The organism is Vibrio penaeicida, from assembly GCF_019977755.1.
GTDB lineage: Bacteria > Pseudomonadota > Gammaproteobacteria > Enterobacterales > Vibrionaceae > Vibrio > Vibrio penaeicida.
Map to the genome: position 1 here is coordinate 1 of NZ_AP025145.1, position 230,686 is coordinate 230,686.

General features: G+C 44.4%; 193 protein-coding genes (1 of these 193 cut by a window edge). 106 read left to right on the forward strand and 87 right to left on the reverse strand.

Translation table 11 applies throughout. The features are described from left to right. Positions 1-1,977, forward strand: coding sequence for a replication initiator protein RctB domain-containing protein (locus LDO37_RS18495; RefSeq protein ID WP_126609710.1), 1,977 nt, complete (start codon positions 1-3; stop codon positions 1,975-1,977). Between the two features lie 425 nt (positions 1,978-2,402). Here the strand turns inward: LDO37_RS18495 and LDO37_RS18500 are convergent, their stop codons facing one another. From LDO37_RS18500 to LDO37_RS18510, 3 genes are read right to left on the reverse strand one after another with little or no spacing between them, the layout of a single operon-like run. Then, entirely contained in the window at positions 2,403-2,858 is a 456-nt protein-coding gene (locus tag LDO37_RS18500; RefSeq protein ID WP_101111895.1) for a transcriptional regulator, read from the reverse strand. After that, the gene (locus LDO37_RS18505) at positions 2,855-3,790 is read right to left on the reverse strand and encodes an ATP-binding cassette domain-containing protein (protein WP_101111896.1); all 936 of its coding nucleotides are present in this window, start codon (positions 3,788-3,790) and stop codon (positions 2,855-2,857) included. The genes LDO37_RS18500 and LDO37_RS18505 overlap by 4 nt, the downstream gene beginning before the upstream one ends. Further along, positions 3,787-4,638, reverse strand: a complete 852-nt coding sequence (locus tag LDO37_RS18510) for an ABC transporter ATP-binding protein (RefSeq protein WP_126609709.1) — start codon at positions 4,636-4,638, stop codon at positions 3,787-3,789. The genes LDO37_RS18505 and LDO37_RS18510 overlap by 4 nt, the downstream gene beginning before the upstream one ends. A gap of 434 nt (positions 4,639-5,072) precedes the next feature. Between LDO37_RS18510 and LDO37_RS18515 the strand changes: the two genes are divergently transcribed. Next, positions 5,073-5,270 carry a hypothetical protein gene (locus tag LDO37_RS18515; protein WP_126609708.1) on the forward strand — a complete coding sequence of 66 codons (198 nt, stop codon included), beginning with the start codon at positions 5,073-5,075 and terminating at the stop codon, positions 5,268-5,270. A 162-nt stretch (positions 5,271-5,432) separates the two neighbouring features. Here LDO37_RS18515 and LDO37_RS18520 read toward each other — a convergent pair whose 3' ends face one another. After that, positions 5,433-5,684: a hypothetical protein gene (locus LDO37_RS18520; RefSeq protein ID WP_126609707.1), complete on the reverse strand. Its 252-nt coding sequence runs from the start codon at positions 5,682-5,684 to the stop codon at positions 5,433-5,435. Positions 5,685-5,794: 110 nt separating this feature from the next. Between LDO37_RS18520 and LDO37_RS18525 the strand changes: the two genes are divergently transcribed. From LDO37_RS18525 to LDO37_RS18570, 10 genes are all read left to right on the forward strand, one after another. Then, on the forward strand, positions 5,795-7,495 hold the full coding sequence (locus LDO37_RS18525; protein WP_126609706.1) for an ABC transporter substrate-binding protein: 1,701 nt from the start codon (positions 5,795-5,797) through the stop codon (positions 7,493-7,495). Positions 7,496-7,854: 359 nt separating this feature from the next. Continuing rightward, the gene (locus tag LDO37_RS18530) at positions 7,855-8,634 is read left to right on the forward strand and encodes a GNAT family N-acetyltransferase (RefSeq protein WP_126609705.1); all 780 of its coding nucleotides are present in this window, start codon (positions 7,855-7,857) and stop codon (positions 8,632-8,634) included. Then, positions 8,627-9,100 (forward strand): GNAT family N-acetyltransferase, encoded by a 474-nt coding sequence (locus tag LDO37_RS18535; RefSeq protein WP_126609704.1) that lies wholly within the window; start codon positions 8,627-8,629, stop codon positions 9,098-9,100. The genes LDO37_RS18530 and LDO37_RS18535 overlap by 8 nt, the downstream gene beginning before the upstream one ends. A gap of 4 nt (positions 9,101-9,104) precedes the next feature. Further along, the gene (locus LDO37_RS18540) at positions 9,105-9,458 is read left to right on the forward strand and encodes a MerR family transcriptional regulator (protein WP_126609703.1); all 354 of its coding nucleotides are present in this window, start codon (positions 9,105-9,107) and stop codon (positions 9,456-9,458) included. Between the two features lie 59 nt (positions 9,459-9,517). Then, positions 9,518-10,096, forward strand: a complete 579-nt coding sequence (locus LDO37_RS18545; RefSeq protein ID WP_126609702.1) for an NAD(P)H-dependent oxidoreductase — start codon at positions 9,518-9,520, stop codon at positions 10,094-10,096. Between the two features lie 87 nt (positions 10,097-10,183). Beyond that, a complete protein-coding gene (locus LDO37_RS18550) occupies positions 10,184-10,651 on the forward strand; it encodes an ASCH domain-containing protein (protein ID WP_126609701.1) in 468 nt (155 codons plus the stop codon). A gap of 9 nt (positions 10,652-10,660) precedes the next feature. Further along, positions 10,661-11,380 carry a class I SAM-dependent methyltransferase gene (locus tag LDO37_RS18555; protein WP_126609700.1) on the forward strand — a complete coding sequence of 240 codons (720 nt, stop codon included), beginning with the start codon at positions 10,661-10,663 and terminating at the stop codon, positions 11,378-11,380. A gap of 457 nt (positions 11,381-11,837) precedes the next feature. Further along, a complete protein-coding gene (locus tag LDO37_RS18560) occupies positions 11,838-12,566 on the forward strand; it encodes a hypothetical protein (RefSeq protein WP_126609699.1) in 729 nt (242 codons plus the stop codon). A 38-nt stretch (positions 12,567-12,604) separates the two neighbouring features. Then, positions 12,605-12,985, forward strand: coding sequence for a hypothetical protein (locus LDO37_RS18565; RefSeq protein ID WP_126609698.1), 381 nt, complete (start codon positions 12,605-12,607; stop codon positions 12,983-12,985). Between the two features lie 274 nt (positions 12,986-13,259). Continuing rightward, positions 13,260-14,039, forward strand: coding sequence for an SDR family NAD(P)-dependent oxidoreductase (locus tag LDO37_RS18570; RefSeq protein WP_126609697.1), 780 nt, complete (start codon positions 13,260-13,262; stop codon positions 14,037-14,039). Between the two features lie 110 nt (positions 14,040-14,149). Here LDO37_RS18570 and LDO37_RS18575 read toward each other — a convergent pair whose 3' ends face one another. Next, positions 14,150-15,523: a nicotinate phosphoribosyltransferase gene (locus tag LDO37_RS18575; RefSeq protein WP_126609696.1), complete on the reverse strand. Its 1,374-nt coding sequence runs from the start codon at positions 15,521-15,523 to the stop codon at positions 14,150-14,152. A gap of 64 nt (positions 15,524-15,587) precedes the next feature. Between LDO37_RS18575 and LDO37_RS30245 the strand changes: the two genes are divergently transcribed. Continuing rightward, complete coding sequence (locus tag LDO37_RS30245) at positions 15,588-15,713, forward strand: hypothetical protein (protein WP_263422462.1); 126 nt, start codon at positions 15,588-15,590, stop codon at positions 15,711-15,713. A gap of 60 nt (positions 15,714-15,773) precedes the next feature. On the opposite strand, the gene LDO37_RS18580 is transcribed toward LDO37_RS30245, so the two are convergent. Beyond that, positions 15,774-16,778 carry a LacI family DNA-binding transcriptional regulator gene (locus tag LDO37_RS18580; RefSeq protein WP_224055745.1) on the reverse strand — a complete coding sequence of 335 codons (1,005 nt, stop codon included), beginning with the start codon at positions 16,776-16,778 and terminating at the stop codon, positions 15,774-15,776. Positions 16,779-17,150: 372 nt separating this feature from the next. On the opposite strand from LDO37_RS18580, the gene LDO37_RS18585 reads away from it, so the two are divergent. The 12 genes from LDO37_RS18585 (at position 17,151) to LDO37_RS18640 (ending at position 29,266) form a co-directional block, all read left to right on the forward strand. Beyond that, positions 17,151-18,140: a substrate-binding domain-containing protein gene (locus LDO37_RS18585; protein ID WP_126606485.1), complete on the forward strand. Its 990-nt coding sequence runs from the start codon at positions 17,151-17,153 to the stop codon at positions 18,138-18,140. A 73-nt stretch (positions 18,141-18,213) separates the two neighbouring features. Further along, positions 18,214-19,728 carry a sugar ABC transporter ATP-binding protein gene (locus LDO37_RS18590; protein WP_126606486.1) on the forward strand — a complete coding sequence of 505 codons (1,515 nt, stop codon included), beginning with the start codon at positions 18,214-18,216 and terminating at the stop codon, positions 19,726-19,728. After that, complete coding sequence (locus tag LDO37_RS18595; protein WP_126606487.1) at positions 19,721-20,779, forward strand: ABC transporter permease; 1,059 nt, start codon at positions 19,721-19,723, stop codon at positions 20,777-20,779. The genes LDO37_RS18590 and LDO37_RS18595 overlap by 8 nt, the downstream gene beginning before the upstream one ends. Continuing rightward, positions 20,772-21,839 (forward strand): ABC transporter permease, encoded by a 1,068-nt coding sequence (locus LDO37_RS18600; RefSeq protein WP_224055746.1) that lies wholly within the window; start codon positions 20,772-20,774, stop codon positions 21,837-21,839. Before LDO37_RS18595 ends, LDO37_RS18600 begins: the two co-directional genes overlap by 8 nt. Positions 21,840-21,852: 13 nt before the next feature. Then, on the forward strand, positions 21,853-22,704 hold the full coding sequence (locus tag LDO37_RS18605; RefSeq protein WP_126606488.1) for a sugar phosphate isomerase/epimerase family protein: 852 nt from the start codon (positions 21,853-21,855) through the stop codon (positions 22,702-22,704). Between the two features lie 361 nt (positions 22,705-23,065). Further along, positions 23,066-23,629, forward strand: coding sequence for a cupin domain-containing protein (locus tag LDO37_RS18610; protein WP_185829721.1), 564 nt, complete (start codon positions 23,066-23,068; stop codon positions 23,627-23,629). Between the two features lies 1 nt (position 23,630). After that, positions 23,631-24,074, forward strand: a complete 444-nt coding sequence (locus tag LDO37_RS18615; protein WP_126606490.1) for a GAF domain-containing protein — start codon at positions 23,631-23,633, stop codon at positions 24,072-24,074. A gap of 13 nt (positions 24,075-24,087) precedes the next feature. Continuing rightward, complete coding sequence (locus tag LDO37_RS18620; RefSeq protein ID WP_221768501.1) at positions 24,088-25,677, forward strand: ABC transporter substrate-binding protein; 1,590 nt, start codon at positions 24,088-24,090, stop codon at positions 25,675-25,677. Between the two features lie 24 nt (positions 25,678-25,701). Further along, entirely contained in the window at positions 25,702-26,739 is a 1,038-nt protein-coding gene (locus tag LDO37_RS18625; RefSeq protein WP_126606491.1) for an ABC transporter permease, read from the forward strand. Continuing rightward, entirely contained in the window at positions 26,736-27,656 is a 921-nt protein-coding gene (gene nikC / locus LDO37_RS18630) for a nickel transporter permease (protein WP_126606492.1), read from the forward strand. Before LDO37_RS18625 ends, nikC begins: the two co-directional genes overlap by 4 nt. A gap of 9 nt (positions 27,657-27,665) precedes the next feature. Further along, entirely contained in the window at positions 27,666-28,523 is an 858-nt protein-coding gene (locus LDO37_RS18635) for an ABC transporter ATP-binding protein (protein ID WP_126606493.1), read from the forward strand. Then, a complete protein-coding gene (locus LDO37_RS18640; RefSeq protein WP_221768502.1) occupies positions 28,520-29,266 on the forward strand; it encodes an ABC transporter ATP-binding protein in 747 nt (248 codons plus the stop codon). The genes LDO37_RS18635 and LDO37_RS18640 overlap by 4 nt, the downstream gene beginning before the upstream one ends. Before the next feature lie 103 nt (positions 29,267-29,369). On the opposite strand, the gene LDO37_RS18645 is transcribed toward LDO37_RS18640, so the two are convergent. Genes LDO37_RS18645 through LDO37_RS18655 form a run of 3 tightly spaced genes read right to left on the reverse strand, consistent with a single transcriptional unit; the run spans position 29,370 to position 33,579 of the window. Further along, positions 29,370-30,158, reverse strand: coding sequence for an ADP-ribosyltransferase (locus LDO37_RS18645; protein ID WP_126606495.1), 789 nt, complete (start codon positions 30,156-30,158; stop codon positions 29,370-29,372). A gap of 1 nt (position 30,159) precedes the next feature. After that, the gene (locus LDO37_RS18650; RefSeq protein ID WP_126606496.1) at positions 30,160-30,921 is read right to left on the reverse strand and encodes an ADP-ribosyltransferase; all 762 of its coding nucleotides are present in this window, start codon (positions 30,919-30,921) and stop codon (positions 30,160-30,162) included. Positions 30,922-30,936: 15 nt separating this feature from the next. Continuing rightward, positions 30,937-33,579 carry a hypothetical protein gene (locus LDO37_RS18655; RefSeq protein ID WP_126606497.1) on the reverse strand — a complete coding sequence of 881 codons (2,643 nt, stop codon included), beginning with the start codon at positions 33,577-33,579 and terminating at the stop codon, positions 30,937-30,939. A gap of 926 nt (positions 33,580-34,505) precedes the next feature. Here LDO37_RS18655 and LDO37_RS18660 point away from each other — a divergent pair. Then, on the forward strand, positions 34,506-35,516 hold the full coding sequence (locus tag LDO37_RS18660; RefSeq protein ID WP_126606498.1) for an AraC family transcriptional regulator: 1,011 nt from the start codon (positions 34,506-34,508) through the stop codon (positions 35,514-35,516). Between the two features lie 437 nt (positions 35,517-35,953). On the opposite strand, the gene LDO37_RS18665 is transcribed toward LDO37_RS18660, so the two are convergent. Genes LDO37_RS18665 through LDO37_RS18675 form a run of 3 tightly spaced genes read right to left on the reverse strand, consistent with a single transcriptional unit; the run spans position 35,954 to position 38,585 of the window. After that, on the reverse strand, positions 35,954-36,502 hold the full coding sequence (locus LDO37_RS18665; protein ID WP_126606551.1) for a flavin reductase family protein: 549 nt from the start codon (positions 36,500-36,502) through the stop codon (positions 35,954-35,956). A 12-nt stretch (positions 36,503-36,514) separates the two neighbouring features. Next, the gene (locus LDO37_RS18670) at positions 36,515-37,753 is read right to left on the reverse strand and encodes a styrene monooxygenase/indole monooxygenase family protein (protein ID WP_126606552.1); all 1,239 of its coding nucleotides are present in this window, start codon (positions 37,751-37,753) and stop codon (positions 36,515-36,517) included. A gap of 58 nt (positions 37,754-37,811) precedes the next feature. Further along, on the reverse strand, positions 37,812-38,585 hold the full coding sequence (locus LDO37_RS18675) for an SDR family oxidoreductase (RefSeq protein ID WP_126606553.1): 774 nt from the start codon (positions 38,583-38,585) through the stop codon (positions 37,812-37,814). A 702-nt stretch (positions 38,586-39,287) separates the two neighbouring features. On the opposite strand from LDO37_RS18675, the gene LDO37_RS18680 reads away from it, so the two are divergent. Further along, positions 39,288-39,887, forward strand: coding sequence for a hypothetical protein (locus LDO37_RS18680; RefSeq protein ID WP_224055747.1), 600 nt, complete (start codon positions 39,288-39,290; stop codon positions 39,885-39,887). Positions 39,888-39,892: 5 nt separating this feature from the next. After that, on the forward strand, positions 39,893-41,224 hold the full coding sequence (locus LDO37_RS18685) for a S41 family peptidase (protein WP_126607344.1): 1,332 nt from the start codon (positions 39,893-39,895) through the stop codon (positions 41,222-41,224). Between the two features lie 268 nt (positions 41,225-41,492). Here LDO37_RS18685 and LDO37_RS18695 read toward each other — a convergent pair whose 3' ends face one another. The 5 genes from LDO37_RS18695 to LDO37_RS18715 all read right to left on the reverse strand — a co-directional run bounded on the left by LDO37_RS18695 (position 41,493) and on the right by LDO37_RS18715 (position 46,715). Continuing rightward, positions 41,493-43,361, reverse strand: coding sequence for a cellulose-binding domain-containing protein (locus tag LDO37_RS18695; protein WP_126607343.1), 1,869 nt, complete (start codon positions 43,359-43,361; stop codon positions 41,493-41,495). Positions 43,362-43,375: 14 nt separating this feature from the next. Further along, positions 43,376-44,053, reverse strand: coding sequence for an Lcl C-terminal domain-containing protein (locus tag LDO37_RS18700; protein WP_126607342.1), 678 nt, complete (start codon positions 44,051-44,053; stop codon positions 43,376-43,378). Next, positions 44,050-45,570 carry an ethylbenzene dehydrogenase-related protein gene (locus tag LDO37_RS18705; RefSeq protein ID WP_126607341.1) on the reverse strand — a complete coding sequence of 507 codons (1,521 nt, stop codon included), beginning with the start codon at positions 45,568-45,570 and terminating at the stop codon, positions 44,050-44,052. Before LDO37_RS18705 ends, LDO37_RS18700 begins: the two co-directional genes overlap by 4 nt. Positions 45,571-45,757: 187 nt before the next feature. Then, entirely contained in the window at positions 45,758-46,198 is a 441-nt protein-coding gene (locus LDO37_RS18710) for a hypothetical protein (protein WP_126607340.1), read from the reverse strand. A gap of 166 nt (positions 46,199-46,364) precedes the next feature. Further along, positions 46,365-46,715, reverse strand: coding sequence for a hypothetical protein (locus tag LDO37_RS18715; protein ID WP_101111943.1), 351 nt, complete (start codon positions 46,713-46,715; stop codon positions 46,365-46,367). 863 nt (positions 46,716-47,578) lie between these two features. On the opposite strand from LDO37_RS18715, the gene LDO37_RS18720 reads away from it, so the two are divergent. From LDO37_RS18720 to msrA, 10 genes are all read left to right on the forward strand, one after another. Beyond that, positions 47,579-48,382: an EAL domain-containing protein gene (locus LDO37_RS18720; protein ID WP_126607323.1), complete on the forward strand. Its 804-nt coding sequence runs from the start codon at positions 47,579-47,581 to the stop codon at positions 48,380-48,382. Positions 48,383-48,393: 11 nt separating this feature from the next. Further along, entirely contained in the window at positions 48,394-48,690 is a 297-nt protein-coding gene (locus LDO37_RS18725; RefSeq protein WP_101112010.1) for a DUF3088 family protein, read from the forward strand. A gap of 76 nt (positions 48,691-48,766) precedes the next feature. Then, entirely contained in the window at positions 48,767-49,153 is a 387-nt protein-coding gene (gene sufA / locus LDO37_RS18730) for a Fe-S cluster assembly scaffold SufA (RefSeq protein ID WP_101111945.1), read from the forward strand. Positions 49,154-49,156: 3 nt separating this feature from the next. After that, positions 49,157-50,623 (forward strand): Fe-S cluster assembly protein SufB, encoded by a 1,467-nt coding sequence (sufB, locus tag LDO37_RS18735; RefSeq protein ID WP_126607324.1) that lies wholly within the window; start codon positions 49,157-49,159, stop codon positions 50,621-50,623. Between the two features lie 6 nt (positions 50,624-50,629). After that, positions 50,630-51,376, forward strand: coding sequence for a Fe-S cluster assembly ATPase SufC (sufC, locus tag LDO37_RS18740; protein WP_101111947.1), 747 nt, complete (start codon positions 50,630-50,632; stop codon positions 51,374-51,376). Continuing rightward, positions 51,351-52,607 carry a Fe-S cluster assembly protein SufD gene (gene sufD, locus LDO37_RS18745; protein ID WP_126607325.1) on the forward strand — a complete coding sequence of 419 codons (1,257 nt, stop codon included), beginning with the start codon at positions 51,351-51,353 and terminating at the stop codon, positions 52,605-52,607. The genes sufC and sufD overlap by 26 nt, the downstream gene beginning before the upstream one ends. Then, entirely contained in the window at positions 52,607-53,872 is a 1,266-nt protein-coding gene (locus LDO37_RS18750) for a SufS family cysteine desulfurase (protein ID WP_126607326.1), read from the forward strand. The genes sufD and LDO37_RS18750 overlap by 1 nt, the downstream gene beginning before the upstream one ends. A 3-nt stretch (positions 53,873-53,875) precedes the next feature. Further along, the gene (gene sufE, locus LDO37_RS18755; protein ID WP_101111950.1) at positions 53,876-54,280 is read left to right on the forward strand and encodes a cysteine desulfuration protein SufE; all 405 of its coding nucleotides are present in this window, start codon (positions 53,876-53,878) and stop codon (positions 54,278-54,280) included. Positions 54,281-54,455: 175 nt separating this feature from the next. Then, positions 54,456-54,899 carry a peptide-methionine (R)-S-oxide reductase MsrB gene (gene msrB / locus LDO37_RS18760; protein WP_126607327.1) on the forward strand — a complete coding sequence of 148 codons (444 nt, stop codon included), beginning with the start codon at positions 54,456-54,458 and terminating at the stop codon, positions 54,897-54,899. Positions 54,900-54,910: 11 nt separating this feature from the next. After that, complete coding sequence (gene msrA, locus LDO37_RS18765) at positions 54,911-55,438, forward strand: peptide-methionine (S)-S-oxide reductase MsrA (protein ID WP_104400904.1); 528 nt, start codon at positions 54,911-54,913, stop codon at positions 55,436-55,438. Between the two features lie 107 nt (positions 55,439-55,545). Here msrA and LDO37_RS18770 read toward each other — a convergent pair whose 3' ends face one another. From LDO37_RS18770 to LDO37_RS18820, 11 genes are all read right to left on the reverse strand, one after another. Then, positions 55,546-56,082, reverse strand: a complete 537-nt coding sequence (locus LDO37_RS18770; protein WP_126607328.1) for a GNAT family N-acetyltransferase — start codon at positions 56,080-56,082, stop codon at positions 55,546-55,548. A gap of 99 nt (positions 56,083-56,181) precedes the next feature. Continuing rightward, positions 56,182-57,063, reverse strand: coding sequence for an SMP-30/gluconolactonase/LRE family protein (locus LDO37_RS18775; protein WP_126607329.1), 882 nt, complete (start codon positions 57,061-57,063; stop codon positions 56,182-56,184). Between the two features lie 60 nt (positions 57,064-57,123). After that, entirely contained in the window at positions 57,124-62,571 is a 5,448-nt protein-coding gene (locus LDO37_RS18780; protein ID WP_224055748.1) for an NPCBM/NEW2 domain-containing protein, read from the reverse strand. Positions 62,572-62,773: 202 nt separating this feature from the next. Further along, on the reverse strand, positions 62,774-64,273 hold the full coding sequence (locus LDO37_RS18785; RefSeq protein ID WP_126609514.1) for an FGGY-family carbohydrate kinase: 1,500 nt from the start codon (positions 64,271-64,273) through the stop codon (positions 62,774-62,776). A gap of 9 nt (positions 64,274-64,282) precedes the next feature. Beyond that, a complete protein-coding gene (locus tag LDO37_RS18790) occupies positions 64,283-65,092 on the reverse strand; it encodes a class I fructose-bisphosphate aldolase (RefSeq protein ID WP_224055749.1) in 810 nt (269 codons plus the stop codon). A gap of 22 nt (positions 65,093-65,114) precedes the next feature. Then, the gene (locus tag LDO37_RS18795; protein WP_126609516.1) at positions 65,115-66,869 is read right to left on the reverse strand and encodes a glycerol-3-phosphate dehydrogenase/oxidase; all 1,755 of its coding nucleotides are present in this window, start codon (positions 66,867-66,869) and stop codon (positions 65,115-65,117) included. An 8-nt stretch (positions 66,870-66,877) separates the two neighbouring features. Then, on the reverse strand, positions 66,878-67,867 hold the full coding sequence (locus tag LDO37_RS18800; RefSeq protein ID WP_126609517.1) for an aldo/keto reductase: 990 nt from the start codon (positions 67,865-67,867) through the stop codon (positions 66,878-66,880). Next, positions 67,864-68,877 (reverse strand): sugar-binding transcriptional regulator, encoded by a 1,014-nt coding sequence (locus tag LDO37_RS18805; protein ID WP_126609518.1) that lies wholly within the window; start codon positions 68,875-68,877, stop codon positions 67,864-67,866. Before LDO37_RS18805 ends, LDO37_RS18800 begins: the two co-directional genes overlap by 4 nt. Positions 68,878-68,896: 19 nt before the next feature. Then, a complete protein-coding gene (locus LDO37_RS18810) occupies positions 68,897-69,904 on the reverse strand; it encodes an ABC transporter permease (RefSeq protein ID WP_126609519.1) in 1,008 nt (335 codons plus the stop codon). Positions 69,905-69,944: 40 nt separating this feature from the next. Beyond that, entirely contained in the window at positions 69,945-71,555 is a 1,611-nt protein-coding gene (locus tag LDO37_RS18815; protein ID WP_126609520.1) for a sugar ABC transporter ATP-binding protein, read from the reverse strand. A 102-nt stretch (positions 71,556-71,657) separates the two neighbouring features. After that, positions 71,658-72,710, reverse strand: coding sequence for a substrate-binding domain-containing protein (locus LDO37_RS18820; protein WP_224055750.1), 1,053 nt, complete (start codon positions 72,708-72,710; stop codon positions 71,658-71,660). A 512-nt stretch (positions 72,711-73,222) separates the two neighbouring features. Between LDO37_RS18820 and LDO37_RS18825 the strand changes: the two genes are divergently transcribed. The 3 genes from LDO37_RS18825 to LDO37_RS18835 all read left to right on the forward strand — a co-directional run bounded on the left by LDO37_RS18825 (position 73,223) and on the right by LDO37_RS18835 (position 76,802). After that, positions 73,223-74,383, forward strand: coding sequence for an iron-containing alcohol dehydrogenase (locus LDO37_RS18825; protein WP_126607055.1), 1,161 nt, complete (start codon positions 73,223-73,225; stop codon positions 74,381-74,383). Between the two features lie 10 nt (positions 74,384-74,393). Then, the gene (locus LDO37_RS18830) at positions 74,394-75,893 is read left to right on the forward strand and encodes a CoA-acylating methylmalonate-semialdehyde dehydrogenase (RefSeq protein WP_126607056.1); all 1,500 of its coding nucleotides are present in this window, start codon (positions 74,394-74,396) and stop codon (positions 75,891-75,893) included. Positions 75,894-76,022: 129 nt separating this feature from the next. After that, on the forward strand, positions 76,023-76,802 hold the full coding sequence (locus LDO37_RS18835; protein WP_126607057.1) for an IclR family transcriptional regulator: 780 nt from the start codon (positions 76,023-76,025) through the stop codon (positions 76,800-76,802). 49 nt (positions 76,803-76,851) lie between these two features. Here LDO37_RS18835 and LDO37_RS18840 read toward each other — a convergent pair whose 3' ends face one another. Next, positions 76,852-77,943 (reverse strand): HD-GYP domain-containing protein, encoded by a 1,092-nt coding sequence (locus LDO37_RS18840; protein WP_126607058.1) that lies wholly within the window; start codon positions 77,941-77,943, stop codon positions 76,852-76,854. Positions 77,944-78,024: 81 nt separating this feature from the next. Here LDO37_RS18840 and LDO37_RS18845 point away from each other — a divergent pair, with 81 nt between their 5' ends. Then, complete coding sequence (locus tag LDO37_RS18845; protein WP_126607059.1) at positions 78,025-82,026, forward strand: hybrid sensor histidine kinase/response regulator; 4,002 nt, start codon at positions 78,025-78,027, stop codon at positions 82,024-82,026. 87 nt (positions 82,027-82,113) lie between these two features. On the opposite strand, the gene LDO37_RS18850 is transcribed toward LDO37_RS18845, so the two are convergent. From LDO37_RS18850 to LDO37_RS18860, 3 genes are all read right to left on the reverse strand, one after another. After that, positions 82,114-82,551 carry a YtoQ family protein gene (locus LDO37_RS18850; protein ID WP_126607060.1) on the reverse strand — a complete coding sequence of 146 codons (438 nt, stop codon included), beginning with the start codon at positions 82,549-82,551 and terminating at the stop codon, positions 82,114-82,116. Positions 82,552-82,560: 9 nt separating this feature from the next. Next, the gene (locus LDO37_RS18855) at positions 82,561-83,700 is read right to left on the reverse strand and encodes a DUF418 domain-containing protein (RefSeq protein ID WP_126607061.1); all 1,140 of its coding nucleotides are present in this window, start codon (positions 83,698-83,700) and stop codon (positions 82,561-82,563) included. A 213-nt stretch (positions 83,701-83,913) separates the two neighbouring features. Then, a complete protein-coding gene (locus LDO37_RS18860; RefSeq protein ID WP_126607062.1) occupies positions 83,914-84,396 on the reverse strand; it encodes a GNAT family N-acetyltransferase in 483 nt (160 codons plus the stop codon). A 235-nt stretch (positions 84,397-84,631) separates the two neighbouring features. Between LDO37_RS18860 and LDO37_RS18865 the strand changes: the two genes are divergently transcribed. From LDO37_RS18865 to LDO37_RS18885, 5 genes are all read left to right on the forward strand, one after another. After that, a complete protein-coding gene (locus tag LDO37_RS18865; protein WP_126608449.1) occupies positions 84,632-86,479 on the forward strand; it encodes a M3 family metallopeptidase in 1,848 nt (615 codons plus the stop codon). Positions 86,480-86,708: 229 nt separating this feature from the next. Continuing rightward, positions 86,709-87,518, forward strand: a complete 810-nt coding sequence (locus tag LDO37_RS18870) for a glycerophosphodiester phosphodiesterase family protein (RefSeq protein WP_126608450.1) — start codon at positions 86,709-86,711, stop codon at positions 87,516-87,518. Next, a complete protein-coding gene (locus LDO37_RS18875; protein ID WP_126608451.1) occupies positions 87,515-89,125 on the forward strand; it encodes a sulfatase-like hydrolase/transferase in 1,611 nt (536 codons plus the stop codon). The genes LDO37_RS18870 and LDO37_RS18875 overlap by 4 nt, the downstream gene beginning before the upstream one ends. A gap of 230 nt (positions 89,126-89,355) precedes the next feature. Continuing rightward, complete coding sequence (locus LDO37_RS18880; RefSeq protein WP_126608452.1) at positions 89,356-90,126, forward strand: class II glutamine amidotransferase; 771 nt, start codon at positions 89,356-89,358, stop codon at positions 90,124-90,126. A gap of 83 nt (positions 90,127-90,209) precedes the next feature. Next, positions 90,210-90,872 carry a hypothetical protein gene (locus LDO37_RS18885; protein WP_126608453.1) on the forward strand — a complete coding sequence of 221 codons (663 nt, stop codon included), beginning with the start codon at positions 90,210-90,212 and terminating at the stop codon, positions 90,870-90,872. 30 nt (positions 90,873-90,902) lie between these two features. On the opposite strand, the gene LDO37_RS18890 is transcribed toward LDO37_RS18885, so the two are convergent. The 4 genes from LDO37_RS18890 to LDO37_RS18905 form a co-directional block, all read right to left on the reverse strand. Then, positions 90,903-92,210, reverse strand: a complete 1,308-nt coding sequence (locus tag LDO37_RS18890) for an alpha/beta fold hydrolase (RefSeq protein ID WP_126608454.1) — start codon at positions 92,208-92,210, stop codon at positions 90,903-90,905. 56 nt (positions 92,211-92,266) lie between these two features. Then, complete coding sequence (locus LDO37_RS18895; protein ID WP_126608455.1) at positions 92,267-92,695, reverse strand: MAPEG family protein; 429 nt, start codon at positions 92,693-92,695, stop codon at positions 92,267-92,269. Positions 92,696-92,938: 243 nt separating this feature from the next. Continuing rightward, positions 92,939-93,250: a hypothetical protein gene (locus LDO37_RS18900; RefSeq protein WP_126608456.1), complete on the reverse strand. Its 312-nt coding sequence runs from the start codon at positions 93,248-93,250 to the stop codon at positions 92,939-92,941. Beyond that, a complete protein-coding gene (locus tag LDO37_RS18905; protein ID WP_126608457.1) occupies positions 93,247-93,546 on the reverse strand; it encodes a hypothetical protein in 300 nt (99 codons plus the stop codon). Before LDO37_RS18905 ends, LDO37_RS18900 begins: the two co-directional genes overlap by 4 nt. A gap of 180 nt (positions 93,547-93,726) precedes the next feature. Here LDO37_RS18905 and LDO37_RS18910 point away from each other — a divergent pair, with 180 nt between their 5' ends. The 5 genes from LDO37_RS18910 to aroG all read left to right on the forward strand — a co-directional run bounded on the left by LDO37_RS18910 (position 93,727) and on the right by aroG (position 97,688). Continuing rightward, positions 93,727-94,131, forward strand: coding sequence for a DUF1801 domain-containing protein (locus tag LDO37_RS18910; RefSeq protein ID WP_126608458.1), 405 nt, complete (start codon positions 93,727-93,729; stop codon positions 94,129-94,131). Positions 94,132-94,138: 7 nt separating this feature from the next. Further along, positions 94,139-94,582 carry a hypothetical protein gene (locus tag LDO37_RS18915; protein ID WP_126608459.1) on the forward strand — a complete coding sequence of 148 codons (444 nt, stop codon included), beginning with the start codon at positions 94,139-94,141 and terminating at the stop codon, positions 94,580-94,582. A 137-nt stretch (positions 94,583-94,719) separates the two neighbouring features. After that, positions 94,720-95,115 (forward strand): DUF3224 domain-containing protein, encoded by a 396-nt coding sequence (locus tag LDO37_RS18920; protein ID WP_101115707.1) that lies wholly within the window; start codon positions 94,720-94,722, stop codon positions 95,113-95,115. Positions 95,116-95,330: 215 nt separating this feature from the next. Further along, positions 95,331-96,353 (forward strand): GGDEF domain-containing protein, encoded by a 1,023-nt coding sequence (locus LDO37_RS18925; RefSeq protein WP_126608460.1) that lies wholly within the window; start codon positions 95,331-95,333, stop codon positions 96,351-96,353. 282 nt (positions 96,354-96,635) lie between these two features. Beyond that, entirely contained in the window at positions 96,636-97,688 is a 1,053-nt protein-coding gene (gene aroG / locus LDO37_RS18930) for a 3-deoxy-7-phosphoheptulonate synthase AroG (RefSeq protein WP_126608461.1), read from the forward strand. 119 nt (positions 97,689-97,807) lie between these two features. Here aroG and LDO37_RS18935 read toward each other — a convergent pair whose 3' ends face one another. Further along, a complete protein-coding gene (locus LDO37_RS18935) occupies positions 97,808-98,437 on the reverse strand; it encodes a thioredoxin domain-containing protein (protein WP_126608462.1) in 630 nt (209 codons plus the stop codon). Between the two features lie 277 nt (positions 98,438-98,714). On the opposite strand from LDO37_RS18935, the gene LDO37_RS18940 reads away from it, so the two are divergent. Both LDO37_RS18940 and LDO37_RS18945 read left to right on the forward strand, forming a co-directional pair. After that, the gene (locus LDO37_RS18940; protein WP_126609890.1) at positions 98,715-99,647 is read left to right on the forward strand and encodes a sugar kinase; all 933 of its coding nucleotides are present in this window, start codon (positions 98,715-98,717) and stop codon (positions 99,645-99,647) included. A gap of 132 nt (positions 99,648-99,779) precedes the next feature. Continuing rightward, the gene (locus LDO37_RS18945) at positions 99,780-100,406 is read left to right on the forward strand and encodes a bifunctional 4-hydroxy-2-oxoglutarate aldolase/2-dehydro-3-deoxy-phosphogluconate aldolase (protein WP_126609889.1); all 627 of its coding nucleotides are present in this window, start codon (positions 99,780-99,782) and stop codon (positions 100,404-100,406) included. A gap of 166 nt (positions 100,407-100,572) precedes the next feature. Here the strand turns inward: LDO37_RS18945 and LDO37_RS18950 are convergent, their stop codons facing one another. Then, the gene (locus LDO37_RS18950) at positions 100,573-101,058 is read right to left on the reverse strand and encodes a MarR family winged helix-turn-helix transcriptional regulator (RefSeq protein WP_104398543.1); all 486 of its coding nucleotides are present in this window, start codon (positions 101,056-101,058) and stop codon (positions 100,573-100,575) included. Between the two features lie 530 nt (positions 101,059-101,588). Here LDO37_RS18950 and LDO37_RS18955 point away from each other — a divergent pair. Beyond that, complete coding sequence (locus LDO37_RS18955) at positions 101,589-101,897, forward strand: isoamylase early set domain-containing protein (protein ID WP_101110611.1); 309 nt, start codon at positions 101,589-101,591, stop codon at positions 101,895-101,897. A 49-nt stretch (positions 101,898-101,946) separates the two neighbouring features. On the opposite strand, the gene LDO37_RS18960 is transcribed toward LDO37_RS18955, so the two are convergent. Next, positions 101,947-103,758 (reverse strand): putative bifunctional diguanylate cyclase/phosphodiesterase, encoded by a 1,812-nt coding sequence (locus LDO37_RS18960; protein ID WP_185829895.1) that lies wholly within the window; start codon positions 103,756-103,758, stop codon positions 101,947-101,949. A gap of 226 nt (positions 103,759-103,984) precedes the next feature. Then, positions 103,985-105,505 (reverse strand): acetaldehyde dehydrogenase ExaC, encoded by a 1,521-nt coding sequence (gene exaC, locus LDO37_RS18965; RefSeq protein WP_126609957.1) that lies wholly within the window; start codon positions 105,503-105,505, stop codon positions 103,985-103,987. A gap of 246 nt (positions 105,506-105,751) precedes the next feature. Here exaC and LDO37_RS18970 point away from each other — a divergent pair, with 246 nt between their 5' ends. Then, entirely contained in the window at positions 105,752-107,599 is a 1,848-nt protein-coding gene (locus tag LDO37_RS18970) for a sigma-54-dependent Fis family transcriptional regulator (RefSeq protein ID WP_126609958.1), read from the forward strand. A 76-nt stretch (positions 107,600-107,675) separates the two neighbouring features. On the opposite strand, the gene LDO37_RS18975 is transcribed toward LDO37_RS18970, so the two are convergent. Then, positions 107,676-108,563 (reverse strand): LysR family transcriptional regulator, encoded by an 888-nt coding sequence (locus tag LDO37_RS18975; RefSeq protein ID WP_126609959.1) that lies wholly within the window; start codon positions 108,561-108,563, stop codon positions 107,676-107,678. 310 nt (positions 108,564-108,873) lie between these two features. On the opposite strand from LDO37_RS18975, the gene LDO37_RS18980 reads away from it, so the two are divergent. Beyond that, positions 108,874-110,082: a multidrug effflux MFS transporter gene (locus LDO37_RS18980; RefSeq protein ID WP_126609960.1), complete on the forward strand. Its 1,209-nt coding sequence runs from the start codon at positions 108,874-108,876 to the stop codon at positions 110,080-110,082. A 313-nt stretch (positions 110,083-110,395) separates the two neighbouring features. Then, entirely contained in the window at positions 110,396-112,519 is a 2,124-nt protein-coding gene (locus LDO37_RS18985; protein WP_126609961.1) for a sensor domain-containing diguanylate cyclase, read from the forward strand. A 163-nt stretch (positions 112,520-112,682) separates the two neighbouring features. Here LDO37_RS18985 and LDO37_RS18990 read toward each other — a convergent pair whose 3' ends face one another. Then, complete coding sequence (locus tag LDO37_RS18990) at positions 112,683-115,727, reverse strand: M6 family metalloprotease domain-containing protein (RefSeq protein ID WP_224055752.1); 3,045 nt, start codon at positions 115,725-115,727, stop codon at positions 112,683-112,685. A 417-nt stretch (positions 115,728-116,144) separates the two neighbouring features. Between LDO37_RS18990 and LDO37_RS18995 the strand changes: the two genes are divergently transcribed. From LDO37_RS18995 to LDO37_RS19060, 14 genes are all read left to right on the forward strand, one after another. Continuing rightward, complete coding sequence (locus tag LDO37_RS18995; protein ID WP_126609051.1) at positions 116,145-116,519, forward strand: hypothetical protein; 375 nt, start codon at positions 116,145-116,147, stop codon at positions 116,517-116,519. 78 nt (positions 116,520-116,597) lie between these two features. Then, positions 116,598-123,557 (forward strand): RHS repeat-associated core domain-containing protein, encoded by a 6,960-nt coding sequence (locus LDO37_RS19000; protein ID WP_126609052.1) that lies wholly within the window; start codon positions 116,598-116,600, stop codon positions 123,555-123,557. Between the two features lie 11 nt (positions 123,558-123,568). Continuing rightward, positions 123,569-123,814, forward strand: a complete 246-nt coding sequence (locus LDO37_RS19005; RefSeq protein ID WP_126609053.1) for a hypothetical protein — start codon at positions 123,569-123,571, stop codon at positions 123,812-123,814. A gap of 838 nt (positions 123,815-124,652) precedes the next feature. Next, complete coding sequence (locus LDO37_RS19010) at positions 124,653-125,036, forward strand: hypothetical protein (RefSeq protein ID WP_126606942.1); 384 nt, start codon at positions 124,653-124,655, stop codon at positions 125,034-125,036. 17 nt (positions 125,037-125,053) lie between these two features. Then, positions 125,054-132,748 carry a polymorphic toxin-type HINT domain-containing protein gene (locus tag LDO37_RS19015; protein ID WP_224055753.1) on the forward strand — a complete coding sequence of 2,565 codons (7,695 nt, stop codon included), beginning with the start codon at positions 125,054-125,056 and terminating at the stop codon, positions 132,746-132,748. After that, complete coding sequence (locus LDO37_RS19020; protein ID WP_126606972.1) at positions 132,741-133,607, forward strand: hypothetical protein; 867 nt, start codon at positions 132,741-132,743, stop codon at positions 133,605-133,607. Before LDO37_RS19015 ends, LDO37_RS19020 begins: the two co-directional genes overlap by 8 nt. Before the next feature lie 684 nt (positions 133,608-134,291). Further along, the gene (locus LDO37_RS19025) at positions 134,292-134,888 is read left to right on the forward strand and encodes a hypothetical protein (RefSeq protein ID WP_224055754.1); all 597 of its coding nucleotides are present in this window, start codon (positions 134,292-134,294) and stop codon (positions 134,886-134,888) included. A 149-nt stretch (positions 134,889-135,037) separates the two neighbouring features. Then, positions 135,038-135,376 (forward strand): hypothetical protein, encoded by a 339-nt coding sequence (locus tag LDO37_RS19030; RefSeq protein ID WP_126609893.1) that lies wholly within the window; start codon positions 135,038-135,040, stop codon positions 135,374-135,376. A 15-nt stretch (positions 135,377-135,391) separates the two neighbouring features. Beyond that, on the forward strand, positions 135,392-135,700 hold the full coding sequence (locus LDO37_RS19035; RefSeq protein ID WP_126609894.1) for a hypothetical protein: 309 nt from the start codon (positions 135,392-135,394) through the stop codon (positions 135,698-135,700). A gap of 29 nt (positions 135,701-135,729) precedes the next feature. Next, positions 135,730-136,080 carry a hypothetical protein gene (locus tag LDO37_RS19040; RefSeq protein WP_126606560.1) on the forward strand — a complete coding sequence of 117 codons (351 nt, stop codon included), beginning with the start codon at positions 135,730-135,732 and terminating at the stop codon, positions 136,078-136,080. A 16-nt stretch (positions 136,081-136,096) separates the two neighbouring features. Then, positions 136,097-136,453 carry a hypothetical protein gene (locus tag LDO37_RS19045; protein WP_126606559.1) on the forward strand — a complete coding sequence of 119 codons (357 nt, stop codon included), beginning with the start codon at positions 136,097-136,099 and terminating at the stop codon, positions 136,451-136,453. A gap of 28 nt (positions 136,454-136,481) precedes the next feature. Then, on the forward strand, positions 136,482-136,826 hold the full coding sequence (locus tag LDO37_RS19050) for a hypothetical protein (RefSeq protein WP_126606558.1): 345 nt from the start codon (positions 136,482-136,484) through the stop codon (positions 136,824-136,826). Positions 136,827-136,828: 2 nt separating this feature from the next. Continuing rightward, on the forward strand, positions 136,829-137,158 hold the full coding sequence (locus LDO37_RS19055; protein WP_126606557.1) for a hypothetical protein: 330 nt from the start codon (positions 136,829-136,831) through the stop codon (positions 137,156-137,158). Positions 137,159-137,553: 395 nt separating this feature from the next. After that, positions 137,554-137,895 carry a hypothetical protein gene (locus LDO37_RS19060; RefSeq protein WP_126606555.1) on the forward strand — a complete coding sequence of 114 codons (342 nt, stop codon included), beginning with the start codon at positions 137,554-137,556 and terminating at the stop codon, positions 137,893-137,895. Positions 137,896-137,975: 80 nt separating this feature from the next. Here LDO37_RS19060 and LDO37_RS19065 read toward each other — a convergent pair whose 3' ends face one another. From LDO37_RS19065 to LDO37_RS19080, 4 genes are all read right to left on the reverse strand, one after another. Further along, a complete protein-coding gene (locus LDO37_RS19065) occupies positions 137,976-140,732 on the reverse strand; it encodes an immune inhibitor A domain-containing protein (protein ID WP_126606554.1) in 2,757 nt (918 codons plus the stop codon). A 404-nt stretch (positions 140,733-141,136) separates the two neighbouring features. Continuing rightward, positions 141,137-143,911 carry an immune inhibitor A domain-containing protein gene (locus tag LDO37_RS19070; protein WP_126610424.1) on the reverse strand — a complete coding sequence of 925 codons (2,775 nt, stop codon included), beginning with the start codon at positions 143,909-143,911 and terminating at the stop codon, positions 141,137-141,139. A 514-nt stretch (positions 143,912-144,425) separates the two neighbouring features. Continuing rightward, the gene (locus LDO37_RS19075) at positions 144,426-145,667 is read right to left on the reverse strand and encodes a cysteine desulfurase-like protein (RefSeq protein WP_126609871.1); all 1,242 of its coding nucleotides are present in this window, start codon (positions 145,665-145,667) and stop codon (positions 144,426-144,428) included. Continuing rightward, complete coding sequence (locus tag LDO37_RS19080) at positions 145,645-146,283, reverse strand: 2OG-Fe dioxygenase family protein (protein WP_101110528.1); 639 nt, start codon at positions 146,281-146,283, stop codon at positions 145,645-145,647. The genes LDO37_RS19075 and LDO37_RS19080 overlap by 23 nt, the downstream gene beginning before the upstream one ends. 560 nt (positions 146,284-146,843) lie before the next feature. Between LDO37_RS19080 and LDO37_RS19085 the strand changes: the two genes are divergently transcribed. The 3 genes from LDO37_RS19085 to LDO37_RS19095 all read left to right on the forward strand — a co-directional run bounded on the left by LDO37_RS19085 (position 146,844) and on the right by LDO37_RS19095 (position 149,633). Beyond that, entirely contained in the window at positions 146,844-147,206 is a 363-nt protein-coding gene (locus LDO37_RS19085) for a PilZ domain-containing protein (protein ID WP_101110526.1), read from the forward strand. A gap of 115 nt (positions 147,207-147,321) precedes the next feature. Continuing rightward, positions 147,322-148,470, forward strand: a complete 1,149-nt coding sequence (locus tag LDO37_RS19090) for an iron-containing alcohol dehydrogenase (RefSeq protein WP_126608198.1) — start codon at positions 147,322-147,324, stop codon at positions 148,468-148,470. Positions 148,471-148,733: 263 nt separating this feature from the next. After that, entirely contained in the window at positions 148,734-149,633 is a 900-nt protein-coding gene (locus tag LDO37_RS19095; RefSeq protein WP_101110523.1) for a LysR family transcriptional regulator, read from the forward strand. A gap of 21 nt (positions 149,634-149,654) precedes the next feature. On the opposite strand, the gene LDO37_RS19100 is transcribed toward LDO37_RS19095, so the two are convergent. From LDO37_RS19100 to LDO37_RS19115, 4 genes are all read right to left on the reverse strand, one after another. Then, positions 149,655-149,912, reverse strand: coding sequence for a DUF3081 family protein (locus LDO37_RS19100; protein WP_126608199.1), 258 nt, complete (start codon positions 149,910-149,912; stop codon positions 149,655-149,657). A gap of 518 nt (positions 149,913-150,430) precedes the next feature. Then, positions 150,431-151,600, reverse strand: coding sequence for a GGDEF domain-containing protein (locus LDO37_RS19105; RefSeq protein WP_126607950.1), 1,170 nt, complete (start codon positions 151,598-151,600; stop codon positions 150,431-150,433). 148 nt (positions 151,601-151,748) lie between these two features. Continuing rightward, a complete protein-coding gene (locus LDO37_RS19110) occupies positions 151,749-153,368 on the reverse strand; it encodes an ABC transporter ATP-binding protein (protein WP_126607949.1) in 1,620 nt (539 codons plus the stop codon). Positions 153,369-153,451: 83 nt separating this feature from the next. Further along, positions 153,452-153,946 carry a hypothetical protein gene (locus LDO37_RS19115; RefSeq protein ID WP_126607948.1) on the reverse strand — a complete coding sequence of 165 codons (495 nt, stop codon included), beginning with the start codon at positions 153,944-153,946 and terminating at the stop codon, positions 153,452-153,454. 603 nt (positions 153,947-154,549) lie between these two features. Between LDO37_RS19115 and LDO37_RS19120 the strand changes: the two genes are divergently transcribed. Further along, positions 154,550-155,269, forward strand: coding sequence for a helix-turn-helix transcriptional regulator (locus tag LDO37_RS19120; protein WP_185829810.1), 720 nt, complete (start codon positions 154,550-154,552; stop codon positions 155,267-155,269). Positions 155,270-155,375: 106 nt separating this feature from the next. Here LDO37_RS19120 and LDO37_RS19125 read toward each other — a convergent pair whose 3' ends face one another. From LDO37_RS19125 to hpaH, 16 genes are all read right to left on the reverse strand, one after another. Next, the gene (locus LDO37_RS19125) at positions 155,376-156,845 is read right to left on the reverse strand and encodes a tripartite tricarboxylate transporter permease (RefSeq protein WP_126607946.1); all 1,470 of its coding nucleotides are present in this window, start codon (positions 156,843-156,845) and stop codon (positions 155,376-155,378) included. A gap of 9 nt (positions 156,846-156,854) precedes the next feature. Beyond that, positions 156,855-157,448 (reverse strand): hypothetical protein, encoded by a 594-nt coding sequence (locus LDO37_RS19130; protein WP_126607945.1) that lies wholly within the window; start codon positions 157,446-157,448, stop codon positions 156,855-156,857. Positions 157,449-157,486: 38 nt separating this feature from the next. Beyond that, positions 157,487-158,434 carry a tripartite tricarboxylate transporter substrate binding protein gene (locus LDO37_RS19135; protein WP_104398466.1) on the reverse strand — a complete coding sequence of 316 codons (948 nt, stop codon included), beginning with the start codon at positions 158,432-158,434 and terminating at the stop codon, positions 157,487-157,489. Between the two features lie 162 nt (positions 158,435-158,596). Then, positions 158,597-159,088 (reverse strand): universal stress protein, encoded by a 492-nt coding sequence (locus tag LDO37_RS19140; RefSeq protein WP_126607944.1) that lies wholly within the window; start codon positions 159,086-159,088, stop codon positions 158,597-158,599. Positions 159,089-159,189: 101 nt separating this feature from the next. Further along, positions 159,190-160,602, reverse strand: a complete 1,413-nt coding sequence (locus LDO37_RS19145) for an aldehyde dehydrogenase family protein (RefSeq protein ID WP_126607943.1) — start codon at positions 160,600-160,602, stop codon at positions 159,190-159,192. 49 nt (positions 160,603-160,651) lie between these two features. Continuing rightward, a complete protein-coding gene (hpaA, locus tag LDO37_RS19150; RefSeq protein ID WP_126607942.1) occupies positions 160,652-161,680 on the reverse strand; it encodes a 4-hydroxyphenylacetate catabolism regulatory protein HpaA in 1,029 nt (342 codons plus the stop codon). An 80-nt stretch (positions 161,681-161,760) separates the two neighbouring features. Next, entirely contained in the window at positions 161,761-162,123 is a 363-nt protein-coding gene (locus LDO37_RS19155; protein ID WP_101110507.1) for a cupin domain-containing protein, read from the reverse strand. A gap of 101 nt (positions 162,124-162,224) precedes the next feature. After that, complete coding sequence (locus tag LDO37_RS19160) at positions 162,225-163,523, reverse strand: NAD(P)/FAD-dependent oxidoreductase (RefSeq protein WP_126607941.1); 1,299 nt, start codon at positions 163,521-163,523, stop codon at positions 162,225-162,227. A 155-nt stretch (positions 163,524-163,678) separates the two neighbouring features. Continuing rightward, positions 163,679-165,124 carry an NAD-dependent succinate-semialdehyde dehydrogenase gene (locus LDO37_RS19165; protein ID WP_126607940.1) on the reverse strand — a complete coding sequence of 482 codons (1,446 nt, stop codon included), beginning with the start codon at positions 165,122-165,124 and terminating at the stop codon, positions 163,679-163,681. 202 nt (positions 165,125-165,326) lie between these two features. Then, a complete protein-coding gene (gene hpaD, locus LDO37_RS19170) occupies positions 165,327-166,178 on the reverse strand; it encodes a 3,4-dihydroxyphenylacetate 2,3-dioxygenase (RefSeq protein WP_126607939.1) in 852 nt (283 codons plus the stop codon). Positions 166,179-166,235: 57 nt separating this feature from the next. Beyond that, the gene (locus LDO37_RS19175; RefSeq protein WP_126607938.1) at positions 166,236-166,619 is read right to left on the reverse strand and encodes a 5-carboxymethyl-2-hydroxymuconate Delta-isomerase; all 384 of its coding nucleotides are present in this window, start codon (positions 166,617-166,619) and stop codon (positions 166,236-166,238) included. Continuing rightward, on the reverse strand, positions 166,620-168,143 hold the full coding sequence (gene hpaE / locus LDO37_RS19180) for a 5-carboxymethyl-2-hydroxymuconate semialdehyde dehydrogenase (protein WP_126607937.1): 1,524 nt from the start codon (positions 168,141-168,143) through the stop codon (positions 166,620-166,622). It lies immediately after the preceding gene. A 2-nt stretch (positions 168,144-168,145) separates the two neighbouring features. Further along, positions 168,146-168,916 (reverse strand): fumarylacetoacetate hydrolase family protein, encoded by a 771-nt coding sequence (locus LDO37_RS19185; protein WP_126607936.1) that lies wholly within the window; start codon positions 168,914-168,916, stop codon positions 168,146-168,148. Next, complete coding sequence (locus tag LDO37_RS19190) at positions 168,913-169,602, reverse strand: fumarylacetoacetate hydrolase family protein (protein ID WP_126607935.1); 690 nt, start codon at positions 169,600-169,602, stop codon at positions 168,913-168,915. Before LDO37_RS19190 ends, LDO37_RS19185 begins: the two co-directional genes overlap by 4 nt. Positions 169,603-169,627: 25 nt before the next feature. Further along, entirely contained in the window at positions 169,628-170,419 is a 792-nt protein-coding gene (gene hpaI / locus LDO37_RS19195) for a 4-hydroxy-2-oxoheptanedioate aldolase (RefSeq protein WP_126607934.1), read from the reverse strand. 44 nt (positions 170,420-170,463) lie between these two features. Continuing rightward, positions 170,464-171,267: a 2-oxo-hept-4-ene-1,7-dioate hydratase gene (gene hpaH / locus LDO37_RS19200; protein ID WP_101110492.1), complete on the reverse strand. Its 804-nt coding sequence runs from the start codon at positions 171,265-171,267 to the stop codon at positions 170,464-170,466. A 255-nt stretch (positions 171,268-171,522) separates the two neighbouring features. Here hpaH and hpaC point away from each other — a divergent pair, with 255 nt between their 5' ends. From hpaC to LDO37_RS19230, 6 genes are all read left to right on the forward strand, one after another. Next, positions 171,523-172,032, forward strand: a complete 510-nt coding sequence (gene hpaC, locus LDO37_RS19205) for a 4-hydroxyphenylacetate 3-monooxygenase, reductase component (protein WP_224055759.1) — start codon at positions 171,523-171,525, stop codon at positions 172,030-172,032. Between the two features lie 50 nt (positions 172,033-172,082). Next, positions 172,083-173,252 carry a p-hydroxyphenylacetate 3-hydroxylase oxygenase component gene (locus tag LDO37_RS19210; protein ID WP_126606876.1) on the forward strand — a complete coding sequence of 390 codons (1,170 nt, stop codon included), beginning with the start codon at positions 172,083-172,085 and terminating at the stop codon, positions 173,250-173,252. Between the two features lie 266 nt (positions 173,253-173,518). Next, positions 173,519-173,752, forward strand: a complete 234-nt coding sequence (locus LDO37_RS19215) for a hypothetical protein (protein WP_126606875.1) — start codon at positions 173,519-173,521, stop codon at positions 173,750-173,752. A 495-nt stretch (positions 173,753-174,247) separates the two neighbouring features. After that, a complete protein-coding gene (locus LDO37_RS19220; RefSeq protein WP_126606874.1) occupies positions 174,248-174,490 on the forward strand; it encodes a type II toxin-antitoxin system Phd/YefM family antitoxin in 243 nt (80 codons plus the stop codon). Positions 174,491-174,498: 8 nt separating this feature from the next. After that, complete coding sequence (locus LDO37_RS19225) at positions 174,499-174,798, forward strand: type II toxin-antitoxin system RelE/ParE family toxin (RefSeq protein ID WP_126606873.1); 300 nt, start codon at positions 174,499-174,501, stop codon at positions 174,796-174,798. A gap of 263 nt (positions 174,799-175,061) precedes the next feature. Then, entirely contained in the window at positions 175,062-177,422 is a 2,361-nt protein-coding gene (locus LDO37_RS19230) for a Lon protease family protein (protein ID WP_126606872.1), read from the forward strand. Between the two features lie 50 nt (positions 177,423-177,472). Here the strand turns inward: LDO37_RS19230 and LDO37_RS19235 are convergent, their stop codons facing one another. Continuing rightward, positions 177,473-179,401 carry a leucine-rich repeat domain-containing protein gene (locus tag LDO37_RS19235; RefSeq protein WP_224055760.1) on the reverse strand — a complete coding sequence of 643 codons (1,929 nt, stop codon included), beginning with the start codon at positions 179,399-179,401 and terminating at the stop codon, positions 177,473-177,475. 244 nt (positions 179,402-179,645) lie between these two features. Between LDO37_RS19235 and LDO37_RS19240 the strand changes: the two genes are divergently transcribed. From LDO37_RS19240 to LDO37_RS19250, 3 genes are read left to right on the forward strand one after another with little or no spacing between them, the layout of a single operon-like run. Next, positions 179,646-179,972 carry a hypothetical protein gene (locus LDO37_RS19240; protein ID WP_101110464.1) on the forward strand — a complete coding sequence of 109 codons (327 nt, stop codon included), beginning with the start codon at positions 179,646-179,648 and terminating at the stop codon, positions 179,970-179,972. A gap of 11 nt (positions 179,973-179,983) precedes the next feature. Further along, positions 179,984-180,949 (forward strand): D-2-hydroxyacid dehydrogenase family protein, encoded by a 966-nt coding sequence (locus tag LDO37_RS19245; protein ID WP_126609819.1) that lies wholly within the window; start codon positions 179,984-179,986, stop codon positions 180,947-180,949. Between the two features lie 2 nt (positions 180,950-180,951). Then, positions 180,952-181,488: a nucleotidyltransferase domain-containing protein gene (locus LDO37_RS19250; RefSeq protein ID WP_126609820.1), complete on the forward strand. Its 537-nt coding sequence runs from the start codon at positions 180,952-180,954 to the stop codon at positions 181,486-181,488. 8 nt (positions 181,489-181,496) lie between these two features. On the opposite strand, the gene LDO37_RS19255 is transcribed toward LDO37_RS19250, so the two are convergent. Continuing rightward, positions 181,497-182,390, reverse strand: coding sequence for a helix-turn-helix domain-containing protein (locus LDO37_RS19255; RefSeq protein WP_126609821.1), 894 nt, complete (start codon positions 182,388-182,390; stop codon positions 181,497-181,499). Between the two features lie 549 nt (positions 182,391-182,939). Here LDO37_RS19255 and LDO37_RS19260 point away from each other — a divergent pair. Then, on the forward strand, positions 182,940-184,130 hold the full coding sequence (locus LDO37_RS19260) for a sugar efflux transporter (RefSeq protein ID WP_126609822.1): 1,191 nt from the start codon (positions 182,940-182,942) through the stop codon (positions 184,128-184,130). Here the strand turns inward: LDO37_RS19260 and LDO37_RS19265 are convergent. Next, the gene (locus LDO37_RS19265) at positions 184,124-185,869 is read right to left on the reverse strand and encodes a HEAT repeat domain-containing protein (RefSeq protein WP_126609823.1); all 1,746 of its coding nucleotides are present in this window, start codon (positions 185,867-185,869) and stop codon (positions 184,124-184,126) included. The genes LDO37_RS19260 and LDO37_RS19265 overlap by 7 nt on opposite strands. An 81-nt stretch (positions 185,870-185,950) precedes the next feature. Continuing rightward, on the reverse strand, positions 185,951-186,922 hold the full coding sequence (locus LDO37_RS19270) for a hypothetical protein (protein ID WP_126609824.1): 972 nt from the start codon (positions 186,920-186,922) through the stop codon (positions 185,951-185,953). Positions 186,923-187,627: 705 nt separating this feature from the next. Here LDO37_RS19270 and LDO37_RS19275 point away from each other — a divergent pair. The 3 genes from LDO37_RS19275 to LDO37_RS19285 all read left to right on the forward strand — a co-directional run bounded on the left by LDO37_RS19275 (position 187,628) and on the right by LDO37_RS19285 (position 189,612). Beyond that, positions 187,628-188,452 (forward strand): NAD-dependent epimerase/dehydratase family protein, encoded by an 825-nt coding sequence (locus tag LDO37_RS19275; protein ID WP_126608120.1) that lies wholly within the window; start codon positions 187,628-187,630, stop codon positions 188,450-188,452. A 107-nt stretch (positions 188,453-188,559) separates the two neighbouring features. Further along, positions 188,560-188,928, forward strand: a complete 369-nt coding sequence (locus LDO37_RS19280; protein WP_126608121.1) for a nuclear transport factor 2 family protein — start codon at positions 188,560-188,562, stop codon at positions 188,926-188,928. 117 nt (positions 188,929-189,045) lie between these two features. Then, positions 189,046-189,612, forward strand: coding sequence for a pyridoxamine 5'-phosphate oxidase family protein (locus LDO37_RS19285; RefSeq protein WP_126608122.1), 567 nt, complete (start codon positions 189,046-189,048; stop codon positions 189,610-189,612). Positions 189,613-189,678: 66 nt separating this feature from the next. On the opposite strand, the gene LDO37_RS19290 is transcribed toward LDO37_RS19285, so the two are convergent. Continuing rightward, on the reverse strand, positions 189,679-190,521 hold the full coding sequence (locus LDO37_RS19290; protein ID WP_126608123.1) for a DUF6279 family lipoprotein: 843 nt from the start codon (positions 190,519-190,521) through the stop codon (positions 189,679-189,681). Positions 190,522-191,034: 513 nt separating this feature from the next. Here LDO37_RS19290 and LDO37_RS19295 point away from each other — a divergent pair. The 12 genes from LDO37_RS19295 to LDO37_RS19350 all read left to right on the forward strand — a co-directional run bounded on the left by LDO37_RS19295 (position 191,035) and on the right by LDO37_RS19350 (position 207,012). After that, positions 191,035-191,376, forward strand: a complete 342-nt coding sequence (locus LDO37_RS19295; RefSeq protein ID WP_101110429.1) for an ArsR/SmtB family transcription factor — start codon at positions 191,035-191,037, stop codon at positions 191,374-191,376. A gap of 2 nt (positions 191,377-191,378) precedes the next feature. Further along, complete coding sequence (locus tag LDO37_RS19300) at positions 191,379-191,852, forward strand: SRPBCC family protein (protein WP_126608124.1); 474 nt, start codon at positions 191,379-191,381, stop codon at positions 191,850-191,852. Positions 191,853-191,938: 86 nt separating this feature from the next. Then, a complete protein-coding gene (locus tag LDO37_RS19305) occupies positions 191,939-192,373 on the forward strand; it encodes an SRPBCC family protein (RefSeq protein WP_126608125.1) in 435 nt (144 codons plus the stop codon). Between the two features lie 206 nt (positions 192,374-192,579). After that, positions 192,580-194,025: an NAD-dependent succinate-semialdehyde dehydrogenase gene (locus LDO37_RS19310; RefSeq protein WP_126608126.1), complete on the forward strand. Its 1,446-nt coding sequence runs from the start codon at positions 192,580-192,582 to the stop codon at positions 194,023-194,025. Between the two features lie 148 nt (positions 194,026-194,173). Next, the gene (locus tag LDO37_RS19315; protein WP_126608127.1) at positions 194,174-195,235 is read left to right on the forward strand and encodes a hypothetical protein; all 1,062 of its coding nucleotides are present in this window, start codon (positions 194,174-194,176) and stop codon (positions 195,233-195,235) included. A gap of 92 nt (positions 195,236-195,327) precedes the next feature. Beyond that, positions 195,328-196,485 carry a hypothetical protein gene (locus LDO37_RS19320; RefSeq protein ID WP_126608128.1) on the forward strand — a complete coding sequence of 386 codons (1,158 nt, stop codon included), beginning with the start codon at positions 195,328-195,330 and terminating at the stop codon, positions 196,483-196,485. Between the two features lie 129 nt (positions 196,486-196,614). Then, positions 196,615-199,818 carry a hypothetical protein gene (locus LDO37_RS19325; RefSeq protein ID WP_126608129.1) on the forward strand — a complete coding sequence of 1,068 codons (3,204 nt, stop codon included), beginning with the start codon at positions 196,615-196,617 and terminating at the stop codon, positions 199,816-199,818. Further along, positions 199,815-201,470, forward strand: a complete 1,656-nt coding sequence (locus LDO37_RS19330) for an SWIM zinc finger family protein (RefSeq protein ID WP_126608130.1) — start codon at positions 199,815-199,817, stop codon at positions 201,468-201,470. Before LDO37_RS19325 ends, LDO37_RS19330 begins: the two co-directional genes overlap by 4 nt. 447 nt (positions 201,471-201,917) lie before the next feature. Further along, positions 201,918-203,816 (forward strand): reverse transcriptase family protein, encoded by a 1,899-nt coding sequence (locus LDO37_RS19335; protein WP_126608131.1) that lies wholly within the window; start codon positions 201,918-201,920, stop codon positions 203,814-203,816. Positions 203,817-203,851: 35 nt separating this feature from the next. Next, positions 203,852-204,931: a site-2 protease family protein gene (locus LDO37_RS19340; protein WP_126608132.1), complete on the forward strand. Its 1,080-nt coding sequence runs from the start codon at positions 203,852-203,854 to the stop codon at positions 204,929-204,931. 357 nt (positions 204,932-205,288) lie between these two features. Continuing rightward, complete coding sequence (locus LDO37_RS19345) at positions 205,289-206,335, forward strand: methyl-accepting chemotaxis protein (protein ID WP_126608133.1); 1,047 nt, start codon at positions 205,289-205,291, stop codon at positions 206,333-206,335. A gap of 185 nt (positions 206,336-206,520) precedes the next feature. Next, a complete protein-coding gene (locus tag LDO37_RS19350) occupies positions 206,521-207,012 on the forward strand; it encodes a MarR family winged helix-turn-helix transcriptional regulator (protein ID WP_126608134.1) in 492 nt (163 codons plus the stop codon). 85 nt (positions 207,013-207,097) lie between these two features. Here the strand turns inward: LDO37_RS19350 and LDO37_RS19355 are convergent, their stop codons facing one another. From LDO37_RS19355 to xsc, 9 genes are all read right to left on the reverse strand, one after another. Next, entirely contained in the window at positions 207,098-207,631 is a 534-nt protein-coding gene (locus tag LDO37_RS19355; protein ID WP_126608135.1) for a hypothetical protein, read from the reverse strand. Between the two features lie 3 nt (positions 207,632-207,634). Continuing rightward, positions 207,635-210,487 (reverse strand): lamin tail domain-containing protein, encoded by a 2,853-nt coding sequence (locus LDO37_RS19360; RefSeq protein ID WP_185829823.1) that lies wholly within the window; start codon positions 210,485-210,487, stop codon positions 207,635-207,637. A gap of 233 nt (positions 210,488-210,720) precedes the next feature. Next, the gene (locus tag LDO37_RS19365) at positions 210,721-211,575 is read right to left on the reverse strand and encodes a hypothetical protein (protein ID WP_101110398.1); all 855 of its coding nucleotides are present in this window, start codon (positions 211,573-211,575) and stop codon (positions 210,721-210,723) included. 303 nt (positions 211,576-211,878) lie between these two features. Then, positions 211,879-213,222, reverse strand: a complete 1,344-nt coding sequence (locus tag LDO37_RS19370; RefSeq protein ID WP_126608137.1) for a TRAP transporter large permease — start codon at positions 213,220-213,222, stop codon at positions 211,879-211,881. A 14-nt stretch (positions 213,223-213,236) separates the two neighbouring features. Continuing rightward, positions 213,237-213,809, reverse strand: a complete 573-nt coding sequence (locus LDO37_RS19375) for a TRAP transporter small permease (protein ID WP_101110388.1) — start codon at positions 213,807-213,809, stop codon at positions 213,237-213,239. Between the two features lie 145 nt (positions 213,810-213,954). Next, positions 213,955-214,953: a TRAP transporter substrate-binding protein gene (locus LDO37_RS19380; protein ID WP_101110386.1), complete on the reverse strand. Its 999-nt coding sequence runs from the start codon at positions 214,951-214,953 to the stop codon at positions 213,955-213,957. A gap of 152 nt (positions 214,954-215,105) precedes the next feature. Continuing rightward, entirely contained in the window at positions 215,106-216,548 is a 1,443-nt protein-coding gene (locus tag LDO37_RS19385) for an NAD(P)/FAD-dependent oxidoreductase (RefSeq protein ID WP_126608144.1), read from the reverse strand. A gap of 30 nt (positions 216,549-216,578) precedes the next feature. Further along, positions 216,579-216,986: a nuclear transport factor 2 family protein gene (locus LDO37_RS19390; protein ID WP_104403191.1), complete on the reverse strand. Its 408-nt coding sequence runs from the start codon at positions 216,984-216,986 to the stop codon at positions 216,579-216,581. 238 nt (positions 216,987-217,224) lie between these two features. Then, complete coding sequence (gene xsc, locus LDO37_RS19395) at positions 217,225-219,033, reverse strand: sulfoacetaldehyde acetyltransferase (RefSeq protein WP_101110382.1); 1,809 nt, start codon at positions 219,031-219,033, stop codon at positions 217,225-217,227. A gap of 231 nt (positions 219,034-219,264) precedes the next feature. Between xsc and LDO37_RS19400 the strand changes: the two genes are divergently transcribed. Beyond that, on the forward strand, positions 219,265-220,263 hold the full coding sequence (locus tag LDO37_RS19400) for an AAA family ATPase (protein ID WP_126608138.1): 999 nt from the start codon (positions 219,265-219,267) through the stop codon (positions 220,261-220,263). After that, positions 220,256-222,022, forward strand: coding sequence for a cobaltochelatase CobT-related protein (locus LDO37_RS19405; protein WP_126608139.1), 1,767 nt, complete (start codon positions 220,256-220,258; stop codon positions 222,020-222,022). The genes LDO37_RS19400 and LDO37_RS19405 overlap by 8 nt, the downstream gene beginning before the upstream one ends. Before the next feature lie 8 nt (positions 222,023-222,030). On the opposite strand, the gene LDO37_RS19410 is transcribed toward LDO37_RS19405, so the two are convergent. After that, positions 222,031-222,915, reverse strand: a complete 885-nt coding sequence (locus tag LDO37_RS19410) for a PfkB family carbohydrate kinase (RefSeq protein WP_126608140.1) — start codon at positions 222,913-222,915, stop codon at positions 222,031-222,033. A gap of 164 nt (positions 222,916-223,079) precedes the next feature. Here LDO37_RS19410 and grxB point away from each other — a divergent pair, with 164 nt between their 5' ends. After that, the gene (grxB, locus tag LDO37_RS19415) at positions 223,080-223,730 is read left to right on the forward strand and encodes a glutaredoxin 2 (RefSeq protein WP_126608141.1); all 651 of its coding nucleotides are present in this window, start codon (positions 223,080-223,082) and stop codon (positions 223,728-223,730) included. 114 nt (positions 223,731-223,844) lie between these two features. On the opposite strand, the gene LDO37_RS19420 is transcribed toward grxB, so the two are convergent. The 4 genes from LDO37_RS19420 to LDO37_RS19435 form a co-directional block, all read right to left on the reverse strand. Then, on the reverse strand, positions 223,845-224,957 hold the full coding sequence (locus tag LDO37_RS19420) for a hypothetical protein (RefSeq protein WP_126608142.1): 1,113 nt from the start codon (positions 224,955-224,957) through the stop codon (positions 223,845-223,847). Between the two features lie 358 nt (positions 224,958-225,315). After that, entirely contained in the window at positions 225,316-225,525 is a 210-nt protein-coding gene (locus tag LDO37_RS19425) for a hypothetical protein (protein WP_224055761.1), read from the reverse strand. 404 nt (positions 225,526-225,929) lie between these two features. After that, complete coding sequence (cspE, locus tag LDO37_RS19430) at positions 225,930-226,142, reverse strand: transcription antiterminator/RNA stability regulator CspE (RefSeq protein ID WP_101110364.1); 213 nt, start codon at positions 226,140-226,142, stop codon at positions 225,930-225,932. 224 nt (positions 226,143-226,366) lie between these two features. After that, positions 226,367-227,137: a helix-turn-helix domain-containing protein gene (locus tag LDO37_RS19435; protein ID WP_126606500.1), complete on the reverse strand. Its 771-nt coding sequence runs from the start codon at positions 227,135-227,137 to the stop codon at positions 226,367-226,369. 137 nt (positions 227,138-227,274) lie between these two features. Here LDO37_RS19435 and LDO37_RS19440 point away from each other — a divergent pair, with 137 nt between their 5' ends. Together LDO37_RS19440 and LDO37_RS19445 are read left to right on the forward strand one after the other, a co-directional pair. Next, on the forward strand, positions 227,275-227,421 hold the full coding sequence (locus LDO37_RS19440) for a hypothetical protein (protein ID WP_224055762.1): 147 nt from the start codon (positions 227,275-227,277) through the stop codon (positions 227,419-227,421). Between the two features lie 18 nt (positions 227,422-227,439). Continuing rightward, on the forward strand, positions 227,440-228,510 hold the full coding sequence (locus LDO37_RS19445; RefSeq protein ID WP_224055918.1) for an MFS transporter: 1,071 nt from the start codon (positions 227,440-227,442) through the stop codon (positions 228,508-228,510). A gap of 76 nt (positions 228,511-228,586) precedes the next feature. Here LDO37_RS19445 and creD read toward each other — a convergent pair whose 3' ends face one another. Together creD and creC are read right to left on the reverse strand one after the other, a co-directional pair. Next, positions 228,587-229,924 carry a cell envelope integrity protein CreD gene (gene creD / locus LDO37_RS19450; RefSeq protein WP_126606501.1) on the reverse strand — a complete coding sequence of 446 codons (1,338 nt, stop codon included), beginning with the start codon at positions 229,922-229,924 and terminating at the stop codon, positions 228,587-228,589. Between the two features lie 123 nt (positions 229,925-230,047). Beyond that, positions 230,048-230,686: the final stretch of a two-component system sensor histidine kinase CreC gene (creC, locus tag LDO37_RS19455; RefSeq protein ID WP_126606502.1), read on the reverse strand. 834 nt of this gene lie beyond the right edge of the window; the window shows 639 of its 1,473 coding nt (coding positions 835-1,473); its start codon lies beyond the right edge, outside the window; the stop codon is at positions 230,048-230,050.

Consider the following 230,686-nt stretch of genomic DNA (forward strand, 5'->3'; position numbering starts at 1 on the left):
ATGACGTCTGAAGATAAGATCTTAATCAAGCATCCCAGGAATCATAAAGATGGGCATCTGTTTTTAGTTAGCGAGCAAGTCGTTGATTGGATTGAACAGTACCAACACTTCAAAGGCGTCACGAAAAGCATTGTCGAACTGTTGAACTTAATTTCGCTTCGCGGCTTTTCCAGTAAAGATGGGTATGTCTCTACGACGGAGTTAGTGGAAGCTACGGATGGAAAACTCACACGAGCAGCCATCCAACAGCGCCTAAGAGCCGCAGTAAGCATTGGGTTGTTTACCCAAACCCCAGTTCGTTTTGAAGAAGGACTGGCTGGAAAAACCATGCTCCATGCCTTTGTAAACCCAAGCCAGTTGATTTCCGTTTTAGGTGCGACCAGTTTAATGACTGAGTCAAGCAAGCAGAATGAGAAACAGAAGCGTTCGAAGGCATTGGCTCAAACACAAGTCAATCGCCGTTTACTCAATGAACACGGTTTGAATATTCCCCCTGCGATGAAAGACGAATCGGAGCAATTTGTCGTATCACCAACAAACTGGGCTGGAATCATCGATCAGGCACTTGCGCCACCACGCACTCGCAAGAGTTACCAAAAATCGATGGTGTCGATCTCAGGGAGTCGAGCAGTGATCGAGACACGATCATCAAAAAACATCATGACCGTAGACGATCTGATGACCTTGTTTGCCTTGTTTACGCTTACTGTTCAATATCACGAGCATCATCAGGAAGATTATCAGATGAATGCACGTCAGGTGCCAAACAAGACGCCTTTGTACATCACGGATATTTTGGCACTGCGAGGCAAGAAAGACAGTGGACCTGCACGTGATTCGATCCGCGAAAGTATCGATAGGATCGAATACACCGACTTTCAGCTTCATGAGCTGACAGGTCGCTGGATGAGCGAGAACATGCCAGAAGGCTTTAAGAGCGATCGTTTTCGTTTTTTGGCCAGAACTATCACTGCATCGGAAGAAGCACCTTCAGAGGACGCTGCGGGCGAAATACGCATTAAACCGAACCTATACATCCTGGTTTGGGAGCCATCGTTCTATGAAGAGCTCCTCACTCGCGATTATTTCTTCTTGTTCCCGCCGGAAATTCTTCGCCAACATACCCTTGTTTTCCAGTTGTATTCGTTCTTCCGTAGCCGCATGTCACGCCGGTTTACCGATACCATGCTCTTGAGTGAATTAAACCTGAAACTCGCCAGGAACATCGAGTGGCGACGGTTCTCTATGGATCTCATGCGTGAACTTAAACGCCTGTCAGAAGGGAAGGGCACCGAAGACATGTTTGTGGTAAACCTTTGGGGTTATCACATCACCGTAACCAACATCGAAGAGAAGTCCAAGGTGGTGGATTACCAGCTTGATATCAAATGCGATGTTGAAGAAGTACTTCGTTACTCTAGGGCGCGCACCACAAATGCTGGTAAGCGAAACATGGCGCCGACGTTACCTAACCCACTGCGCCACGAAATGGTGTCCAAACAAAAATTAGAAGAACTTGCCGAGATCATCGATGGTGAGTTTGAACCGATCCAGCGTAAACCTTCATCGCCAAAGGGAAGGTTAGGGCGCAGAGTGAAGCTGCGAAAACACCTTGTAGAGATCAATGCGGATGAATTGACGATCACTCTGTCTAAATATACCTCCCCAGAGGCTCTAGAACGCAGCATAACGGCTCTTTCCGCTATGACCGGACATTCTCCCGGATCTATCCGTGAAGAGTGTCAGGAGCTTATAGAGAAGCTTGATTGGCTGAGAGTGGGTGAAGATGTCATACCATACGAGGTTTTAAGCAAGACTATCGAACTGTTCAATGGTCAGCGTGAGGTTAATCATCTGTCGATTGAAAAGCTCATCAGAGGATTGGCTGTGCGCAAGAAAGTGTGCAAGCAAGTTTTCGAAGGGCACATCGATGAGTTGGTGATGCGCACCTTGGATGAAGTCGCTACGGGTGGCTAACTCGACCGCGTCATCTAAATCCATTAAGGTTTTGATAAGTTTGACAATACTCTGACAAGACGACGTACTGAGCGGTTTATTCTCCTTCCCGAAATGACAACACTTGTTGTTCTTTCCAATGGATTAATAAATGGCTCAATTGTTCATTCAAACAATGAATTACTTTAGCAGGTTTAAAAACCTGCTATTTTTTTGCCTAAAATTTGAGAATAACAAGGCGTAGAGTGACCTTAAAATTCGAGATATAAGTGAGTTTCTAGGGAAGGATACATTCTTAATGAATTGAAAATTATGAATTTATTTTTATTGGTTTTGGAGTTTTTGGAAGAATGATCAAGGAAATGCTTTGATCATGTTTCTATACTTGATCATCGTTCCGTAGAACCGATGATATTCTCTATTTATCCTTGATCATGCTTTCGAATTTATGATCCATTTCCGACGGTCAGGTTCATGTTCTGCTGTTGTTGAGACATAAACTCCACATGACACTGAATCTGCTTTTGAGATTCTTCAGTCCACCCTAATTGATTGCACTGTTCGAGCATAACGACAATTAAGTGGTCGAGCCTTTTCAAACACCAATGCTTTAAATCTATCTCCGCTTCAGGGTTGCAAGAGACTGCTTGAAGCTTGGCATAAGCAAAGTTTAAGTACTCGTAGCTTTTTGTTGGCGATTCTTCTCTTTTGTAATGCTGAAATATTCTTAAGCACCCATCCAGCCAGCAGGCTATTGCCTTACTTTGCTCGTCTGTGATCAAAGGGCCCCAAATGGCTTCCGGTGGCTGAAGGATCAGTGGAACCAGCGGCTCCACTTGATCATGTTTCCCAGATTGATACCAATCAGAGACTTCGGCTTGCCAAGCCTCTAGGGAGATCATGCAGCGCTAGTCCACTGTCTTACAAAGTGGTTATCGCCAACTTGATCGTATAAAGGTTGTAAGATACCGCTAGTTGCACGGATCTTGTCAGCATCTTGAGAGTAGTTCGGCTCAGATTCAACTAAGTTGCCAAACGGTAGATCAGGATCCGGTACCGCTGAGATAAGCAGCTTAGTGTACGGGTGCTGAGGATTAGTTAGGATTGAGTTAGTGTCGCCCCATTCAACAATCTGACCTTTGTACATTACCGCGGTCTCTTCCGCGATATAATGCGCTGTCGCTAAATCGTGCGTGATGTACAAGAAACCAATGCCAAGTTCTTCTTTCATTCGTTTCATCAAATTCAACACACCAAGGCGAATGGATACGTCGAGCATTGAAGTAGGCTCATCAGCCAAAATCATTTCTGCGCCAACAGCCAGTGCGCGTGCCAAGTTAACACGTTGTCTTTGACCACCGCTCAGTTCGTGAGGGAACTTTTTGAGTGTTTCAGCCGGCAACTCGACCAAATCTAGGAGTTCTTGTAGCCTTGCTGGAATCTTAGATTTGTCGGCAATTTGCTTGTGAATCTTAATTGGGCGAGTGAGGTGGTGCTCAATGGTATGCGTTGGGTTTAATGAACCAAACGGGTCTTGGAAAACCATTTGTACTTTACTGCGGTAATCGAGCACGTCTTTTCGGCTCTTAATATCGTTGATATTTTTACCGCGATAAAGGATTTCACCTTCGGTAGCTGGATACACTTTGGTCATCAGACGAGCACAAGTACTCTTACCACAGCCAGACTCGCCAACAAGCGCTAAGGTTTTGCCTTTGTACAGGTTAAAGCTGACACCTTGCAACGCTTTAAAGGATTCGACTTTTGCAAAGCCGCCGCCAATATTGAACTCTTTAGTCACGTTGTTCAATTGGATGATCGGTTCGCTGCTCATACTGGCTCTCCTTGCTCATTCTTATGGCGTGCTTCGTGAATGTTCGGGAACGACGCCCAAAGTTTTTGAGTGTATGGGTGCTGTGGATTGTTGCGGATTTCCTTCGAAGTATTCACTTCCACCAGCTCACCATGGCGCATTACGGCTATGCGGTCGCACAGCTGGCTCATTAATGCTAAGTCGTGAGTAATGAAAAGCACTGAGAACCCAAACTCTTCACGAAGCTGATAAATCTGCTGTAGGATTTCGCGCTGTACTACAACATCCAATGCTGTAGTTGGCTCGTCCATAACAATCATTTCTGGATTGAGAGAGAGTGCAATAGCAATAACTAAACGTTGACGCATACCGCCACTGAACTGGTGAGGGTATTCCGTTAGGCGCTCACGTGGAATGTTGACTAGATCAAGTAACTTTTCAGCGCGTTCTTTCGCTTCTGCATCGCTAAAACCTTTGTGATGACGCAAAACGTCTGCAAATTGCTCTTGAACCGTTAAAACCGGGTTGAGTGAGTTCATCGCACTTTGGAAAACCATCGCGATTTCGCTCCAGCGCAGCACTCTTAACTCTTCATCCGATAAACGAATGATATCTTTGCCTTTAAACCAAATTTGTCCACCTGAAATGTAGGCAGGCGCTTTGTGGAGGCGGTTTATAGCAAAAGCAATCGTACTCTTACCACAACCGGACTCACCAGCTAGACCAAAAATCTCGCCTTTACCGATATCAAAGCTGACAGACTTAACCGCATTAAAGTCGCCGTTGTCGGTAATGTAATCGACACACAAATCGCGTATCTGAAGAATGGGTTCAGGGTGAAACGCCTGAGGGTGTTTTGACTCACTCATAACAGCTTTTCCAGGGTAGAAATGATATTGATTATCATCGCCCATAATTTCGCATTAAAAAATAAGTCAGATAGAAAAGGGTGATAAAGGTCATGTATCTATGGGGGGTAAGTTTTACAAAATGCGAGCTACTTCAATTTATTGATTTTATAAAGATGTCAACGAGTTCGTTGTTATAAAGGTCAGTAAGGCGAGTTTCATTTTACGAGAATAAGAAAAAAACAGGTGGGTATCTCAGAACAAAAATTGCAGCAAATAGTTCTTTAAATCTAATACTGGAAAGGCAATTTATCAAAATATTAATTGTAAATGCAGAGACATATTTCAGGAAACTTTGTATCTGTCACATTCTGTATTTAATTGTCTTAACAAGCTCAATGGCCTTTGTTAAAGATTAGGTGTCCCTGATATAGAAGGTGTTTTGGAGGCAATATATGTCTATAAATTCTATTGACCACTCTGAGATTTCAACAATAGCTGAAAAGTGGGACTTTAAGGATGAAGTCACTGAAGCGAAATCAGACCACAAACGCAAATCGGCAGAAGCGCGCCGTCGGATTGAAATGCTTCGCGATATTAAGGAAAGCGGCTTAACGTTGGAAGAAGCAGAAGAACTTGGTTTGCTTCACTAGAAGCCTTCATTAGGTTTCAAACCAAATAAAGCCGGAGCGCTTTTATCAAAAAGTGTTTTCCTGTGTTTGTACCCAAGTAACCGCCTCTGCGTTACTTGGGTATAGTTCTATGGCTTGAGCGCTGTTCCAATTCCATTATTTACACTGTAAACCCTAATCACGTTAGTGTGAGAGTTTCAGGCTCACTAATCGTTTAAGAGTTAGTATTCTGCGCTTTGCGATGGTCTTTGGTGATGCACTTGGGATTGCCGCCACTCCTTCGTGGTTCATGCCTATATCTTTGAGCATATGCTGGCTTCGATGAGGTATTTCCGCATATTGCTGACGGACTTTCTTCTTCCAATCTCGTTCTTCTCTTTTCAATTCCGCTTTCACTAACCAAAACGCCAAATGGATATATATAGACTGACTCATATGTGGCTCCCTTACTGACTTTTCTGATCTTCTACTCTCTTGCAGATTCTTTTATTATCGAGATTAAAAGATGAAGAAAAATGGAAATAATTTAAAAGGATTTCACCTTTATGCGTTATTGGATAGCTCTAGCGTATTTTCGAGATACGTTGATTACGGATACATGGAAAACTGTATCACTAGACGACATTACTCAGGCATTAAACTGTACTCGTCGTAATGCCCAGTTGGTGATAAAACGGCTAGCTGAAGAAGGTAGTATTGGTTGGAAACCTGGAGTAGGGCGTGGAAATTTACCTCAAGCAATACTCCTAAAGTCGGTCAATGAACGAGTTGAACGCTACGCCAAACGTTTGATGAAAGAGGGAAAGTCAGAACAAGCCATCGCTCTTATTCCTGTTTGTGAACGCGATCAGTTTATTGTTGAATTTGTCGCGCAGTACCAAACTGGAGTAGGGGAAGAGCATATTCTCCAGGTGCCGTTCTATCGAGGAACTCACAGCCTAGATGTTATTGGTATATCTCGGCGTTCGGAAGCGCACATTGCCAATCATTTGTATGCACATCTTGTTTTCTGGGATCACAATGCTCAAGAGTATAAAGGTGATCTCGCTCATTATTGGGAAAAAACAGACCAAGGCACGTTGTTTTATTTGAGAAAAGGGCTGCGCTTTCATGATGGTAGCCCCATTCTAGCGAGCGACATTCGTCGGCACTTTGAGCGTTTGATGGGCTCACCCCATTCAACCAGGGCTATATACCAGTTTATCGACCAAGTCACAGTGCATGATGACTGGCGCATTGAATTTTCAAGTAAGGCATTACCGAATTTGATTCCAAAATTGCTTTCTTCGTGTGTGATGGGAATTGCCAAAAAGGACAAGGGACGCGTTATTGGATCGGGTCCTTTTATGTTGCAAGAACAAACCGAGTGGCGAACGCTGTTGAAAGTCTTTCCGTATTATCACGGGTATCGCCCTTGGATCGATGGTGTAGAGATTTGGAATGTGGGCGACAAAGCCAAAGACTTCGAACTCAACAGTGATGTTGTGCATGGTGTCCATCTTCAGAACCGTTCCAGAGATGGCTTTGAAGAGAAAAAGCAATGGGAGAAAGGGTGTATCTATGCTCAACTGAACCCGAATCGCTTGGCGTGGACGAAAAAGCAGTCACATCGAAAGTGGCTTCAACATGTGATTCGATCCATACCTTTACCTGACGTGACTTGGGGGGAAGAAGTGGCGTATGCAGAGGGTATGATGAAGACGCCTGTATTCGAAAATATGAACTCTGTTAGCCCTCCACCTACGCCAGAGGCATTACCTTCAGTCCCATTGCAAATATTGACCTATCAGCTCAGCATTCATATCGCTGCCGCCCAGCAGATTCATGATGCGTTGTCGTCTCTAGGTGTCGAGTGTGAATTGAAGATCCTTGAGTTTCCGGAATTTGATTTTGTTGAGACTCTTGTGAAAGCAGACATTATTGTGAGCGGAGATGTGTTTGAAGAAGATGCCGAACTCTCATGGATGTCTTGGTTTTTCAGTACCAACACCAATACAGCATGCTTGACGCCTAAATATATGGATTGGGTAAAAGATAAAGTGGTACGTGCAATGCAACTCCCGAGCAAATTGCAGAGGTTAAAACAATTAGAGCAAACCGAACAAGCGCTCGTGGCCAAAGGGTTGTACCAGCCAATTTTTCATATTCGGCAAGATATGAGTGTTTCCGACAAGCTGACCATGACCAAACTTTTACCTAATGGATGGATAGATTTCACGCAAGTTGTGATCAAAAACAGCGGATAGAGTTTACATTGTAAATTAGCGTTAATGTCCTGTATTTAAAATAATATACCCAAGTTACCTCAAGATGCAGGGTTCAGAGCCTCATATTCTGTTCCAGTTCAAGGAGAAGAACGCAGTGGAATGACGAGTCCTTTCCAAGTTCTTTGACGACGAAATGGGACGGAATATGGGCTCCCAAGGGCGAGTTTAACTGGCTTTCACACTGCGTTACTGATTCTTGATTTAGAATGACTAGATCTTCATATCAGTGCCTTGTCTGAAAGCCAGTTAATTCTCGCTGAACTAAGCATCTTGAGGTTACTTGGGTATAGTATGATGCGTTAGTGACTTATCCCAAGTTCAGGTAATAGGGAAATACAATGGACAAAAAAGCAGTACTAACTCAATACAATCAGTTTGAGCGAATCAACATTAATCTTACTGGGTATCAGAGGCACCAAACAATGGAGGTGGTTCGTTTGGTGTCAGATAACCCTGATGGCAGTCTTATTTCGTATTTTGATTTAAATGACGCCAACGCGAATGCAGCCATTGATAGTGAAGTGGATTACTTCACTTCGCTTCGACGTAGCTTTGAATGGAAAGTCTACGATTTTGATTCCCCGAGCGACATGGGAAAAAGATTAGAGAAGAAAGGATTTGTGGCAGATGAGCCTGAATCTTTTATGGTGTTGGATCTCTATACCATTGACGTCCAGCTCCCTGTCTCTGGCCGAGTTGTCGAAGTCAGTGATGAGGAAGGTATTCGAGATGCAATTGCTGTCCAGGAAGCCGTTTGGAAAACCGATCTTAGTGGACATTTCGATTACCTCAGCAACTTCAAACGTACGCAGCCAGACCAAATCACTATTTATGTGGTGTACGACAACAATGAACCTGTGAGCTCCGGTTGGATAACCTATAACGGTGAAAGTCCATTCGCGGGTGTATGGGGTGGCAGTACATTGGAAGCACACCGTGGAAAAGGCTGTTATACCGCACTTTTGCACCAACGAATCAACGACGCTAAACGCCGCGGAATTCACTATCTCACCATTGATGCGTCAGACATGAGTCAACCCATTGCCGAAAAGCACGGGTTTCAGCAGCTCGCTGTCACAACCCCTTTCAACTACGACATTAAAAACAAGAATGAATAACGTCGATATCGTTCCTGTTTCTTCGGAAGATACGGTGCATAAGGCATTGCAGCATTCATGTTTTCAAGCGTTAAGAAACGTATACACACCGCGCCAGACTGTACACCAGATCCAAAAAAACCGGACCGATAATCATCAAGCTTTTGGTGCGTTGATTCTGGGAACACTGGTAGGGAGCTTAGAAGCCCAATTCGATGGACACTCCGTCAGTATTCGATCTGTCGCCGTTGATCATAAGTACCGAAAGCAAGGTATTGCCGGAAAGATGATCAAGGCGGCAATGGGATCTTATGCTTCTGCCCAAAGTGTTTCGCTCTGGTGTGTTGAGCAAACAGGCAATGTATCTGTATTTGAGAAAATAGGCTTCAAGGTCACGCAACGTATTGAATCTGATATCTTAATTCTTACCGATGGTAGCCCGGCCATTGAAGTACAAATGACAATCGATGTAAAACGAAAGGAATAACTCAATGCTTATCGGACAAGTATCTCAATCCACTGGCTTAACCACCAAAGCGATTCGACTTTATGAAGAAAAGGGGCTTATTCAGCCTCCCGCTCGTCGAGGTCGTTATCGAGTCTACTCTGAAGAAGACCTTGATGTGCTTCAATTGATTGTCGAAGCAAAGTCACTTGGCGTGACATTAGCGCAACTGAAAGGCGTGATTACTTATCGAGATGGTGAAGTGGATTGGCAAAAAGTGCATCAATTTTTGTTAGAAGTAAAAAAGAATCTACAAATTGAACTTGATAGGGTGCTGAAAAATATAGAAAAAATAGATAATTGCATCGAATCCATGGATTCTTGCCCAAAAAGTCGTTGACTCTGACCCTAAGGGCAAAGATGTAATGCTTGTCTGCTTAGTTAAATGGAAATCAGACAATGAAAAAAATACTGTTACTTAATGCCAACCCGAAGTTATCCAGTTTTGCTAAACTGCTGGCCGATTCTTATGAAGTTGAAGCGAGAGAGAAAGCAGAAGTTCGTCGAATGAACCTGTCAGAGATGGAGTTTAATCTCAGCTTGGATACCGGCTACGATAGTGAGCAGCCACTAGAACCAAGTTTGGACGCCTTTCAGCAAGCGATCACTTGGGCGGATCATATTGTGGTTATTTCCCCCATATGGTGGGGAGGTATTCCGGCCAAGTTTAAAGGGCTGCTAGATAGATCCATCCTACCTGGCTTTGCGTTCAAGTATGAAAAGGGCAGTGCTGAGCCTGCTCAACTTCTAACAGGAAAGACGGTTCGACTTATACTCACAATGGATGCGCCAGAGGAGTATTTGGAATATCAAGCGAAACCCGTTTTGGATCAACTCGATCTATTCACATTCCAATTCAGCGGAATGTCACCGGCAAAAGTGAACTTGTTTGGATCGATAATTGGTTCTGATGAAGCTCAAAGACAGCAATGGCTAACAGAGGTCGCTGAATTAGGGGCTTCTGAATCAGTGAAATGATTAGGTCAACAGACCCTAATCAACAAGAAAAACGAGTGGCAGCGAGGCTGAGTCTGCTGCTCGTTTCTGCATTATTAAAGGTACCCAATGACACCGACCCAACATGCTTTCTTAAATCAATATCTTGATACATTGCCTAAAAGTGAAAGAGACACTATTCCCCAAATTACCGCTGAGTATTTTTGTGCCGACGAATACAACGCCAACGAATGCGCGCGCTTAATCAATGAAGGCACTAAAACTGCTTCATGTAGCTTGAAACAAGGCTACGATATCGAAGATGAACCCCTGCCCGTTGTTGGGCGCTTGACCCTAGTCTTGAACTGGAAAGAAGAACCCGTTTGTATTGTGAAGCTAACAGACGTTGCTTTTTGTCCGTTTGAAGAGGTAACCGAAAAGTTTGCAAAAGCCGAAGGCGAAGGAGACGGCACCTATGAATGGTGGCATACCGCGCATGTGAACTTTTTTACTCAATATGCCAAGGAAGTTGGTGCCGAGTTCAATGACTCGTCGGAGTTAGTACTGGAACGATTCGAGAAAGTGTTTCCTTTGTAAGGAGAGGTTATGAAGTTAGACATGTACACCAAACACGCAAAAGAGTACGCCAAAGCAGTTGAAGACAATATTTACAACGCGAATTTCGAACGTCCTTCTACGTTGGCGCTAGTTGGAGATGTGAGTGGGAAAGCGGTATTGGACTTAGGTTGTGGCTCAGGCGAGTATGCCAACTACTTTCTTACCGAGGGGGCTGCGAGTGTCACCTGCGTGGATGTGTCTCAAGATATGATTGATATTGTTCAATCAAGGTTTAAAAACAAAGTATGCGCTTACTCTCAAGATCTGTCTGTTGGCTTGCCTTACGAAGAAAACGATAGCGCAGACGTTGTTGTGTGCCCGCTGGTGGTTCATTACCTAAAAGATTTGGGTGCGTTTTTTAAAGAAGTTACGCGTGTTTTGAAGCCCGGTGGTGTTTTTGTTTTTTCCACTCATCACCCTATGGTGGATTTCAAATCATCGCCTTCTGGTGACTATTTCAGGTGTGAATTGATTGAAGAGGAATGGAATACACTCAGCCAGCCTGTGGAAGTCTCTTTCTATCGTCGCTCACTTACCGGCACGTTTAACGCCATTACTCAAAGTGGCTTAGTCGTCGCCCAATTTTCAGAAGGGGAGGTGACTGAACAAGTAAAAGCGCTATCAGAAGAGAGATACCAAAGGCTGAAAACTCGCCCTCAATTTATGTTTATAAAGTGCCAACACAGGCAACCTTTAGCTCAATCATAAAAGGGAAACTCTATGATTCAAATGTCTCTGCTTTCAATGTCACCTATTACCGAATCAGAAGCTTGGCTATGTTTGGTTCTTCGTGAAAAAGCGTCCGGAAGTCTATCGGCGTGACCGGTTTCTTTATGGATAAAGGCATTGCAGAAGGTGAGCACTAACATACTCAGTTCAGAGCTATGTTCTTTGAAGGAAACTTCACCTCAGAACGCGTCCTTGAAAAGAGTGGTTTGAACTGAAAGAGACTGTTGCCGATACCTACGAAATCGGCGGGAAAATGTATGCGGATCGAGTATTTATTCATGACTACTTTAGAACAGTTAAATCGTAATCTATTGACTTGTAATTTACATTATATGTTGAGATGGTTCTAAGGCTAATATATTGGAATATATAAGATAACTAGCAGTGATTTATGATATGCATATAAATTTGATGTTAAAGGAACATTCGGGAAAAGATGGCTAGCTTCTCTACATATGCAAAAAATAAAATGTTAGATCTGTACAATAATCATGATCATGAAGTAGGGTCTCAATTAAAGAAAAATAATCCCAAAAAATATGAGAGTTTAGAAGCAACGGACTGTATTACCTACGTGCTTAAGGTTCTTTCTCATTCATATATGAAAATGGGTAATAGACAACTTTCCAAAGATATATGGCTTATGGGAAGAGAAAGTGCGCAAAGCAATTTTAGAGGAACGATATTGGCCAAAAAGTTAGTGGGTAACTACGGTTGGTCAAGTATATTTGTTACACCAGACTCAATTCATCCTGAAGATGGAGACGAGGAACACACTTATGCCGCTGTGATGGCGAAACGTCGTTGTGTCTACAGTCCTGATCAGGTTCCGGTCAGATATCTTGTGGCTGATTATTCTCCCACTAAAGAATCGCACTCTGAGTTTCAGAAACTGTATCCCAACCTACCAGCTAGAAAGTTAAAAGTATTGGGTTATGAAGAGCTAAGAAAAATACCGTTTGCATTTGGTTTGTCTAGAGGTGGGACTCACTGCTGGCTATTTTCAGAAGGCTACGTTTATGAAGTTCATTGGGATAAAATAGGAAAAGGACTTTATAGCAAGGTATCTTTAAAGCAATTTGATTGGTTATCTAGTTTAATTGTCGTGCCAGCTGATACTGAAAGTAAATATAAATTAAAAACTCTCAATTGTTGGGGGAGATGATGAGGTTTAATATATATAGAGTTTTTTTTCTAGTATTTATGTTCGTTTTTTCTTCTAGCATAAATGCGAACTCTTCTATTACCGTCATGAACTATCACGACTTCGGTCCCCCTTCACTAAGTGGAAAATTGTTGGGTGTTGAATGGTTTCAATGGCAATCTCATGGAGACTCTAAGCCGAGGAATTATCCTGTTAAAGTTGTTGTATATGAGGGGTACGAATTAGAAAAGGTCGAAAGTCTATATCCCGTTAATTCTGCAAAAGAACAGGACTTTAGATATGTAACTTTTGACTCAGCGGTTGACTTTATTGATTCCTCTCTAATCGACTTGAAAGCGCTTCAAGATGAAGGCGCACCTGTGGCGAATATTGTTAGTAAACTTGAGAAAACCAAAGATACGCTTTCTCAGCGTAGATAGAATTGGAATATATTTTTCTGAAAATTCGCTTTCAATTTTGTATTCATACCGGCTTCACTTTTAGCGGTGACAGCCGGATTCACCTCTTCATACCATTTCTCATCTTTGATTCCATCAATGCCACACCTGTTGCATCTAACTCCTCCTTGCAACACTACATAGATTTCTAACTTCTCTAAAAACTCTATTTATTAAAGAGTTGTTCGATCTTTCTATCAGGAACACTTTTTGACTATTGAGGTATGAATAAACCAATAAACAGAAAGGAAACTTTATGTCTCTGAAAGGAAAAACAGTGCTTGTGACAGGTGCGGGGAGAGGAATTGGCAAAGGTATCGCAACGGAATTTGCCAAACTCGGTTGCAACTTAGTGATCGCCGATATCAATGTCGACAACGCCCAAACGACGGCAAAAGAGTTGACTGGCTATGACGTTGAGACACTGGCTCTGCAAAGTGATATTTCAAAATGGGAAGATGTGAAAAGCATGGTATCGAAAGCAGTCGAACGCTTTGGAACGCTGGATATAGCGGTAAACAATGCAGGGGTACTCAGTATCAAGTCTGTTGAAGAATTAACTGAAGAAGATTGGGACTTTGTGAACAACGTGAATGCCAAAGGGGTGTTCTTGTGTTGCAAAGCCGAAATTGCCGCCATGAAAAAAACGGGAAGCGGGCGAATCATTAATGTTGCTTCTATCGCGGGAAAAGAAGGCTTCCCCGATTTGGCGCACTATTGTGCATCGAAATTTGCAGTGGTCGGGTTTACCAATTCGCTGGCAAAAGAGATGCAACGTACAGGTATTACAGTGAATGCGATTTGTCCGGGTATTGTGCCTACCGCCATGTGGTACGGACCGGACGGGTTAGCTGAGCGTTGGAAACTGGAAGGTGAAACCATGGAAGAATCCTGGGCGCGCCACCAAGACATTCTGATCCCTCAAGGCGTAGGTCAAACCCCGGAAGATATGGGGAAACTTGCTGTGTATTTTGCTCAGGCAGAGCACGTGACGGGTCAGGCAGTGAATGTGGATGGCGGATTTACCTTTCACTGAATCTCCCGCTTTTGCTTATCAGGTTCGGTATAGTAGAGATAGTAGAGATAGGAGAGAAGAGAGTTGTTGCCACATTTAGGTGTGGCAACAACGAGTACATGCCCTGACAATCAGGCGCAGGCTTGGATACGCTCGCGAATGTCTTGCAGCGTATGACGTTTGAGTACCTGCCCGTCTTTGAACACCACTTGAAGCGCGTTTTCACGTCCGTTTAACTCGTCTTCACGGACTGTTTCCCAGTTGGATGCTTCGATAACGGCTAATCTACCTTTTCGAGACGCTTTATTAGGATCGGTCGCCGGATCTTTGAATACATCGTGCCATTTCCCATCAATGCAAATGGCAGACGCTTTCATGGCAAACTTCATGGTGTCTCGGTTTACCTTTTGCAGCAGTTCAGCACCCATGCCAAACGCCAAGTTATCGGCACTGATTTCTTTGGATTTAAGTTCGGAGAGAATATGTTCGATGGTGGTTTGAGAGATCCCATCGCCTTGAATGACTCGAACGCAATCTGGCAACATACGGAATCCTTTTTTGTTTCGGAATTCCCCAAATTTAGCCATTAAGCGCTCGATGGTTTGCGCCACAATCTCGACGGGGTTGCCCGAGTCGGGACGAACAACCAAGGTTCCACCACTGTTTTCGACTTTCGCTTTTAACTTGTCTCCCCAAATATTATCGATGGCGTGGAACAGGTCATAACTGTCGCTCACAACCGCCACTAAGCTTCCAGGTTTCGAGAATTGGTCTAGCATGTTTTGGTAGGCCAAAGATTCGTTTTTCTGCCCCCATGCCGTTATGGTGCTGTGTTCGGCTGCGGGGATGGAGTACCCAGCAATGTCTTCGTTGTAGTAGCGTTTGGCATAAACCAATGCAGAAACGGTGTCCGTCCCCATAAAGTTCAATAGGTGGGCTAAACCACCTATGGATGCCGCTTCATTACTTGCCGCGCCACGAGCACCAAAATCGTGAAGCTTGAAAGGTAACCCGTCTAGGTTGTCTGCCGTTTCTCTCAGATAACGTTGAATAATCGATTTAATCGCGAAAGATTTACTGGCGACAGTGGTTGGGTACCAAACCGCTCTCAATAACGATGTTTCAAGGTAGCTGGTTAACCACGCGCATTTTGGATCCGTATTTTGAATTTGCACCAAAGGCGTACGCGCTGGCACAACACTTCCTTCTGGGAGTGCTTGGATTTCAATCGGTAAGTAGCCTTTATGCGTTTCTAAAATATATTGCCAGCCCTCATCATTGAAGGGTTCACCGTGCGCCGTTAATACCGCTTTCGCTTCATCAATGTCTTCTTGAGAAATGGGGTGTGACAAATATTGGTCAAGAAACATTTGCAAGCCGAAATACACTCCTTGCGGGTATTCACCGCCACGGGACTCAATGTAGCTTGAGACGAATTCTGTCTTTGGCGGATATTGGAGGTAATGAGAGGCTTTGTACGAGTCGGTATTCAAAATGATATTCATGAAGCGATAACCTGTCCTGCCTAGGTCAACTGACCCAAAGGGCTTAGAAACAAAAATGAAATAAATGAATGAGTTCGATTATGTGTATGTCAGTGATGAATCGCAAGTCATGGTGAGGCGAGTTCTGATCAGTGCCCATTTTATTACATTTTCACAATGCTCTATGGCAGCAGACGCGTTTTTCCACTGAGTTATTTTCCAAAGCTCAAAGCTCAAAGCCCCATCGCTCCAGATCTATAAGGCTAAAGGGCTATGCTCCATTGATAACCAACTCGGGTTTGACCTTCACAATGTGATTGCCCGTATCGCCACGCTCCCACAGTTCGAATGCTAAATGGATCATTTCTTTTACGTTCTGCCTCACCATAAATGCGTTGTAGGGCACGTAGGCAAGAAAGGGGTGGTAATCGAAACAGCCAATTACGGAGCGGCGAAGAGGGTGGCGTTGGTTTTCTTGCATGAATTGAATGATCCCTTCAAAAGCAGTAATTGAATTGACGAACACGCCAGCAGGGGCGGGACGAGAAGGGGCAAATATGCGTTTCGCGGTTTCATGTACTTCTTTGGGTTGGTAGCCTTCAGCGTAGATACTGCAAAATTCATTAGGAAGATCAGATGTCGCTTGTTTAAACCCCCTGATTCGCTCTTTAGTGGCGTAATCGTCCAAATTACCGCCAATGAAAACAAGGCTTTGTGCTGAATTACTTTTGAATCGATCGCGAATGGCGACCACTAAATCAGTCGCACCCGAGAAGTTATCGGTCACAATCGAAGGTGCTTTTGTTCCCGGTAAATCGAGATTGATGTGCGGCACACCAGCTTGTGTACACAAATCGCTAATGGCATCTGGATCGGTTGCGCCCGCAATAAATAAGGCATCGACCGAAAAGGAAATCAACGTTTCTGCGGTTTGCAGTTCGTCGGATGACTCACGTTCCGTGGCGATAACAATGGGGCATAAACCTCGACTCTTGGCACTGTGATCGAACTCCTGTGCTAACGAGGCGAAAAATCGGCTATCGTGTTGCGGAATTAATAAACCAATCATACCTGACTTAGCGGCTCTTAGCCCACGTGCCTGCATGTTAATGTAATACCCTTTTTCTCTGGCGAATTGTTGGATATGCATGGCTTTCTTTTCAGAGATCCGCCTTGCTTTCCAAGTCCCATTGAGTGCAGAGCTAACGGTGGATGCTGATATCTCCAGTTCTTTGGCAATGTCATAAATGGTGGTTTTCTTTTCTGACTTGCTCATCGCGCTTCCTTTCTTTTTTGTTAACGTCGTATTTTAAAAAATATTAAAAAAATAACTATTTATTTTTCAGTAGATTACAAGAGTGATACTTTCTTTTTTATTGTCGTATCAATAGTGAGGCAACCATTTTTTCAAAGTATACCTTACTATTTGCACTATCGATTGTGCTAAATATGAGTCAGTAGGCAATAAATATGTGCAACAAGCTCACTCGTTTGCCTAACACTTTTGTTTTTCTTTTTGCACAATCGATGGTGCTTTTAAGGTTGAAAGCATCTTACTTTGCAGAGCCAATTGTCATTGTTCGATTTGCTCTACGTTATTCAGCCGCGCTCTGAATAGAGTGTGATGAAGAAGAAGGATTTTAACGCTATGAAACGTTTGCTGAAACTGATCTCAATAGGTTCTCTCGCATTATTGGCTTCGTTGCCTGTTTTTTCTGGCGACAAACCGACCATGGGAGTGGTAGTAAAAATTGGGGGGATCCCCTGGTTTAACGCAATGGAAGAAGGCATTAAACAGCAGGGGAAAGCACTGGGAATGGATGCCTTTATGATAGGGCCAACCAGCGCCGACCCTGCACTTCAGGTTCGTGCAATTGAAGATTTGATTGCCCAAGGGGTCGATGCGATTGGTGTGGTTCCTAATGATGCAGAAGTGCTAGAGCCTGTGTTGGCAAAAGCGCGTCAGCAAGGAATTAAAGTCATCACCCACGAATCGCCTGCGCAAAAAAATGTGGATTGGAATTTTGAATTGGCGTCTGTAAAGGGTTTTGGTGATGCCTATGGAAAGTTACTGGCTGAAAAACTGGGCGGCAAAGGGCAATACGCTGTTTTTGTCGGTTCTCTAACGGTGCCACTTCATAACGCTTGGGCAGATGCCGCGATTGAATACATCAAAGCAAACCACCCCGATATGACCTTAACAGGCGATCGCTATGGCGTGGCTGAAAGTGTGGATGATAGCCGCACGACGGCTTTGGATTTGATGTCGGCAAACCCCGGTTTGAAAGGTTTTCTCGCATTTGGAAGCCAAGGTCCAATTGGTGCAGCTCGCGCAGTGCAAGAGCGTAGAAAAACGGGTGAAGTACTGGTACTTGGTCCCTTTTCTCCGGGGCAAGGGCGCAAGCTCGTTCACAACGGTGTGCTAACTGGTGGCTTTATGTGGAACCCCATGGAAGCGGGCAAGGTGTTTGTGACTATGGCTGACAAACTCATCAAAGGAGAGACGATTCAGGCAGGCACCAACATTCCGGGCCTTGGTGTGGTTAACCCTGAGCCGGGCTCAACCAACTTAATTGTCGATCAACTGGTCGAACTCAACAAAAACACGGTAGACGATCTTGCCGCTATGGGGCTGTAACTCAGTGTCAGTAACACAATCGCGGGTCAGCTAACTTGACCCGCTTTAGTAAACCAGTGACAGGAGTTGTTGGGTGGATAGTTCTAGTGCAAATCAGAACCAAAAGTCGATTCTGAAGTTTCGGCACGTTTCGATTCGATTCGGTGGTGTGCAGGCTTTGGATGATGTCGAGTTTGAGGTAGGGGCTGGCGAGGTACATTGCCTTGCGGGAGAAAATGGGTGCGGAAAAAGCACCATCATTAAAGTGATTACCGGTGTTTATCAGCCTGCGCAAGGTGCGGAAATGGAACTGGCGGGTCAAAAGGTCAATAAGGTGACACCGCAGTTGGCACGTTCGTTAGGTGTGGCGGTTATTTGGCAAGATCTGGCACTGTTTCCAGAGCTGACCGTGGCAGAAAACATTGCGATGGAAAGCAGCCTAGGTATGAGACCGCGCTGGGTGAATCACGCCCACATGTCCGATATGGCAACGCGAGCTCTGAAAAAGCTTGGCGTGGATATGGATCTGAATCGAACGGTGAAATCCTTACCTATTGCGGAAAGGCAAATTGTCGCGATTGCTCGTGCTCTGGTCTCGGATGCGAAAGTGGTGTTCATGGACGAGCCTACTGCATCACTTACACAAGCAGAGACAGACTATTTATTAGATGTCGTTCGTAAGCTCTCAGATAGCGGTGTCGCTGTGGTGTTTGTGAGCCACCGGTTGGTCGAAGTGTTGGAAATCTCCAGCCGAGTTACTGTGCTGCGTGATGGTCGGCTTGTTGGAGTATACAACACAGAAGACATGACGCAGTCTCGCCTGACGGAGCTGATGACGGGGAAGCTCTTGAACTCTGAAGTCGCGGCAACCGATACTCGACATTTTCCCACCGTTCTGCAAACCCATGACTTGACACGCCATAATGAGTTTTACGATGTTTCCCTAGCCGTAAAACAAGGTGAGGTGGTTGGGCTTATTGGGTTAATAGGTGCCGGTAGAACTGAGCTTGGGAAAACCCTTTTTGGCATGTCTTCTCCTCACTCTGGCTCTATTCAAATGCACGGGAAACCGGTGCGCTTTCAATCGAACCGAGATGCGATTCATTCCGGCATTGCATATCTTTCTGAAGATCGTCTTTCACTTGGTTTGATTCAAGAGCAATCCATAGCCGATAACATCGTATTGCCTGTTTTAGACCGCTTACTCTCCGGTTCAAAACTCATTTCCTCCGACAAGAAAAACGCACTGGTCACACATTGGATTCAAGAGCTAGCGGTAAAAATTGGCTTGCAAGGTGATGCCATCGCCACATTGTCTGGCGGAAACCAGCAGCGTATCGCCATTGCAAAATGGTTAGCCACTCAGCCTAAATTACTGATTTTAGATTCCCCGACCGTTGGGGTGGATGTCGGTGCACGTGCGGGCATTTTTGAGATTGTGAGGAACCTAGCCAAACAAGGGCTCGGAATACTCCTCATCTCGGATGAGATTCAAGAAGTGTATTTCAATGCCGACCGAGTGCTTCACATGGCGGATGGGCACATCGCGGGCGAGTACGATCCGCGCCAGTTAGCGCTGAAATCGTTGGAAGAGGTCGTGTATGTCTGATTCAAATAAATCATTGTCACTGCCGTGGTGGAAAGCGTTATATCGACACCAAGCAACAGAAGTCTGGCTCGGCGCGGTGTTGCTGCTGGCGTGTGTTGGCTTATCGCTGTCTACCGAGCAATTTTTTACCTTAACAAACCTGTTTGATTTGCTGAATGCCAGCTCCATCAATTTGATATTTGCTGTCGGGTTGCTGGTGGTTTTGATTGCAGGAGGCATTGATATTTCATTTGCCGTGGGCGCTTCGGTTGTCCAATACATCGTCGCCACCACCATCATTGATTTAGGGGGAGGAAGTTGGGCGCTGGGCGTGGGTTTGTCGGCGGTTGTTGGTATTGCACTTGGCGCGATTAACGCCGCGCTTATCCACCATTTTAGGATCATTTCTATCGTGGTCACCATCGCCACATTCAATGCCTTTTTTGGCTTGTTGATGTTTTTTACTCGTGGGGTTTCTATTTACAACCTGCCAGATTGGTGGACGGATCGAGTGATCATTTTTGAACATGAAATGGCAAACGGCTCGTGGGCGGAATTGACGCTTCCCGTCGTTGTTATGGCGGTGTGTGTGGTCGCGACATGGGGGCTCATTCGCCACACCAATATCGGAAGGCAGCTCTACGCGTTTGGCAATAACCCCGAAGGCGCTCGGCGAATTGGCATCAACATTGGCGCCATGCAGTACATAGCGTTTGGTTGGATGGGGATGATGGCGGGTATCGCTGGGCTTATGCAGGTCAACTATGCACAAGAGGTTGTCCCTAACGCGATGTATGGGCGTGAGTTAGATGTACTGGCGGCAGTCGTACTTGGTGGGGCAAGACTTGGCGGTGGTCGGGGAACCGTTCTTGGTTGTATTTTGGGTGTAATGCTGGTGGCGGTCACGCAAAACGGTCTTAACCTGTTAGGAGTATCGCCCTATGCCTTCAAGATGGTTGTTGGTGTGGTGATATTGGTCGCCATTTCCGTTTCAAATATGGATTGGTCTACCGTTTCTTGGTCTTCAGGACGGTTTAAAAGAGCGATGGCAAAAGGAGGGGCGCATGAGTGAACAATCGGTGCATCATTCGGATGGTCAATCTTCTGCGAAGCAATCTGCGCCTAAGCCATCTTCGACGAAAAAAGGCGATTCCGTTTGGTCTCACTTTGTTAAAACAGTGGGTATCGAGAACATCGGCTTAAGTCTGTTACTGGCAGCGGTATTTATCGGTTTCAGTTTGGCCTCTCCGCGTTTTTTGTCGGTGGCTAATTTTGAATCCATGGCGTTTCAATTACCGGAACTCGGTATTTTAACTCTAGCCATGCTACTTCCGATTTTAACGGGTGGTTTGAATCTCGCCATTACCTTCAGCGCCAATTTTTGTGGACTGACGCTGGCGTGGATTTTGACTCAGTTTGGTGGAACGGATGCGTCTGTCGCGGCATTTATTGGCGGCTGCTTGGTGGCGCTATTGGTTGGGGCACTCTCTGGTTACATGATGGGCTCAGTGATCGCGTACACCAATGCACACCCAATTTTGGTTTCACTCGCCATGATGATTTTTTTGCGCGGGCTAGGCGAGTTTCTTACCCGTGGGAAAGACATTTCGGGGTTCCCCGATTTTATTCAACCTTTAGGGCATGGCAGCGTCTTGGGGATACCCATTCCTCTCTTGATCATGCTTTCGGTATTTTTGATTTGCTATGTCTTTCTCGCCAAAAGTCGGCTTGGTCTCATTACCTATCTAATGGGCTCAAACATCGAGGCGGTGCGTTATTCCGGTATTCACACCAAACGCGCTCTCACGTTGGTGTATACCTTGTCTGGCGTGCTTTGCGCCGTAGCTGGAATTGTCATGATGCTACGTTTCAACTCGGTGCGAGTTGGGCATGGCGAGTCTTATTTATTGATCACCGTGTTGGCGTGCTTTCTCGGCGGCGTCGACCCGTTTGGTGGGTTTGGCAGGGTGGTGTCTGTTCTTCTGGCGTTAGTGATTTTGCAAGCGCTCTCTTCGGGTTTGAATTTAATAGGTATTAATCAACATTTTGCTACCGCGGCGTGGGGGCTTTTTTTGATTGCCGTCATGGTAATCCGATGGGGCTGGATACGCTTCTACAGAAAGAAAGTTTAATAGGAGAAACAAAATGAAAGGATTTGGTGTACATACTAGTATGTGGGCATTGGAGTGGACCCGTGAAGGAGCAGAACGTGCGATTTCCGAAGCCAGCCAATATCAAGGTATCGATTTTTTAGAAATCACCATGTTGGATCCCCCTGGCGTGGACGCTCCTCATACCCGCGCTCTATTGGAAAAAGCAGAGCTCAATGCCGTGTGTTCTTTGGGCGTGCCTTTGCATTGTTTACCTTCTCAAGTGCCAGACAAAGCGTTCGACTTTCTCAAGCTAGCCATTGATAAAACGGTGGCTTTGGGGGGGCAATCGCTCACCGGGGTAACGTATGGTGGCATCGGTGAAAGAACGGGAAAGCCACCCACACAAAAAGAGTTGGATAATGTCGCCATAACCATGAGACAAACGGCGGACTATGCGAAAAAACAGGGCATTGAATTGGGCATTGAAGTGATCAACCGGTACGAAAATCACTTATTCAATACTGCGTGGCAAGCCGTAGAGCTACTAGAACGAATTGGCTCTGACAACATCTTTATTCATTTGGATACGTACCATATGAACATTGAAGAAAAAGGTGTTGTGAATGGAATACTTGATTGTAAGGAGCACCTAAAATACATCCACTTATCCGAAAGCGATCGCGGTGTTCCAGGTACAGGAACGTGCGATTGGGAAGAAGTGTTTGCTGGGTTAGCTGCGGTGGGTTTTAAGGGAGGAATGACTATGGAAAGTTTCATTAACCTTCCACCGCAAATCGCGTCTGCTTTATCGGTTTGGCGACCAGTCGCAGAGAGCCCAGAAGAAGTGATGACGGATGGGCTGAGTTTCTTAAGAAACAAAGCCAAACAATATCGCTTATTGTAATTACAGCGAATGATCTGCCAGATAAAGATTTGGTTCTCTGGCAGATTTACAATGTAAATTCACCACATCACCTTTCAATAAGTCGTCCTATCTTATCTTTCGCTTCGGTATAACGTTTGTATAGTTCGTGAGCGAGCGTATTACCTTTTTCCATAAAAAAACGTAAAACCACCTTCTTTTCGACAACTTACGCTATTTCAGTGCGTCACTATTCATATTTTTTCTGTTTTGGTGTTTTTACTAATAATGTGATCTGGTTGTTATTTGATCAGCTGGTCACATCTTGAACTAAACATATTTTTACGTATAGTAAAATTTTTACACATTTAACATAATGGAAACATGCTGGGGTGTAACAGGTATGGATGCTTATTCTCTTGGTGCAAGGATTCGTAGAAAGCGAAAAGAATTAGGAAAAACTTTGCAACAAGTCGCCGATGAATCTCGGTTCTCTATTGGTTTTTTGTCGCGTGTTGAGCGTAACGATGTTTCACCCTCCCTCTCGTCGCTCGCGATCATTGCGAACGTATTGCAGTCGGATATGGAAAGCTTTGTTTCGGTGCCGAGCAATGCAGGTTCAGTGATTTTGGCTGAAGATCGTGCCGGTTTTTCCTTACCCGATGGCAAAGCACACTATCAGCAGCTTTCGAGTGATTTTCCTGGCAAGCGAATCAATGGGGCCGAAGTCCTTTTGGAGCCGGGGTTTCAAACCGAAGCAATGGTCCATGAGGGGGAAGAGTTGTGCGTGGTGTTGGATGGGCAGTTGACATTAACCCTCAACAATAAAACTCAAGTGCTCACCAGTGGTGATAGTGCTCATTACAGCGCGGCCATTCCTCATCAATGGCGCAATACGCATACCACGCCATGCCGAGTGATGTGGTTTGGTGACCTCGATATCTTTGCCCATCATAAGGAAGAGTGACATGAGCGAGAATTTCGCGAGTTTTGAACGCACTCAGAAAGAACTGAAATGTGCGGTGGGTTTTAAGTTACTGACCATTATGTGCCTAACCAGCAACCAAGCCTGTCGATGCTACACCAGTGACGCTAATCATTACCCAGTAAGCGGTGTGAAACCTTTAGAGTTTGATGATTGGCACCAACAGGTAGTTGTTATGGCGACACCTTTTGTGTGTAACGAGCGCGCTTTATTGGATAAGCATTTAAAAGACAGCACTTTGTTTGAAAAACTCCAGCTCGGTTCAGCCATTAATCTTCCTGTGATGTTTCAGGATGAAGTGATTGGCACCATCAACCTCCTCGATGAAGAGGGGGCCTACCTTAGTATTGATTTACCCAATGCAATGGAAGTTGCGCAGCAAGTAGCACCCGACTTAATGGCTTTTCGGCGTGCACTTGAAAAGTAACAGGAGACATTACGTGAAGTACTTAAATCAACACCTTATCTGGCGCAAGCTAGCCGTTACCACCAGCATGCTGTTATGCACATCAACGTTTGCAGCCACGCCACCGTCCACTCTGGTTGTGGCAAAAAATATTGATGACCTCGCTACACTCGATCCGGCACAAATTTACGAGTTTACTGGCGGAGAATTGAGTAACAGTTTGTACGACCAACTGGTGGAATACCATGCAGGAGCAACGGACACGTTGGTCGGCGGGTTAGCGAGTTCTTGGCAAGCGGACAGCAGCAATCGCACTATCACTTTTGAACTGGATAAAAAGGCGAAGTTTGCCTCGGGCAATGACGTGACAGCCGACGATGTCGTGTACTCATTTGTGCGAGTCATGAAGCTCAACAAAACCCCGTCTGCTGTTGTGAAACAACTCGGTTGGAACGCAGACAACATCGAATCTCAAGTAGTGAAAGTGGACGATGACACCGTCAAAATCCGTTACAAAGAAGGCATTTCCCCTGATTTTGCCTTAAACACGTTAACGGCGACTGTCGCGTCTATCGTAGACAGTAAAACGGTGAAAAAACATCAGAAAGATGGCGATATGGGCAACGCATGGCTAAACAAAAATAGTGCGGGTTCTGGTCCCTTTTCTCTTCGGATCTGGAAGGCGAACGACACGGTTGTGCTCAGCGCCAATAAAGATTGGTGGGAAGGCGATTTAGCGATCAAACAAGTGATTTATCGCCACATTGTTGAGCCAACCACTCAGCGTATCATGTTAGAAAAAGGCGATATCGCGCGCGGTTTGGGACCGGATCAAATTCAAGCTATTGCCGACAATTCTGAACTGAAAGTCGAAGATTACCCTCAATCGGCGGTGTATTTTTTCTCGTTTAATGTGAAAAACGACAAGCTGAATAACCCAGAGTTTTGGCGCGCAGCGAAATACCTGATTGACTACCAAGGTATGGCAAATTCGTTCTTAAAAGGCCAATTTAAAGTGCACCAAGCATTTTGGCCACAAGGCATGCCAGGCGCTGTGAGCGATACCCCGTATTCATTAGATGTGGCAAAAGCCAAGAAGATTCTAGCGGACGCCAATATTGAGAATCTCAGTTTGAAAATGGATTACATCAATAGCGAGCCTTTCTCTAGCATGGCGCAATCGATTCAAGCCACATTTGCCGACGCTGGTATTGCGATCGATTTGGTACCGGGTACAGGGAATCAGGTCATCACCAAATACCGTGCGCGTGAACACGAAGGCATGTTGTTGTACTGGGGACCAGATTACGCCGATCCTCATTCAAACGCGGGGGCGTTTGCTTACAATGCCAACAACGATGACGACCACTACGTTTCCACTACAACGTGGCGTAATGGCTGGCAAGATCTCGCTTTGAACAAGAAAGTAGAAGCCGCACTGAAAGAAACTGACCGCGAAAAACGCTTGCAGCAATACCGTGATTTACAACATGACGTGATGGAAAAATCGCCCATTGTTGTGATGTTCCAAAATCAAGCGCAAACCGCACTTCGCGCGAACGTTAAGGGCTACGAGCAAGGCTCATCTGCTCATCAGGTGTATTACTCAAAAGTCACTAAATAGGTCGATAATAGAGGGATCGCAGTCATGATGGAGTCAAGCAGTAAACTCCTTTCATTCAGTTTGATGCTAGTAAAGCAAACGTCCATGGTTATCGTAACTTTGGTAGCACTGTTGGCTGTGACCTTTTTTATCGGTCGAGTCATGCCTATCGACCCCGTGGTTGCAGTGGTGGGCGACCGCGCAAGCCCAGAAGTGTATGCGCAAGTCGAGGTCGAACTGGGCCTCGACAAACCATTGCCAGTCCAGTTTTGGCGTTACTTACAAGATGTCACCAGTGGTAATTTAGGCATGTCTCAGAGTACTGGAAATACGGTACTGGAGGACATCAGCAACTTCTTTCCCGCCACGCTTGAGCTGGCGACATTAGGGATTATTGTGGGTGTTTTACTCGGTGTGCCTCTTGGTATTTGGGCGGCGCTGCATCGGGGCACATGGCAAGATAATCTGATTCGGGTTTTTTCTCTGGTGGGCTACTCTACTCCCGTATTTTGGCTGGGCTTGATTGGGCTGTTAGTGTTTTATGCCAAGCTCGATTGGGTAGCCGGACCGGGGCGATTGGATATTGGCTATGAGTATTTGGTCACGCCAGTGACAGGAATGATTTTGGTGGATTCCGCTCTAGAGCAGCAATGGGATGTATTTTGGAACGCCATCAGTCATCTAGTTCTGCCCGTTCTTATCTTAGGTTACTTCTCCATGGCGTACATTGGCCGCATGACCCGTTCATTGATGTTGGATGAGTTAGAAAAAGAATACGTGGTGACGGCACGAGTGAAGGGGGTCAGTGAATTTACTCTAATCACTCGGCATTGCTTAGTGAATATTCGAGTCCCGCTGATTACGATCTTGGCGCTTACTTACGCCAGTTTACTTGAAGGCGCGGTATTGACTGAGAGTGTGTTTGCTTGGCCTGGTTTGGGTGCATACATTACTAATGCGTTGTTTTCTGCCGACATGCCTGCGGTACTGGGGGGCACGTTGGTCGTGGGGATCTGCTTTGTGAGTTTGAATTTATTAGCGGAGCTGGCTTACCCATTACTCGATCCAAGGGTGAAACGATGAATTCTTCCATCAAATCTTCCATGAAACCATCCCTGAAACAGTGGCTGTTGGATGATAGCCCAACCAGTCAGTGGCAGGCGAGATGCGCAAACTGGTATCGAGTTTGGTTAGCGTTGTGTGCCAATCCACTTACCTTAATGGGGATTGCGCTGCTGGTGTTATTAGTGGCAGCAGCGATATTGGCGCCATGGTTATCCCCCCATTCCCCTATTGAGACGAACTTAGAATTGCGTTTGTTAGCGCCTTCTTCTGATTTTTGGCTTGGCACAGACCACCTTGGGCGTGACATCTTTTCTCGTTTGTTATATGGCGCACAAGTCACTGTGACCATTGTGCTTTTGGTGGTTGTTACAACGGCACCACTTGGGCTTATGATTGGCGTGGTTGCTGGGTATTTTGGTGGGTGGGTAGAGTTGGTGTTAATGCGCATTACCGACATTTTCCTCGCGTTTCCTAAGTTAGTGATGGCACTCGCCTTTGTCGCCATCTTAGAGCCGGGTTTAGGTAACGTAGTCTTGGCCATTGGCATAACCGCGTGGCCCCCTTACGCACGGGTAGCACGTGCCGAAGCGCTCACTTGCCGAAACGCTGATTACATTCAAGCAGCAAAGCTTTCTGGCGCTTCGCCAATACGAATTTTGTACAACCATATAGTTCCGATGTGTATGACCTCTGTGATCATCCGTGTCACCTTGGACATGGCAGGGATCATTCTCGTCGCAGCAGGGTTAGGTTTTTTGGGGTTGGGTGCGAAACCGCCCACGCCAGAGTGGGGAATGATGATCGCAGAAGGTCGCTCTTTTTTATTGGATCAATGGTGGGTCGCTACCATTCCGGGCGTGGCCATTTTATTGGTCAGCCTAGCATTTAACTTGCTCGGCGACGGTCTTCGTGACGCCCTTGAAGGCAAGCAATAGGGAGTGCACATGTCATTATTGAAAGCCGAAGAGCCTTTGTTAAAAGTCGATAATCTCACCGTCACCTTTCCAACTGCGAAGGGGCCAGTGGACGTGGTGAAAAACTTTAACCTTGAAATGGGGAAAGAAAAAATTGGCATCGTTGGCGAATCGGGTTCGGGAAAATCCATGACGGCACGAGCCATCTTAGGTTTGTTGCCGCAAGCAGCGTCGATGAAAGCAAAGAGCCTCTCTTTACAAGGAGCAAGCTTATTGGATTTATCACCGCGCCAGTGGCGACAAGTTCGAGGTAAAGCGATCACCATGGTGATGCAAGATCCCAAATTTTCGTTGAATCCGGTACTCACCATAGAGCGGCAACTGCTTGAAACTTGGAAGTTGCACCACAAAGGCAACAAACAGGACGCGCAGCAAGCGATTTACGAGGCACTTTCTGAAGTGGCGATTCGAGACCCTGAGAGAGTCCTAGCGTGTTATCCCCATCAACTTTCTGGTGGCATGGGCCAACGAGTGATGATCGCCATGATGTTACTGCCTCAACCGAGCATTCTGATCGCCGATGAAGCCACATCAGCATTAGACGTCACCGTGCAAAAACAAGTGCTGGAATTGCTAAATAACTCTGTGGAAGCACATGGTACTGGCTTGATTTTGATTAGCCACGATTTGCACCTTGTCGCTGAGTTTTGCGACCGAATCATCGTTATGTATCGTGGTGGCATTGTCGAAACGCTGTCCGCTTCGGAGCTCCATCAAGCACAGCACCCGTATACTCAAGGTTTACTGGCGTGTTTACCCAGTTATCAAAAGCGCGGTCAACCGCTCTCTACATTAAAACGCGATCCAGCATGGGAAAAACTGGCATGATAAACATCCGCAATACCGATATTTATTGGGGGGAATTTCTTGCGGTTAAGCAGCTTAACCTAAACGTCGCTGCTAACCAGTGTGTTGGCTTAGTCGGTGAGTCTGGTTCAGGAAAGTCTACCGTTTTGCAGCTACTTACGGGTATCAATCAAGAGTGGCAAGGTGACGTAGACATCGCTGGGCAAAACCTTGCGACTGGCAAACCTTACCCAAAATCGCTTCGTCAAGATGTGCAAATGGTGTTTCAAGACCCGTATGCGTCGTTGCACCCTAAGCGAACCATCGACCAAACTCTGTCGGAAGTCGCGCATATCCACGGTATGAATGATGTGTCTAAAAGAGTATCAGGTGTGTTGTCGGATGTTGGTTTGGATGCCCGATTTCGCTTTCGTTATCCCAGCCAGTTATCCGGTGGGCAAAGACAACGTGTCGCCGTGGCACGTGCACTGATCAGTAAACCCAAATTGGTGTTGTTAGATGAACCGACATCCGCATTGGACGCGTCGGTGCAAGCGGAAGTACTCAATTTATTGCGTCAACTTCAAGAGCAACATCAACTGACTTACCTGATGGTGAGCCACGACCTTGATGTGGTGAACTGGCTATGTGATGACGTATACGTCATGTGTCAGGGGCAGCTTGAAGAGCAGACGGATGTGCATCGGCTGGCGCGTCATCAGGCGACGAGCGAGTATACTCATAAACTTCTCGCTGCTACACATGGCGAAAAAATCTGCGACTAAATACACTTCCCGCTTTTGATGCATAGGCTTGGTAGAGGCAGATTAAATTACTTATTCTTTTAGACGATACCTCTCACGAAATAATCGTGAGAGGTAATGGCTATCACATACAATACAACGCTGAGCGAGTTCGAAGTGATTCTTCTTCGCCACTAAAGCTATCGTAAATATGTATATCTGGCTCAGCCTTTAGGTATTTAGCCGGATTTTTTATCTCTCTCAGTTTGATGTAATTCTTTCTTGCTGAAATTCTTTCAATCGCTTCAACACGGAAGTAAGTGTTTGGCTTCGCTAAAATTTCTGCTTCGTATGCTTTGAAGGTATACGCATTAATTGCTCGCCCTGATGACTTTAAATCAATTTTAAACTGAGCAGCAGACACGTTCTGATAAACCCCCGCAGCAGAGAAATTTCTCGCCATACTTGGAATGGTCGATGTCGATAAAAATGCCTTTTCATGCAAGATGTCACCAACATTAAGCCCTTCTAGAAGGGCGTTTTTAATGGATGAGCCTCGATAAACAGTCCCTTTAAAATTAGGCAACTTATTCATTGCGCTCCGCATCTGGGAGACTCGCGCTTTGAGCGCTTCCCCATAACCGGCTATCAGAAACTCTTTAGGTTCTCCTGCTCTCATGTACTCATTCACGATATCATGGTCAACGCGACCATAACGTTTAATCGCCGAGTACTCTTCTGGGAGCATTTTTTTCTCTGCTTTGGCATGATGAACGATCGTCCAATCCATTAAATCATCTGCCATCTGCTCTTGTTGCATCGGTGATAAGTCCTGCCCTTTAAACTCAGCGAAATCTTCTGCAAATGCGTAGTTTTGAGCGGTAAGTGTTTGAGTGGCAATTGTTAACAACGTAGTGAATAGTCTCTTTTTCATATTAAACCCTCGATCCACTGCAGATTAGAGAACGCCAGTTAGATTGGCTTATCTCTTCACCTGAATAGAGATTGTATGTTGTCCCCGTCGTTGCCTCATGTGACGAAACGGTCTCTAGCGCCACCATTGAAGCCCCTCGATTCAACTCGATATTCGTAACTCTGTAGTAAGTGTTAGGTGGCAACAATACTTCGGCTTCTCCCCCAAATTCAGACAGCCCCCCAAGTGCGCGACCATGACTCTTCACTTGGACTTCATACAGCACACGCTGTAAAGGCTTTGAGGAATTCGGTCTAACGACAGCAAACCGCTTCGCAATGTCAGGAATAGTACTGCTTGATGTAAAAGCAGGCTCAACCACGACATCTCCAACTTGGAGTTTGTTCAAAAGAGATTGCCTTGCCCACGCACCACGGTAAGTTACCCCCTTGTAGCGAGGCAGTTTTTTCATAGCGCTGCGTACTTGCTTAATAAACGTTCTCGCACTTTTTCCTGAACTGCCCCATGTAGAGGTATCCGTGGCTCTTAAATAGTCATTCGCAAGTTGATAACCAGAGACAGAAAAATCCTCCAACGCTTCCGCTTCGTTTGCTGTCATCAATTTATATCGCCAATCACTGGAAGCTTTTGCCCAATCAGAAAATTGTGACGCCAGTTCATCGACTTGCACTTTGCTGCGCAAAGGGGCTTTCAATGCATCGAATGGTGTAGCCTGAACAGCAAAGCTAAAACAGAGAATACAGAGTGAAATAACTCTCAACATAGTTTGCTTCTCCTATTACCAATACCTTGGGTTGTTTGGGCTTAAATCACAGGAGATATTTAACGTATTCTGCTTGTTAACTCCGAATCGAATCGCACTAAATAGCTCTAACTGTTGACGAGTCACGCTGTCAAACCAATCAGAAAATGGTGTCAACCAATACAATGATTCGTCACCTGAGACCTTAAATAAGGCATCTCGAAGCTGTGGGTAATTAATTTCACAAGATCGACCCGGTAGGTTGGTGAAGTTCTCGTTGACTTGAACAAGCAGGTCGAGCTTTCTACCCAGTTCAGAATTGGTGTTAAACAAGTCATCAATGGAGGCATGCAAACGCACGTCATAACTCACCTCTTCACCACCATTCGCTGGGTAGTAATACGCTGAATCGATATCGTCGATGTTGTGATAGACATCTAACGTTAAGTACCGAAGAAGATGCGCAGGTAAAGGCTCAGAAAGTAATGCGGTTGTCCCCATTTCTCCAGAAGCGTAGTGACCCGTAGAAATATTCTGCGCATGGACAATGGCAATGTATCTCTGGAAATCACCAATCTGTGAAGCAAGCCATTCCTCACCATTGCTGTCAGAGACACTCATCGCCTCTAAAATGCGGTTTTTTACAATACCTTTCGCCAATGGCAACGAGGCAGAAAGGTTTCTAATATTTAAGTTCGAAGCCTTAAGTGCTGACGCAATCAGAGGTGCATGTTTATCAAGGTCGAAACTTCCTGGATAGAGGTAGCTATAAAAACCACTAACGTGAGCCGCTTGCCATTCACTCTCTAATGCCGAGCGAATAAACCCTTCTAAATTTGCCAAGCGTTTTGAATGGACGTAGTACCCAGAGTCTTTGTTTCTTTCGTACCAGCCAGCAATGTGGTGCAGTGAGGATTCTCGAGACAAGTTTTCTTTTTCTAAGTAGCTTGAAGACCATGCCGCACAGGCATTTCCACCGCCACATTCAGCCTCTAACGCTGTGCTTGAATCAAACAACCAACGCATGACTCGCGCTTTGTCGGTTTCCGCGTTTCTGATAATACGCTGTTTATCGGAGAAGCTTAGGATCTGTTGCTCAAGCCAAGCCTCTTCATGTTGAGAGCTCCAACCTTCGTTGATCAATTCATCCATAGATTGAGAAAAGACACGTTTGATAGCATCGCGATTTGGCATCACCATCTGCGAAATTACTTCATCTTTTGACGACTCATAATGCTCTTTTTTTGCAGGGATCCACGTGTATTCCGTACACCCTCTGAAGTTCGGGTCACCCCCAAGTATCCCAATTCGAGTACACTTCTTATACCCTTCTTGAATAACAAAGTACTTTTGACGACGTTCGGTTGCCGTGGCTGGACGCCCAAAAATACTACGAGACATCTCATCTATCGCTAAATAATCCGCTTGTTCTTTAAAGTAGCGATGGGCTTTCGCAACCGCCTCTGAATCAAACAAACGATCGATGGTATTCCTGCCTTCTGCATACATCTCCGCTTTTAACTTGGTTCTAAGATCATCAAGTTGTGTGTTGGCGGTCTCGACGATTTTGATCTTCGCATTGAGAGTTCGTCGATATAGTTGGTGCAGGGATTTGCGATCCAATCCATCCACTTCCCCATTTTTAAGATCGCCCAGCACCGTTACAGCTAGGTCTAAATGATCTTGTTGGCAATGCTGCAAGCGTGCTAAAGCTTGGTTGGCTTCTTGTTTCGATGGCACATACATCGGGCGGTTGTTGTTTTCTTCCTGATCTGGGTATAAGGCCAACAGTGCATCGATCTCAGTTCGGCAAGTTGAAGCAAGATCAGAGGCAAACAGTTTGGCATTCGCACCTTGTAGCGCGAGCTTATTAAAAATGGCTTTCTGAACTTCGCTCTCTACCGAGTTAATCAAGGTCTCGGCTAATACGGCTTGCGCTTTTAGTGCTTCTTGATAATGCTGCTGGTACTTGAGTGCTACATCAGAGGCATAACCCTTCGCGAGCGCTTCAAGCATGCGCTGTTGGCTTGAGGCGAGATCAGCCCAATGCTGCTTATCTTTTTTATCTTGTTGAGTGACAATATCGTCATGAACGGTAAAGCTATAGTGCTCTCCCGCTGCAACCCGATCCCAGCGTGCGGTTAAGATCTTACGATCAATTTCTCGCTCAGGTAGCTTGAGTACACCAAACCAGTCAATAAGGCTCATTACTGTCGCAAAGCGGTCGTAAGACGTTTTCGTTTCATCTTCAAAAGCTTGAGCCACTTCATTGGCCCACAACCCCACAGCGATGGTGTCGCCTACAGGTCCTAAAGCTTCAAGTGCACCCTTAGCAAAACCGGCTGTCGAGCGCCCTATTGTCGCGAGCAAACTCGCCGCTTCTTCAGATTCAAGAACGGCAACATTTGCAGGGCCGACTTCAAGCAGTGATGCCGTTTCTGGGAAAACTTCGTCAGCTTCGGTAAGCGAAGGTCTAGCGTCAGCATGGTGTTCTGGCGCAGACAAAAATAAATCTTCTGGTGTCAGATCTTCACTGAAATTTCGGTAATTTGATTTGCGTATGTCGTGGAAGCTCTCGCGATCCAGTACGTTATATTCATCGCCAATGTTGCAGACTTCAAAGGCATTAACACAAGGGGAGGCAATGGCGCAGGCCAGTACCAGTTTTCGTAACTTCATATAATTATCCTTGGTTGGAGAAGTTATTCGCTTCTTACAGGAAGCAGCAAGCCTCCGGTTACTCATTCGCAACCGGAAATAAACGCTTTTAATTAGGATGCTCTCTTAGATAAACCTTGAGAGCAGAGAGACTTGGAGTTAAGTCGTTGGGTTATGCCGAGGGATCATTGAGTTCATAGACAGCCAAACTTTATTGTTATGTTTATTACCTCCTGCGCACAAGACAGTCTGTTAGGAAGATGCTATCAAGATGGCAAAGGCGCTATTTTTTATTGTCTTTATGATGTTTCGCAAAATATTAAACCAGCATATGCATATACGGGCAATGCATCTTATCTCAATTTGTTGTAAGTTATTCGCTACTTAATGTAATGATAAATAAGACATTAAAGTTTATTAGGGTTGATTTTGGGAATGTTCCCATTATAGATAATAATAACAATATAGATGACTGTTTCAGTTTAACAATCTTTAGCGTGGTTATGTCATTGGTCATTAGTGGTAGATGAAACATTAGGGGAGTTTGAGTAAGAAAAGCCGCAGAGCAGACACAATTTCGAATCGCAATGTACACAAATTACTCGATAAATCTATCATTAAGCATTGTTTTATAAGATCTTTGCTATTTGGTTACGCATCAATCACATCATCAAATGGTTAATATCTCATAAGATGAAAAGAAATAAGCCATTGCAACAACGACATTGAATCATTATCGACATATCAATCAGTACCAATTCTGGATAATTTCTGCACAATTCGGATATAGCGCTGGGTACGCGTAGACTATCTTGTGTTTACTATGTAAATAGAATGTTAATGGTTCGGGTGGGCTCGAGTAGCTTTGAGTAACTCACTGTATCCGTATTCCGAGCAAAAACATCATTACGGAAAGCAGTTTGACGCAATATAGTGAGGAGTGACGGATGTATGACTCCAGAATAAATAACTCATTGTTTCGTTTGGTTGATCAGGAATTTAGCCAATCGGAAAGGCTTCTTTTTTCCTCTGGGAATGTGACGGAAGTGTGCGATGCCGTTGGGCAAGTCATGAAATCTCATTCACTTTCGGTGAAAGAGGATCGCACCAAGCTGGATGCGAAAATGCATTTTTTGCAGCTGGGTGAAATTTCGGTAAGCCGTCTTCATTACGGTGCTGGTGTGGACATTGAACCTGGTGCAATGAAAGAGTTTTTTCTTGTCCAAATGCCCCTGTCTGGCAGGGCTGTGATTGAGAGCCCACACAGCGTGGTGGATTCCACAACAAATCTTGCCTCTGTGCTAAGCCCTGATGACAGTGTGAGCATGCAATGGAAGCCAAATGTCGATCAGCTGATGATCAAAATTCCAAAGCCATTAATTGAGCGTACGGTGGTGGGCATAACGGGTCACGCCCTGCATGATACGGTTCGGTTTGATTTGGGGTTTGAGTGGCAAAGAAGCCGAGAGTGGACAAGCTTACTTTGGTATTTGTTGACTTATGCCGCTCAGATTTCACCGTTCGAAAACCAGAATAGCTTGATACTTGGGCAGCTAGAACAATTGGTCGCCACGTGTCTGCTAAGTTGCCATTCCCACAACTACTCCGCTAACGCCGCTAACAGTAAACCATCTATTCGTCCTCGGCATGTTCGTATTGCCCAATCGTATATTGATGCACACTTGAATGAAGACATCACCGCAGAAAGGCTTGCAGGGGTGGCTGGTGTCAGTGTACGTAGCTTATATGGTGGATTTAAAGACTTTCTTGGTATCAGTCCGATGCAGTATTTACGCAATCTGAGAATGGAAAAGGTGCACTCAGAACTGCAAGGTGGACAAGCACAGAGCGTAACAGGGGTAGCAATGAAGTGGGGATTTTCTCATATGGGTCGATTCAGCGTTGCGTATAAAAATCGTTATGGTGAAAGCCCAAGCGAGAGTTTAAGACGGCTTTAATCTCTTTATTTTCACTTTAATATTTTTATTTTCAAGTGCTTATTTTCAATCTTTTATCTTTTTAACCTCTTTCAATTTTCTACATTCTTCTCTTTTATGAAAAGCCCCTTTCGATAGGAACAACCTATTCGAAAGGGGGCTATACTCAAACCACCTCAAGATGCTAGGTTCAGCGAGAATTGCTTGATTTTCAGGCAAGGCACCAATTTGCAGATCTAGTGGTTCTAAATCAATAATTGGTAACGCGGCATGAAAATCAAGCAAACTCGCCCTTGGGAGCTCATCTTCTGTCCCATTTCATCGTCAAAGAACTTGGAAAGGACTCGTCATTCCACTGCGTTCTTTTCCTTGAACTGACACAGAAGATAGAGCTCTGAATCCTGCACCTTGGGGTGGTTTGAGTATATATTCATATTTTTAGGCAACTATCTTAAGCCCTAGGCACTCGCCAAAGAAGTAAACTTCCCTTGATGGAACACCAACGGAGAGCGCTCGGTTGAATCGGTTGAAAGAACGTGACCAATCAAGAGTAAGTGATCGCCAGCGGCGTTCTGCTCGACGTTTTTACAGATCAATGTGGCGATAGCCCCCTCAATCACAGGCACACCTTGAGAGTTGATGTCATAACCAACGCCATCGAATTTGTTCTCAACTTTTGAGCTGGCAAATCGCATAGCAAGATCCGCTTGCTCGCCAGAAAGCACATTGATGGAGAAGTGATCACAGTCGTTAAAGTTCTCCAAGTTAGGGGATTGGGTTCCTAAACTCCAAAGCACTAAAGGAGGGGTGAGGGAGAGCGACGCAAAGGAGTTGATCGTGAGCCCAATTGGCACGCCTTCTGCTGTTCGAGTCGCTACAATGGCAACGCCTGTTGGGTATTTACCTAGCGCTTTTCGCAGCACTTGAGGAAGCAAAGATTCGCATCCTTGCTTCGTCGGTTCTTGGCTCGTCGGTTTTTGGCTAATGTGGGTTGAGTTATGGCTCATAAATCTTGCCTCCTAAGCACTTTTAACCGAGTGGGAATCAACGAAATCTCGACACAAGTTGGCGTCTTCCCACCAAGGGTAAAAGCTCGGTGGATGATTGAACCCGTTTGCGATGGTTGACGCGAGTGATGGGTATTGTTGTGCTGACGCGAGCAGTTCCAGAATATGGGGCGGAGGCGGAAGCAATAAACTGTTGGTCCAACTCACCACACTGCTTGCGTATTCCCAAAAAGTTTCGAAGGTTTGGTTCATCCAGTCGGCGGTAAATGGCTGCTCTCCTCGTGCCAAAATGGCGTCGCCGTACACTTTAGCGGCTTTGGTGGCATTGTTGGAGCCTTGGCCTGTAATTGGATCGTTCGTTGCCACTGCATCGCCCATACCAAACACCAAACGCCCTGAGGGTAACGTCATCACGGGCTTGCGAATGGTTGGTGGAAAACGGCCGGCTAGAATGCCATTTTCGTCGGTTAATTCTGTGTGTTGGCAACGCTCCGCTTCCCAAGGGAGAAAGGTCTCTAAGATTTTCTTACTGGTGGCGAGGTGTTCTTGTGGGGTGCTAACATCGTTCCAGCAATCCATAGGGCCGCCGGGTACACCTTCAAACACCATAATGTCGCAAGGACCTGACGTAGTAAAAGCTGGGAAGGTAAAATACTCACCCACGCCCGGAATCAAATTGAACGCGACTTGGCTGAAATCGTCCTGCTTTTTCATGCCATTAACGTAAGTTAGGGCAAGTGCGCGTTGTGGCTTACTGAATGCAGAGCGAGCTTCATCGCGCTCAAATAGCCTAACGACATCCCCTTTCCCTGCGGCAAGGAGCACGAGGTCATGAGTGGCGGTGAGATTTTCTAGTTCTGGAACACCGACGTCATCAATGACCAACTTGCCTCCTTTGGATTCAAATAGTTCCATCCAAATCGGCATTTTAACGCGCTGGTCGACGGCTTGGGCTGGCTTGTCTAGTTGAGCGCTCCAGCTTATGGCTTTTTCCCCTGCGATTTCAGGGTGAGGAACGGAAAATCCGATGCCATCAACGTTCGGGCAATTGCTCTCCCATAGGTTTAAACCGGAATCCCGTTCGATTTGAAGCGCGTCATCAAACATACACTGGCTGGACAATACTCTTCCATCGCGCACGCTTTCTGGTGTTCGGTTGGTGATTACCGTCACGCGGTAATCATTGTCTAAAAGTCGAATAGCTAAAGGGAGACCGGCTTGTCCTCCCCCTACAATGGCGATGCTTCTCATGATTTCACTCCTTTGATAATTAGATGTCTCATCGTTCTGTTAAGTCTCAATTGATTTCTTACTCTGCCAAGCGAGGAATGGCGGGTTTTGCTTGTTCTGGACCCATTGCGGAATAGCCGCCATCCACCGAATAATCCGAGCCTGTGACAAAGCTGGATAAGTCGGACAGCAAAAATGCCACAACTTGGGATACTTCTTCTGGTGTACCGACTCGACCCGCGAGATGAAAATCCGCGGCGACTGAATCGGTTTTTTCTCGATTTCCATCTGTCAATTCATCCATGATTCTTGACCAAATCCAGCCTGGAGAAACGGAATTGACACGGATGCCGTCAGGAGAAAAGTCCATTGCCATACTGCGAGTGGCTTGAAGCAGTGCGGCTTTGGAAGCGGGATAGAGCCAGCGACCGGTTTGCGCGATGGAAGAGGAAATACTGGTGAAATTCACAATCGAACCACCACCTAGTGCCATCATATGGGGGCGAACGGCATTGGATATCATTATGGCGCTGACAAGGTTTGTATTGAGAGCACTAAGCCAATCTTCTCGGTTGGATTCTTTTCCTTCGTCCAAATAGGTTGCGGCTAGGTTGACAAGGAAGTGGATGCCTCCGTGGGTTCGCATGGTGGCTTCAATGCTGCTGTTTAGCTTTTCATCGTTTGTGATATCGACTTCGACGTAGCTTACATTTTTGTTATCCGTGTAAGGGGCTGGCGCAATATCAAATACCACCACTTTCACACCATATTCGAGCAGAGTATTGACGACCCCTTGCCCAATTTTTGTGACGCCACCGGTCACGATGGCGACTTTTCCTTTTAATCCTTTCATCGACCCTCTCCTTGGTTTCGGTATCTAGGTTGGTGTACCTGCTGGCATTACCATCCTCCTTCTAGTGAGGCTCAATCTCTATCCACAATTGAATTCAGGTATCCAAAGCCTGCAGATTAGTCGCTGATTTTGAGTGGAGAGAGCCGCTTTTGACGACAATTAAAAAGCCCGCGATTATTCTCGCGGGCTTAGCTTACGTGTACTTAGTGTTGATGTTGGTACTAGCGATTACTGTCCGCAAACCAGATCCCAGCTGCCATCGCTGCCAGGGATGGAGCCTGTCCAGTACTTGGTCTAATCAGTCATCGAGCAAGCTTCCATTGCTACATGAATGGTGACATGGCTATTTGGTAAACGTAAAAAAAACATTATGACGTTTAAAGATTGTTTATATCGCACTAATTTTTCCAATTAAGAGACGAAGTTAATGGAAGGAGTGAAATATAACATTTGTTAAAGATCTTTGATGCTAATGTAAAGAAAAGGTGCATTTTCTTTATCTATCTAAGTTTCTTCTAATAAAAAAACAAGAACTCCATCTAATAGTAAGAATAAATATTAGGATTAACTTGTTTAACATATTTATTTTAAACATGACTTATATTTGTATTTATATTTTTATCATTAGATCGAAGGTGTGCTGTTTTGATTGTGATCAAATTAATTTAATTCATTAATGATAGTATTAAAATAAATGGAGGGTTGTCGTGGATCTATTTAGAAAAGAAGTACTGGGAGAAAAAATATATTAACTATGGAGCAAGTAGAAAAATTCTTACTGAACAGCATGAGTTTGTAATCTATATTTCCATGTTTTTGGTTTTTTCTATACTTACCTTTACTTATTTTTTTGAATATGGTCGGAAAATTAAAGTCTTAGGCTATGTGAATCCAAGCTCCGGTATAGTAAAAGTATATTCTCCAAATGATGGATACATTCGCAATAAGTTCATAACTGAAGGTCAGGAAGTATATAATGGTTTGCCTTTAGCTAAAGTAGAATATCGTAAGCACTTTGAAAAAATCACAGATAACAAAAATAAAGATAGATATATATGCTATGCAGCGATACCTAATCATTGGGTCATTAATCCGGGATCAATTGTATCTATGTGTACAGTCGCCTTAGATAGCAAGGCAAACCATGTTGGTCATATCAGTGGAGATGGAAAACTAAATCTTAATATAAAGCTAGCTAACGAATGGCACAATAGCCTAATAAATTTGGATTGGGAGTCGATGAGGCGTCCCCTTCATGACCTTAAAAATAAATATAACACTATTAGTGTTGTTAATGTATAAACATCATGAATATTACTAGTTCCCTTATCAGAAAGACTATCATTCTTATATTTTTTATATTCCCTTCTATTACATATGGTAAGTATGAGGATATTTCTTTAGAAGAGAAAATTTATGGGCTGTCATTAATATGGAGTAATGCAAAAGAGCATTTTGTTTTTCTTGACACTGATGTGGCTTCTAAATTAGATGAATCATATATAGAGTACATCAGCAAGGTCGCGGATATGGATGGTATTCATGATTACTATAAAGCTTTATCTAGATTTTCTGCTTTGCTAAATGATGGTCATACTAAAGTATTCCCTCCACTGCAGCACTTTAGAGAAAATATCGATTGGCCAGATGTTTATCTAAATGAAATCGAAGGTGAGATTCTGGTGACCAGTGTAGGTCAATCCTATATTGGTGCTATTCCCTTGGGTTCTACGGTTTTAGAGGTTGAAGAAATACCTGTTCGAGATTATTTAGCAATGGAAGTGTTTCCTTATTCGCACGGCTCTTCCTATCGTGATCGTTGGAACTTATCAGTTTCAAATGCATTTATGGGGCTTGCGGGATCAACGGTTAATATAACTTATAGGCGACCATCAGGTGAGTTAGGAAAAGCCGAACTGACAAGAAATTCAAAGTCATACGATGATACTATTGATCATGTGGATATATTTAAACCCAAAAGAAAATCAGTTGAATTTTCCATGTTAAGCGATGACATTGCGTATGTTTCAATCAACAATTTAAGAAGTGATGATGTATTTACTAGTTTTATGTCAGTATTCGAAGACATAACTAAAGCAAAAGGGTTGATTATTGATTTAAGGGCGAATGGAGGAGGTGATACCTCCGTCGTGAATAAGATTATACCTTATTTAATAAATCAAGAAGTTCAGAGCTCTTCTTGGAAAACTAGAATCAGTAATTCATATAATGAGGCGAGAAAAGGACGGACTTCCGAACATTGGTTCAATGGCAATGGGAAAACACTAACGCCCCATGGCAAAGCGATAAATATACCTACTCATGTGTTGATAGGGCGAAACACTGGTTCGGCCGCACTAGATTTTCTCGTGTACTTAAACAAATTGGAGCGGTTTACTAAATATGGAGAAACAACAAACTCCAGTACAGGTCAGCCAATGAGCTTCGATCTACCTGGAGGAGGAAAAGGCATAATATGTGTTAAGCACGACTTCTTCCCAAGTGGTGAAGAGTTCGTAGGTATAGGAATTAAACCGGATGTTACTGTTGAACTCAAGAAAGCTCGCATTCTGAAGGGTTATGATGACGTATTGCAAATCGCATTGTACGATCTAAAGAGTAAGTTGGAAGCGAGGTAAGAAGGTTTTATCTCTGATAGTTAGATCAAAAGCTGCACCTAAATAAGAGGCTATTAGCGATCAAATGTTTCAAATTTATATACCGATAATGCCTTTGTACCCAAGTAAGCGCGCCCTTGGGAGCACACGTGATCGGAGTTAATATCTATGCACACCAATTATGGCGGAGTTATAGGTAAAGCAAATCCCTCGAAGGAAATCGAGGGGTTTGTTTATGAAAACCGAATACTTAAAGCCCTGAACTTCGGTTAATTATTTACACTTTAGCTTACTGCCCGCAAACCAGATCCCAGCTGCCATCGCTGCCAGGGACGGAATCTGTCCAATATTTGGCTTGGTAGATTTTCCCTTGGTAGACGATTTTATCGCCCGTTCCTGCATGGCTCGGGTTGCCTGCCCAATCAGTTTGTGGCCAGTTAGGGTAAACATTGATCCCAGCTGTATTACAGGTTGTGCCACCACCGCCGCCACCCGTTCCTTTAGTGAAACTAGCTTTTAGCGTCACGCCAGAGAACGCGCTGTAGCCGGTTAAGTTGATGTAGTACGTGCCAGCCTTTGGTGTGGCAAATGAGCACGATTCGTCGTTACCGCTTTTATAAGGACGACAATCATGGCTGCTCGATGTTGGTTTGGCACCATGTTTAACGTACAGATCCACATCACCCGAACCGCCGCTGGTGGCGATGTTAAGGTTGGTTGCACCGGCAGGGACAGCCAATGTATAGGTAATGGTTTGACCTTTAGACGCTGCGATCCCAGTTACTGGTTTGCCGTTTTCCAGTTCTTTGCCTGTTGGTGGAGGCGGTGGTGGTGGCGTTATTCCTTTATCAATCACTGATAAGTTGTTGGAGGCTCGGGTGAGTTTAAGGACATCCCCAATCTGAGATGCCGACCACCAGTTCACGCCACTTGGCAGTGCGAGAGGGTTTGCATTGCGCTGCTCTCGGCTTAGGGTTTCGGCACCCGAACCAAATTGTGCGGTACGAACCTCTAATGTGTTAGGGCTAACACTTAAGACCTTGAATTGTTGAATACTGGCCAAATCAATGGTCCAGCTTTTCGGATCGTTAGCGCTTCGAGCAGGAGCACCCCAGCTGCCTTCGCCTACATAAACAGTACCGCCAGAAGTGGTTGCGGTGAAGTTAGAACCAGAAGGCTTCAATGCTTCGGTGACTTTATTAATGTGCGTATCCGATTCCACCACCAAATTCATTTTGTGTTGATAGAATAAATTTGCCCACCAAGAAACCAATATGGTGTTGTCGCGCTTACCAGAATAATGCGGATACATCGGTTTGTGATACTGCGCCATACGCCATTTTGCAGAGCTGGCACTGGCTGCTAAATCTTGGCTTAGCCAATTGTTCATGGCTGTTGCGTAGCTAGACCAACCGCTGTCTTTAAACTGGCTATTAAGGGTATAAACACGCAGCAGTGGTGATACGTTAAACGCACCATAGGTATCTTTAGGGTTACACGTTTTATTGCCATCGAAATCGGCACCAAAGACTTGGCAAACAGTGCTGTAGTTGTCGTCTTCATGGTTACCGTGTGTGGGTACGAATGGGTATATACGTTTGTAGTTCACCCCGTCTATCAAATCGCTTGAAAACGTCAGTTGCCAATCTTTTAGGTATTCACGCATTTCAGAGGCGGAGTTTTGGTTGGTGTAGTCACCGCCATGCATGATGAACAATGGGCGTACCTTCGCAACCAATTTGTTGCCAGCGCGGCGATTTGTCCAACCTGTGCGTGTATCGCCTCCAGCAATTGCGACAAACGGAGAGTTGTCTGTTGGGGCGGTTTTGAACCAAAGGCGATCGCCACACCCTGCGTCGTCACACACTCGATAGTAAACCGGAGAGTTGGCTGGTAAACCACTTAACTGCACAAAGCTGCTTTTCAGTGAGTTAGCGAACGTATGGCTAAAAGACACATTGGCTTTTTTCCACTGCTGCTCGCTGGTGGTGAATCCATATTTTACGTGGTGATTCGCGCTTGTTGTCGGGGAAAACCCAATCGTGGCTTTTGATGATGGCGACCCATCCCAAACCAAACGGTGGTATTCACTTCCAGCGAAGCTTTGACAAGCCATAGCGGATAATCCGATCAGAATGCTTGTTCTGAGGTAATTCATTTTTTAGTCCTTTATTATTCATTACTTCTTTGATTAATTGACGTTAATGTCATCTGCGAGGTATGCCCCTCGCGGTGTGGCTTGGAAACCAACACCACAAAGGCAGCATTGCGATAAGGCAAAGGGTTCTCTTTACCTTCAAAAAGGTTGAAAGCCAGTGCTCCGTGTTTTAAATGGCGGTACTGTTGGTCTAGCGATTTATTGGCACTTATCGTCCAATAATCGCTGTTTTTAATACGTGGGAAGAAGTCTGTGGCGATCTGAGCCTGATTTGGTCTGTCGTTGTTTTGCAGCAGCGAAACCAATTCCTTTGGTGTGGGTAGTCGCCAGTTATGATTGCCGCATAACCCTTGTGAATTGGTTCGTTTGATCAGCTCTTGGGTGTCGCATCGCCCGTCTTGATAGAAGCAATCCCCTTTATCGGGTGCACCTAATTGTCCATTGAACCAAGAGTATGTCCAGTCAGCATCGTGAATGGATTCGTCATCGGTTTTGACTTCCCATAGCAATCCTGTTTTTTCGTCGGCGACACACGCCCAAGGACCTTGCCAAGGCATCAAATGCTCACCTGTGTGAGTGACTTTCACGTAGCGGGGGTGCTCCAGTTGAACGGGCAGTATGTTGAAGCTGACGTAGCTATAAATCGACGTTGCGGCAATCATGAGGAGCGTAGCCAATATTCTTAACTTCATTGCACGTACTCCAGTTGTATGGGGCGATGGTGGCGCGTATGGGCGATTTGGGAGTGATCGAAGGCGGAAACCCATATACAGGTGCCATCTTCCAAGGCAACGTCGTGCTCTGAGCCTGTGTCGTGTTTACGGGAGACTTCTAGTGTCCAATATCCGTTTTCCCACTTTCCTCTTGCGCGGACATTGGCTCTATCCCCTTCAAACTGGTTAGAGCGGTATAAAACCGAGGGCAACTCGCTGCCTTCAGGTAAAGTGTCGTACGTTTTTTGATAGGGCTGACTCCCAAACCAAGCGAGAGGTCGTGTGACCAATGAAGCTTCTGTTGGGAGTCGTTTGGGAGTGACAGAATGGGGGGAGTACCATTTCCAATTCATTTTGTATCCGCCACTGTCTTTGCCGTCAGCAAGGTAGCCTGCGGTGTATCGGCGTTCACCAAATCGAGGTGTACTGGCAGGACCAAAGAAATTATCGTCTGCTTGAAACATATCGTTGGTGCGAACGGCTTTCCAATGCCACAAATCGCGGATCCTATTATCCATGCTGGCGTGGTAGCCCTTACCGTGCCAGTTTTCAGGTTTGCCTTTAAACGGCTTGCGCCCAAGATATGCTGTGCCATCCGCACCGTAGCCACAGGTACTGGAAATCATGACAGCGAATTTGTCTTCGTAGTAGGTTGTTTCATCAAAATGGTGGAACCCGTTTTGCCTAACCACCCACTTGCCGTTTTGCTTAAATAAGGGCAGATGAGCAAGGCTTTTGGTGGCGTCTTTCCAGCGGAATAAAAAGTAAGTTTCAAATTGGTTGGCTGCGGCTTTTATCGAAACCGTTGTTTGCCCATCAATGAAATTGGCACCTCCCGTTGTGAGAACGGAGATTTCTTTTGCCTCTTGCCAAAAAGCTTCACTCGATTCTCCATCTACATTAACTAGGGTATCGATGCTTATTTTTTTTACTGTTAGAGGAAGCTGGCTGCCGGAATACATAAATGCCCATCCAGCCCCTGCGGTACCCAATGACAGAAGCAGCGTAAATGAGAGTCGAGCTTGTTTTAACGTTCGAAAAGGCACCACCATTTTGAGCACATTTGCCCCATATTGAATGATGTAGACCAGGCTATGCAGTATCAAAAAAAACAACATGCCAATGGCAGACCAAAAGTGCCAAGCCTGAAAGTTCAGGAATTCAAGCTGCCACCAATAGAGTGCGCCTGAAACCAGAGCCGAAAGCGTAATGACATAGCCCAAGTATTGAACCCAGAGGTGGTATGAAGAGGGTGTTTTGGTCGCCCGTTTCTTGCGGCGTAAAACATAAAAAACGTAACCCAATGCGCTAGAAAAAAGGACGATACCACTTATGTAATGAAGATCATGCAGGTTGCCCTGAGGCAATATGGGGGAAAGCCAATATAAGGTTCGATCCGAGACCAAATGAATCCTCAAACCCGTGAGTAAATTAATGAGAGCAGAAATAGAGACAAGTAAGTGGAGAAGAATAAAGTTGAAACGCTTGGGGGTCATGTTCAGTTCAGTGCAAAAGCCAATCAAATGAGTAAGGTTTGATGGTAGAAGCTAGAGAACGAATTACTATTTAAACTCCGTGAAAATTCCGTTACTTACTAAATTGGTTCTATTTTTGTTATGCAACAAAGTGTATTTTTCAGTAATTATTTGTCACAGGTAACGTAAGTCGAATTCTCATTTTTGATTAGAAAGTCATTTGATAGTATTGCAGCTCGAGTAAACGATCTCTGAGCAACTTAGCCTTAAATTGGCCGCGGTCAATCGCAGAGGACGTGCCAAAATTGTCTTTTGACCATACCTCCTCAATGAAGGTGAATTGTGAATTTAGAAAGACTTCCCATGCACCATGTGACGTCTGAAAAGTATCTCTTTCTGTTTCTGTAAGCTTCAGAGCAATATCTTCGTAAGTGCTTTTAATTTCTCTTGAAAGAAATTGATGGTACTCCGTGTATGCTAAAAGCGTAGAGCGGTATCCTGTTGCGTTGTTTATTTTCTCTATATAAACAACCGAATTTGAGTCCAATTCTTCCGCTTTGTTTACCCCGTCTGGATTATCGATAGCCCACGAGCAAAACGAAAGAAAAAGTGCAGAACCGAATACTACTGTTTTTAAAGTTTTTACCATATTGAATGCTCCTTTTCTGCCGGAATTTGATAACGAAACAGCTATCTTGGCGGGAGCTTGTATTTCAATAAACATTACGGTTTAAAAAAGAGCGAGATTTACAAGGCATGTCTAGATTCTTCGGTGACTGAAGTAAAAAAGCCAGCATTGGTTGCTGGCATGGGGTTTAATCACTGATCTTTATGGTTCTCACATTCCTTTCTATGGCGCTTTGTTTCCATTTTTCCCAATTTCGCCAATCTGCTTCAAATTTGATGAAAACACGACCTTTTTCATCAAATTCCAAGCCAGAATCTTCGAGGGCTATATATGGGATAACTCCGGTAAACATCCATTTATCTTTTAACAGCTTTACTTTACAAGCGGATACTCTCAATGCCGGAAGTGCTGGATACTGGCGTACCCACTGCTGCCAAGCATAAAGTGACTCATTATAAAACCAGACAAATGTGCCTTCTTTGATTCCAACTATATATCCTGGGGTGCGAGCAAAACGAGCTTTATCAATCAGTTTCATCTCATCCTCTTACGGCGTTTATACGCCAATTACAGCAAGTTAAATTTGTTACCAACTGGATGGAGGAGGTGTTATCCCGCTATTTTTATTTTGCGGTTTGTTTTTAATATCTAAGCAGCATCAGGCTAAGGTTTTCCTTCGCTCTTATGGCTGTTCAGTGCTTTCTATTAGACGGATTAAAAATGCTGTAACAATAGAGTTATCAAAAGTGAGACTGTTATGACGAACACTTTATAAAAGCGGGTTTGAAGTGAATACCCCTGTCAGAATTTGAATGCGTACTATTAATTTTTGTGAAACCTGCAAAATGCCAGTTTAATTATTAAGTTGCATTTTTGTGACAGTAATTCAAGAGAGTTTTGGATACGCAAATATAAATATCTAAAAATAGGAACGAGTTAGAGATTTTCACTAATTTTGACAGGAAATGCCCTTAGATATGAAACGGAATTCGAATTTATATTGATATGATTCGCATTATTGATTGAGTACCAGATTCTGGTATTCCATTTTTGATTATTTGATACGGTTTTTTTATGCGCTTGCTGATATTTTCTTGATGTGAGCCGAAAACTTAATAATTTACCGTTACATATAATTGTTCAGTTTCGTACTAAACCCACTGTGGCTAAATGGCTCAAGGTCTTTGTTTAACCTCTTTGGTTGTTCAATATATCTACTTGAGTTATAGCTAAATAGAAAAGAAACGTTTGCGTAATATATACCTAAGTAAATTCAAGTTACTGGGCTTTGGACCAAATGCTCTATTTGAGCGTAGAAGTCACTTGAGTGGAAAAAGCGGGGACACATCGCAGTGGGTAGCAATGTCGGCGTCATAACAAATTTAACTCTCTAGGCTTTAGATGAAGGTAACTTACAACACTGTAGATGATCCAGTTCAAGAACTGGTTGAGATTGATCCTGATGGATGGGCGTTCATTAAATACGATGGCTTTATTTTTAAAGGGGTGTATCAGCCTATTTTTGACAGAGCTGGGTGCATTGTCGCCTATGAAGGTCTCGCTCGAATAACAGATATGGACGGGGCAGTAATTAGCCCTGAAGAATATCTAAAACCTATTCGACAAAATCACAAAAGCTTGATGCTGTTTTTTCTGATTACAGGCAAAGTCCACTTTATCAATTTCTCAAAGTTTTCTTCGGGAAGCGTCTCTCTTTTCGTTAACGCGCCTCCCTGTGTGTTTAATACATTAGGGAATATATCTGGCGCAATCGAACAATTACTTATTCGCTTAAAAATGTTGGGTATTCCACGAGAGAATGTGGTGTATGAAATAATGGAAGACAGCAACTCAGAAATGTCTTTAATGGCACAAGGTATTGAAAACTTAAAACAAGTTAATATCCGTGTTGCGTTAGACGATTTTGGTTCAATGCATTGTGACATGACAAGGGTGAAACGACACCAAGTAGACATTGTGAAAATCGACAAAACACTCATTCAAAATGCCGAAGAAAACAAAGCACAGCTTTTCGAGGTGATAGAATATTGCCGCTCGAAAAATATCAAGATTGTGGCAGAAGGGATTGAAACACATGAACAAAAAGCACGGATGATGGAATTAGGGGTCGATTTCTTTCAAGGGTACTTTATGGGTAGACCCACTCCCGCTAAAACCATTAACATGGCACTTCTTACAGACTGAGTTGAATGTACATGAAGCCTATTTTATTTGTGTTGAAAATGCCGTTCCAAGATGAAGGGGAGAGCTGGATTTGCTCTCATTGCGCATTGATTGAAGGAGCGATTCAAGTCAACCAAAGTTGGGAAGATCACATTGATATACGAAGAATAGATTTTCCTAAACCGAGAAGGGAAGTAGTCGAGCTAATCGGTGAAGATAAGCAGTGGTTGCCAGTGCTTATCTTAGAAGACAACGTGACCCTAACCGACCCGATTGAAATCATCAATTATCTTGCAAGCACCTTCGGCGGAGCCAAAGTACACCCTTAACCCTTTTTTGCGTAAGGTTGACCTACTAATGATAATCATTATCATGTGCACATCTTTACTACGATAAGGTGTGGTTATGGCATCTCATACCGGAGAATCCGTTAATACTGACGGAGCAGAGTCGTTCTCAATCGAGGACGCCCAATGGCAAGGTATTACATTAACACCCGCAGCAGCTAAACGTGTACAGCAGCTTTCAACTGATGGAAAAGCAATTCATTTGTCGGTGAAATCTTCTGGTTGCACTGGCTACGCGTACGTTCTCGATCAAATCGATGAACCTCAGCATGGTGACCTTTCTTTTGAATCTAATGGTGCAACTCTATTTGTTGCGCTTACTGCGATGCCATTCCTTGATGGCACTGAAGTGGACTACGTCCGCGAAGGGCTGAATCAGACCTTTACCTACAAAAATCCTAACGTCAAAGCCGAGTGTGGCTGTGGTGAGAGCTTTGGTATTTAGCAAATGACTGCAATTGAAATTCAGCCTGAAGTCCAAGAGGCGATGAATAAGGAAGGATACAAAGAAGGGTTTTATACTCAGCTTGATAACGACACCTTAGAAAAAGGCATTAATGAGGAAGTGGTACGTGCCATTTCAGCCAAAAGGAATGAACCGGATTGGATGCTAGAATTCCGTCTGGAAGCATACCGACTTTGGAAAGACATGGAAGAGCCTCATTGGCTGAAAGCGGAATACCCATCCCTGGATTACCAAAACTACAGCTATTACTCCGCACCAAGCTGTGGCAAATGTGAAGGAAGCGATCTTGAATCTGACGGTTCGAATGAATTTCTGACCAAAGAAGTGGAAGACGCGTTTGACCAACTAGGTGTGCCTGTTCGTGAAGGTTCTGAAGTGGCCGTTGATGCCATTTTCGATTCCGTTTCAGTGACCACAACTTACCGTGATGAGCTGAAAGAGCAGGGCATTATATTCTGTTCGTTCAGTGAAGCGATTCACGACTATCCAGAATTGGTCCGCAAGTATTTAGGTACGGTTGTTCCTCCAAAAGACAACTTTTTTGCAGCGTTGAATGCTGCCGTTGCATCTGACGGATCGTTTGTCTACATTCCGCCTGGTGTGCGTTGCCCTCGTGAATTATCGACCTATTTTCGAATTAACCAAGCAAAGACTGGTCAGTTCGAGCGTACAATTCTAGTGGCGGATGAAGGCGCGTACGTGAGCTACATCGAAGGGTGTTCTGCACCAGTTCGAGATACCTACCAGCTGCATGCTGCGGTAGTAGAAGTCATTATCCACAAAGATGCGGAAGTAAAATACTCAACGGTTCAGAACTGGTTCTCTGGCGTTGAAGGTACCAAAGGTGGAATCTTGAACTTCGTGACCAAGCGTGCTGTGTGTGAAGGCGCAAACAGCAAAATGTCTTGGACGCAGTCAGAGACGGGTTCTGCGATTACTTGGAAATACCCAAGCGTTATCCTTAAGGGTGATAACTCTGTCGGTGAGTTTTTCTCGGTTGCATTGACTAATGGCGACCAAAAAGCCGACACCGGTACCAAGATGATCCACATTGGTAAGAACACCAAGTCGACCATCATCTCTAAAGGTATCTCTGCGGGTAAGAGTGAAAACAGCTACCGCGGGTTGGTGAAAGTATTGCCAAGTGCGGAAGGCGCTCGAAACTTTACCCAGTGTGATTCAATGCTTATCGGTGCTGATTGTGGTGCGCATACGTTCCCTTACGTAGAAGTGAAAAATTCTACTGCACAGGTTGAGCATGAAGCGACGACGTCTCGAATCGGTGAAGATCAGCTCTTCTACTGCGTTCAACGTGGTATCAGTGAAGACGATGCTATTTCGATGATCGTTAACGGCTTCTGCAAAGATGTATTCTCTGAGTTGCCGCTCGAATTCGCTATTGAAGCACAAAAACTCCTTTCCATCAGTTTAGAACACAGCGTGGGCTAACCCAGTATGTTAGAAATTAAAGATTTAAAAGCCAGTGTTGAGGATAACCAAATCCTTAACGGTATTAACCTATCCATCAAGCCAGGCGAAGTACACGCCATTATGGGACCAAACGGTTCAGGCAAAAGTACGTTGTCTTCTACGCTGGCTGGTAAAGACGATTACGAAATCACGGATGGTGAAATCCTGTTCAAAGGCAAAGATCTAGCGGATCTTGATCCCGATGAGCGCGCTGGTGAAGGTGTATTCCTTGCATTCCAATACCCAGTAGAAATCCCTGGCGTGAGCAACAAGTTGTTCCTGAAAACTGCACTGAATGGCATCCGTGATTACCGTGGTGAGCCTGAACTGGACCGCTTCGATTTTGAAGACCTACTAGAAGAAAAAGCGGACTTGCTGAAAATGCCTGTCGATCTGCTTAACCGTTCTGTAAACGAAGGGTTTTCTGGCGGCGAGAAAAAACGCAACGACATCCTACAAATGGCAGTACTAGAGCCACAGCTTTGTATTCTTGATGAGACAGACTCGGGTCTAGATATTGATGCACTTAAAGCGGTATCGGATGGTGTGAATGCATTGCGCGACGGCAACCGTTCTTTCATCGTGGTGACTCACTATCAGCGTATTCTTGATTACATCAAACCTGACTTTGTTCACGTTCTGTACAAAGGCAAAATTGTGAAATCTGGCGATCACACCTTGGCGAAAGAGTTAGAGGACAAAGGTTATGGTTGGATTATCGGAGAAGAGTAGAGATGTGGCGTTAACGCGTCTTCGCTCTCTTGCGGGTCAGTCTAGCTGGCAAGAAAATAGCTGGCAGTCATTAGCGCTTTGGGGGATCCCGAATGCTAAACACGAAGACTGGAAGTACACGCCTCTGGATGATTTCCTAGCGTTATCACACCGCGCACCTGCACAAAACAGCATTGATAGCATTTCATTTGAAAGCATCAGCATGAGTTTTGATTGCTATCGTTTGGTTTTCTTTGATGGAAAACTGATATCGGAATTGTCTGACGATATCCCGAATACCGTCATTAAAGACATCAACGAATTGGATGATGCAGCTCAGCACCAACTGTCTAGCAACATCAATCAAGAAGCGTTCTCTGCGCTTACGGACGCAACGGCTACTGCTGGTATTTATGTTCAAGTGGGTAACGATACTCAGCTTGAGAAACCGATTTATCTGTTTCATCTGAATTCTGGTGGTGACGGTGAGCTTTGTAGCTACCGACATCATGTTGAGCTTAGCCGACTAGCGGAATGCCATGTTTACGAGCATCACGTGTCTCTGAAGCAAGGTGGCGGTGTGACTTGCTCACGGCTAACTGCGAATGTCAGTGATGGCGCTAACTTTAAGCACATTAAGTTGATTGAAGAAAGTGCTGAGCAACATCATTTTGGTCACAATGATATTACTCTGTACCGCGATAGCCGCGCGACAAGCCATACTTTCTTACTGGAAGGTAAGTTGGTAAGGCATAACACCAGCGGCATTTTGAAAGGTCAGGGCGGTGAAGTTGAAATGAACAGCTTAACTTTGCCGAAAGAGGATCAGGTGTTTGACACCAGAACCTATCTTCGCCACAAAGCGGCACATTGTAATAGCCACCAAACGCATAAAGTGATTGGTAAAGACAACGGTGTTGGTGTCTTTAACGGCATGATTTATGTCGATAAAGGTGCAATCAAAACCGATGGTCAAATGGACAACCACAATTTGCTTCTAAGCGAAAAGTCCCAGATCAACAGTAAGCCGCAATTAGAAATTTATGCCGATGATGTGAAATGCAGCCACGGTGCTACCACTGGGCAAATTGATCAGAGCCAAGTGTTCTACCTTCAAGCTCGCGGAATCCCTAAAGCCAAGGCTGAAAAGATGATTACGTTTGCGTTTGCAGGTGAACTGACTGATGAGATCGAACACCCAGAAGTGCAGCAACATATCATTCGTCGGATCGAACAGAAATTGGACTTGTAATGAGTAACAGTGTGAAAGATAACCAAGCAGAAACATCACAAGGAATAGGTTGGCGTCAGGATTTTCCTACTTTGAACCAGGAAGTCGACGGCAAGCCTCTTGTGTATTTAGATTCTGCGGCTAGCGCACAAACTCCAAACCGAGTCATTGACCGCATGTCCCGATTTTATCGGGACGAATATGCGTCGGTTCATCGCGGCGTGCATCAACTCAGCGCCAACGCCACAGATAAAATGGAACAGGCTCGCGACAAGGCTCGTGCTTTTTTAGGTGCTCAGTCTCGTGACGAAATCGTGTTCACTAAAGGCACAACGGAAGCCATTAACTTAGTTGCTAATGGGTTTTTGAAACCGCTACTGCGTCTGAAAGGTAACCAGCCTAGTGAGATCGTGATTTCTCGCTTAGAACATCACGCTAACATCGTCCCTTGGCAAATGCTGGCAGAGCAGTTCAATTTAACCGTGAAAGTCTGGGAAGCGAATGAACGCGGCGAGCTAGACATTCACGCATTGGAACCGTTACTGACCGAAAACACGGCTTTGGTGGCGGTAACACACATCTCGAATGTACTGGGTTCTAGAACGCCTATTGAAGACGTTACGGAATTGGCACACAAAAACGGCATTCCAGTGCTGTTAGACGGTGCACAAGCCGTAATGCACGAAACCGTAAATGTTGAAGCGTTGAATTGTGATTTTTACGTATTCTCAGCTCATAAGCTCTATGGACCAACAGGTATTGGCGTTCTGTACGGCAAGAAAACCTTGCTAGACGCGATGGAGCCTTGGGAAGGCGGCGGTGCAATGATAGACAAAGTCTGCATTCCATCGGGTACGACTTTCAACCAAGCACCTTGGAAATTTGAAGCTGGCACACCTAACATCGCAGGTATTCTGGGGTTAGGCGAAGCCATTGATTATGTCCAAGAGGCGGGGCTGGATACCATTGCCCAGTACGAAAACGAGTTAATGGATTACGCCTTAACTCAACTGGCAAGCATTGAGAATATTCAAATTTACGGTAACCCAAGTCATCGTGCAGGTGTGATTCCGTTCAATTTAGGCAATCATCACGCCTATGATGTAGGTACGTTTTTAGATAGATATGGCATCGCAATTCGTACTGGTCATCACTGTGCCATGCCTCTACTGGAGTCATTGAGTCAATCTGCGGTATGTCGCGCATCCATTGCCATGTATACTACGCGCGAAGATATTGATGCCCTCGTGGCAGGACTCAAACGAATAAATCTCTTGTTAGGATAAAACATGACGCCAGAAAAGCTCGTTAAGAACTTTAACCGTTGTCAGGATTGGGAAGAGCGCTACCTGTACATTATTGAACTGGGAGACCGCCTGAACGCCATATCAGACGACAAACGCACGGACGACTATTTGATCAAAGGTTGCCAAAGCCAAGTTTGGCTCGATCAAGTTCAAGACGAAAAGGGCGCTTTCCATTTTTTTGGCGACAGCGATGCAGCCATCGTGAAAGGGCTGATAGCCGTAACGGTTATTGCGTTTGAAGGTAAAACATCGAAGGAAATTTTAGACTTCGATATCAACCAATGGTTTGAAGAGCTTGAACTGCACAAGCACATCACACCAACCCGTTCTCAAGGGTTATCGGCCATGGTTGCTAGCATTCAAAAAACCGCTGAAATTTATTCTTAACCACCTCGGTCTAATCATTACCTGCTCCAAATCTCGGGGCGGGTAATTCCTTATCTTGGTCAGCAGACCCTAATTCTAATTCTCTAATTTGTTCTCGTTCATAGTGCGAGTACGATCTGATCGTATTCCTTTCATATGGGCTATAAAACAGAGATCCGACACCGAGGTACCCATCATGTTGAATTGGCAAAGTGTGATTGAATATGCAAGCAACGGCAATCTGAAACCAGACAGAGTGATTCACAAGCCGGAAGCGGAATGGAAAGCGCAGCTGACGGATGAAGAGTTTCGGATCACTAGGCAAAAAGGCACCGAAAGGGCATTCAGCAGTGAATCGTGCAGCCTATTTGAACCCGGGATTTATCATTGTGTGTGCTGCGGAACATCGCTATTTGATGGCAGTGTGAAATTCGAATCCGGTTCAGGCTGGCCATCGTTTACCCAGCCTGTCAAAGCCAATGCCATTGCATACCATATGGATGAGTCTCATGGTATGCGCCGCATTGAAACGACCTGCAATACCTGTGAAGCCCATTTAGGGCATGTGTTCCCAGATGGTCCGCCTCCTAGTGGGCTGCGCTATTGCATGAACGCCGTCGCGTTAAAGAAAGCGGAATAAGAGAGGTAATTATGACAATGTCAGTAGCAACATTCGGTGGTGGCTGCTTTTGGTGTACAGAAGCGTTATTCCAACAAGTCCGCGGTGTTAAATCGGTAGCCAGTGGCTACAGTGGTGGGCACACCAAAAATCCCGCTTACCGTGAAGTGTGTAATGGTACGACGGGGCATGCTGAGGTGGTGCAAATTGAGTTTGATTCCGACGAAGTCAGCTTTGCTGATTTGGTTGAAATTCACTTAACCACTCATAACCCAACAACGCCGGATCGCCAAGGAGCAGATAGGGGTACGCAATATCGCAGTATCATTCTGACCCATGACGATGAACAGGATGAAACCGCCCGATCTGTCATAGAGACGCTATCGCCAGAGTTTGAACACCCGATAGTGACTGAAGTCGCCCCATATGAGCAGTTCTATAAGGCGGAAGGAAAGCACCAAAACTATTACCGCGCTAACCCTGAAGGTCGATATTGCCAAATGGTGATTTCACCAAAGCTGAATAAATTCAGGGTATCTCATGGCGACAAAATGAGATAGAAACATAATGAAATAGAAACACAAAAGCGCCCCCTCGTTATTGAGGGGGCGCTTTTTATTTTGTTGAGTTGACTTGCTTTATAGGTTGATCTGAATTGAGAGTGTAATCACCGATGGCTTTTCAGTAATCCATATACCGCGTGATCAACGACTCGCCCATTGAGGTTTTCATTGCGCGTAATAACGCCTTCTAATGTCATGCCTATCCTTTCTGCAACCGCGCGGCTTGCTTGATTGTCTACGGCTGCATGCAGTTGGGCTTTCTCTAATTTTAATTCTTCGAAAATGATGTCTAACAGTGTAAGGCATGCTCGGGTAACGATCCCGTTTCCCTGCGCAGACGCTTCAAGCCAATAACCAATTTCAGCGCGGCTCAAATTGTGGTCAATCGAATTGAGTGATGCCGCGCCTACCAAATAGCCCTTATAAATGATGACGCAGGTAAGCGATTTTCCTTCAGCGTAATTCTGTAAAGACATGCGAATAAAGCTCAAAAAAGCGTCTTCGTTATCGCAGTGTGGCGGCCACGCTAGCCATTGAGAGAGATAATCTAAATTATCGTTGCGAATTCTTAGAAAATCCTTTGCAAATGAGGGTTGTACCAGTGCTAGCTGGATTTCATCATCAATGTGTTTCGTGAACATTCTTATCTGATTATTTTCAAACTATAGATGCTAAAAACGCTACTCTCGCGAAGAGTAAAGTGCAACTTCTTTGTTATCTTTTGCGTGTGAGTGAATGTGCTACGGGGATATTTGCGCCTCAAATTCAAAATCAGTGCCGCTCACATCCGCTCCCAAGTCGATTCTGAGTGTTGTACCAGATAAGGGTTGGCGTTGTAATTCTTGCTCTGTCATGTTGTAGGAGGCAGTGGTAAGTGCGAGCAAACCGTTATCAATAAAGGTACAGCGAGTGGCGTGTCGAATGGGTAAAGGGATGCTTTGAACATATTGCCCATCGCTTTGATAAACCGTAATGATGCCCGCACCCCAATGACAAATGTAAAGCCTGCCTTTAGAGTCGACTTTTAGACCATCAGGTAGCCCTGTTCCTTGGGGGAGCTCAACGAAACCGCGCTTCGATTGAATGGCTTTCCAGCGTGTATCTAACTGGTATCGATACACTTTCCTTTGAAACATATTGCTCACGTAGGCACAGTGATTTTTTACGTCAAACGCAATGCCATTGGTGACAGAGAAGCCGCAATCCAATTGCTGAATTTGCATCGTTTCCTTATGCAAAATGAACAGCGCTCCGTCCGGTGCTTCGAGCTCCTCTTGATTCATTGTGCCAAACCAAAGATCGCCTGCTGGGCTGACGACTCCGTCATTGGGTCTCAACTTGGGATTGTTTTTAACTGGGTTTCCGAGGTATTCGTAACGTTGGAAATTTGGATCGCACGCGTAAATGCCTATCTTGGTCACCAACAGCCATCCCGATTTTTTAATTTTCGCAATAGCTGTGACAGGCAACCCTACGTGAATGTTGTGTGTTTTCTTTGATTGAAGATCAAGCTGATAAATTTGGCTGGATTCAGCATCGACCCAAACCAATATCTTACCTTCCACACAGATGGGAGACTCTCCAATCACGCAAGTGGAGTCTTCTAACATGTCGTAATTCATGATAATTCCTAGAACACAGGGAGTGAAAAGGGCGGCACCCCTATGAGTGCCGCTATGGTGTTAGTTGGATAACCGGAGACGAGCATTTGCCCAATCTGCGTGGTCGTGACCAATTCCATCACCGGCTCCGTTCACTTTTAGGGTGAGTGAGGTGGCGTTAGAAGGTATCGATACATTGACCTGTTCTGCACCGCTGCTTCCCATCAGTGTGGCGCTTTGGAACATCTGTACGCCATCAACCTCTACTTGAAAAACAACCGATCCTTGATTGCCGACTTCATCATCTACGCCAATATTGGCGCTGAATTGATTGTAGGTACCAGCCGGGATCTGATACGTGATAACGGAGTTAGCATGAACGCCAAGCCCTTTGCTATAGGACTGACCCGCAATGGTGATGGTGTTGCCATCGGAATCGCCTTGTTCACCATTAGAGCGATCTTTTTCCATGTTTCCCCATCCGTTACTCGAAGACGTTTCTGCTAAATCGCTTACGTATACATAGGTTGGGGTAGCTGGAATTGACTGCTCTGTACGGAATAAGCTTCCATCACCGGGATCTTGGGGGTGTTGCCAATTGGTGCCACCGTCAGGATCGAATGCAAACCCGATGCCCGAAGTCGGACCGCTGCCACCATTGCCGTTGCTGATCCGAAGTTCAAAAGCATGCCACCCAGCAGACAGGTTGAGATTGCCAGTGGCGACTTCATCGTTCCAATTGTCGCTACTCAACACCAAGGTGCCATCTATCCAAAGGCGAGTTTTGTCATCGATGTATTCCTTAAACGAAAGGTTGCCATCGGCATCAAAAATATAGCCTGTGTAAATCTCGGTGGTGTTCCCTGCGATGGAATCCTCGGTTTCACTCAGGGTAGAGGTCACACTGGTTTTGGGGTTGGCAGCATTGGTATTGATGTTGCCACTCACGGTTCCGTAGTAAAGACCCGCTTGGAAGCTTGGCGTAGGGTCTTGAGTGCGGAATAAGCTACCGTCACCCGGATCTTCAGGGTGACTCCAGTTGGTTCCACCGTCTGGGTCAAACGCAAACCCAATTCCTGAGGTTGGACCGCTGCCACCATTACCGTTGCTGATCCGCAGTTCAAAAGCATGCCATCCAGCAGACAAATTTAGATTGCCAGTGGCGACTTCATCGTTCCAATTGTCGCTGCTCAAAACTAAGGTTCCATCGATCCACAGACGGGTTTTATCGTCGATGTATTCTTTGAACGATATGTTTCCGTCGGCATCAAAAATGTAGCCTGTGTAGATTTCTGTGGTATTGCCATCAATGGAGTCCTCCGTTTCACTCAAAGACGTTGTAAGCCGCGTTTTTGGGTTTTCAGTAGACGTATTGATGTTGCCAGCCACTTCGCCGTAGTACAGCCCAATTTCAGAAGGCGCGTTGCCTTTTTCACGAAGCTTGGCGTCTGCCCAGTCGGCGTGATCGTGACCAACACCGTTACCTCCATCTTTGACCACCAATTTGAGCACACTGTGTGTGGCTGAAATAGGAAGGATGACGGCATCGGTTGCGCTACTGCCCGTTAATACGCCACTTTGGAAGCTGAGTACATCATCTAAGTAGACTTCGAATACAACAGAACCACGGTTGCCGACTTCATCATCAACGCCGATGAATGCCGAAAACTGGTCGTACTCTTTTTGTGTTAAGTCATAGATGATTTCTGAGTACGCGTGTACCCCTAAACCTTTTGAATACGTTGTGCCAGCAAGGCGTATCGGACCGCCATCATTACTGCCGGATTCGCCATTACTTCGGTCTTTTTCAAACGGCCCCCACGCGTTATCTGAACTGGTTTCAGATAAGTCGCTCAAGTAATCGTATTTCGGAGCTGGTGGCGGCTCTGGGACCACGATAGGTGGGCCTTCGTATTCAATTTGGTTGAGGTATGCCACAAGTTGGGCGCGCTCAGCCGAGTTCGATATTGAGTGTTGGCTACCGATTTGCAGCACATCATTTAACGTAGCAGCTTGCCCATTGTGGAAATAAGGCGCGGAGTCCCACAACCCGATAAGCGTTGGTGTATCAAAACCCACACCAGCTAGAGGCTGTGAAATTCCTTGGCCAGACGACGCTTGAATGGTGCCTACATCGTGTCGAAGCATGTCCGTTAAATAGACGCCAGAGTGACAGGCAGCGCAGCCTTTATCGACAAAGAGCTGCTTACCCGCTTGTGCTTGAGGCGTTAAATTTCCATTAGCGTCTCGATGGGGGCTCTGAGGGAAACGAGCAAGACTGGAGACATAAAATGACAGGTTATCTAGGTCATCACTTTTTCCAGCTTTAGGTGAACCCAGAGGATCTTTCACGTCATCGAATAACGCGTCGTCGATAAACCCTCGTCCGCCAAACGCGAAGCGAATGTCATTTTCAAAATCGTGGATTTCGTCAAAATTCGCCGTCCAGTGTACTCGACCATTTCCAAGGCCTGTTCGTCCAAGTAATGGAATGGTATTGCGCAGCCCTTCACCGCGATCGGTAAAGTCCCAAACTCGACCATCGGAATCGCCTCCGGTATGGCAACTGGCACAGGAAAGGTACCCATCTTGGGTCATTCGAGCATCGGCAGCGTTGTGGAAGATTTTCTTACCCGCCAACACTCTTGGGTGAAGCGCTTCGTTGCTAACCGTTGCCACTTCCGCTACACGGGTAATGTCGCCTTGCTGGCTTTCGAAGTTGCTGACGTTGTACACCACCACAGAGCGCGATAAGAACCCATGAACAAACAGATGATCCCCAGATTTAATCAATCCGATTGGGGCTTGACCGCTGTTTGCCAGTTCATTGACACGGTTTAAGTTGTACGCATCGCGAATTTCAACGCTGTTTTGCCCTTCCACGGCGATGTAGGCGTAATCACCTAAGGCGCTAAAAGCGATGGCTTTAGGTTGCGCGCGGTTATCGATATCGAGCTGCACATTGGGCAATTCTTGATTCGTGTTCAAGTCGATTTGAGAAACAATGGCACGAATGGTGGTTTCAAAGGTGAGTGTTTTGTTTTCATCGCTTTCGTTGAATGGACCACGATCCACATTGGCTTTGTTGGATGGAACCCACGCCCTCAGACCATCAGGCGAAATGGTGATTCCATTGAGGTAGTTGGGTATACCTCGGCTTCTGTCGGGGCCATCAATTGTCGTGGTGTCTTTTACCAGTGATATCACCTGACCAACCGATAAATTGTTGATACTAACTTCAACCACTTCCGCTTGTTGTTGCGGCGAAATAAATCGAGTGACGTACGCCGTATCGGAATCTGCACTTATCGCGAGCCCTCGTGCAGAGTGACCAATGGTGACCGACCCAACTTGTGCCCCTGTACTGGGGTTGAGTTTGAGTAACTGACCGCTGGCTTGAAGGGTAACGAGTGCAGCACTGTTATCGGGGGTAAAAGCTATGCCATAGGGCTGAGAGGCTCTAGGCAAGGCGATGTCCCTGATCTTAGAACCTTGAGTGGATAAGACGGTAATCGAGTCACTGTGTTGGTTGACAGCCCATACATCACCATTGGGCGCAATGGCTAGGGTTCTGGGGCGATCGCCTACAGGGGTTTCCCAAAGCTTATTGAAAGGGCTGTTTGTCGATAGTGCAGTGACGGTGTCGTTGTCCTCATTCACTACAAAAGCACGACTGCCAGATTTGGCAATGGTTGACGCCGTTGAAGGAGGTGTTGATGTCGTCGGGTGGTAAGCGGTGATGAGCCCAGATTTTGTGGAACTGAAGTTAGACTCCCGCACGGTAACAATTGGGGACCAATGACCCAGTGATGAATATACGTGGCTTGCCGCGGAGTTTGAAGAAAACGGAGTAGAGGGGGTGCCATCTCCGAAACTCCACGAATATTCCAAAGCGCCACCATCAATCGGGCTGGCCGATGCACTCACGCTGATACTTTGCCCCACTTGCGTGGTTGACGGAATGGAAACGGTGGCGTTGTGAGAGGCAATATTACCCGTTGAAAAGAGGTATTGCTTATACGGCATGCCGTTTTCAGCGAAGTCTTGAATACCATCGATGGTCACCACATAGATTTGGTTGGTGCTGAGGTTTTGGGAGGGTGTGAAATGAACGAATCCCAAGTTTACACTGTAAATACCTTGAATCGGGGTATTGTCACCAAGCTTATTGATTTTAAACGTTGTTGCGTTAACGGACTCCATCAATACGCTGTCGGATAGCGCCAAACCAATTCGAGTGGTGACTGGAACCTGAGTCGATTCACTGGCTGGCATGGATCTGACAATTTGAGGAGGCACAGTATCTTGATTGGTTTGTTGGGCAATCAGGCCACTGCCGCTCCCGTGGTCATTCCCAACCCAAATCATATTACCGAAAGCAAATACCTGGCCGTGATCAGTATCCGAGCCTATCGCATCCAACGAGCCAGTCCCAATGGTCGAAATGTTATTGATATCGGAGACATTCAATACAGAGATATCGTCTTGGTTACCCAGCATTAAACGATCATCTTGAAGATTACAGTAAAGGTTTACAAAGCCACTTTCCGATTCACTGAGCAGTGAAATTGGGTCGGTCGTGGTGTCATAAATCCTAAGATTGTCACCTGCACTTCTTGCGCCAAAATAGGCACGCTTTCCATCCCAGCAAGATGCATAGTATTTTTCTGGAAGGCGTGAATGTGTTTTCACTAAGGTGGGATTTTCAGGATCGTCTATGTTGAGAATGGAGAATCCATTGGTGGTTTCCATGCTTGATAGGAACATTTCATTCCCTACCGCAAATACTGGACCTACATTGAAGTTACCTAGCTGATTGGTCGGAATGGTTTTAACGACGGTGGGATTATCCACGTTCGATGTATTTACGATGGTTAGCCCAGCATTTCCTCTTGAAACATACAGGTAAGGGGCTTGCCAAAAGAGTTGCCAAGAGACGTTATTGTAATCGCCAAAGTTCACTCCCGAGATGGCGAGTTTGCTTCGTTGAATCGGGTTATTGACGTCACTCCAATCCCAAATTTCGATTCCTCGACCGGTTTGAATGGCGATCAGGTTGTTTTCACTTAAACCGAAAGAATGGGGTTCTCGGAAGTCGGCGGTTCGTAAGCCGTCTCCGGTTCGGTGCGCATTGCTCGTATCGGGTTCGTAAACCCTTTTCACCAATTGAATGCTTCTTGGGTTGGAGACATCCAGTGCTATCCAACCTCCTGGTCCACCTCCGCTGTCGGGGGCAAAAACGCCAATCATATACCCATTCAACATGGTCATGACATTGACACCAAAGTGTTTTCTACCTGGGTAATCAGGAGGGAGAATGTTGGTGGTGTCATCGACTGATGGCGTTGAAATCTGGGTGAACAATTCACTTGAAGAAAACGTCACATTACCCAGCCCCGGGCCTTGTGCCGCGTTCGATGCCCCTGAACATAAAGACACCGAAAGGGCGAAATACGCTAGAGGGTGTGTGTATTTGCTAAGTAGCCGCTTGGATGTGGCACGCCAGCGGCTCAAAATCAAAGGTTTCATTACTCGAATACCTCGTTTCAGTATTGAACTATGCCATTTCTTAGTGGGTTAGCTACACGCGATAGCGGTAGTGAGAACCTCATTGAAGAAATTAGCGCCAGTGTAATTTCAAGGTGTAACGGCCACGGTTATTGATGTTGTCTTTTCTTGTAGGGCTGCTCTATGGCATGAAAGGTAATGGCTCTGTTACGTTTTATGCTCCTTATTTAGGTGGAAAGTGGTTGATCCAATCCGACACATGACGATAACGGGCAAACCTTTTGGTTAACGCAGCATGGCGGGTAGAATCAGGTACAAACACCTGCACCTCGCTACGCATAGATTTGACCGAATCTTCAAATGTTGTGAAAAAGCCAGCCGCATAAGCCGCTGCCATCGCGACGCCTTTCGCACCAGATTCGCTGCATTGTGTAATGTGTATTTCCACATTAAGTACATCTGCAAACAATTGGCACCAGAAAGCGCTTTTTGCTCCTCCTCCAGTGAGTAACGCGTGAGAGAAATGGATTCCTGCATTGTTCAGTTTCAGTACGTGTTCTAAATGCCCAAACACGATGCCTTCGTACACCGTGTAGAGTAAGTCTGGTTTTGTATGCCATCCTGCCAGGTCGAAAAAGCTGCCTCTGGCAGCACTATTGTCTCCAGACCCGTATAAGTAAGGGTGGAATAAAGGCAAGGCTGAACTGAATTTAACCTGTTCAATCAACTGATTGCATTGTTCAAAAACGCTTTGGTTGATAGAGGCAGCTTGTTGCTTTTCATGGGTGAAAAATTCTCGTACAAACCACTCTAGGTTAGACGCCGACGTCGCACTGTTTTCCATGGCAAGAAATCGATGTTGTGGGAACAAGCACGTCATAAAAAGTTGTTCGCTCGGTAGGGTATTGGTCACCACTTGGTTTATGCTCCACGTACCGGTAACAATGGACGCGTCGTTGGAGTCCCAAACTCCCGAACCCATTGCGCTGGCAACAACGTCCAGCATCCCACCGACAACGGGGATACCTTCTGGTAATCCTGTGAGTTCAGAGGCTTGCGCCGTCACGTGACCAATAATGTGTTCACTGTGACAGGGGGCTGGAATGGCTGAAGCCATTTCGAGTATGTCGAAGAACGAGAGCAATTCCGGGCTGACTTCACGTTGGGTAAAATCAAACAACCCAGATGCACTTAAATCGCTGTAATCGGTTTTTATCTGATCAGTCAGGCAGAAATTTAAATAGTCTTTGCAGAAAAAGACGGTTCCAATGTCGTCGTAAAGCGACGCTCGGTTTTGTTTGAGCCAATTGAGTAAAGTGGCGGTTTGTGATGACCAAGCGCCCTGTCGGTTTAACGTGCGAATACGGCTGTAGTGCTTTTCAGCTTGCAGCTTTGCGACTTGTTCACTCGCGCGGCTATCCAAAGATTGAATCGCCAGTAATGGCTGATGGTGTTTGTCCAGTAAATAGGCACCGTTGCCATGACCACTCACTCCGATCGCCGAGATCTGAGTAGTAGAAAGGACAGGGTGCGCCAAAACCTCAACAATCACTTCACAGCCAAGTTGCCACAACCGAGCCATATCCAGCTCGGTATGATTGGGCTCGGGGAATTGAGTTTCAATGGCTCGTGCCGAAGAGACAATTTCGTGACCAGCGGCATCAAATAGCGCCGCTTTTATGGCTGTATTACCGCAGTCTAAACCAAGGACGACACCCGACATGGATTCCCCTTAGTATTCGCGTTGGTAAATATTTAACGCGTCGGCAACCGAGGCATCATCGTGAATCATTGCCATCAGTGCACTGACAACTTTTGCAGGGTTTGGGTGTTGGTAAATATTACGGCCATAGACCATACCCAGAGCGCCTTGATCAAGCAGAGCCCTTGCTTTGGTGAACACACTTTCAATGTCTTCTTTGCCCCCACCTCGAACTAGTACGGGGCAGCGTGCGGCTTCGATTACTTTGTGAAAGTCATTGGCATCTTTGGTTGGGTCGGCTTTGATGATATCGGCGCCGAGCTCTCGCCCCACGCGTACTAAGGTGACAATTTTTTCGCAATCGCCATCCACCATGTAACCGCCGTTTCCGGAATTTGGCTGCATGACCAAAGGCTCTATCATGAGTGGCATACCGTACTTTTCACAATCCAGTTTCACTTTGCTGATATTGTCGATGCACTGGCGGAATAATTCCGGCTCGTCGGGAAGCATGAATAAATTCACCACTACACAAGCTGCGTCCATTTGAACGGCTTGCAAGACAGGGTCTTGGTGATTTTGCAACATTGCCCACATCACTCGATGGCGTTCTGCATTGTAGGGGTTACCCAAATCAATACGCATCACCAGTGCTGGTTTGTTTTTTCCCTCAACATTTTGCAGCAGGTCGCTTTGACCATAGGTCATCTGAATGGCGTCAGGTTGTGCGCTGACCAATTGCTCCACTACAGATGGCATGTCTTCCAGTCCGTCTAGAAAAGAAGGTTCGTTGCATACGCCGTGGTCGATAGCGACATCCAAGCAACGGCCATGTTTCATTAGCCGTTTCATCCTGACTTTTTTACTCATATACATAGTGTGCTTTCCTTGCAGTTTTCGGCATCATTTCGGTGGGTTCCCCAACCGGCATGAGCTGTAGTCCGTTATAAAAATTTAATGAAATCACCGAGTCGCTATGTATGCGCAGGCGAGTGCTTTCGTCCCAATGGAAAAAGCGGCTCATTAACTCAATGATTTCTTGTAGTGTGTCGTCGTGCACGGAACCTTCAATGGCAATGGAGGTTCGGCGTTGAATGAGATCGAGCGGGGTTTGCACATACTCATGCGTCATCAGGTATTCCAGCTCTCCCTCGGTGTAGTGGGGCAGAGTACGAAGAGGTTTAAAGCCGCTTGATTGGAGGTGATCTAAAATGGCTTCGCACTCTGTACCATAACGCGAGACGAGCAGTGCGGTGTAAGAATCAGACTGTTGGTAAAGCGCTTTGAGGTGCTGAATGTATTGGTCTCGCGCTTCGCTGGACTCAGGGAAGCCTTGCCCACCGCCTATGGTCCGATCTTGAGTGTTCACGAGGCGTTTCGCCCCTAAATCTTTCAGTACTTGATCGGTGACTTCTTCTGCGAATGCGCGGAAGGTCGTCCATTTGCCACCAATCATCGAATAGCATGTTATTTCACCATTAAAGAGGTGATCTCGCTGGGTAATGTGGCTTCGTGGGATTTGCCCTGCGCTGGCTTTGGTTGCAGCGCCAAGGGGGCGAATACCACTGAATTGATACAGAATATCGCTGGGATGAATGACCACCGTTGGGAAAATGTCTCGCACTGATTCAATGATGTAACTGACTTCTTCGTCAGTGCACCGAATGTTATCTGGCTGAGTAACGGGAATGTCCGTCGAGCCTATGAGCACCCTCCCTAAATAGGGAAACATGATGCAAACGCGATTTTCTTTGTTTTCGTAATACACCATGTCGTTTTGTAGCGCGCTAAGCAGCTCTGGGTGGTCGACGATGATGTGTGAACCTTTAGTGTTACTTAAGTACTGTGTAGGGTTCCCAGCTTGATGATTAACGTTATCTATCCAAGCGCCTGTCGCATTGATGAGTTGGGTTGTAGTGACATGTGTTGTGTGATCCGTTAATTGATCAACAAGTTCAATGGTTCCATTGTCTTGGACCGAAGCAAAGGTGTAATTCAGTGCATGAGATTGGCTTTGATTTTCATCTCCTTCTTTGAGTAACTCAATTGCCAGCCTTTCTGGGGAGCTAATCCACGCATCATAATACGCCGCGCTGCAACAGACTTTTTGGTCGAAGTGTGGCCAGCGCTTATTCGTATGTTTTTGCCCATACATTTGGTGGCTGGGCATGACTTGATCGTGTCGAGTAAAAAAGTCGTAAAGCCCCAACCCGAGCTTCACAATAAACGCGCCGCGCTCCGACGTTTTGGGTTCCATTCCCAAGAACCTCAAGCTGGCTGGCACTATGCCTTTTAGCCACGAGGTAAGGGGAATGTGGGTTTGAAGCGGATGCACTAAATGCGGTGCGCTCTTTAACAGTCGATTTCGCTCATTCAGTGATTCTTTTACAAGGTCGAACTCGGCATTTTCTAAGTAGCGCAGCCCGCCATGGATCATTCGAGACGGGGCAGCACTGGCTTTGCTACAAAAGTCGTCTTTCTCAATCAATAAAACGTTCAACCCTTGCAGCGATAAATCGCGATAGGTGGCGATACCGTTGATGCCACCGCCGATCACAATGGCATCAAAATGTTCGCCCGTTTTTATGGATTGAATGGCTCTTTGAGGGACTGTCATGTGATCTCCTATTCACCGCTGTTGATGGCGTTTAGGTGAACGTCGACCGCGTTTGTCACGAATTCCACATCCGAAGTTGCTAGGTTCAATAATCCTGCTTGGGCATTTTCGATGGCTTGTTTAGGGTTGCGAGCACCACATAATGCGTAAGTCACTCCCGGTTGTGTCAGAGTCCATGCAATGACTAACTGAGCGACAGAGATTTGGTAATCGTTGGCTACCGGTAAAACTCGCTGGCAAAACGCTTGTACATGTTTGCGGTTTTCGACGCTGAACCATGGGTCTTGTTTGCGTTGATCATCCCCTGAGAATTGAGTGTCGGCAGTGATTTTTCCAGACAGCAAACCAAGTGCTAACGATGAATAGCTAAGGCAAGAGACACCATGTGTTTGGGTGTGCGGCAGCAACGTGCTTTCTATAGAGCGGTCAATCATATTGTAGCGCTCTTGAATGGCATCAACGGGACCGTATTGTTGGTATTCCTTTAATTGCTCTAGAGAAGCATTACTGATGCCGATGGCTTTGATCAGCCCTTCTTTTTTTAGCGCCATGAGTGTGCCCATGGTTTCCTCTATCGATGTGGTTTCGTCTTGCCAATGCGTGATATAGAGGTCGATGTAATCGGTTTGCAGCCTGCGAAGGCTTTGCTCTAGCTCAAATCTGATGGACTCTTGCCCTAAGTAACGGTGGACTTGTTGTCCTTCTTCTTCAAAGAAGTGATTCCCTTGTTGGGTATGCCAAACCAAGCCGCATTTCGTTGCAAGCACAACGTCTTCTCGACGCCCCTTTATTGCTTGGCTAACCAACGATTCAGATTTACCCAAACCATAAGCTGGAGCGGTATCAATGAGCGTCACCCCGTTATCGATGGAAGCACGAATGGCGTCGATAGATTGTTTTTCGTCGGTCCCTCCCCACATCCAGCCACCCATTGCCCAAGTGCCAAGTCCAATGACCGAAGTGTTTATCTGAGTCGTCCCTAGTGTTCTGGTTTTCATGAGGTTGTTCCTTTGTGCTTTTGCGTTTCTTCGAATTTTTCCAGTACTAATTTGGCGGTGCCTTCGTCGGAGATAAGGGTGTTGATGAAGTTACCGTTTAATGCCGCAACAATAGGCGTCACTTTGCTGTCACTGGCCGCAATCCCAATGCGTATTGGCACTTCTTTCAATTCATCGAGCGTCAGCCCCACCAATTTGTCATTGAGCTGGTCAAAGCAGGAGGTTCCGTTAACGTTGATCAAATGAGCCAGCATTTCCCCTTCACAATGGTTGTGGCGGATTTGATCGCACTCTTCCTGAGACATGTTGTTGCGAAGGTCGAAGTAGCTTTCAGAACCCGTTGCTAGTGCTCCAACGCCCACTAAAGCAATGTCTGCTTTTCGAGCAATATCCAGCACTTCTTTGCAACTTCGCATGGCGATTAGGACGTCTCGATCTTGTTGGGTGTCGGCAAACAGCGGTGCATGAATTTGCATGGATTTACCGCCTAGCTTTTCGGCCAACGAGTAAGCCAGATGGTTAACGTCTGTAAAGTATTTACCTTGCACACCACCAGTAGCTGGTACCACGGTGACTTTGTAAGTGCGGGTAGGTTTTATTACTTCCACCAGGGCGGATATGGCTTTACCGCCACTGACACAAATAACATCGCCATCGCGTAGCCGACTAAGCAACAGTTCGGCGGCGGTTTCAGCCACAAATTGAAAGTTGACGGTAGGATCGCTGCTTATCGAAGGTGCGAGCACGGCGTCATTCAGTTGAGTCGAGTTCACTAAGTGACGCTCAAATTCAGCCACATTGGCATGCTGGATATTCAAGTTGATTTCCACCAACCCGTCTTCTCGCGCGTTACGGATAATGCGATTCACTTTGGCTGCGGATAAAGACAGCAATTTGGAAATATCAGACTGACTCTTGTTTTCCAAATAGTGGAGAGTAAGTACCTTGCGCACCAGCCAGTCTGTTTCATTCTTCGTTGGTGTTACTTTTCTCAAAGGGGTGATTGCCATGGTCAGATTCTCCTAGCGATTAGTTGGATTTTTTGTTGAGAAGATGATCAATGGCAACCGCAAACAGCAGAATCAAACCTTTGATAAAATCTTGCCAGTAGACAGAGACATCCAGCAGAATCAAGGAGCTAGACACCACACTCAGAAGGGCAATACCGAGGATGGCACCGAGTACCGACCCTTGACCGCCGTTGAAACTTGCCCCGCCAATAACAGCAGCAGCGATGATATTGAGTTCTAAACCAACACCGAAATTCGGCGTAGCTGCGCCAAATTTAGACATGTAAATTATGCCGCCAAGACCACACAAGGCAGAACATAAAACGGTGACCCACAGTTTCACTTTGTCGGTTCTAATACCGGAATATTCCGCGGCTTTCTCGTTACTGCCGGTGTAAAATACCTTTCTGAATGCGGTCGCATTTCTCAGCAAATAGTCGGATATGACGACGACAACTAAGAAAATAATGATGGAGAAGGGGACGCCGTAGAAAGTCCCTTGGCCGACGAACTTGAATTCAGGAGGGAGAGAGAAGAGTGAAATCGGCGTCCCTTGCGTAATAATCATACTGGCGCCGCGGGCTAACCCCATGAACGCGAGTGTGACGATAAAGTGATGCAGTCCAATTCTCGTAACGCACAGCCCCATCAAGTATCCAATGCCACCCGATGCTGCGATGGAAATTAGGCTAGCCAACCAAGGGTTAACGCCCAGAATAAAAAGCTTGGCTGCAAACACCATTGCCAGGCACATTACCGCACCTACCGACAAGTCAATGCCACCGACAATGATCAACATGGTCATTCCCACGACGACGATCCCCTCAACTGAGAAGGACAGCAGCATGGCTTTCATATTGGCCCAAGTTAAAAAATAAGGTGAGGCAAAACTCATCGCAATGAAGAGCCCCACAATGATCAGAATGAGCGTAAATTCACGCATGTTTTTAGTGCGGTTAAATAGGCTTTTAAAAGCGCTCTCTGATGGTGAGTTCATGTTTTTATCGGTTATTACGTTATTGTCCATAATCTTTTTCTCCACGCTTCTTCCTGACGTTGCACCGTATTTAGTGGCTGACTTCCGTAGGCGTATGTAATTGGGATGCCGTGTGTGAATGAGTTGCCGTATTTGTTTGAGTAGCGATATTTGACGGAGCAGTTGTGCTTGCCAGATCGCAAGCCACCCCCGATGCCATCCGCATAATATTTTCTTCGGTGATCTGCTCAGCTTTTAAAATCCCATTGCACCGTGATTCGCACATCACCATGACGCGATCGCTCAAGCCAATGACTTCTGGGAGTTCTGACGAAATCACAATGATGCCGACACCGTTGTTTGCCAGCTGCCTGATCATTTTGTGTATTTCAGATTTGGCACCGACGTCGATCCCCCTTGTGGGTTCATCCATAATGATCACTTTGGGTTGGACGGACAGGATTTTGGCAATCGCCACTTTTTGTTGGTTGCCTCCGCTTAGCGAAGAGACTGGGGCAGACATACCACTCGATTTAAGGTTCAATTCTGTGGTTAGTCGAGCCGCTTGTTCCTCTTCCACTCGGTGCTGAATCATGCCGTTTCGTGACACTTGATTTGGACTAAGAGCGGAGACATTTTGAGCAATAGATAAGTCGAGGAACACTCCGTTTTCTTTGCGATCTTCGGAAAGGTAGACAATGCCAGCATCAATACCATCTTGATAGGACTGAATATTGAGCTGCTTACCTCGATAAAATATCTCGCCGCTGGTCTTTGCTTGAAGCCCGCATATGGCTTTGACCAATTCGGAACGACCGGACCCAATAAGCCCTGAAATACCAAATATTTCACCTTCGTGTAGAGCGAAATCGATATCTTGAAAACGCAGTTTGTCTGACAAGTTTTTGACTTCAAGCAGTGCTGCATTGCTTTCGATATCGCCTTGAAACTTCTCTGGGTACAAGCTACTCAGCTCTCTACCGACTAAATCATTGACCACTTGCTCTGGTGTTGTGTTTTTAGTGGGGTAGCTAACGACTCGGATTCCGTCACGGAACACGGTAACTTGGTCACAATGTTCAAAGACTTCCGCCATGCGATGGCTGATGTAGATAATGCTGATGCCTTTGCTTTTAAGCTGATGCATGATTTGGAACAGCAGCTTAGATTCGGTTTCAGTTAGTGCAGCGGTTGGCTCATCTAAAATCAAAATTTGGCAATCTAACGTGAGTGCTTTCGCTATCTCGACGAGTTGTTGGTTAGAAATACTGAGTTCGCCGACAAGAACATTAGGGTCAATATCTGCCAGTTGCGCTATCGCTAACTTCGCTTCTTCTTTCAGCGCTTTGTAATTCATGAACAGCTGTTTTGAAGCACTGGTCTTAGCCATTAAGATGTTTTCGGCTACCGACACATCTGGGCACAATGCAATTTCCTGATGAACAAACCCAATGCCTTTGCGTTGTGCCTCCAGTGGCCCTCTTATTTTGGTTTTTTTGCCATTCAAAAAGATGTCACCTGAATCGGGTTGATAAATCCCATCAATGATTTTCATCAAGGTGGATTTTCCCGCTCCGTTTTCTCCTGCCAATGCATGGATTTGCCCTGGCATCAACGTAAAGCTGACGTCTTCAAGGGCGACGGTTTGCCCGAAGGTTTTTCGGACGTGGCGAATTTCTAATACCGGCGTAGGTAACGACATAGGTATCTCCTGTGTAGGCTGCGTGCAGTTTATTAAGGCTTTTTGTTGGCTTGGGTAATCACACTGTCCCGATAACAGCGAGTTACCCAAGCGAGTTATGTGTTATTCGTTAATGCCTTTGGTGCCGCGTTTTTGGAGATATTTGTCCCAGTAGAAATCGTCTGCGTTCTCTTTAGTCACAATGGCGAATCCATTGTCCACGAACGGTACGCCCATTGGGTTGTAGCCAGAACGTTTGTAATCGTTCATTGGGTCGATGAGGTCAGAGTGCGCCGCTAAGTAAAGGAGCATCATGCCCATATAACCTTGCATGCCTTGGTTGGGGTTTACTGCTCCAAAGACTTCACCCGATTTGATCATGTCTAGGATCTTTGCGTTCACATCCGCGTTCATGACTTTGATTTTCCCGCCTAGTTCTTTGGCGGCTTGTGCTGCCCCTAATGCCGAAGTGGCTTCAGGCATAAACACGGCGCCCAATTTAGGGTGTGCCTGTGCCATAGTCATGACGGCGTTGTATGCTTTCGTTACGTCTGTGTTGCTAGCAGCTCGCGAGACGAGTTTCATGTCTGGCCATTTTTCTTCCATTCGCGCAATGAATGCAGAAATTCGACGATCGTGATTGTCTTGCCCTGGGTTTTCTAAAACGGCGTATTCGCCTTTTCCACCCATAGACTCTGCGATGGTATCGGCTGCGTGTCTGCCTTCCGCGTAGTTATCTGAGGTAATAAATGACACGCGATCACTGTTGGGCGAATCTGCTGCAAAGGTTACGACAGGGATACCCATTTCTTTTGCGCGATTAATGGGCTCAATGAATGGGTCTGGGTTCATTGGGTGTAAAAGGATACCCGCAGGCTTTTTCGCTAACACCTGCTCAAATGAAGCTAGCTGTTTGTTCACATCATACTCAGGGGTTCCGGTGTACACCGTTTTACACCCCATCGACTTCGCTGCTTGTTTCATCATTTCATATACAGGGAACCAATATTCGACGCCACTCACCATAACGTTCATGTAGTAGGTTTCACCTGGCTTACATTTAAAAGCCTCTGCTGCTGTGGCTTGAGACGTTACTCCTGTAAAAGCGGCGATCGAAAGCGACGCAATTCCCAGTAGTTTTTTCAAGTTGATTGAGGATGGTTGGAACCTTTTCATTGCACTCTCCTTGTGGCTTTTTTGTTGTGCCCTTTTCCGATAGGCGTTGTTCCATTTGCGTGAAAAAATCACAGCCTGATTGAAATGTTGATTTAGTGAAATTTCTTTCAGGAGGTTAAATAATAATCACCTACTGATTCATATGTCAAAATCATTTCGATACAAAAAGTCTCATTAAGGTTGTTTATTTGTGGTTTTTTGGGGGTTTATTAACATTTCGTTTACTTGATAACCAGTTGTGTTTCGACGTTTTTTCCTAATATCGGAGGAGGGGTATTACTGGCTAGATTGGGGTTTTTTTGGATGTGCGAAAGTGTGATTCAGTTCTAATTTGATAGCTTAGGTAAATCATTTTTATAACTATAATGATACTTAAAGTCTCATTTTTATCTTTACATTTTCCATTCGTTCACTCTAATATTAAAAACGATACAAAAAGTATCATTGAGTGGTTTTTGTGTTTGGCTAACTCAGCAGGCTAAAAACGAAGGGCAAGAGATAAGGATGTAAAAATGAGCAATCAGGTTCAGCTTCCAAGGATCATGGAGATCGGTGCGGGTGCCAGCCAGCGAATCGCAGAGATATTGACGAATTTTGGGTGTAAAGCGCCGTTGTTAATCACCGATAACGTCATGGTGTCACTGGGGTATCCCAACCAAATTATTCAACATTTGACCAGTGCAGGTATAGAGTGTGCGGTATTTTCTGAAACCGTACCGGAGCCGACGGTTTCTTCTATTTCACAAGGTGTAGACATTTTTCGAGAAGGTCGGTACGACGCCATTATCGCATTAGGCGGTGGCAGCCCCATTGATTCTGCGAAGGCCATCAATATTTTAGGTACGCACGGTGGTGTGATGCGCGATTACAAGTTTCCTCGTGTGGTAACTGAGGCAGGTGTTCCTTTAATTGCGATTCCAACAACGGCTGGAACAGGATCGGAAGTGACGCGATTCACCATTATTACCGATGACGAGGCGGACGAGAAAATGTTGTGCCTTGGGCTAGGTTTTATGCCTGATGCTGCTTTGGTGGATTATGAGCTGACCTCCAGTGTGCCTCCGAGAGTGACGGCAGATACCGGAATTGATGCTTTGACTCATGCCATTGAAGCGTACGTGAGCCAAAAAGCGAATTTGTTTAGCGATGCGCAGGCCACTGCTGCCATGAGGTTGATTGCACCCAACTTAAGAAAGGCTTACCACGAACCCGACAATCATGAAGCAAGAGAAGCGATGATGCTGGGTTCTACACTCGCTGGAATGGCGTTTTCCGCAGCATCCGTTGCGCTAGTGCACGGGATGAGCCGCCCAATTGGCGCTTTTTTCCATGTGCCTCATGGTTTATCTAACGCGATGCTTTTGCCAACCATTACCCGTTTTTCTATCCCAAGCGCCAAATCACGTTATGCCGATTGCGCTCGGCATATGGGCATTGCATTGCAAGAAGCCAGTGACGACGTGGCGTGTAATTCATTAGTTCAGGAGCTTATTGCGATTAACCAAGAATTGTCTGTGCCCACTATGTCGGAATTTGGTATCGACAAAGCACAGTATTTTTCACTTTGCGAGGTGATGGCGGAGCAAGCATTGGCTTCCGGCTCACCTGGAAATAACCCTAGAGTTCCGAGCCAACAAGAAATCGTCGGACTTTATTATAAGTTGTGGGCATAAGGAGATCCCAATGGAACGTATCGGACATTTTATTAATAACAATATTGTTGAATCCCAAGGTTCAGATTTAGCGAAAGTCACTAACCCGGCTACGGGCGAACACATTCTTGATGTGGCAATGGCTTCCGTTCAGACAACCGAGCAAGCGGTTGACGCTGCGGCAGCGGCTTTTCCTGCGTGGTCGAAAACCCCGTCTGTGGTGAGAGCGCGAGTCATGTTCAAATTCAAAGCGCTTGTCGAAACACACCGCAATGAATTAGCGCAAATCATCACAGAGCAGCACGGGAAAGTGCTCAGTGATGCACAAGGGGAAATCACCCGTGGGCTGGAAGTAGTGGAGTTTGCTTGCGGCATTCCTCATGCACAAAAAGGTGAGCATTCGCTGAATGTGGGGCGTCAGGTGGATTCTCATTCCATGATGCAGCCATTGGGCGTTTGTGCAGGCATTACGCCTTTCAATTTCCCAGTGATGGTTCCAATGTGGATGTTTCCGATTGCGATTGCATGCGGCAACACGTTTGTACTGAAACCGTCAGAGAAAAACCCAACCCCCGCAATGTTTTTAGCGGAATTGCTTAAACAAGCCGGATTACCAGATGGGGTGTTTAATGTGGTGAATGGCGATAAAACCGCTGTAGATGTGCTGCTTACTCACCCAGAAGTACAGGCAGTCAGTTTCGTGGGTTCCACCCCTATTGCGGAATACATTTACTCCACCGCTTCGGCACATGGAAAACGCAGCCAAGCTTTGGGCGGTGCTAAAAACCACATGGTAGTGATGCCAGACGCAGACACACAGCAAGTCACCAATGCGCTGATGGGAGCGGCATATGGATCTGCCGGAGAGCGTTGCATGGCGATTTCCGTCGCGGTGTGTGTGGGTGAAGAAGCGGCACAAAACACCATTGAATCGCTGCTGTTGGCGATAGCGGAACTCAAAGTGGGTCCTGGCGACAGAGAAGACGAACCGGATATGGGACCCGTGATCAGCCAAGCGCATAAAGACAAAGTCGTTGGGTATATAGATAAAGGCGTAGAAGAAGGCGCAACATTACTTGTCGACGGACGTAACTATCAAGTTGAAGGCGCAGAAAGTGGATTCTTTGTCGGACCGACGTTGTTTGACCGAGTCACACCAGACATGACCATTTACCAAGAAGAAATCTTTGGTCCCGTTTTGTCGGTAGTACGAGTGGACACATTGGAGCAAGCGATTCAACTCATTAATGATCACGAGTACGGTAACGGCACGGCGATCTTTACTGAAAGCGGCAGAGCGGCTCGCCTATTCCAAGAAAATGTATTGGTTGGCATGATTGGCGTGAACGTGCCGATTCCTGTCCCTATGGCCTTTCACTGCTTTGGTGGTTGGAAGCGTTCCATTTTTGGACCACTGAATATGCATGGACCCGACGGAATTCGCTTCTTTACCCGAATGAAAACGGTGACATCTCGCTGGCCAGAATCGGATGGCTTGCGAGCGGAGTTTTCGATGCCAACAATGAAATAGAACATACCCAAGTAGTGTGACGCTATCATCAGAAAATTACTGTTTGTTAGCAACTACTTGGGCTGCTTTTTATCTTGAGGTAGATTGAGTATATACTGCTTCCATAACGAAAAACCGTATCAGGGCATTATGACGACCAGCAATAAGCGTGAAAAAGGTTCTACCATCCTTCGTGTGTTAGAAATCTTGCAAGAAGTGGCTTCCAGCGAGCAACCACTGTCACCTACCGAAGTTGGGGTAAGGCTGGATATCCCCAAACCAACTTCTCATCGAATCGTCAACACATTGCTAAAAGAAGGTTGGTTATACACCGACTTGAAAGGTCAGCTCGTGCCTGGTGATCATTTTCATAATATTGCTTTGAACGTTCTGCATACCAGTGTCCACAAAACACATTGGCGTGCCATATTAGAGCGTGTTGCGAAGGAAATGGACGAAACCTGTGGTATTGCCATTCCTGATGGTACGGAAATGATCTACTTCGATAGAGTTGAATGTGAATACCCATTACGGGTACACATTCCGGTAGGAACTCGAGTACCTGCTTGGTGTTCATCCAGTGGCAAGCTCTACCTAAGCAGCCTCCCTGAAGCGCGTCGCCGTGCGATGTTTAAGCAGTTCGATCTTCAGCCGATGGGGAAAAACTCCATCGTGGGACCGGAAGCGCTAGAGCAATCTTTATTGGGGATAAATCAGACTCAGATTGGTGTGGATAACGAAGAGTTTATGGATGGGATGAATGCTATATCTGTCCCAATCAAACGCACTGACGGTCGGCTCATTGCTTGCTTGTTTTGTCATGCCCCGATTGCTCGTAAAACGATCGACCATTTAATTTCCTCTGTCGACAAGCTTCGCAAAGCCGCCCAAGAAATTGAATCGGTACTTGCGGCGATGGAAGAAGAGTAGAATCAAAAAAGAGTTGGGTGAGCTTAGTGGTCGTTTGCTCTGGAGTTGATTAGTCAGCGTACTTTGTCGCGATATCAATAAACTGCTGCTCACAGGCGATGAAAGCATCGACGATTTGGGGATCAAAGTGTCCCCCTTTTCCTTCTTCAATAATGCGTTTTGCCACGCTATGTTCCATCGCATCTTTATAGATACGTTTACTGATCAGAGCATCATACACATCCGCCACAGCCATGAGTCTTGCACTCAATGGAATGGCTTCTCCAGCCAATTGTTTGGGGTAGCCTGAACCATCCCATTTCTCGTGGTGGCAATAAGCAATGTCGATCGCCGCATCAATAATGCCATTAGGGTTATTGGAATGTTCCTTGGCTTTCTGTAACGTTTGAAGCCCGAGCGTTGTGTGCTCTTGCATGATTTTGAACTCAGACTCTGTCAATTTCCCTGGCTTGAGTAAGATATTGTCGGGTATGCCGACTTTTCCTATGTCGTGTAGTGGCGCGGCTTTGTAGTAGATCTTAATTAACTCGGGGGTGAGCAACTCGCTGTATTTAGGTGTTTTTGCCAAATATTCCGCCAGTGCTTTTACGTAATATTGCGTTCGAAGAATGTGGTTTCCCGTTTCGTTGTCCCGCGTTTCAGCGAGGCTTGCCATCGCAATAACGATGGAATCTTTCACCTCTTCCAGTTCTTCCGTACGGTTTCTAACCAGCGTTTCTAGCAAGTCATTTTGACCATGAAGAAGATCGTTGGAGACTTTATTTTGCAGGTGTGTTTTGACTCTTGCTTCTAAGGTTGGGACGCTAACGGGCTTATTGATGTAATCGGCAGCTCCTAATTCAAATCCTAATCTTTCGTCTTCAGATGAGCATTTGGCAGTCAGGAATATAACGGGAATTTCCATGGTTTTCTTTGATGACTTCAACTGGCGAATGACTTCGTAGCCATCCATTTCCGGCATTATGATATCCAGTAGAATCAGGTCGATGGGGAATTTCCCAACAATATCCAGCGCCACAGCCCCTGAATTGGCAATTTTTATGACGTAACTGCCACCTAATGACTGAGCCATAAACGATAAGTTGTCTGGCGAGTCATCGACAATCAATATGGTTCGGCTATCCAAGTTCCCCAATGACATATGTCACCTTTCAAAACATTAGCAATCCCTACTACATTAAATGTAGCCCATATTGAAAAAACTTTGGAAAGGTCTTGAGCTATGAAATCAATAAAAATTCTATTTTCTTTGCTGTTCCTTGTTATGGGAGGGGTCTCTGTTGCGATTTTTTCTTTAAATCAAGCGAACACGCAACTGTATGGAAAAACTCAGAACTTACAATCTCAGCTGGCGAGCTTCTATCGGCTATCGATGGAGTTGAAAGGGAGCTCGGATCACCTAACCAAGTTTGCTAGAGCATATGGTGCAACAGGAAATGAAAAATGGAAGTCACTTTTTAATCATGTTCTGAATGTCCGAAATGGCAAAACACCCATACCGGAGGGAAACCAATACGAGTATTGGGATATTGTTTCTATGGAAGCACAATCGCCTACACCCCAGCCAGAGTTCAGCGGACCGACGTTAGTACAAAGGTTGAAAGAATCGGGCATCGAAGCCTTTGAATTCAGTGAATTAAACAGTGCACTGGCGCTATCGAATGCTTTAGTCGGGCTAGAGGTGGATGCATTTAATGCCATTGAAGGGCGAGAAAAAGACAATAATGGGCAATGGGTTTTGACTGGAGTAGGGGATTTAGATCGTGCTCGTTCATTGTTGTACAGCGATCAGTATTTTTCTGAAAAAGCGAAAATAATGGCGGCGATTTCTTCTGCGCATCATTCCATTCTTAAACGGCTTAACTCTGAAATTACAGTAAATGAAGCGGACATACGTACGAATGAACAAATCAGCTTAGTCCTGTTTTTTGCGTTAATTACGGCGATTGGTTTGTCGTTTCTTTTACTTTGGCACCTCTATATCAGCCCTCTTAGCAAGCTTTCTCAAACGGTTGTCGAAAAAGTAGAAAATAAAGACTTTTCCTTCACGTTAACCCAACAAGCCTACGGAGATTTACAGTATTTTATTGATAGCTTAAATGTGGTTTTTCATCATATTTCAGAACAGCTTAGCAACAATACGTTGGTGAAAGATTTCAACATCGTTTTACGCAACAATGAATCGACATCCTTGCTGTGTGATCGCGTGACACACTTCTTAATGCAGCACTTCCCCGTTGAAATGGTAGGGATCTACATTTTCGAAAACAACGCACTAACGCGGATCTCAGGGGCGGGTTACGGTGAAAGCCAAAGCGCAGTGGTCAGTGAAGAAAGCTCCACACTGATGGGAGTGACTCGCAGTAAAGAACCGGTGGTGATACGAGAGTTAAATGGGGCGTTTGTGGTGCCTTACAATGGTGGACAACTGTCTCTTAATGAAATGTATTACTTGCCATTGTTGGTGAAGGAAAAGGTGATTGCGGTAATGGAAATTGGGGTTGTCCATCGCCTTGATGACATTCACTTACAGTGGCTGAACCGAATGTTGAATGATCTCTCCATCAGTATCCAACTGAGCCGCAATCTAGAACTGCAACGCAAAGCCGAGCAAAAAGCGCTGGAACAGTCTCAGCTGAATCAGGAAATTCTGAACGCGACACCAAATCCAATGTACTGCCTCAACAATACGGGGCAATTTATTACCATTAACAGCCAGTTTAGAATGCTGATGGGGTTGAGCGAGGAGCAAATATTAGGCTCGACTCCCAACATGATTTTTGGGGAAACCGCCCCAGAATTTGATGAACACCACCAAACTCTTTTCCAAAAAGAAAGCAACGTAAACTACGAAGTTCAGATTACCCCAGCCAATCAGAAACAGTTAGAAATGTTGGTGTATGAAGCCTCCTTCCTTGACAGCCATGGGCACGTGAACGGCATTGTGGGGATATTGCTCGACCAAACTGAACGCAAGCAAATGGAAAACGCACTGGTTGAAGCGAAAGAGACCGCCGACGCCATGAGCCAAGCTAAAGGTGAATTTCTTGCCAATATTAGCCACGAAATTCGCACCCCAATGAATGCCATCATGGGAATGGCACACCTAACGCTGAACACCGAGCTCGATAGCATTCAAGAAAAGTATGTGAATCGGATAAATGATTCAGCGAAAAACTTGCTCGGCATCATCAATGATATTTTGGACTTCTCAAAAATTGAGGCCGGCAAACTGGATATTGAACACATTGACTTCTGTTTGGATGATGTTCTGGAAAATGTGGTGTCCATTGTCTCCGTCAAAGCGCAAGAGAAAAACCTTGAACTGGTGTTAGACATTGACCCAACGATGCCAATCAACTTGATCGGCGATCCGCTAAGGCTCGGGCAGGTTATCGTTAATTTGTGTGGGAATGCAGTGAAATTTACCCACGATGGAGAAATCATTGTAAAAGCCAGCCTTGATAAACAGGATGATAAAAATGCCGAGATTCGTTTTGTCGTGAGCGATACAGGTGAAGGCATCCCTGAAGATAAGTTAGCGAAATTATTTGAAGCCTTTACCCAAGCGGACGCCAGCACCACTCGCAAGCACGGGGGAACAGGCTTAGGCTTAAATATCAGTAAGCAGTTGGTTGAATTGATGGGCGGCGACCTGACGGTTACGTCAAAAGTGGGGGAAGGCTCTAACTTTATTTTCACCATTCAATGCGGCCTTCAAAGTGCGAAGATGCGTGATATCTCCGCTCCTTTGAAACCAATTAAAGAACGTAAAGCCTTAGTGGTTGATGATAACGATACCGCTAGAGGGATCATGGAAAACTTGTTGGAAGCGATGGAGTTCAGTGTGACATCGGTAACCAATGGATACGATGCCATTGAACTGCTTAACACCGACCAATTTAATATGGTGTTTGCCGACTGGAACATGCCGGGAATTAACGGGGTTGAGCTGTTAAAACGCTTGCCGAGAGATGAGCGTTTTACCGATTTGAAACGCTTCTTGGTGACGGCATATGGTCGAGAGGTAGGGATAGATGAAGAAGCCTCACCACTAATCGATGGGTTCATACTCAAGCCTGTTAACCCTTCTACTTTACTTGATGCCATCATGGATGCGTATGGCATTGAAGCCAAAAACCTCGTCAAACGAAATCGAGCGAAAATTGAAACCCCAGACTTATCTGGCAAGCGTATTTTGCTGGTGGAAGATAATGAAATTAACCAAGAAGTAGCGATAGGTTTACTAGAAAAAACGCGATGTGAAGTTACGATAGCGGGCAACGGTAAAATTGCGTTGGATGCCCTTGCAAAAGGGAACATTGATATTGTGTTGATGGACATGCAAATGCCCATTATGGATGGTGTTACAGCAACCAAACAAGCGCGAAAAGAAGGGTATACGCTACCGATTATTGCCATGACAGCCAATGCGATGGCGCAAGACATTGAAACCTGTACCAACGCAGGTATGAATGATCACGTTACCAAACCCATTGATGTTTCGAGGCTGTACAATGTGCTTAAGCAGTATTTGAATGCGCCAGTACTTGCAGAAGAACCTTCCACTTTACCTGCTTCAACGCCGCCTTCTAAATCATCATCTAAGAAATCAGCGCAAAGTAATGGTTTAACCAACGCCCCCGAACCCAAAGACATTTGGAGTGGTGAAATTGAAAACACGGCCGAAGAGATAGGAATAACCAAAGAGCGATATATTAAGCTGCTCGGTTCCATGCTTTCAAATCTCGCACGAGACTTGGTTGAATTCCGAGAAAAATCAGAGCTAAAAGATTGGGTGTATCTAGAAAGATTTGCTCACACAGTTCGTGGCTCGGCGGGTAATCTGAGAATTCCTGTATTAGTAGAAATAGCAGAACGAATAGAATCCAAAGCTAAGGAGAAAAAGGCGATCCCGACAGAGTGGGTTGAAGAAATGGGCGAACGAGCTTCTGATATTCAAAAAGAATTATTGGCGTATACATCAAAGCATGGCTTAGAGAGAAAAGAGGACAACGCTCAACTGGATATAGACCAGATACTCAGCCAATTGTCTCAAGCCATTGAGGGGTATGACGCAGATGCAGTGCAATTGGCCCAGCAACTGTTAGACGCCTCTCCGGAAAACAAAGAAACTCTTGAAGCGTTAGTTTTAGCGATTGAAAGCTATGATTTTTCCATGGCAACAACGCTACTGGAATCGTTCCAAAGCCAGAATCATTAAGTGGTTTAGCCGACAGATTAGGCGGTACAACACATAAAAAAACGGAGCATCCTGTGCTCCGTTTTTCTTTCTACTTGTGTATAGGCATTACGAGAGAAGGTACTTAATTATTTCGACTACTTGGCTTGGTGACGTTGCCCAAGCTTGTGCAGAGGCGTCGACTTCTTTAAGTGGGTGAATCAGTCCTTCATCGTGCAATGTAATGTAGGGTTTCCCCAATGCAGCGCAGTAGCCTGCATCAAACGCTGCATTCCACTGGCGATACTTTTCACCAAAACGAATCACCGCCATATCGCACTTTTCAATGGCGTTCTTAGTGCGAATTGCGTTCACTTTTGCTGACTTATGATCACGCCAGAAGCCATTTTCTTCGGGTCCTAACACATCGCCAGCGGCATCGCTTGATTCATGGTGAGTCACAGCGGAAGAGAAGGTGATCTCCAGCCCCGCTTCGCGACATTGCTCGATGATTTGGTCTCGCCAATCGGTATGTATTTCACCTGAGAGATAAACATTAAAACTCATGATTCTTCCTTAATGTACAGGTATTAACTGCTTTTTTATTTGGCTTCGAGTGTACGCTTTTCTCCAGATGTATTCCAAAGGACCTTGTTTAAAGACCTTCAAATACACGTGGGCGACCACAATTTGCACAACAGTGTACGCCAGTGCAATAAGGATGTAATCCAATCTGGTGGCTGTTAAATGGAACTCAGGGAACGTCCAGCGCAGCAGTACAGCCATGACAATGGACTGCGATATATACAGGCTGAAAGCGAGCTTACCTGGTGCAGCAAATAACTGAATAACAGCATTTCGGTTAGCCACGAGTTTGACGATCGCGTGAGCATAGATAAGTGCCACAAAAATTGCAGAGACACTGGCGACAATCGCCCCAAGTTCTGCTGTCTGATTTGGAAGGTATATGCGTAGAGCCAAGTCTAGCGCCGTAAAGGCAATGCCCCCAAGTGCAACAAAGCGGAACGTTTTTTTGTCGAAACCTTTGGAGAAAAAACCGACTCGAAATAAGAAAGCACCGAGCATCATCAAGCCAGCGACCTGCCAAAATATCCAAAGAGGAGACGTTAATACAATAACGAATGCCACCCCGCCCTGAATGAGCATCTGTATGCCATAAGAACTGAACCAGAAGTCATACACTTCCATGAACTCTGGTGTTCCTTGAACCAGTGGCGGCTCTTCAAAGAATAGAAATGCGAAGGCGATACTGAGGTTTAGCACGCCACCGATGATCAAATATCGGTAAGATTTCTTAAGAAGCTTTTTGAGTGGAAGATCTAGCGATTTAAGCACGAACAGCGCCGATATTCCGTAAAGCATCAACACATCACCACCAAATATGAAAAGACCGTGTAATAAACCAAAGAGTATCAGCCATTTCATTCTTGGTTTAATGGCATCCTTTGGCGACACTTTTTTCTTTTTGTATGAACGATATTGAATCGCTAACCCAACGCCAAATAGCAGGCAGAACAAGGTTCGAAAGCGACCATCAAAAAATGCGCTACTGAACAAATTTATGAAGGTGTCACTGATGGGAGGAAATTCAGGAGAAACGTATCCGGTGGCAAATAAGCCGTGGTAATAGATGTTCATGAATAGGATCCCTAAAATGGAGATCCCTCGTAATATATCGATGGATTGAATGCGCACGTTAATATCCTTACTGACTAGTATACCCAAGCATCTTGAGGTTACTTGGGTGTAGCATACTTCTCTGAGCAAACCGCCGCTCAAACCAAAGAGGGAGTGAAAAACGGTTTTACTTAGACAATCTGTTTTGCTTAGGGTTAAAACGTAGCAAGTGAAAGGTTAATACACCCTAAAGTGAGCAAAGCAACGTTGCTTAGTGCTTGAATCTAAATCCTAGGATTCAGCAAGATCCAGTAAGGCTTTCCCTGTTAATCGGTAGCCAACCCACTCATTTTGAGGTTTTGCTCCAAGGGATTCATAGAAGTCTATTGCCGGTTGATTCCAGTCCAGAACATTCCATTCAAACCGCCCGCAATCTTTTGCGACAGCAATTTGTGCTAAATGTTTAAGAATGTATTTTCCCGCTCCGGTACCGCGTGCATCGGGTGTGACATACAGATCTTCAAGGTACAAACCGTATTTCCCTACCCAAGTGGAGTAGTTAAAAAAGTACACGGCAAAACCAACCGCTTTACCATCAAGTTCACAGATGAGAGCGTGGGTGGTGGAATCCGATCCAAAAATGGTTTCTCGAATGCTTTGTTCGGTTGCGTGAACTTCATGCTCTGCCTTTTCATAGCGCGCAAGCTCACGAATAAATTGAACGATAAGAATGGAATCTTCAGCCACAGCGTTACGAATGGAGAATTGAGTCATTTTTTAATCCCTTAACTATTGAACATTTAATTCTCAATGATTATCAATGGAGTTGCACAAGGAGGATTTCAAGTGATGTTCATGAAATAAAAATATTATTATTCAATATGTTATGTTGTTATATCTGGCATTTAAAGTTGAGGCTTTCTTAAAATACTCGTCTAGCTCACTATTTTAGCCGTGCTCTCCGTGCGATAATTCCGCGCAAATAAATACAACGGATTGAAGGAACAACATGTCGGCAACTGCATATCTAAACGACTTGAATCAACGTTATCTGGCTATTCACCGCACTAAAGAAGATTTTTTCTGGGAAACTTACATGGGTATCAGTGATGACCATGAAGGTTCCTCTAAAGCGCAAACAGAGTGGACTCAATTCCTAAGCCAAGCTTCACAAATTAGCGAAATCAATCAGCAGCTAGACGCCGCCGAAAACATCAGCGACGCAAAAGAAAAACAAAGCACAATGGCGGGTCTTAAAGGCTGGCTGGACATGTTTAAAGCCCACGCGATTGAAGGCGAAAAGAGTCAGCAGCTTAAAGCCGACTTGATTAAGTTTGAGTTCGATTTGTTTGAGCGCAACCAAAACCACGCACTGACCTATGTTGATGAACATGGCGACTCGGTAGAAGGCTCATTGCCTGTGGTTGGCGCGGCAGTTCGCGCGAATGAAAACGAAGACGTTCGACAGTCGGCTCATTCTGCTTTTCTGGATTTAGAGCAATGGTTACTCAACAATGGCTTTATTGAGTTGGTCAAGCGCCGTAATGAGTTTGCTCGTTCCCTTGGGTACAAGACCTTTTTTGATTACTCCATCCTAAAAATGGAGAAAATGACCACGCAAGAGCTGTTCAGTATTTTGGACGATTTTGAAGCCCGCACGCGTGAAGCTCATCTCAACAGCTTGAAAAATCTGGCGGCTGAGAAAGGGGAAGATGCGTTGGCGGGACACAATTTCATCTACTCATTTGCGGGTGATGCAATGCGTGATCTAGACCCGTATGTTCCGTTCTCCAAGTCGTTGCGCCGTTGGGTGGAATCCTTTGGTCGTTTGAACATCGAATATTCAGACGCAGAGCTGACGCTGGATTTATTGGATAGAAAAGGTAAGTACCCGAATGGCTTCTGTCATGGACCGGTTCCTTCTTTTTATGATCAAGGTAAATGGATTCCAGCACAGGTGAACTTCACCAGCAACGCCAAGCCAGATCAAGTCGGCAGTGGTTACGATGGCATTAACACCCTGTTCCATGAAGGAGGGCATGCCGCTCATTTCGCCAATGTGAAGCTGAACGCGCCGTGTTTTTCACAGGAATTTGCGCCTACTTCCATGGCGTATGCCGAAACTCAATCTATGTTCTGTGACAGCTTGTTGACGGATGCGGATTGGCTTAAGCAGTACGCGCTGGATAACGACGGTAACCCTGTTCCAGATGAACTCATCAAGACGATGATTGATAGCCGCCAGCCTTTTAAAGCGTATGAAGAACGCAGCATTCTTGTTGTGCCTTATTTTGAAAGAGCGCTTTATGAGTTAAACGATGAAGAGCTGACGCCTGAAAACATCACTCAGTTAGCTCGTGACTGTGAAAAGAACATTCTTGGACTAGAGTGTAGCCCGCGTCCATTGCTTGCGATTCCTCACTTGTTGTCGGATGAGTCAGCGTGTGCTTACCAGGGTTACCTATTGGCTCACATGGCGGTGTACCAGACGCGAGCATACTTCACAGAGAAATTCGGCTATTTGACCGATAACCCAGAAATTGGTCCGCTCCTAGCCAAGCATTACTGGCATGGTGGCAACAGCACGTCTCACAACGACACCATTGTAAGCTTGACTGGTGAAGGCTTTAACGCGAAATACCTAGCCGATGTGTGTAACTTATCGGTGGATGAAGCTTGGCAAGAAGAGCAAGAAAAAATCAAAGGATTAGCAACGCGTGATCGCGCTAGCGTGTCTTCTTTGCAAGCGACAATAAAAGTGGTCGATGGCGATAAAGAACTCGCGTCTAATTCAAATTCTGATGAAGACATGTGCGATGCTTTTGAAGCGTATATTGTCAAAAATTACGGTCGCTAATTTCCCCGATACTCAACTCTGACAATGGGTATACAAAAGCGGAAAGAAACCCAAAGAGCCAGTTTTTACTGGCTCTTTTTCTATCTCAATGTTCTTTGAAATTGCGCTTCAACATACTTATCCCGAGTTCAGGTTACTTGGGTATGTTTCCTGCAGTGTTCGTGAGTAAAGAGTGTATTCGAGCGCTTTTTCTTATTTTGAGTATCATTATGAATGCAGTGGTAAGGCGATGCCAAAAGTGTGGCGAGGGTTGAAAGCAATTATTCTGTCGTTTGTGCTAGTAGGCGGTCTATTCCTTACATTCCAATTGCTGTTTTTCTACAAGGCGAGCAACCAAGCTGCTTGGCTGTTTTGTACAGAAGTATGGGCGCATCGAGGCCTCACAAAAGACGCCGCTGACAATACACTGGAATCGTTTAGTGCAGCCTTAAAGGCTGGCGCTAAAGGGTTAGAAGTGGATGTTTTTTATGATATCAAGACGGATCAGTTTCATGTAAGGCATGATCCCAAACCAAGCCTTGATGAAGGGAAAGAACTGACACTCGCACAGGTATTTTCAGCGTTTGGTTCTTCCACTCAGTACTGGCTAGATTTCAAGAATCTGGTCGATTTAGATAATCAATCACGTCAATCTGCGTCGCAACATCTTATCGAAATTTCAGAAAACGTGATTGAACGTAAGTACATACTCGTGGAATCAGTAAACGATCACGCATTACGAACCTTCACGGAGAACGGCTTCAATACCAGTTACTGGGTAGCGCTGGGAAGTGAGTTGAGCCAATGGCATTACGCTCTGTATGCCACCAAAATCAAAATCAAATATTTGCTCGGTTGGTTTACGACCGTTTCAACCGACGTCGACAATTACTCCGATCGGTTTCAGTATCATTTCCCCGAAATCCCCACTCTGCTTTTCACCGTCAATGAACCTCAAAAGATTGCAGAACTTGTACAACCTAATATCAAGGTGGTGTTGACCGATTCAGCGATTTACTCGCAGTTTGCATCTTGTCACCAGAATGGAGGTAAGCAATGAGAACATCAGCGCTAATGAAAAATGTGTGGTTTCAGAATGGGCTACTTTTTGCTGGGTGCCTTTTCATTGCTCTGGCAACCAATGGCGACAAGTTACTTAGCTTAACCATCAAAACAATCATTCACGTCGCCTTTCAAACCATGTTGATCTTTGGGCTTTTATGCTTATTGAATACCCAGCGGTTTATAAAGTGGGGGTTGGCGGTGTTTTTAGGTGTTATTTTCTTTGTTCATTTCGCCTATCAGGCTCCGCTTTCTATGGGGGTCATTTTCAGCGTATTGAGTGCGCCACTAAATGAATCCACCAGTTTTTTGGTTCGGCACGGTTGGGAACTCGCTGTTACTATTTTGGTTGTGTTAGCCGTAGGTACGCGTGTCTCCATCCCGAAATCGGTCATTTGGAAACCTAGCCTATTGTTAGGGGCAGGTTATCTCATCATTCCTTTCGCATTGCAGTTGCCGAAAGCGTATTCCAATGACGAATTTGCCGATTACATCAACAAAGGGACAGCACGTGGCTATTCAAATGCGTATTCTTCCGTGGAATATACGTTCCATAAGCTATCGTTGCGGTTTCCTGCTTTTCAAAGCGTTATCGCTATAGCGGATACTTATCACTTAATGAACATTCAGTCTGATCAAACCATGACGTGGAGTGAAATCGAGCGAAAACCCAATGCGCCAGATTTGTTGGTGATAGGAATAGGGGAATCACTGCGAGCGGGCAACATGAGCCTGTATGGTTATGAAAGAGAGACAACACCTTACTTAGATAAAATGCGCGATAAGTTAACGGTGTTTCGTTATCCCTATGCGGCTGGAAGCAACACATGGGGCTCAGTACCCGCGATGTTGACAAAAACGGAAGGTATTCCAAATATGTCTCAGTCTGTCATTCTGTTGGCTAACGCGGCAGATTACGAGACGTACTGGCTATCTAATCACGCTCAATTTGGACAATGGGATTTTTCAATCTCAACGCTAGCGCAGCAGACCGATCATCAGTATTTTTCCTCGCAAGCGGACGGGGGGACGATGCATGATGAAATACTGGTTGATCAGTTAGCAAAGGTGCTCGCTGAACCGTCCAAGAAAAAAGTCATTTTCTTGCATTTCTATGGTTCACACATGAACTTTTCTGATCGTTACCCCAAGGCGTTCGAGACATTTCGCTCGAATAATCGACGTTTGGATGAATACGACAACAGTGTGGTATACAGCGATTATCTACAGGCACAGGTTTTGGAATTGGTTGAAGAAGCAGGTGGGCAGTATGCCTTTTTCTCGGATCATGGTTTAGGCTCGCCAAATGGGCCACTCGCTCTCAGACACGATGTGAGAACGCCGCCCGATATAGAATCACTTTACGTGCCCTTCTTTTTCACGGGTGATGTAGAACGTGATTACCCGAGCGATCAGCCATTTTCAATGTTTTACTTTGAGTGTTTCTTTTCAGATTGGGCTGGTATTAAGGCATCGGAGCTCTCTGAACAATATTGCTCAGAGAGTTTGAACCAAGATTCGGTGATCTATCTGGATGCGAATATGGCGCTGGATAGCCACGCTAAATCGGCGTTGCAGAAAAAAGTGCTGGTTACGCAGTATTAAAAGGTCGCGTATCGTTTAAATGGCCAAGCGGACGATTATTGGGAGCAAAAGCCCGAGTATTTAAAGAGCACGCACAGCAATACATTGGACATGCTCTTACCTCATTAACGCCATTTTAAGAGTATAAAAGTAGGTTTTGCTACTTCGTTTAAAGACAGTAGATATTGATATCTACTATGATGTTTTTGAGGAGAATAAATTAACTTACCAAGTTCGATCTAGGAGTAAACATGTGCCGCTGGCTAGCTTATCAAGGAAAAGAAACGTACCTGTCTGACTTAATCTTTGCACCAGAATATTCGTTGGTACAACAAAGTATGAGTGCAAGGAAATCCATTACTGCAATTAATGCGGATGGATTTGGTGTTGGCTGGTATGGCGTAAAAGACGACCCAGGTTTGTACCGAGAAGTACTGCCTGCTTGGAGTGATTGCAATTTAAAAAGCTTGTCGGAACACATCCTATCCCCACTGTTTTTTGCGCATGTTCGTGCTTCAACTGGCACACAAACGGCACGTACTAATTGCCATCCATTTCGATATAAAAACTGGCTATTCATGCACAATGGTCAAATTGGCGGTTACACCGAACTGCGTTGGCACATTGAGCGCTTAATCCCTAAATCTCTTTATGGATGTAGGCAAGGGCAGACGGACAGTGAATTACTATTTTTGCTGTTGATTGCAAATGGGTTGATGGAAGGTGAACCCAGTGCAGCCATAGAAAAAACATTGGTGCTAATAGAGTCACTGATGCTGGATGAAAAAATAGACGAACCGCTTCGGATCAGCGCGAGTTGGTCGGATGGTGAGACGATTTGGGCGTTTCGGTATGCTTCGGATGATCATGCGCCAACACTGTTCTATAAGATGATGGAAAATGGCATTGTGGTTGCCTCTGAGCCATTAGATAGCGAGCGCCAAGCTTGGTATTCGGTCGATCAAGCTCGCTTAATGACAGTGCATAAACAAAAAGTGGAAATTAAAGAGTTAAATCATTAAATGTGCGCAGCATTTCAGGGTAAAATGTCGGCCAGCATAGAGTGCCCACTGGCGCTTAGTATTTGTTAATTCTGGGTACCTTCATGTCGAAAAAATTATTGCCGATCCCTTTGGTTCTTCTGATCCCTATTGTGCTTTTGGTCGTTGTTATTGTTGCTGCTGTTTATCGGTTTAGCCTAACGGACGAGGAGATTTATGCAAAACAAGGGGTAACCGTAAAATCTGAGCAAACGGGTGAAACAGACCAAGTCATGCTCAAGCTATTTGCACTTAAAGATGCACAGCCTTGGTTGGTGAGTGTGCCTGAAAGCTTGTCGAAAGCGCAGTTAACTCAAGTAGTCGGTGACCCAGAAAATGCGAGAGCAAAAGGGTTTTACTCGGTCGATGGTCAGCGTGGTGAGGTGATATTGAACTTCCTTGAAATTACCCCTCTGAACTATGGCGAACCATCAGAAGCTATGACTTTTGTAGCCCCTTACGTGGTGACGACTCAAGGTACGGGTGTTTTCCATTATTTGGGGTTATTTCGCTTAGTGTACGACAAAAAAGTCGTAGAGCAATTGGATTACACCTTCATTGCGGATCGCGCGCAGAACGTCGATGTCGCGACGGATGAACCTTTTGACGTGAGTGAATCCGTCGTGGTTCGTTATTTAGCTCATTCCGCATCACAGCCACTCTCTGAAACGCCGAGTGACCAAATAGAAAAACTCATCAAAGTGAAACCGACACGGTTCATCAAATAAAAAAACCTCCCAGCCGGGAGGTTTTTCATTTTAGCTGCTCGAAGTAGACGAAGGTAAGTGAGCGATTGCGTCGGTCATATCAATCAGCTTATCGAGAATACGTTCACCATCAACGCCGATGCCGTTGTGTTCGTATTCGTTGGTGATCCACGCTTTGCTGTTTGGAATGCCTGCCAGAGTCTCTCGGCTGTAATCCATTTCGACGTACATGTCGTCTGCGTACACAGCGCATGCGACTGGCACAGAATTACTCGCCAGTTTTTCTACATCGTACAGGCTGCCCCAGCTTGTTTTCTCTGCCAACAAATCTGCGGCTTGTTTGAGTGGCTGTAAACCTTGGAATTGGTCGAACATCCATGGGTACACCATTTCACCGGTAAACAAGAATGGTTTGCCCGTGTTGTAGTGGAACTCAGGGTATTCATCTCTCACACGATGTGCCGACCAAGAAGAGGCTTCATTTTGGTTGTAGATGGATTCATGCAACAAAGCGTAAATCGGGTTAGTGTGGAAAACCTGTTCTTGAAGCATGGCATTCAAAAAGCCAAAGCTCAGTGTTTCTTCGCCATTTACCGTGACAAAAGCATTTTCCAGTAAGTAATACATTGGCGTGTTAGCACCGCTTCGGCCAAGGTTGGCGCCAATTAACTGGAATTGTTCTACTGAGAATGTCTGACCATTTGGCAAGATCACATCATTGTTTAGAATGAAGTCTGCGATTTTCTGGCATTGAGCCTGCGCTGCTGGAAACTGCGCAAAGAACGCATTGTTTTTTTCGGTTACACGTTTGTATGTTGCACGATAAACATCGTCGGCGTGACGAACTAGTGAAGGAACGCCACCAGTTATTAGAGAACGTTCTAGTTTTTCTGGAAACATAGACAGATAGGTCAGAGAGCAGAAGCCGCCAAAACTTTGCCCAAGAATACTCCAGCGCTCAACACCAAATTGCTCACGAATCGCTTCAGCATCACGAACGATGTTGTCTGCTCTGAAATGGCTTAGATATTGTGCTTGCTGATCTGGACTTTGACCTTCTAAGGTTTGAAACGTAATGACGCTGCTATTGCCAGTGCCGCGTTGGTCTAGCAGTAAAACACGAAATTGCTGAAGTGCGCGCTTCACCCAACCTGAACTGCCATCAACCCTTGGTGAGGCAAAGCCAGGACCACCTTGAAAATACACCAACCACGGCAGCGATTCGCTGTCTTTATTGATGTCGACCAGTTCTCTGGCAAAAACGGAAATAGTGTCGCCATTGGGCTGTTGATAGTCTAATGGCAACTCAAAGGTGTGAGGACGAAAACGGACTTGTCCTTCAATAAATTCTGATCGCACTTTCTTCTCCTTCCATATGAAAGCAAGCAGAGAGTAGCAAAATTTATACGAGCTTGTTAGAAGCCGTTCAATCCTAGTGCGATGAACAATCCTAGATTTGCAATAAAACCAATCATATAGAAATAACTGCGTGGGCTAGGGTTACGTTCTGTTGCAATTACGTAGTACAGCACCATGTGAATTAGGCGCGCGATGGCGTAAATCCAAACGAAAACTGCCAGTGTTGTTGAAGACATACCGGCGAAGATTCCCAAGATAGCAGGGAGAACAAATACAGCGACGTTATCGAGTGAGTTTTGATGGGTGCGATGGCTTCGAAATACAAAGGATTCGTGGCTCAGTTGGCTGTCTACAATTCCAGGGACATAGTGTGATTGTTTGCGATGAGCAACAGAAGCAACAATGGCTTGAACTAATACAGTGAATAGAATCAACCACAAGCCCCATAGTGTGAAAGAGTACTGGGAAAAAAGTTCAGCAAACATAAGATCCTCGATATTTTGAATTTAGGCGGTATTTTGAATTTAGATTGTGCGCAATGTTTATTTTGTAAGCATATTAATTGTGCTCAACTAAAAAGTAAATAGATTGTGCGCAATTTAAATTGGTGTCCTTCCAGTACTACGAATAAATAACCGATGCCGTTCACTAGGGCGGGATGATCTTCCGAAGAATAGTACAAAAAAAGCCGCTACAAGAGCGGCTTAGAGAGAAATCAATTAGGGGAATTATTTGCAGAGTTTTTCTGACATGGTGTGCATGTAGACTTCTCTGTCTTCGTTGTTGTTTGCTACTTTGATCGCATCATTGATTTGATCGTTAGTGAAGCCGAAACGCTGTCCAACACTGAATACCATTGCAGGGCTGTCGTTATAAACGTGCATGTACATTTCATCCAGCGCGGTTTCGCATTTGTTTTCTTCAGCAAATGGAATGCCTGCGATGCTGTCCATTGTTGGAATAATAGAGTCTTCTGGATTCGTTGATACACAACCAGACATTGCAGAAGCGACAAGTAGAACGGAAAAGAACTTTTTCATGACGTAATATCCTCAAAATGAAATGTGTTGTTCCTTTTTGTGCCGCGTTCCTTGAGCACTAGAACACCTTTAGAAAATGAAAATGCCAGCTTGTGCGAGCAATAATCATAAACGTGCGAGACCAGATCTTCTTTGTGATGAATGATGGTTTGCGCTATGCCCATAATCGCCTGCATTTCACTTACGCTGGTACAACCTACAGTGAGATCTTGCTGAATCAACTCTGAGCGTTGCATATTACTGTCTGTATTAAGCGCGCCGTTTTGAGAAACGTAATTCGAAAATGTTGATGACATAAATAACCTAAAACTTCATCACAATGCGATAAATATCACATATCTTAGTCATTGATGGCGCGCATGCTAACACGCTGAAATATTAAACAGTGTAAGCGTTTGTAAGGAGATAAGAGCAGCCCACTTTAGGTTAGCTTAAGGTAAAGTTTGTGAACATGATGCCGGACGCAGGAGAACGTAATGAATCAGGATGTGAGTAAAGTTTTTGAACATTACCCCGAAGCCATTCGACAGCGACTTATGCAGGTAAGAGCTTTGCTGTATGACGTAGCAGCAGAGGAAAACTTGGGGGAAATAGAAGAAACCCTGAAATGGGGAGAACCAAGCTATCTTTCTCGACATGGCAGTACCGTAAGGCTGGGTTGGAAACAGAGCGAACCAGAGCTTTATTGTGTTTACTTTCATTGCCAAACCAAACTAGTTGAAACATTTAGAGAGCTATATGGTGATGAAATGACTTATCAGGGCAATCGCGCCATTGAATTTCACATAGATAAGCCACTCGCAGAACACCCACTGAAGCATTGCTTATACCTTGCACTAAATTACCATAAACTCAAAAACAAACCTTTGTTAGGAGCCTGATAGCCCCATGAATAATGTTTTAATGGCTGCGGCTATTATGAGCTTCTTTGCCGCGTTCTTGCATGGTTGCATAGTACTCGGTGGACCAGAATGGTATCGATTTTTTGGTGCTGGAGAAGGTATGGCTCAAATGGCAGAACAAGGTCGATGGTATCCGCACATTGTGACGGCTGGTATCGCAACGGTATTAGCCATTTGGGGAGTATATGCGTTGTCGGCAGCTGGATTTATCATTCCACTACCACTAACGAAATGGGTGTTGGTTGGTATTACAACGGTTTATTTAGCCCGAGGTATTTTTGGCATTGTTGCGATTAACATGGTCAATCACCCGTATTTAATTGAGCTACGTGAACAACAAACCTTTATGTGGGTGAGTTCGCTTATTTGCACTGTGGTAGGGTTGACGCACGCTGTAGGTCTTTATCAAGTGTGGTCGAAGCTTAATTAGTTTGGATAGAAAAACGGTGAGCTGTCCTATTTTTAAGAATTGGCTTCTTTTTTAGATATTTCTTATAGATGCACTCGCCAGCGAAATGAGGCAAGGATAAATTGGATTGGAAATACCCAAGTGACAAGGAGTGTCATATGAAATCTTTTTCAGGTGAATTCCACATTACAGCGTGGGATGAAAGCACCTATGTACAACGCGAGGGCGGATTTAAGCAATCGCTGGCCACGGTCACCCAAAATTATCGAGGTGGTATTGAAGGTGCCGGTGAGATTCAGTATCTCATGTGCCACCAAACTGCTGATCATGCTGTGTTTGTGGGTTATGAAATTATCACCGGAACCATTGATGGTAAAGCGGGTTGCATGGTGGTTCAACACAACGGGAAGTTTGAAAAAGGCGTGGCCAGCAGCCAAATGGTTGTTGTGCGCGACTCTGGCACCGGTGAGCTAAAAGGGGTAGAAGGTAACGGGCACTTTCATGCGGAAGAGTCGGGCAAAGCGCTATATCAATTTACGTTGAAGTTTAATTGAATCTTGAGCTGCATTACGATCCCCTGCCAGTATTTATTGATCCTACTTTTTCCATACGGCGGTAATCATACTGCTTGGAGACACGCTTTTGACTTCTTTTTCTTGAGTTTATTGCCAAAATGGTTTGATGTTAGCTATTGGACGTTCAATGAATAGCGCCTAGAATGATCTATACTTGTTCCGACAACAAAGGCGCACGACAGTAGTGATAACGCATGAGTAAAAAAGACATTCAAAAAGCATCTGAGAACCTGAAAAAAGCCGTTCCTTTGATGATCAAAAATCAAGTTCCTACTACACCGACTAACTATGCCTTGTGGTATACGTATGTTGATAATTCCTTGCCTGAACTAAACAAAGAGCTGGATCAAGTGGTGTCGGACTGTGGGCTTTGCCCGCCAGCGACGGGGGAAGCGTTATACAGAAACTACGTTGCCAGCAAGCAAGAAACCGATGTGCAACAACTTCGCACAAGTTTAGAAAAACTCATCACCGAAGTGTCTCATTCCATGAATGACACCTTAGCCAACACCAGTACCTTCCAAAAGCAGATGGACAGAAGTTTTGATAATCTTTCAAGGGTGGAAGATGAGGGTTTGTCGTTTGAAGAAGTCATGGGATTGGTGCGAAATCTGATTACGGAATCAAAAGACATTCGCTCAACAACACAGTTTTTGAATAGTCAGCTCAACGTCGCAAGCAAAGAAATTGGTGAGCTCAAATCTCAGCTTGCCGAATTCCAACAAGATGCGCTTTATGACGGTTTGACCAACTTATTGAATCGCCGAGCGTTTGATAAAGATCTTTCTACTTTTTGTCGTAATAACAGCGCATTCAGTTTGATCATACTCGATATAGACCATTTCAAATCTTTTAATGACCAGTATGGGCATGTCTTTGGCGATGCGGTGATTCGCTCTATCGCTAAACGCTTAAGAGGATCGTGTCGAGAAGGCATTGCAGCTTATCGTTACGGTGGTGAAGAGTTCGCATTTATCGTCCCAGATAAGAAGCTAAGATTGGCAATACGTTTCGCAGAATCAGTACGATCCAGCTTCGAGAAAATTAGTGTGAAAGACAAACGCAGCGGTCAGCAGGTGGATAGCATAACTTCTTCATTTGGTGTGGCTGAATTCCAAGAAGGCGAGTCGCCAGATTGCTTGATAGAGCGCGCAGACACTCAGCTGTATGAAGCGAAGCGATTAGGGCGGAATAGAGTGATGCCTATACCCAAGTAGGGATTGTTTCCAAACTTAAATAGATAAATATCGTTTTTCTAAACACTCGCCGTAATGCGAGTGTTTTTTTATACGTTATGTAATGACACCACGCGATAGCATCATCGTAATCTATGTCATGCCACTGAGTAAAAAGGAAAAGTGATAAAAAATCTTGCTTGAGAGAAATTAATCGTTGAAGTTCGTATTTTTAGCAGATAAGTTAACACTATTAAGGATTATGTAACAAAGTGTGCTGTGCCGTTCTGCAGTATAAATAAGAAAAAGACAGGAAGATGTAGTATGTACCAAACCGACGACGTTCGAATTAATAAAGTCAAAGAATTGCTGCCCCCCGTAGCGGTGTTAGAGAAGTATCCGACCACAGAAGTTGCATCTTCAACCACTTTTGAAGCGCGTACGGCGATTCACAACATTTTAGAAGATAAAGACGACAGACTATTAGTGATCATTGGTCCGTGTTCTATTCATGATACCGAAGCAGCGTTGGAATATGGCAAACGCCTAAAAACACTGCGTGATGAACTTAAAGGCAATCTTGAAATTGTCATGCGTGTTTATTTCGAAAAACCGCGTACCACGGTTGGCTGGAAAGGTTTGATCAACGACCCATACCTAAATGACACGTTCAAATTGAATGATGGATTGCGTATCGGTCGCAAGCTTCTGTTGGATCTAACGGATATGGGTATGCCGACGGCGAGTGAATTCCTAGACATGATCACGCCGCAATACGTGGCGGATTTAATCAGTTGGGGCGCGATTGGTGCTCGTACAACCGAATCTCAGGTTCACCGTGAGCTGTCTTCTGGTCTTTCATGTCCTGTTGGGTTTAAGAACGGAACAGACGGCAACATTAAGATTGCATCAGACGCCATTCGAAGCGCAAGCGCATCCCACCACTTTTTATCGGTGACTAAGTACGGTCATTCAGCCATTGTGGAAACAGCGGGTAACCCTGATTGCCACATCATTCTACGAGGCGGTAAAGAGCCAAACTACAGTGCAGAACACGTTGCAAAAATTAAAGATGAGTTAGCAGCTTCTGGCTTACCTCAAAAAGTGATGATTGATTTCAGCCACGCGAACAGTTCTAAACAATATCAGCGCCAAATGAACGTAGCCGACGATGTTTGCGCTCAAGTTGCTGGTGGTGAACAGGCGGTGTTTGGTGTCATGATTGAGTCGCACCTTGTTGAAGGTCGCCAAGATTTGGTTGATGGCAAAGCGGCAACCTACGGTCAATCTATCACGGATGCATGCATTGGCTGGGACGATACAGAAAAAGTGTTACGCCAACTTGCTGACGCAGTGGAAGCACGTCGCAACACATAATTACTATTCTATACACATCCATAAGCCAGCAGTTTGCTGGCTTTTTTTGTGTCTTTCTAAAATTATTGTGGATACCAATGGCTTGTGCTGTCGCCAACTAACGGGTTTAAAGCGAGAAATTAACTGGTGTGCTCGAAACTCATATTCACGACATTACTAATAAGTGTTTTGTAACCTTTAAAAGATGTGACTCTTTTGGGCGTAACTTGTAAGTAGTTTCCAACGATAACTGTGGGAACAGCTCTAATGGACATTTGCTCTGTATTGTTCACATATTCGGCAAGTTGAGTATGTACTTTGGGTGACATCATTTGTTTTTTAAATTCAACTGGTTCTATGTCTAATTTCTTTGCTACAAATTCAGCCAGTGTATCTACACACTGAGGCGCTTTGTTTTCCCTAAGAGCAATAAATAAATGGTGCGTATATTGCGTACCAAGGCCAAGCATTTGCGCCACTGCAAATCCCTTTGTAAACAAAGTATCGGTTTCGTCATTTGAGCTAAATACAGGGATTTTAGTTAAGCTGACATTTGACGGGAGTTGGCTCGATACTTCGGCATAGATAGGATCCATAGTTGCACAATGACCACATCGAAAACTGAAATAGACTCGTACGTTATTGTCTTTCTTTATGCCATACTCGGCAACGTTGTAATCCATTCCTTCCTTAAGATCATTAGCGAGTACAGTACTAGAACCACTCACTGCCACCAGTAAGATAATCATCGATTTTAGTGTATTAAACATTGAATTCGTCTACTCATCTTAAACAATATTTCCGATTATAATTTTGATGTTGGTTTTATGTAAAATCATTAGTTGAAGTTATTGGGTTATTTCTAAAGCAAATTCGATGCGCTGGAGGAGAGGTTAATGGTGCTCGGGATCAAATTTTAGGACATTTTTCGTACCAAAAACGAAACATAGATCTTTGAAATAGTGTTTGTGTATTTTTTTGAATGCTTTTTGGTAATAAAATGAAATGACGGTTTAAAAATTATTTAAAACTTGTTCTGGAATGGAAATGAAACGAATTTCAATCATAGGTGAATGCATGATTGAGCTGAATGGCGAACCATTTGGTGCAATGTGGCAAACCTACGGAGGCGACACCCTTAATGCTGCGGTTTACGCCAGCCGCCATCAGGAAAAGTACTCCACTAAAGTGGATGTTACCTATCTAACAGCTTTGGGTTCCGATGCGTTAAGTTATGGGTTGAAAAAGCGTTGGCAAGATGAAGGGATCAATACGGATTGGGTGTTAGAAGATGCCAACCGAGTCCCTGGTGCTTATCTCATTCAATTGGATGGCGAAGGTGAGCGAACCTTCTTGTATTGGCGTAATGAGTCTGCGGCGAGGTACCTTCTTCAGCACCCTAATTTTTCAGATTTGAAAGAAGCGTCGATGGGGGCTGATGTAACGTTTCTAAGTGGAATCAGCCTTGCCATTTTGCCTGATGATGACAAACCAAAATTGTACCAGTGGTTGAAGGAGCTCCGTCACGCAGGTTCAGAAGTCGCGTTTGACAGCAACTTCCGCCCGGCACTTTGGAAGGATACAGAAAGCGTAAAACAGGCTTACCTGAGTGTTTATAGAACCACAGATATTGCGCTGGTCACTTTCGACGACGAACAAGCGCTTTGGGGAGATACTACACCCGAAGAGACGTTCCAAAGGCTAGAAGCACTCGGTGTGCGTATTGTCGTGGTGCGATTAGGTGAAAAAGGCTGTTTAGTGCAGGATTTTTCCGATAAACAATCCGCGATTGAAGTACCCACTATCCCCGTGGAGAAGGTGGTCGATACCACATCTGCAGGAGACTCATTTAACGGTGCTTTCTTTGCTGCCTACTTGAATGGTGAGTGCTTAGCTGAATGTTGCAAGCAAGGTAATATCCTTGCAGGAAAAGTGATTCAGCATAAAGGCGCGATCGTGCCCAAGAGTGCCACAAATTAGTCACTAAAGTTAATGGCTTGAAACTAGAAGTTTTAGGTCACTGACTCTAAAAGATATACCCAAATTTTATACCCGATGAACGGTAATATTGTCATTAGGGAAGAGAACCCCAAGAAGAATTAAGGAGACATCGTGAGTACCATTAGTGAACAGTTAAAAGCGTTAAAAGTTGTCCCTGTCATTGCGATTGACAAGGCTGAAGACATTATCGAGTTAGGTAAAGTGCTCGCAGAAAATGGCTTACCAGTAGCCGAAATTACGTTTCGTTCAGACGCTGCCGTTGAAGCCATTCGCTTGTTGAAAGAATCGCAACCAGACATGTTGATCGGAGCGGGTACGGTATTGAATGCCGAGCAAGTAAAAGCCGCAAAAGCAGCTGGCGCTTCATTTATTGTTTCACCAGGTCTTAACCCAAACACGGTAAAAGCGTGCCAAGAAGAAGGCATTGAAATCGTACCTGGAGTAAACAACCCAAGCGCGATTGAAGCGGCATTGGAATTGGGTTTGAAAACGTTGAAGTTTTTCCCTGCTGAAGCGTCAGGTGGCATCAACATGGTGAAATCTCTTCTTGCGCCTTATACCGACATTGAATTAATGCCGACAGGTGGTATCAATACGAAAAACGTCAACGACTATCTGGCGATACCTCGTGTTATTGCTTGTGGCGGAACTTGGATGGTAGACAAAAAGCTGATTCAAGAAGGAAAGTGGGATGAGTTAGCGAAATTAACGCGTGAAGCGGTTGAGCTCGTTAATTAATCAAGCGTTACGAGATGAATTTTACGTATTCAAAATGCCAGCGTAATGCTGGCATTGTTGCTCTAGTGCTTTGTATACCAGTGTTTGTATACCAGTGCTTTATGGCATCACTGCAATTTTAATCACTCTCAAGCACGCTAATTCATTTAAAGTCGCTATAAACGGCTTAGTATTCGAAAATACTTGGGTTGTAGCGCATGACCATGCCTTTCATTGCTTCATGAATGATCTGCTGGTGTTCTTCACTTACATGGGCAACGGCTTCTTGCAGCTCGTTGTTGATGATTTTTGAAAGTTCGTCGTGAACTTTTTTGCCTTTTAACGTAAGGAAGATCTTTTTCGCGTTTTTATGCGTTGGATCTGGAGTCGAGGCGATGTATTCATTTTTTTCTGCGTGGCGGATTAAGCTGGTCATTGTGCCTTTACTGCGCTGCAATCTTTCTGCTAACACGCTTGGGCGAAGACCATCTTCATAATCCAGCTCCATTAGTACAAGAAGCTGCTCTACATTGATTTCTTTATAGAGCTTTTGGATTTCTAATTGAATTCGGTTTTGCATTTGTCGCGTTGCGATCCAGCTAATTCCAGCAGTAGTTTCGTAAGGTTTAGGTTTTTTATTGTCTGCCACTTTGTTGGCCCTCGACTTATTCATATGATCTATTGCAACATCTTAAGCATATCAAGGTTCGAAGTAAAAGGTATTTACTCAGTAAACTATTTTTTTGCGATCGATGAACGTTTGGTTTTATGTGAAATTGCATCCATTTTCAAACCTATTCGGATCAGGTTTGTGTAACTGGTTGAATCTTTTGATATCAAAGAATCTCGTCAACGTCAGCTACGACAAAATGTGGTCTTTTCTCGTATTGGTTTTACGTAAGATCTCCATCTAACTGCATTGACGCGTCCTCAATGTTGTTTCAAAATTCAAATTGATTCCACTTCAAGTTAATGGGTGAAAAAGCGGTTTATTCGATTTTCTGAGCGTTAAATTTTGCCCCATTGTTTCCGTTTTTTGATCGCCATCTACACTCAAACTTGATGGTTAATTGAGCGAGTTCTCATTCGAATGACTCAATACCACGAAAATCTATAACATCAACAAAAAATGCATGTTGCCTTGCGTTATGAGACTGGTTGAGTTATTAAAATTAGAAAACACGAAATAGTATGGAGTTGGTTGTGATTAACAAAAAGTTTTTTAAGACTAAGAATGAGGTTGAAGTAACGTTTGAGCTGGATGAAAAAGAAGCCAGCTCTGTAGCGATAGTCGCGGATTTTCTTGATTGGAAAGCGGCACCTATGAAGCGCAATAAAAAAGATAAGATCTTCAAATTCAAAACACGTTTACCGAAAGACCAAGAATTTGAGTTTCGGTATCTTGTGAATGAATCAAATTGGGTGAACGATGCGAACGCAGACAAGTATGTGCCAAACTCATTTGGTCAGGACAATTGCTTGGTTTCGACCAGAGAACGCTCGGTGAAATGATTCCCAGTATAGGTGGTGAAAATCGAGCCTAATAAGACCCCGAACTGATTCAGCTTCGGGGTTTTAAGTATTCAATCTTTTGCAATAATTGTGGTGGCGATAGAGGGCAGGAGAAAAGGTAACCTTGTATCGATGAACACCCCATTTCTACTAATTTCTTCAATTCTGATTCGGTTTCGACGCCTTCGGCAATGATATTCACTTGTAGCTGTTTGGCCAGTTCAACAATCAACTTGACGATTCGCTCTGACTTTAAGTTGGTGAGCATGTTTTGTACAAATGTTTTGTCAATTTTTATACAGTCAATATCGTATCGGTGAATGTAGTTCAAACTGGAATAGCCCGTTCCAAAGTCATCCAAAGCAATCCTAAAGCCTTGTTCATGTAATCCTTTCATTGCCAAACGAATATCACCGGATTGAGTCATGAGCACGGTCTCGGTAAGTTCAATGGTGAATTCATGGGCACTAAAATGATAGCGCTCTAAATTTTTAGACAGCTGGGAGAGGTACTGCTTGGGTTGCGCGAGTTCCTTTGCTGAGCAGTTCACACTGAGTTCGATAGAGTACCCCAATGCTTTTTCAAGAAAGACTTTGGCTTCGCAGGCAAGCTCGAAAACTCTTTCCCCTAATTTACTGATCATGCCTGTATGCTCTGCGGCTTCGATGAACTCATCGGGGGCAATAATGCCTAGCTTAGGGTCGTTCCAGCGGGCTAGCACTTCAAACTTGCGCCACGCTTCTCCATTTAATAATACGATAGGTTGTAAGGCGACGCTGAGTGCGCTGTTTTCAACGGTTGAACTTAGATCGTGTGTCAGAGCTTCAATCACTTGCGAGCGTCGAAGGTGCATGGCACTTAGGTGGCTATCGTAAAACTGAAGATCGCATTTCTGGCTTTGTTTACATAACTTCAAAGCGAGATTGGCCTTCAGCAGCAAGTCGTCACCATTTTCGGCATCTTCAAAACTGACGATACCAATGCTGATCGAGAAGTTGAGAACAAACGCTTCGTAGCAGAATCCAGCATTGAGTACATCAATGAGCGATCGGGCGAATTCTTCCACGCTTTCACTGTTGCATATCACAGCGAATTCGTCTCCGCCAATGCGAAATAGGGTGTCGACCTGATCAAAACAGCGTTGAATAGATTGAGTTGTATGCAATAAAACTCTATCAGCAATATGTGTACCGTATAAATCGTTGATTTCTTTAAACCCGTTAATGTCAATGAGAACGAGGCTAGAAGTATCACCTCCATTGGCCATTAAATGTTTCAAATGATGCGACAAAGAAAAACGATTATAGAGTTTGGTGAGGTTGTCTCGTTTGGTTTGCTCGCTTAGCTGGTTAAGCAAAGTATCGGTTTGTTCAACCAGCCACTTAGCACGCAATTGGTGAATAATTATTTTAGAGAACAGTTTATGGTAATGAATGATGGGTTGAGGGTCGCCGACTGGAGTTTTAAATGTGGATATGAGAATGCCCAGCGTTTTTCCTTGTTGGTTTTTTAATGGGTAACCTAAATAAGATTCAAGCTGGAGATCGACTAGAAAAGGATCCTGAGGGAAGTGGTTGTACGCTTTTTCAGGGTAGAAACAGAATTCTTTGTCGGCTTTCGTTGCTTGTTCACAAGGCGTGTTTTTAATGTCGTACTCTAAATCGCCCATGAGATCGCCTTCTTGAACATACGCCAAGGTTGAGGCAACGCGATTGAGTTCGTTCAATTCGACGACACAAGTACAAAACGAGTTTAGCTTTTTGTGGAGCAACATACATGTTTGCTCTAAAAGCTCATTTCCATCGAGTAAGAGTATGGTATTGATGTCACTCATACTGATGGTTGTATCATTGAAGTCCATTCTTTCCATGATCTGTCAAAACCCAGCATTGACGTGATTACTTATTCATCTGACATGAACATGCAAACCGCACGTTATTTTATAAAATGTGAATATAAAATTCTTATAGAACAGAAGTATAAGATGGAAAAAGTGGCACGAGTAAAAAAAATCCCGATCTGACTCTTTATTGAGAATATTATGAAATAGCGGTCATAAATGACCGCTATGAGTAGAAGGAAAGGTTCTAGAAAAAGCCAAGTGGATTTACGCTGTAGCTCACCAGCATGTTTTTTGTGTTTTGATAATGATCGAGCATCATTTTGTGGGTTTCCCGACCAATGCCCGACTTTTTGTAACCGCCAAACGCTGCGTGAGCAGGGTACGCGTGATAGCAGTTAATCCAGATACGACCTGCTTCAATGTTTCTCCCCATTCGATAGGCCAAGTTGGTGTCACGCGTCCAAACTCCGGCACCTAGCCCGTATTCGGTGTCATTAGCGATGGCCAGTGCTTCTTCTTCGTCTTTGAAGGTCGTGATGGCGATGACGGGACCAAAAATCTCTTCTTGGAACACGCGCATTTTATTGTTGCCTTTCAGCATAGTGGGCGTGATGTAGTATCCGCTTTCTAAGTCACCATCTTGGGATAAACTCTTACCGCCAATTAGGACTTCTGCCCCTTCTTGCTTTCCTATCTCCATGTACTTTAAGATTTTTTCAAACTGCTCGAGTGATGCTTGAGCGCCCACTTGGGTGTCGGTATCAAGGGGGTTTCCTTGCTTAATCGTTTTGGCGCGTTTTGTGGCTTTTTCGATGAACTTGTCGTAAATGGATTCGTGAATCAGTACACGGGATGGGCAGGTACACACTTCTCCTTGGTTGAAGAAAGCGAGCAACATGCCTTCAACGCATTTGTCTAAATATTCGTCTTCGTAATCAAATACATCAGAAAAATAGATGTTTGGCGACTTTCCGCCTAATTCGACGGTTGAAGGAATCAAGTTATCTGCCGCGCATTTGAGAATGTGATTTCCGACTTCGGTTGAACCAGTGAACGCCAGTTTGGCGATACGGTTGCTGGTGGCGAGGGCTTGACCTGCCTCTGATCCAAACCCGTTTACTACGTTGATCACACCTGGTGGAATCAAATCGCCAATCACTTCCATTAAAAGCAATATTGATGTGGGTGTTTGCTCGGCGGGTTTAAGCACAACACAACAACCAGCGGCCATTGCAGGTGCCAACTTCCAAGCAGCCATGAGCATAGGAAAGTTCCACGGAATAATTTGCCCTACCACACCAATAGGTTCTGGAAAGTGGTAACTTGCGGTGTCTTTATCTAACTCAGCTGACGTTCCTTCTTGCGCACGAATGCACCCTGCAAAGTAGCGGAAGTGGTCGACGACTAAAGGTAAGTCAGCATTTAAAGTTTCCCGCACGGGTTTGCCATTTTCCCATGTTTCTGCGACGGCTAATGCTTCTAGGTTTTCTTCAATACGATCGGCAATCTTCAGCAAAATATTGGATCGTTCCGTCACACTCGTATTTGCCCACTGCGCGCGGACTTGGTGCGCAGCATCTAACGCTAATTCTATGTCTTCAGCGGTTGAGCGTGCGACCTGACAGTAGGGCTTCCCGTTTACTGGGGAAATATTATCGAAGTATTCGTTCTGAGTGGGTTTGATCCACTTTCCACCGATGTAGTTGTCGTACTGTGCTTTAAATTGGACCACCGATCCTTCTTTTCCGGGTTGAGCGTAGATCATTGTTCTATTCCTTTTTATTGGGTTTAACTCAGCATTAAGTTGATACAAGACGAACGTATCTTGGTCTTTCAATCGCAAGCTTTACGCCAATCTAGAAAAGTTTGTTGTTAATGAAATGTAACGTTATGATTGTTAAGTGGTTAACATTTAGGCGTGGGCAAGCAGCAAATAAAGGTTCCCTCCCGACGTATTGCTGAATTGTCACACTTTGGAACACAGGGTCTGTCTCAATATGGAGCAGTTGTCATGCTCGACTCTTTAAAAAATATTCCTAGTTCAAACTGGTTGGTGGAATCATGGAAGCGAAGTGAATCTGCTGGTCTTGTTACAACCAAAAAACCTCAGCATATCCGATTGGATGGTGCGCAGTTATCAGATAAAAAATACCGTGCTAGGCAGTTAATCAATGCGGTTGAGGCAGTCGCGTATCCATTATTTCAGCAAGTGTTTCAGGGCACGGATAGCCGCCTAATTTTGACCGACCAAGAAGGCGTGATTGTCGGGTCTTGGGGGCAAATGAGTTTTCAAGACAGGCTACACAACATTGCGCTGGAATTGGGAGTCTGTTGGCAGGAGCGCCTAAAAGGCACGAACGCCATTGGTACAGCCATTACTGAAAACCGAACCATTTCTGTGATTGGTGGCGAGCACTTTATACGCCAGCATCGTTTTATTAGCTGTACGGCAACCCCTATTTTATCAGGGGCTGGTGAGGTACTTGGGGTGCTGGATATCACCAGTGAACAAGCCGTACACGGGCAAGATACTCAGGTTTTACTGCGTAATATGGGGCAATTGGCTGAGAATTGGTTGCTGAACAATATGCAAGATTCCCGTATCCGGCTAGAGTTTGCGATGAGTGAATCTTTATTGAATACGGGTTGGCAAGGTGTTGTTATCGCAGACGATAGCGGGAAAGTGATTGCTCACAATCAGTTTGCAAGCCGCATGCTGCAATCTGATGAGATCGTCGGGTTACCGCTGGAACGTTTGTTAAATAGTGAGGCGTTCTCAGATGATGTGAACCCTATGGTTTTTCGCACGGAGAGCATCACACCTAATGCCGTACCTTTCAAGGCATTCGGGTCTCAAGTCGTCGATTCAAAGCCTTCTGCGTCTAGCCTTAAATCATTTAGTGTAAATAGCGCTACTAGCCAAAAGAAACCAGGCTTTCATTTGCACTTTGGCGACGATGCCATGGCAAAGGTTTGGCAACAGGCGAGTAAGCTCATAGATAAAGACATCAGTCTTCTTATCCACGGTGAAACGGGGACAGGTAAAGGTGAATTGGTTAAGGCGCTTCATCAACACAGCTTCCGATCCCATCAACCGTTGGTGGCTGTGAATTGCGGTGCGATACCCAATGAATTAATCGAATCCGAGTTATTTGGATATGAAGCTGGTGCGTTTACCGGATCAAACCCCAAAGGGGCGATGGGCAAGGTGAGAGCGGCTGACAGGGGCATACTGTTTTTAGATGAAATTGCGGACATGTCACTGGGTGCTCAGTGTCGGCTTTTACACGTTTTACAGGACAGTGAAGTGATGCCCGTTGGTGCGACAAAAGCCGTACCTGTCGATGTTCGAATTGTAGCTGCCACTCACAAAGACTTACCTGCCATGATTTCGAAAGGTGAATTTCGACAAGATCTTTACTATCGGTTGAATGGGCTCATCCTCAATATTCCACCATTGCGAAACAGACAAGACAGAACCGAATTAATACAGCGTATTCACCAAAACTATTCTGAAGGTGAGCAAGTATTGTCTGCTGAGTTACTGGCGTTTTTGGACGGTTATTCTTGGCCGGGTAATTTACGTGAGTTAGACAATGTGTTGAAAGTCGCAACCTTGCTTTCAGAGGAAGCAGCTGAGTTGCGGGTGTCCCATTTGCCTGAACATATCGTTAACGCGCATAACTCGATCAAAACAGACGCGCATTCTAATCCAGAAGGAACACTGAGCGAGCTTGCCGATGCCAAGCTCTTGAGTGTGTATGCCGAGCAAGGTGAGAACGTGAGTCGGACGGCGAAAAAACTCGGTATCAGCCGACAAACGTTATATCGAAAACTCAAGCGATTGGGTTATGAATAGTGACCAGTTTGCTAACAACGATCAGTCTTTCTGTTAATTAGCCACTTTCTGATACTTCGCTGCTTTCTGATAACCGTTAGTGCCCTTTCTCCTGTTCGAGTCTTTGCTTTAGGTGCTGAATAAAAAGCTGCGTGCGAGTGTGTTCGTAATCGAGTTTTGGGTAGTACGCATATATAGTGGTGGTTTCTGTTTTTAGACCAGGCAGCACTTGCACTACTTCACCAGAATCCAGCATATCGCGAATCATCATTTTACTGGAAATTAGGATCCCCATACCCACTTTCACGGCGTGGTATAAGGCTTCAGGATTGGTTGTGGCGAAATTACCCTTGAAGGTGACTTTCTTCTTATTCTCAAAGAAAAACTCTCGCTCCAATTGCTCTCCCCAGATCAGCATATTGTGGTCTTTTAAATCCTCGACATGTTCTGGCGTGCCAAATTGCTCCAAGTAATGGGGAGAGGCAAAGAACTCAAATGGATATTCAAATAATGGGGTGGCAATGAAGCTGAGTGAGTTCATTTGCTCAAGCTCTCGGCTTATATATACATCGAGATCCAGTTCGGGTAACTGACCGGGTACAGTTGTGGTCAGTTGTACTTTGATGTCTGGGTACTTGGTGAGAAAGTCATCCAAATATCGAACAATAAATCGCGACCCTACTGCAACGGTTGCCCCAATTTTTAAACGGCCAACCGGAGCCTGTGTAACGGAACGGGTTTCATCAACAATGGATTGCCATTGTTCCATTTGGGACACCGAGCGTTCAAAAAATAGCGCTCCTGCTTCCGTTAAACTGATGGATCGCGTGGTGCGCTTGAGCAGTTGTGCACCAACACGGTCTTCAAGCCATAGTACGCGCTTACTAATGGCTGAGCTGGTGGTATTTAAACGCCTCGCAGCACCATTAAAACTGCCTTCTTCGACGACTCTTATGTAGCTTTTTACACATTGCATCCAGTCCATAGCTCATCCATATTAATTCCTGATAGGACGTAATCACTTTCCTAGATACCTGATTATCATTCATTGATAACAAAGTAAACTGTTTATGTTTTCACCTCCGATCCCTAATTGGATAAAAAATTGCCTTTGGATACTTTTAAATTGTCCAGATCTATTCGCCTAGAGCGATTCACTTAGATCTATCCAGCAAGAAGCATCTATTTAGGTCAGTCCACCGAGAGTTATTTAACGAGGGTAACTCGCGCGACGTTTATACGAATATCTAAAACCAGTGCGGGTATCCAAAATCAAAGCGAGTAATCAAAATATAATGAGACAAGAGACGTTCAGTAAACTCCCACTTATGCTTGCGATGATGGTGATCGCAACAGGTCAGGTTGGTGTCAGTATCTACTTGCCAGCACTGCCAGAGATGAGCCAGCAATTTGCAGATTCGCCACTCGATATCCAATGGTTGGTGACGATCTATATGGTTGGTCTTGGTGCGGCGCAATTGGTGTATGGCCCTGTGGCTGACTCATTGGGAAGACGTCCTATTTTTATATTTGGTCAGGGTTTATATCTTGTAGGCACGGTGATCTGCGTGTTCTTGCAGCACGATTTAAGCTGGATTGTATTTGGACGTTTGTTACAAGGGCTTGGAGCAGGCAGTACAGCAGTGATTGCAAACAGCATTCTCAGAGACTGCTACAGCGGTAATCGACTCGCCAAAGCACTTTCTTATGTCTCCATAATGGCGTCCGTTATGCCAATGGTGTCACCGGTCTTAGGTGGGTGGTTAACGTGGCAGTTTGGTTGGGATTCGGTCTTCATATTTGTTTTTATCTACGTCGCGTTTATATACATAACGGGGCTTTTGATATTGCCAGAGACACTGCCTTACCCTCCCAAAATGCCCCAGCTGTATACGGCGTTTAAATCGTACGCAGAACTCATTAAAACCCCACAAGTCCTAGCAACCACGACTTACGGGTGGGTTAACTTCTTAATGATCATGATGTCGTTATCGGTTATGCCTTACTTAGTGCAAGAGCAATTATCAATCAGCGCGGCGCATTATGGTGTCATTATGATTGTGCCATCTTTTGGGTTGATGATTGGTAGTGTATTGCAAAACATGCTTAACCGACGATTAGAACCCAAGTCCTTGCTAGGAACAGGCTTGGTGATGGCATTGGGCGCGGCTTTATGGATGTATTTTGCACCTGTGAGTGTCTTTCATTTAGTGGGGGCGTTAACTGGGTTGGCGATTGCTCAAGGGTTGATGTTCCCGGTCATCAGCCGAATGCTACTAGAGCCTCAAAAAGATAAAGCAGGTACTGTCACGGCATTGTCTGGATCGCTACAAATGTTGATTACAGGAGTGTTTGGTGGTGTCGTTGCATCAATGATTACGTCTAAAGAACTACTTGGCGCATTTTTGTTGGTGGGGACGCTGAGTTTATTGGTGCTCTATGTATTGCAATTGCGATGTAAGCACTTATACCCAAGTAACCTCAAGATGCAGGATTCATCTTGAGGTTACTTGGGTATATATCTAGAAATAACGACAAACAAGGTATTATCCAGCCAGCTCATATTTATATAATTAACACTAATTCATCTCTGTTTTATAACTGTCATTAATCTGCACATACAAGTGGTGTAATTCTGTGATGTAACACTGGCTGTGATGTTGTGCCAAAAATTTGCTTTGAATCGCGAATTATTCAATTCATCGACCGAAAAACGTGGATTTAGTAACATGTCGCTGTCCGCTGTATTGCATAAGAATTGCCCTCTAGTTAACGTTGGGTATAAACATAATAAAATACGGCTAGCTGGGTGACATTTTGGATAAACACGCATTATTGAGAGTTGTCTCTTCAGCTCGCGATCATAAAGTGATCGCAGAAGAACTATTCAATTTTCTATCCGAACATTTCTCTCCCCATGCGATGTATTTTGTTCAAGCTCCTTCTACCGACCATCACCCCAAACCTGGGTTTTCAAAAGGAGAGTTTGTTGCCCCTTCAAGCTTTCCGTCTACGTTTTGGGCATGGGCAGCTCAATTTGATACATCCGATGGCTTAATACCTTTAGAAATTAATACGTGCTCGTGGAATTACAAAGAAACACTGAATGGAGAGTGTTTCTTGATGATGTTTGATAATCATCCCGAGTGGCGCACTTACCTGTTTGTTGAAGCGGTCGACCCAGAAAAATACCAAACCAATACCACCAAAGAATTTTTAGATATTTTGAACATTACTGCCGCTCGTTGGCAGTGTTTAAGAGCAGAGCGAAACGCATCACTGGAATTTAAGAACCGTGACATGCGTGAAGCAAAATACCTAGACGAGATTCGCCAGCGTGAAACCTTCATCCAAAAGATGAAATTGGTGCAGCAAGTCGCGTTAGAGCTTTCCAACCCCGCCTCTCTGGACGACTTATATAAAGGGGCTGTTGAAGCCATTCGAGACCGCTTGGGGTTTGATCGCAGTGTGTTTATGCTTCTTGATATGAAAAAGCGCTGTTTTACCAGCACTTATGGCACCACCGAGCAAGGCGAAACGCAAGAAGAGCACCAATCTGTATACGATCTCCATCAGCTTGAAGATGACTATATCGAGGCCTTACACAACCATGAAACGTCGTTGGTGATAATGGAAAATGCACCACTTTATACGACGGGAAGTGTGGTCGGGCAGGGGTGGAATGGGATGCTCATATTAAGAGATGAAAATGAGCCGGTTGGCTGGATAGCAATTGACAACTATATTCATCGCGAACCCATTACCGCCTATCAAAAAGAGATGCTGAAGTCCTTTGGTTCTCTGCTTTCTCAGATCTACATTCGTAAGAAACAAGAACAGAATATTCGGTTACTTCACTCCAGTATGGTGGCGTTATCTCGATGCACTACCGTAAATGAGGTGTGTAAATCTGCAGTAGACTTTGCCATCAACAACCTTGGGATTGATCGGATGGCGGTTTTTTTGACCGACCCAGAGCTTACTCATCTTCGGGGTACATGGGGAACCGACATCCAAGGAAATGTAGTGGATGAAAGCTACTACGAAACCAAAATGCAGCGCGACAGACCCCTAGTCTCGACGGCAATCAACAAGCCTAATGCGCTTTCACTTGAAGAATCTGTCCCCATTTACCACGATAAGCGAATTGTCGGTTTTGGTTGGACAGCCATGACCATGCTAAAAAGCAGCTCAGAAGGACCCATTGCGTTTCTTGCTGCCGATAATCTGCTAACCCGCAAACCCATGACAAGCCAACTTCAAGAAATGATGTTGTTGTTTGCCTCTAACCTCGCTGAAGTTTTGCAACGCACTCGAGCGCAAGAAGCCATTCGAACGTTGAACGAAAATCTAGAGCAGCAAGTGCGAAACCGAACTCTAGAGCTAGAACTTGCAAACCAGCAGCTTGAAGCCCTGTCGAGCATAGACCCACTCACACGTCTTGGGAACCGACGGCAATTGAGTAAACACATGGACGATATTGCCACTCACAAATCCGGCTCACCACAAAATATCGGTTTAATATTGCTCGATATTGATCATTTTGGCTTGTTTAATCAGGAGTACGGGCATTTGGAAGGGGATATTGCCCTTATTCGACTTGGGAACATCCTAAGTAATTTTTGTGACAGCAATGACGAGACGTTTTGTCGTATTGGCGGTGAAGAGTTTGCCTTGCTGCTTTCGGACACTACCGAGAGCAAAACACGCAAAATAGCCGAGAAAATTCGAAAATGCATTGAGACAGACGGCATCCCACATGCGAAAAACGACAGCTCATCCGTATTAACGGTTTCAATCGGTTATTTAACTGAGTCGGTTTTGCCATCCAAGTTCGACTTCGACTCTATGTATTCCAAAGCCGATAAAGCTCTGTATCAAGCGAAAGATCTAGGGAGAAACCGCATAGTGAATGCTTCGGATGTTGCCATTGTGATTTAGTCTCTATCCATCACCGATTGCGCCCTTGTTTTATTTGCATCGACTTATTATTCACAACATTCAAGCGTATAAACGATAAAAGCCCCAACCTCTTCCAAGGATGGGGCTTTTTATTACCTGAAATCAGGCTCCGTTAGGTATCAATCACGTACAAACGCGTCTGTTAATCTTTGCGACGTGTACGTACTGTTCTAGAGGCACCCATCACCAATAGAGCCAACATGCCAAATAAACTCACAGAACCACCAGATGACGAGGTGGATGGAGGAGTAGTCGTAATTGTAACTTTGGGTTGTACAGTCACAGTAATCTCACCCGTTGCGGACCCGCCTTTGCCATCAGACGCTTTATAGGTGAACGTTTCCACCCATTGCGCTGCGCCAGAAGTACCAGATGCCGTATACGTGATCTCATTACCTTGAATTGACGTACTGCCTCGTTTAGGAAGTGATGTAACCGTTAAGCTTAGCGTATCGCCATCGGCATCGGTGTCGTTATCAAGTGGTTTAATAACGACTTTATCGCCGAATGTAACGGTAACAGCATCGTCTTGAGTCACCGGAACTTTATTACTTGCTTGAATGTTAAAAGTAACCGTATCCGTCGATTGAGCCCCTGCTTCATCGGTAACGGTAAGCGTCACATCTAATCTTTTACTTTCACTTAAATGCGGTATACGAACTGTTAGTTGAGAAGAGTGTTCACCAAATAATAGATAATCTTCGGACGTACTCCAAAGGTATTTTAGATTTGATGTTTCAACGTCGGAACTTTCAGTACCAGATATTGTGATAGATTGACCTGCAGAGATGATAGCTGAACGAGCTGAAATAACCGCCGTAGGCACGTCATTTACCGGGTTTACTGTGACATCAACAGTGGCAATGTTTGACGTCAACCCTTCCGTTGTCTTCAATCGATAGGTAAATGAGTCGTTACCATGGAAGTTGGTGTTTGGTATGTAGTTAGCAACAGTTGATTGAGTATAAGCGTATCCGTGAGTCGGAGGTGTGACAATTTCAACCCCCTCTATTTGCTGAGAGAAATCAACAACGTCGTTTTCTCGCAAGTAGTAAGCCACCCCTGTATCCTCGTCTACAGAGAACGCATCGTTTGTCGCTGTGAGCACCGAGCTTGTGTCGGAGCGCAACAGTGCGCCAAAGCTAAACTGAAACATTGGGTTCATAGCGAAGAGTTGGTGATTATCTTTAAAGAGTGCGTCACTTGACCACCAAGACTCCACTTCGCTGTAATTAATATAGGTTTCGAAGAATTTCCGTTCGATTTCTACGAAACCGTCGGTGAGTTCCAATAGTAGTGTGCTTTTCCCAACGGGTAGTGAAACGCTGTTTTCTAGCATAATTCTATTGCTCTCAGGAATGTATCCTTGGGACAGAAGTTGACCTTCTTCTGGAGTAACTGAGAGAACATTGTCAGCAGGTTGGTAGGGGAATAACCAGAGTTTATATTGAGTGTCTTGAATACCCGTAGGTCGAGTATAGATATGCAGGCCATCCAAAACACTTAACGAGTCTCGTGGATTAATGGCAAAGGCTGCATAATTAACACCAGTATAAGAAAGCTGCAAGTAAGCGCGCTGGAAAGAGGTTGCCCAAGCGTATTTGTTTGGCTCGTCGACCATGCGCAAGTCAAAACTTGCTCTATTTGAATTGCTTGAGATGCTAGTAAACGCAATGTCAGAGTTTATCCCGACAAAACTGGATAGAGATGGAGTTGTGGTATCCGACAAGCTACGTTTGTTTTTGCTACCAGGGAAGACGTCACCGTTATCTGCTCTCGAGCCAACACCGAGTTCATCGAGCCCATCAGCCTGCAAAATCTGAACCTGCATTGGTCCAACTTTACGCGCTTCGTTATTGATATTAACTGATGTAACAAGCAAGCCTTCACCAGGAATACCCGCATCGTAATCTTGGGCTTGTCTGTTTTCTAGGTAGACGCGGCTGCCTTTTTCTTTTAGGTAAGGGTCAACGTAAATAACAGCGGAGTCGTTCGTTGTTTGTATTTCCTGCTGACCAGACGAGTTCAAAACTCTTGGTTCGACAAACCCTGCGGCTTTTTTCGTCCATGCCAACATGTTCGAAGGTGTTTGACCAGGATATTGGTCGCCAGGCTTCATCGCCCAAGAGCCGCCACTCATTACCCCCCAATACCCAATAGAGCCTTTATCTGGGTTGTTTTTATCTGGGTACAAATCAGGTAACGCAAGCATTAAGTGTCCAAGCTCATGAACAATCACCCCTAACGTCGACTGATGGTCACCTTGATAATCGGCAAACAAGCAATACGAATTGATTTGCACGTTATCCACTGTAATTGGGCTATGGTTCCACTTATGTGGCCAAATAGCTGGGTTTTCTGGTCCGCCAGTTCGGTCGTACCCTGCAAACACAAACATGACTGAAAGTTCGGAAGGGGTGATTTTTCCGTCTAGATCTTTGTCAAAATCCGCGAAATTGACCAGTGGATCGAGTTTACTGTAAATTTCTTCAAAGACGGGTGCAAACGCATCCCAACATTGATTGATACAACTTGGGTGATCTTGAGCAAGAGTAATATCGATCACACCATCATTCACAGTGCCATCTATCTCATTAGCTGGAACCACCTCGTAATTATCCGAAGAGTTTTTGCGAAAGTAATCTTTCACGCTTTGCTGCGTTGTTGAAAACACTAGATCGGTAAAGTCGTGAGTCATGGCGACATCAGCGAAAGAAACTTGAACCACAAGCAATGATTGTTCAACTATGCCGTTTGCAGCTTGGTTGCGCTGAACCTTTTGAGGTATTGATTCAGCATAATTTGATTGCATAGTGCTTAAGTTGCCGCTTTGAGGTACAGCTGCTTTTTGAGCTTTCACCTGCATTTTAAACGCGGTAGCGGGTTCGATGATGGATACGGTAGGTGGTGTTGCTGTAGAAGAGAATATTTCGCCCGCCGAGACAAGCTTATCACTTGTTTGATTGAGCTGAGCAAAGTGCCATTTACTGTCTTGCTGAATTAAAGCATGACCACCGGACGATTCATACCAGTGAAATTCTTTCGTCCCCTTCAACCTTACATCCATCGAGCTCCCATCAGGAAGGGTGATCTGATGAACTTGAGGAGAGGGCATTACCGTCGCGAAAGACGCAAATGAACACAGCCCCAGCAAGCTAGCAAGGGCACTACGTTTAAATATTCTCATATAAAATTCCATTTTAATCATATACCTAGCGATGCGTATTTTCGTATAAAAAGACATCGACAGTCGATTTGTGATTAAAGTGTCAGTTTTTGAGACTTCTTTTATAAAACCTAGCACTTAATGGATGTGTTAATATGTAACATTTTGATTTTTAATGTTAATTTGTGGTTTTCTTAAGTCCTCTTCGATACAAGATTACCCTTTCAATGTCAGCTCTTTTTAAGTTGATTTGGCGTTTAATAATGAAGTCACTCGCATTTATAAAATCATGTAGATGTCACTAACCCCCAAAATATATAAAGTTGCACAGTTTTGAATCCCTCTCAGGGTCGCGTTTGATTTTATGATTCTGATGCATCCCTTTAAATCGTATCTCATCTTAATAAACTGAAAGACACCACTTAGAACAATACTCTTATGAAAACAATAGTGACGCTTCTAGTATTCTTGATCAGTTTCGCTGGAGCTTATTTCTTTTATTTTCAGGGCGATTTCGATCCTATTAAGACACCTTTGGATATCGACTCAATAGAGGGAACTCCTCAAAAAGAAACTGAGGTAAAAGTATTGAGTGAGGATGCAAATTTCCCAACACCAGTTATCGAACTTCAACAAACACTTTCTCATGGTATCCAACACCTAGATGCACCCGAACTGCCTTTGGTTCATGAAGACTTAAAAGAGTTCGCCGAACAAAATATGACGCAAGATATCCCTATTCCAGAAGAACTGATAAAGCTGAATCAAGAGCTTGATCGACTTCAGGCTCTTGTGGGGGCTCCCCAAAACTAGAGCAAGTAATCTGACTGAATTTAGAGCTATTTGACACCCCATTAATCTATTCCCAATTCGTAACGGATAACGAACCCTATGAATGCGAAAACTTCTATTCTTTCCAGCTTCGATCAATTAATTGGCAAACGTTTGCTATCACTACCACTGGCATTAACTTTACTTACCGTCTTTACCACTTTGAGTTCAGTAGCACAGACTGCTGTTCCTGTTATTCGAGGTGATTTTAATGTTTCTGGTGGCCAGGCGACCTATTCATTGCCAATCGATGTTGTACCCGGAAGAAATGGGCATCAGCCATCACTCGCAATAAGCTACGCCAGTGATTCCCCAAATGGGTACCTCGGAATGGGCTGGAACATATCAGGGCTCTCTGCCATTACTCGATGTGGAAAAAACTTGCATAAGGATGGGCGTTGGGGGGGCGTTCGTTTAAATAACGACGATCGTTACTGTTTAGATGGTCAAAGGTTGGTCGCGATTGAAGGGCAAGATGGTGGGGATTCAACCGAATATCGCTTAGAAAATAACGGCTATTCAAAGATTGTGTCGTTTAAAAGCAATTACAACGGTCATGGACCTTCCCATTTTAAGGTTTGGAAAAAAGACGGCTCGGTATATGAGTATGGAATGGAAAATACGGCGCAAGTTAACTTGCCTGGGCAAACTCATATTTACAAATGGGCGTTGAACAAGATTACAGATCATACCAAGAACAACCATATCACATTCAAATACGATGAAAACACGGCAGCAGGGATTCATAAGATCGATGTCATATCATACGAGGGTGGCTCAATCAAGTTTGATTATGTGGGGAGAACAGATTCAACGTCGCAGTATCTGATGGGATCAAAACTGACAATATCACAGCGATTATCAAAAATCGTGGTAAATGACCAATCTGAGCAAGCCGTCAGGAATTATATATTAGCCTACAGCGAGTCCGGTGCTACAAACCGTAGTTTGCTCTCGTCAATCCAGATGTGCACGGGTAAGGGAACCGAGTGCTCTAGCCCAGTAAGTTTTGAATGGAACTCTCACGGTAATACCGCCGTAACACGTTCGAATACAAGCTTTATTTTTCCAAAGTTTGTGGATACCGATAGAGACGGATATTTAGATAAATACGGTATTAAAAGAGGTTGGGATCAGATCGGCACGGAATATTGCGAGTTCAATAAGCCTGATTTTGTAGGTTGGACAGTTGTTGATCCTTACGGTAATGAAACAACAAAGAGCACTGGGAACTACCAACTAATTTCTGACAATGGAACGTTCAAAATAGAGGCAGAACTTGGAGAAATTAGTGGTTCAGGTAGTATTTGTGGGGGGGGCAACAACCTTAAGAAAAAAGAATTTACAGCGACAGCAAAGAAGAGGGGACCTTGTGTAAGAGGTACCTATGTTAAGGATATAAACGGGAATACAGGTACCTACTGTCGCGGAAAATTTTCTGTTGATCGTAATGGTAATGGAATTCAAACAGTAGGTAACGGAAGCTTTGTAGACAGAACGGTTAATCCATATGTTTTGGACTTTGACGGAGACGGGAAAGATGATTACATCAGTTTCGATACAAGTAATCGGAAAAAATTATACCTATTCACCTCAGGGGCTAACTATTTAAAGCGTGAAAAAACACTAAGAAATTATATTGATCATTTTCGTTTTGCCGATATAAATAATGACGGGTACCTAGACTTCATATCATTAAATTACAACTCGTTTGATATATACCTATATACAGGGACAGGCCTAGAGCATTCATACAGTCGTAGATTCAACAGACATGGTGAAATAGATCCATACTTTTTGGATTGGAACGCAGATGGTTATCCAGATTTATATTTCAGAGGCAATATTTATCGCAATAATCGAGGGGTTATAGATTTAACTGAAAACGGAAAGATAAAGCGAGGCATATCAGATTTTCATTCTGCGGTAGATATCAATTCAGATGGTAAGATAGACATACTTACAGGGGCAAAAGAGGCTGAAAAAACTATACAAATCTCGACGCCTTACGCTCTTGATAAAGTTAAAACTATCACAGAAGACGGGTTAGTTTATACGGTTAATTACAAATCAGCTTCCGATCATAGCGTTCATATCCAGAGCCCTTATTCTCATTACCCAGTCTTGAACTCCACGCCTACTCGCTACCTTGTTTCTGGCGTTACTAAGAAACCAAAAGGCTACAATTCTACAACCTATGAATACCGATACGAAGGTGCCAAATCTCACAAGAGAGGGCTGGGTTTCTTGGGGTTTGACAAGGTTACAGTGACCGAATCAGGCGATGTTATTACTAAGACGACCTCAGAATTTATGGCAGGTCGAGAAGATGCCGCTAATTTTGACTTGAGACAATCGGGCAAGCCTTCAAAAGTACTGATACAGAAAAAGAAAGGGGCATCTGGCACTTTTCATACAGCTAAGGAAACAACCTACAGCTACAGTGCAAAAAGCAAAAACGGTATTAACGGCGTTAAATATCATGAGGTTTATGCCAGCAGTGTTGTTGTAAACCATCATGACAGCGACGGCACACAGTTAAAAACGACGACCACGACTACCAAAAAAGATGAGAATGGCTTTGGTAATGTAACTGAAAGAACCACCGTTGTAGAGGGACAGGTCACCAATTCAGGTTCCTTCACCACAAAAGATGTTTTTGATTATGTTTCAAACAGTACCACCATATCCGATAGCGATTTCTGGCAAATTGGAGCCATCAAAAAGTCCACCCAGAGCATTACAGACAATACCAGTGGTGACACCAAAACCACCGTTTCAAACTTTGAATACACCACAACGGGTCTGTTAAAGAGACAAACCATTACGCCAACGGCGTACCATGCTGGTGGTGTGTCAGGGCGTAAACTGGTGACCGATTATGGCTATGATGTATACGGAAACGTCACCTCTCAAAGCGTGTCGGGTTCCGATCTCGCTAGCCGCACCACCCTCACCACGTATGATGGAAGTGGCTTATACATCGATTATGCCACTAACGCCAAAGGTCATAGGACAGAGTATACATTTGATGGGGCAGGCAGGCTGAAAGATGAAACCGCGCCGAATGGCAGAAAGGTCTCTTACCAGTACGATAAATTTGGGCGCGTGATCAAAGAAACGCATGGCAACCCCAATAACTTCGTTACCTACAACTATCTCGGCGCTGCTGGGTGTGGGTTCACCGATACCGAGACTCTTCGCTGTGTGAAAACTACATCCAACCAAGGGGGAGAAAGTTGGGTGCAGCTGGACTTCGCAGGACGTGAAGTACGTAGTGGCGTTAAGAGCTTTGATGGCAGAATCTCTTATACAGATACTCAGTGGGACAGAGACGGCAGAAAGACCAGCGTTTCACGCCCATACTTCCAGTACGATACAGTGTTCCACGTTCAGTTCGAATACGACAGCTTAAACCGCGAAATACGCAAAGAAGAACCAAGCGCCACAGGTGGCGTTACGTTATGGAAAACCGAATACAGCGGATTTAGCACCACACTTACCGATGTTCGTGGCTTCGAGCACAAAACCACCACCAACGTATTGGGCCATATCGTTAAAAAAGAAGAAGCGATTGGTAAAGCGGATTACAGCTACCAAACTTACGCCTACTTTCCCGATGGCAAACTGAAAACATCCATAGACAGCAAAGGGAATTCAACCAAAATTGAGTACGACAACTTAGGGTATCGGTCTAAACTGGACGACCCAGACTTAGGTGTATGGGCGTACAAATACAACGCTGCGGGTGAGTTACTACAAAAGAAAGACGCGAATGGCGTCATTACCACCTATAGCTACGATGCGTTAGGGCGCAAGGTGCGCCAGAAAGACGGCAGCAGCGCCGCCTCAACATGGGTTTACGATGGGCGAGGTACAGCTTCACTGGGGGCGCTGACGTCCATATCAGGTCACGGCAGCAACAGCGAGTTTTACTATCATACGAATGGTTTGCTGGCAGAAAAAGCCACGTTTGTGGATGGCGATAAGTTCAGCACACTGTATACCTATGACGTGTTTGAACGACTGAGCCGTGAAGTTCGCCCAAATGGTCAGTACGATCCGGTTAATGACGCGCCTGTTCATTTACATGATGCCTTTGATGCAGACAAATATGTAGAACCCGAATACATGTATGATGATGAAGGTCATATTATTGGGTTAGCTCCACGAGACTATACGGTTACTCTAAGCCCTAAGCGGCTCGCAATAGATTATGTATACAACCGCAACGGTTACTTAGAAAAAATTCAAAGCCCTTATACCTATGCGGATGTTGCTTTTGCGAGCCCAAGTTACCGTGAGGAAATTCAAGAACTTATCTCAGAAGCACTCAAGCTATCTCGGAAATACAGTAACTTGGCGAATCGTTACTATCAGCAATCAGGTTTTTTTGGCAATAAACACCATGAGTATATGGCTTTACAGTCGTATCGGTCTGAATGGGACACGAACTCGGCTAAGTTACTGCTTTCTGATAATCAAAAGTGGTGTGATGAATATGGCAATTGTTACCTTCGACCAGTTAATAAAAAATGGGTAATACTGCATGGAGAAGTAATTATTCCGATCGAAGTGAAAGAGTATGGTGACTTCTATGAGTTACAGGCTCAACTTACCGGAGACAATCAAGGGCAACACTATTATGCGAATAGTTTTGTCAAAACCAATCTTACTGAAGACTCTATTACACAACTCGAACTGAGTTTAAAAGGTGATTACAACGACTTACGGGGAGACCTATTTGGTGGCGGGCAAGATCCTTATCATGAAAATGGTTTACGTATCGATGTTGAGTTAAAAGAGAACTTAGACTTTACAGCTCAAGAGCTAAGCCTGGCTGCTGAAATTTCTCAGGCAAGGTATTTCCACTATCACGAAATGGCAATTCGCTTATTACAGCTTGTCGAAAAGGTTACAGAATTAGGCGATATTTACCAGAATGTACAGACTGATTCCACACGCTATCTATCACACCTAGAGACGCTAAAAACCAATTCAGAATTAGCAGAGGCGAGTAAATCCGGTGCGTACCAAATTTACTGGCAACGCCGCGAAACCGATGCGTACGGTCATACGCTGTCGGAAACGTTAGGTAATGGGTTAGTTAATACCTACTACCACAGTGCATCCACGGGTAAACCCATGATTATGACTACCCATAAGCAGGGGGAAGTCTTCAGCCATCAATACAAAGACTTAACCGGTAAAAAGCACGGATTTGTTGGGCTAATAGATGCCACTCGTTGGTTAGAATATAAGTACGACGACCACAACAACGTGACCCAACGTTACGACCAATCGTTAGGCATTCGCGATTACTACACCTACGATGGGCTGGATCGCGTTAAAACCAACAACATCGTCTTCGATAACGGCAGCAACCACGCAAACGTCACTAAAAATAGTGCGTTCAGCTACGATTCCATTGGTAATATCCTAAGCAAAACAGGGGTATCGGGCACCTATGAATACAGCAACATTGGAGCAGGACCACACGCCGTAACCAAGGCAAATGGGCTAAAGTACCAATACGACGCTGTCGGCAACATGGTGAGCGCCAAACGCAGTAACAACAGCACCGAGCGCACACTAAGCTGGACGGCATTCAACAAGCCAAGTGAAATTACCCGTAACGGTAAAACCGTTTCGTTCAGCTACGATGCCAACCACAACCGTTATAAAAAGGTGTCTGGTTCTCAAACAACAATCTACATAGACAAAACTTACGAACGTGTAACAGATGTCGGCACAGATAAAGTTCAGCATCAGCACTTTGTGTACGCCGAAGGAAAATTGATTGCCTTAAACACTCAAACAGAAAATACCAATGGTGCGATAGTCGATAAACAAGTACGATTCTTGCACTACGATGCGCTAAATTCCGTGGACATGGTTACAGACTTATACGGTTACGTAGTCGACCGCCGCAGTTACGATGCCTTTGGTAAGCAGCGTGATGTGGTATGGCAGTTAGCTCAACGGGAAGATAAACACCGCTACGTCAATCAACTGGTGCTCACCAACCGAGGCTACACCGGGCACGAGGAAATCGAAGAAGTTGGGCTGATCCATATGAACGGGCGGGTCTACGACCAAACCCTAGGGCGGTTTGTGAGTGCGGATCCGATCATTCAGGCTCCGTATGTTACGAATAGCTTTAACCGTTATGCGTATGTGATGAATAATCCGTTGAAATATACCGATCCGACTGGTCATTATTGGGAAGATGAAAGTGGTCACGGTGCTACTGGCGAATGTTTGGTTGATGGAACGTCGTATGATGGAATAGATGGCGGTTCTTCACGCTGGGATACAGAAAGCCATAACAAAAGGAATCGTGATAGAGAGCCAAGCACATATCACAAACTTGAACCTGCAATGACACCTATTCAAAAAAGGATGGCGGCAGAATACCAAGCTTCAATCGACTATTTAGTTAATCCTACTTTGAGACAATCACATCATCAGTGGCGTATTGCAAAGCCTATAACTGAGATAAGTGTAGTATTTGTAGTTGAAAAAGGTAAGTTTGTACCAAGTAAGTATGACAAGGTTATTGATCAGTTTTTAGATTCTGGATCTACTAAAGTCATTGATGATAAAGTCTATGAGTTTGTTATTAGTCCCAAGAAAGATATAGTTCCTGATATTGAGGATATTACAAAGAGTGGAGATCAAATCCCTTGGGGATCTTGGAGCGACTATAAAAAAGTAAATGTAGATGGTCAAGATTACGCACAAGTCGGGAATAGACTTTATAGTGAGCACGCTGTAAACAGAATGCAACCAAGCAGAAGAAGGCACTCTTCAAGTGGAAAGACAGGAGGTTTGCCAGAAATATACCAAGCTGGAACACACGGAGATTTTGGTCGTGGGGTAGCTCCTAAGTTTGTTGAAGACGTTATTTCTTCAGCCAAACCTTTAGCACAGCAAAATGGCAACTTTTCTTATACATCAGGATCTCTGCAAGTTATTACAAACCCGCAAGGCGCTGTAGTGACAGTGATTACAAAATAAGAGGAATTAAATTGAAAGAGTTAACGAGAAAATTAGTTGAGTTGAAAGAACGTGCAGTTAAAGATAATTTACCTCTTGTAGATATTCAAAGAAAGCTTTCTACTTTATTACTATTAAGTGAAGATCTTGATAATAGTGAAAGAACAAGTAAAAAATTAGATAATGATTTAGAGATAGCTATTTATACTCTAAATCCATCAAATCAACTTGATGCCGCTATTGTTGTTCTAAATGAAGCAATAGAGCTTTCGAAGTAATGGTTGATTAAAAACTAAGGAAAAATAAAAAGCAATTAACAGAAATCAGATGGGCAGACACTTTTAGAAAAATCTTGAGGTGTCTTCTTACCGCTTACACTGAATTCTATTCGTATCTTCGAAACTCGGTCTTATATGTAGGGTGCTTGCCTAGAAAGAGGCAATTACCTCCTATATCTTTGATTTTTGGGTACGCGAACCCGCTAAAGTAGTTATTGGTTTAAGAGTTTTGTCTAGCTTGAAGGTAATATTAGCTATCCGGTAACCGAAAGCCAGATATTCACTTTCGGTTTAACTTCGTCATAACTTGTTTGATGGTAGCTTCGCAACCAACGACCGTACCTTTTTCCAGTTGAGTGCAAGCTTTTATCCAAGTCGCTTGGCCAATACCTAACTGGTTAATGATGGAACGAATACTTGAAAGAGTATCTTTTCTAGTGTTTTTTAAGTAACTGAATCTTCTATTTCCTTACCACTCCCTTTGTTAATCTTTCTTATGATTTAATTCTTATCTAATTTATTTTAATATCTTCATTTTCACCTATGTTATTATTGTATTTAACTTACATATTTACATTTATTTTAAAATAAAATAATTACTAATTAAATATTGTTGTTTCAATGTTTTTATTTCTGTTCTTTAAAATCTTAAACCCACCTTTAGAATCTCGAATATGAGATTTGTTGATAATGTTCACAATTGTAAATTTATGTAAATGCGTTAGGTGAACTTAGCGTGTAGCGTGATGTCGTTCCTTGGTTGGAAAGGGCGGTAGCGTGTTTGAAATATCCCTTCCTGTGGTCTTCTTCTGATTTTAAACAATAGTTAGGTAGAATAATGAACCTATTTGACAAAAATCGTCAAAAGGGCAGAGTATTTTGGCTTCTTGTATTGGTGGGCATTTCTATATTCGGTGTGGCGGTACTCTATGCCAGTAAGAATCCCTTGGTTGTCGACGTAAACTCCCCCCCTCCTACAGTAAAAAGTGAAAAGGAAAAAAATGATGCTGAGCTGATACTTAGCGACGATGTTTCTTTTCCCTCCCCAATACTCGAACTCCAACACTTAGTCGTGAATCATGAAGAAGAAATCAGCGACATACTCCCGTTGCTGAAAAGCGAATTTGAAGAATATGACACTCCCCCTCCAGAGAACATCACACGTCTAAAACAAAAAACTCTCGAACATAAAGCGCAACTCAAAACCGTCAGTGGTAATTAAATATGGGTATAAGAATAATGAATAAATGGAATTCTTTAACAATTACAGTTTATGTAGCTTTATTGTTTCTACCGCTTACTGCTTACGCAAATCAAACCAGCCCGGTATTAAGTGGTGATTTAAATGTCTCTCAAGGTCGTTTGAGTTATTCCATACCTATTTCAGTACCGGTTGGAAGAGCGGGTTTTCAGCCAACGGTTAGCTTAAATTATCGCGACTCGGGAGGCGACGGTAACCTTGGCATAGGCTGGAGCGTTAGCGGGGCGTCGTCTATTACACGTTGTGGAAAGAACCTTCGAATCGATGGTGTGAGAGGGCGCATTAATTTTGATGAGAATGATCGCTTTTGTTTAGACGGGCAGCGGCTTGTGGCTGTCGATGGCGAATATGGAAAAGATAAAACAGAATACAAACTACGAATCAACGGCTTCTCCAAAATAGTCTCATATGGCACCCAAGGCAGTGGACCTAGATATTTTAAAATTTGGTACAAAAATGGTGAGGTAAGAGAATACGGGAACACTGCGTCGTCGAAAGCAACCATTAATAATGGTGCCGATGTTTACAAATGGGCAGTCAATAAACGTACAGACAAAAGTCGTAACAATCATATTGAGTACGAGTACTTCACTGACAATCAGCACAGGATTAAAAATATCACCTACAAGGGCGGTTCGATTCAGTTTAATTATGAAACGCGACCGGATATTAAGTATCACTATTTTTATGGCGAATTGATTAAAAAGTCAGACAGGCTTCAATCTATCGAAACAAAAGTTCTTACCGACAACGTTAGCAATAAATATGAAATAACTTACGAAACTCATGGTGTGAGTGATCAAAGTTATGTTCAAGAGGTGAGGCACTGTGCATTCAACGAATTAGGGGTTGAAATCTGTGCCCAACCTGTCAGTTTTGATTGGGAAATATCGAACTTTCCTACCTACGGTTCTGTGACGGATTCCGGTTATATATCGCCACGTTTTTTTGACAGCGATAGGGATGGCGTGCAAGAAATTTACGGCGTTAAGCAAGTTAATGGACAGACAATGAATGTAAGTGGGTATGGTGCAACCCACTATAATGTAAATACTTTCACTCTTGGCGGTACAATGGATTCGCCCTCTATTGTTACTGGTACATGCTCAAACCATAGTGCCAGTTTTTACACTGATGCATCGACCGGAAATCTTGTGAATTACTGTGCAGGTTCAGGCACTAATAAAACGAAAGCTGTGGACTTAAATGGTGATGGATCTAAAGAATTGGTTACAGATGATTGGTCGTATGCTGACATAAACGGAGATGGTAAAGCCGACAAGTATAAATTTTCTTCCAGTACAAAAAGCTATGAAATCTCAGGTGGTCCCACGGGATCACTTGCCGGTACAAGTGGTTTGACCTTCTTAAGCATGAGAGACTTAAATGGTGATGGGTATTTGGATGCGGTCTTCAAAGAGCCAGCGGGCTCCTCTTACAACCTCGTTGTGTTTTTATTTAATGGTCAAAACTTCACCGCGGGATTACGTTCAGAGCATGAATCTTCACATTATTCCGATACTTCGAACTTACCTAAATTAGCAGCAGATAACTTATCCTTAACCAATATAAATAAAGACCGAAATATCGAGATAGTTAGCGGTAGGGATGTTTATTCGGTGTCAAGATTTATACCTGAATATAATAAATTCACCATTCAAAAAATAGGTACTGTAGATAATGGTTTGAGCTACATCCGAGACCTAAATGGCGACGGATGGGGTGATCAAGTCATTAAGCCATCCAGCGGGAATGTACAACTTAAGTACTCAGGTTTAAGCGAATCAAATAAGATTACAAGCATTATTGAGTATGAGAAAGAGTATCAAGTTGAATTTTCACGTAACACAAATTTGCGTATTGCTGAAAAGTTTGACTGGCCAGTTGTCGACTATCGACCCAGCCAATCCATCGTAACTGCTGTTGTTACAAAGAGAAAAGGTTACCCAAACGCAGACATTTCTGAAAACTACACCTACGAAAATCCACTACGTCACATGAGTGGTCACGGATTTTTAGGGTTTGAAAAAATCACTCGCAGTCGTGGAATTGGTGATAATCGCACTGAAGTAGTTACCAGTTATTATCAAGAAGACCCTCCATCACTCTTGTTATCTCGGAAGCCAAAGAACGTTCAGGTGTTTAAACTGGAGCCCTATGAAACTAATCGACTTAAGCGTAAAGTGAGCGAAACCACATACACTTACGAATCTACCACCTCTCTCTCCGCCGATTCAGTGTCGTACAGTCGAGTATTTGTAAAAGAATCGAATAAAAAAGAGTATTCGATACAAAAAGACCTATCACAAGTCATTGCTAAAAACCCTGTAATTGCCAGACCCAATCCATTTTTTAGGTATGAAGCGCTTTACTACTATTTTCCAGAAGATAGAGAAAAATCTTCGAAAACCACTACATTTTCTTACGATAACTTTGGTCGAATCCAAAATAAAACCGAAACACTTACTAGCTCCAATTTCCCTGACCAATCAATCGTTACAACACTAAGCAATACTTATCTATCGTCTGGGTATTATAAAAATGTCGTGAGTTATCAAAGCTCAGAGTCGCTTGCCAGTTCAAACCCGCAACTGGATACCAAGCTTAAAAGTTATCCAAATGGCTTTAGCGCCAAGTGTGCCGCAAACGGTGATGTGTATTTCAAACCAAACTCAAAATTTGTGCTTATCCATAGTGACATTGATATCCCACTGATAATTGAACAATACGATGATTACTATAAATACACCAAGAATGATGCCACTAACAGCACTGATGGGTTAGTCAGAGTTTTAGGTGCCATTAGTGAAATATCATCTTCCGATTATGCTCAAGCTTCTGCGACTTCATGTGCTTCATTGCAATACACGGACTTTAATGAAAATGGTCAGTTTGCATTAGTAACTGAAACCACCACCCGTTCACGCTACCAAACAGAAGTAGGCGAGAATTACTGGAAAATCGGTGCGCCAAAAACCTCCATAAGCCAAACTACAAAAGTCAATGGTGAAAAAGCGACATCGTCTGAAACGTTCTCCTATAACTCAAAAGGATACTTAACGTCTTCTGTATCAACCCCAAGTTTTGACGGAGCCGTAGGTGAAGCGAAAACCTTTACGCAGCGTTATGGTTACGACTCCTATGGAAACGTCATTTCTGAAACGGAGGAAGGCACTGGCGTTAGCGCGCGAACCACTAAAACTGTTTACGACAGTAATGGCTTGTTTCCCAATTACACACTTAATGCCAAAAATCATAAAACGGATTTTACCTATGGTCCATTAGGACGGGTAACTGAGGTAAGTAACCACTCAGGAAGCCGTAGAACTAGGTATGGCTACGATGGCTTTGGTCGAGTTGTTTATGAACAATCCCCAGGTTTGAACAACACAGCTACCACTCAGTATGTGTTTGCTCCAAATAGCTTGTGCGGATCAAGCCCAAGAAGTGAAACCGTCAGTTGCTCAATACGCACGTCAAGGGCGGGGGAATATCAAGTCAGCCAATTCGACTATGCAGGGCGAACACTCAGAGCTAGCCACAAATCCTTTGACGGTCGAATGGTGCACGTCGATTCATTCTGGGACAACCTAGGAAGAAAAATTGCAGGTACCAAACCTTACTTCGAAGGGCAAACCAATCCGCCACAAGTAACCTTTAAATACGACGTATTGGATCGTGGGATTCAGCGAAGTGAGCCTGATGCAAATGGAAACCGCGCACTCTTTAAAACCGAATATCACCCGTATTCAGTAGTCACAACCGATGCCAAGAACATTGAAAGAACCACCAAGTATGGCTTAGATGGCGGAATCGTTGAAAAAAATGAGCCACTCAATGCCACTCAAATTTACCAGTATTACGCGAACGGTAAATTGAAATCGACGTCTGCGATCTCTGCCGGTAAGGCGCCAATCACAACAGAGTTGCACTACGATAACTTGGGGTACAAACAAAAAATGTCCGATCCAGATATGGGCACTTGGACATACAACTACAACGCATTGGGTGAATTGACTTATCAAAAAGACGCCAATGCCATCGTCACTCAATACCAGTACGATGCTTTAGGGCGAAAAGTCAAAGAATGGTCGACCACTGGCAACCAAGTACAAACGTCCTCTTGGTCTTACGACGCTCGAGTGAAGGGGCAAATCGACTACTTTGAAAACGAAGGGAGCCGAACAGAGTTTTACTACAGCAGCAGTGAATTGCTGGCAGAAAAGGTTCAAATTGTCGATGGTGAGCAGTTCTTCACCCGTTACCAATACGATCAATTTGAACGGTTAATGGGCGAAACTCGCCCCAACGGTGAGGTGGCTACCACCATACTGCCATCGGAAGAAACGCTGAAATTAGAATACGTGTATAACGAGCTAGGGTATTTGGCTGCAGTAAGAAGCCCTAAAACCAACGCGGATGATGTTTTTACCAGCGAGAAATTCCTAACTGATGTCAAGAAGTTACTTGATCTTGCCATTGCGCAGGCTGATAAGTATCTGAGTAAAGCAGAACGGTACGCCAATCAAACCCGCTTTTATGAAACTAAAGCGCAGGAATATAGAGCCAAAACCATCAATGTACATAGCCTAGACACTGAATCATTGCGGTTAGTTGGCAATAATAAACGTTTTAAGCAATGGTGTGATTCCAACGGAGTGTGTTATCTGATTCCAGCAACGTGGGTGATATTACACGATGATGTCGCAATCCCGCTTGATGTGAAACTAGATGGTTTGTTCCGCTTAAACTCAGAACATGTGAATTCAATTCCGGGAGAGCGCCAGTACAACGCGCAACTGCTTGCGGTTTCAGGTATCGATGTAAACTCGGCTGAGTTTACTCAGCAGCATGACTTTGTTCTAAAAGATATGAATGGTGACGGCATTGATGAACTCATTAGTCGAGACAGTATCTATCTGAAAGCAGACTCCACCACGCAAGCCGAGTTGTACTATACAGCAGACGATTTGCAATACGCGGCCGATACTGCCAATACCCAATACAAACATTACACGAAGTTGGCAGACAGATTGTTAAACCTAGTGGATAAGGTCGCCGAGCTTAGTGGTGTGTATTGCCTGCGTGCCAATGATCTTGCAGGCGGTCTAAATGATCGTACCTCTGGTACTCGATCTTCATGTGGAAATAAGGGCGGAGTGAGCCAAGCGGATCATTTAAACACCATCCTAACCAATGCTGAATTGGCGGCAACAGGGAGTGATTCTGCTTACGTGTACTACTGGCAACGTCGTGATACTGATGCCTACGATCACACTCTTTCAGAAACACTGGGTAACGGGTTAGTGAACACCTACCTTCACGATGCCAATACCGGTAGATCCAAATGGATAGCGACGCATAAAGGGTTCGATGTGTACGACGATTCAGCCTATGGCGGTACGAGAAGTGTCGGTCGTAATATCAGGCAGTTGGAATACCATTACGACAAGCACAACAATGTTACCTATAGGCGTGACAGTGAGCTAGGGATCACCGATCGCTACAGCTACGACGAGTTGGACAGAGTCATCAGCAACAGGATTGCCCTCGATTCGCCAATAAGACACATCGCAGGAAACCCCGATCTACAACCTTTGTATGAGTACCGCTACGATTCAACGGGCAATTTAATCACCAAATCAGATAGTGGTTCGGGTAAATATCAATATAACTCGTCGAAAGCGCATGCTGTGACGGAGGCGAATGGGCTTCTTTTTGAATATGACGCCGTCGGCAATATGGTGAATGCAAGGCAAGCAAAAGAAACATCGCCAAATGTTTTCGAAAGGAAAATTGATTGGAACGCGTTTAATAAGCTCACATCCATTACACGTAATGGCGCAACGGTTCAATTTAGGTACGACGCCAACCATAGTCGATTCTTAAAAGTATCGGGTACCCAAACCACCGTTTACGTAGATAAAAGCTATGAAAGGGTGACCGACAGTGCAGATAACTCTGTTCAGTTTAACCACTTCATTTACGCCGACGGCAAGTTGGTGGCGCTCAATACTCAAAAGGTAGACGGGGAAGGCAAGCTTAAAGAAAAGGATACTCGATACCTACACTACGACGCGCTGAATTCAGTGGATATGATCACCGATGGCTACGGAAGAGTGGTGGAACGCCGAAGCTACAGCGTCTGGGGTAAACAAAGATCGGTAATTTGGCGTGAAGATTCTATAGTTCAGCTCCCAATTACCAACCGTGGTTACACAGGGCATGAAGAAATCACGGAGATAGGTCTTGTTCATATGAATGGACGGGTTTACGACGAATCTTTAGGGCGTTTTTTAAGTGCAGATCCGTATATCCAAGCACCTTTCCTAACCAATAGCTTTAATCGCTATAGTTATGTGAACAATAATCCTTTGAAATACCAAGATCCAACGGGTTATTGGTGGTGGGATGACGATGACGATGACGATGATAATAGTGACAATAATGTTGAACAAACTGACAGCGTGTTTGTAGACGAAACTATTGTAGAGCACGATGTGATTAACGATACAACCCACACGGTAACAATACCAGTGTGGAACGATAGTGATGATAGCAATCATTCGAATACTTGGGTTCAAGACAACGACAACGACAACGACAACGATACGTCACCGACACCGACACCGACACCGACACCGACACCGACACCGACACCGACACCACCAGTGGATCCGGATTTGAATTTGGAGCCGAAAAAGTCATCGGGATGGTTTAGCGATCTAGAAAGCATATTGGATACGGTTAATGAATCGTTGGATTATGCTGGTCAAATTCCAGGGCTGGGAATCGTTGCGGATTTGGCAAATGCAGGGATATACGCGGCTCGAGGGCAATACGGTAATGCCGCCATATCTGCTGCTGGGGCAATTCCCGGAGTAGGTAATGCTGCGACGGGGGCTCGTATAGCAAATCGAATTGCCAAACGAGTGGCAGGAGCCTGTTCTTTTGTCGCAGGTACGGTGATTGCGACTTCGGTAGGCGCAACGCCAATAGAGGATATTAAAGTTGGCGACAATGTAACCGCACGGCCAGATACCGCAGAGCAAGTGGTTGATGAAAAATCAGTTAATGCGGTGTTCCAAGAAGATCATCCATTTGTTCTAACACTAGAAGTCAGCGGACCAGATGGCAGTGAAGTGATTACCACTACGCCTGAACATCCATTCTATGTGGATGGAAAAGGCTGGGTTGATGCTGCTGCACTTCAACCGGGTTACGCATTGACTACAATTAACGGCGAGCCTGTAATACTTGAAGATATTCAAGTCGATAATACCCCTACCGTTGCCTACAATTTCGAGGTAGACGATTATCACACTTATGCCGTTGGTGAAAATCAGGTATGGGTGCATAATGTTTGTGATATTACGAAGGGCGCAGGGGCGGTAAAACAAGGCATTTATGAATTTACGGATACAGCAGGAAAAAAATATGTTGGTCAGTCAGTTAATATACCCAGCCGCCTTAAACAGCATGAAAAAGCAGGTAAGCTGGCTCCAAACCAAAGCGCTAAAACCACAGAAGTTTTGGGTGGAAAAACTGCTAGAGAGATAGCTGAGCACAAGCGTATTCAAGAAATAACCCGTAATGAACCTGCTCGTTTCTCTGACAAAGTATCAAACAAAGTCGACCCTATCGGCCCAAACAGGAGACATTTGCTTGACTAGTAATAACCAGTATTTTATCGATGAAGCTGAAAATGGAATGGGGCGCTGTCTTGTGTTGACAGCCCCTTGGTCTGATAATTTTGAATCGATAATAGATAAAGAAAATATTTCAGTTCTGCGTTTAAGCCAATCCGCAGGCTGGAATGGCGATGATATTTCGTTCATTAAGGGATTACCTGATCTACGTGGTATCGAAATTTATTCTTGGGGAGTTAAGGATATAACTCCTTTAGAAGCTCTCAATAACCTAGAACATTTAGGACTACAGTGCGAGTTCACTAAGGCTCCTGATTTTTCAAAGTTCAATAAATTGAAAATATGCAAATTGCTGTGGAGGCCTAAAGCAAAAACAGTTTTTGCTTGTGATAGTTTGAGTTTGCTTAATATTGTTAACTATCCGTCAGAGGATTTGAAGGATATTCAAAAAATGTCTGGGTTAAGACGTTTACAACTAACCTCAAGAAAACTTGTATCTTTATCAGGAATCGAGAGTCTTAGTTCACTATCAATTCTGGATTTGTCTGAATGCTCTAAGTTGGAAAGTCTTTCTGGTGTAGATATGTGTCAACAGGTAGAGGTAGTGGAAATTGAAAGCTGCAAAAAAGTGTATGACGTAGCTTTGCTTGGTGAGCTTAAAAAGCTTAAAGATATTGTATTGACTGATTGTGGAGAAGTTAAGTCTTTGAGGTCACTTGCGAAGTGCCAGTTACTAGAGAGTATCACTTTTGTAGGAGATACTAGCGTTGAGGATGGAGAGCTGACTTCGTTATTGGATATTCCCACATTAAAGAAAATGTGGTTCGCTGATAAACGCCACTACTCCCACAAGCGAGAACAGGTGGTTGAGATACTATCTTGATTTGTAAACTAAGTGGAAATAGAAATAAGAGTAAAAGAGGTAATTAAGTGGGACAGACACTTTTAGAAAAGTCTTGAAGTGTCTTCTAATAATAAGTGGGACAGGCACTTTAGAAAAATCTTGAGGTGCCTTCTTACCGCTTGTAGCAAGCTTTGTTCATACAGTTGAAATCAGGTTCAATATGTAGGGGGATTTACCTAGAAAGTGGTTAATATCTCCTATCTCTTTTATTTTTTGGTATGTGAACACACCAAAGTGGGAATTGGTTTAATAGTTTGAGGTATGTGGTTTGGCTTGAAGGGAACTTTAGCTATCACGTAGCCGAAAACCGGATATTCGCTTTCTTTTTAGTATTATCGCTGATTGTATAATACTGTTTTTGCTCGATCAGGTTTCTTCTTTCAATCTTGAAAAAATAAAATATTTACTAGCTTATTTCCATATTTTAAAATATATATAACTTGTTGCTATCAGTACTTGAAGCTACTATAGGAAATGAAAATAAATCACATAAGAGAGATAAAGTTGATATTAGTGTTAAAATTAATAACGGACGATTTATAGAATTGACTGCTTATAGAAGTACAAATCGTGGAAATTATTGGTATTTATACGATTTTAAAGACATTTATAATGAGTTATAATATTAATACTATTTTAAATATTTAATTTGTTTGGGTTTTAATGAAAGGTTTTAATTATTTTTTTATAGAGTACGTATCCGGTTCTATAACTCTAATATCCTTTTTGTTGTTATTTTTATTTTTAGTAGCATTTGTTTTAAGTGTTCTATTTGATAGAGGGAGAAAAGGTAAAAGTGTTCCGTATACCCCTAGTTTTAATTCAGTAATATTATCCTATCTTTCTGTGTTTTTAGTGTTTTCATTATTTGCATCTCTAGACTATCTCCATTATAAATCTGTTCAAAGTGTATTCATGGGAAAAATTAACAGAAATAATGACTATGAAATCAGGGCAATTCGATACAATACCGACGTAGATCCTGCCTATTTATTAGATATGTTTAAAGGCATGAAAAGCGAGTACGGAAACTTTAGAGAAGTACAAAGAAATAGAAGTCTTAAGTTGTTTGTTAGAAATAAAAAAACGGGAAATTGGATTCGAGTTATTCTGTATTACCGTGGTAATAGGAAAAATGTATGGTACGTGTATTCGCTAAATGGTTCTAATGAATACAAAAACGGAATGAGCAACTATGGCAATGTAGCATATATTGGAAAAATACATGACAAAGAAAATAAGCTGAATGGTCACAAGTAACGATTCTGTTGATACTCCTTTCAATTACTTTTTGCATCCTTAAATCGTCTATTCGCTCTCGATTTTTAATCAAACTTTTAAAGGTGAATTGATGGTTACTCGCTAATTTATTAGCATCTCCGTGATTGTTTCTATCGTAAGGCTTTATAATGATTAAAAAAAATTTGTTAGCGGTGTCTTTAGCCGTTAGTTTTAATGCGTTTGGTGTGAACTCAAGTTCTAACGGTGGTTGGATAAGTTTAGGTGTGCCTTCATACGTGCATATTGGCAGTGATGGCCGGTTTTTTTTAAATGGTTCCAACCAAGGAACGTGCTCTGGCACTAAACCGACTTATTTCCGTATGGACATGAATAAGCCTCATTTCAACAAAATGTATTCTTGGCTTCTAACAATGAGCACTCAAGGTAAATCAATAGATTGTGTAATCGACTCAGGTTGTGGGACCAATGAAGTCTGGGTGTCGTATTGCCGTGGACCACTGAAGTAAAAAGAGAAACTAAATATGAAAGTAAAAACATTGTTTACTGCAGCACTTGCTACCTTCTCTGTATTTACACAAGCAGAACAAATACTGGGGTCTAAAACCGTTTTGCGAACCTTCTCGGAAGGCTCTGCTAAAGCGGGTTTTTATACTAAAGAAGGGCTGCAAGAATGTAAGTGGGGCATTATGTATATAGATTTGTCGACTGAAGCTGGAAAGGCGATGTTCTCTCAAGTACTTACGGCAAAAACAGCGGGTTTTAAAATCGTACGTATCGATTATTCAAAGACAGGCGCACTCTGCACAGCCAATGGATTACACATTCAATAACAGGGCATATTTAATTTCAAGGAAGAAAAATGAAAGTAATAAAGTTTATTTTGTTAAGCGTGATCGTATTGATCCCAAGTTTGAGTTTTGCAGCCGGCGTAACTTCTGATAAAGGGCAAGTCAAGCTGATTAACGTTCAGAGAGAGGGCAACTTTGTACGTGTGGACTTCTCGCAACCTATTAAAAATCCAGGGAATTGTGAAGGAGCGAGCTTTTACATCGCAGAACTTAGTGATTCATCAGGAAGTAACCGTTTCTATTCAGCGCTTCTCACAGCATATACCTCAAAATCGACAGTGAGCTTCTGGGTTTCAGGATGTACCAAGCAAAAATATTGGGGACAGACTCGCCCTGCAATTTTTGACATCTACATGTATTAGTGAACGGTTAGATCTAATGATAAAGAACATCACTCTATTTTCTCTGTCTTCGCTTTTATTGTCGTTTCCATCATACGGTAAATGGTTAAGCACCAGCGGCACAATAACATCGTTAACAACGTATGGTCATACCAACACAGTGCTCGTGAGCTTAACGGATCAAAGGGCACATATTACAGAGTGCTCCAACAAAACCACTTTTGCTATTAGCAGCTCTTTAGATCCAGAGGCGCGTTCGAGAATGTATTCCATGCTTCTAGCTGCAAGAGCGTCGGGGAAGGCGGTCACCATTTCTTATAGCGATGTTGGCGGTTGTGAGCCGTGGGATAGCAATATCAATGTTTACCGTAGAATCACCCGCCTCATTCACTAATTTTTTAAACTCAGTTGGTAAAACATAAATGAAAAAATACATAATTTTGCTCGTGCTTTTAATGGTATCTGCGTCCTCTTATGCGAAATACACCGCCAATTTTCGCGGCGTCATCACAGATGTTCTAACATACCCAGGAAGTACACTAATATTGATTAAAGTGACGAATATGCCTAAGAGCCATCCAAAATGCACAATGCTGGATTATATGGCGATTGATCCGGCTATTTCGTCTGAATCTCGTCAGCTGGTTATGTCTCGGATTCTCACGGCATACACCACCAAAGAAACCGTCACTATTGGGTTCGACAAAGAAAGTCATTCAGACTCATGTACTGGTGGCGACCGCATGCGCGTACATAGGGTGGGATAAGAATGAAAACGTTAATTGCAGCTTTATTATTCTCGCTTCTGTCTTTTCAAACATTTGCTGGGTGCAGTGGGCACAGCTGTACAGGTGTTAAAGTTAGCCGTCTTTACGTCAATGTAGATGGTAATGCGGTGGTGAGTACATCTGGAAACGAAGCAAATCTAACCTGTGAAGCGGGAAAAAACGGGTATATCCATCTAGATCCAGCAAGTAAGAACTACGAAGCAGTGTATTCATTATTGCTTACTGCCCATATTCAAGCACACCCCATTTGGATTCGAACAAATTCGGATTCTAGTATGTGTAAAGTGGTTTATGTGGTTTCGGATAAATAGTAATTACAGTAACAATTCACACTAGAGGTTAAACATGTTATCGAACACATTAAAAGTAGTCACACTTATAGCTCTGCTTGTTTGTACGTTCTCTGCTTCAGCCAATACTGAAAAATATGTACCTACTCAAATTAGCGTTGAGTTAGGGAATGTATATATTTGGAATGCGAGTTATATCAATACGAAAGGTTGTGATTTGTCTGGAGTTGTTAAGCTTAATAGAGACGCTTTAGGATTTCAGGAAATGTACAGCATGGTACTCACCGCTTATACCGCTAAGAAACCCATTGGATTTTGGATCAGAAGTTGTGAGTCCAGTCCTTGGGGGAAAACAATCCCAACCGCCTATATGAGTTACATGTAGGCACTCCATAAAAAACAAGACGAGAGTTAATATGAGAAACTGGATATTCGCGGTACTGCTAAGTGCTGTAAGCTGTATGTCTCATGCAGGAGTTGATATTGCTTCTACTGTTGAAAGGCTAAAAATTAATGGTGATGGCAAACTATGGATTAAAATGACAAGTCCTGCGTTTGATAAGTATTGCAAGAAAGGTTGGTATGAATTCAATATGTATATTCCTGAGTCTGATAAGTCTTACCCCTTTTATTATGCTCTGTTAACGACAGCGCTATCGAGTGGGAAGAGTGTGTATATCGCTAACATCAGTAAATACGATGGCAGTACGTACTGTGATCTAACTAAAACAGGATATGGCATCGTTCTGCGTAGGTAGTCGAAAATCCAAAAATTGAAAAAGCCAGCGATTAGGTTTTCTCTATATCGCTGGCTTTTTTCGTTTCTAGGTTAAGCCATTTAGTCTAACCGAATTTTAGTGGAGTCTTTTTCTCCTTCGTTATCGGTGACTGTGAGCCTAACTGCCTTTTTATTGGCGGGGAGTCGGGTGAAGATAACAGTGCCGAAGCGCACTTTTTTCTTACCCAATTTCCAGCGAGTTTTCACGATATGCCCGTCCGGATCGTAGCTTGTGGAATACAGCAAAGCGTAACGCCCGAATAGAGGGAAATAGCCACCCTGAGCGACAGGCGGTTCGTTAACTGCTGCGACGATCTCTATCGTTTCTGAATGACGAGCCGTTGCACCTTGGTCGTCAGTCACTGTAAGTACGACCGTATATTCACCTGCTTTATCGTAGCTCCAACTTGGGTTGAACTCTGTACTGGTTTGACCGTTTCCAAAGTCCCACAAATACCCAACAATCTCGCCGTCGGGGTCACTACTCACGTTAGATGAAGTGACGCTCATGCCTTCGACTTTTAACGTGAAGTTGGCGATTGGCGCTTCATTGGGCTTATCGTAAGAAACTTGAATGACGCCATAGCTGTTATCAGGCGCTTGATGGATCAGTTTTACCGATAAGCCATACTCCATCACTTTGCGACCAGCGTGTGGAGCACCGGGGGAAGAGTAATCCTCTTTATCATCAAACACACCGTTTGGCGTTAGGCTGGTATCTTGCAGCAAGTTACCTTCTTTATCGACCAAAACGAGTGGCGAATTGTTTTCTAAAGAAAAGGCAGCATCGCGAACTTGGTAACGGGATCTCGCCACTTCGCCGCTAGACCAAACAAACGGAGTTTGGTCGGCATCGACCACACCTAGCCAACCTTCCCCAGGGTGCAATCCTACCCAATTATCGGTAAAGGAATTATCGACATACCACACAACCAAACCTGGATCATAAGAAATCAGCTGTCCAATTCTGCGAATACTCTCAAGCCCTTTATCGACGCCATCGTAACTGCGCCATTGGAGCAAGTAATAGTGATCCGCTAAGTGGAAACCTGCATTCTTACTGAATCCGCTGAATGCAAAGGTGCTTGTCCCTTCAGCGTCATCAATGCCACGAGTCGCTCCGTCGACTTCAAACGCAATGTCGTCTACGTACAACCCTTCCATGGCTAAACCGCCATCAGTGACATAATCAAAAGTGAGTGTGATTTCGCTGCCTGCCCATTCCGACAAATCAAAACGAGCGTCTACCCATCCTTTAGAGTCTCCTGTTATCGCAGGTACCAGACCCGTGTTGTAAGGATCTTGAGTGGTCGTAATGTTCCCCGCGATTTGAGTGCCATTGACCAATACTCGAGCATAATCGTAGTCCACTTCTATCTCATACCACGCCTTAAAGGTGAGGTGCACTGAACCACCCGAAGGGACGGTGAGTTTACGGCTCATACTGTTATTGAGGTCGTCCCCTTTCTGGGAGTAAAACGAGTATTCGCCGCCAAACGGTTTAACACCGTCGACTTTTTTCGCAGGTAACTCGATTTTCACCATATTGGGGCGAAGGTTATCCGTGGTTTCAAATAACGTTAGGTTACGAGGCTTCTCGGCTAAATCATCAAGCGAGAGTTGTGTGCTGTTCAGCCAGCGTCCCCCTAACGATTCTTGCAAGAACTCTTTGGCATAAGAACTGAATGCTGTGGGTCTAATCCCCCCTAGTTCGCCTGCCCAGCTGCCAGAAGACATAATGGACCAATATGCGACAGGCTCACCTTTACCCGTTCCCCGAGTGTCGTATTCGTCTGGTAAGCCTAAGTCGTGCGCGTATTCATGCGCCGCGATCCCAACGGCAGCATCAAGAGGCTGAATGGTGTAATCAAACGCAGCGTATTGCCCATTGAATCGATCAGGTAGCGTGCTGGACGTTCCCGGAAGTTGGTGAACAGAACCTAAGTTCCAGCGGTGAGACCAAATGGCGTCTTCACCCAAAACACCACCACCGGCTTCTTCGCCCACCGAGGAATGGAAGATCATAAGGTGGTCGATTAGCCCATCAGGCTCACGGTAATCGCCATCGCCATCGAAGTCGTATCGGTCTTCAATGTCGTAGTCGTCTAAGTTGACACTGGGATCATTCGCCAACTGGTTGAGAGCTTCTCGCACCAATTCACGAACATTACTGTCGTTACCAGAACTGGCATCATTCCCCCCGTAGTATTTGGCGTTTTTAGCCGCTCTATACCATCCAAATCCTTCACCCGTAACCGAATAGGTTCCACCGGATTCTTGTTCGTAATATTGCTTCATAGAAACAATGTTTTCGCCATTGGGACCTTCATAGCCAGAGGGGGAAAACAACAAGTCAGCGTAATGCGAAATGGGGTAAGAATCATACAACATATCGGTATGCTCATCGGTGATTCTGTTGTCATCCCACGGTAAGTCAGGGAAGTCGATCATCAACGCGATGACTCTGTCCGTTCTTTTTATGGTGACAGAACGGGACGAAAAAGAAATGGCATTGAGCTTCTGCCCTTTCTTATTTGCTAACGATTTAAATATCTTATTTCTCTGCTCAATGGCTTTTTTTCCAAATTGAGCATCGCCATGTGTATGAGGGTTCAGTTTTGTATTTAAGAATGTCTTTACGGCTTCTTCTTTTTCTATTTGTGTTGCATCTTTATTGAGTTTACCAGAGCGAATTAGCATTTCCGCTATTCTCTCTTCATTAACAACACCCATATCGGCCGGAGTATTGGCGTAAGATATTCCACTGAATACTGCCAGCGATGTTGCCAGCAGTATGGTGTTTTTAAAAATTGCCATTTTTTATTCCTTAGTGGTTGTTTTTATTTATCATTCCTTCTGTTTCTTTATTGATACCTCCGTTGGTGAGATTGTGATTTCAAACCTGTTGGATTAAATTTTTATATTAGCGATCTGTAAAAAATATAATGTGATTATTTATTCTAAATAGACGAATATATTATCAATCTAAATTCTTTAATTAATGGCGATAGATTAGTTGAAATAATTTTTAAAAATTTTGGTAATGGTTCTAATTCTTAAATATGAATAAGGAAAGGGAGGCGGTTTATTACTTGGCTGTGTTGGAAATGGGATTGTTTACATAATATTTAAAATTTGCTGAACGAATTCCAATTGATCAAAAAAAGCCAGCGATTAGTTTTCGCTATATCGCTGGCTTTTGTCATTTCTAGACTCTGTTCTTAGTCTAATTGAATTTTAGTGGAACCATACAATCCTTGGTTATCTTTTACTGTTAGCCAAACCGTTTTTGTATTGATTGGCAGACGTGTGAGGATAACAGTACCAAAATATACGTGTGGTTTACCCAGTTTCCAGCGAGTTGTCACGATATGCCCGTTCGGATCGTAGCTTGTGGAGTAAAGTAAAGTGTAACCACCGAATATGGATAAATAGCCGCCTTGAGCGACAGGAGGTTCATAAGTCACATCGATGATCTCTATCGTTTCCGAGTAGCTATCGGTTGCCCCTTTGTTGTCGGTCACGGTTAAGACCACAGTGTATTCGCCAGCTTCCAAGTATTGCCAGCTTGGGTTGGCTTCCGTGCTGGTTTGACCGTTGCCAAAATCCCATAAGTAGCCAACGATATTGCCGTCGGGGTCGCTACTCTCGTTGAATGAAATAACGTTCTTACCTTCGACTTTTAAAGTGAAATTGGCAATGGGCGATTCATTGGGAAGTTCATGAGAGATTTGTAATACGCCGTAACTGTTATCGGGCGCTTGAAGGAGCAGTTCTACAGATAACCCATATTTCAGCAATTTAAGCCCAGTGCGCTGAGCGCTACGCGAAGAGTAGTCCGCTCCGTCATCAAATACCCCATTTGATGTTAAGTGGGTGTCTTGCAGTGTGTTGCCTTCTTTGTCGACGATAACGAGCGGTGAATTGTCTTCCAGAGAAAAAGCAGCATCACGAACTTGGTAGTGAGATCTCGCCACTTCGCCATTAGACCAAACAAGCGGAGTTTGGTCGGCATCGACCACACTCAACCAGCCTTCCTCTGGGAGTAACCCTATCCAGCGGTCGTTCGCCCAGTTGTCAGTAAAAGAATTATCGACATACCAAATGACCAAGCCTGGTTCATAAGAAATCAGTTGTCCAAATTGACGAATACTCTCGAGCCCTTTATCAATGCCGTCATGATTGCGCCATTGAAGCAGATAATAATGATCCGCGAAGTGGAATCCTGGATCTTTGTCAAATCCGCTCAAATTAAACGTACTTTCACCTTCGGCATCATCAATAACATGAGTTGTCCCGTCGACCTCAAAGACAATGTCATCAATGTACAGACCTTCTGGTACCAAGTCACTATAGCTGTAAAAGCTAAAGGAGAGGTATATCTCGCTGCCAGCCCATTCCGATAAATCAAAGCGGGCGTCTACCCACCCATCAGAATCCCCCGTTATATAAGGAACCACTCCTCCTATATTAAAATGATCGTAAGTGGTGGTAATGTTGCCTTCGATTTGGGTTCCGTTAATCTCTACTCTAGCGTACTCGCGGCCCACAGCCATCTGGTACCACGCTTTAAAGGTGAGACTCACTGAATCTCCGGAAGGGACAATGATCCTGCGGTTCATGGTGTTGTGAGTAAAATAGACTGGTCTAGTTGCGGAGTGGTAAGCATATTCACCACCAAAAGGCTCTACGTCGGAGACCTTTTTTTCTGGCAGCTCAATTTTCACCATATTCGGGCGAAGGTTATCCGTGGTTTCATATAAGGTTAAGTAGCGAGGCTTTCCTGTTAACACGTCAAGCGAAAGTTGCGTGGAATTCAACCAGCGTCCCCCTAATGACTCTTGTAAAAATAGCTTTGCGAAAGGGCTAAATGCGGTTGGTCGAATCCCATCCAATTCGCCAGCCCGACTACCAGAAGACATGACTGACCAGTATGCGGCAGGCTCACCCGCACCAGTTCCTTGCATGTTATGCTCGCCTGGTAAACCTAAGTCGCGCGCGTATAGGTTTGCAGCAACCCCGACGGAAACGTCGAAGGGCTGAATAGTGTAATCAAACGCAGCATACTGCCCATTAAAACGTTCATGTAGCTTGCTAGACGTTCTAGGAAGTTGGTGAACTCTGCCTAGATTCCAACTGTGAGACCAAATTGCATCCTCGCCTAAAACACCGCCACCGGCTTCCTCCCCCACAGAGGAATGGAAGATCATAAGGTGATCGATAATCCCGTCTGGCTCGTAGTAATCGCCATCGTTATCGTAGTCGTATCGATCTTCTTTGTCGTAGTTGCTCAAGTCTATATTCGGATCATTCGCGAGCTGATTAAGTGCTTCACGCACTAGCTCGCGAACATTACTGTCGTTACCAGTACGGGGATCATTTACGCCATAATGGGCGGCATCTTTGGTGGCTCTATACCATCCAAATCCTTTCCCAAACATCGAATAAGTCCCACCGGATTCTTGTTCGTAGTATTGCCTCATTGAAATAATACTTTCTCCATTGGGTCCTTCGTAGCCTGAAGGAGAAAACAATAAATCCGTATAATGTGAAATAGGGTAAGAGTCATACAGCATGTCAGTATGCTCATCGGTAATTCTGTTGTTGTCCCAAGGTAAGTCAGGAAAGTCGATCATTAACGCGATGACTCTGTCTGTTCTTTTGGCTGAGATGGAGTAGGAGGAAGCGTCATTCAGCTTCCGCACTTTCTTACTTGTTAACGACTTAAGTATCTTATTTCTATGCTTAGCAACTTTTTCTTGAAATGTTGTGCTGACATATTCTATGTGGGGTTGTTTTGTATCTAAGAAATTTTTTACTGCCTCTTCTCTTTCTATTTGTGTCGTATCTATTTTGAGTTTTCCAGAGCGAATCAGCATTTCCGCTATTCTCTCTTCATTTACAATACTCATATCGGCTGGAGTATTGGCAATGGATACCGAGCTGAATACTGCCAGTGACGTTGCCAGCAGTATGGTGCTTTTAAAAATAGCCATCTTATATTCCTTAATGATTGTTTTTATTACTATTCCCTTTGATTTTTATCGATACTCCGTCAATGAGACTGGTTACATTTAGTTTATGTAATTGATTTCTATATTAATGATCTGAAAATATTGGTTGATAAGTAGTAAATATCTTTTGAAAAATTAATGGTGTTAGAATAATCGAAGTGGTTTTAAAAACTTTGGTGATGGCTCTAGTTCTTAAATATGTATAAGGTCAGAAGAGATATTAATAATGAAGGTGTATTGGAAGTAGGATTATTTGCATAATTTTTAAAATTTACTGAACGAATTCCAATTGATCAAAAAAGCCAGCAATATATACCCAAGTAACCTCGCCCTTGGGAGCTCATATTCTGTTCTGTTTCATCGTCAAAGAACTGGGAAAGGACTCGTCATTCCATTGCGTCCTTCTCCTTGAACTGGAACAGACTATGAGGCTCTGAATCCTGCATTTTTAGGTCACTTGGGTATAATGTTGGCTTAGGTTTTTATAGGGTTGAAACTAAAGAATGCTGCGCAATACGCTAAAGAATCGGTCGATTTCGGTTTGGGTATTGTAGTGCATTAGCCCAACTCTCAAAATGCCGCCTTTGTCTGTAACGCTTAGTGCATCTGTTAATCTATCGGCGTACAAATGACCGCTCCACGTATAGATTTCCTGTGTTCCAAGATGCGAGGCGATGTCTGCCGGGTCAAGATCGCCAAATCGAAGAGCAAACGTAGCGGTTCTGTTGTTTGCAGTAGGCTCCCCGAATAATTCAATGGACGGGAATTCGGCTAGGCGAGAAAGAAAGTACGTCGCTAGTGATTCTTCATACTGTCGAATATTTCCGTAGGCTGATTCCAGTTGAGCTCTTAGGCTTTCCCCTTGTCCTAATGTCGCCAAATAATCGACAGTGTATGAGAATGCAGAGAGCGCCTCAAAGTTCAATGTACCCGTTTCCCAGCAGTTCGGGGCATAGGTAGGGGCGGGCTCTACTTTAAAAGGTGTGTATTGTTCTAAACAGTCTTTACGACCATAAAGCACGCCAAGGTGAGGACCGAAAAATTTGTAGGCAGAACTTGCAACAAAGTCTGCGCCTAGCGTTTTTACATCGAGAATTTTATGAGGTAAAAGGTGCACGGCATCAATAAAAACGACACTGCCGTTCGCTTTTGAGAGCTGGGTGATTTTTTCTATATCGACCATTGTGCCAGACAGATTACTGGCCGCCGTAACAGCAACCAAACGTGTTTTTTCATTCAGTAAGGACTGAAACACCTCTAAGTCCAGATTACAGCTATTGTCTACAACGGGAATGTAGTGGACTTTAACGCCTTTCAGTTGGGCCGCCATTGCCCAAGACGAACGATTGGCCCCGTGATCGGCATCGCTTAGGATGATCTCATCTCCTGCTTGCCAATCTTGGCTAATTGCGCGGCTAAAATGAAAGGTCATGGTCGTCATGTTGGCACCAAAGACGATTTCATCTTTGGATGCTGTACCAAAAAGTGATGCCGCTTTTTCTCTGCACGTATCCACTAAACTCACTGTGTTGTGGCTCACAGAGAAACGACCACCCAAGTTAGAATTACCTTGCGCTAAGTAAGCGCCATAGCCCTCAATAACAGAGAGTGGAAGCTGGGTTCCACCGGGACCATCAAAATAGATGGGCGCAATTCCATTCTGCTGCATATTAAGCGCTGGGAATTGCTCTCTAAGACCCTCAACATTTTCTTGATTAAGCGGTAAATACGAAGACATCGCGTACTCCCTTTTCGCCCGCTACGCTAGAAAGCGTTTCAGAAATGTGGTGGAAAAAGCGTGAGTCATTGAGTACCACAAACTGGTTTTCTTCTAACACGGTGTTTAAGTGAGGGTGTTGATCAACCGGAGAAGCAAAAATTTGTGTAAACCCACCAGTGATGTTTTTCCGTTGCACACAGAAAATGCCAACATATCGGTAGCCATCTTGATGTATCCCTTCTGGTGCGGGTGCACTGGTTGCGTCGGAACCGCAAGTCACACGAATTTGGTGTACATCCACAACCGAATTGTCTTTGTCTGTCCCCGTTCTTTCCATAAACGATTTGATGAGGTGCTGAAAGTACGGTGTTTTCACCATTTCCTCATCCATTTTGGCAAAATCTCGTTCAACATCGCCAACGACTCTATTGAATTCTGAAGATTGCGTAAAAGTAGAGTGGGGTAAACGGGTTAACTCATTATTTGTAGATTGGAATCTTGCGTAGGTGCGATAACGGTGATCACTGTCGACGTATTGGTCTGCGGGGAGCTGCTCAAAGTAGGATGAAAGTTGCTCTGCTATGCTTTTGGGGGTTTGAAAAGCTTCAATCAGAAACTTGTTTTCCATTTCCATGATATGTCCTTATTGTTTGGTTTTGTGTTTAACAAATGATTAACAATGAGTCTATTATCCCGCTATTTAAATACCTTTCAATACATAAAGCTTAATACGAATATATATTCTAGAATTAAAAACTGTTAAGTTTGATTTTTGGTGTTTTGTGTTGGTTTTGTTTCTCATGTTGGTTTAAATGTCTTTATATTTCATGCGTAACAAAATTAACAATAGGTTTTTCGTGAACAGTATCCCCCATATAGCCCCTCGCTTTGCTTTATCACGCAACCCTATTTAAGGGGCGTGTTACGTGGGATCAAGACGCTAACAAAAAGCGCTTTTAAGCTCATGGAATAAAAGAGCGATTTTTTGTTATAAAAATTGTTAAAGAAAAATAGTGTTCAGCCGATGCTTATTATTGAGACAAGAATCATTTGGTAGACCTTGAGCCGATAAAGAAGGCAGCAATTGTGATAAGTTAAGGTCTATCGTGACAGCAACGGGCTATGTCTCTAATGAACAGCCTTCAATGAAAGATAGCATCCAGTTGCTGAGTGAAAAACGGAGTATTCACCATCATGAGCCAGACATCTGTTGAACAAAAGCGTCGATACTATCGCCTGCGATACCCAAAGCAGGAAAGACCTGTATTAAGAATCAAGGATCAGTATTACCACATTTGTGAAGTGTCGGAGAAAGGCATACGTGTCCTTATGGCAAATGTCGCGTCACTTTATCGCGGTCTGAGCATCGCTGGTACTCTGCGTTTGCATGGTAATACTCATATCTCTGTTGAAGGGGCAGTGTTAAGGTTCGATAACGATGAGGTTATCTTTCAATTGTCCAAGGGACCGAGTTTAAAGAATATGGTTGAAGAGCAGCGCCATATTCGGAAGAAATACCCTACGTTTTTCTCTAAACGAGGACCTGTGGCAGCCTAGTAAAAGCCACTTTAGGCTATACTCACATTCAAATTCCACAACCCTGATTGACATTGTCAATTAGGGTTTTTGCTTTCCCGAAAGGTCAACAAACCTAGGTACAAGAGGCATTGCAATGAAGTTTTCCTATGTAAACCCAACTCAAATCCATTTCGGCCAAGGTCAAATAGAAGCGCTATCAAAAGCGATTCCAACCTCCTCAAGTGTATTGGTGGTCTACGGCGGTGGCTCTATCAAAAAAAATGGCGTCTATGATCAAGTCGTTGACGCTTTGAAAGAACACAGCTGGCAGGAGTTTTCAGGCGTAGAGCCCAATCCAACCAAAGAAACGTTGGATAAAGCAGTTGAGATTGTTAAGCAAGATGACATTGAGTTTGTGCTTGGGGTCGGCGGCGGCTCAGTGATTGACGGCGTGAAATACATTGCAGCGGCTGCAAAGTATGACGGGGACGGATGGGACATCCTAGAAGGTAAACATCAGGTGAAAGAAGCCGTAGCGCTTGGTGCGGTGTTAACGTTACCTGCTACTGGGTCGGAATCTAACCCAGCAGCTGTGATAACCAAAAGTGAAACGCAGGACAAATTGTCGTTTTACCACCCAGCGGTGCAGCCGAAGTTTGCTATTTTGGATCCCGATGTAATGAAAACCCTCCCTGAGCGTCAGTTGATCAATGGCATTGTAGACGCATGGATACACGTTTGTGAGCAGTACCTTACCAAGCCAAATGGTGCGATGGTTCAAGACGCGTATGCAGAATCGTTGCTTCGAACATTGAAGGATTTAGGTGAGCGTTTTAAGCAACGCGATAGCGACGAATGGCGAGCCAATCTTATGTGGACAGCCAATCAAGCGCTTAATGGATTGATTGGCTCTGGTGTACCGCAAGATTGGTCAACTCATGTGATTGGTCATGAGCTCACGGCTTTGTACGGGGTCGACCACGCTCATTCGTTGGCGATCATTCAACCTTCATTGCTTCGAAATCAGCTTGAGTATAAAAAAGCGAAGCTAGAGCAATTAGGGCGAAATGTCTTTGGATTAAAAGACTCGGATGAATTGGCAGAGCAAACGATTGATGCCCTAGAAGCGTTTTATCAAAGCGTGGGTATGAACACAAAGCTTACCGAGCACACCACAGACAAAGAAACAGCTGTGCAAGCAGTATTGGCTAAACTTGAAGAGCATGGACTGGTTAAGTTGAGTGAGAATGGCAGCATCACTCTGGTGGAATCTAAAGCGATTTTGGAAAATGCGATTGCCTAGCTAAAGTGATGTAAGTAAATGGAATAGAACGTTCTGGAAGGGCAGGTGTCAGTTTGATGCCTGCCCTTTTTTGCTTTTAGCCGTTTGCCTCTTTAACAACCAATTTATTCAATAACCGATCTATTTAACAACGAAGCCTTTAACAGTAGAGAGCCGTATGAAGTAAACGGAATCCGGTTCAGACAAACGTGACCGTGCTCCTTTATTTTTTTGTCACTTAAGGAAATAATTGCCTCAATTATTGCCAAATTTAACAGAATGCGATGCGTAGTGATGACCTAATATTGTTCTATCAAGTAGTGGCTTTAGGCACATTCAGTAAAGCTGCGGAACAAAACGACTTAACGAATTCTGTCGTGAGTAAAAGGATCGCGCGACTCGAAGAAGAGTTGGGTGTGCAACTGCTGTATCGCACCACAAGAAAGCTTACCCTAACCGAAGCGGGAAAAGCTCTGTATCAAGGAGCGAAAAACGTTAACCAAGCCGTAAATGAAGCGATGGATGTGATTTCCGGTTTTGGAGAGAAGATAAGTGGCCATGTAAAAATGTCGGTGCCCAGTATCTCTGGCGACCTTATCTTGGCAGATGCGGTTGCTGAATTTTGTAATATGCACCCAGGGTTAACGGTTGATATGTCTTTGGATAATCGATTTGTCGACTTGGTAGAAGGAGGCTTTGACTTAGTTATTCGAACAGGATATTTGGAAGACTCCAGTTTGATTGCTCGTCATATTCTCGACTCGCAATGGCTAGTATGCGCTTCGCCATCTTACATCGCTAAAAATGGCAAACCGTTAAAGCCAGAAGACTTAACCAGCCACAACTGCTTGCAATACGCTTACCAAACCACGGGTGCGTCAGATTGGGAGTTTAAATCTTCTAAAGGAAACTACATTGTGAGGGTATCAGGATCGTTCTCGACCGATAATGCCACCGCTCTGCGCAAGGCGGCACTGGGCGGGCATGGCATTGCTTATGTCCCTCGTTGTTTGGTGTATCACGATATTAGAAGTGGTGAACTTGTCGATATTTTCCCAGAGCTTGTAGGTAAAAAGCTCGGAATCTACGCCGTTTACCCATTTACACGTCAACCGCCTAAGAAAGTGAGTTTACTCATAGAGCACATTCGCACTCGCTACCTTGCAATCTCGCATTACTTTTAGTTGTGAGCTTACTATCGCTAACTAATAGTTTCGATTAATCACCTCAAGGCTTTTCATAAAACCTTTGAAGTGCTCTTCTTTTTTATATTCGAATTGGTATTTATTGTGGAAAAATATATATAGAGTGACCTGCGGTGTGGCTAAGTAGACGGTGTATTCATCGTAACCCGTTCCAGCCTCTATGCCTTCGAGCACATAGCCATTCTCTGATTTAATCCCACTTCTTCTAATTTTATCCATTACCGTTAGAACAAAGAGAATATCCAGTTGATTTTTCATAGTCTTTACTCTTGCTGTAGCGCACCTAATATATACCCAAGTGACCTCAAGATACTTGGTTCAGCGAGATTTAACTGTCTTTAAGACAAGGCACCGATTTGATAATTTAGTGGTTCTAAATCAAAAATCGGTAACGCAGTATGAAAGCCAGTTAAACTCGCCCTTGGGAGCCCATATTCTGTCCCATTTCTTCGTCAAAGAACTTGGAAAGGATTCATCATTCCGCTGCGTTCCTGATTTTTTGAAATAAAGAGGCTTGAACTGAAACAGAATATGAGGCTCTGAATCCTGCATCTTGAGGTGACTTGGGTATATATACGGATCCATCCGTTGATTAGGTTACAAAGTAAAGAAACGATAAAGGAAATAGCGTGCCTCGATGTGCCAAGATGCGTCTAACTATACGATAGAAGCGACACGGCGATAGAAACGACATGCCTGATTTATCGGAATCACATGTCTTAGAGCAAGCTGTTTATCTTAAAGAAAACTGGTTATCTTGAAGCGAAAGGAGCAACTTACAGCTCTTTCAACGCCGAGCCATGTCTATTGAAGGGTTTCACATTACTGGCTTTTTTATTGCCAGACTGAATGTTGTGATAAAACTCGTAGTCGTTTTTGCCATCGCATTTAGCGGCATACATGGCTTTATCGGCACAGCGAAGCAATTCTGGCAGCTCAAAAGCATCTTGCCCATACACGGATACACCAACACTTAACGTCACATAATTGACCTGATTGTTGACTTGGTAGCCATCGTTAAACAAAGACGTGATACGTCCTATGATGCTTTCTAGTACATGTGCACTGGGAATATCGTAGAGCAACACAACGAATTCATCCCCAGCATATCGGGCGATGGAAAACTCATCCTTTTGGTCCTTTCGGCTTTTTGTACGCAGGTTATTTGCAAGTCTTTGTCCAAAGCTTTGTAATACTCTGTCGCCAACGGAATGACCAAAATTGTCATTAATTTCTTTGAAGTTATCAATATCGATGAAAACCAACGCCGCTATTTTGGAGCTGTGTCTGAGCTCTTTGAGCTTAGGTTCAGCCCATTTTTCAAAACTCCACCGGTTTGCCAATCCAGTGAGTGCATCTCTATAGGCTAAGTCTTCAATGCCTTCCTGATACAGTGACAGTACATAGTGATTGGTTTTGCAGTATTGATAGGCAAAGTAATGGCAAATCGCCAAGAAAGCCAACATGCTTGTTAAGAAGCGCCCAACGGAAAACTCTGAATAATCTGCGGATAAATACGGGAAATTAGGAGAGGTAAACGCAACAATACAAAATACAAAGAAACTCGTTGTAGCTAATACAGCGCCCCTAACCGAATTCACAAAGATAATGGTAGCAAGAATAGGGTAAATCCAATAAACGGAAGACTTAGACAAGCCGCCAGTTAGGATCAGTACAATTGCATGGGTAACAAGTACAAGCGTAAGGACATGAGCAGCTTTCGTGTAGTGACCACGGCTTAGAAATAAAGCGAGATTGGAAAAAACAACCAGCGCACTGATGTAGTTGATGGAGCCTTGGAAGTGGTCTCCATTACTTATACTTAGAAATCCAAATACCGAAAGTAGTATGAAGACGATTACAGATAAAACGATGAGAGTCCGTTTTCTGCGTAGTAGCCGAACGTCTGCCATTTCTTCTAGCTTTCGACCTGCCATGTTGTACATGTGTCTAGCCTAGCCTTATTTATTATGTAGCTAAAAGCATAGTACACACACACATATTTGCCTTAAGAATGTAGGGTTTTTTTGCAATAAAAAATGCCTCTTATTGTTAAGAGGCATTTTTAGAATTTAAGCTGTTGATTTTTTTGCTTTATGCAACAAGATCCTCATCAAGATCAAACGACGCATCAATCAATTTTTGCGTGTATTCATGCTGCGGATTGTTGAAGATCTCTTCCGCGGATCCTTCTTCCATCACGATACCTTTCTGCATCACCATTACACGGTCAGAAAGTGCTTTAACAACACTCAAATCGTGGCTAATGAACAGGAAGCCAATGTTGTGCTTCTTCTGAAGATCTTTCAATAGGTCGATAACCGTTAGCTGTACAGAACGGTCAAGAGCGGATGTAGGCTCATCTAGAAGAATGAACGAAGGCTCAAGAATCAGCGCACGAGCGATCGCAATACGCTGACGTTGACCACCTGAAAACTCATGCGGATAGCGGTTAATGGAGTGCGGGTCTAAACGAACTTCTTCCAATGCTTGGCGTGCTCGCGTCATGCGCTCAGAGCGGCTTAGACCTGGTTGATGCACCGTTAGGGATTCCGTAATGATATCGCCAACCGTCATACGAGGAGAAAGCGAACCGTACGGGTCTTGGAATACCATTTGAATGTCTTTTTTCAGTTCAAATTTTTCTTTCTCAGTTAGCGTACTCACATCACGACCACGATAAGCAATCTTACCTTCTGACGGTAGCAAGCCAATTAAAGCACGGCCTAGCGTGGATTTACCGGAACCCGACTCACCAACAATCCCCAATGTTTCACCTTGTTTTAATTCAAGGGAAATGCCTTTAACGGCTTCAAAGTATTGGTTCTTGCTTGGTAGAAAATGCGATTTAATAAGGAACTTAACGCGAATATCGTCCGCTTTAAGAAGATCAACGGCATCTTCAGCGACTGGATCTTTACTGCCATGCGGAATCGAGTTGATCAGCATTTTTGTGTAGTCTTCAGTCGGATTCTTGAACAATTCTGCTGTTTGGCCTTCCTCTACAACATCACCTTTACACATCACGATCACACGATCAGCAAAGTGCTTAACAACACCTAAATCGTGCGTGATGAACAGGATAGCCATGCCCATCTTTTCCTGAATTTCTTTAATCAGGTTAAGCACTTCCGCTTGCACAGTTACGTCGAGTGCAGTGGTTGGCTCGTCGGCAATCAAAAGATCAGGTTCGTTCATGAGTGCCATTGCAATCATGATACGTTGCAGCTGGCCACCAGAGAATTCATGCGGGTACTTGGTGTACGCTGTCTCTGGGTTTGGAAGGTGAACAAGGTTGAACAGTTCAAGTACTCTTTCTTTCGCTTTTGACTGGCTTACCTTACGGTGACACATCAGTGCTTCAGCAACCTGAATACCGACACGCATGTACGGGTTCAAAGAGGTCATTGGCTCCTGAAAAATCATGCCGATTCGGTCGCCACGAATGGATTGCATTTCTTTTTCAGAAAGATCCAGAATGGACTTACCTTCAAACTGAATGTCGGCTTCAGCTGGAATAATAGAGTTATGTGGAAGAAGGCGCATAATGGCGTTTGTCGATACCGACTTTCCTGAACCCGACTCACCAACGATTGCCAGTGTTTCGCCCTTTTTTAGGTCGAAATGAACGTTCTTTACTGCGTGTACAGGACCATCGTTGGTCGTAAAGGTTACTGACAGATCGCGAACTGTAAGAATTGGGGACTGTGACATTGAACTTCCTTATTAGGGTCTGTTGACCTTTCGAGATTATTTTTTGCAGCCATTTGTAGGTTCTTTTTACAAGGCAGACCCTATTAATTCAGAGTGTATACCGCGCTGGTTCTCTCTGAATACAGCTTTAGTTGGTTGAAGTGATGGTGTGCTTTTTGAAGGGCATCCAGCTCCAACTGCCAACTGGCATTACGTTGAGCCGCACAAAATGCCGCAATATGGCGGAATATTGTTTCACTATGCTGGATAAGTGTTGGCTCGACGGCACGAACAATATCATACTGTTCGAGCGCAAGAAACTGCATGTGCGCATAAGTCTGGTTTAGCAGGTCGAATGCTTCGCGTTGTTGCCCCATTTTGTTCAGGATTTCAGACTGGCTAATGGCCGCGTCTTTCAATCCGGCGAGCAAACAACTCATCTGACATGGCTTGATGTCTTCACTTTCGGCTGCTTGCGTAACATAAATCGGGAGATGTTCTAATACATCGTTATATAGGTATTGTGCCTCGGGCCAGTGTCCTTGCTCTAACAATTCTTCGGCTTTAACAAAGCGCGCCCAACACTGTTCTAAATCCATATCCCGATCCTGTTTACACAAAAGTGGGTGATAATTTAAATGAAAACCATTATCAAATGCAAATAATTCTAACTCCACTGTGAATAACAGCGATTTATCCCAAACTCACTGCTAATTTCGAATCCGAGGGAATTTTTGGGGTCTTATACTCAAGCTACCTCAAGGTGTAGGATTCAGAGCTCTATCTTCTGCTTCAATTCAAGCCTCTCTACTTCAAAATCGGGAACGCAGTGGAATGACGAGTCCTTTCCAAGTTCTTTGACAATGAAATGGGGCAGAAGATAAGCTCCCAAGGGCGAGTTTGCTTGGATTTCATGCTGCGTTACCGATTCTTGATTTAGAACCACTAGATCTTCAAATCGTTGCCTTGCCTGAAAACCAAGCAATTCTCGCTGAACCTAGCATCTTGAGGTGGCTTGAGTATATTTAGTCAGTTTATTAAGAGGCTCATTGATTGTTGAAATAAGGTCTCATTTCTTAAAAGTAAGAATGTTATTAATAGTTTAAATAGTTGTTTAATTTGTGTGATCGAAATAACGTGGTGTGAACGGAAAAGCCGATAATATGGGGCTTAACAGCAGATTTTATGGAGGCTGGATAACCATGACACACCAAGCTCAAGGATCCCAATTAGAGAAATTAAACCAGTTTCAAGATGAGCTACTTGGTTTGTTTTCTGGCGTGTTTAATTTTTCTAAAATGGCGAGTTATCTGGTCGACGAACAAGCGAAACCGATTTGCTATAAATCGGTTAAGATCCAACCTTCGATGCATCGGGAATATCTCGATCACTTCTACAAAACGGATCCTCTTCATCCAACCAACTTTCGATTTTCTGCCGCTAAAGTCGTAAAAATGAACGATTTAGTGCCCGCGCAACAGCGTGCCTCTCACACATATTTCAAAGACTTTATTCGCCCATGGAAAATCAACGACATCATCGAGCTCTTTTTCCATGTAGATGGCAAGCTGGTGGCTGGCGCCGCTATGTTTGTTGGTAACAACCAAAATACCATGGGTACGGACGATGTGATGAAGTTACACCACATGCATCGGTACATTGAATTCTCTTTGAATCAAAGCTTATCGACTCCGGAATCCATGAGTTACCAAGCTTTTTGCGACCAATATTCCCTAACCGAGAAAGAACGATTGGTGGCTCAATTTGCTTTGCAAGGCATGCCAAACAAAGCGATTGCTAACGAGTTATGTTGTAGTTTGCCAACAGTGAAAACGCATCTTCAGCACATTTTCGCCAAAATGGAAATCAACAGCAAAGTAGAACTGACCAGCTTAGTGTATCGCAACAATTGTACGGTTTAACGCTTGCGCCTTTATCTATCTATTTTGAAATAAACAAAACCACTTTGAAATAAAGAAAAACCTGCAATGGTCAGCATTGCAGGTAATTGAATTTTATCTCTTTTCCTTATCTCTTTTTCAAAGAGAGGGCGTATACCACGATCGAAAGTATTGTGAGCCCTAACAATGTTGCCGCGATTGGGCGCGTAACCAAAATCGACAAATCACCATCTGCGACACCGAGTGCTTGTCGCATTCGTACCATAAACACCGGTCCTAATACCAACCCAAGTACAATGGGCACCGCGGGTATGTTTTTTTTGCGTAACACATAGCCCAAGCCTGCAAATCCAAGGGCGATAATGGCATCGGAAAACTGGTAGTTTTGGCTATAGCTACCAATAAAACCCAGAATTAGGATGAAAGCGCCAATAAACCGACCACGGATTTTGGTGAGGTTCACAATCCATTTGGTCGCGAAGGTTAAATACAAAAAGACCACCACATTGATCAGCAAAAGCGACAAATACAATCCAGAGATAAACTCCGGTCTTTCAACAAAAAGGGTTGGACCGGGAATGTAGTTGTGCACCATAAATACGGCTAATAGCATGGCCATTAAGGCGTCGGCAGGAATACCAAAAGCCAGAAGAGGGATCATGACCGATGCCGTCACTGCATTGTTGGAGGTTTCAGAGGCAATCAGCCCTTCTTCTGCGCCATCGCCGAATTTTTCCGGAGTTTTCGAAAACTTTTGGGCCAATGTGTAAGAGAAAAACTGAGAGCCGAACTCGCCAACTCCAGGTAATAGCCCCATCACCACGCCCAGCGCAGCAGAGCGAGCAACGGTAATTTTATGTTTTGCCAGCGTGATTAAGCCAGAGAAGTACCCTTTACCTTCAAGTTTAGTGGTCTTGGCATCGCCGCCTTTTTGGGAAAGCAGAACAAAAGCTTGAGACATCGCGAACAGCCCGATTACCGCTGGAACCAGCGGAATCCCACCAAGTAGCCATTCCTGACCAAAAGTATAAGTTAACGTGTTGTATGAGCGATCTACGCCGACGGAACCGAAGAAGATACCGAGCCCAAGCATCATGGCGGCATCAAGCACTTGGTTGCGATGCGCTAAAACCACAAACACCATACCCAACAACGCGAGCATGGCAAACTCAGCTGAACCAAAATGCGTAGCGACCTGCGATAAAATAGGCGCAAGGAAAACCAAAGAAAGAATGCTCACCAAGCCACCCACAAAGGAAGCAGAATAAGCTATTGAGAGTGCTTTTTTCCCTTCGCCTCGCTGGGTCATTGGGTAGCCATCGTAAGTGGTCAATACCGCTACCGGAGTGCCGGGTGTGTTCATCAAAATGGCAGGAATAGCCCCCCCATACCAAGCGCCGCCATACACACCAACCAGCAAGCTAACGCCAGCTAATGGCTCCATTGAAAAGCTGATTGGCAATAAAATAGCCATTACACCGGCAGGTTCTAAACCTGGGATAGATCCAATGGTCACCCCAATAAGTGCCCCAAGTAAGATGGCACTCAGTACACTAACCGTTCCGACTTCTGCAAGCCCTAACATTAATGATTCCATGTTATCTCCTTACAGATATTGATTGGCAAACAGCGACCAAGATTCTGGCAGTAACCCATATAGCCAAACATCCGGTAGCCATAGGTTCAACATAACTCTAAATATGATCACAACGGCTGCGACACCAAGAACGCTCATCATTAACCAAAAGCCATCCAGTAATCGGCTTACCCACAGCAAAGTGCAAACAAAAAGCAATGTAGCTGGTGCAAACCCCATAATGGACAGCGAGTGAATGTAAAGTGCAAACAAAGCACCAGCAATAATAGCGACACGATAGCTGGCAATGGCCTCGGCACCAGAATCCAAAGCTCGGATGGGATGAAGAGAAAAACGTCGAATGTGGTACAGCACCTTGAGCAAGGCAAAAACCACAAAAACGCCCAAACCTAGCGCGGGGCCCATCATCGGCTGGGTGTACCAACCACGTTTGGTTTTTACCCAGGATGCTTGCTCGGGTAAGAACCACAGCAGAAGCAATCCGCACACAGCAAAGAAGACGAAAATTCCGCCTGTCCCTTTGTTTTCCAACCCTTTATTTGTTTCAGATTGGGGGCTGTCAGTTACAGGCTTTGTGTCGAGAGAATGGGTTTCAGAGATCATACTGCACTCCTTGGAAGGGGGGATATCCCCCCTTTCGATTACTGATTCATGAAATTGAGCAGTGATCTCGCTTGTTCAAAGTCTTTCGCTAACAGGGCTTCAGCATCTTTACCACCTAGCCAATAGACACCCGCACCCGTATTCATGCTGATGTCCTTAACACGGTCAGCTTGAAGCGCTTTCTGAGCGATACCCGCGATTTTGTCCTTGATCGCTTGAGGCGTACCTTTCTTCACAAACAGACCGTTCCATGTTGTTTGCGTAATGCCTGTTTGTTCCGCTAGTGTTGCGACATCAGGCGAAATAGAAAGGCGATCGCGGCTGATCGAAGTGAGCAGCTTTACATCACCAGAGTTCAAACAGGCTAGAATGAGCTGAGTTGTGGTGTTGATGACATCTGCATCACCATTTGCCAAGGTTGAACAATCCAACACATCAAATGGCGCATCCGAAGAAAACTTGATTCCGATTTGGTCTGCGGCTTTAAAGGTAATAGCGGTAGGTAAGGCTTGATAGCCAAAATGCCCTAATGTGACTTTGTTGCTTTTAGAGTAAGCCGCCAACTCCTCCAGATTGTTATATGGCGCGTCTGACTTCACCGCAATGGCGAATGGGTAATCGAGGAAAATCCCAACGGGTTCAAACGTGGATTGGTCGAATGGTGCAGTGCCATACAACACTTGCGTTGTGAGTATATCGGCAACGAAAGAGCCAATCACCAGCCCATCGGGACGAGAGCGAGAGACATCCGTCGCACCTACCACACCGCCACCACCGGGCTTATTCACGACAGATGCAGGTTTGCCCGTTTCTTTCGACATTTCTTCTGCAATCACACGGGTAAGAATGTCTTCCAAATCGCCCGGAGGCCATGGCACAACAAACTTAACTGGGCGATTAGGATAATTAGCGGACAGTGCTGCAAAACTGGTCATCAGACCGGCAGCAATAAGAGCAGCCTTCATGGCTTTAGTTACACGTTTCATAAACTTCCCTTTCTGTGTTGGGTCGATAAGTCCGAGTAGCCAATTGCTTGGCAGGCAAACGTTCAGCAGACTTATCATGGAGGTGTTTCACTTTTATCTGACTTTTATTCCGTTAGCTCATTCTTGGCTAACTTATTCTTTACTAAGTTTTTATTTACCAACTTATTCTCTGCTAGCCGACGCTTGGCTGAGTGGAACAATGAGGACTGGAATATCACTCTGACTGATGACTTTAAGGGCGGTTGACCCTAAAAACAGACGCGATATCGCGTTTGCTTCCCTGTCTCCCATGACAATAAGTTGTGCGCTGTGTTTTCGAGCGCAGGACAAGATCACCTCATGCGGTTCACCTATCTGAGTTTGAATTTGTGGAGGCTGTGGTAAGGCAGTCACGTTATCCAGCTCGCTTTCTAAAAAAGACTGAATGCGTGCTTGAGCATCTGCCATTATTTGATCGGTATGCTTTTGATTCACCTTTTTAGGGAGATAACTCACCATTACTTGCTGAGTCAGTTCTCCAATGGGGGGAATCGCATGAAGAAATACAATTTTGGCATCATGTGCAATGGCTTGTTTAACGGCAGCTCGAAACGCAGGGCGACTGCCTTTTTGCAAATCCGATGCGTAAATAATCGTATTAATTTCAGTAAGCATATCCATTGCCTCTACATTTTCTGTATTGAACCATTCAAGTTCATCCCGTTAGTATCAGGTATCAACCATTGGGATGAGCTGAACGTTACCCTCTGTTTTTTTTAGCGGTTTATATTGATTAACTGAGGCTGGGTATTTTCCAATAACCCTTCTTCACCGAATTCCACACCAAACCCCGACATTTTGTTGCCGCCAAAGGGGGCATGAGGCAGTACTTCGGCGTGACCATTAATCCACACTGTGCCGCACTCCATTCTTTGAGCAACTTGTTGAGCTTGTTCGGTATCGCTTCCCCACACTGAGCCACCGAGTCCCATATCGCTGTCGTTAGCGAGCTGAATGGCTTGCTCGACGGTTTGATAGGGGATCACGGGTAATACAGGGCCAAATTGTTCTTCATCGACCAATCGAATACCGTTAGATACATTCGCTACAATGGTTGGCGGGAATAGGTAGCCTTCGTCACTGACTGGTTTGCCTCCCGTCAGTACTTTGGCTCCTTGGGCAACGGCATCGTCGATGAGCTCTTGCACTTTGTTGAATTGATTCAGGTTTTGTACAGGACCAAAGGTTACGCCTTCTTCCAAACCTGCTCCGACGTGTTGTGATTGCGCGATTTCAGTGAGTGCCTGACAGACTTCTTCATATTGGCTTTCGTGCACGTATAAGCGTTTCAATGCGGCGCAGGTTTGCCCCATATTGATGAAAGAGGTTTGGAATAGCCCCTGAACGAAAGCCTGTACATCGCTATTTGGCAAGACAATGGCAGCGTCGTTACCGCCGAGTTCTAGAGTTAGGCGTTTCAGATTGCCCGACGCTGCGCTCATGATGCGTTGCCCTGTTGGGGTAGAACCCGTGAATACGATTTTATTGATGCCTTTATGCTCACTGATGGCTTGGCCGAGTTCGCCACCCCCTGAAATGACGTTAATCACCCCATCTGGCAGTACATCTGCCATGATTTCGACCATACGAATCGTGCTGAATGGCGTAAGCTCTGAAGGTTTGATAATCACACAGTTTCCAGTACGCAACGCGGGCATTACATGCCAAACCGCAATCATCAGCGGCCAGTTCCAAGGCGTAATAGATGCAACAACGCCAATGGGTTTATGGTGCAATTCGATGCGTTTAGTATCGTCATCTTGAATCACTTTAACGGGCACGTCGGCACCAGCGGCGTAACGAGTCCATGCCACAGCACCACCCACTTCCATTCTTGCTAAATCGAGCGGCTTACCTTGCTCTTCCACAATCAGAGTGGCGAGCTCTTCCATTGCGGCTTCAAGATTGTCGGCAATTTCTGTCAGCATTGCCTTGCGCGTCATGTGGCTGACGTTTTTCCAGCTTTCAAATGCCTGTTTCGCAGATTCCACAGCAAGGTTTAGTAGCTTCGAAGATGCTTCTGGCGCGTCTCTAAGTACTTGCCCTGTGGCTGGGTTAATAACAGGGCGCGGAGGCAGATCACCAGCGCGTTTTTGGCCGTTGATGATCAATCCAAAGCGGTTATCCATAACAAAATCTCCTGATGTTGATTGAAAGCGCAGCAATCGCTGGGGGGGGTTACCCTGCCGATGGTTTCTGCTGGCTTTCCCGGTAGTTGCTTGCGGTTACGCCAGACATCCGGCGAAAAAAGCGAGCGAAATAAGCAGGGTCGTGAAACCCGAGTTCGTAGCCAATTTGGGTAATGGGTTTTTGGGTAAGCCCAATCAAACGTTTGGATTCTTGTAAAACCCGTTCGTTAACCAAGCGTTTCGCCGATTTTTCGCTAACGCGTTGGCAAATGCTGTTAAGCCGAGATTCGGTCACACACAGCTCGCTGGCGTATTGGGATAATGTCCAATGATGGACAAACTGCGCTTCGATCAGCTGGTGAAATTGATGAAATATTTGAGCATCAATATCGCGAACAGAAGACGCCGAATTGGTTTCGTCTGACATACGAATGATTTCAATCAAAACCAAGCGCACCAACGAATACAACGCCTTAGCTTTTTCCGTACGGTCGTTGCTGTATTCATCGTTTAGCAAGGCAAGCAACGTAAGAATTCGATTAAGCGACGCTTTATGAGTACCAAGCGGAATACACACTCCTTTAGTGGCAAACAATCCTTTGTCGTTTAAAGCGGACGTTTGGCTGAGTATTTGCCATACGAATTGCTGTCGAATGGTCAGCACATAGCCTTCCGTTTCCGTTGAGATAGTGAACCCATGCGGCACCGTGGGCGGTGTAAAAAACAGTACCGGACCTTCACACTGATAGGTGCGGTTATCCAGTTGCAAACGAATGTTACCCGACATCACTACATGCACTTGATAGAAGCGATCGTGATAATGCACCGGCATATCGTGACCGAAGAAATCCGCCAGGTTCTGTATCTGTTCGAAGTGAACTTCGCTATCGATATAGCGTCGGTCGTACGCTTGTCCGATATCGATATTCGGAATACGTGATGTCGCTATATTCTTTTGCGTAACATTGGCTTGCGCGCCATTGTCTTTTGCGACATTAGCTAGTGCGGCATTGTCTTGCACCGCATTGGTTTGAGCTAAATTAGCTTGCGTGATGCTTTTGGTGTTTGTCGGACTCATAAATCCCCCGAAAAATGCTTCTCTGCTGATGCTTATGTCTGCGAATGGTTAAGGGAGAACCAGCAGAGAAGCGTCAAACTTTACTGAGCAACTGCTAAGTAGTGTTTTACAAACTTGGGTGTGCGGATGTGCCAACGCACTTTTGTGCCTTGCTCTACAAACCAAGAATCGCCTTGCTTGTAAGTGTGGGATTCGCCTGTCTCTTCATTGGTAAGCTCGACTTCGCCTTCCAAAACCGTAGCGTGCTCTGTGAAGGGGTATTGCATACTGAATTCGCCTTCTGTACAGCCAAACAAACCGCAGCTCAATGCGTCTTCGGGGGTGCCTGAAATCATCGCTACCTCGGCCTGAGGTGAACCAGAGATCACGGTTGAACCAAGGTTTTCGACACTGCCGACAGACATCATTTCAGGCAGGGGTTGATTCAATAGAATTGGTTTCATTGGTATTTCCTTTTTCGTTGACTTTTATAAGCGTATTTATTGGTGAAGCACGTGTTTTTATTGTGTATTGGTTAATAACGTGTACCAGTGAGAAGTGCGATTTAGCGCCTGCCCATCCAGTAGCCCGAGATTTGGTGGAAAAGCTTGCCGCTGGTCACGAGCAATGGCCGGGCAACATCCTTTCCGATGACACGTGTCAGTGGTATTGAACTCATTAAGCTGTAGCGATCGGTGCTTTCGCTCATCCCTTCTGCTAACACTTTGCAAACAATATGGCTTGGGGTTACGCCAAAGCCAGAATAGCCCTGTACGTAAAACACATTGTCGTGTCCTTCTAGTGTTCCGACTTGTGGGAACAGATTGGCGGAGCAACAAAGGGGTCCACCCCACGCCATGTCGATTTTCACGTCTTTCAGGTATGGGAAAATCGTCAGCATGTGTTTGCGGTTCCATGCCTTTAAATCGCTCGGCATGTATTCGACCCAGCGCGTCGCGCTACCAAATAGCAGGCGGTTTTCTTTGGTGACTCGGTAGTAATCGATAACCGGGCGAATGTCGCTGTAGGCACCGCGAATAGGGCTGATGCGTTCAATCATCTCGTCGCTGAGTGGCTCGGTTGCCATTTGGAAGGCATAGGTATTGATGGTGTGTTGATGCAAGTGAGGTTCCATGCCCTGCAAAAACCCATTACATGCCCACAGGAGTTTCTTCGCCGTGACTGTGCCTTTAGCAGTACGTACTTTGATTTGCTCACCGTATTCCACATCCAGCGCTTGGGTGTTTTCGTAAATAGAGATTCCCAATTCAGAGGCAGCTTTTGCTTCGCCAAGCAGCAAGTTCAATGAGTGAATATGCCCTGCACCCATGTGTTTCAGCGCGCACGAGTATGCTGGTGAGCCAATAACGTCTTGCACTTCCGATCCGGTATGCAGTGTGATTTCTTCGTCGGGTGTGGCTTTTTTAAACTCGTCCATCCAAGTACGCAGCGTTTTTTCCTGACGACCGTTAAAGCCCAGATACGCGTAACCCTGACAAAAATCCGCATCGATATTGTACTTTTCTACGCGCTCACGAATGATGCTTGCGCCGATGTTGCCCAGCTTAAAAAGTTCTTCGAGCCCATCTTTGCCAACGTGCTTCTTTACCGTGTCCAAATCGTGACCTAATCCCGCCATGATCTGACCACCGTTACGGCCTGTACCACCATAACCAAGGTGTTTGGCTTCCAATACAGCAACATTGGTAATGCCTTTTTCTGCCAGTTCCAAAGCGGTGTTAATGCCCGTAAAGCCACCACCAATGATCACGACGTCTACATCAAGATCATTGTCCAAAGTCGGAAACGACAAGTCGTATTTCTTGGTAGCAGCGTAGTAAGTAAGAGAATTTAAATGTTCCATAATATTGTTCTTCTAATTTCCATTCTGTCTGTGGTTCCAGACCCAAACTCAATAGTCGTTGGGTGGGCTAATTACCATTTAGCCAAGTTTTGAGATTGGTCTATATCAACCATCGGGATGAGGCCTGGCAAAGCGCTGAATTTCATTGAAAAATTCTATAATCCGCCCATGAGCATGTATTTGGTTTCGAGATAATCCTCAATACCTTGCCTTGCCCCCTCACGCCCTAGGCCGGATGCTTTAATGCCGCCAAATGGTGCGACTTCGGTAGAAATTAGTCCTTCATTGATGCCAACCATGCCCGCTTCCAATGCTTCACCAACGCGCCACGCACGGGCGAGCGATTGGGTATAGAAATACGCAGCGAGCCCTACATCAGAGCGGTTCGCACGTTCAAGGACTTCTTCTTCAGTATCAAACGGGTAAATCGCCGCCAGAGGGCCAAAGGTTTCTTCATTGGCGGCGCGCATGTCGTCGGTCATGTCGGTCACAATCATAGGGTGGAGGAACAAGTCATTGGGTGGGGTGGCAGATCCCGATACCAATGTCGCACCTTGCTCTAATGCGTTGCTTACGTGTTTGCAGACTTTAGTGACCGCGCTTTTGTTAATCATGGCGCCTATTTGAACGTGACCATTCATCCCATCGCCGACTTCTAACTTAGCCACCGCAGCTTTGAAACGTTCCACAAACGCATCATGAACGCCTCGCTGTACGTAAATCCGATTCGCACACACACAGGTCTGCCCTGCATTTCGGTATTTGGCTACCATGAGCCCGCTGACCGCGGCGTCTAAATCCGCATCGTCAAACACGATGAAAGGAGCATTGCCCCCCAATTCCAGCGACAGCTTTTTCACGGTGTCGGCAGATTGGTTCATGAGCAGCTTTCCAACGTTTGTGGAGCCAGTGAAGCTGATTTTTCGAACCACCGGGCTTTGCGTTAACGCGCCACCAATTTGTACAGCGTCGCCAGTCACGATATTGAGTACACCGGCAGGTAGGCCCGCTCGAATGGCAAGCTCGCCCAATGCCAAAGCGGTGAGTGGGGTTTCTGGTGCTGGCTTAAGCACAACCGCACAGCCAGCCGCCAATGCAGGGCCGCATTTTCGGGTGATCATGGCTGCTGGGAAATTCCAAGGTGTAATCGCCCCGACCACGCCAATGGGCTCTCTTGTTACGACGATTCGAGCGTCGGGTTTGTGGCTTGGAATGGTTTCGCCGTAGGTGCGTTTGGCTTCTTCTGCAAACCACTCGATGAAGCTTGCTGCATAAGCGATTTCACCTTTGGCTTCTGCAAGCGGCTTTCCTTGTTCCGAGGTGAGAATCGTGGCGAGATCGTCTTGATTCTCCAGCATCAATTCGAACCAGCGGCGAAGAATTAAAGAACGGGATTTGGCGGTTTGCGCTTTCCAGCTTTTTTGTGCTCGCTCTGCCGCCTCGATGCTTTGGTGGGTTTCATCAGCTCCAAAGCAAGGAACGAACCCAATGGCTTCTTGGTTGGCTGGGTTACAAATAGGTTGGTATTGATCACCTTCACCTACCCATTCCCCGTTGATCAGGCACTTTTGTTTTAACAGAGTTGGATCGTTCAATTTCATGTGGCGCTCCTTAGAAAAAGGTAAATTCGCCCTTCGCCTGACTATTTTCAAAGCAGGAGATGGGCGTAGTGAAGCTGTGATTCAGCAATCGCTTGCTGGATCAAAGAAAGGTCATTGGATCAGAGAGTGACTTCTGGCTAAGAGAGGGCACTTCATTTGATAGACGGCCGTATAAGAAAACTGCTTTATAAAGAGAATGGCTTTATAAAGAGAACAGCACGTTCGCTTGCCCTGTACCCGAGCTCGGGAAGTACTCGCCAATGAGCGTGCCTTTACCTTCATAGTTATCCCAACCTAATGCACCAAACAGCATCGCGGTATCGTGCATGCCGCCTTCGCCAGAGCACAGTTCGGCATAGTCAGGCAGCATTTTTAGGAAGGTTTTGATTTCGCCTTGTGCCCACAAATCCAACACGCGCAGATCGACTTGGCGGTTAAATTCTTTGGAAATGGTGAAGGTGCCGTTGTTGGCTTCGTAGTCTTCGTTATCCCAAATCCGGTGGGAAAGGGAGCCCGACGCCAGCAGCATGACTCGGCTGTCACTTTCTTCAATCGCTTCACGGATGGCTTCGCCGACAAGACGTGACGATTCGATGCTATGCACCGCGCACCAACCTCCAATAGAGACGACTTTGAAATGGCTGTCTTCATTCATGTACCGCATCGGAACAAGGGTGCCATATTCCAAATCCAAGGTTTCTACTTGGTGGGATAGGGTATGAACGCCTTTCGCCATCGCCTTTTCTGCAATAGCGTCCCCTAATTCTGGGTTGCCATCGTAGTGATAAGAGAGGTTTTGGATAAAGTGAGGGAACTCGTGGCTGGTGTAGATCCCTTCAAATTTCTTATTTGAATTGACGTGATAGCCTGCATTGACCAACCAGTGGGTATCGAGCACGACCAACGTATCGACATTGTGTTCTTTTGCCATGGCTGCCAACTTTTTGTGTCCGTCGATGGCTTGCTGTCGGCAACCAAATAGACGCCCAGGTTGCTCCGACATCAACATGGTTGGGACGTGTGTAATTTTGGCTGCTATAACCAATTCACCCATAATCATTCTCCTTGTGTTTCATTCACTTTTGGTACGCCAGCGATGCCAGCGTTGTGCTCACTTGGCCAGTTTTTGATGGATATTATTTTTCTTGTAATTCAAAGTTGGGTGAAGCTCGGTTAGCTCCAGCCCAAAGCTCAGGTATCGGGTATCGAAAAGGGAAGAAAGATACTCAGTAAAGAAGGCGTGTAGGGTATCGCCTACTTCTTTGAGTGTTTCTTCACTTCTGCCTGTACCCACCTTGATGGTCAATTGAATAAACCGATTTTCAGGGTCGCCTTCCGCCACTCGAAAGTGTTCGCAGCGGTGCGCTCGAATGCGGATGCCCCCTAATGGGAACACTCCCGTTTCTTGAGCAACATTGGCGAGCTGTTCAAACAGATCAGGAAAATCCACATCGCCATCCAAATTGGCGGAATACTCGACAATAAAGTGAGGCATTTAGCCCTCCTTACCCAATTTAGGCACCGTGTGCTGGTCGTGTGCGATACAGATGTTCTTGGTTTCCATGTAGAAGTCGAAACTCCAGTCGCCACCGTCACGACCGACCCCCGACATTTTCACGCCGCCAAAGGGAGAAGGGAGGTTTCGGTTGTTTTCTGAGTTGACCCACACCATGCCCGCTTCAATTTTGTGGGCACATCGCATCGAGCGACCGGTGTCGCCTGTCCATATGTACGCCGCCAAACCATATTGGGTATCGTTGGCAATGCGCAGGGCTTCTTCTTCTGAATCGAAGGTGATCACCGATAAAACAGGTCCGAAGATTTCTTCACACGCGACTTTCATTTCGTTATTCACGTTAGTGATCAGCGCCGGAGCAAAGTAATACCCCTCTTCTGGTGCCAATTCCGACACGTTGCCACGAGCGACATCGGCTCCTTCCTGCTTGGCAGATTCCAGATAACTGGTGACTTTTTCTAAATGCGTTGGGTGAATAAGCGGGCCGACTTCGGTATCGAGATCGAGTGGATGCCCGACTTTTAGCAAGCTCACTCGGTGTTTCAACTTCGCGATGAATTCATCTTTGATAGACGATTGAAGGATCAAGCGGCTGGAGCTGGTGCAGCGCTGGCCGTTCAAGCTGTAAATCATGAAAACTACCGCATCAAGAGCACGTTCCATGTCGGCATCGTCGAACACCAAAACGGGGTTTTTACCGCCCAATTCAAAGTGGACGCGTTTTAATGTGGCTGCACCTTGTGCCTGAATCATGGAGCCTGTAGTGGTTTCCCCAACAAAAGCCACTGCTTTGATTGCAGGGTGCTCGGTAAGTGCTTTACCGGCCACTTCACCAAACCCATTGACCATGTTCCAAACGCCTGCCGGTAGCCCCGCAGCTTCGGCACACTCCGCTAAAATAGCGGCACTGAGTGGGCTGAACTCGGCAGGTTTGTGCACGACGGTACAACCAGCGGCCAGTGCCGGAGCGATTTTCCATGTCGATAACATGAAAGGGGTGTTCCATGGGGTGATCACACCTACGGGGCCAATAGGGGTGCGCACAGTGAAGTTGGTGTGCGCATCTTGAAATAAAGAGTCACCGTTTTTCGCTTCTGGGGCTTTGTCTGCAAAGAAGCGAAAGTTCGCTGCGCCGCGCACAGCTGCTTGCTTCATAAAGCGAAATGCTTGCCCGCAATCCACTGATTCAACGAGTGCTATTTCTTCTGCTCTGCGTTCTATTTCATCCGCGAGTTTATGTAAGATTTGGCGACGTTTTGCACCAGAAAGCCCCGACCATTCTTCAAAGGCACTTTGCGCCGCAGTGCACGCGAGGTTCACGTCTTGTTCTGTTCCTTTTACTACCGTACCTAGACGTTTATTGTTGATTGGGCTCTGGTTTTCAAAGGTGTCAGAACCTGTTCCTAGCGTCCATTCTCCATTAATGAAGTGACCCAGTGTGTCGGTCTTAAAACGTGCCAGATATTGTCTGGCTTTGGTAATTTGCGTATCGAGAGTTGTCATGCTTAATCCTTGCTTTTAAAGTATTCCGTTTCACTGACCATGTGCGTGGTTAACGTGCCTAGCCCTTCAATGGAGCACTCAACCACATCACCGGGTTGGGTGTCTTTCAGCCCTTTTGGCGTGCCGGTTGCAATCATGTCGCCTGGTTGCAATGTGATGGTTTGGCTAAGGTATTCAATCAGCTCTGGGATGCTGAAAATCATGCCATTGGTGTTGCCGGTTTGAACCACTTCGCCATTCACTTTGGTTTCCAGTGACAGGTTACTGACGTCTGGCAGTTCATCTTTGCTCACCAGCCAAGGACCGATAGGGCAAAGGGAATCGCGGCTCTTCACTTTTAGGTTGGGGCGGTAGTAATTCTCAAGGTAGTCGCGGATGGCGAAGTCATTACAAATGGTGTAACCCGCCACATAGTCCATCGCGTCTTCACGAGAGATGTGCTTGCCTTTCTTGCCAATCACTGCCACCAGTTCACATTCGTGATGCATAAAATCCACATTATCTGGGCGATACGTTGGGCATTCGTGTCCTGTGAGCGTGTTGGCACCTTTAATAAAAACCAGCGGTACTTCTGGGGCAGAAAAGGCCAATTCTGAAGCGTGATCAGCGTAATTAAGACCGAGCGCGAAAATCGTGCCTGGGTTTTCTACTGGGCAAAGCCATGAGATGTTGTCTTTTGACACGACGTTGCCATCTGGCGCGATAAATTGACCATTCATATCGATGGTAATGTTCAGGGTTTTGCCATCTTTAATGATTCGTGCAGTTCTCATTGGGCGTACTCCCCTAAGCGGCTAGTGAGGTGGTGCTGGCCATTAATGCTGGATTCGATTTTGTCGCCAGCCCGTATGGCAATGCGCTCGCCATGAAAACACGGAGCAATGATGTCGCCCGGTTCCAGCGTCATGATGAAAGAGATACGTTCAATCAGTTCGAGAATGTCGGTTTCAAAATGGTCGGTGGAAATATCGCCACGCCATTTGCCATTAATTTTGGTGGAGACAATCGTCGATGATGGAGCAGGGGCTGATGGAATCGCACTCGCTGATGAGGCAAGTATGCTCGCCGGTTGCCAGTTGCCATTCATCGCCGCGGATTTATCGATGCCTTTTCCAAGAATGTCTGGGCGGTAGTAACTTTCTTCCGGTGAGGAAATATCGTGCACCACGCTGACGCCGGAAATGTAGCTCAGAGCATTGTCACGGTTCACGCGCTGGCAGCGTTTGCCTATCAGTAGCGCAAGGCTGGTTCCGACTACGAGTGAAGCGTTCGCTTTTTCTACTGGTATTAGCGAATTGTCTTTGTTCCATGTATTTCTGGGCTTGAAATACAGAACTGGCTCGGTTGGCAGCGCTTTGTAGGGGAGCTGCTGAAATTTGTCGTTCCATTCTTGGCGATGGCGCTTGTCGTTCAGTGCCACACAAACCAGTTTGGACTGGCTGTTGGGTAAAATCGTCATGTTGAATCCTTAAGTCTGCAAGCCTTTAATAACCGCTTCCGCTTGGGGCGGTGTCTTGTTGTCCTTTAAATTGAGAAACCAGTGCTTTCGCGCCATTCGATAGCAGCAAAGTATCCACACCAATGCCGATAAAACTCGCGCCACAATCGGCGTAGTGCTGCGCTTTCGCTGGGTTGAGGCACAAAATTCCAGCGGCTTTCCCTACTTTTCGAATAGTGGAAATCGCACTTTCGATAGCGGCAACCACCTCTGGGTGATCAGGGTTTCCAACGTGCCCCATGGAAGCGGACAAATCGGTAGGGCCGATGAATACGCCATCAATGCCCTCGATCGCTACGATCTCTTCCAAGTTGTTCAGTGCGGTTTGCGTTTCCGCTTGAACCAGTAAACACACTTCTTGATTGGCGCTGTGCACGTACTCTGGAATTTGATTCCAGCGTGCCGCTCGCGCTAGCGAACTTCCCATGCCGCGACGTCCTTGAGGTGGGTAGCGACAATCCAACACTAACGACTGTGCTTGCTCAGCAGTATCAACCATCGGTATTAGAAGCGTTTGTGCGCCAATATCGAGGAGGCGCTTAATCACCGTGGTGTTTCCCTCTGCTGGTCGAACAATGGTGGACGTGTTGTAAGGTTCAATCGCTCGCAGCTGGGTAAGTACATCTCCAAGTTCAAACGGGGCATGTTCCCCATCGATGAGAAGCCAATCGAAGCCCGCACCCGCGCAGATTTCGGCGGCAGTTGGGTCGGGCAAGCCTTGCCATAGCCCCCATTGCAGCTGGTGGTTGGAGAGTTTGTGTTTAAATTGATTTTTCATAGTTGTTCCTGCCTATACCGGTGCCACTATTTTCATCAGCGCCACTACACAAACGACACCGATATGCCGCCCAACGGACCGTAATCGGCATGCACCGTATCGCCCGCTTTTACTGCAACGGGACGGGTAAATGAGCCAGAAAGGATGACTTGTCCTGCTTCCAACCCAATGCCATGTGGCGCAAAGCGTTTGCATACCCAACAGATGCCGTTTGCAGGGTGACCAAGCACACCAGAAGCCAGCCCTGTTTCTTCAATTTGACCGTTGAGATAAAGCGCGGCACCCGCCCAGCGAATGTCCATTTCGTCTGGACGAATAGGGCGTCCACCTATGATGATTCCGCCATTGGCGGCGTTGTCGGCAATGGTGTCGTAAACCTTGCGGGTGTAACCTGTTTCTGGATCGGTTCTGTGGCAACGAGCCGCAATGAGCTCAATGGCGGGCACAACGTAATCGGTGGCATTAAGCACATCAAAAATCGTGACGTTCTCGCCTTTTAAAGGGGCTTTTAGAACAAACGCCAGTTCAACTTCAATGCGAGGATCGAGAAAATCGCCAGCTGGGATCTGTGCGCCATCTGGGAAGAACATGTCATCCAGTAATACCCCAAAATCAGGTTGGTCGATGTTCACCGCCATTTGCATGGCTCTCGATGTCAGCCCGATTTTGTAGCCTTTCACCTGTGCTCCACCTTCGATTTTCTTATCCACCCAAGTTTTTTGAATGGCATAGGCATCGTCCATGGTCATCTCTGGGTGAGAGAGTGTCAGGGCTGGAATTTGCTGGCGGTTTATTTCAGCTTGATAAAGCTTCTGCGCGGCATTTTCTATTTCTTCCTTTTTGAGCATGCTACTTCCTTATTTATTTTCTATTTTGCTTGTTCTTTATTTATCTATAACAAATAGAATCTAGAAGTGAAAATGTCGGAAATAGTTAGGTGGGACTATTCATAAGTTATATTTTTTATTAAATTCATTGAGTTAATTTATTTTGGTATGAATCTCTTATTGAAAAGTGCAATCCATTAAAAGAAAAAGCCATATCTATATATCTCCCTTTATCTAATATGGAAATGCAATCCTACACTTGAAGGGAATACGGAAATGGAACAGGATAACCAAAAGAAATTTAGAGATGCCATGTCAAACCTTGCTGCGGCTGTGAACATTGTGACTACAGGTGGTCAAGCTGGGCTTGGGGGCATTACTGCAACAGCGGTATGCTCGGTGAGTGACTCTCCAGCTACTATGTTAGTGTGCGTTAATCAGCAAAGTGGTAGCCATGATAAGTTTTGTGAAAACCAAAATATCTGCATAAATATATGCAGTGAAGAGCAAGAGACTATGTCTTATCACTTTGCGGGAATGACCAAACTACCGATGGAAGAAAGATTTGCACTGCCTGAATGGAAATTAACAGAAAAAGGTGTACCTAAACTCGAAGGTGCAATAGCGAATTTGGAAGGGAAAATTAAAAACGTAAGTGAAGTTGGAACCCATTCTGTATTTTTTTTGGAAATAGAAAATATTGATATTAATTCAAGTAAAGACGCGCTTATTTATTTTAACAGAGAATTTAGAACCGTAAAAACCGGTGAAGCAAAGGCTGCTTAAATTGGAAAATACCAACACTTCTTTGAAAAATCCAATAATGTGAGACAACTATGAATACAAATAACCCTTTACTCGACGAGCTGAATAAAATTCTTCCAACCATTGCCGAAAATGCTGCGATGGCAGAGCGAGACCGAACGCCACCTGAAGTGAACATACGCTTATTAAAAAGCATTAACTTTCACCGCGCTTTACAGCCTAAAGCATACGGTGGGCTGGAAGTGTCTTTGCCTGAATTCACCAATTGCGTTGCCGCTTTGGCGGGCGCGTGTGGCGGTACTGCGTGGGCGGCAAGTTTGCTTTCTACTCACAGCCACCAAATGGCGATGTTTTCCAAGCAGGCGCAAGAAGAGTTCTGGGGTGAGAACCCTGATGCGACAGCGAGCAGCAGTATTGCTCCTTTTGGTAAAGTGGTAGAAGTAGAAGGCGGCGTTCTGTTCAATGGGCATATGCGTTGGAGTAGCGGTTGCGACCATGCTGAATGGGCGATCGTTGGTTTTTGGCGTGAAGGTATTCAAGGTGAGCGAATCTATTCATTTGGTGTAGTACCGCGCAGCGAATACAGCATACAAGACGATTGGTTTGCAGCTGGCATGAAATCAAGTGGCACAAAAACACTGATCATCGAAGATGTGTTCATTCCAGAGCATCGTATTGAAGCCGCGAAAGATATGATGGAAGGGAAGTCGGCAGGGTTTGATTTATACCCAGAAAGCAAAATCTTTTACGCGCCTTATCGCCCATATTTTGCTTGCGGCTTTTCAGCGATTAGCCTAGGCATTGCAGAGCGTATGCTGGAGGTGTTTAAAGAGAAAACCAAAAACCGTGTACGCGCCTATACAGGGGTGAACGTTGGTGGTGCTACTCCTGCATTAATGCGTCTTGCTGAATCCACACACCAAGTAAATGCCGCGCGAGCTTTCTTAGAAAAAACGTGGGAAGAGCACAAAGAGTACGGCGAACAAAAACGCTACCCAGATCGCGAAACACTGGCGCATTGGCGTACTAACCAAGCCTACGCGGTAAAAATGTGTATTGAAGCCGTAGACCGTTTGTTTGAAGCAATGGGTGGTAATTCATGGTTTGAAGACAACGAAGCCCAGCGTCTATTCAGAGACTCACACATGACAGGCGCGCACGCGTATACCGATTATGATGTATGTGCTCAGATCTTTGGTCGCGAACTAATGGGTCTAGACCCAGACCCTTCTATGGTTTAAGCCACCTTACAGCGCTGAAAACTCAATTTAGCTTTGGATAAGGCTTCGCCTTTTCCACCGCGGCTCGCTTTTTCATTCGAAGCGAGCCGCGTTTTTTTGGAAATTGAGTTTTCTTTAGATTTACGTTGAATTGAGAAATGAATCGCATCGAAGCAACAAGTTGCGATCCAAGCAATGAAGACTTTGCCGATTGAAAAGTATAAAGGCTCAATAGAAGAAATGGCGTTGAGCGCCACTCGAGTATTTAAGAAGGAAGGAAAAGTCGTTTGAAAAATCTTAAATTGGAATTAGATAATGCGGATACTCGGCTTGTTCTTGAAGCCTTATTGGAGCTTGAGAATAAGTGGGCAAAAATTTGCAACACATCTGAAGATGATGATGAAGTCGCGGATTATGGCAATGATCTCGTCGAGTTAAGATTACTGATGAAACCAGTTGTTACGCAGGCTGTAGAGATCTTTGGTGATAGTGTGGTTGATTTTTCTAGAGAGACTCTATAGCAAGCGACAACATGTAATGTTTAGGAAGCAAGGTGCCACTTTTATGGCTTGGTAATTAAATGAGAATAATTATCAACAAAGTGTTTGACAACATAAATGAGAATGATTATTGTTTGCTTTGTCGAAAGGGAAAAAGAAACGGTTTGTCATAGAGTTGAGTCATTTAGCTCTGCACTTTTTCAAGTAATGGTGAATCGAATCTGGATTTCTTTGACACGACATTGCTCACATTGCTTCCAGTGTAATTTATAGCTTATGGCAAGGTTGGCTTAGTTTCAGCCTTACTAAATTTTGCTAAGCGACACATCTTTATGTGTCGCTTTTTTCTTTTTTGCGTTCCTGCTTTTTTACCGTCTTTTCAATTTACCAAGTGTTCTTTGTTTCTATTTCGTTGTGGTTATATGCTTTTCGTTCGAATCGCACGATTTAATCGTATTGACCATTTCATGTGATTAGTTATACTTTTTTTTGTCATTCCATATTTGGAGCTTAACCATGTATACATTAACGGCCAATGATGCAAAACGTAACTTCGGTGAGCTACTTCTTAATGCTCAACGTGAGCCGATAAAGATCAGCAAAAACAGTAAAGACGCTGTAGTAGTTATGTCCATCAAAGACTACGAAGAACTTGAAGCGATGAAGGCTGATTATCTTAAACATTGCTTTGAGTCCGCTAAAACCGATCTAGCCCAAAACGATGTCGCTGATGGCGAAAGCTTTCTAAACAATCTGTAAGCCCAAGAATGCCAAAGATAAAATACAAGCTGAGTAAATTAGCTCAGAGTCACTTGCGCAAAATCAAGGACTATACTGTTGCCAATTATTCAGAATTACAGTGGGTAAAATACAAAGATACACTCCTTACTGGTTTTAGAATGATTGCCGACAATCCCGATCTTGGTAGGCATTGTGATGAAATATACCCGAACGGATTCTACTTTCCTTTGGGGCGACACACGGCATACTTCACTAAAGAGGGCGACTTCATATTAGTTGTAGCCGTTCTTGGACAATCTCAGTTACCCCAGAACCATTTGAAATAGCAGTTAACTTAGCCACTAACTTCGCCACCCAAAACCCCCATCTAACAAAAATGCAATTCTAGCGACAGTTGGTTATATTTTGTGCAAACGATCGCTGGAATTGCCTTTTATGATAGTTGCCCCACACCCGATGCGTTTTCTCTATGCTAACTTATTGAATATAGGTGGCTAAAATTTGTCACCCTTTTGTCGCCACATAGCCTAGTTGGGCTCTGTCATTTGATCGAGAAAACAAGAATTAAAATCTAGTGAAAGGAGTCGTTATGGGAATCAAAGAACTTTGCGCAGACGATCTGTATGTACATGCTTTAAACGAAGACTTCGAACACACTTCAACTAAGAATATCGAACCGATTGATGAAATTGTTGGGCAAGAACGTGCTCAAAAAGCCGTTGAATTCGCTATGTCCATCAAAGAAAAGGGTTATAACATTTACGCCATTGGTCGAAATGGTTTGGGTAAGCGAACCATGGTGTTGCGTTATTTAAACCGCCACCCAGTGGATAATGAGTCCACCTTCGACTGGTGCTATGTCGCGAACTTCGATGATATTCGCACACCCAAAGTGCTTAAGTTGCCAGCAGGAGTGGGCACAAAATTAAGTAAAGACATCGAAAAGCTGATGACCAAGTTGGTCAAAGCGATGCCATTAGCTTTTGATAACGAGATTTACTATTCCCGTGCCGACAAGCTGAAAAACCAACTTGCGGCGAAGCAACAAGAAAAGCTTGAAGACATCAGTAAAGATGCCAAAGAGCGCGGTATTAGCTTAACCATAACCAATCAGGGCGATTACCAATTTGTTGCCATGAACGGTGAAGATTTACATACCGAAGAATCCTTTGAAGAGTTAACGCCAAAAGAGCAAGACTACTTCGACAAAACCATCGATTCTTTGGAAATCTCGTTGCGCACCATGGTTCGCCAGCTAACCGAGTGGGAAGAAACGTATACCGAGAAAATCCAAAAGCTGAACAGCGATGTAACGCTCGATGTGATCAGTCATTTCATTAAGCAGCTTAAGAAAGATTACTCAGAATTCACAGAAGTGAAGAAATATCTGGGTGAACTGCAAAAAGACATCATTGAAAACGTCGATATCTTTTTAGAAGAAGCAAACGAGCAAGGCGAAGTTGCAACTGCCTCTCTGGATAAAAAGTTGCCACGCCGATACAAGATTAACGTGTTGGTGAGCCAAAAGGACGAAAACTTCCCCATCATTGTGGAAGACAACCCCAACTACCATAGTCTGTTTGGTTACACGGAAACGGCTACGTTCAAAGGCACGGTTTTTACCGATTTCTCGCTTATCCGAGCGGGTAGCCTTCATAAAGCCAATGGTGGTGTACTGCTGATGGATGCGGTTAAAGTACTGGAGCAGCCTTACGTGTGGGATGGTTTAAAACGAGCACTCCGTGCTCGCCAGTTAAGCTTAACCTCGTTAGAAAAGGAGCTGACCCTGACTGGGGCAGTCTCGCTTGATCCGGAACCTATTCCACTGGATGTGAAAATCATCTTGTTTGGGGATTACCGTACCTACCAGCTTTTACAACACTACGATGCCGAGTTTGGAGAGTTGTTCCGTGTAACAGCAGACTTTGAAGACGAGATGACGCGAACCCCTGAAGCCGAGCTTCACTACGCACGCTTTATCTCTAGCATTGTGCACGACAACGGCATGCTGCATTGCGACAAAAAAGCCATTGCCAGAATCATTGAGCACAGCTCCCGTCGTGCGGGCGATTGCACCAAGCTTTCGTTGCATTCTGCTCATATTGCCAACTTGCTGCGAGAGTCTAACTATGTTGCTCGTGCTGCCAAATCCAACTTGATTCGTGCGAGCCATGTAGAGCAAGCGTTATCGAGCCAAGAGATGCGTGTCGGCAGGTTAAAAGACAGCGTTATGGAAAGCTTTACCAATGGCACCACGCTCATTCACACCGAAGGGCTAGCGATTGGGCAGGTGAATGCGCTTTCTGTACTCAGTACGAGCGATCACATGTTTGGTGCGCCAAACCGAATTTCGGCGACAACGGCATACGGTGACGGTGAGGTGATTGATATTGAGCGCAATGTCGATTTGGGTGGCAGTATTCACTCAAAAGGCGTGTTGATTCTTTCGGCTTACCTCGCCTCGGTATTTGGCAAAACTGCTCGAGTCCCGTTAACTACGCATATTACGTTTGAACAATCTTATGGCGGCGTAGATGGCGATAGCGCAAGTATGGCGGAATTTTGCGCCATTGTATCGGCATTTTCTAAACTGCCCGTCCGACAAGATATCGCCATTACAGGTTCCATGAACCAGTTTGGTGAGTCTCAGCCTATTGGTGGTGTGAATGAGAAAATTGAAGGCTTCTTTGATGTCTGTGTGATCAAAGGACGTTCACCGAATCAAGGAGTTATCATTCCGAAATCGAACGTCCATAACTTGATGCTGCGTACCGACGTGGTAGAAGCGGTTGAAAAAGGCGAGTTCCACATTTGGGCAATTGATCATGTGACCGAAGCTGTAGAACTCTTTACGGGCAAACAACCAGGCGAATTGGGCGATGAAGGCGCTTACCCAATCGATTCTGTATTTGGTGTAGCACAAGCGAAGCTGAATGCTCTGCGTAAGTAGCCGAATAACATAATTTGAAAGGGGCGAAAGCCCCTTTTCTGTCTTAAAAGTTACTCAGGAAACTTTGATTTAAGATCTTTTATTTCTTGCTCTGTAAAACCTGTATTAAATAACTCTATGTTATAACCCGTCAAAGAGGTGTGGTTTTCTGGTTTAATGCTTGTATTATTTGGTGTTAAATTTTTATTATTATCTAATGTTAGTCTTGTTAAAGATGGCAGGTCTTTAGAATCAAATGATTGAAGCTCATTCTCCGTAAGATCTAGATAACCTAGGTATGGTAACGTTATTCCTTCGAAAGATTTAATTTTATTATCTCTAAGGTAAACTCGCATCAAAGATTCCATTCCACTTGTATTAAAGTATGTTAGTTTATTAAAGGAAATTCGTAATGTATGCAGATTAGATAGGTCTCTACCATCAAAAGTAGTGAGTGAATTATTGTCTATCCAAGCACTTTTTAAATTAATTGAATTAGATAGTTCGATGTCTAAAAGGTTATTATTTTTTAATTGAAGATATTCTAAATTTTGTGAGTTACTTGAACTAAAATTAGAAATTCTATTATTGTTAGCATTAATGGTTATTAATGAAGTTGTTCTTGAAGTATCAAGCTCGGTTAATTTATTGTTGTTTATAAATAACCGCTCAAATGTTTTTGAGTTTGGTAGCTTAATTTTTTCTATATTATTGTTGGACAAATAAACAACCTTTAGTTTACTAGATTTCGAAAAACCAATAGTCTGTATTTTATTTTCATTTGCTCTTAGATAGCGCAAGTTTGGTGTATTTGATAAGTCAAGTTGAGTTAATTTGTTTTTACTTAAGTAAGCTGATTCTAGTAAACTCTTGTTCGATATATTCAGTTCATCAATTTGGTTGTTTGTTATGGATATGTATTTGATTGGTGCATCATTTTTTAAGTCTAGCTTAGTAAGGTAATTATCTGAGAGACTTAAATAACTCAGATCCTTTAAGGATGAAAGATCGATGGTACGGATATTTGATTCATTCCAGTGGAGAGTTTGTAAATGAGGAACTAATGAAAAGTTGGTATTGTCAGGATAACCTGTTCTATTTAGATATAAATGTTTAAGGGATGATAATGATAGGATTTTATCTTGAATTGTATTACTACTGAGTGGATTATATGAAAGGCTTAATGTTTCAAGGCTTAACTTATCTATTCCATTTAAATCATTATCATTCAAATTGTTGGAGTCTAGATAAAGATCTTTTAAATTATCCATGGAGTAAATTTTTTGAAGTAACTCCAGTTTTCTACTCTCATCACTAAATAGTTTATTATTTCTGTCTAATGATAGTACCTCCAAGTTAATTAAATATGAAGGGTTAAATCTACTCAGACCTGAATTATTTAAAGCAACTCTCTTTAAATTTGTAGAGGACTCCAGCTTATCTAATAATTTATAGTCTTCAATAAAAATCAAATCATTGTCGAAAATATATATTCCATCTAAGTTTTTGACAATTTCAGTGCTTATTTCTAGGTTGGTTATGTTGTTTCTACTGAACTCGATATCTTTTAGATTATTTAGGCTGTTAATATCTTGAAGTGGTTTTGGTAAAACCCCATTATTTGATTGTAGTGCATCACGGTTTTTATAAATTAATATATACTCTAATTTTATGAATTTACTTATTATATTTGAATCGCGACTTAAACTATTATCTAAAAGCTCTAATCCTAAGATGTTGTCATTACTATCTGGTATTGAGTTGATCAGTTCTGTTGTTAGCGTTACGTTAGATAGTTTTAAATAATTAATATCGCGGTTTGATGATAACCAATCGAAGCTCTTAACATCTGAATCACAAATGGCTTTTTTTTCTTCTATTTTACACCCTGAGTGTGTTTTTGTAATGGTCGTTTCTTTTTGTTTTTCTGCCTGCGTACTTTCTCCACCACCACACGCTATCAGTCCTACTGATAGTGCGATTAACAATATTTTTTTCATTCCTAGCCTACATAGATTTAAAAATTCCGACGCATTCTAACAATAAATTTCATACCGGATAGGCGCCATCATTGAGTGGGCTATTACTTATGAGTATTTAGTTGTATATCTGTGACTTGAATCTCACTCACACTTTCAAGGACGCAAAACGGTAAATGTACTTGCTATGCTTCGTAGTTAAAAAGTTGTTAGGCAGTGTTTTTAAATCAAAGTGTTATATGGACACACATATAAGGAAACCTGAATGTACAAACTGGAAATCTTCTGTCAGCCAGACCAAAAAGACAAAGTGTTGAGCACGCTGCATGAGTCGGGTGTCGATAGAATAGGTAACTACGATCATTGTTGGGCGATTGGTTCTGTGACCGGTTCGCACCGTGCGCTATTGGGGTCTAGCCCTGTTTTTGGTGCGATTGGCGATGTTGAAAACTACCCATTGATGAAAATAGAAATCAACATTGAAAAGCAGTATGTAGAAGGCATTGTTGCTCAGCTAAAAGAATGTTTGGGCTGGGAAGAACCTTTAGTGAATGTACTCAAACTGTATAACCAAGAATTCGATTTCAGTTAAAAGGGAACGTAATGAAAATAGCCATATTGGATGATTATCAAAATGCTGTAAAAGATTTGGCGTGTTTTCACTTCCTGAAAGAGCATGACGTTATCGTATTGAATGAGACGTTCAAAGATCCGGAAGTGCTGGCTGAAAACATTGCCGATGTGGAAGCGCTTGTATTAATACGTGAACGTACCGAGATAACGGAAGCGCTGCTTTCGAAGTTGCCAAATTTAAAACTGATCAGCCAAACAGGGAAAATCAGTAATCATATTAATCCTAATCTTTGCCATCAATATGGTGTGGATATAGCAGAAGGAAAAGGTTCACCCATTGCCCCTTCTGAGCTCTGTTGGTCGCTTATTATGGCGGCGTACCGTCATATTCCCTCTTACGTTTCTCAGCTTTCTCAAGGGATTTGGCAACAGTCCGGATTAGGGTTAGGTCAAACCTTACATGGTAAAACGCTAGGTATTTGGGGTTACGGAAAAATTGGCCAGCGTATTGCCCAATACGCTAAAGCGTTTGGAATGGACGTTTTAGTTTGGGGAAGCGAATCCTCTCGGGTAAAGGCGATAGAGCATGGCTTTGATGCTGCGGAATCTAAGCGGTCATTTTTTGAAAGTTCAGATATTGTTTCTTTGCACTTAAGGCTTAATGATGCCACGCGAGAAATTGTAAAACGATCCGATTTATCGGCGATGAAATCAGGATCGTTATTTGTGAATATCAGCCGCGCAGAACTGGTAGAGCAGGGCGCTTTACTTGCAGAACTTACTTGTGAGCCGTCGAAATTTGCTGCTCTTGATGTATTTGAAAATGAACCTGCTACTCCAGAAAATGAACCGTTAATCGCGCTACCTAACGTTTTGGCAACCCCTCATTTAGGTTATGTGGAACAAGGCAGCTATGAGCTGTACTTTAAGATCGCATTCGAGAACGTGATCGCGTTTGCAAATGGAAATCCGCAAAATCTGATCGCTAAGAGGTAATCATGCAGTGTTTGGATAAGCAAGAAGCGCTAATTAAAGACGCAGTTACATCCTTTCAAGAGTCACCAGATGTACTGGCGGCAGTATTGGTTGGTTCGTTAGCGGGTGGAACTGGAGATAGAGTATCGGACGCTGATATCGTTGTATTTAGCACCAACAATTTTCATAAGAATAATAGCGATCAATTCGAACAGTTTGTAATAGGGAAAGAGGTTTTTTATTGTTTATCGGGTGAGCACAATGACAAAGCATGTTTTCGCAAATATTTATTTGGTGATATGACAAGTGCTGAAATTCACATACTAGATGTATCTGAAGAATTTGAGATATGTAAACCTTATAAAATATTGTTCGATAAAAGCTCCGTAACTCCAAGTAGAATCTCGAACCAATCAGCGCCTAAACATGAGAACTTTCCGGTCTTCCCAAATGGCGATGACGGACTGATTTGGGAACTCTTTGACTGTGTTAAGTGGCTCAGCCGAGGCGATAAAGACTTAGCTAAAGGGTATCTAAAGCGCCTGGCTAAACGGCTTTAATTAGAAATTTATTTGCGGGTAAACTGGCCCCTAAAATCGGATGGGGTCATTTGCTTCTTCTCTTTAAATTGGCGGTTAAAGTTAGACAAGTTATTGAATCCCGAGCGCTCTGCTACGAGTGATACCGGAATATCGGAATTGACTAACAATTCGCACGCCTTACCTATTCGAAATTTCTTTAAATGCTCCGAAAAGCTTTCTTTGAAATGCTTTTCAAATAACCGATAAGCGGAGCTTTCACTCATGTGAAGCGTTTTGCAAAAGTCGCTGATTTTTATAGGTTCATGGTAGTGGCTTTCAATGAATTGCCTTGCAGATTCAACTCGGCTAAAGCTTTCATCCGGCTGTATGGCTTGTTCGATGCCATAACTTGACGACGATAGTGACGAAGCCGTTTTATCATCCGCTAGCTGCGTTAATGCATCAATCACATTAAGAAGTTGCTGGTGGGCAGAAAGTACTCGGTGGTCTTTCATTTTGTGAAACAGTACTTCCCCCATTTCTTTAGAGAATTCAAGACCATGATAAGAGCGGTGAAGCATGGGTTTGATATGAGCGAGCTCTGGTGCGGCTTTGATCAAATTGTCTATCCAGCTTTGAGTGAACCACAAAATTAAAGTGTTATGTGGTTGAGAGGCATGCGCAAACGAACGCCCCGAAAGCATATGAGGTAAGCCAGGTCCAAAAAGGAGTAGGGTATTATGGTCGACTTTTCCAATATGATCGCCTGCAAAAAAATTGCCTTCAAAGCAATCCCCTGGGTCTCGATAAAGGACCAGTTCATATTCCACATGATAGTGCCACGCACAGGCATAGCCCTCTTTAGGCACGTCACAGACATATTCACGGATCTTCCAATTGAAATGAGGTTTATCTCCAATGGCTTCAACAAAAGGTCTCATTCGTTTTCCTTTCTAGGGCTGTTTACTTAATGACTTATATACCCATTACTGTATGAGGCTGTCAAAGTGTAATGGTATTTTGAATGAATAGTATCGACACACGACAGATTTCTACCAATCATGTGCATTATATTCAGTAGACTTATTGCACTTATACCCAAGTGATCTCAAGGTGCAGGATTCAGAGCCTCATATTCTGTTTCAATTCAAGGAAAAGAACGCAGCGGAATGACGAGTCCTTTCCAAGTTCTTAGACGATGAAGAGGGACAGAATATGGGCTCCCAAGGGCGAGCTTAACTGGCTTTCATACTGCGTTATCGATTCTTGATTTAGAACCACTAGATCTTCAAATCGATGCCTTGCCTGAAAGCCAGTTAATTCTCGCTGAACCTAGCATCTTGAGGTTACTTGGGTATACATCAGGTACGCAGAATTTGTGTTTCCTGCGCACCTAAACACTTAGAGCGGCCACTCTTTTATATTTAAACTTATTAATATCAATGTATTGTGCCTTTTGTACGTAAGGGTGCAGCAGTGAGGATCTTGCTATGTGGACAAATAGAACCGCAATTCTGTTCTTGTTTACGACATTCGCGACTGGGCTTTGTGGATCATTTTTCTTTCCCTTATCTAGCCTGTTTATGGTGGAAGCGTTAAATGCTACGCCCGCAATGCTGAGTGCCTTTTTAGTGCTCTCTGTTTTCAGCTCCGTGGTGGTCTCTCAATTTATTGCTTACCGCTCAGACAGAGGGTGGAAAAGAAAACGAATACTGCTCGTTTCATTTTGTGGCTACTTAGTTACGGTGCTTGGTTTTTCGTTCATCCGCGACTATTACTTGGCGGTAGCCATCTCAGTGGTATTTGGCAGTGTGACTGGGGCGATTTATGGTCAGGCATTTGCGTTGGCACGTGAATACGCCGATAGGCATTTAAATGATCAAGCGACGACATTTTTGTCTACCTTGAGAGCCGGAATGGCGCTGGCGTGGGTATTTGGACCGCCAATCGCTTTCATCATTAAGGCGGAATATGGATTCTCAGCGACCTTTTTGATGTCTGCGGGAATGATCGTAGTCACAATTGCCATTGTTTTCTTTTTCCTTCCTGACGGGGAAATGAAAGAAGAAAAAGTAGAAGATGCACCCACTGCAATTCCTTGGTATCAGAGAGCATCGGTTGTGTTGTTTTGCTTATCCATGCTGATGACTTTTTTTGCTAATGGCTTGTACTTAACAGCGATGCCTTTGTATATCACCAAAGAATTAGGGTTAAGTGAAAGCTTGCCAGGTACTTTTTTGGGTATTGCAGCACTTTGTGAGATCCCAATTATGCTTGCTGCTGGTTGGTTGGCAGCGAAATATGGTGGGAACCGAGTCGTTGGGGTTGCCTTGGTTTGTGGCATGGTGTTCTTCATTGGCATTATTAAAGCAACAGAAGTATGGCAACTGATCGCTATGCAGATCTGCAATGGCATATTCGTTGGGATTACCGCCTCATTGGGTATGGTCATTTTACAAGACATGATGAAAGACCAGCTTGGTGTTGCATCCACATTATTCTCAAACGTGCTGCAAGGAAGTACGCTGTTGGCGAGCATCTCCATTGGCATCGTTGGCGGAATGTACAACTATTACAGCACGTTTTATTTAAGCTTAGGTGGAACCGTATTAGGGCTGGTTTTCTTGGCTATGGCTGCGCTAAGAAATCGCAGCACCTGTGGTATTGCCCCCGCTTATTGATTGAGTAAGCTGGCGAGCTTTTGTCTTGTGGACTCAGACAGCTCTGCTTCTTTATACAGTGCTTCTGCGACCGCCTGATTTTCCGGCGTATTTTGGGAACCCGACATCAGATATTCAAATAGCATCTCTTTTGTCGGTGTCGGAATGTCGCCACTCATAATCCGCTTACGAAGTTGGTGCTGATAATTTGAATCAAAAGGCAGCAAGTCTGGTGTAGACAAACGTGCGTTCACTATTTCTCGCACTACATTTGGATTGCTGTCTTTTATGGCTTGCTCACGAAGTGCTTGCTTCATCTCAGGGTTTCTGGCTAATACCCTCGCAGCCACCATCCTTTCATCAAAATGCTCGCTTTTTAAATAATTGGATACTTGGCTATCAAGTGCGCGATCGTCTAGGTTATCAATGGAAACCAAAGTGAGATAAGAAGCCTCCTCTGACTGCAAGTTTTTACTTAGATATTGGGAGACGTCACTGCGTAAAGACTCGGATTGGCTTCCTAAAATGCCAATGTTGAGCAAGGCCGTTTCAGATATGATTTGATTGCTGTTGTCGCTGGCTGCTTCCAACGCTTGCAGAGCATGAATTGAATTCACATCCCCCATTTTGGATATCGACATAATGGCGCGTAGCCGGTTTTCTTCATCTAATGAATTGTCTTCTATCAATTGTGAGAGGATATATTCCCCTTCAGGGCTTTGTGAGCGTTCCAGCGCAAAGATTAAAAGCGATTGTTGGTCGTCCGTTAAGTTTTGGTTCTGAAGCCAATCTTTCACTGTGTTAAAACCCTGACCAGCCAGATAAGCGCCAATAAGATGGGCGCTGTCTAGGTTGGGGGAACCTGCATACAATTCGAATTGTTCCACAAAGTTGTCTTCATTCACTGCCTCGTTATTGCTGGCAGTAGCCACGTCTAACCCTTTTAAATGTTGATTAACGTTACTTGCGTATTGGTTCATTGACCAATTGAGCGCTGTTGTGCTTTTTAGCGGTGAAATATTGGTCTGTTGAACAACAGTCAGTTTTTGGTTCTCATAATCGACGGTTCGTGTGTGGGTATGCGCTAATGTTTGCGGGAAGCCAGCAGTATCGTGAGTTAACTTCCATCTATCTTGCTGTTCGATTACCTGATAACTCTGTGAGTCGGATACAGCCCCAAGCCAGTCTCGCTCTAAGCTAGATTCATCTTGTCGGGCGAAGTAAAAACGGTGTTTTCCATCTGCTAGGGCGAGTGTTTTACTCCCCGAAAAGTAAGAGAACTGAGTCAGTGTGGTATTGATAATGGTCAGCGGGTGAGAAGCGTTTAGCCCTAGTAAATCTACGTTTTCAAACGACCCCTGAGAAAATTGAGCGGTAAACGTTAGGCGCTTAGGGCGATCTTCCCCTTGTGGATCGGCTGCCCATTGAATGTTGTATATTTGTCCTAGGTACACATTTGGCTGATCGTCTGTCGGTTTCAAAGCCATATTGAATCTATACGTCATTTCACCCAATTGCGTTTTTGGGTTACTCATGGTCGTTGTGAGAGCCACACGATAGCGATATACAGGATCGGATTCTTTCTCTTCTGCACTTTTGGCAATGGTTGAGATGGAAGCCGGTTCGCTGTTTTTCTCGGGCGTATAAACTGGAATACTCTCGGAGTTATCTTGCGTTTCAGGTTCTTCCTGAAATACAAATACTGATGCGCCTACAGCCGCAACAATACCCAGAGATAGCAATAAAATTACCCGTTTCATGTCTCCCCCCTCAATCGATGTATCACTTAATTTCACCATACCAAAAGGGAACGAGCGGTGTGCTCGCTCCCGCTTTGAGTCTTATATATACTTAGTCTTATCGTAAATAGTGTGACTGAATTCCCATATTGGAGACCAGCTGATGAGCGTTGTCTCTGCATTAAGAATGTTCCAAATACCAAACAATTTCACCTGACAGTACAACCCTATGTTTCCACTCCCGCCTTTCGCACTGGCATCCCATTTAAGCCGAGTGTAGTACTGAAAATCCGTCGAGCTTCCTTCTTTGTAGGTTACGCCAGCCTCTGCATGCGCTTTTGTGCCAACATTCACTAGATTGATCGCACCTTTAACGCCTTTTTCTATAGTTTTGACGCCAAAATTCAGCATGGCATAGCCTTTGGCTGTCGCATCACCCGCTACAAATGGGCGAACAGACGCGTAAACAAAGTCTGGTCGACGTTGCCCATTTACTTCGATTGGCGTGTTTGGTTTGTCAAAGCCTCCCACTTCCAAGCCTGCGGCGAAATCTGCTCCTGTTTTCAATACAGCACCAATTTTTACGCCTAGCTTGAATACGCCGGCTGGATCGATTGGAACTTCAGGAATCGGTACTTCAGGAGCGGCAATCGTGTGAGAAAACGTGCGTTTTATGTCTGCCTTTAATAGAGCGTTACATGTAGGGCTAATAGAAAGAGGGGTGGTCGCATTCACGGTTAGAGACAGATGCAGCCCACGCACGCAGTTGAGTTCTTGGGGGTTAAACGACAGGTTAGTATTTCCAAAGACGGTTCCAATTTTCGTATTATGTGGACCTACATTTACCGTGAACTTGTTGTCTGTGTTTCCTAGTATTTTCCCTCCCGTATAAGTCACATAACCAGAGGCATGCCGCGTTTGTTGGAACCGACCTACAACGTTATGTACGTTTGCTGAGTGTTTTTTGTTTAAAACGGTTCCAGCATTAACAGTGCCAGCGTAGGCAGGGAGAGAAAATATCCCTATTGCCAAGGTACTGCAGACAGCCAATGCCATATTTGAGGCTTTCTTCATTGTCTTATCCTTAATATTAATCCTGTAAGCTAAAGTCAAGCGACCAATGTTTGAATAACAATAAAGGTGTAAATATTCTAAATTGAAAACTGCATTTCAAACACCCATTTAACCTAGTCAGATTTATATTACAGTCAATAGGTAGCTAACTTATTGTTTATTATGATTAAGATAATAAGCCTATATTTCAAATGGTATTTTATTTTGTTGATTATAAAGGGATTTAATTGATTTTCTTCGAAAATTAATTGACTGATTACATTTCAACTAATGTGAGTAAAATCAAATAAAAAATATATATTATTAATTATTCTCATCTTGTTTTTGTTTATTAGCTTTACCTGTATTTCATTACGTTAATGTTGAAGTTAATAAAGTGTTTAGTAATGGTAAATAATAAATAACTTCGTTATGCATTCTATTGTTTATTCTTTAATGGATATTATGTTTCTATTTAATGTGACTTTAATCCAATATATTAATATTAAATCAGTGCAAATCTCTTATAACATTGAAATTATAGTGGCTTTATTTCCTCTAAGATTTTTCAAATTTGAATTTTCTTTATAAGTTAAATGATTTTGATATATGTAGGAGTGAATGAAATCTGTGCCTTGACGATATTACTTTGATTTTTATGGAAATCTATTTGATGATTAGCCACCAAGTAAATAGTCTTGAGTTTCTAAGGAGAATGCTTAAAAAATGCGCGTATTAGTTTCAGGTGCTAATGGGTATCTTGGTCGGCATGTCGTTCGTTATATGGAGTCCCTTGGACATAGCGTGTTCCGATACTTAAGAAAAGGTCAGTCTCATCACGATGGAGTGCACTCGTCGGATGCGTCTTTTTACCACACTTTCGATTTGGTGGTGAATTGCGCAAGACCTCATTGGTCTGAGTATTCACCGCATGATATCGCCCTTATTGAGCAAGACTCGCTGGCAATACTCAATAAATTCTGTAAAGCCGAAGGTGTAAAAATTCATACTTCTGGTGTTTGGCTTTTCGGACATGCAAATGAACAGGAATTGAAAGAAAGTATTCTCAAGCCCTTTGATATCGTAAAGCCAGATAAGAACACGATAGAACAAGCGAGGGATGATGGTTGGAAAATTGTCTATTGCCCCAGTTTGATTTATGGCGGCGAACATTGTCAGCTAAAAAGAATCATAAGGGATTATGAATCGGGTCAGGTCAATATTGCGATGCCTTCTATTGGCTTCAATCAATATGCGCATGTTCAAGACATTGCTGAATTTTATGGCGAGTTGGCACTTTTAGGGTGTGACGATTCCGATATTTTTGTCGCTGAAGAGCAAGGGTACAGTCCTCTTGAATATGCATTGATGTTGAAACAATGTGGTGTTGTCCGTGAGATCATAGAATGCAATAGAACGGAGTTTCAGAAACAATTTGGGCAAGACGCATTGGATATTGAGCAATTGAATTTGAAATTGCCAAATCACCAAAGTTTCATCCCAAAACATAGACTTAGTGATTACATTTCTAATGAGCTTGTGCTTGAATAAAATGAAAGAAAATAATGCAAATTTCGGTACTGCCCGTTCTATATTTGGCGGACTGAGTATACATTCTTGATAGATAAGTGGTAGGTGAGTAAGCCAATGGAGGCAACGTGAAAATACTCATAGAGCAAGAAACGGCTTTACATCAACCTAGTGTTAGAAATAACCGTGAAGAGGTCACTAGGCTGTTGCATCCCGACTTTGTCGAAGTTGGGAAAACAGGGATAACCTATCATTTTGATGATGCGTTAGAAGAAATGAACGACGATTCTGAACCTGTAATTCACTCTCAGGATTTTTTGTGTGTCACGCTTAAACCCTCTGTTCAGTTACTGCTTTATAAAACGGCTTTGCAGGATCAACAAGGCGGTTATTTTGATTACGCTAAACGATCGTCAGTTTGGACTTTCTCTGGTGAGAGTTGGCAACTTATTTACCATCAAGGAACGCTATGCCCAGAGTTTGAAATTAAGGATTAAGCTTGCTTTAGGGGCGTAAACTGAATTAAAGCGAGTAGTCAGTACTGCCAGTAGGTTCGAACACAAAGCAGTCAATTGGGGTGCAAGGCAATAAGTTAAACACAAGGAATCGTGAAAATGGGGAAGCAATTTTCAGAGTTAAACGAAAAGCATATTGAATTCATAGCCGAGCAAAAGATGTATTTTGTCGGCACAGCCAGCGAAACAGGTAGCGTGAACGTATCGCCTAAAGGCGGAGACTCTCTTCGAGTGATTGATAATAAAACCATTGCTTGGCAAAACTTGACGGGCAGCGGAAATGAGTCGGCGTCTCATGTTATTCAAAACCCTCGAATGACGATTATGTTTTGTGCTTTTGAAGGTGCACCTTTGATTTTACGAGCGTATGGGCATGCGCGTGTGCTGCATCAGGGAGATTCAGACTGGGACACATACGTTGGGAAATTTCCTCCAAGCGTCGCAACTCGACAAATCTTCCTACTTGATATAAATCTGGTGCAATCTTCTTGTGGAATGTCGGTGCCTTTTTACGATTATGTTGCAGACCGAGATGAATTGGTTAAATGGTCTGAGAGACAAGGAAAAGAAGGCGTTGAGAAGTATTGGTTGAAGAAGAACCAGAAAAGTATCGATGGCTTCGAAACCGAGATAGCACAGCGTGCTGGGTTGTCAAAAGAAGATTAAGTAATCGGCTCCAGCATTACTGGAGCTCTGAATCCTGCACCTTGAGGTGGTTTGAGTATAAGATCGTTATTTTACCGCCGCTAAATCTTGAGCAACCTCTCTCCAGTCCGCTATTTCTTCTTTGTAGTGAGACAGTTGCTTGCTGTCCATTAAGTTAATCACTTGTGCGATTTTATCGCTGGCTAATTGCCGATTATGTTCCAGTTTTACTTTGAGTGAATCGGTGTAAAAGCTATCAGGATCATCTAGGATGCGAATAAACATAGATTGAAAGTACTGGACTTCGTCCCGGCGATTGAACAAGGTTTCCATTTCAATGTACATTTTGTCGTTGTGATCTGCCCAATCGAAGTTTGTAATTTTAACGTCTTCAGACCACGACTTGATGATCGCCTTTTGTTTACTTGAAAGCGACCCTAACCATGTATCGAGATTATCTTCCATTCTCTCTTGATACACCTCTCGGATCTCCGCTTCGTCCATATCTTTGTATTTTTCGCGATATTTTTCATGATCTTTCGCTGTATTTTCTAGCAATTCATCTACTTGCTTTTGATCAAGCTGGCTTACTAGCGCATAAAGGTTTGGTGATGCTTTCGCGATCACTCGCCTAGCGTGCTGTCTAAATTTCTCGGTATGCATAAAAACATAGGCCGCATCGACGGTTTCTGGATCCATCGATTCGAGCTCGTCAAGGTGTTCTATGTAGGCAGGGAGCTCTTGAGTTTTGTGCCACTCACTCAGTTGCTGCAAACTAAGTTCAATAACGTCTTCTTGTTCGGAGTTAAGAGAAACATAATCGTCTATGTATTCCAGAACAATCCAATCCAAATTGCTGTATACGAATTTGGTTGTGCATCCAATTAGCCCAAATGCGAATACAACAGGTAAAAGACGTTTCCAAAACATAGCGATTCCTTGCTAACGAGTCATTGAGGAGATTTAAGGAAATATACTCACTATACGACAGTTAAGATCAACCAGCGTTCCATATTTAATGGTGATACTGTTTTCATTATTAGCTCAACATTTCTTCACGATTGGATTACGCATGACGTTTTATAACAGAGATTAAATTAATTGCGCTCAAGGTGAAACAGGTTTTATATTGCTATTGATTGCAAACTGCATTTGCAAAATGCAAACGCAGTTGTATTTTATGGCGAAATTATGAGAGATAAGTTCGGATTTTAACCGAAAATGTGACGTGAAAAGTTGGCACGGTAGATGCATTAATAACAGTGACCCTTTTTAAAGCCGAGGGTCACCTAGCCAACTGACGTTGTTAGTGAACCGATATTTGTTCACAAATGATTTAGCCACCCGCGTTTTGCGTGTGGCTTTTTTTTTCGTCTGTAGATTATCCCCATCCAATTTCTCTCAACCTTGACAACGAATAGATTCAATCCTATTGTACACCTTATGGTAAACATTAATGACGAACAATTGAGCCACGTCTTTATGGCTCTCGCAGATGAAACACGACGTGAAATGGTACGTCAGCTAGCTAATGGGTCGTTGCCCGTTAAAGAGCTGTCGAACCCAAACAACATTTCTAAATCTGCGGTAACGAAACACCTTAAAATTTTAGAGCGAGCAGGGTTGCTGACTCGGCAAGTGGTTGGGCGTGAGCACATATGCTCCTTAAACCCTGATCCATTAGTTGAAGTGAACGAATGGCTAGCCTTCTACCAAACTTTCTGGGAAGACAAATTTGATGCACTAGAATTTTACCTAGACAAGCAACTAACGGAGAGCGAGTAACGATGTCGGCTCAACGCGGTTATGCAGCTTTAAAATTGCAACGAGAATTTCGTACTGATGGTAAAACTCTTTTTGAGGCGTGGACGCAATCGGCGATGCTCAGTCGCTGGTTTGGACCCAAAGAGCACGATGTAGTGACGGCTAGCATTAATGCAGTGGAAGGCGGGCAATACAAGATTGTTCTGCGTTCACCCGAGGGTGGTGAGATCAGCCACTTTGGCGAATATGTTGTCGTCGACCCACACGTACACCTTGTTTTTACTTGGGTGCTTGCTAACCAAGATTGCGGTGGCTGTGCGGATCAAGACACATCCACGTTAGTGACTTTGCGGTTTGAGCAGTTGGATTCGAAGCTCACTCGGTTGACCTTACTTCATGAAAAGTTACCTGATCAGAAAGCCTACGAAGGGCATAAATTCGGCTGGTCGAGTAGCTTAGACAGCTTAGAGGATATTCTTCAAATCAGCAGCCAATAGGTATTTGTCGAAACTAAGCACTGAATTAGTGCTTTTTTTTGAAGTAAATAGTACACCTTTTGGTGTACATAACTAAGGAAAGTAACATGGAAAATATACATCACCACATTGTCATTGAGTCGACCCCTGAAAAATTGTTTCAAGCGATCACGTCTTCTGAAGGCTTATCGTCATGGTGGACAAAGGCAGAAGCGACACAAGAGATAGGCGAGAACCTTTCGTTTTTCTTTGGTCCTCAATGTGACCACAAAATGGAAATGGAGCTGATCTCATTGGAAGCGAACCGAAAAGTGGTTTGGCAATGCGTGGAAGGGCCATGGGCAGAAATGGGACATTTCTCTTTTGTCATTAAAGAAGCCGATCGAGGTGCAGCGCTGAGCTTTACCCATGAAGGGTGGCCAGAGATGGGCGCCTTTTTCGGACACTGTAACTGCAAGTGGGGGTTGTTTCTTGGTTTGAGCCTAAAAAGCTACTTAGAAACAGGGAAAGGAGTACCTCACCCAAATGAGCAAAATATTTAGAGTAGTGATACGAAAACTATTTTGTAGCCAACGTATTTGGTTTCACGGACCTCCTCACTTTCGAGTTTGAAAGTGGGGAGGTTTTGAATCCTGTATCTTGAGGTCACTTGGATTTACATCACCATTTAATAAAATATGAGTTGATTTGTTTCGATATTTAGAACAAAGATTAAGAGAACTGAATTTTTGTGCTTAGGAGTACTTTCGTGAAACTTCAAAATACCTCTCTTTTTAAACAACAGTGTTATATCAATGGACAGTGGATCGGGGAGGCTGCAGAAAAGCAATCTATCTTCAATCCCGCCACTGCAGAAAAAGTAGGTGAAGTACCTGTACTTGGTAGAGAAGAGGCGGAATATTGTATAGAAGTCGCGAGTAAAGCACAGAAAGAATGGAAAACACGCACCGCCAAAGAACGATGCAATCTATTAAAAAAATGGTTTGATTTGATTCAAGAAAACAGCGACGACTTAGCGGCGATCATCACGACAGAACAAGGTAAGTCGATTATCGAAGCGAAAGGCGAGGTAGCGTATGCCGCCAGTTTTATTGAATGGTTCGCGGAAGAAGCCAAACGCGCATACGGAGAAACCATTCCCGCCCACAAAACCGATGCCAGAATTGTGGTTACTAAAGAACCCATTGGTGTTGTCGGAGCCATCACGCCTTGGAATTTCCCCGCAGCCATGATCACAAGAAAATGCGGTCCAGCCTTAGCGGCAGGTTGCAGCGTAGTCCTTAAGCCTGCTCCAGATACTCCCTTTACTGCATTGGCTCTCGGTGTGCTGGCGGAAGAGGCCGGTATCCCAGCTGGTGTCTTTAATATTATTACTGGTGATGCAGCAGGGATAGGTGGCGCACTGACCGATAGCAAAACCGTTCGAAAAGTGTCGTTTACTGGGTCTACCCAAGTTGGGAAGCTTTTAATGTCCCAATCGTCTGGCTCAGTGAAAAAACTGTCTTTGGAGCTTGGCGGAAATGCCCCTTTCATTGTCTTTGAAGACGCAGATATCGACGCCGCTGTTCAAGGCACTGTGATTGCGAAGCTGAGAAATGCCGGTCAAACTTGCGTGTGTGCAAACCGTATTTTTGTTCATCGTGATGTGCAAAGTGAATATGTCGCCAAGCTCAAGGTAGCGTTTGAAAAGTTGAGTGTCGGTAATGGCATGGATCCAACCAATCATATTGGCTCAATGATCAATCAAGCCGGTATCGATAAAGTGTACGAGCACTTAAACGATGCATTAGAAAAAGGTGCAGAGTTAGAGCTCGGCTCGCAGCAGAAACCAGCGGATCTTTTCTGCTCTCCCATGATTGTAACGGGAATGACCGATGGCATGAGAGTGGCAAGTGAAGAAACGTTTGGACCTCTTGCCGCGATATTTACGTTTGACAGCGAAGATGAAGTGATCGAACGAGCGAATCAAACGGACGCAGGTTTGGTGGCGTATTTTTACTCGCAGTCGCTAAGAAGAAGTTGGCAGGTCTCAGAACAGTTGGAGGCTGGCATGATTGGCATAAATGAAGGGTTGATCTCTACCGAAGTAGCGCCCTTTGGTGGGGTAAAAGAATCTGGGCTTGGTCGTGAAGGTGCACGCCAAGGCATTGAAGATTATCTAGAAACTAAGTATATGCTGATGGGCGGGTTATGAGATTAACTGCTGAGTGTATTGGTGAAATTTGCGACAATGTTACAATTTTTTAACATTTATTGTAAGTTGTGACATTATTGCCTTAGTAATTAAATAATTTGCTTCTATTCTTGTTGTTGTTTTTATAACACACAAGAGAAACTATAAAATGAAGAAGTTAATCTGCTCTCTAGCATGTCTTATGGCATGCATTTCTACAGGCGCCTCAGCCGCCATTTCGCAACATCCCGTTATCCTTATTCACGGTTTTAATGCCGACCAGTTGAGCGAAAAACCAAACGCTCAACAGGTGGCATTAGCGGGTGAAGAAGGTTGGCGATCGTATTGGCTTTCTCGCTCTGATGAGCGTATCGATTGGCCTTCTCATGAACGGATCCAAGGCAAAATTGCATCAGACTATGTTTGGCCAAAACTTCAATCACTTTCTCGCAACAATACCTGCGCGAACGGCTGTATTTTTGTCACACACTCTACGGGCGATCTCATTGCACGACACATTTTGGACAACCAAAAACGCTGGCTTGAAAACGCAGGCTTAACGCCACTCAACATCATCGCAACGGTAGATTTTGCGGGTGCAGGCGGTGGTTCAGAACTAGCCGACATTGCGATTAATGCAGCAGAAGGCGGCGGTGCAGGTAATTGGACACTTAGACAAGCTCTGTCATTGTGGTTGGGCATGGTACCGACAACGGGCAATACCGGTGTCTTGAACGATTTAAAAGTGGCAAACGCGCGACAACTTTCCGCGACACCAGATAGCCGAGTCCCACGTGTACGTATTGTTGGTGACAGCTCAGATTTCTGGGGGCTTACTGCTGGCTTCTTACCAGGGCACGATGATGGTGTCGTCGCAGCGCATTCCAGTTGTGGTGCAAAATCAGCTGGCAGCTACAACAGTTGCTCTGCGTTTGTTGGGCTTAATGGCAAGCTTACTGCTCAGTCTCGTGGTGTAACCCGCTTTATGGCGCAGCATTACCCATTGCTTATGGGTGAGGATTATTCTCACAGCTCCCTTATCGATAACAAGCACGAAGGTAAAGTGACCACGGCACGCGCCAATTTGAGTTTAAGTAATGGCAAAACCGTTACAGTTAATACAGAAGATCAGAGCTCTTGGTGGTCAAGCAGCGTGTATCGTTATGTCCAACACTCAGACTCCCAATCGATGTCTCAGTTAACGTACAACTTGCTTGAGAGCGCGCAGTAAAGGTGTCTTATATTGAGTATTGCACAGCAGGTAATCGGGTTCTGTGATTTGGCAGAGCCCTATTTTTCTCTTTCTTTGACCGAGATTCATTTATGAAAGTGTTTGGCTCTGCATATTTATCTGGAAATGTTTATGTAAGAAGCTTTGTCATTATTGTAGCCATTTTTCTAGTGGCCTTGGTGACGTATCTGTCGTATGACAAAGACACCATTAAGGACAGTAGCTCCGAAAAATACAGTCAACCCAAACAAGAAATGGCGGTGAAACCTAAAGAAAACGAGGTCGAGGTGCCCCAATTTGAGCAGCCCGATCAGGCTACGGATCTCGCAGAGCAGCCTATTGAACTAGAGGCGCCAATAAAACAGCAATTCTCGTTGATAGCGAGTGCTTATAGTGAAGAGCTAAAGCACCCTGCGTACTCGCCGCCGCTTAACGATGACAACCCAATTACCCTCGATCCTAATCGATACCATAAAGTGGAATTACCTATTTTAGAGGGTAAGCACAAAGCGGCATTGAGGCTGGAACAATATCGTTATTTTTACCCGAACCCGATTCGCATCACGATAGATTCACCACTCGAGATCCAGCAAGTATCGTTTGATTTACGGGGAGTCGAGAACGGGAAAAGCATTGCTAGCCAAACTGTTAACCGCGCAGAAGCTACATTTAAATCGAGCGAAGATTGGCCAGAAGAAATCCGCGTAAAAGCCAAAGTCACGTTCGCACAAGGGGATGATGTTCTGACAGGCGATTTTCGCTTCTACGTTCCAGTTGGAAAAATTACGGGCGTAGACACATTAGGTAGCGAAGGTCCCGACATGCTCATCCCTGTTCAGTTGGAAGTCAAAAAGAGCGGGACGTTTCGACTTCGGGCTAGCCTATTCTCGGCAAGCGGTCAGCCAATTGCGTCGTTACGTGCAACAAAAACGTTAGCAGAAGGCAGACAAGAAATACATTTGAAGGCGCACAGCAGTGTTTTAAAGACCAGCTCGTTAAAAAATAGTTCGTTAAAAAATAGCGCGTTAAAAAATGGGACTCAACAAGGTGGGGGCTCCGAATTCGAATTGCGTTACCTTCAATTGGAAAAACTGTCTGATTTTCCCGGTCAGAAAACAGGTTTTGGCGTTAGCGATCAACCAACGTATTCGTTAGGGTCGTTTGACGTGTCCCAACTGAGTGATGAGCCGTATCAGCCCACAGAGCAAGAGAAAGAGCGCCTCGAATTCCTGAAAAAATTAGGGCAGTAAACACCGTTCAGTAAGCATTGAAATCTCAAAATGTGGATTCTGCCTAATTCACAGTGTGGCGTTATGTAACCAATTGATTATTTTTGATAATGTCGTCCAATACGTTTAAAGATGGGTTAGGGCGACAACATGAAATTGATAAGGAATTCGCGGCTTCGTTATCAAAAGGACAAATCCGATAAAGTCTACGAAGTGGATCTTGTCGAGCTTACATCAGGCGAGCCCTCAAGGTATTTGGTGAATTTTCGATACGGTCGAAAAGGCAGTACCCTACGAGAAGGCACCAAAACCCGAGATCCAGTTACACTTGAGCAAGCGGAAAGGCTGTTTGATAGTGTGGTTGTTTCGAAGGTAAACAAAGGCTACCAAGATCAGAATGCACTCTCGTCTTACACTTCTCTCCAACCTAAACAACCGAACTCCGGATTTGACCACAACACGTTAATCAATCGCATTGAACAAGAATCCAGCCCTTATGAGCTGGGTCGGCAGATTTGGCGCTTGCGCCCCGTGGCGAATCCCGAAGTGGCGTCCTTGATAGCCAATAAGCTAGGCAGTGATACTTGGCAATTGGAATACGCTATTTTGTGGACACTGGGAAGAGTAGGTAGCGAAGCGAATATCGATGCCATTAAACCCTATCTATCCCATCAAGATGTTCGTCTCGCCACCATCGCATTGGAATCGCTAATTTCACTCTCGCCTAAATCTGAGCGCAAACGCATTTACGTGGAGGTCAGTGGCTTCGAACTCATTTCTGTGGAAGAGTTTGTCACTCAACTTGATGATTTTATTGCCCAAAGAACGGCGAAGGGAAGCATTAATCTGTTGTTGAAGAAAGCGTATCTTCAATCCGTTTTTGATGAAGAGATGCATCAGTCATTACGAGATGTTCTCGCCAAAATTCCATACGCCCCCAATGCCTTCCAAGGTATTCGCTACATTCTAAAAATGAGTGAATTCCGGCTGGATGCCAATATGTTTGCCGCCGCATACTATCGTTTGGAGCAAAGTAACCCGTATTTCCAAAGAGCTTGGAAATACCATTACTCGCCTGAACATGGAAGGCTGGACATTGAGAATGAACTGTCGTCCCCAGAATCTAAACTTGCGCACTCCCAACATACTCATAACTACCTGATTCGTCGCCAGTGGCGGGTGTTAAAGCAAATGGGGGTTAATGAAAGCCCTGATTTCGTTCGGCTTGCGACTCAGCTTTTACTTCAATTTAAAGACAGCGACGGCAAGAAGCCCAAAACGTCTGAAATTTACGAATACGACCAAAATTGGCGTCGTCACGTGAAGGCCGTGAACCACTACGATGAATTTGCTCGTTACTCCACATTGAATGCGTTGCTGAGAAGTGAGAACCCGCGTTATAAACGAAGCGATGCGGGGTACGTTTGGAAACTGATCCCCGATGTGGTGTTTGAAGGTCGGGGTGAAGCGTTTGCTCACCTTTGGGACCAAGTGCCTCATAACTTACTTGAGTTAGTACTAGGTAGCCAATGCGAACCTGTATGTGATTTTGCGGTTCGGGCGCTACAAGACAACACAAGTTACACCGACGCGTTAAGTGGCGACATTTTGGTGGGCATACTGGTTCGTCCGTACACTGCTTGCCAGAATTTCGCGCTACCACTGTTAGAAGCCTACTTAAAACGCCAGGCCTTAAGCACAGAATGTTTGATTACGTTACTCAACAGTGACGTAGAAGTCGCTCAAAATCTGGCCTTAGATCAATTAGATAAAATCCGAGACTTGTCGAAGTCAGTCGATGTATTAACCGCGCTTCTTTTGATGGGGCAACCATCAATACACAAGTGGCTCGAAGATCGAATGAAGCGAACAGCGCTGTTTAGAAGCGCTCAGAGTGAACTGCTCATGAGCCTTGTCTTAACGCTGACTGATTCACACTCCGAGGGTAATTCCATTGAGACATTCGAGCATGCAGAGTGGTTATCCGAATGGCTTAATTTACATTGTAAAGATGCCATTTCAACGATCTCGTTACCACAAATTGAATTGCTGATTTTCTCTCAACATTCACCGAATGTACTGATAGGTTGCGAATTTTTGATGGCTGTTGATGTGGAGTGGGCACAGATACCCACCACGATTTTTGAAGTGATTGAAAACAACCGTTCTCATAAGATTCAGTCATACAGTGTCGCCTTACTGTCTAAACAAAGTGCCGAAGAGCTGGTCGACAATTTATCTTATCTACTCAAACTGCTACTCAAAAACAACCTATCACAGCGCCAAGCTGTGTTGAAAACGTTGCCCGCGACTTACCAGCGTGGAAGCCAGCACCGCCCTCTTGTTTTTGGTAAGTTGGTTGATCTTCTCCACAAGCGCGAACTCGATAGCGATTTACAGCAAATGATTATCGGCTTTATTCGCCAAGAGTTTAAACGTGAGCTGTCGTTGAACTCTCTGGATGAAGTGATGAGTTTGGCTACTGCAACATCGACAATGGCACACGATCTTGCTTATGACGTTTTTGCCGATAGTTATAATGCGCGTCAGTTAGAGCGAACACTCACGGCAAGCCAATGGTACTCGCTTGCCCAAAGCAGCACCTTTGCCCTTAGAGCATTAGCCATTGAACAATACGTGAGAACACCCGCAACCTTATTGAATGCGAATGAATCGCCAGAAGAGTCGGAACCCGTATTAACGCTACTCAACAGCCAATGGCAAGATGTGCAGGACTTTGCGTTCGAATTTTGCCGTAATCAAATGACGTCAGAGCATTGGAACCCAGAGTCGATTGTTGCCGTATGTGATAACCCTGACGAGCGAGTGCAAGCCTTCGGACGAGAGCTCTTACAACGCTTCTTTGATGAATCCGAAGGTAAACAGTACCTGCTAAAACTCAGCCAACACCCTGCCGCAAACGTCGAGCTGTTTGTTACCCAATTACTGGCACAGTACGCCGCAAATGATGAAGGTATGTTATTGGCACTGAAGCCCTATTTTGTTTCGGTGCTGAGCCGAGTTAACCGTGGTCGTGTAGCAAAAGACAGAGTATTGAAATTTTTAACCGAACAAGCGGATTGCAGCGCTCTGGTTACGGAAATGGTGTCGGATATTTTGGTACGCCAATCTTTAACATCGGTTCAAAAGGACAAAGCCCAAATCCTTAAAGCCATGTTGCACTTGAAAAAGACGAATACCCACCTCGATATGCCGATTAAAGTGACTTCTCCTCCTTCAGTTATGCCTAAAGAAGGCACTATCTCTAACGAAGGCAATAAGTCTAAAGAAAGCACTTCGTCCAATGGGGGAGATTCAACACCAGAGAAGAAAGCCACGGAGCGCGAATCATGAAAGTAAGTTATCAATATGCATCGAAAAGCCAAGTTCGCTCTGGCTCCCAATCTACGGATGTTGCTTTTTCACCTGATGCATCGAGAGCGCCTACGTTTTTCATTGGTGAAGTAAAGGAAAAACGCGCTTTCCGAGAGGCGATATCCGCCCTTCATGATGTGGTGATTTCAGACATGCGGTTTGTGCCAAGAAACCGAGACGAATACAAGATTTGGTTGGCGCAAGAAGAGGAAAGGTTACTTGCAGAATTCGTTAGCCGCCATGGAGAAGTAAAAGAAGAGTTAGAGGCGGTAAAAGCCGAACTTTCTTCGATGGGCAAAGCGTCCAGCGAGATCATGGCTCCGTTCTATAAAGCGCAAGATCAATATTTCAAATACCTATACAAGCACGATATGGATGCTTGGTATGTGCTCGACCCAGTGATTACCGTTCACCCTGATCAGGTCTTTTTTGAGTGTTTTTCCGAAGACGAATCAAGCTATGGAAAGCTCAGCTGCAACTACGACACCTTTGAGCACATCAGCGACAAGGAATATGGGACGACGAACATTGATTATTCCCAAGGGCTATACGACGAATTCCAAAAAATTCGTGACTATCGGAAGACGCAGCTAAAAGTCGACCCTGATGGGTTTAATGTACAGACCAGCGGCAGCGACGCCTTTGAGGAAAAGAAAATTGATTTACCCGACTCTTGGGTAAGAGGCTTCTTGCAAGTTAGCTCCGCCATGACACTTCCGATGGTGAAATTCCGCCTACATCCGATGGATATTCACAACATTTGTGCATTACTCAAACGCAAGAAAGAACGGGTCGGTCCGCGTTCCATGCGTTTCGAGCTGATCCCAAACAAGCCCATTCAGATTGTGATGGAGCCTTGGGGGGATGTCGTCACCTGCGCACGATCTTTATACCGTGGAGAGGAAGCGCGCACTATTCGAACGTGGGGGCGTCGACGTATTTTGATTCTTGAGCGTTTGTTGCCCATCGCTGATAGCTTCGACGTTTGCTTGCTTGGCGATGGGATGCCGTCGTTTTATGTCGCGAACATGGGTGGGATGACTTTTACCTTGGGTTTATCGGGATGGAGCGCGAACGATTGGTCGGCGGCAGGGCAGTTCGATTTGTTAGCTCCAAGAGATACCGTTGACGAGCTAACTAGCCAGCGAGTCTATTTGGCGCTTCAAGAGACTCAGCAAGAGAGTGCAGCAAGTTTAGCCTCTCGGCTGGCGTTGGATGTGAGTGTGGTGAAATCGGCCTTGGCGCAATACAGTCAACTTGGGCAGGTGTTGTACGATTTATCGTTAGATGTTTATCGTCTTCGCCATCTTTACAATCAGCCCATTGCGTTAGAAGAAATACGTTTCACGAATGAACGAGAGCAAAAGGCGAACAATTTCGTTGAGGCTAACTTGGTGTCGGTTACACAGCTAAACCAAGGTTCAAAAGGCACTGAGATCATTGGGCTGACGCTTGATAACGGTAAAGAATTTCAGTCGAAGCTTCGCATCGATCAAGACCAGAGATTGGTTGAAGGTGAATGCCAGTGCCACTTTTGGCACAGTAATAAATTGAGGCAAGGACCGTGTGAGCATATGTTAGCGCTTCGCTTACAAGCCACAAGAGAGCAACATACAGAGGTGACGGCATGATAGTTACCTCCCTCTCAAAATTCAGTTCTGTCTCAACTTTTTTACTTGCAGAACAAAGAACTAGCAATACAATAGAACACTACAGCAGCGCGGCAGAAGAACCTTGCATCTCGAATGGTGGATCACCATTCAGGTATAAAGACTGCCCACGCATCACTGATGCTATCTTTACTGAGCCGTACAGTCACCTATACCGCTATTGCGGTGTGACTTCACAGAAGTCAATGAGCGGTATAGGTAACGTACGGCATCGAGTTGATAGCCTCAGTACTAAGAACTCTTCGAAGGAATATCTTGTCGCGCTGCGTTCCTTTTTTCGTTTCCCCGAACTTTGCTTAAAGATGTTCCGTTTAGGCACACCCCATCTAAAAATAAAGCTGAAACAGCCGCTTTCACAGACTTATATGTTGCGCGCCACCCTAGGATTCACGGCTGAGGAGGTGGCTTATGTCTGATTCTTCCACTCAATCAACATCTCGCTCAAACTCTTCCAACGCAAGCCATCAGGAGGCTTCGGTGACCGATTCTGCTCCAAAGCTGACGCGTCAGCAAATTTACGATCGCATTCGAGAAAGCAGCAAGGATGAATACATTCTTCAAGAAATGATTCGCCTTGGGTTCTGGAACAAAGAAGACGAACAGCCAAGTCTGACTCAAGAATTTATTGAGCGCCGATCCGAACTCACAAGAAAGCTTAGGGATCTAAGCGATCTAGATTCGTTATACGCTGACCCTGAAAAAGCATTAGAAGCTCTGCATAAAGAACGCAAAAAAGCGGCGTTAGAAAAGCGAGAGCAAACTCGTCAAGCACTCAACCAAAAACGATATGACCGAGCATTGGCATGGTATAACCAACAAAAAGAGACATTCACTTGGTTAGGAGATGACGTTTCTCTCGGGTTAAAAAACAAAGAGAACGATGATGGCAGGCTTGAAGAACTAGAGATACCAACGTTTGAAAACATCGCAGCCCTAGCCGGAGCAATGGGTATCTCGGTTTCAGAACTTCGATTTTTGGCATACCAAAAAGACGTATCGAACGTCAGTCATTATCAACGATTCAGCATTGCCAAGAAAACAGGCGGGCTTCGCCATATTTCGGCGCCAATGCCGCGGTTAAAGCGCGCGCAATACTGGCTGTTAGACAACATCCTCGCTAAGTTGTCTGTGCACGATGCTGCCCATGGTTTCGTGACGGGCAGAAGCATTGTGTCTAACGCCCAGCCACACGTCGGTAAGGCAGTGGTTATCAACATGGATCTGAAGGACTTCTTCCCTAGCATCAGCTACAAACGGGTAAAAGGATTGTTTCAATCCCAAGGGTACAGTGAAGAACTTGCTACCGTTTTTGGGTTACTGACGACAGAGCCTGAAACACAAGAGCTGGAAATGGATGGTCAAACTTGGTTTGTTGCTCAAGGTGAGCGCAGACTGCCGCAAGGTTCACCTTGTAGCCCTGCGATTACTAACGTGATGTGCCGCCGGTTAGATGCCAGATTGCAAGGTATGGCTGACAAACTCGGGTTTGCTTACACCCGCTATGCCGATGATTTAACGTTTTCCACTGACAGCGCAGAGAAAGCTCAAGCACTTTTATGGCGCGCAAAACAAATCGTTGTGAGTGAAGGTTTTACTCTTCATCCAGATAAAACCCGTGTTATGCGAAGGCACCAAAAGCAAGAAGTCACAGGCGTAGTCGTTAACGAGAAGCTCTCGATAGACCGCAAAACTCTGAAACGCTTTCGCGCTACGCTCAAGCAAATCGAGCTCGATGGTCCTGATGGTAAGCACTGGGGAGCAGGTGAGCTTTTCGCATCAATGGAAGGCTACGCCAATTTTGTTGCGATGGTGGATGCCGAAAAAGGCATTCCGCTGCAAAAAACGTTGGTGCATTTGAAGCGTCAGTACGGTGTCACCACCAAGCATGGCAAAGTGACCGAACTAAACAAGCGCTTGCTACGGGTGAAAGCGGCTAATGGAGAGAACCCCCAAGAAGGCTGGTGGCAACCGGAAGCGAAACCGGCGCCTGAATTGGAGCTAACACCTCACCAGATTGCTGAACGCAAGCGAGCGATTAAGCGACAGAGAAATCAGGAACAAAGAGAGAATCAAGGCGCGAATTCTGAGTGGCAAGATGCAGATTTCAATCAGGATAACGAAGCTAACCAAGGTGACGGCTGGAGTGACCTCGAATCGGATGCTAAGAAAAAGTGGACGACGCGAGAGTATATTCTCGGTTTACTGTTCTTACCAATCGTATTGGTCATGCTGTTCTTTAAAGCACCTTGGAATATCAAATGTATTGTTGTTGGTGTGCTCTGGCTTCTGTACCTCTATCTGAATTAAACTACGCCTAATTTTTGTCGTAGCAGGGAACCCAAGTGGAACTGTTTAATATCGAGTTTTTAGGAAAACCATTAAGGCTAGAAGGCTCAATGGCAGGCTGGCAACAGCTGTATTGGGATAACACGCTAGTTTCGCAATTGGATGCCAATGCAGAAAGGCTGGATCACAGCCATGCGTTTCAATTAACCAGCGGCGAACAGGCAATAGAGTGCCAAGTAAATGTTGATTTAAAGTGGCAGCCTTTCCATATTCAATACGAAGCGAAAGTGGACAACCAATTAGTGGCGCAAGGGCAACGAGACGCCAAAGATATTGAAAGGCAAACCCCCGTTGTACCTGTGAAGCAGGAACGAAAGTTCAGTGTCGTTGGGTTATTTGCTCTTGGCATGAAAGCGCTAAAAAGCGCAAAGGTGATCAAAGGTGTACTCGCCGCATTGAGTTTGGCTGCCTATTCTTGGTTTTTCTCGTTTCAATTTGCCTTAGGTTTGTTGGCGTGTTTGATGTTCCACGAATATGGACATATTCGCGCCATGAAATTCTTTGGCATGAAGACCAAAGGCATTTATCTGATTCCATTTCTGGGTGGGCTCGCACTCAGTGACGAGAAAATTAATACCCGCTGGCAAGACGTGGTGATATCCATCATGGGTCCGACGTTTGGCTTAGTACTATCGATGGTTTTATTGGTGGTGTATTGGGTGACTGGAGATGTGTTTTTTGCTGGGCTTGCGGTATTTAATGCGTTCCTCAACTTGATCAACTTATTGCCTGTGTTGCCATTGGATGGCGGGCACGTACTCAAGAGCATCAGCTTCTCATTCAACAGTGTCGCAGGGCTGGCTATCTGCATTGTAGCGGCCGTAGCAGGCATTATTGCAAGCTACACATTTGGTATGGCTTTGTTCGGGTTCCTTCTGATTATGGGTAGCATCGAAATCATCGTCGAATGGCGAACGCGACATAACAGCCATCTACTTCCTTTAGATCGTTACGGGCAATTGGTGTCTTTTGTCTGGTATGTGGCGCTGGTTGCCGCGCTGGTGGGAATCATGGTTTATATCGGTTCAAGTGGCGACCAGTTACTGAGCCTACCACTCCAAATATTGGCAAGCTAGTGCATTAAAACAGCCTAGTATTTTGAGGGTTGTTGGTTATAGCATCGCGTAATAACGAAAAGATGAGGTTGCGGCTTCATCTTTTTTTATCTCGATAGTTTGAACAATTTTTATGTGTTTTAGAGATATAGGTGTATTTCGACCCCTTCAATATCTGATTAGGGTTTGGTTGATTGAGATGTAAGCCCCGTCACATTCTATAAATTTTGATTCATAAAACTGAAATATTTCTCTTCCAGCTCAGGTCTGAGTTCTGAAGTTGGGCAATTTAGTACTCGCTGAAATGCTGTAGTTACGGTAAGTTGAATATGGTTCGATACCAATCTATTCAAATCAATTATAAATAAAGGGAATGTTATGCAGTCTGCTCTCTATAAGCGTGCAGTTATTATCGCTGTTATTGTCGGTTCCATCTTAAATCTTATTAATCAATTCGATGCGTTGCTTGGTCCTGCGGATTTCAATGTGGTAAAGGCTATGCTCACCTATTGCGTCCCTTTCATTGTATCTATCGTTAGTAGCAAGATCACATTGAAATCGGTCGAGAAAAACATGGTTGCACCTGAATGTCCTGAGGATACTGCAGGCTTGGTTTGTCGGGATACGCTGTCTGAAGCGCGTGGCAAGGTGCAGTCGATGAGATCAAACGCAGGAAACGTGAATCAGGCTTCTAGAAAGCGTTTGGCGTTTGCAGAATCTGTGGTTGATCAAGCTCATGAGGTGACGTCGGGTTCTTGCGAACTTGCAAAATTAGCGGAAGTATCGCAAGAGCAAATTCACAGCGTCCACGGTAACTTCAATGTGATGAACAAACGTCAAACGGAGTTTATGGCGGAATTCTCACAAGCATCTGAGTGGGCAGATAACCTGAAGGAGTCCATAGATAACCTTAGCCAGCAGTTTTCTCAAATCGAAAATATGGCGTCGTCCATTACTTCCCTTTCTGATAAGACGAATTTACTGGCACTGAATGCCTCCATTGAAGCTGCGAGAGCGGGAGAATTTGGTCGCGGTTTTGCCGTTGTGGCAGAAGAAGTTAAAGGGTTGGCGAACAAATCTGGTGAAGATGCTCAAAAAATTAATGCATTAATGGGAGAGCTCAGTACAACCAGCACCAAGCTCGCCGATGATGCAAAATTGTTTGCTGAATCCATGTCGAAAATGCAGGAAAACACGAGTCACGAAGAAGCAGAGCAGGTGGCGGTTTCTATTGATCAAATTCGTTCTGCTGCAACCGATGTTCATGATCGTGCTCAATGGCAGATTTCCGAGATGGAAAAAATGGCAGAGAAGGTTAAGCAGTTAGCAGAAGATGCCAAAGCGGCTGTAGATGGCTCAGCCAATAATATGGAATTAAGCGATAGTCTGCTCACGGACTTACAGCACGTCGTTAAAGCATCATAAAGAAACGTTATATACCCAAGTATCTAGGGTTCAGAGTGCTAAAACCGACATTGGAATCGGTCTCAATGTATTTTGAGACCGATTTTTTACGTCTAAAGATAAGGATATAGGCGGTAAGATTTGCCAGCCTTCTTTGATTCCATTAGAGTAATTTCTAATTAAGATTCTTAACTTAAAGTAATGCAATGGATAAAGTGGATAACATCTTGCGTCAGTGGCAAGAACAACGACCTGATCTAGATACCTCATCAATGGCCATTTTAGGCAGAATAGGGCAGTTGCGCGGTCATATTGCGCCAAAGCTGAATAAAACGTTCGCTGAGTTTGGGCTCAACTCAGGTGAGTTCGATGTGTTGATGACGTTGAGACGTTCAGGGGAGCCTTACACGCTTTGTCCTCACAATTTGTTGCAATCGATGATGCTGACATCGGGAGCCATGACCAATCGTATCGACAAGCTAGAGAACAAAAACCTAGTGGTTCGAAGCGCTGATCCAAATGACAGAAGAGGCGTTCAAGTGTCGCTCACAGAAGAAGGATTAAAGCTGGCGAATACTGCGTTGGAAGCTCACGTTAATAACAGCGAATCGCTGCTAACATCCCTTAACAAAGATGAAAGAGAAGCGCTGTCTGGATTGTTGAGTAAACTACTTTCTGCGCAAGAGCAGTCTGAATAACATCTGTTCGTTTAAAAAAGCGAAATGAATCAAGGCGACCCTTAAGTGGTCGCCTTGGTATTTACCACTGTTTTGAAGCATAGGGCTAAAGCTTCGAAACGGTTAGCTGGAAGTCGACAGAAAACTCCGGTTGTTCATTAGACAGATGAGTGGGCACTTCTTTTGGTCGGTACACATCAGTAAATCTAAATGAAAGTTGGTGATTCAAATGATTGAACACCTGCTTCTGATCCGTTGTTATCAAAGTATCATTTTCATTATCTATAGAGAGAAAAACTTCCCCATCAATGAGTTTGAAACTGAGCGTGACGGAGCCTTCTGTAAGCGTAATATCAAACGTGTGTCGGATGTTTTTGGCGGTTAAGAATTGAAGACCATTTGCGTCAACGTAGCGGTCGAATATTTCAGGTCCATCCGGCTGATGCTTAATCTGGGATTCTTTTCGGCATTTCAAACATCGAGGAATGGCATCTTCCTCGTTCCAATCGTCGACAAATTTTTGATTGAAATGCAACACACCATTAAGAACTGAAAACTGATTGTTTGTATGTTCCGACTCCGCCTGAGAGCAAGCGGTTAACCAACCAACCAAGCACAAGGCCATCATCATTTTATGCATGAGTTATTGGTTCCTTGCTTGTTCTAAACGTTCAAAAAATGCTGCTGATGGTGTTTCTTCTATAATGTATTCCTGCAGGTCATTGGACAGATAATCTTGCGGCTGGTTTGGCATGTTACGGCTGTATGATGAGCGAGAATCACCCGTATTACCTTTTGGTGTGCTTTGGAATCTTAAGCTCACAGCCGCCCAGTCGTTAAAATCGTTCAACACCGTTTTACCGTTGTTTTGACTGGATGCACTGGTGTTGGTTAAGTCCAATGAAAGGGAGGTGTCGTTCGTGTCACCATCGCAATTAAAATCCACTCTGTCGGTAACGCGCCTGCCTAAACCTTTTGATTCATCTAAGCTGTTTTCATCTAAAGGTGAACCAGAGCCATCGGAATAATCGATTTTGAAATTGTCATGCGCTCCAAAGGGACCATTGATAAGATCACTTGCTTTTGTGGCATAACCTTGTGGAGTCGCTGCGCACTTAGAATTAGCTAGCTCATTATCGTAATTGCGTAAGTGGTATCTATCTCCCTCGTTTTGCCCTAGTACTGAAAGACCATCAAGTTGGTACATGTAGTTCATGATGCTGTAATAGTTTGGCTTGAAGTTAAGGTTTTCATTACCACCATGTTGTAAACCTAGGTTGTGTCCAAACTCGTGCATGATCGTGGTGGCTTGATAATTGATGAGTTCGTTTTGGGTACTAGGATAACGACTATTGAGTTTCCATTTTCCAAGCGTGATCAGTGAATCATTTCCGTTGATTTCAGCGACTCCTGAAGAACCAGCGGTTCCATTGGCTTTTTGGCTATTGGCAAACAGCATGTAATAGAAAACTAAGCGGCGACGAACATCCATATGTTCTATCTTGTAGCTTTGAAGGGTGGTGGGATTATAGTATCTGTTTATCCCAATACTGGCGGAATAAGGCACTTCATTACCACCGCCTAAATTATGATCCTGTCCATGAAGCGCACCGGTATCGAAGTGCAACGAGTAACCTCGGTTTTGAAAGGCGAAATTCACTTTATCTAGTGCTTCTTTTCTCGGGATAATACCTTCATCTGCAATCTGGCGGTTGTTATTGGTTGCGTCCATGTAATCAATTTCAATGAAGATATCGGTTTGCCCTTCTCTGGCTCCCCAGTTGTACATGTTCATACCTGCGTAAGTGCTATCTGGACGCTCGGCACAGTCAGGAATATTGTCTTTATCACTATCGGTTGTACAGTTGTTTACATCGTTCTTTCCGCCTGGTGTTGGAAAGGCAATGACAGCCCAATCTTCTGCTTTGTTGGTGTCTGAGTGGTTTTCAGCACGAGCCAGGCTCTTGCCAAGAGTACGTGGTAAACGTTCAATCGTTGACGTTCCTGTCCAGCTTTTGCTGGAAGTTGGTGATGTGTAGTTGGCACCAAATCGGACAAAATCGGCGGTTTTTTGTGATGCTACTTGGACAAGTTCGACAAAGCCACTATCCGTCCAATAAGGGACATGTGAATTTGCAGTTAGCGTGATCACTTGGCTGGAGCTGCCAGTCTCTGCATAAGCGTTTTCCACATCACGTGCTTGCAATAGGAGATAGGCACCCGCTTTGAATGTTTGTTGTGGCAAGGTGAACGTATGGCTACTTAATACTGAACCGCTAGAGGTTCGCGCTCCGGATCTCAACGAATAATCACTTAGAACCACATCTTTGGAACCAGTATTGTAAATTTCGATCCAACGCCGATCATCAGTGTACTGCGACGTTGAAAGTTCGTTGATAACAAGTGTTCTGATGATTGAGTGATTTGGATCATTCGGGTAATAGTCAGAATTGTCTCCAACGCCATCCCCATCGCTGTCCTTTTGTTCGTTTGGATTGTTAGGGAACGCATCTGCATTATCGCCTACGCCATCCCCATCCGAATCTTTCGATTCAGCTGCATCATTTGGGAAGGCATCACTGTTATCACCTACCTTATCGCCATCGGTATCAGCGTATTCTTTAGCGTCGGTAGGGAACAAATCGGCACCAACAGGCCATGCTCCGTGAGTATTTGGGTTCCAATTGGCTGCAGACAATAAGTTGCCTTGCGAATCGGTATGATCCCAATAGCCATCATTGTCCCTGTCATTTCGAATTAGCGCCGTTACCGTTCCATTCTGGCTGGTTAACTGGACGGTCTTGTTTTCAAAATCAGTCGTTGAGTTGCTTTTCTCTGTTTTAATCAGAGCCCCGATCGCTTTGATTTTCGATTCAATACTACTGTCTGACGATTGTTGCCTAGTATTGGCAACGGACTGATTTTCTGGCATTAACGATGTTTGCACCAAAACGCGAGCCGCAAACGCGACATCTGAGAGGTTTTGGGATTTATAGTCTTTCAGTAAATCGTCCAACTCGATTTGCAAGTCGGTCGCAACTTCTTGCTTGGCGGTTTCAATCGCAACACCGCGATCCATTTTTTGTTTAAGCAGTGTGGTTATGGGGGTAACGATAAGCTCCCCTGCAGGTGCACTAAGAAGGAAGTTTCGAGTCACCGGGGCGAGGTTATCTTCATCTATTGTTGTGCCTTTTATAGCTTGTACAACGACAGAGTAGGAAGAAGGGGAGGTAATATTTGAAACATCTAACGTTGCTTTACCATTCAGCCCCGTTGTCGCAGTTGGCTCATTGGTATCGTGCGCAAAGTTATTGTTGAGGTCGAGCCACACCCTAGCATTTCTCAAATACCCATCAATCGCGGTAATGTTCAGTTTGCTGGTGGTATTCCCTGCTGGTCCAGTTTGTCCATTTGCTGAGTCGTCACTGCCACCGCCACATCCTACGAGCGCAATCGTCAGAGAAAGTGCGCTGAGTTTTAGATATTTTCTAGCCATGAATTCCTGTTTAACTTCCCCGTTATAACCACGTTTCGATATTACTATGATTTTTGTTAATGAGGTGTAAGTATTGGTAACTGTGAGTGGTGATCTCATTATAAATATTTATAGCGTGAATACGTGAGCTTATACACTAAGAATTACATTGTGAATTGATTGGGCTTAACAAGGGAAAAAGACCTCAATGTGAGGTCTTTAAAATAGATAAATATTTGATAATGCCTGCCAAATTATAGTGGTTGGCACCTTGGGCAGTTAGGTGGTGGAGTCGGTGTACCCGGAACGTGGACATAGCCTAGCGATAAGCTGTCGGAGTATTTACCATCAGATAAGCTGATCGAAACGCTGTTGATACCGGCATTCGCTGGTACAACACTGATCACTTTTGAGCCGCTTAGGCTACTCAAACTGTATGATTTTGATGCTGTACGCCCGTAAAGATCATCACGTACACGAATGGTCAGACGCGCATTTACGCTTGAGTCTTTTGCTGCGGTCGAGTATTTGTCTACCAAATACTGAATGTTGGCTTTCACACTCCCAGAAGATTGATAGGCATCACCGCTGATGATCCTCGGTTTCTTCTGTACCCAAACCCCCTCAGCAGAACACATTCCGCTGGCTCTGTTTATCCAAACTAAGCCGTATCCATACGTTTTAGAGAACTTCATGTTGTGGTATGAGTTTGCATCCCAGTTGGATTTATCTTTCCCGACGTAGCCAAATTCTGAGTTGTTAAAACGCACATACGCCAAGCGATCAAACAGATTGCCTTTTGCTCGGAATACTTCGTTTTGGGCGACGTGTTTTGGCACTTCTACGCGCAAGTAGTCGAACGAGTTAAACAAGTTAACCAGTGCTTCAAAAAAGTCCTGATACTCTTGCTGGTTCTCTTGGTAGTCCGGGTCTTGATAGATATCGTAGCCGTTGTCTACTGCTTGTTGTACGTCTTCAGATTTAAAGTCATAAGACTTAACTCGCCCGTATTCACAACCAGGCGGAAGATCTAACGTTTTTGCCTGAGATGTCAGTGAGGTGGATGCAAGCGCAATGGCCGCAATAGGGAGGATGTACTTATTTTTCATTAACTTATTCCTTGTTAACTTTCTAGCCAAAAGCAAAAGTGAAGAAATTTCACATGATGCGTTCGCATACAGATTTAACTGAGGAAGGAGTTTAATGATAGAGCAATCAAGCGAGCTAGGTTTGCAAATGAGAGCACTTCTTACTTAATCGGCAGAGGCTCTCATTCGCTTTCACTCCATATTCATAAATGTTCACAAAATAAACAGTGTTGGTGACTATGAAACCAACACGCTTTGTTGGGTTTATGCGATTTCATTTCGATAGGGTTCCATACTTATTTACTCTATAAGTATCCTTTCCAATCAAGGAAACCCAACTAACTTAGGCAGATACAGCGACAAACTCGGGAAGAAGGCAATGATAAAGACTGCTATCACCGAGGTAATCACAAATGGATGAATTCTTGCCGTTATCTGTTCAACTGTTGAGCCACCAATCCCCGATGCGACAAAGATGTTTTCCCCAAGGGGCGGGGTGGCAAAACCAATCGACAATACACACACGACTACAATGCCGACGTGAGTTGGATCGGCACCCAGCATGTACATGATCGGCAGCAGCACAGGCACAATGATCATGATAGCGGCTAAGGTTTCCATGAACATACCAATGAAGATGAGTAAGCTTATGGTTAGCGCCCATACCAGATACATGTTGTCGGTTAGGCTAAGTAGAGAATCAGCGACGACTACTGGAATTTTTTGTTCCACCAGAAGGCGACCAAATACTGTTGCCGCGAACAGAATCAACAAGACACGACCTGTTATCCACGTTGTGGTAGAAAGCGATTTGATGATGCTTTGAAAGGTGAGTTCTCGGTGTAGAAACAACCCAACAAAAAGGGAGTAAAAAATCGCCACCACGGCCGATTCGGTCGGTGTGAAGATACCGCTGTAGATACCACCAAGAATAAGAAAAGGTGCCAGAATGGACCAAATACCATGCCTTGCCGCTGTTCTGATTTCTCTCGAATCCCAATCTTCTTTCAGCCCCTTGTAGCCTCGCTTTTTGGCAATAACATAATTAGTTGCCATGAGCGACAGTGCCATAATCAAACCAGGGATCACACCTGCGACAAAGAGCTTAGGAATGGAAACCGTTGAAAAATTACCGTGCTCGGCAATCGCTTCGGGTGGTGGCATTAACCCCATGGAAGAGATACCAAAAATCACAAGTGGGATAGACGGCGGAATAATGATCCCAAGCCCACCAGAGGCAGCAGTGACGGCGGAGGCGTAGCTTTTTTCATAGTCTCGCTTCACCATGGCTGGGATCATGAGCATACCAACCGCGGCAGTGGTAGCCGGACCTGAACCGGAGATCGCGCCAAAAAACAGGCAGGCCACCACGGTTGCCATACCTAAACCACCCGTTACAGGTCCAGCTAAATTTTCTGCTATATCGACTAGCCGTTTAGAGATGCCTGCCGCTTCCATTAATGCCCCAGCTAAAACAAACGCTGGCAGCGCCATTAGGGGGAAATTCCCAACCGAGGTAAAAGCGATTTGCACTAACGCAATCGGGTTTTTATCAAGTAGTAGGTAAGCCGCCATCGAGGCGCCCGCCAACGAGACGGTAATTGGGGCTCCCAATATCAGCAGCACTAAAAAGCCGCCAAATAGAATCAGAGTTAAATAGGCTTCCATGCTTAGGGCTCCATTTACTCAGCCTTGAAGGCTTTGTTTTTCGAAAATTTGTTTTTAAGAAAATCGTTTTTTAACGATTGTTTTTGAATCTCTTCGCTTTCTGGGTCTGTTGCTTCAATGCCAAGCACCAGTTTTTCGTAGTTATTCCATAGGATGCGAACCGACATTAAGAAGAAAGCGATGGGCAAAATAAGATAGAAATACTTCATTGGAATCCCAGTGGTTTGAGACTTCCAAAACAGGTTCATTTTGTTGAAAACAAAGTCGTAACTCAGGTATACAAAATAAAGATTGAACGCTACCCAGATAAGATCGGCAATGGTTTCACAAACGGTTTTGACTATCGGCGGGAAGAATCGGAAATGGAAACTCACACGGTTATGTGCCGACATCTTCGCTGCGACAACAGCACCCAAATAAGCAAACCAAACGAACATGTATGTGGCCACTTCATCACCCCAAGGTATGGAATATTGGAAAGTCTGCCGCAATACAATTTGCGAAAAGAGAAGAATCACAAACGAAGCCAGTAACAGGCAGCATGTGTATTCTTCAATATTGTTTAGATGTTTTCTCAATGACTTCATGACACGAGTCTCTGCGAGCTAGAATGGCATCCAACGAATAGGGTTAGATGCCATTGTGTAGGGACGAATACCGTTCTAAATAGACGTATTCTGTGTAAGGCGTTTTTATCGTTATATGCGCTCTAAATTGGCGCTGATTAATGAATTAACGACCGAGAGATTTCAATGTGTCATCCAGTTTTTCTTTGCCGCCAATGCTGGAGTAAAATTTTGGCCATACTTTTTCAGTCACCTTATTCATCCATTCTTTTTCGCCGTCGGCTGGCTCTGTAATTACCATACCTTTAGCGACTAAGTCTTTGCGGATTCGGTCTTCCGACTCCAGTAAGAATTGATAGCTGTGTTCGGTTGCTTCTTTACCTGCCGCAAGTATCGCTTCTTGTATGTCTTTAGACTGTTCTTGGAATATCGACTCACTGACAATCAGCGGCTCGATCGAAAAGATGTAGCGAATGTTGGTGACGTACTTCTGAACTTCATTGAATTTCATTGCATGAACAGTGATGTAAGGGTTGTCTTGACCATCGACCACGCCTTGCTGTAATCCGGTGAAGGTTTCCGACCAGGCCATAGGCGTTGGGTTAATTCCCCATGCTTGATAAGCCGAAATCATGATGTCGTTCTTCGGGACTCGGATCACCAACCCTTTCAGGTCTGCCAGTGTTTTCACTGGGCGCTTGGAGTTGGTCAGAACACGAAATCCTGAATACGCCCAGCCCACAATTCGAACGTTTGCGTCGCGAATGGTGTTTTTCACTAACTCATCTCCAACAGCGCCTTGAGTCAGTTTTTTGGCTTCTTCCGCACTTTGAATCAGGTATGGCATGGTGAGCAAACCCACCGACGGAGAAAAGGGGGTCACGTTATTGATCGCGAGTACGGAAAAATCGAGCAAGCCGATGGCTGCGTTATTGACGGTGTCTTGTTCGTTGCCAAGCTGACCATTAGGAAACAAATCCAATTTCACACTGCCATTGGTTTTCTTTTCCATCAGTTCGCTAAATTTGGTGCCTAATTCCCATTGTGTACCACCAGCTGCATCACCCAGTGCCATTTTAAAGGTCTTGGCAGAAGTGACGGGAGCCGCGATTGCGACGGCAATCAAAGCGCTCCATGAAATGAATTTCGATTTGGTAAGTATCATTGTTTTAACCTTTCTTCCTTGTGCCTGTTATGCGTCCTTTGTTGGATGAAGATGTTTCCGCAAGACGCCCCGATTAAACGTGCGTGTTGTTCTCCTTAAGAAAATACGTAGTGAATAAATAAGTTTGCAGTGAATCGCCAAAGAAGAGCGAGCTAAAGCACTTCGTCTTTTAGGTGATACCACTTGTACAAGAACCGTTGCCCCATGCGGCGAAACGGAGAAAATGCCTCCGATTCCACCATTTCCCGAAGGTTTGGGAACGGCAATTTGGATTGAAAAATAGGGAGGTCGAGGTTTTGTCCTTCTCCTGCGATCCATTGGGCGAGCCGCTTACCTGCTTGCGCGGAGTACATCACGCCATTACCGCCATAGCCTAGTGCGTAATAAATCGATTCTTTATAGTTCGGCTGGTAAATCCTAGGCATCATGTCGTGGCTAACATCAACCCAACCCCACCATGAATAATCGACCTCTATCCCTGTTAACGCGGGGAATTTACGGTGTAAATCGTTAACAAGAAATTGCTTGTACTTCTCTTCTGGAGCGGACTTGCCAGTTATCGCACTGCGCGAGCCAATTTGTACTCGGTTGTCTGGTAACAGGCGATAGTAATGACGTAAAACACGTGTATCCGTTAAGACTTGTTTAGTTTTGAAATTGCATTCATCGATTTCTGCATCGGTGAGCGGGCGAGTCACGATGGAGTTAGAGAGAATAGGCAGCAGGCGGTTTTTGAGTTCTGGGTGCAACCCTTGTGATGTGTAACCACCTGTCGCAACGCCAACGGCTTGGGTTTTTACAATGCCACCCGGTGTTTTGATGTAATGGACGTCACCTTCCGATGTCCACCCGATCACAGGGCTACTGGTGTGTACTTTCACGCCTAGACGCCGTGCTTTTTCCAAATAACCGAACGCTAATTTTCCTGCATGAATACCAATGCCTTCTGGTTCGTGCATGGCACCAGCCGCTTCTTTATCGTCAACAAAGTCGCGCTTTACCGTGGCAGCATCAAGAACTTGTGCGTCGTAATTAAAGGTATCGCGAAGCAACTTAGCTTCTTTTTCTAGTGTCGGCATGACCTTACTGCGATGCGCAATATAGAGATGGCCGCCAGGTTGAGGCTCACAATCGATGTCTTGAATCAGTTCTTTGAAGGTTTCCATACCATCAAGGCATTCGCGGTGCATTTTTAGTGCGGTTTCTAGCCCCCAACGCTCAATCCATTGGGAGCGCTTTAAGCGGCCACTGGCACATTGTGCTTGCCCACCGTTGCGTGTGCTGCACCCCCAACTGGCTCGGTTGGCTTCTAAGACTGTGGCTCTGATTCCATAGTGTTCCGCAAGATAAATGGCTGCGGTTAGCCCTGTATAGCCTGATCCAATAATCACGACATCCGCATCAGTATCCGACAGAATTGGGCCATCGTCTTGAGGCGGCTCGCCCGCTGTTCCTATCCAATAAGTAGGCGCGTAGGCTTGGCCAGTGCCAGGGGTTTGTCGTGTGAGTGGATCGTAGCTAGGGTCGTAGGCTTGCCGGCTCTGCTCTTTTTCAGAAGGCACAGACGCAGCGCCATTCAATACGTGCGGATTCATGGAATCTGAGTTCATGTCTGCCTCCGGATATTATTTGACGTCGCCACTGACGACGGGACGATCTTTACGGAAAGCGTTCTTAACCTGAATTTTTCCATCTTTTACCGTAAACACATCCACCATACGTGCCTCAATTCGGTCGCCATCGGGTGTGGTTGCGCAAAACGTGGATTCAGTAACAGCGCGATCGCCAGAGACAAAGTGAACTGGATCTTTCCATTGAACATCTGGGAAGTTTTTCCATACCACAGCGAAAGCGTCGCGAAGTACTTCTTTCCCTGAGAAGGTGTTCCCTTGTAGCTCGGCACCTGCCGCGGTGTGGAACACGCAATCGTCCGTCACGAAACTTAGTAAAGCGTCAATGTCGTGGGCATTCCAAGCATCACTAAAACCTTGAAGAGTTTGGATTGTTATTTGATCTTGATTGCTAGTGTTCATTTTCTGTTCCTTAAAAAGTGGGCAGAACAAACATGAATCGATGAGAGAAAGATCAGGGTATGAATTCAGATTCAACAGCTGTTTGTTTTGCTAGATTACAGTCTTATCATTTCAATATGCGATACATAACGTTCCATATTGAGATATAGATACCAATAATTAACAAGTTTTTTACAACGTGACGGGCGTCGCCAATCCATAAACTGAGAAATAAATTGGTGACACCAGCCAGCGGCCTTTAGACGTAGTCTTTGTATTTATCTAAGTGGCGTACAGGGGTAGACAGTGCATCGCGGCGGAATGGGTCGCCTAATTCACGTGTACACATGATTTCGATAATGGTTGTCTTGCCTTCGTTCATCTGCATATCGATGGCTTTTTGCAACGTTGGACCGACATCTTCCAATTTATCGACAGTGATCCCTTCTGCACCCATTGAACGAGCAATCTCTGCAAAACTTTGGTTATCCAGTTCTCCAGCAACGAAGCGACGGTTGTAGAAATCCACTTGGTTTTTCTTCTCAGCACCCCATTGGCGATTATGGAAAACCACGGCAGTCACAGGAATATTGTGGCGTACGCAAGTCATGGTCTCGACTAAGCTCATGCCCCAAGCTCCATCGCCTGCGTAAGAGATCGCTGGGCGATGTGGCGCTGCCACTTTTGCCCCAATGATGGTTGGGAACGCATAACCACAGTTACCAAAACTCATGGCCGCAAAGAAGCTACGTGGTTTTTCAAAGCGAAGGTAGCTGTTGGCAATGGAGTTGATGTTACCGATGTCGGTCGACACCATGACATCTTCCGGCATGGCTTTTTCAAGTTCGCGCAGAACTTGTCTTGGGTGAAGGTATTCGCCACCAGAGAAAGGCGTTTCTTGCGCGTTTTCTTCGATCATGTCTAGGCTGAATTGGTCTTTTTCGTGCGTCCAATCGTCCAGTTCTTGTTCCCACGCTGTTTTCTCAGCCTGAATTTTCTCAAAGCGTTCTTGCTTGTTTGCATCACAAGTTAACGTGCGACCTTCTAAACGTTGGGTCAGGGCGACAGCAGCGGCTTTTGCATCACCACAAATACCCACAGAGATTTTCTTAACTAATCCCAACATTTTGTTGTCGGCATCGATCTGAATGATCTTGGCGTTGGTTGGCCAGTAATCCATGCCATGTTGTGGCAGAGTACCGAACGGACCAAGACGTGAGCCAAGTGCAATCACGACATCCGCTTGAGAGATCAGCTTCATCGCAGCTTTAGAGCCTTGATAGCCTAGAGGACCACACCATAGTTCATGGCTGGCAGGGAACGAGTCGTTGTGCAAGTAGCTGTTCACGACCGCAGCACCTAAGCGTTCTGCTAGTGCTTTACATTCTTCAATAGCATCGCCCATAACGACACCACCACCGGAAATGATCACTGGGAATTTGGCTTGAGCTAAGATGTCTGCTGCATCATTTAAGCTTTGTTCGCCACCTGCACCTCTATCGAGACGAGCGGGTTTCGGGATTTCACATTGAATATCACCATAAAAATAATCGCGTGGGATGTTGAGTTGAGTCGGACCCATCTCACTCATTGCGCGATCAAAACAGCGACCGGTGTATTCCGCCATGCGCGAAGGGTGGGTTACGTGCCCTTGGTATTTAGTAAATTCTTGGAACATAGGAAGCTGGTTACATTCCTGGAAACCACCTAGTCCCATGGTCGTGGTGCCGGTTTCTGGTGTCACAATCACCACTGGGCTGTGTGCCCAATAGGCAGCGGCGACGGCGGTAACACAGTTACTGATACCCGGTCCATTTTGTCCTATCACCACACCATGTTCGCCAGAAACACGTGAGTAGCCATCGGCCATGTGTGCCGCACCTTGTTCGTGAACGACTGGGATTAAACGAATGCCAGCAGGGGCAAAAATATCCATGGCATCCATAAAAGCGGATCCCATAATGCCAAACATGTCTTGTACATTGTTTGCTACCAATGTTTCTACAAACGCCTCTGAAGGCGTCATACGCGTTTTTCCTTCAACCACGTTTCTTGTGTTTTCGCTCATCGCTGTCTCCTTGACGAAATAGAATGAATTTCAAAAATTGGAACAATACATTTCGTTAACTGAAATTTAACATTACTCTAGATGTGCAATTTTTGAACGTCAATAGAAATATTTAAAATGGAATGATTTGTTCCATAAAATGATATTTATCTATCAAAAACGAGAAAGAATGGTGTTCAACTTGTGAGCGCTGCGAAAGAATAGAAACAAGTGAATGAAAAGGATTACGTGATGGATATGAGAACAGAGCGAGTCACCACCCGCTACTCTGTTAGGGATACATTTGGGATTGATGTGGATATGGACGTGATCGGATACCCACATCCCACACAGGATGTGCCTGACATTGATATGGCGTATCAATTTAATCCTGAGGTGACGTTAGCGATACTCGCAGGGTTTACTCACAACCGTCGTACGCTGATTCAAGGTCGGCATGGCACTGGGAAGTCGACTCATATAGAACAGGTTGCGGCACGATTGAACTGGCCTTGTATGCGAATAAATTTAGACGGACACCTCAGCCGTCTCGATTTAGTCGGTAAAGACGCCATTGTATTGAAAGATGGTAAACAGGTGACGGAGTTTCAAGAAGGCATTTTGCCTTGGGCGGTTCAAAAACCCATGGCTCTAATACTGGATGAATACGACGCAGGGCGACCAGACATAATGTTTGTCATTCAGCGGCTGCTTGAAAAAGAGGGCAAGCTTGCTTTGATGGAGCAAAACCGTGTCATTACCCCACACCCGCAATTTCGACTGTTTGCGACGGCAAATACCGTAGGGCTTGGAAACGTCAACGGTTTGTACCACGGCACCCAAGTATTAAATCATGCGCAGCTCGATAGGTGGAATTTAACAGCGACGCTCAATTATTTGCCTGCTGAACAAGAAGCGCAAATTGTGTTGGCTCGCGTTCCAGAAAAAAACACACCTCAAGGAAAAATCATCGTGGATCATATGGTGCAGCTCGCCAATCTTACGCGACAGGGTTTTGAAACGGGAGATCTTTCCAGTCTTATGTCGCCGCGCACGGTGATGACTTGGGCGGAGAATTGTGAAATTTTCAAGGACTGTGAATTGGCGTTCAAACTAACGTTTTTTAATAAGTGTGAGGAATCGGAACAAGCCCTTTTGGAAGAATACTATCAGCGTTGCTTTGGTCGGGAACTGCTTAATCAAGAATTACCCAAACAAGAATTGTCAGGGTCGATGCGTAACGATGAATAGTGGAAAACAGGCGATTAGCCAGAAACAACGCAATCAACTAAATCGAGAACACTTATTGGCGACGTTGCGCTCACTTTCAGGGTATTCCGATATTGAATTGAAAGGGGATCGTTTGTTTCAACGCTCGCAGCCGTTGGTGACGCTTGCTCCCCATTTGCAGTTGAGGGATTTTGGAAGTGTCATGCACCTTGAACAAGAAAACGCGTTGGAAGATGAAAGAGCAACTCAAAGAGGTTTAGTCGACGGATGGGTTGCTCATCTCACTAACACCAATCAAGTTGATTTTTTAGCAAGCCGGCCAACACACCAAATGGCTCGCTGGGTATTTGATGCGCTAGAACAGCTTCGAGCGGAATCGTTGATTTCAAAAAAGTTTGAGGGGGTGAGCGTCAACATAGAGATGCACTTTGAGCATTGGTCTCGGCAATATGAAAAGGCAGGGCTACTGGAAAGCCAAGTGGGCATATTGTTGTTTACGTTATTGCAAATGGTGCGTTCTCGAGTTCAATCCTTACCTATCCCCGAAATCATTGAAGAACAGATAGAGTCAACAAGAATGGCGTTAGCGCCTCTTATCGGAACCCCGCTTTCTAAATTAAAAAGATCAGCAAATAGCCAGATTGAATACGCTAAGTTTGCGAACGATATTGCGCAAGTTATTGCGAATTTAGTAGACAGCACATTAGAGGATGAAGATGCCAATCAACCCCCTACTCGTAATCGCATTGCCTTCGATTTGTTGGTGGAAAATGATGGCGAGATTGAGTGTGAATTGCCTGTCGCCCAAGCAGGGGAGGGTACTTCTGTTGAAGGGAGAGCTTCAGGGTATCAGGCTTTTACCACCGACTATGATGAAGAACGTTTTGCCGCTTCGTTGGTCAGGGGGGCATTACTTACCGAGTTTCGGGAGGACCTTGATAAACAGTGGATGCAGTCGGGTATGTCCATTCGTAAAGTTGCACAGAGAATGAAGGAGCGGTTTTCCACTCCATGCGAACCCCAGTACCAGTTTGGTGAGGAATCGGGTTTGATTGACGGGCGCAGGCTTAGTCAGATCGTGACGAACCATAACGAGAAGCGTGTATTTTATACTCGCCCTCAAATGTTGAAGCCAGACATGCAACTGACGATTCTCATTGATTGTTCTGGCTCGATGCGCAATTCAATTCGTTCTGTCGCACTGATGGTTGATGTCCTAGTTAGGGCGGCGCATTTATCTGGGGTAAAAACGGAAGTATTGGGGTTTACCACGCGTTCATGGAATGGGGGACGAGCGCAGCAAGATTGGTTAAAGGCGAGAAAGCCGAAGTTACCCGGGCGGCTCAATGAACTGAGGCACCTCATTTTTAAAAGCGCGTCAGACAATTGGGTGAAATCGAAACGACAGATAGCCGCGATGATGAAGCACGATTTGTTTAAAGAAGGGATTGATGGAGAGGCCATACTCTGGGCTCAGAAAAGATTATCAAACAGCGAATGCCAGAAGAAGGCGTTATTGGTGATATCCGACGGTTGCCCTATGGATACCGCAACGCAATTAGCGAACGATGATGCTTATCTCGCACGCCATCTTTCATACGCCATTGCGCAATGCGAACAAGAGGGAACGTTAGTCACAGGTATGGGGATAGGGTTGGATTTGAGTGCATTTTACACTCACCACTTGGCCGTCGATCTAGATCAGGACACTAACACTCAGACACTCTTCAATTTGATCGACAAAATAGCCTATCGTTTGGGCTTTTCATCCTTTATGTAAGCCTAGGTTTAGGCGAGCTCCTTGGTTAGTTCAAGATTGGTATCGTACAAGTTTGCCTTCTCTGTGTTTAAAATGTCATTGATAGTCTCTAGGGCTTGACGAACAGCTGCTTCTATAGAGTGTCCTGATAGAACTTCTACCGCACACTTTGACATAAAGTAATCACCTGCTCCAAGCGTGTTCCCATCGAAATGTTTGTAGATTGTGTCAAATCGTTGCGTATTTTCTGGTGTGATAACTTCTGCTCCCTGCTCATCCTTGGTCACGACGATCGTTGTTTTAAGCAACGCTGACAGCGTATTCAGGTTTCCACATTTATGATATCGGGCAAAGCTTTTTGCTTCGTGTTGGTTAAGAAATAGGTAATCGACCCGAATATCCTTGAATGGAATTTTCGTCACTTCCTCTGCCGAGCATCCAGCAATAAAAACTTCTTTTGAACAACGGTTGGCAGCTTGAATGATGGTTTTAAGGCTTGTTACAGAGAACTCAGCTGTCACCAGTACTCCTTTTGAATCTTGTATTTCTGAATGCACGAATTCATTTGTCAATTCGATGTCATTCAAAGCTTCTTGAAGAACGGACTTATTGTCGGATTCTGAACCGTTAATGATGGAGAATATGGAGTCTTCCATGTTCGGGACAGTCAAAATCTTTTTTGTTACGCCACATTTATCCAAAACGCGTTCAATTTGGTTGGATAAAATAGAACGGTTTAGTGCTGTCATAAATGTAGTTGGGTAGCCGAGTCTAGATGCGTTTAATGCCATATTTAAACCACATCCTCCTGCACTAAAGTGAACTCTCCCCCTGTGGTTTTTATTGCTGCCGAGGGTATTGATGGTTGCAACGATGTCGACATTGGCAGCACCTGCGATCAAAAGGTTTCCCATACCGCTTCCTTGATGTGTTCGTTATAGAATTAGTATTAATGATAGTGCTTATTTCGTGGTGTTTATCTTTTTAAAGTGTTTACCATCTCTTGGATACTCAACCCTGCAATAAAGCGGAAAATTTTGTAGACTGACCTCAAAATTCAACTTCTTAAGGAGAAGAAATGAAGCTGTTTGTATTTGAACATTGCCCGTATTGCATTAAAGCAATGATGGTCGCTGGCTTGAAAGGTCTTGACGTTGAAGAAGTGTTTTTGCAAAACGACGACGTAGATGCCCGTATTGAAAAAGTGGGTGCGAATATGGTGCCGATCCTTCAAAAGCCTGATGGCAGCTATATGGCAGAAAGTTTGGATATCGCGAAACATTTGGATGCGTCAGATGGTGCTTCAGTGATTACCGAAGGTAAATTTGGTGACAAAATTAGTGAGATATTAGCGCAATCGTTTGAGTTTAGTGGTCCTTTGCTTTACCCGCGTTGGTTGATGATTGAATTACCAGAGTACGGCAGTGAAGCAGCTAAAGCGTGGTTTACCAAAAACAAATCCGCCATGATAGGGATGAGTTTTGAAGAAGCCTTCTTTAAGTCTGATGAATACTTACCAAAAATGAATGCGTTGCTTGAAAAACTGGATTGGCTGACATTGCCTTCAGAGCGAGGTAATACCATCAGTTACGACGATGTGAACTTATATCCTCATCTACGTAATCTAACGGTTGTGAAAGGTATTCAGTTCCCTCAGCGCGTTCGACAATACATAGATGAAGTCACTGCGCTTACTAAGATCCGCTTGTTCGATTCAGTCGCCGTGTAGTTAGTCTCTAAACTTCGCATTTAGAGACTATGTCGATATATAACGAAAAATCCCGAATTGATCGGGATTTTTGTTTTTGGGTGGCTGTTATTCTAAGTGAGAAAATGTTTGCCGTTATTGGCACCCATCCGAGCCACAAACCATGCTCGCAATGACATCGGGATTGCCAAAATAACCCGTGTGGGTTTTATACATATTGGTAATCAGACCAAACCAGGTACTAGCGTTACTCACTTTGACATTGTGTACGGTCACCATACTATCACCTGAACTTTTGCCGGTTGCCGTGGTGGTACCGTAGTTGCTTACGGGGTAACTCAATAAATCGCTCGGGTCGGTGTACGCGACGACGTTAATTTTCCGGAGATTTTTTTGCTCACTACCTATCGAATCTCGCAAAGCAGCGACTAAGCTGTTGGAATACAAATCTTCTTGCTCTGCGGTATCTTTATTAGTTTTTATAGATTTGCAATTATTCAGTGGGCTTAAGAGTGGAATTTGGTTCGATGCCATAAAAACGGTTGATGACTGAGCAATAAGCGACTTGGTGACCGATTGATTTTTAGCATAATCAGAGTGCTGACTTGGGTGAGGAGTGCACATTAGTACATCTCTGAGTACCTTGCTTCCTAAGCTGGATGAGATAAAGAAGATTCGGTTCTTGATAGTGCTGGATTCTGGATTCATCTCTTGAACTTTAGCCATCGATTTCGCAAGGTACTCTCGGATTTTTATGCCCTTAGACCCTGCGTATGTAGTGACGTCGGACAGGCATCCTGAGACCAGACTGTCTTTGAGTTTTTTATTTAAATAGGCTGCTTTGCCCTGAATTTCCAGCTCTCCAGAATTTCGAATCTGATTCCAGTCAGAGTAGTGGTATGCGTAGAATTTCAACTCAGATTTTTCATCACTGACTTTGTACTCTCTAAGGTAGGGAAAGCCCGCTGATGCACTTCCCTTGGGGTAGTAGTAACCTAAATCATTCGCTGTGATAGCCCCATTGTACCCAGCCTTTTTTACTATGTTTTCAACAGGATCTCTGGCCCAATCGGACGGTTTTTCACACATGCCATGAACCATAACAACAATAGTTCGGTAAGAAATACTGTTTGTTTTGTTTGCCATCAACCCTTCAAACGTGGCTGTCTTCTCCATTTCTGGAGGAGAGTATGGAGATGTACACGCTGTTATAAGTAAGCAGATGGCGATTAAAAAATAGTGTTTCATGTTGAAATCCTTATTCTTTAATTGATTTTAGTTTCAGTGTGTTAACTGTGAATTATATGAAGAGTGAGATGAATGAACACCCAGTATCGCGCAGGATGCGATAAGTGTTTGGTATATATTCATTGACTTTCACCTTTTTAAATTCGTTAAACATTATGCATAAGCACAAATTTAATAAGGAGATTGGTATCAAATATTTGTTATTTTTTTGTTAAGTTTCGGTTGGCTTGTTCTAATGGCAAGTCGTTTTATGAGTGGTAAATGGTGAATCACATGATACGGGCGGCAGTATCAATGTGTTCAACAAGTATGCTCTGAATGGAGAGCGGAAGACAATCAGTAAGTGGCGGCTGATAATCTAAAAACTGACGAGAAAGTCGCCGATGATTTGATTACTCGAGTTGGCAATGGTGCCTTTACTGGTGTGCTCATCGTACGAAAATTGCAGATTTAAATCAGATACTTTGCCTTTGGTTAGAACATTGCGCAGCAAAATATCGCTATTCATTTGGTGGGTCGTGACTCCCCACTGAGTGTTACTTTTAAAAATATTGAATTCTATTCTCATTTATTTCCTCTTCGTAGAGTTGGATTTTTCAGTTTTGTTGCGGCATTTCTGAAACCAGAAACGGTGTCGACCAATCGATTTAGACATGATTTTTCCTTTTTTCATTAGGGTCTTTTGACCTTTAGCAGTTAATTATTGTTCAAGCTGAAATTAGCTGAACGTTTGAATGCGCGTAAACGCATACCAATACCTTCATTAAAGTATTCGAATGTTTCACTTTGATGTATTAAGACTGTATGTTTCTAAAATAGTTCTATGACACGATCATCATAACGATGGATGCGTTAAAACACAGGAAGAAATTGAAGTAGTAACAAAGAAGGTTATATAGCTGAAGCGGTGATGCGAGGTAAAGCCGGAGGGCTAAACGAGCAAGCCGCGAAGCTTGCTCGTAAAAGCATAACTTACGCAGGTACTACGTTAGCAGCCTGAAGACCTTTTTGGCCTTGCTCTACTTCAAAAGTCACTTTCTGACCTTCGTTAAGAGTTTTGAAACCTTCAGAAGCGATAGCACGGAAGTGAACGAATACGTCAGCACCGCCGTTATCTTGAGAAATGAAACCGAAACCTTTCTCTTCGTTAAACCACTTTACAGAACCAGTTACTTTGTTAGACATGGAATGCCCCTTAAATATATTGAATTAAATAGGTTCGCTATAAGCGAATGCACTGAAAGCCGGAATTATTTAATTTGACGATGAAGCTAAGGGTGTAACAGAGGGTTCAACAGTTACGAAGGAATTCTGAAGACTTGCTTTGACTTAATGTTTTTTTTAAATAACTCTATGTGACAGAGCGCACGTAATATTACATCAGAGAGATGCGTTGTAAAGGTTTATTTTCAATATATTGTCTTTATCTTTGGGATTTTGGGCATTTCCCCGTGAAAAGCGCCTTGTGCGCCCATAAACCCAAAAGTGTATGGGCTCACTTTTAATCCTTCTCGCTCCTTTAGATTCTGACTTTCTCGTAGTTTGTTAAACATCCATTCTTCTAACTTGAGTGAAACTTCAGCAAACTCTTCTTTTGTTAACTCTGCCTTAAGGCTGATGAGGAAAGCCTGATCGTCCTCCAATTGTATATCCACTACTCTTTCTTTTAGTCCATTGAGTACTTGGCGAGTAAAGAAACAAGAAAATTTTGCTCCTTTCTCAAAAGCAGTGTGCGCGGGAACAAGAACCTTGCAGTTGTTGTTTGCTTGTAACTCGATGAAGTTAAACTTTTCAAGCTTTCTTAGGTATAAATATAGAGACGCATCATCCAGTTCGTGGCGTTGTCCTATCTCTTTGGGAGATCGGTTCTCAGATAACTCTGTCCAAAAAGTAAATAAAGCAGGGCAATCACAAAATGCTAAATCTTGCTCAGATGTAAAAAGGGGGATGGAGAAAGCATTACGCTCGGCTTCAGCAAGAATTTTCGATAGAGGAAAATTCACTAACTGGCTAATCGTCATCATCCGTTGCATTGATAGAGGCTGTATGTTGTTTAACAGCCGTTTTACACTGACTTCAGATATGTTCAACTCATTCGCAAGTGCTTTGTAGGAAATATGATTACTTTTTAATTCTCTTTTCAAGATGGCGCATGTTTCTTGAAGCAAACGGGTATCCATTCTTGTTCTTCCTATTTACGGCTTAAGTCACCTTACTTGATACATAAGGTATCATAAAAATATCTGTTTAATAGTCTTGTTGAAAATAAGGGTCGTTATGAGATTCTTTAGCGTCATTTTTGACGTGGGATGATTAAATGAACAAAAGGGAGCTCACGATACGATTCGGTATCCAGCAGGGTTTGCATTGGTTAATTATGGGGATCATGATCCCTGTGATTACGCTTATTTTCCAATCTCGGGGGCTAAACTTATTTGACATTGGTTTAGTGATGGCGGTTTGAATTGGCAGTACCGCTTTGTTGGAAATCCCAATGGGAGGCTTAGCAGATAAATATGGTAAGAGACGCACATACCTTGTTTCACTATTTACGAATATGGTGGGTTGTATTGTGCTTTTGGTGTCTTATGATTTTTCATTCCTGCTAATGTCATCTTTTATTTTAGGCGCTTCTCGTGCCTTATATTCAGGCACTCTCGATGCATTATTTTATGATTCCTTTCAGCATCAAGCTGGTGATGGCACCTTTCATTCGGCATTAGCAAAAGTGAACGTGATGATTACGTTTGGACTTGCAATTGGGTCTCTAATTGGCGGTGTGCTACCTGACGTGATAAGTGGCTTAGGAGCCAGTTTTTCTAGCGTTTATGATTTGAATATTTTGACTGTGATCATAGGTAACGTGTTGCTACTGGCAGGTACTATATGGGTAATTCCTAACCAAAAACAACTGACCCGGATTGACCCATCCATTGCCGTCAGTTCAGCTCAAAGCAATCTCCAAACAATAAAAAGCGCTTTTACACATTGTGTCATCAAGCGATTGATGCAGACCACTTTAGTATTAGGCATGGTGCTGAGCGCCGCTGAGAATCATTGGCAGCCTTATCTCGCACGTATTATTGAAGATACAGGGTATGGAATCACCATGTTTGGTGTGGTGTCTTCTTTGTATTTCTTGATGTCCGCTGTCGCTTCACTTGGCTCTATAACATTGTTGACTTGGTTTAATGGGTCTCATCGAATGCTGATGTTGGTCACGAGATGTATGGCTGGTGTACTCTTCTTTTTACTTGCGCATACCACATCGTTTTTAGGCTTTTTAGTGTGTTATTTGGGCTTTTTCTTCCTTTTCACTTTGGGACACAATTCAGAAAGTGTTTTGCTAAACGACAATACCAGCGAAGAAGTGCGTTCTACAATACTGTCGGTGAGCTCGTTCGTTGTAACGATTGGTGGGGTAGTGTCCTCCTTAGTGTTTGGCTTTATATCAGAACATTACGGTATACCTCTAAGCTGGCAGCTATCCGGTATATTGCTTGTGGTTTCTTCATTTGTACTTTTATTTATACCAAGGAGTAACATTGGCTAAAACAAAGATCGGATAAACGGACTCGTAGGTTTGATGGAGCCGCTAGTACTGCGGCTCATGTTTGGTTTTAATCGGGTTACTGTTTACCGTCTTCGAAATCAGCATCATGGTTGGATTGAGGCTGTGCATTTGTCCGTTCATACCAATTGACGTTTCGAGTCATCACCATAACTAAGCTTAAAACGACAAAGCACAATAGTGTTCCCATCAGTAGGGCATAGCTTTCGGCTTGCAGCAGCCCGAACAACAATCCGTACAGAATGAGTAAACTGATGCCAAAGATGCTGCCATGTTTACGGTTATTCAGCATACCGCCCACGTACACACTCAATAAGGCAGTGGACGCAACGGCAGACACTAAGTATGCCCAATTGAAGCCAGTATGCTCACTAAGGGAAATCAGCAACAAATAGAACAGCGCTAGAGCAAGACCCACAAAACCGTACTGGATAGGGTGAATAGGGCGCGCTTGGAACAGCTCTAATAAGAAGAAGCTAGCGAATATAAGGGTAATGACCAGCAGAGAATAGTTTACGGCGCGATGGGATTTAAGGTAATGGTCGACAGGGTCAATCAAGTCCACACCCATTTGCCTGCCGTTAAGTTCGTAACATTCGGTATTGTCTGACATGCATTTATCAAACAGTTGGGTAATGTTGGTTGAAAAGTTGTTGGTTGCCCATTGAGCGCTGAAGCCGGTTTCTTGGATATCGGAAGAAATAGGCAAATAATCGCCAATAAAACTCGGGTGAGGCCAGCTAGAGGAAAGCTTAACACTGGTATTGTTGCCAATCGGGGTGATTTGTAGATTACCCATACCTTGTAGCAAGAAGTTCAAATCAAATGTTAGCGGCTTAGATGTATCTAAAGTATCGATGTCCAGTTTGCTGTGGAAACCTTGTGTCATTTGGTTCATCCCAGTACCTGGTTCAACTTCGATGGATTGTCCATCGAGTGATAACTCCCCTAAGTTGATTAACCCTCTGCTGTCACTGATGCCCACCACCATGCTGATCTTATCTATTGTGAATTCGCTCAAATCATCCAGCGAAGAGAGATCAAACCCCCCATTGAGGTCGGTCTGCGCTTGATAAAGGCGAGCTTTATAGATCCCTCTGTATTTCTCGAAACTTTCAAGATGAGACGTCAGGTTAAAGGTATCGGGTAAAATGAACGCCTGACGTTCGAGCATGAATTCTTTGTCTTTATTAGTGATGGTTTCCGTGTACTGAATATTGATGAAAGGTCCCATGATGCGCTGCTCACCGCTGCTGCTTCGAGCGATGTCTTGCTGAACTTCCTGCTGTCGATAGGAACGCTCAGAAATAAGGTCTTCAATCATGGATACTGGAATCTGCAGTAGCAGAAATAAAAACAGCACAAAGCCAAACTTTATGCCGAGTTGGTTGTTCATAAATTTTTTCGTTTCACTCTCCTTAAACGTTATTCGCACTCTAAAACAGCAACTTGGAGAGTGAATGGAGGTTATGTGGAGTTTTTATGGAGTTGCTAATGCCTTTATGGGGTAGAAACGTTTTTAAGGGGTTGGAAGCTGCAGCGTGACTTTGACCCCGCCCTCGACGTTGGCTATCTCGAGTGTACCACTGTGCAACTTAGCGACTTGCTCAACGAAGTTAAGCCCCAACCCAGTGCTTTTCACGCCACTTTCCCTAGGCAGTGAGTAAAACCGTTCGGTGATTCTTTCTAGGGCGTAGTCAGGAATGTGCGGCCCTGTATTGAACACTGTGAGCTCCGCATTTCCACCACTGTACGAGATACACCAATGAATACTGCCTTGTTCAAAAACAAAATCGAGGGCGTTTTCCATTAAGTTGAATAATGCCTGTTTCAATAAGAAACTGTCGCCGCATACGGTTAACGGACTGTCTGACGCGCTTGGTTCACTCGCAGTTATTTCGCATGATGCCGATTTTTTACTGAGCTTGGCGTCTGAGGCGTGCACAACTTCTTCCAACATCATGAGTAGGGGAAGTGGCTGCGTATTTTCCAATTGAGGCATTTTTTCTAACCGAGCTAACTCCAACAGTTTATCGATAAGCAATTGCATTCGGTTGCTTTCGCGTTCTATGTTGCCAGCGAAACGGCTTATTTTTTCTTCCGGTAGCGGCATCTGCAAGATTTCACTCGCACCTTTAATGGCAGAGATTGGGCTTTT

Bases quoted from the DNA above. Each gene is read 5' to 3' on its own strand.
- LDO37_RS18615 (WP_126606490.1), top strand. From the start codon at position 23,631: ATGAGCGAGAATTTCGCGAGTTTTGAACGCACTCAGAAAGAACTGAAA.
- LDO37_RS18605 (WP_126606488.1), top strand. From the start codon at position 21,853: ATGAAAGGATTTGGTGTACATACTAGTATGTGGGCATTGGAGTGGACC.
- LDO37_RS19095 (WP_101110523.1), top strand. From the start codon at position 148,734: ATGCGTAGTGATGACCTAATATTGTTCTATCAAGTAGTGGCTTTAGGC.
- LDO37_RS19120 (WP_185829810.1), top strand. From the start codon at position 154,550: ATGACACACCAAGCTCAAGGATCCCAATTAGAGAAATTAAACCAGTTT.
- LDO37_RS18560 (WP_126609699.1), top strand. From the start codon at position 11,838: ATGGCTAGCTTCTCTACATATGCAAAAAATAAAATGTTAGATCTGTAC.
- LDO37_RS18925 (WP_126608460.1), top strand. From the start codon at position 95,331: ATGAGTAAAAAAGACATTCAAAAAGCATCTGAGAACCTGAAAAAAGCC.
- LDO37_RS19400 (WP_126608138.1), top strand. From the start codon at position 219,265: ATGGATATGAGAACAGAGCGAGTCACCACCCGCTACTCTGTTAGGGAT.
- LDO37_RS19435 (WP_126606500.1), bottom strand. From the start codon at position 227,137: ATGGATACCCGTTTGCTTCAAGAAACATGCGCCATCTTGAAAAGAGAA.
- LDO37_RS19140 (WP_126607944.1), bottom strand. From the start codon at position 159,088: ATGCTTACTGAAATTAATACGATTATTTACGCATCGGATTTGCAAAAA.
- LDO37_RS19155 (WP_101110507.1), bottom strand. From the start codon at position 162,123: ATGAAACCAATTCTATTGAATCAACCCCTGCCTGAAATGATGTCTGTC.
- LDO37_RS19255 (WP_126609821.1), bottom strand. From the start codon at position 182,390: ATGAGACCTTTTGTTGAAGCCATTGGAGATAAACCTCATTTCAATTGG.
- LDO37_RS18655 (WP_126606497.1), bottom strand. From the start codon at position 33,579: ATGAAGTTACGAAAACTGGTACTGGCCTGCGCCATTGCCTCCCCTTGT.
- LDO37_RS18960 (WP_185829895.1), bottom strand. From the start codon at position 103,758: ATGGACTTCAATGATACAACCATCAGTATGAGTGACATCAATACCATA.
- LDO37_RS18940 (WP_126609890.1), top strand. From the start codon at position 98,715: ATGAAACGAATTTCAATCATAGGTGAATGCATGATTGAGCTGAATGGC.
- LDO37_RS18685 (WP_126607344.1), top strand. From the start codon at position 39,893: ATGAATATTACTAGTTCCCTTATCAGAAAGACTATCATTCTTATATTT.
- LDO37_RS18570 (WP_126609697.1), top strand. From the start codon at position 13,260: ATGTCTCTGAAAGGAAAAACAGTGCTTGTGACAGGTGCGGGGAGAGGA.
- sufC (WP_101111947.1), top strand. From the start codon at position 50,630: ATGTTAGAAATTAAAGATTTAAAAGCCAGTGTTGAGGATAACCAAATC.
- LDO37_RS19015 (WP_224055753.1), top strand. From the start codon at position 125,054: ATGAATAAATGGAATTCTTTAACAATTACAGTTTATGTAGCTTTATTG.
- LDO37_RS19080 (WP_101110528.1), bottom strand. From the start codon at position 146,283: ATGGAAATGGAAAACAAGTTTCTGATTGAAGCTTTTCAAACCCCCAAA.
- sufB (WP_126607324.1), top strand. From the start codon at position 49,157: ATGACTGCAATTGAAATTCAGCCTGAAGTCCAAGAGGCGATGAATAAG.
- LDO37_RS19305 (WP_126608125.1), top strand. From the start codon at position 191,939: ATGGAAAATATACATCACCACATTGTCATTGAGTCGACCCCTGAAAAA.
- LDO37_RS18875 (WP_126608451.1), top strand. From the start codon at position 87,515: ATGAGAACATCAGCGCTAATGAAAAATGTGTGGTTTCAGAATGGGCTA.
- LDO37_RS19335 (WP_126608131.1), top strand. From the start codon at position 201,918: ATGTCTGATTCTTCCACTCAATCAACATCTCGCTCAAACTCTTCCAAC.
- sufA (WP_101111945.1), top strand. From the start codon at position 48,767: ATGGCATCTCATACCGGAGAATCCGTTAATACTGACGGAGCAGAGTCG.
- LDO37_RS18790 (WP_224055749.1), bottom strand. From the start codon at position 65,092: ATGAAACATGGCCGTTGCTTGGATGTCGCTATCGACCACGGCGTATGC.
- LDO37_RS18610 (WP_185829721.1), top strand. From the start codon at position 23,066: ATGGATGCTTATTCTCTTGGTGCAAGGATTCGTAGAAAGCGAAAAGAA.
- LDO37_RS19065 (WP_126606554.1), bottom strand. From the start codon at position 140,732: ATGGCAATTTTTAAAAACACCATACTGCTGGCAACATCGCTGGCAGTA.
- LDO37_RS19360 (WP_185829823.1), bottom strand. From the start codon at position 210,487: ATGGCTAGAAAATATCTAAAACTCAGCGCACTTTCTCTGACGATTGCG.
- LDO37_RS18805 (WP_126609518.1), bottom strand. From the start codon at position 68,877: ATGGCAATCACCCCTTTGAGAAAAGTAACACCAACGAAGAATGAAACA.
- LDO37_RS19405 (WP_126608139.1), top strand. From the start codon at position 220,256: ATGAATAGTGGAAAACAGGCGATTAGCCAGAAACAACGCAATCAACTA.
- hpaH (WP_101110492.1), bottom strand. From the start codon at position 171,267: ATGCTCAAAAAGGAAGAAATAGAAAATGCCGCGCAGAAGCTTTATCAA.
- LDO37_RS18530 (WP_126609705.1), top strand. From the start codon at position 7,855: ATGGACAAAAAAGCAGTACTAACTCAATACAATCAGTTTGAGCGAATC.
- LDO37_RS19060 (WP_126606555.1), top strand. From the start codon at position 137,554: ATGAGAAACTGGATATTCGCGGTACTGCTAAGTGCTGTAAGCTGTATG.
- LDO37_RS18660 (WP_126606498.1), top strand. From the start codon at position 34,506: ATGTATGACTCCAGAATAAATAACTCATTGTTTCGTTTGGTTGATCAG.
- LDO37_RS18845 (WP_126607059.1), top strand. From the start codon at position 78,025: ATGAAATCAATAAAAATTCTATTTTCTTTGCTGTTCCTTGTTATGGGA.
- LDO37_RS19100 (WP_126608199.1), bottom strand. From the start codon at position 149,912: ATGAAAAATCAACTGGATATTCTCTTTGTTCTAACGGTAATGGATAAA.
- LDO37_RS18580 (WP_224055745.1), bottom strand. From the start codon at position 16,778: ATGAGCAAGTCAGAAAAGAAAACCACCATTTATGACATTGCCAAAGAA.
- LDO37_RS18995 (WP_126609051.1), top strand. From the start codon at position 116,145: ATGAAAACAATAGTGACGCTTCTAGTATTCTTGATCAGTTTCGCTGGA.
- LDO37_RS18975 (WP_126609959.1), bottom strand. From the start codon at position 108,563: ATGGACTGGATGCAATGTGTAAAAAGCTACATAAGAGTCGTCGAAGAA.
- LDO37_RS18935 (WP_126608462.1), bottom strand. From the start codon at position 98,437: ATGTTTAATACACTAAAATCGATGATTATCTTACTGGTGGCAGTGAGT.
- LDO37_RS18595 (WP_126606487.1), top strand. From the start codon at position 19,721: ATGTCTGATTCAAATAAATCATTGTCACTGCCGTGGTGGAAAGCGTTA.
- xsc (WP_101110382.1), bottom strand. From the start codon at position 219,033: ATGAGCGAAAACACAAGAAACGTGGTTGAAGGAAAAACGCGTATGACG.
- LDO37_RS19055 (WP_126606557.1), top strand. From the start codon at position 136,829: ATGAAAACGTTAATTGCAGCTTTATTATTCTCGCTTCTGTCTTTTCAA.
- LDO37_RS18550 (WP_126609701.1), top strand. From the start codon at position 10,184: ATGACACCGACCCAACATGCTTTCTTAAATCAATATCTTGATACATTG.
- LDO37_RS19285 (WP_126608122.1), top strand. From the start codon at position 189,046: ATGGGGAAGCAATTTTCAGAGTTAAACGAAAAGCATATTGAATTCATA.
- LDO37_RS19035 (WP_126609894.1), top strand. From the start codon at position 135,392: ATGAAAGTAAAAACATTGTTTACTGCAGCACTTGCTACCTTCTCTGTA.
- LDO37_RS18720 (WP_126607323.1), top strand. From the start codon at position 47,579: ATGAAGGTAACTTACAACACTGTAGATGATCCAGTTCAAGAACTGGTT.
- cspE (WP_101110364.1), bottom strand. From the start codon at position 226,142: ATGTCTAACAAAGTAACTGGTTCTGTAAAGTGGTTTAACGAAGAGAAA.
- LDO37_RS18500 (WP_101111895.1), bottom strand. From the start codon at position 2,858: ATGATCTCCCTAGAGGCTTGGCAAGCCGAAGTCTCTGATTGGTATCAA.
- LDO37_RS19175 (WP_126607938.1), bottom strand. From the start codon at position 166,619: ATGCCTCACTTTATTGTCGAGTATTCCGCCAATTTGGATGGCGATGTG.
- LDO37_RS19325 (WP_126608129.1), top strand. From the start codon at position 196,615: ATGAAATTGATAAGGAATTCGCGGCTTCGTTATCAAAAGGACAAATCC.
- LDO37_RS19090 (WP_126608198.1), top strand. From the start codon at position 147,322: ATGAAGTTTTCCTATGTAAACCCAACTCAAATCCATTTCGGCCAAGGT.
- LDO37_RS19145 (WP_126607943.1), bottom strand. From the start codon at position 160,602: ATGGATAACCGCTTTGGATTGATCATCAACGGCCAAAAACGCGCTGGT.
- LDO37_RS19000 (WP_126609052.1), top strand. From the start codon at position 116,598: ATGAATGCGAAAACTTCTATTCTTTCCAGCTTCGATCAATTAATTGGC.
- LDO37_RS18495 (WP_126609710.1), top strand. From the start codon at position 1: ATGACGTCTGAAGATAAGATCTTAATCAAGCATCCCAGGAATCATAAA.
- LDO37_RS19420 (WP_126608142.1), bottom strand. From the start codon at position 224,957: ATGAAACACTATTTTTTAATCGCCATCTGCTTACTTATAACAGCGTGT.
- LDO37_RS19160 (WP_126607941.1), bottom strand. From the start codon at position 163,523: ATGGAACATTTAAATTCTCTTACTTACTACGCTGCTACCAAGAAATAC.
- LDO37_RS18780 (WP_224055748.1), bottom strand. From the start codon at position 62,571: ATGAAACCTTTGATTTTGAGCCGCTGGCGTGCCACATCCAAGCGGCTA.
- LDO37_RS19025 (WP_224055754.1), top strand. From the start codon at position 134,292: ATGAAAGGTTTTAATTATTTTTTTATAGAGTACGTATCCGGTTCTATA.
- LDO37_RS18810 (WP_126609519.1), bottom strand. From the start codon at position 69,904: ATGGACAATAACGTAATAACCGATAAAAACATGAACTCACCATCAGAG.
- LDO37_RS19130 (WP_126607945.1), bottom strand. From the start codon at position 157,448: ATGATCTCTGAAACCCATTCTCTCGACACAAAGCCTGTAACTGACAGC.
- hpaD (WP_126607939.1), bottom strand. From the start codon at position 166,178: ATGGGTGAATTGGTTATAGCAGCCAAAATTACACACGTCCCAACCATG.
- LDO37_RS18725 (WP_101112010.1), top strand. From the start codon at position 48,394: ATGAAGCCTATTTTATTTGTGTTGAAAATGCCGTTCCAAGATGAAGGG.
- LDO37_RS19250 (WP_126609820.1), top strand. From the start codon at position 180,952: ATGCAGTGTTTGGATAAGCAAGAAGCGCTAATTAAAGACGCAGTTACA.
- LDO37_RS18865 (WP_126608449.1), top strand. From the start codon at position 84,632: ATGTCGGCAACTGCATATCTAAACGACTTGAATCAACGTTATCTGGCT.
- LDO37_RS18750 (WP_126607326.1), top strand. From the start codon at position 52,607: ATGAGTAACAGTGTGAAAGATAACCAAGCAGAAACATCACAAGGAATA.
- LDO37_RS18900 (WP_126608456.1), bottom strand. From the start codon at position 93,250: ATGAAAAAGTTCTTTTCCGTTCTACTTGTCGCTTCTGCAATGTCTGGT.
- LDO37_RS18830 (WP_126607056.1), top strand. From the start codon at position 74,394: ATGGAACGTATCGGACATTTTATTAATAACAATATTGTTGAATCCCAA.
- LDO37_RS19410 (WP_126608140.1), bottom strand. From the start codon at position 222,915: ATGGGAAACCTTTTGATCGCAGGTGCTGCCAATGTCGACATCGTTGCA.
- LDO37_RS19030 (WP_126609893.1), top strand. From the start codon at position 135,038: ATGATTAAAAAAAATTTGTTAGCGGTGTCTTTAGCCGTTAGTTTTAAT.
- LDO37_RS19135 (WP_104398466.1), bottom strand. From the start codon at position 158,434: ATGAAACGTGTAACTAAAGCCATGAAGGCTGCTCTTATTGCTGCCGGT.
- hpaI (WP_126607934.1), bottom strand. From the start codon at position 170,419: ATGAAAAATCAATTTAAACACAAACTCTCCAACCACCAGCTGCAATGG.
- LDO37_RS19235 (WP_224055760.1), bottom strand. From the start codon at position 179,401: ATGAAAAAAATATTGTTAATCGCACTATCAGTAGGACTGATAGCGTGT.
- LDO37_RS19365 (WP_101110398.1), bottom strand. From the start codon at position 211,575: ATGAAAAATAAGTACATCCTCCCTATTGCGGCCATTGCGCTTGCATCC.
- LDO37_RS19290 (WP_126608123.1), bottom strand. From the start codon at position 190,521: ATGTTTTGGAAACGTCTTTTACCTGTTGTATTCGCATTTGGGCTAATT.
- LDO37_RS18885 (WP_126608453.1), top strand. From the start codon at position 90,210: ATGTCGAAAAAATTATTGCCGATCCCTTTGGTTCTTCTGATCCCTATT.
- LDO37_RS18795 (WP_126609516.1), bottom strand. From the start codon at position 66,869: ATGACAGTCCCTCAAAGAGCCATTCAATCCATAAAAACGGGCGAACAT.
- LDO37_RS18505 (WP_101111896.1), bottom strand. From the start codon at position 3,790: ATGAGCAGCGAACCGATCATCCAATTGAACAACGTGACTAAAGAGTTC.
- LDO37_RS18520 (WP_126609707.1), bottom strand. From the start codon at position 5,684: ATGAGTCAGTCTATATATATCCATTTGGCGTTTTGGTTAGTGAAAGCG.
- LDO37_RS18515 (WP_126609708.1), top strand. From the start codon at position 5,073: ATGTCTATAAATTCTATTGACCACTCTGAGATTTCAACAATAGCTGAA.
- LDO37_RS19240 (WP_101110464.1), top strand. From the start codon at position 179,646: ATGTACAAACTGGAAATCTTCTGTCAGCCAGACCAAAAAGACAAAGTG.
- exaC (WP_126609957.1), bottom strand. From the start codon at position 105,505: ATGATCTACGCTCAACCCGGAAAAGAAGGATCGGTGGTCCAATTTAAA.
- LDO37_RS18700 (WP_126607342.1), bottom strand. From the start codon at position 44,053: ATGAAGTTAAGAATATTGGCTACGCTCCTCATGATTGCCGCAACGTCG.
- LDO37_RS18710 (WP_126607340.1), bottom strand. From the start codon at position 46,198: ATGGTAAAAACTTTAAAAACAGTAGTATTCGGTTCTGCACTTTTTCTT.
- aroG (WP_126608461.1), top strand. From the start codon at position 96,636: ATGTACCAAACCGACGACGTTCGAATTAATAAAGTCAAAGAATTGCTG.
- LDO37_RS18540 (WP_126609703.1), top strand. From the start codon at position 9,105: ATGCTTATCGGACAAGTATCTCAATCCACTGGCTTAACCACCAAAGCG.
- LDO37_RS18675 (WP_126606553.1), bottom strand. From the start codon at position 38,585: ATGAAAGGATTAAAAGGAAAAGTCGCCATCGTGACCGGTGGCGTCACA.
- LDO37_RS19210 (WP_126606876.1), top strand. From the start codon at position 172,083: ATGAATACAAATAACCCTTTACTCGACGAGCTGAATAAAATTCTTCCA.
- LDO37_RS18665 (WP_126606551.1), bottom strand. From the start codon at position 36,502: ATGAGCCATAACTCAACCCACATTAGCCAAAAACCGACGAGCCAAGAA.
- LDO37_RS18525 (WP_126609706.1), top strand. From the start codon at position 5,795: ATGCGTTATTGGATAGCTCTAGCGTATTTTCGAGATACGTTGATTACG.
- grxB (WP_126608141.1), top strand. From the start codon at position 223,080: ATGAAGCTGTTTGTATTTGAACATTGCCCGTATTGCATTAAAGCAATG.
- LDO37_RS19010 (WP_126606942.1), top strand. From the start codon at position 124,653: ATGAACCTATTTGACAAAAATCGTCAAAAGGGCAGAGTATTTTGGCTT.
- LDO37_RS19370 (WP_126608137.1), bottom strand. From the start codon at position 213,222: ATGGAAGCCTATTTAACTCTGATTCTATTTGGCGGCTTTTTAGTGCTG.
- LDO37_RS18990 (WP_224055752.1), bottom strand. From the start codon at position 115,727: ATGAGAATATTTAAACGTAGTGCCCTTGCTAGCTTGCTGGGGCTGTGT.
- sufE (WP_101111950.1), top strand. From the start codon at position 53,876: ATGACGCCAGAAAAGCTCGTTAAGAACTTTAACCGTTGTCAGGATTGG.
- LDO37_RS19345 (WP_126608133.1), top strand. From the start codon at position 205,289: ATGCAGTCTGCTCTCTATAAGCGTGCAGTTATTATCGCTGTTATTGTC.
- LDO37_RS18705 (WP_126607341.1), bottom strand. From the start codon at position 45,570: ATGACCCCCAAGCGTTTCAACTTTATTCTTCTCCACTTACTTGTCTCT.
- LDO37_RS19320 (WP_126608128.1), top strand. From the start codon at position 195,328: ATGAAAGTGTTTGGCTCTGCATATTTATCTGGAAATGTTTATGTAAGA.
- LDO37_RS18565 (WP_126609698.1), top strand. From the start codon at position 12,605: ATGTTCGTTTTTTCTTCTAGCATAAATGCGAACTCTTCTATTACCGTC.
- LDO37_RS19295 (WP_101110429.1), top strand. From the start codon at position 191,035: ATGGTAAACATTAATGACGAACAATTGAGCCACGTCTTTATGGCTCTC.
- LDO37_RS18880 (WP_126608452.1), top strand. From the start codon at position 89,356: ATGTGCCGCTGGCTAGCTTATCAAGGAAAAGAAACGTACCTGTCTGAC.
- nikC (WP_126606492.1), top strand. From the start codon at position 26,736: ATGAATTCTTCCATCAAATCTTCCATGAAACCATCCCTGAAACAGTGG.
- LDO37_RS18905 (WP_126608457.1), bottom strand. From the start codon at position 93,546: ATGTCATCAACATTTTCGAATTACGTTTCTCAAAACGGCGCGCTTAAT.
- LDO37_RS19425 (WP_224055761.1), bottom strand. From the start codon at position 225,525: ATGAGAATAGAATTCAATATTTTTAAAAGTAACACTCAGTGGGGAGTC.
- LDO37_RS19105 (WP_126607950.1), bottom strand. From the start codon at position 151,600: ATGTACAACATGGCAGGTCGAAAGCTAGAAGAAATGGCAGACGTTCGG.
- LDO37_RS19270 (WP_126609824.1), bottom strand. From the start codon at position 186,922: ATGAAGAAAGCCTCAAATATGGCATTGGCTGTCTGCAGTACCTTGGCA.
- LDO37_RS18910 (WP_126608458.1), top strand. From the start codon at position 93,727: ATGAATCAGGATGTGAGTAAAGTTTTTGAACATTACCCCGAAGCCATT.
- LDO37_RS19385 (WP_126608144.1), bottom strand. From the start codon at position 216,548: ATGAATCCGCACGTATTGAATGGCGCTGCGTCTGTGCCTTCTGAAAAA.
- LDO37_RS19330 (WP_126608130.1), top strand. From the start codon at position 199,815: ATGAAAGTAAGTTATCAATATGCATCGAAAAGCCAAGTTCGCTCTGGC.
- LDO37_RS19350 (WP_126608134.1), top strand. From the start codon at position 206,521: ATGGATAAAGTGGATAACATCTTGCGTCAGTGGCAAGAACAACGACCT.
- LDO37_RS19125 (WP_126607946.1), bottom strand. From the start codon at position 156,845: ATGGAATCATTAATGTTAGGGCTTGCAGAAGTCGGAACGGTTAGTGTA.
- LDO37_RS18840 (WP_126607058.1), bottom strand. From the start codon at position 77,943: ATGTCATTGGGGAACTTGGATAGCCGAACCATATTGATTGTCGATGAC.
- LDO37_RS30245 (WP_263422462.1), top strand. From the start codon at position 15,588: ATGAATGAGTTCGATTATGTGTATGTCAGTGATGAATCGCAAGTCATG.
- LDO37_RS19440 (WP_224055762.1), top strand. From the start codon at position 227,275: ATGAACAAAAGGGAGCTCACGATACGATTCGGTATCCAGCAGGGTTTG.
- LDO37_RS18545 (WP_126609702.1), top strand. From the start codon at position 9,518: ATGAAAAAAATACTGTTACTTAATGCCAACCCGAAGTTATCCAGTTTT.
- hpaA (WP_126607942.1), bottom strand. From the start codon at position 161,680: ATGAGTCCGACAAACACCAAAAGCATCACGCAAGCTAATTTAGCTCAA.
- LDO37_RS18670 (WP_126606552.1), bottom strand. From the start codon at position 37,753: ATGAGAAGCATCGCCATTGTAGGGGGAGGACAAGCCGGTCTCCCTTTA.
- LDO37_RS19265 (WP_126609823.1), bottom strand. From the start codon at position 185,869: ATGAAACGGGTAATTTTATTGCTATCTCTGGGTATTGTTGCGGCTGTA.
- LDO37_RS18645 (WP_126606495.1), bottom strand. From the start codon at position 30,158: ATGAAAAAGAGACTATTCACTACGTTGTTAACAATTGCCACTCAAACA.
- LDO37_RS19085 (WP_101110526.1), top strand. From the start codon at position 146,844: ATGAGCCAGACATCTGTTGAACAAAAGCGTCGATACTATCGCCTGCGA.
- LDO37_RS19300 (WP_126608124.1), top strand. From the start codon at position 191,379: ATGTCGGCTCAACGCGGTTATGCAGCTTTAAAATTGCAACGAGAATTT.
- LDO37_RS19050 (WP_126606558.1), top strand. From the start codon at position 136,482: ATGAAAAAATACATAATTTTGCTCGTGCTTTTAATGGTATCTGCGTCC.
- LDO37_RS18980 (WP_126609960.1), top strand. From the start codon at position 108,874: ATGAGACAAGAGACGTTCAGTAAACTCCCACTTATGCTTGCGATGATG.
- LDO37_RS19390 (WP_104403191.1), bottom strand. From the start codon at position 216,986: ATGAACACTAGCAATCAAGATCAAATAACAATCCAAACTCTTCAAGGT.
- LDO37_RS18815 (WP_126609520.1), bottom strand. From the start codon at position 71,555: ATGTCGTTACCTACGCCGGTATTAGAAATTCGCCACGTCCGAAAAACC.
- sufD (WP_126607325.1), top strand. From the start codon at position 51,351: ATGGTTGGATTATCGGAGAAGAGTAGAGATGTGGCGTTAACGCGTCTT.
- LDO37_RS18625 (WP_126606491.1), top strand. From the start codon at position 25,702: ATGATGGAGTCAAGCAGTAAACTCCTTTCATTCAGTTTGATGCTAGTA.
- LDO37_RS18635 (WP_126606493.1), top strand. From the start codon at position 27,666: ATGTCATTATTGAAAGCCGAAGAGCCTTTGTTAAAAGTCGATAATCTC.
- LDO37_RS19380 (WP_101110386.1), bottom strand. From the start codon at position 214,953: ATGATACTTACCAAATCGAAATTCATTTCATGGAGCGCTTTGATTGCC.
- LDO37_RS18650 (WP_126606496.1), bottom strand. From the start codon at position 30,921: ATGTTGAGAGTTATTTCACTCTGTATTCTCTGTTTTAGCTTTGCTGTT.
- LDO37_RS18555 (WP_126609700.1), top strand. From the start codon at position 10,661: ATGAAGTTAGACATGTACACCAAACACGCAAAAGAGTACGCCAAAGCA.
- LDO37_RS18825 (WP_126607055.1), top strand. From the start codon at position 73,223: ATGAGCAATCAGGTTCAGCTTCCAAGGATCATGGAGATCGGTGCGGGT.
- LDO37_RS18950 (WP_104398543.1), bottom strand. From the start codon at position 101,058: ATGAATAAGTCGAGGGCCAACAAAGTGGCAGACAATAAAAAACCTAAA.
- LDO37_RS19070 (WP_126610424.1), bottom strand. From the start codon at position 143,911: ATGGCTATTTTTAAAAGCACCATACTGCTGGCAACGTCACTGGCAGTA.
- LDO37_RS18895 (WP_126608455.1), bottom strand. From the start codon at position 92,695: ATGTTTGCTGAACTTTTTTCCCAGTACTCTTTCACACTATGGGGCTTG.
- LDO37_RS18920 (WP_101115707.1), top strand. From the start codon at position 94,720: ATGAAATCTTTTTCAGGTGAATTCCACATTACAGCGTGGGATGAAAGC.
- LDO37_RS18970 (WP_126609958.1), top strand. From the start codon at position 105,752: ATGCTCGACTCTTTAAAAAATATTCCTAGTTCAAACTGGTTGGTGGAA.
- LDO37_RS19045 (WP_126606559.1), top strand. From the start codon at position 136,097: ATGATAAAGAACATCACTCTATTTTCTCTGTCTTCGCTTTTATTGTCG.
- LDO37_RS18585 (WP_126606485.1), top strand. From the start codon at position 17,151: ATGAAACGTTTGCTGAAACTGATCTCAATAGGTTCTCTCGCATTATTG.
- LDO37_RS18835 (WP_126607057.1), top strand. From the start codon at position 76,023: ATGACGACCAGCAATAAGCGTGAAAAAGGTTCTACCATCCTTCGTGTG.
- LDO37_RS19260 (WP_126609822.1), top strand. From the start codon at position 182,940: ATGTGGACAAATAGAACCGCAATTCTGTTCTTGTTTACGACATTCGCG.
- LDO37_RS19185 (WP_126607936.1), bottom strand. From the start codon at position 168,916: ATGAGAACTGCACGAATCATTAAAGATGGCAAAACCCTGAACATTACC.
- LDO37_RS19230 (WP_126606872.1), top strand. From the start codon at position 175,062: ATGGGAATCAAAGAACTTTGCGCAGACGATCTGTATGTACATGCTTTA.
- msrA (WP_104400904.1), top strand. From the start codon at position 54,911: ATGACAATGTCAGTAGCAACATTCGGTGGTGGCTGCTTTTGGTGTACA.
- msrB (WP_126607327.1), top strand. From the start codon at position 54,456: ATGTTGAATTGGCAAAGTGTGATTGAATATGCAAGCAACGGCAATCTG.
- LDO37_RS18915 (WP_126608459.1), top strand. From the start codon at position 94,139: ATGAATAATGTTTTAATGGCTGCGGCTATTATGAGCTTCTTTGCCGCG.
- LDO37_RS19375 (WP_101110388.1), bottom strand. From the start codon at position 213,809: ATGAAGTCATTGAGAAAACATCTAAACAATATTGAAGAATACACATGC.
- LDO37_RS19225 (WP_126606873.1), top strand. From the start codon at position 174,499: ATGCCAAAGATAAAATACAAGCTGAGTAAATTAGCTCAGAGTCACTTG.
- LDO37_RS18770 (WP_126607328.1), bottom strand. From the start codon at position 56,082: ATGTTCACGAAACACATTGATGATGAAATCCAGCTAGCACTGGTACAA.
- LDO37_RS18785 (WP_126609514.1), bottom strand. From the start codon at position 64,273: ATGTCGGGTGTCGTCCTTGGTTTAGACTGCGGTAATACAGCCATAAAA.
- LDO37_RS19245 (WP_126609819.1), top strand. From the start codon at position 179,984: ATGAAAATAGCCATATTGGATGATTATCAAAATGCTGTAAAAGATTTG.
- LDO37_RS18870 (WP_126608450.1), top strand. From the start codon at position 86,709: ATGCCAAAAGTGTGGCGAGGGTTGAAAGCAATTATTCTGTCGTTTGTG.
- LDO37_RS18800 (WP_126609517.1), bottom strand. From the start codon at position 67,867: ATGAAAACCAGAACACTAGGGACGACTCAGATAAACACTTCGGTCATT.
- LDO37_RS18640 (WP_221768502.1), top strand. From the start codon at position 28,520: ATGATAAACATCCGCAATACCGATATTTATTGGGGGGAATTTCTTGCG.
- LDO37_RS19165 (WP_126607940.1), bottom strand. From the start codon at position 165,124: ATGAAATTGAACGATCCAACTCTGTTAAAACAAAAGTGCCTGATCAAC.
- LDO37_RS19220 (WP_126606874.1), top strand. From the start codon at position 174,248: ATGTATACATTAACGGCCAATGATGCAAAACGTAACTTCGGTGAGCTA.
- creD (WP_126606501.1), bottom strand. From the start codon at position 229,924: ATGAACAACCAACTCGGCATAAAGTTTGGCTTTGTGCTGTTTTTATTT.
- hpaC (WP_224055759.1), top strand. From the start codon at position 171,523: ATGGAACAGGATAACCAAAAGAAATTTAGAGATGCCATGTCAAACCTT.
- LDO37_RS18820 (WP_224055750.1), bottom strand. From the start codon at position 72,710: ATGAAAAGGTTCCAACCATCCTCAATCAACTTGAAAAAACTACTGGGA.
- LDO37_RS18695 (WP_126607343.1), bottom strand. From the start codon at position 43,361: ATGAATTACCTCAGAACAAGCATTCTGATCGGATTATCCGCTATGGCT.
- LDO37_RS19040 (WP_126606560.1), top strand. From the start codon at position 135,730: ATGAAAGTAATAAAGTTTATTTTGTTAAGCGTGATCGTATTGATCCCA.
- LDO37_RS18775 (WP_126607329.1), bottom strand. From the start codon at position 57,063: ATGAATTACGACATGTTAGAAGACTCCACTTGCGTGATTGGAGAGTCT.
- LDO37_RS18510 (WP_126609709.1), bottom strand. From the start codon at position 4,638: ATGAGTGAGTCAAAACACCCTCAGGCGTTTCACCCTGAACCCATTCTT.
- LDO37_RS18575 (WP_126609696.1), bottom strand. From the start codon at position 15,523: ATGAATATCATTTTGAATACCGACTCGTACAAAGCCTCTCATTACCTC.
- LDO37_RS19115 (WP_126607948.1), bottom strand. From the start codon at position 153,946: ATGGATTTAGAACAGTGTTGGGCGCGCTTTGTTAAAGCCGAAGAATTG.
- LDO37_RS18600 (WP_224055746.1), top strand. From the start codon at position 20,772: ATGAGTGAACAATCGGTGCATCATTCGGATGGTCAATCTTCTGCGAAG.
- LDO37_RS19190 (WP_126607935.1), bottom strand. From the start codon at position 169,602: ATGACGATTTTACCCAACAGCCAGTCCAAACTGGTTTGTGTGGCACTG.
- LDO37_RS19110 (WP_126607949.1), bottom strand. From the start codon at position 153,368: ATGTCACAGTCCCCAATTCTTACAGTTCGCGATCTGTCAGTAACCTTT.
- LDO37_RS19355 (WP_126608135.1), bottom strand. From the start codon at position 207,631: ATGCATAAAATGATGATGGCCTTGTGCTTGGTTGGTTGGTTAACCGCT.
- LDO37_RS19275 (WP_126608120.1), top strand. From the start codon at position 187,628: ATGCGCGTATTAGTTTCAGGTGCTAATGGGTATCTTGGTCGGCATGTC.
- LDO37_RS19315 (WP_126608127.1), top strand. From the start codon at position 194,174: ATGAAGAAGTTAATCTGCTCTCTAGCATGTCTTATGGCATGCATTTCT.
- LDO37_RS18715 (WP_101111943.1), bottom strand. From the start codon at position 46,715: ATGAAACTGATTGATAAAGCTCGTTTTGCTCGCACCCCAGGATATATA.
- LDO37_RS18860 (WP_126607062.1), bottom strand. From the start codon at position 84,396: ATGACTCAATTCTCCATTCGTAACGCTGTGGCTGAAGATTCCATTCTT.
- hpaE (WP_126607937.1), bottom strand. From the start codon at position 168,143: ATGACAACTCTCGATACGCAAATTACCAAAGCCAGACAATATCTGGCA.
- LDO37_RS18535 (WP_126609704.1), top strand. From the start codon at position 8,627: ATGAATAACGTCGATATCGTTCCTGTTTCTTCGGAAGATACGGTGCAT.
- LDO37_RS18850 (WP_126607060.1), bottom strand. From the start codon at position 82,551: ATGAGTTTTAATGTTTATCTCTCAGGTGAAATACATACCGATTGGCGA.
- LDO37_RS19075 (WP_126609871.1), bottom strand. From the start codon at position 145,667: ATGTCTTCGTATTTACCGCTTAATCAAGAAAATGTTGAGGGTCTTAGA.